This window comes from Cupriavidus sp. HE11, assembly GCF_056097175.1.
The window spans coordinates 738311-965535 of sequence record NZ_CP184464.1 but is presented as its reverse complement, the minus strand read 5'-3'; the positions used below and the strand labels follow the sequence as shown (position 1 = coordinate 965535).

General features: G+C 65.2%; 203 protein-coding genes and 3 tRNA genes (2 of these 206 running past the window's edge). 121 read left to right on the top strand and 85 right to left on the bottom strand.

The window, feature by feature from the left end; translation table 11 throughout:
* Nucleotides 1–2478, top strand: the 3' portion of a protein-coding gene (gene alaS / locus ACOABP_RS04495; RefSeq protein WP_474227138.1) for an alanine--tRNA ligase. 147 nt of this gene lie to the left of the window's left edge; 2478 of the gene's 2625 nt are visible here — the last part of the coding sequence; its start codon lies beyond the left edge, outside the window; its stop codon occupies nucleotides 2476–2478.
* A 157-nt stretch (nucleotides 2479–2635) separates the two neighbouring features.
* On the opposite strand, the gene ACOABP_RS04490 is transcribed toward alaS, so the two are convergent.
* The 3 genes from ACOABP_RS04490 to ACOABP_RS04480 all read right to left on the bottom strand — a co-directional run bounded on the left by ACOABP_RS04490 (nucleotide 2636) and on the right by ACOABP_RS04480 (nucleotide 5883).
* Nucleotides 2636–3391 carry a slipin family protein gene (locus ACOABP_RS04490; RefSeq protein ID WP_474227137.1) on the bottom strand — a complete coding sequence of 252 codons (756 nt, stop codon included), beginning with the start codon at nucleotides 3389–3391 and terminating at the stop codon, nucleotides 2636–2638.
* Nucleotides 3392–3409: 18 nt separating this feature from the next.
* Nucleotides 3410–4900: an NfeD family protein gene (locus ACOABP_RS04485; protein WP_474227136.1), complete on the bottom strand. Its 1491-nt coding sequence runs from the start codon at nucleotides 4898–4900 to the stop codon at nucleotides 3410–3412.
* A gap of 95 nt (nucleotides 4901–4995) precedes the next feature.
* Nucleotides 4996–5883 carry a LysR family transcriptional regulator gene (locus tag ACOABP_RS04480; RefSeq protein WP_474227135.1) on the bottom strand — a complete coding sequence of 296 codons (888 nt, stop codon included), beginning with the start codon at nucleotides 5881–5883 and terminating at the stop codon, nucleotides 4996–4998.
* A gap of 124 nt (nucleotides 5884–6007) precedes the next feature.
* On the opposite strand from ACOABP_RS04480, the gene ACOABP_RS04475 reads away from it, so the two are divergent.
* From ACOABP_RS04475 to ACOABP_RS04450, 6 genes are all read left to right on the top strand, one after another.
* A complete protein-coding gene (locus ACOABP_RS04475; protein WP_474227134.1) occupies nucleotides 6008–7252 on the top strand; it encodes a YbfB/YjiJ family MFS transporter in 1245 nt (414 codons plus the stop codon).
* Between the two features lie 87 nt (nucleotides 7253–7339).
* On the top strand, nucleotides 7340–8113 hold the full coding sequence (locus ACOABP_RS04470; RefSeq protein ID WP_474227133.1) for a class II aldolase/adducin family protein: 774 nt from the start codon (nucleotides 7340–7342) through the stop codon (nucleotides 8111–8113).
* 22 nt (nucleotides 8114–8135) lie between these two features.
* Nucleotides 8136–8324, top strand: coding sequence for a 4-oxalocrotonate tautomerase (locus ACOABP_RS04465; RefSeq protein WP_066731596.1), 189 nt, complete (start codon nucleotides 8136–8138; stop codon nucleotides 8322–8324).
* Nucleotides 8325–8366: 42 nt separating this feature from the next.
* Nucleotides 8367–9395 (top strand): threonine aldolase family protein, encoded by a 1029-nt coding sequence (locus ACOABP_RS04460; RefSeq protein ID WP_066731594.1) that lies wholly within the window; start codon nucleotides 8367–8369, stop codon nucleotides 9393–9395.
* 56 nt (nucleotides 9396–9451) lie between these two features.
* Nucleotides 9452–10048, top strand: a complete 597-nt coding sequence (locus ACOABP_RS04455) for an NUDIX domain-containing protein (RefSeq protein WP_474227132.1) — start codon at nucleotides 9452–9454, stop codon at nucleotides 10046–10048.
* Between the two features lie 12 nt (nucleotides 10049–10060).
* On the top strand, nucleotides 10061–10288 hold the full coding sequence (locus ACOABP_RS04450; RefSeq protein WP_008645216.1) for a sulfurtransferase TusA family protein: 228 nt from the start codon (nucleotides 10061–10063) through the stop codon (nucleotides 10286–10288).
* Between the two features lie 99 nt (nucleotides 10289–10387).
* On the opposite strand, the gene galU is transcribed toward ACOABP_RS04450, so the two are convergent.
* On the bottom strand, nucleotides 10388–11263 hold the full coding sequence (galU, locus tag ACOABP_RS04445) for a UTP--glucose-1-phosphate uridylyltransferase GalU (RefSeq protein WP_474227131.1): 876 nt from the start codon (nucleotides 11261–11263) through the stop codon (nucleotides 10388–10390).
* 103 nt (nucleotides 11264–11366) lie between these two features.
* On the bottom strand, nucleotides 11367–14234 hold the full coding sequence (locus ACOABP_RS04440; RefSeq protein ID WP_474227130.1) for a valine--tRNA ligase: 2868 nt from the start codon (nucleotides 14232–14234) through the stop codon (nucleotides 11367–11369).
* 230 nt (nucleotides 14235–14464) lie between these two features.
* Here ACOABP_RS04440 and ACOABP_RS04435 point away from each other — a divergent pair, with 230 nt between their 5' ends.
* The gene (locus ACOABP_RS04435) at nucleotides 14465–16819 is read left to right on the top strand and encodes a UvrD-helicase domain-containing protein (RefSeq protein ID WP_474227772.1); all 2355 of its coding nucleotides are present in this window, start codon (nucleotides 14465–14467) and stop codon (nucleotides 16817–16819) included.
* Between the two features lie 49 nt (nucleotides 16820–16868).
* Here ACOABP_RS04435 and ACOABP_RS04430 read toward each other — a convergent pair whose 3' ends face one another.
* The 4 genes from ACOABP_RS04430 to ACOABP_RS04415 all read right to left on the bottom strand — a co-directional run bounded on the left by ACOABP_RS04430 (nucleotide 16869) and on the right by ACOABP_RS04415 (nucleotide 20409).
* A complete protein-coding gene (locus tag ACOABP_RS04430; RefSeq protein WP_474227129.1) occupies nucleotides 16869–17669 on the bottom strand; it encodes a BPSS1780 family membrane protein in 801 nt (266 codons plus the stop codon).
* 6 nt (nucleotides 17670–17675) lie between these two features.
* Nucleotides 17676–18659, bottom strand: a complete 984-nt coding sequence (locus ACOABP_RS04425; protein WP_474227128.1) for a homoserine kinase — start codon at nucleotides 18657–18659, stop codon at nucleotides 17676–17678.
* A gap of 196 nt (nucleotides 18660–18855) precedes the next feature.
* Complete coding sequence (locus tag ACOABP_RS04420; protein ID WP_066731583.1) at nucleotides 18856–19269, bottom strand: DUF2782 domain-containing protein; 414 nt, start codon at nucleotides 19267–19269, stop codon at nucleotides 18856–18858.
* A gap of 192 nt (nucleotides 19270–19461) precedes the next feature.
* Nucleotides 19462–20409 (bottom strand): LOG family protein, encoded by a 948-nt coding sequence (locus ACOABP_RS04415; protein ID WP_175459820.1) that lies wholly within the window; start codon nucleotides 20407–20409, stop codon nucleotides 19462–19464.
* Nucleotides 20410–20413: 4 nt separating this feature from the next.
* Here ACOABP_RS04415 and polA point away from each other — a divergent pair, with 4 nt between their 5' ends.
* From polA to ACOABP_RS04395, 4 genes are all read left to right on the top strand, one after another.
* Entirely contained in the window at nucleotides 20414–23221 is a 2808-nt protein-coding gene (gene polA, locus ACOABP_RS04410) for a DNA polymerase I (RefSeq protein WP_474227127.1), read from the top strand.
* 314 nt (nucleotides 23222–23535) lie between these two features.
* The gene (locus tag ACOABP_RS04405; RefSeq protein ID WP_474227126.1) at nucleotides 23536–24945 is read left to right on the top strand and encodes an NAD(P)/FAD-dependent oxidoreductase; all 1410 of its coding nucleotides are present in this window, start codon (nucleotides 23536–23538) and stop codon (nucleotides 24943–24945) included.
* Between the two features lie 168 nt (nucleotides 24946–25113).
* Nucleotides 25114–25989, top strand: coding sequence for a dienelactone hydrolase family protein (locus tag ACOABP_RS04400; RefSeq protein WP_474227125.1), 876 nt, complete (start codon nucleotides 25114–25116; stop codon nucleotides 25987–25989).
* 218 nt (nucleotides 25990–26207) lie between these two features.
* Nucleotides 26208–27020, top strand: a complete 813-nt coding sequence (locus ACOABP_RS04395; RefSeq protein WP_474227771.1) for a ZIP family metal transporter — start codon at nucleotides 26208–26210, stop codon at nucleotides 27018–27020.
* 21 nt (nucleotides 27021–27041) lie between these two features.
* Here ACOABP_RS04395 and ACOABP_RS04390 read toward each other — a convergent pair whose 3' ends face one another.
* The 3 genes from ACOABP_RS04390 to ACOABP_RS04380 all read right to left on the bottom strand — a co-directional run bounded on the left by ACOABP_RS04390 (nucleotide 27042) and on the right by ACOABP_RS04380 (nucleotide 30193).
* Nucleotides 27042–27905, bottom strand: coding sequence for a sulfurtransferase (locus ACOABP_RS04390; RefSeq protein WP_474227124.1), 864 nt, complete (start codon nucleotides 27903–27905; stop codon nucleotides 27042–27044).
* Between the two features lie 64 nt (nucleotides 27906–27969).
* A complete protein-coding gene (locus tag ACOABP_RS04385; RefSeq protein WP_474227123.1) occupies nucleotides 27970–28890 on the bottom strand; it encodes a DMT family transporter in 921 nt (306 codons plus the stop codon).
* A 196-nt stretch (nucleotides 28891–29086) separates the two neighbouring features.
* Nucleotides 29087–30193, bottom strand: a complete 1107-nt coding sequence (locus ACOABP_RS04380; protein WP_474227122.1) for an aromatic ring-hydroxylating oxygenase subunit alpha — start codon at nucleotides 30191–30193, stop codon at nucleotides 29087–29089.
* A gap of 434 nt (nucleotides 30194–30627) precedes the next feature.
* Here ACOABP_RS04380 and ACOABP_RS04375 point away from each other — a divergent pair, with 434 nt between their 5' ends.
* From ACOABP_RS04375 to folE2, 4 genes are all read left to right on the top strand, one after another.
* Nucleotides 30628–30924 (top strand): exodeoxyribonuclease VII small subunit, encoded by a 297-nt coding sequence (locus ACOABP_RS04375; protein WP_474227121.1) that lies wholly within the window; start codon nucleotides 30628–30630, stop codon nucleotides 30922–30924.
* Nucleotides 30921–31805, top strand: a complete 885-nt coding sequence (locus ACOABP_RS04370; RefSeq protein WP_474227120.1) for a polyprenyl synthetase family protein — start codon at nucleotides 30921–30923, stop codon at nucleotides 31803–31805. Before ACOABP_RS04375 ends, ACOABP_RS04370 begins: the two co-directional genes overlap by 4 nt.
* A 44-nt stretch (nucleotides 31806–31849) precedes the next feature.
* Complete coding sequence (gene dxs / locus ACOABP_RS04365; RefSeq protein ID WP_474227119.1) at nucleotides 31850–33766, top strand: 1-deoxy-D-xylulose-5-phosphate synthase; 1917 nt, start codon at nucleotides 31850–31852, stop codon at nucleotides 33764–33766.
* A 330-nt stretch (nucleotides 33767–34096) separates the two neighbouring features.
* Nucleotides 34097–34900: a GTP cyclohydrolase FolE2 gene (gene folE2 / locus ACOABP_RS04360; RefSeq protein ID WP_474227118.1), complete on the top strand. Its 804-nt coding sequence runs from the start codon at nucleotides 34097–34099 to the stop codon at nucleotides 34898–34900.
* A 58-nt stretch (nucleotides 34901–34958) separates the two neighbouring features.
* Here the strand turns inward: folE2 and ACOABP_RS04355 are convergent, their stop codons facing one another.
* Both ACOABP_RS04355 and tsaD read right to left on the bottom strand, forming a co-directional pair.
* Complete coding sequence (locus ACOABP_RS04355) at nucleotides 34959–36977, bottom strand: alkaline phosphatase D family protein (RefSeq protein WP_474227117.1); 2019 nt, start codon at nucleotides 36975–36977, stop codon at nucleotides 34959–34961.
* Between the two features lie 100 nt (nucleotides 36978–37077).
* Complete coding sequence (gene tsaD, locus ACOABP_RS04350; protein ID WP_474227116.1) at nucleotides 37078–38127, bottom strand: tRNA (adenosine(37)-N6)-threonylcarbamoyltransferase complex transferase subunit TsaD; 1050 nt, start codon at nucleotides 38125–38127, stop codon at nucleotides 37078–37080.
* Nucleotides 38128–38275: 148 nt separating this feature from the next.
* On the opposite strand from tsaD, the gene ACOABP_RS04345 reads away from it, so the two are divergent.
* The 3 genes from ACOABP_RS04345 to dnaG all read left to right on the top strand — a co-directional run bounded on the left by ACOABP_RS04345 (nucleotide 38276) and on the right by dnaG (nucleotide 42203).
* Nucleotides 38276–39511 (top strand): BaiN/RdsA family NAD(P)/FAD-dependent oxidoreductase, encoded by a 1236-nt coding sequence (locus tag ACOABP_RS04345; RefSeq protein WP_474227115.1) that lies wholly within the window; start codon nucleotides 38276–38278, stop codon nucleotides 39509–39511.
* Between the two features lie 182 nt (nucleotides 39512–39693).
* The gene (locus ACOABP_RS04340) at nucleotides 39694–40143 is read left to right on the top strand and encodes a GatB/YqeY domain-containing protein (RefSeq protein WP_474227114.1); all 450 of its coding nucleotides are present in this window, start codon (nucleotides 39694–39696) and stop codon (nucleotides 40141–40143) included.
* A gap of 218 nt (nucleotides 40144–40361) precedes the next feature.
* Nucleotides 40362–42203 carry a DNA primase gene (gene dnaG / locus ACOABP_RS04335; RefSeq protein WP_474227113.1) on the top strand — a complete coding sequence of 614 codons (1842 nt, stop codon included), beginning with the start codon at nucleotides 40362–40364 and terminating at the stop codon, nucleotides 42201–42203.
* A 159-nt stretch (nucleotides 42204–42362) separates the two neighbouring features.
* On the opposite strand, the gene ACOABP_RS04330 is transcribed toward dnaG, so the two are convergent.
* Nucleotides 42363–42722, bottom strand: a complete 360-nt coding sequence (locus ACOABP_RS04330; protein ID WP_231906788.1) for a hypothetical protein — start codon at nucleotides 42720–42722, stop codon at nucleotides 42363–42365.
* On the opposite strand from ACOABP_RS04330, the gene rpoD reads away from it, so the two are divergent.
* Both rpoD and ACOABP_RS04320 read left to right on the top strand, forming a co-directional pair.
* Nucleotides 42712–45003, top strand: a complete 2292-nt coding sequence (gene rpoD, locus ACOABP_RS04325) for an RNA polymerase sigma factor RpoD (RefSeq protein WP_474227112.1) — start codon at nucleotides 42712–42714, stop codon at nucleotides 45001–45003. The genes ACOABP_RS04330 and rpoD overlap by 11 nt on opposite strands.
* Nucleotides 45004–45019: 16 nt before the next feature.
* Nucleotides 45020–45098, top strand: a tRNA-Ile gene (locus tag ACOABP_RS04320).
* 77 nt (nucleotides 45099–45175) lie between these two features.
* Here ACOABP_RS04320 and ACOABP_RS04315 read toward each other — a convergent pair.
* The 7 genes from ACOABP_RS04315 to nosZ form a co-directional block, all read right to left on the bottom strand.
* Nucleotides 45176–46054: an NAD(P)-dependent oxidoreductase gene (locus tag ACOABP_RS04315; protein WP_474227111.1), complete on the bottom strand. Its 879-nt coding sequence runs from the start codon at nucleotides 46052–46054 to the stop codon at nucleotides 45176–45178.
* Between the two features lie 138 nt (nucleotides 46055–46192).
* Nucleotides 46193–46729 (bottom strand): nitrous oxide reductase accessory protein NosL, encoded by a 537-nt coding sequence (locus ACOABP_RS04310; RefSeq protein ID WP_474227110.1) that lies wholly within the window; start codon nucleotides 46727–46729, stop codon nucleotides 46193–46195.
* Nucleotides 46726–47550: an ABC transporter permease gene (locus tag ACOABP_RS04305; protein ID WP_474227109.1), complete on the bottom strand. Its 825-nt coding sequence runs from the start codon at nucleotides 47548–47550 to the stop codon at nucleotides 46726–46728. Before ACOABP_RS04305 ends, ACOABP_RS04310 begins: the two co-directional genes overlap by 4 nt.
* Nucleotides 47537–48484 (bottom strand): ABC transporter ATP-binding protein, encoded by a 948-nt coding sequence (locus tag ACOABP_RS04300; RefSeq protein ID WP_474227108.1) that lies wholly within the window; start codon nucleotides 48482–48484, stop codon nucleotides 47537–47539. The genes ACOABP_RS04305 and ACOABP_RS04300 overlap by 14 nt, the downstream gene beginning before the upstream one ends.
* On the bottom strand, nucleotides 48471–49739 hold the full coding sequence (locus ACOABP_RS04295; protein WP_474227107.1) for a nitrous oxide reductase family maturation protein NosD: 1269 nt from the start codon (nucleotides 49737–49739) through the stop codon (nucleotides 48471–48473). The genes ACOABP_RS04300 and ACOABP_RS04295 overlap by 14 nt, the downstream gene beginning before the upstream one ends.
* Nucleotides 49736–51961 carry a 4Fe-4S binding protein gene (locus tag ACOABP_RS04290; RefSeq protein ID WP_474227106.1) on the bottom strand — a complete coding sequence of 742 codons (2226 nt, stop codon included), beginning with the start codon at nucleotides 51959–51961 and terminating at the stop codon, nucleotides 49736–49738. Before ACOABP_RS04290 ends, ACOABP_RS04295 begins: the two co-directional genes overlap by 4 nt.
* A 58-nt stretch (nucleotides 51962–52019) precedes the next feature.
* The gene (nosZ, locus tag ACOABP_RS04285; RefSeq protein ID WP_474227105.1) at nucleotides 52020–53942 is read right to left on the bottom strand and encodes a TAT-dependent nitrous-oxide reductase; all 1923 of its coding nucleotides are present in this window, start codon (nucleotides 53940–53942) and stop codon (nucleotides 52020–52022) included.
* 213 nt (nucleotides 53943–54155) lie between these two features.
* Here nosZ and ACOABP_RS04280 point away from each other — a divergent pair, with 213 nt between their 5' ends.
* Nucleotides 54156–55262 (top strand): FAD:protein FMN transferase, encoded by a 1107-nt coding sequence (locus ACOABP_RS04280; RefSeq protein ID WP_474227104.1) that lies wholly within the window; start codon nucleotides 54156–54158, stop codon nucleotides 55260–55262.
* A 151-nt stretch (nucleotides 55263–55413) separates the two neighbouring features.
* Nucleotides 55414–56010: an OmpH/Skp family outer membrane protein gene (locus ACOABP_RS04275; protein WP_474227103.1), complete on the top strand. Its 597-nt coding sequence runs from the start codon at nucleotides 55414–55416 to the stop codon at nucleotides 56008–56010.
* 48 nt (nucleotides 56011–56058) lie between these two features.
* Here the strand turns inward: ACOABP_RS04275 and ACOABP_RS04270 are convergent, their stop codons facing one another.
* From ACOABP_RS04270 to ACOABP_RS04255, 4 genes are all read right to left on the bottom strand, one after another.
* Complete coding sequence (locus ACOABP_RS04270; protein ID WP_474227102.1) at nucleotides 56059–56835, bottom strand: DeoR/GlpR family DNA-binding transcription regulator; 777 nt, start codon at nucleotides 56833–56835, stop codon at nucleotides 56059–56061.
* A gap of 82 nt (nucleotides 56836–56917) precedes the next feature.
* Nucleotides 56918–57919, bottom strand: coding sequence for a 4-hydroxythreonine-4-phosphate dehydrogenase PdxA (pdxA, locus tag ACOABP_RS04265; RefSeq protein ID WP_066731532.1), 1002 nt, complete (start codon nucleotides 57917–57919; stop codon nucleotides 56918–56920).
* A gap of 27 nt (nucleotides 57920–57946) precedes the next feature.
* Complete coding sequence (locus ACOABP_RS04260; RefSeq protein WP_474227101.1) at nucleotides 57947–59170, bottom strand: four-carbon acid sugar kinase family protein; 1224 nt, start codon at nucleotides 59168–59170, stop codon at nucleotides 57947–57949.
* A complete protein-coding gene (locus ACOABP_RS04255; RefSeq protein ID WP_474227100.1) occupies nucleotides 59167–60150 on the bottom strand; it encodes a 2-keto-3-deoxygluconate permease in 984 nt (327 codons plus the stop codon). The genes ACOABP_RS04260 and ACOABP_RS04255 overlap by 4 nt, the downstream gene beginning before the upstream one ends.
* 229 nt (nucleotides 60151–60379) lie before the next feature.
* On the opposite strand from ACOABP_RS04255, the gene ACOABP_RS04250 reads away from it, so the two are divergent.
* Nucleotides 60380–60988, top strand: coding sequence for a glutathione S-transferase (locus tag ACOABP_RS04250; protein ID WP_474227099.1), 609 nt, complete (start codon nucleotides 60380–60382; stop codon nucleotides 60986–60988).
* Nucleotides 60989–61216: 228 nt separating this feature from the next.
* Here ACOABP_RS04250 and ACOABP_RS04245 read toward each other — a convergent pair whose 3' ends face one another.
* Nucleotides 61217–62059: an IclR family transcriptional regulator domain-containing protein gene (locus ACOABP_RS04245; protein ID WP_474227098.1), complete on the bottom strand. Its 843-nt coding sequence runs from the start codon at nucleotides 62057–62059 to the stop codon at nucleotides 61217–61219.
* Between the two features lie 159 nt (nucleotides 62060–62218).
* On the opposite strand from ACOABP_RS04245, the gene ACOABP_RS04240 reads away from it, so the two are divergent.
* The gene (locus ACOABP_RS04240; RefSeq protein WP_474227097.1) at nucleotides 62219–63862 is read left to right on the top strand and encodes an acyl CoA:acetate/3-ketoacid CoA transferase; all 1644 of its coding nucleotides are present in this window, start codon (nucleotides 62219–62221) and stop codon (nucleotides 63860–63862) included.
* Nucleotides 63863–63950: 88 nt separating this feature from the next.
* A complete protein-coding gene (locus tag ACOABP_RS04235; protein ID WP_474227096.1) occupies nucleotides 63951–64949 on the top strand; it encodes a Bug family tripartite tricarboxylate transporter substrate binding protein in 999 nt (332 codons plus the stop codon).
* Nucleotides 64950–65036: 87 nt separating this feature from the next.
* Here ACOABP_RS04235 and ACOABP_RS04230 read toward each other — a convergent pair whose 3' ends face one another.
* Nucleotides 65037–66692, bottom strand: coding sequence for an alkaline phosphatase D family protein (locus ACOABP_RS04230; protein ID WP_474227095.1), 1656 nt, complete (start codon nucleotides 66690–66692; stop codon nucleotides 65037–65039).
* Between the two features lie 273 nt (nucleotides 66693–66965).
* Between ACOABP_RS04230 and ACOABP_RS04225 the strand changes: the two genes are divergently transcribed.
* Entirely contained in the window at nucleotides 66966–68504 is a 1539-nt protein-coding gene (locus ACOABP_RS04225; protein WP_474227094.1) for a DEAD/DEAH box helicase, read from the top strand.
* 106 nt (nucleotides 68505–68610) lie between these two features.
* Here the strand turns inward: ACOABP_RS04225 and gluQRS are convergent, their stop codons facing one another.
* Together gluQRS and ACOABP_RS04215 are read right to left on the bottom strand one after the other, a co-directional pair.
* Nucleotides 68611–69489 (bottom strand): tRNA glutamyl-Q(34) synthetase GluQRS, encoded by an 879-nt coding sequence (gluQRS, locus tag ACOABP_RS04220; RefSeq protein WP_474227093.1) that lies wholly within the window; start codon nucleotides 69487–69489, stop codon nucleotides 68611–68613.
* A 12-nt stretch (nucleotides 69490–69501) separates the two neighbouring features.
* Nucleotides 69502–70434, bottom strand: a complete 933-nt coding sequence (locus ACOABP_RS04215; protein WP_474227092.1) for a LysR family transcriptional regulator — start codon at nucleotides 70432–70434, stop codon at nucleotides 69502–69504.
* 144 nt (nucleotides 70435–70578) lie between these two features.
* Here ACOABP_RS04215 and ACOABP_RS04210 point away from each other — a divergent pair, with 144 nt between their 5' ends.
* Both ACOABP_RS04210 and ACOABP_RS04205 read left to right on the top strand, forming a co-directional pair.
* Nucleotides 70579–71280: a pirin family protein gene (locus ACOABP_RS04210; protein ID WP_474227091.1), complete on the top strand. Its 702-nt coding sequence runs from the start codon at nucleotides 70579–70581 to the stop codon at nucleotides 71278–71280.
* Nucleotides 71281–71467: 187 nt separating this feature from the next.
* Nucleotides 71468–72445, top strand: coding sequence for a CobD/CbiB family protein (locus ACOABP_RS04205; protein WP_474227090.1), 978 nt, complete (start codon nucleotides 71468–71470; stop codon nucleotides 72443–72445).
* Between the two features lie 77 nt (nucleotides 72446–72522).
* Here ACOABP_RS04205 and ACOABP_RS04200 read toward each other — a convergent pair whose 3' ends face one another.
* From ACOABP_RS04200 to ACOABP_RS04190, 3 genes are all read right to left on the bottom strand, one after another.
* A complete protein-coding gene (locus ACOABP_RS04200; RefSeq protein WP_066731509.1) occupies nucleotides 72523–72828 on the bottom strand; it encodes a putative signal transducing protein in 306 nt (101 codons plus the stop codon).
* A 65-nt stretch (nucleotides 72829–72893) separates the two neighbouring features.
* Entirely contained in the window at nucleotides 72894–73871 is a 978-nt protein-coding gene (rsgA, locus tag ACOABP_RS04195) for a ribosome small subunit-dependent GTPase A (RefSeq protein WP_474227089.1), read from the bottom strand.
* Nucleotides 73868–75118 (bottom strand): M48 family metallopeptidase, encoded by a 1251-nt coding sequence (locus ACOABP_RS04190; RefSeq protein WP_474227088.1) that lies wholly within the window; start codon nucleotides 75116–75118, stop codon nucleotides 73868–73870. The genes rsgA and ACOABP_RS04190 overlap by 4 nt, the downstream gene beginning before the upstream one ends.
* Nucleotides 75119–75279: 161 nt before the next feature.
* Here ACOABP_RS04190 and orn point away from each other — a divergent pair, with 161 nt between their 5' ends.
* Nucleotides 75280–75912, top strand: a complete 633-nt coding sequence (gene orn / locus ACOABP_RS04185; protein WP_066731506.1) for an oligoribonuclease — start codon at nucleotides 75280–75282, stop codon at nucleotides 75910–75912.
* 85 nt (nucleotides 75913–75997) lie between these two features.
* Entirely contained in the window at nucleotides 75998–76879 is an 882-nt protein-coding gene (locus ACOABP_RS04180) for an AEC family transporter (RefSeq protein ID WP_474227087.1), read from the top strand.
* A gap of 58 nt (nucleotides 76880–76937) precedes the next feature.
* Here ACOABP_RS04180 and mog read toward each other — a convergent pair whose 3' ends face one another.
* Nucleotides 76938–77585, bottom strand: a complete 648-nt coding sequence (gene mog / locus ACOABP_RS04175; RefSeq protein ID WP_066731502.1) for a molybdopterin adenylyltransferase — start codon at nucleotides 77583–77585, stop codon at nucleotides 76938–76940.
* Entirely contained in the window at nucleotides 77582–78190 is a 609-nt protein-coding gene (gene yjgA / locus ACOABP_RS04170) for a ribosome biogenesis factor YjgA (protein ID WP_474227086.1), read from the bottom strand. The genes mog and yjgA overlap by 4 nt, the downstream gene beginning before the upstream one ends.
* A gap of 57 nt (nucleotides 78191–78247) precedes the next feature.
* Between yjgA and pmbA the strand changes: the two genes are divergently transcribed.
* Nucleotides 78248–79615: a metalloprotease PmbA gene (gene pmbA, locus ACOABP_RS04165; protein ID WP_474227085.1), complete on the top strand. Its 1368-nt coding sequence runs from the start codon at nucleotides 78248–78250 to the stop codon at nucleotides 79613–79615.
* 94 nt (nucleotides 79616–79709) lie between these two features.
* Here the strand turns inward: pmbA and ACOABP_RS04160 are convergent, their stop codons facing one another.
* The 3 genes from ACOABP_RS04160 to ACOABP_RS04150 form a co-directional block, all read right to left on the bottom strand.
* Nucleotides 79710–80210: a dihydrofolate reductase gene (locus ACOABP_RS04160; protein WP_066731496.1), complete on the bottom strand. Its 501-nt coding sequence runs from the start codon at nucleotides 80208–80210 to the stop codon at nucleotides 79710–79712.
* Nucleotides 80207–81001: a thymidylate synthase gene (locus tag ACOABP_RS04155; protein WP_474227084.1), complete on the bottom strand. Its 795-nt coding sequence runs from the start codon at nucleotides 80999–81001 to the stop codon at nucleotides 80207–80209. Before ACOABP_RS04155 ends, ACOABP_RS04160 begins: the two co-directional genes overlap by 4 nt.
* Nucleotides 81002–81119: 118 nt before the next feature.
* Nucleotides 81120–81827 (bottom strand): TerC family protein, encoded by a 708-nt coding sequence (locus tag ACOABP_RS04150; protein WP_474227083.1) that lies wholly within the window; start codon nucleotides 81825–81827, stop codon nucleotides 81120–81122.
* Between the two features lie 583 nt (nucleotides 81828–82410).
* On the opposite strand from ACOABP_RS04150, the gene egtD reads away from it, so the two are divergent.
* On the top strand, nucleotides 82411–83517 hold the full coding sequence (egtD, locus tag ACOABP_RS04145; RefSeq protein WP_474227082.1) for an L-histidine N(alpha)-methyltransferase: 1107 nt from the start codon (nucleotides 82411–82413) through the stop codon (nucleotides 83515–83517).
* A 154-nt stretch (nucleotides 83518–83671) separates the two neighbouring features.
* On the top strand, nucleotides 83672–84928 hold the full coding sequence (locus tag ACOABP_RS04140; RefSeq protein WP_474227081.1) for an SUMF1/EgtB/PvdO family nonheme iron enzyme: 1257 nt from the start codon (nucleotides 83672–83674) through the stop codon (nucleotides 84926–84928).
* Nucleotides 84929–85158: 230 nt separating this feature from the next.
* On the opposite strand, the gene ACOABP_RS04135 is transcribed toward ACOABP_RS04140, so the two are convergent.
* The 5 genes from ACOABP_RS04135 to ACOABP_RS04115 form a co-directional block, all read right to left on the bottom strand.
* Nucleotides 85159–87078, bottom strand: coding sequence for a DEAD/DEAH box helicase (locus tag ACOABP_RS04135; RefSeq protein ID WP_474227080.1), 1920 nt, complete (start codon nucleotides 87076–87078; stop codon nucleotides 85159–85161).
* An 815-nt stretch (nucleotides 87079–87893) separates the two neighbouring features.
* Nucleotides 87894–88109, bottom strand: a complete 216-nt coding sequence (locus tag ACOABP_RS04130; RefSeq protein ID WP_474227079.1) for a hypothetical protein — start codon at nucleotides 88107–88109, stop codon at nucleotides 87894–87896.
* A 151-nt stretch (nucleotides 88110–88260) separates the two neighbouring features.
* Nucleotides 88261–88530 carry a hypothetical protein gene (locus ACOABP_RS04125; protein ID WP_474227078.1) on the bottom strand — a complete coding sequence of 90 codons (270 nt, stop codon included), beginning with the start codon at nucleotides 88528–88530 and terminating at the stop codon, nucleotides 88261–88263.
* An 83-nt stretch (nucleotides 88531–88613) separates the two neighbouring features.
* Nucleotides 88614–88880 carry a hypothetical protein gene (locus ACOABP_RS04120; protein WP_474227077.1) on the bottom strand — a complete coding sequence of 89 codons (267 nt, stop codon included), beginning with the start codon at nucleotides 88878–88880 and terminating at the stop codon, nucleotides 88614–88616.
* A gap of 57 nt (nucleotides 88881–88937) precedes the next feature.
* A complete protein-coding gene (locus ACOABP_RS04115) occupies nucleotides 88938–89213 on the bottom strand; it encodes a hypothetical protein (protein WP_066734306.1) in 276 nt (91 codons plus the stop codon).
* 421 nt (nucleotides 89214–89634) lie between these two features.
* On the opposite strand from ACOABP_RS04115, the gene ACOABP_RS04110 reads away from it, so the two are divergent.
* Complete coding sequence (locus ACOABP_RS04110; RefSeq protein ID WP_474227076.1) at nucleotides 89635–91839, top strand: serine/threonine protein kinase; 2205 nt, start codon at nucleotides 89635–89637, stop codon at nucleotides 91837–91839.
* A gap of 57 nt (nucleotides 91840–91896) precedes the next feature.
* Here the strand turns inward: ACOABP_RS04110 and ACOABP_RS04105 are convergent, their stop codons facing one another.
* The gene (locus tag ACOABP_RS04105; protein WP_474227075.1) at nucleotides 91897–93192 is read right to left on the bottom strand and encodes a formylglycine-generating enzyme family protein; all 1296 of its coding nucleotides are present in this window, start codon (nucleotides 93190–93192) and stop codon (nucleotides 91897–91899) included.
* Nucleotides 93193–93415: 223 nt separating this feature from the next.
* Here ACOABP_RS04105 and ACOABP_RS04100 point away from each other — a divergent pair, with 223 nt between their 5' ends.
* The 9 genes from ACOABP_RS04100 (at nucleotide 93416) to ACOABP_RS04060 (ending at nucleotide 106155) form a co-directional block, all read left to right on the top strand.
* Nucleotides 93416–93856: a DUF4399 domain-containing protein gene (locus tag ACOABP_RS04100; RefSeq protein ID WP_474227074.1), complete on the top strand. Its 441-nt coding sequence runs from the start codon at nucleotides 93416–93418 to the stop codon at nucleotides 93854–93856.
* Between the two features lie 161 nt (nucleotides 93857–94017).
* Nucleotides 94018–94419: a DUF4399 domain-containing protein gene (locus tag ACOABP_RS04095; RefSeq protein WP_474227770.1), complete on the top strand. Its 402-nt coding sequence runs from the start codon at nucleotides 94018–94020 to the stop codon at nucleotides 94417–94419.
* A gap of 349 nt (nucleotides 94420–94768) precedes the next feature.
* Complete coding sequence (locus tag ACOABP_RS04090; protein WP_474227073.1) at nucleotides 94769–95035, top strand: hypothetical protein; 267 nt, start codon at nucleotides 94769–94771, stop codon at nucleotides 95033–95035.
* A gap of 262 nt (nucleotides 95036–95297) precedes the next feature.
* On the top strand, nucleotides 95298–96749 hold the full coding sequence (locus tag ACOABP_RS04085) for an efflux transporter outer membrane subunit (protein WP_474227769.1): 1452 nt from the start codon (nucleotides 95298–95300) through the stop codon (nucleotides 96747–96749).
* A gap of 210 nt (nucleotides 96750–96959) precedes the next feature.
* Nucleotides 96960–99596, top strand: coding sequence for an FHA domain-containing protein (locus ACOABP_RS04080; protein WP_474227072.1), 2637 nt, complete (start codon nucleotides 96960–96962; stop codon nucleotides 99594–99596).
* On the top strand, nucleotides 99593–100975 hold the full coding sequence (locus tag ACOABP_RS04075) for an HlyD family secretion protein (protein WP_474227071.1): 1383 nt from the start codon (nucleotides 99593–99595) through the stop codon (nucleotides 100973–100975). The genes ACOABP_RS04080 and ACOABP_RS04075 overlap by 4 nt, the downstream gene beginning before the upstream one ends.
* Nucleotides 100976–100992: 17 nt before the next feature.
* Nucleotides 100993–101745, top strand: coding sequence for a peptidylprolyl isomerase (locus ACOABP_RS04070; RefSeq protein ID WP_474227070.1), 753 nt, complete (start codon nucleotides 100993–100995; stop codon nucleotides 101743–101745).
* Complete coding sequence (locus tag ACOABP_RS04065; RefSeq protein WP_474227069.1) at nucleotides 101726–104836, top strand: ABC transporter transmembrane domain-containing protein; 3111 nt, start codon at nucleotides 101726–101728, stop codon at nucleotides 104834–104836. The genes ACOABP_RS04070 and ACOABP_RS04065 overlap by 20 nt, the downstream gene beginning before the upstream one ends.
* Nucleotides 104833–106155, top strand: a complete 1323-nt coding sequence (locus ACOABP_RS04060; protein WP_066734296.1) for a sigma-54 interaction domain-containing protein — start codon at nucleotides 104833–104835, stop codon at nucleotides 106153–106155. The genes ACOABP_RS04065 and ACOABP_RS04060 overlap by 4 nt, the downstream gene beginning before the upstream one ends.
* 27 nt (nucleotides 106156–106182) lie before the next feature.
* Here the strand turns inward: ACOABP_RS04060 and ACOABP_RS04055 are convergent, their stop codons facing one another.
* Both ACOABP_RS04055 and ACOABP_RS04050 read right to left on the bottom strand, forming a co-directional pair.
* Nucleotides 106183–106962 (bottom strand): PP2C family protein-serine/threonine phosphatase, encoded by a 780-nt coding sequence (locus ACOABP_RS04055; RefSeq protein WP_474227068.1) that lies wholly within the window; start codon nucleotides 106960–106962, stop codon nucleotides 106183–106185.
* A gap of 102 nt (nucleotides 106963–107064) precedes the next feature.
* Nucleotides 107065–107355: a hypothetical protein gene (locus tag ACOABP_RS04050; protein ID WP_474227067.1), complete on the bottom strand. Its 291-nt coding sequence runs from the start codon at nucleotides 107353–107355 to the stop codon at nucleotides 107065–107067.
* A 430-nt stretch (nucleotides 107356–107785) separates the two neighbouring features.
* Here ACOABP_RS04050 and ACOABP_RS04045 point away from each other — a divergent pair, with 430 nt between their 5' ends.
* From ACOABP_RS04045 to ACOABP_RS04035, 3 genes are all read left to right on the top strand, one after another.
* On the top strand, nucleotides 107786–108253 hold the full coding sequence (locus tag ACOABP_RS04045) for a lecithin retinol acyltransferase family protein (RefSeq protein ID WP_474227066.1): 468 nt from the start codon (nucleotides 107786–107788) through the stop codon (nucleotides 108251–108253).
* A 281-nt stretch (nucleotides 108254–108534) separates the two neighbouring features.
* A tRNA-Arg gene (locus ACOABP_RS04040) sits at nucleotides 108535–108609 on the top strand.
* Between the two features lie 153 nt (nucleotides 108610–108762).
* Complete coding sequence (locus ACOABP_RS04035; protein ID WP_474227065.1) at nucleotides 108763–109659, top strand: hypothetical protein; 897 nt, start codon at nucleotides 108763–108765, stop codon at nucleotides 109657–109659.
* Between the two features lie 56 nt (nucleotides 109660–109715).
* Here the strand turns inward: ACOABP_RS04035 and ACOABP_RS04030 are convergent, their stop codons facing one another.
* The gene (locus ACOABP_RS04030) at nucleotides 109716–109931 is read right to left on the bottom strand and encodes a hypothetical protein (protein ID WP_474227064.1); all 216 of its coding nucleotides are present in this window, start codon (nucleotides 109929–109931) and stop codon (nucleotides 109716–109718) included.
* A gap of 175 nt (nucleotides 109932–110106) precedes the next feature.
* Here ACOABP_RS04030 and ACOABP_RS04025 point away from each other — a divergent pair, with 175 nt between their 5' ends.
* On the top strand, nucleotides 110107–110307 hold the full coding sequence (locus ACOABP_RS04025) for a hypothetical protein (RefSeq protein ID WP_474227063.1): 201 nt from the start codon (nucleotides 110107–110109) through the stop codon (nucleotides 110305–110307).
* A gap of 277 nt (nucleotides 110308–110584) precedes the next feature.
* Entirely contained in the window at nucleotides 110585–110866 is a 282-nt protein-coding gene (locus ACOABP_RS04020; protein WP_474227062.1) for a hypothetical protein, read from the top strand.
* 38 nt (nucleotides 110867–110904) lie between these two features.
* Here ACOABP_RS04020 and ACOABP_RS04015 read toward each other — a convergent pair whose 3' ends face one another.
* Entirely contained in the window at nucleotides 110905–111375 is a 471-nt protein-coding gene (locus ACOABP_RS04015; protein ID WP_474227061.1) for a DMT family transporter, read from the bottom strand.
* Nucleotides 111376–111598: 223 nt separating this feature from the next.
* Between ACOABP_RS04015 and ACOABP_RS04010 the strand changes: the two genes are divergently transcribed.
* Nucleotides 111599–112126: a hypothetical protein gene (locus ACOABP_RS04010; protein ID WP_474227060.1), complete on the top strand. Its 528-nt coding sequence runs from the start codon at nucleotides 111599–111601 to the stop codon at nucleotides 112124–112126.
* A gap of 46 nt (nucleotides 112127–112172) precedes the next feature.
* On the opposite strand, the gene ACOABP_RS04005 is transcribed toward ACOABP_RS04010, so the two are convergent.
* The gene (locus tag ACOABP_RS04005; protein ID WP_474227059.1) at nucleotides 112173–113363 is read right to left on the bottom strand and encodes a benzoate/H(+) symporter BenE family transporter; all 1191 of its coding nucleotides are present in this window, start codon (nucleotides 113361–113363) and stop codon (nucleotides 112173–112175) included.
* A 232-nt stretch (nucleotides 113364–113595) separates the two neighbouring features.
* Nucleotides 113596–114531, bottom strand: coding sequence for an amino acid ABC transporter substrate-binding protein (locus ACOABP_RS04000; protein WP_474227058.1), 936 nt, complete (start codon nucleotides 114529–114531; stop codon nucleotides 113596–113598).
* A gap of 591 nt (nucleotides 114532–115122) precedes the next feature.
* Here ACOABP_RS04000 and ACOABP_RS03995 point away from each other — a divergent pair.
* The gene (locus ACOABP_RS03995) at nucleotides 115123–117045 is read left to right on the top strand and encodes an ATP-binding cassette domain-containing protein (RefSeq protein WP_474227057.1); all 1923 of its coding nucleotides are present in this window, start codon (nucleotides 115123–115125) and stop codon (nucleotides 117043–117045) included.
* 77 nt (nucleotides 117046–117122) lie between these two features.
* Here the strand turns inward: ACOABP_RS03995 and ACOABP_RS03990 are convergent, their stop codons facing one another.
* Complete coding sequence (locus ACOABP_RS03990; protein ID WP_255366006.1) at nucleotides 117123–117248, bottom strand: hypothetical protein; 126 nt, start codon at nucleotides 117246–117248, stop codon at nucleotides 117123–117125.
* A gap of 1 nt (nucleotide 117249) precedes the next feature.
* Complete coding sequence (locus ACOABP_RS03985) at nucleotides 117250–118461, bottom strand: MFS transporter (RefSeq protein WP_474227056.1); 1212 nt, start codon at nucleotides 118459–118461, stop codon at nucleotides 117250–117252.
* Between the two features lie 260 nt (nucleotides 118462–118721).
* On the opposite strand from ACOABP_RS03985, the gene ACOABP_RS03980 reads away from it, so the two are divergent.
* The 5 genes from ACOABP_RS03980 (at nucleotide 118722) to ACOABP_RS03960 (ending at nucleotide 125428) form a co-directional block, all read left to right on the top strand.
* Nucleotides 118722–120716, top strand: coding sequence for a DNA topoisomerase IV subunit B (locus ACOABP_RS03980; RefSeq protein ID WP_474227055.1), 1995 nt, complete (start codon nucleotides 118722–118724; stop codon nucleotides 120714–120716).
* Between the two features lie 25 nt (nucleotides 120717–120741).
* Nucleotides 120742–121551 carry a lytic transglycosylase domain-containing protein gene (locus ACOABP_RS03975; RefSeq protein WP_474227054.1) on the top strand — a complete coding sequence of 270 codons (810 nt, stop codon included), beginning with the start codon at nucleotides 120742–120744 and terminating at the stop codon, nucleotides 121549–121551.
* A gap of 132 nt (nucleotides 121552–121683) precedes the next feature.
* On the top strand, nucleotides 121684–124014 hold the full coding sequence (gene parC, locus ACOABP_RS03970) for a DNA topoisomerase IV subunit A (protein ID WP_474227053.1): 2331 nt from the start codon (nucleotides 121684–121686) through the stop codon (nucleotides 124012–124014).
* 305 nt (nucleotides 124015–124319) lie between these two features.
* Complete coding sequence (locus ACOABP_RS03965; RefSeq protein ID WP_066733282.1) at nucleotides 124320–124898, top strand: chromate transporter; 579 nt, start codon at nucleotides 124320–124322, stop codon at nucleotides 124896–124898.
* Nucleotides 124898–125428: a chromate transporter gene (locus tag ACOABP_RS03960; protein ID WP_474227768.1), complete on the top strand. Its 531-nt coding sequence runs from the start codon at nucleotides 124898–124900 to the stop codon at nucleotides 125426–125428. The genes ACOABP_RS03965 and ACOABP_RS03960 overlap by 1 nt, the downstream gene beginning before the upstream one ends.
* A 30-nt stretch (nucleotides 125429–125458) precedes the next feature.
* Here ACOABP_RS03960 and ACOABP_RS03955 read toward each other — a convergent pair whose 3' ends face one another.
* The 7 genes from ACOABP_RS03955 to ACOABP_RS03925 form a co-directional block, all read right to left on the bottom strand.
* The gene (locus ACOABP_RS03955; RefSeq protein WP_474227052.1) at nucleotides 125459–126103 is read right to left on the bottom strand and encodes a glutathione S-transferase family protein; all 645 of its coding nucleotides are present in this window, start codon (nucleotides 126101–126103) and stop codon (nucleotides 125459–125461) included.
* Nucleotides 126104–126141: 38 nt separating this feature from the next.
* A complete protein-coding gene (locus ACOABP_RS03950) occupies nucleotides 126142–127329 on the bottom strand; it encodes an aminotransferase-like domain-containing protein (RefSeq protein WP_474227051.1) in 1188 nt (395 codons plus the stop codon).
* 93 nt (nucleotides 127330–127422) lie between these two features.
* On the bottom strand, nucleotides 127423–127875 hold the full coding sequence (locus tag ACOABP_RS03945) for a RidA family protein (RefSeq protein ID WP_474227050.1): 453 nt from the start codon (nucleotides 127873–127875) through the stop codon (nucleotides 127423–127425).
* Nucleotides 127876–127888: 13 nt separating this feature from the next.
* Nucleotides 127889–128860 carry a DMT family transporter gene (locus ACOABP_RS03940; protein ID WP_474227049.1) on the bottom strand — a complete coding sequence of 324 codons (972 nt, stop codon included), beginning with the start codon at nucleotides 128858–128860 and terminating at the stop codon, nucleotides 127889–127891.
* A 16-nt stretch (nucleotides 128861–128876) separates the two neighbouring features.
* Complete coding sequence (locus tag ACOABP_RS03935) at nucleotides 128877–129509, bottom strand: LysE family translocator (protein ID WP_474227048.1); 633 nt, start codon at nucleotides 129507–129509, stop codon at nucleotides 128877–128879.
* A gap of 5 nt (nucleotides 129510–129514) precedes the next feature.
* Nucleotides 129515–130231: an alanyl-tRNA editing protein gene (locus tag ACOABP_RS03930; protein WP_474227047.1), complete on the bottom strand. Its 717-nt coding sequence runs from the start codon at nucleotides 130229–130231 to the stop codon at nucleotides 129515–129517.
* Nucleotides 130232–130277: 46 nt separating this feature from the next.
* Complete coding sequence (locus tag ACOABP_RS03925; RefSeq protein ID WP_474227046.1) at nucleotides 130278–130955, bottom strand: VOC family protein; 678 nt, start codon at nucleotides 130953–130955, stop codon at nucleotides 130278–130280.
* A gap of 84 nt (nucleotides 130956–131039) precedes the next feature.
* Between ACOABP_RS03925 and ACOABP_RS03920 the strand changes: the two genes are divergently transcribed.
* The 3 genes from ACOABP_RS03920 to ACOABP_RS03910 all read left to right on the top strand — a co-directional run bounded on the left by ACOABP_RS03920 (nucleotide 131040) and on the right by ACOABP_RS03910 (nucleotide 135539).
* On the top strand, nucleotides 131040–132596 hold the full coding sequence (locus ACOABP_RS03920) for an aminotransferase-like domain-containing protein (RefSeq protein WP_474227045.1): 1557 nt from the start codon (nucleotides 131040–131042) through the stop codon (nucleotides 132594–132596).
* A gap of 116 nt (nucleotides 132597–132712) precedes the next feature.
* Entirely contained in the window at nucleotides 132713–134614 is a 1902-nt protein-coding gene (gene htpG, locus ACOABP_RS03915) for a molecular chaperone HtpG (protein WP_474227044.1), read from the top strand.
* Between the two features lie 430 nt (nucleotides 134615–135044).
* Nucleotides 135045–135539 carry a DNA-deoxyinosine glycosylase gene (locus ACOABP_RS03910; RefSeq protein ID WP_474227767.1) on the top strand — a complete coding sequence of 165 codons (495 nt, stop codon included), beginning with the start codon at nucleotides 135045–135047 and terminating at the stop codon, nucleotides 135537–135539.
* A gap of 13 nt (nucleotides 135540–135552) precedes the next feature.
* Here ACOABP_RS03910 and ACOABP_RS03905 read toward each other — a convergent pair whose 3' ends face one another.
* From ACOABP_RS03905 to ACOABP_RS03890, 4 genes are all read right to left on the bottom strand, one after another.
* Complete coding sequence (locus ACOABP_RS03905) at nucleotides 135553–136101, bottom strand: hypothetical protein (RefSeq protein ID WP_474227043.1); 549 nt, start codon at nucleotides 136099–136101, stop codon at nucleotides 135553–135555.
* A gap of 173 nt (nucleotides 136102–136274) precedes the next feature.
* Nucleotides 136275–137360: an SRPBCC domain-containing protein gene (locus tag ACOABP_RS03900; protein WP_474227042.1), complete on the bottom strand. Its 1086-nt coding sequence runs from the start codon at nucleotides 137358–137360 to the stop codon at nucleotides 136275–136277.
* Nucleotides 137357–137722 carry an ArsR/SmtB family transcription factor gene (locus tag ACOABP_RS03895; RefSeq protein ID WP_066733296.1) on the bottom strand — a complete coding sequence of 122 codons (366 nt, stop codon included), beginning with the start codon at nucleotides 137720–137722 and terminating at the stop codon, nucleotides 137357–137359. Before ACOABP_RS03895 ends, ACOABP_RS03900 begins: the two co-directional genes overlap by 4 nt.
* A gap of 148 nt (nucleotides 137723–137870) precedes the next feature.
* Nucleotides 137871–138386, bottom strand: a complete 516-nt coding sequence (locus tag ACOABP_RS03890; protein WP_474227041.1) for a hypothetical protein — start codon at nucleotides 138384–138386, stop codon at nucleotides 137871–137873.
* A gap of 146 nt (nucleotides 138387–138532) precedes the next feature.
* Between ACOABP_RS03890 and ACOABP_RS03885 the strand changes: the two genes are divergently transcribed.
* Together ACOABP_RS03885 and ACOABP_RS03880 are read left to right on the top strand one after the other, a co-directional pair.
* Nucleotides 138533–139306, top strand: a complete 774-nt coding sequence (locus tag ACOABP_RS03885; RefSeq protein WP_066733300.1) for a tetratricopeptide repeat protein — start codon at nucleotides 138533–138535, stop codon at nucleotides 139304–139306.
* A gap of 29 nt (nucleotides 139307–139335) precedes the next feature.
* On the top strand, nucleotides 139336–140217 hold the full coding sequence (locus tag ACOABP_RS03880) for a class I SAM-dependent methyltransferase (protein WP_474227040.1): 882 nt from the start codon (nucleotides 139336–139338) through the stop codon (nucleotides 140215–140217).
* Between the two features lie 63 nt (nucleotides 140218–140280).
* On the opposite strand, the gene ACOABP_RS03875 is transcribed toward ACOABP_RS03880, so the two are convergent.
* Complete coding sequence (locus tag ACOABP_RS03875) at nucleotides 140281–141867, bottom strand: ABC transporter substrate-binding protein (protein ID WP_474227039.1); 1587 nt, start codon at nucleotides 141865–141867, stop codon at nucleotides 140281–140283.
* 136 nt (nucleotides 141868–142003) lie between these two features.
* On the opposite strand from ACOABP_RS03875, the gene trmB reads away from it, so the two are divergent.
* Nucleotides 142004–142675, top strand: coding sequence for a tRNA (guanine(46)-N(7))-methyltransferase TrmB (trmB, locus tag ACOABP_RS03870; RefSeq protein WP_474227038.1), 672 nt, complete (start codon nucleotides 142004–142006; stop codon nucleotides 142673–142675).
* Nucleotides 142676–142739: 64 nt separating this feature from the next.
* On the opposite strand, the gene ACOABP_RS03865 is transcribed toward trmB, so the two are convergent.
* The 6 genes from ACOABP_RS03865 to ACOABP_RS03840 form a co-directional block, all read right to left on the bottom strand.
* On the bottom strand, nucleotides 142740–143942 hold the full coding sequence (locus tag ACOABP_RS03865; RefSeq protein ID WP_474227037.1) for a DUF2863 family protein: 1203 nt from the start codon (nucleotides 143940–143942) through the stop codon (nucleotides 142740–142742).
* A gap of 86 nt (nucleotides 143943–144028) precedes the next feature.
* Nucleotides 144029–144163 (bottom strand): hypothetical protein, encoded by a 135-nt coding sequence (locus ACOABP_RS03860; RefSeq protein ID WP_255366007.1) that lies wholly within the window; start codon nucleotides 144161–144163, stop codon nucleotides 144029–144031.
* A gap of 221 nt (nucleotides 144164–144384) precedes the next feature.
* Nucleotides 144385–147090, bottom strand: coding sequence for an aconitate hydratase AcnA (acnA, locus tag ACOABP_RS03855; protein WP_474227036.1), 2706 nt, complete (start codon nucleotides 147088–147090; stop codon nucleotides 144385–144387).
* Between the two features lie 200 nt (nucleotides 147091–147290).
* A complete protein-coding gene (locus tag ACOABP_RS03850) occupies nucleotides 147291–147842 on the bottom strand; it encodes a hypothetical protein (protein WP_474227035.1) in 552 nt (183 codons plus the stop codon).
* Between the two features lie 236 nt (nucleotides 147843–148078).
* Nucleotides 148079–149059, bottom strand: a complete 981-nt coding sequence (locus tag ACOABP_RS03845) for an HpcH/HpaI aldolase/citrate lyase family protein (protein WP_474227034.1) — start codon at nucleotides 149057–149059, stop codon at nucleotides 148079–148081.
* Between the two features lie 129 nt (nucleotides 149060–149188).
* Nucleotides 149189–150172: a malate dehydrogenase gene (locus ACOABP_RS03840; protein ID WP_066733314.1), complete on the bottom strand. Its 984-nt coding sequence runs from the start codon at nucleotides 150170–150172 to the stop codon at nucleotides 149189–149191.
* A gap of 413 nt (nucleotides 150173–150585) precedes the next feature.
* On the opposite strand from ACOABP_RS03840, the gene ACOABP_RS03835 reads away from it, so the two are divergent.
* The 29 genes from ACOABP_RS03835 (at nucleotide 150586) to ACOABP_RS03695 (ending at nucleotide 182327) form a co-directional block, all read left to right on the top strand.
* On the top strand, nucleotides 150586–151422 hold the full coding sequence (locus ACOABP_RS03835) for a GntR family transcriptional regulator (protein ID WP_474227033.1): 837 nt from the start codon (nucleotides 150586–150588) through the stop codon (nucleotides 151420–151422).
* Nucleotides 151423–151794: 372 nt separating this feature from the next.
* Nucleotides 151795–152205, top strand: coding sequence for a succinate dehydrogenase, cytochrome b556 subunit (gene sdhC / locus ACOABP_RS03830; RefSeq protein ID WP_101683172.1), 411 nt, complete (start codon nucleotides 151795–151797; stop codon nucleotides 152203–152205).
* A 10-nt stretch (nucleotides 152206–152215) separates the two neighbouring features.
* A complete protein-coding gene (sdhD, locus tag ACOABP_RS03825; protein WP_066733321.1) occupies nucleotides 152216–152581 on the top strand; it encodes a succinate dehydrogenase, hydrophobic membrane anchor protein in 366 nt (121 codons plus the stop codon).
* A gap of 3 nt (nucleotides 152582–152584) precedes the next feature.
* Nucleotides 152585–154363: a succinate dehydrogenase flavoprotein subunit gene (gene sdhA, locus ACOABP_RS03820; RefSeq protein ID WP_066733323.1), complete on the top strand. Its 1779-nt coding sequence runs from the start codon at nucleotides 152585–152587 to the stop codon at nucleotides 154361–154363.
* Between the two features lie 30 nt (nucleotides 154364–154393).
* On the top strand, nucleotides 154394–155095 hold the full coding sequence (locus tag ACOABP_RS03815; RefSeq protein ID WP_008649360.1) for a succinate dehydrogenase iron-sulfur subunit: 702 nt from the start codon (nucleotides 154394–154396) through the stop codon (nucleotides 155093–155095).
* Between the two features lie 147 nt (nucleotides 155096–155242).
* The gene (locus ACOABP_RS03810) at nucleotides 155243–155524 is read left to right on the top strand and encodes an FAD assembly factor SdhE (protein ID WP_082926287.1); all 282 of its coding nucleotides are present in this window, start codon (nucleotides 155243–155245) and stop codon (nucleotides 155522–155524) included.
* 42 nt (nucleotides 155525–155566) lie between these two features.
* Complete coding sequence (gene gltA, locus ACOABP_RS03805; protein ID WP_066733328.1) at nucleotides 155567–156868, top strand: citrate synthase; 1302 nt, start codon at nucleotides 155567–155569, stop codon at nucleotides 156866–156868.
* A 607-nt stretch (nucleotides 156869–157475) separates the two neighbouring features.
* A complete protein-coding gene (locus ACOABP_RS03800) occupies nucleotides 157476–158603 on the top strand; it encodes a branched-chain amino acid ABC transporter substrate-binding protein (protein ID WP_474227032.1) in 1128 nt (375 codons plus the stop codon).
* Nucleotides 158604–158742: 139 nt separating this feature from the next.
* Complete coding sequence (livH, locus tag ACOABP_RS03795; RefSeq protein ID WP_066733332.1) at nucleotides 158743–159669, top strand: high-affinity branched-chain amino acid ABC transporter permease LivH; 927 nt, start codon at nucleotides 158743–158745, stop codon at nucleotides 159667–159669.
* 12 nt (nucleotides 159670–159681) lie between these two features.
* Complete coding sequence (locus ACOABP_RS03790) at nucleotides 159682–160956, top strand: high-affinity branched-chain amino acid ABC transporter permease LivM (protein ID WP_474227031.1); 1275 nt, start codon at nucleotides 159682–159684, stop codon at nucleotides 160954–160956.
* A complete protein-coding gene (livG, locus tag ACOABP_RS03785) occupies nucleotides 160953–161720 on the top strand; it encodes a high-affinity branched-chain amino acid ABC transporter ATP-binding protein LivG (RefSeq protein WP_474227030.1) in 768 nt (255 codons plus the stop codon). The genes ACOABP_RS03790 and livG overlap by 4 nt, the downstream gene beginning before the upstream one ends.
* On the top strand, nucleotides 161720–162421 hold the full coding sequence (locus ACOABP_RS03780) for an ABC transporter ATP-binding protein (RefSeq protein ID WP_066733338.1): 702 nt from the start codon (nucleotides 161720–161722) through the stop codon (nucleotides 162419–162421). The genes livG and ACOABP_RS03780 overlap by 1 nt, the downstream gene beginning before the upstream one ends.
* Nucleotides 162422–162736: 315 nt before the next feature.
* Nucleotides 162737–164146 (top strand): 3-isopropylmalate dehydratase large subunit, encoded by a 1410-nt coding sequence (gene leuC / locus ACOABP_RS03775; protein WP_474227029.1) that lies wholly within the window; start codon nucleotides 162737–162739, stop codon nucleotides 164144–164146.
* A 49-nt stretch (nucleotides 164147–164195) separates the two neighbouring features.
* Entirely contained in the window at nucleotides 164196–164327 is a 132-nt protein-coding gene (locus ACOABP_RS03770; RefSeq protein ID WP_066733342.1) for an entericidin A/B family lipoprotein, read from the top strand.
* 9 nt (nucleotides 164328–164336) lie between these two features.
* Nucleotides 164337–164987: a 3-isopropylmalate dehydratase small subunit gene (gene leuD, locus ACOABP_RS03765; protein WP_066733344.1), complete on the top strand. Its 651-nt coding sequence runs from the start codon at nucleotides 164337–164339 to the stop codon at nucleotides 164985–164987.
* Between the two features lie 34 nt (nucleotides 164988–165021).
* A complete protein-coding gene (leuB, locus tag ACOABP_RS03760) occupies nucleotides 165022–166089 on the top strand; it encodes a 3-isopropylmalate dehydrogenase (protein ID WP_474227028.1) in 1068 nt (355 codons plus the stop codon).
* Between the two features lie 441 nt (nucleotides 166090–166530).
* A complete protein-coding gene (asd, locus tag ACOABP_RS03755) occupies nucleotides 166531–167667 on the top strand; it encodes an aspartate-semialdehyde dehydrogenase (RefSeq protein WP_474227027.1) in 1137 nt (378 codons plus the stop codon).
* 303 nt (nucleotides 167668–167970) lie between these two features.
* Nucleotides 167971–170769 carry a motility hub landmark protein FimV gene (locus ACOABP_RS03750; RefSeq protein WP_474227026.1) on the top strand — a complete coding sequence of 933 codons (2799 nt, stop codon included), beginning with the start codon at nucleotides 167971–167973 and terminating at the stop codon, nucleotides 170767–170769.
* Nucleotides 170770–170913: 144 nt separating this feature from the next.
* Complete coding sequence (gene truA / locus ACOABP_RS03745; protein WP_474227025.1) at nucleotides 170914–171744, top strand: tRNA pseudouridine(38-40) synthase TruA; 831 nt, start codon at nucleotides 170914–170916, stop codon at nucleotides 171742–171744.
* The gene (locus tag ACOABP_RS03740) at nucleotides 171734–172444 is read left to right on the top strand and encodes a phosphoribosylanthranilate isomerase (protein WP_474227024.1); all 711 of its coding nucleotides are present in this window, start codon (nucleotides 171734–171736) and stop codon (nucleotides 172442–172444) included. Before truA ends, ACOABP_RS03740 begins: the two co-directional genes overlap by 11 nt.
* A 120-nt stretch (nucleotides 172445–172564) precedes the next feature.
* Entirely contained in the window at nucleotides 172565–173758 is a 1194-nt protein-coding gene (gene trpB, locus ACOABP_RS03735; RefSeq protein ID WP_066731067.1) for a tryptophan synthase subunit beta, read from the top strand.
* Nucleotides 173758–174705, top strand: a complete 948-nt coding sequence (locus ACOABP_RS03730) for a DNA-methyltransferase (protein WP_474227023.1) — start codon at nucleotides 173758–173760, stop codon at nucleotides 174703–174705. The genes trpB and ACOABP_RS03730 overlap by 1 nt, the downstream gene beginning before the upstream one ends.
* Before the next feature lie 17 nt (nucleotides 174706–174722).
* A complete protein-coding gene (gene trpA / locus ACOABP_RS03725; protein ID WP_474227022.1) occupies nucleotides 174723–175520 on the top strand; it encodes a tryptophan synthase subunit alpha in 798 nt (265 codons plus the stop codon).
* A gap of 217 nt (nucleotides 175521–175737) precedes the next feature.
* Nucleotides 175738–176610: an acetyl-CoA carboxylase, carboxyltransferase subunit beta gene (gene accD, locus ACOABP_RS03720; RefSeq protein ID WP_066731042.1), complete on the top strand. Its 873-nt coding sequence runs from the start codon at nucleotides 175738–175740 to the stop codon at nucleotides 176608–176610.
* 78 nt (nucleotides 176611–176688) lie between these two features.
* Nucleotides 176689–177999: a bifunctional tetrahydrofolate synthase/dihydrofolate synthase gene (gene folC, locus ACOABP_RS03715; protein ID WP_474227021.1), complete on the top strand. Its 1311-nt coding sequence runs from the start codon at nucleotides 176689–176691 to the stop codon at nucleotides 177997–177999.
* Between the two features lie 73 nt (nucleotides 178000–178072).
* Nucleotides 178073–178831, top strand: coding sequence for an SPOR domain-containing protein (locus ACOABP_RS03710; RefSeq protein WP_474227020.1), 759 nt, complete (start codon nucleotides 178073–178075; stop codon nucleotides 178829–178831).
* A gap of 108 nt (nucleotides 178832–178939) precedes the next feature.
* Nucleotides 178940–179437 carry a CvpA family protein gene (locus ACOABP_RS03705; protein WP_474227019.1) on the top strand — a complete coding sequence of 166 codons (498 nt, stop codon included), beginning with the start codon at nucleotides 178940–178942 and terminating at the stop codon, nucleotides 179435–179437.
* A gap of 116 nt (nucleotides 179438–179553) precedes the next feature.
* On the top strand, nucleotides 179554–181086 hold the full coding sequence (gene purF / locus ACOABP_RS03700) for an amidophosphoribosyltransferase (protein ID WP_474227018.1): 1533 nt from the start codon (nucleotides 179554–179556) through the stop codon (nucleotides 181084–181086).
* Nucleotides 181087–181118: 32 nt separating this feature from the next.
* Nucleotides 181119–182327, top strand: a complete 1209-nt coding sequence (locus tag ACOABP_RS03695) for an O-succinylhomoserine sulfhydrylase (RefSeq protein ID WP_474227017.1) — start codon at nucleotides 181119–181121, stop codon at nucleotides 182325–182327.
* 70 nt (nucleotides 182328–182397) lie between these two features.
* Here ACOABP_RS03695 and ACOABP_RS03690 read toward each other — a convergent pair whose 3' ends face one another.
* A complete protein-coding gene (locus ACOABP_RS03690) occupies nucleotides 182398–183252 on the bottom strand; it encodes an ABC transporter permease (protein WP_474227016.1) in 855 nt (284 codons plus the stop codon).
* 9 nt (nucleotides 183253–183261) lie between these two features.
* The gene (gene nodI / locus ACOABP_RS03685; protein WP_474227766.1) at nucleotides 183262–184203 is read right to left on the bottom strand and encodes a nodulation factor ABC transporter ATP-binding protein NodI; all 942 of its coding nucleotides are present in this window, start codon (nucleotides 184201–184203) and stop codon (nucleotides 183262–183264) included.
* A gap of 148 nt (nucleotides 184204–184351) precedes the next feature.
* Here nodI and ACOABP_RS03680 point away from each other — a divergent pair, with 148 nt between their 5' ends.
* Nucleotides 184352–184969: a LysE family translocator gene (locus tag ACOABP_RS03680; protein WP_474227015.1), complete on the top strand. Its 618-nt coding sequence runs from the start codon at nucleotides 184352–184354 to the stop codon at nucleotides 184967–184969.
* Nucleotides 184970–185038: 69 nt separating this feature from the next.
* Here ACOABP_RS03680 and rpsU read toward each other — a convergent pair whose 3' ends face one another.
* The 6 genes from rpsU to fdxA form a co-directional block, all read right to left on the bottom strand.
* A complete protein-coding gene (gene rpsU, locus ACOABP_RS03675) occupies nucleotides 185039–185251 on the bottom strand; it encodes a 30S ribosomal protein S21 (protein ID WP_066731027.1) in 213 nt (70 codons plus the stop codon).
* 351 nt (nucleotides 185252–185602) lie between these two features.
* Complete coding sequence (locus ACOABP_RS03670) at nucleotides 185603–186265, bottom strand: LysE family translocator (protein WP_474227014.1); 663 nt, start codon at nucleotides 186263–186265, stop codon at nucleotides 185603–185605.
* A gap of 24 nt (nucleotides 186266–186289) precedes the next feature.
* On the bottom strand, nucleotides 186290–187129 hold the full coding sequence (locus ACOABP_RS03665) for a helix-turn-helix domain-containing protein (RefSeq protein ID WP_474227013.1): 840 nt from the start codon (nucleotides 187127–187129) through the stop codon (nucleotides 186290–186292).
* 179 nt (nucleotides 187130–187308) lie between these two features.
* Nucleotides 187309–187384, bottom strand: a tRNA-Asn gene (locus ACOABP_RS03660).
* A gap of 242 nt (nucleotides 187385–187626) precedes the next feature.
* Complete coding sequence (locus tag ACOABP_RS03655; protein ID WP_066731021.1) at nucleotides 187627–188730, bottom strand: NAD(P)/FAD-dependent oxidoreductase; 1104 nt, start codon at nucleotides 188728–188730, stop codon at nucleotides 187627–187629.
* A 139-nt stretch (nucleotides 188731–188869) separates the two neighbouring features.
* On the bottom strand, nucleotides 188870–189193 hold the full coding sequence (gene fdxA / locus ACOABP_RS03650; RefSeq protein WP_474227012.1) for a ferredoxin FdxA: 324 nt from the start codon (nucleotides 189191–189193) through the stop codon (nucleotides 188870–188872).
* A gap of 478 nt (nucleotides 189194–189671) precedes the next feature.
* Between fdxA and ACOABP_RS03645 the strand changes: the two genes are divergently transcribed.
* From ACOABP_RS03645 to rmuC, 6 genes are all read left to right on the top strand, one after another.
* On the top strand, nucleotides 189672–190181 hold the full coding sequence (locus tag ACOABP_RS03645; protein ID WP_474227011.1) for a hypothetical protein: 510 nt from the start codon (nucleotides 189672–189674) through the stop codon (nucleotides 190179–190181).
* A 92-nt stretch (nucleotides 190182–190273) separates the two neighbouring features.
* On the top strand, nucleotides 190274–191452 hold the full coding sequence (pncB, locus tag ACOABP_RS03640; RefSeq protein ID WP_474227010.1) for a nicotinate phosphoribosyltransferase: 1179 nt from the start codon (nucleotides 190274–190276) through the stop codon (nucleotides 191450–191452).
* Between the two features lie 69 nt (nucleotides 191453–191521).
* A complete protein-coding gene (locus ACOABP_RS03635) occupies nucleotides 191522–192208 on the top strand; it encodes a LutC/YkgG family protein (protein ID WP_474227009.1) in 687 nt (228 codons plus the stop codon).
* 204 nt (nucleotides 192209–192412) lie between these two features.
* Nucleotides 192413–193843 (top strand): sodium:proton antiporter, encoded by a 1431-nt coding sequence (locus ACOABP_RS03630; RefSeq protein WP_474227008.1) that lies wholly within the window; start codon nucleotides 192413–192415, stop codon nucleotides 193841–193843.
* A 5-nt stretch (nucleotides 193844–193848) separates the two neighbouring features.
* The gene (locus ACOABP_RS03625; RefSeq protein WP_474227007.1) at nucleotides 193849–194844 is read left to right on the top strand and encodes a 2-hydroxyacid dehydrogenase; all 996 of its coding nucleotides are present in this window, start codon (nucleotides 193849–193851) and stop codon (nucleotides 194842–194844) included.
* A gap of 28 nt (nucleotides 194845–194872) precedes the next feature.
* Entirely contained in the window at nucleotides 194873–196240 is a 1368-nt protein-coding gene (rmuC, locus tag ACOABP_RS03620) for a DNA recombination protein RmuC (RefSeq protein WP_474227006.1), read from the top strand.
* Nucleotides 196241–196269: 29 nt separating this feature from the next.
* Here the strand turns inward: rmuC and ACOABP_RS03615 are convergent, their stop codons facing one another.
* The 5 genes from ACOABP_RS03615 to ACOABP_RS03595 all read right to left on the bottom strand — a co-directional run bounded on the left by ACOABP_RS03615 (nucleotide 196270) and on the right by ACOABP_RS03595 (nucleotide 203276).
* Nucleotides 196270–196551: a hypothetical protein gene (locus ACOABP_RS03615; RefSeq protein WP_092594280.1), complete on the bottom strand. Its 282-nt coding sequence runs from the start codon at nucleotides 196549–196551 to the stop codon at nucleotides 196270–196272.
* Nucleotides 196552–196846: 295 nt separating this feature from the next.
* On the bottom strand, nucleotides 196847–198133 hold the full coding sequence (gene moeA / locus ACOABP_RS03610) for a molybdopterin molybdotransferase MoeA (protein WP_474227005.1): 1287 nt from the start codon (nucleotides 198131–198133) through the stop codon (nucleotides 196847–196849).
* Nucleotides 198134–198187: 54 nt separating this feature from the next.
* Nucleotides 198188–198799, bottom strand: coding sequence for a molybdenum cofactor guanylyltransferase MobA (mobA, locus tag ACOABP_RS03605; protein WP_474227004.1), 612 nt, complete (start codon nucleotides 198797–198799; stop codon nucleotides 198188–198190).
* Nucleotides 198799–199923 carry a GTP 3',8-cyclase MoaA gene (gene moaA / locus ACOABP_RS03600; RefSeq protein ID WP_474227003.1) on the bottom strand — a complete coding sequence of 375 codons (1125 nt, stop codon included), beginning with the start codon at nucleotides 199921–199923 and terminating at the stop codon, nucleotides 198799–198801. Before moaA ends, mobA begins: the two co-directional genes overlap by 1 nt.
* Before the next feature lie 251 nt (nucleotides 199924–200174).
* Complete coding sequence (locus tag ACOABP_RS03595) at nucleotides 200175–203276, bottom strand: Rne/Rng family ribonuclease (protein ID WP_474227002.1); 3102 nt, start codon at nucleotides 203274–203276, stop codon at nucleotides 200175–200177.
* A gap of 991 nt (nucleotides 203277–204267) precedes the next feature.
* Here ACOABP_RS03595 and ACOABP_RS03590 point away from each other — a divergent pair.
* From ACOABP_RS03590 to ACOABP_RS03575, 4 genes are all read left to right on the top strand, one after another.
* Nucleotides 204268–205266, top strand: coding sequence for an RluA family pseudouridine synthase (locus ACOABP_RS03590; RefSeq protein ID WP_474227001.1), 999 nt, complete (start codon nucleotides 204268–204270; stop codon nucleotides 205264–205266).
* 61 nt (nucleotides 205267–205327) lie between these two features.
* Nucleotides 205328–205987, top strand: a complete 660-nt coding sequence (locus ACOABP_RS03585) for an HAD-IA family hydrolase (RefSeq protein ID WP_066731002.1) — start codon at nucleotides 205328–205330, stop codon at nucleotides 205985–205987.
* Nucleotides 205980–206363: a Rieske (2Fe-2S) protein gene (locus ACOABP_RS03580; RefSeq protein ID WP_474227000.1), complete on the top strand. Its 384-nt coding sequence runs from the start codon at nucleotides 205980–205982 to the stop codon at nucleotides 206361–206363. The genes ACOABP_RS03585 and ACOABP_RS03580 overlap by 8 nt, the downstream gene beginning before the upstream one ends.
* A gap of 39 nt (nucleotides 206364–206402) precedes the next feature.
* Nucleotides 206403–207569: a S49 family peptidase gene (locus tag ACOABP_RS03575; protein ID WP_474226999.1), complete on the top strand. Its 1167-nt coding sequence runs from the start codon at nucleotides 206403–206405 to the stop codon at nucleotides 207567–207569.
* Between the two features lie 102 nt (nucleotides 207570–207671).
* On the opposite strand, the gene ACOABP_RS03570 is transcribed toward ACOABP_RS03575, so the two are convergent.
* Nucleotides 207672–208403 (bottom strand): SAM-dependent methyltransferase, encoded by a 732-nt coding sequence (locus ACOABP_RS03570; protein ID WP_474226998.1) that lies wholly within the window; start codon nucleotides 208401–208403, stop codon nucleotides 207672–207674.
* Nucleotides 208404–208406: 3 nt separating this feature from the next.
* Nucleotides 208407–209006 carry a Maf-like protein gene (locus ACOABP_RS03565; protein WP_474226997.1) on the bottom strand — a complete coding sequence of 200 codons (600 nt, stop codon included), beginning with the start codon at nucleotides 209004–209006 and terminating at the stop codon, nucleotides 208407–208409.
* 156 nt (nucleotides 209007–209162) lie between these two features.
* On the opposite strand from ACOABP_RS03565, the gene ACOABP_RS03560 reads away from it, so the two are divergent.
* The 19 genes from ACOABP_RS03560 to pdxJ form a co-directional block, all read left to right on the top strand.
* On the top strand, nucleotides 209163–209780 hold the full coding sequence (locus tag ACOABP_RS03560) for a YceD family protein (protein WP_474226996.1): 618 nt from the start codon (nucleotides 209163–209165) through the stop codon (nucleotides 209778–209780).
* A 121-nt stretch (nucleotides 209781–209901) separates the two neighbouring features.
* Nucleotides 209902–210081 carry a 50S ribosomal protein L32 gene (gene rpmF / locus ACOABP_RS03555; protein ID WP_008644820.1) on the top strand — a complete coding sequence of 60 codons (180 nt, stop codon included), beginning with the start codon at nucleotides 209902–209904 and terminating at the stop codon, nucleotides 210079–210081.
* 192 nt (nucleotides 210082–210273) lie between these two features.
* Nucleotides 210274–211353: a phosphate acyltransferase PlsX gene (plsX, locus tag ACOABP_RS03550; RefSeq protein WP_474226995.1), complete on the top strand. Its 1080-nt coding sequence runs from the start codon at nucleotides 210274–210276 to the stop codon at nucleotides 211351–211353.
* Between the two features lie 91 nt (nucleotides 211354–211444).
* The gene (locus ACOABP_RS03545) at nucleotides 211445–212425 is read left to right on the top strand and encodes a beta-ketoacyl-ACP synthase III (RefSeq protein ID WP_474226994.1); all 981 of its coding nucleotides are present in this window, start codon (nucleotides 211445–211447) and stop codon (nucleotides 212423–212425) included.
* 75 nt (nucleotides 212426–212500) lie between these two features.
* Nucleotides 212501–213436, top strand: a complete 936-nt coding sequence (gene fabD / locus ACOABP_RS03540; protein ID WP_474226993.1) for an ACP S-malonyltransferase — start codon at nucleotides 212501–212503, stop codon at nucleotides 213434–213436.
* Between the two features lie 20 nt (nucleotides 213437–213456).
* Nucleotides 213457–214206, top strand: coding sequence for a 3-oxoacyl-ACP reductase FabG (gene fabG, locus ACOABP_RS03535; protein ID WP_066730987.1), 750 nt, complete (start codon nucleotides 213457–213459; stop codon nucleotides 214204–214206).
* A gap of 170 nt (nucleotides 214207–214376) precedes the next feature.
* The gene (gene acpP, locus ACOABP_RS03530) at nucleotides 214377–214616 is read left to right on the top strand and encodes an acyl carrier protein (protein ID WP_008644813.1); all 240 of its coding nucleotides are present in this window, start codon (nucleotides 214377–214379) and stop codon (nucleotides 214614–214616) included.
* Between the two features lie 205 nt (nucleotides 214617–214821).
* Nucleotides 214822–216054: a beta-ketoacyl-ACP synthase II gene (gene fabF / locus ACOABP_RS03525; protein ID WP_474226992.1), complete on the top strand. Its 1233-nt coding sequence runs from the start codon at nucleotides 214822–214824 to the stop codon at nucleotides 216052–216054.
* A gap of 276 nt (nucleotides 216055–216330) precedes the next feature.
* The gene (rpoE, locus tag ACOABP_RS03520) at nucleotides 216331–216930 is read left to right on the top strand and encodes an RNA polymerase sigma factor RpoE (protein ID WP_066730983.1); all 600 of its coding nucleotides are present in this window, start codon (nucleotides 216331–216333) and stop codon (nucleotides 216928–216930) included.
* A 106-nt stretch (nucleotides 216931–217036) separates the two neighbouring features.
* Nucleotides 217037–217693, top strand: a complete 657-nt coding sequence (locus ACOABP_RS03515; protein ID WP_474226991.1) for a sigma-E factor negative regulatory protein — start codon at nucleotides 217037–217039, stop codon at nucleotides 217691–217693.
* A gap of 8 nt (nucleotides 217694–217701) precedes the next feature.
* Complete coding sequence (locus ACOABP_RS03510) at nucleotides 217702–218784, top strand: MucB/RseB C-terminal domain-containing protein (RefSeq protein WP_474226990.1); 1083 nt, start codon at nucleotides 217702–217704, stop codon at nucleotides 218782–218784.
* Nucleotides 218785–218916: 132 nt separating this feature from the next.
* A complete protein-coding gene (locus ACOABP_RS03505) occupies nucleotides 218917–220410 on the top strand; it encodes a DegQ family serine endoprotease (RefSeq protein WP_474226989.1) in 1494 nt (497 codons plus the stop codon).
* 260 nt (nucleotides 220411–220670) lie between these two features.
* Nucleotides 220671–222464 (top strand): translation elongation factor 4, encoded by a 1794-nt coding sequence (gene lepA, locus ACOABP_RS03500; protein ID WP_474226988.1) that lies wholly within the window; start codon nucleotides 220671–220673, stop codon nucleotides 222462–222464.
* Nucleotides 222465–222527: 63 nt separating this feature from the next.
* Nucleotides 222528–223427 (top strand): signal peptidase I, encoded by a 900-nt coding sequence (gene lepB / locus ACOABP_RS03495; RefSeq protein WP_474226987.1) that lies wholly within the window; start codon nucleotides 222528–222530, stop codon nucleotides 223425–223427.
* 51 nt (nucleotides 223428–223478) lie between these two features.
* Nucleotides 223479–223871 (top strand): DUF4845 domain-containing protein, encoded by a 393-nt coding sequence (locus tag ACOABP_RS03490; RefSeq protein ID WP_474226986.1) that lies wholly within the window; start codon nucleotides 223479–223481, stop codon nucleotides 223869–223871.
* A 4-nt stretch (nucleotides 223872–223875) separates the two neighbouring features.
* Nucleotides 223876–224646 (top strand): ribonuclease III, encoded by a 771-nt coding sequence (gene rnc / locus ACOABP_RS03485; protein WP_066730972.1) that lies wholly within the window; start codon nucleotides 223876–223878, stop codon nucleotides 224644–224646.
* Nucleotides 224643–225581: a GTPase Era gene (gene era, locus ACOABP_RS03480; protein ID WP_474226985.1), complete on the top strand. Its 939-nt coding sequence runs from the start codon at nucleotides 224643–224645 to the stop codon at nucleotides 225579–225581. Before rnc ends, era begins: the two co-directional genes overlap by 4 nt.
* A 5-nt stretch (nucleotides 225582–225586) precedes the next feature.
* Complete coding sequence (recO, locus tag ACOABP_RS03475) at nucleotides 225587–226468, top strand: DNA repair protein RecO (RefSeq protein ID WP_474226984.1); 882 nt, start codon at nucleotides 225587–225589, stop codon at nucleotides 226466–226468.
* 27 nt (nucleotides 226469–226495) lie between these two features.
* A protein-coding gene (gene pdxJ / locus ACOABP_RS03470; RefSeq protein WP_474226983.1) for a pyridoxine 5'-phosphate synthase crosses the window boundary here: on the top strand, nucleotides 226496–227225 show its 5' portion. Its footprint extends 53 nt past the window's final position; only the first 730 of its 783 coding nucleotides appear in the window; its start codon is at nucleotides 226496–226498; its stop codon lies beyond the right edge, outside the window.

The window sequence follows — 227225 nt, the reverse complement described above, 5'->3', positions numbered from 1 at the left end:
CTCGGCACCGACAAGCGCCCGTACTCGCGCGCCACGTCGTCGCAACGCTCGGTCCGCGCCGGCGGCAAGCACAATGACCTCGAGAATGTGGGTTACACGGCACGTCACCACACGTTCTTCGAAATGCTGGGCAATTTCTCGTTCGGCGACTATTTCAAGCGCGACGCCATCCAGTACGCCTGGGAGCTGCTGACCAAGGTCTACCAGCTGCCGGCCGACAAGCTCTGGGTGACCGTGTACGCCGAGGACGACGAGGCCTACGACATCTGGGCCAAGGAAGTGGGCGTGCCGACCGACCGCATCGTGCGCATCGGCGACAACAAGGGCGCGCGCTACGCATCGGACAACTTCTGGCAGATGGCCGACACCGGCCCGTGCGGCCCGTGCTCGGAAATCTTCTACGACCACGGCCCGGAAGTCTGGGGTGGCCCGCCGGGATCGCCCGAGGAAGACGGCGACCGCTACATCGAGATCTGGAACCTGGTGTTCATGCAGTTCAACCGCGACGAGCAGGGCAACATGACGCGCCTGCCCAAGCCGTGCGTGGACACCGGCATGGGCCTGGAGCGGATTGCCGCGGTGCTGCAGCACGTACACAGCAACTATGAGATCGACCTGTTCCAGGCGCTGATCAAGGCCGCCGGCCGCGAGACGCATATCACCGACCTGAACCAGAACTCGCTGAAGGTCATTGCCGACCATATCCGCGCGTGCTCGTTCCTGATCGTCGACGGCGTGATTCCGGGCAACGAAGGCCGCGGCTACGTGCTGCGCCGCATCGTGCGCCGTGCCATCCGCCACGGCTACAAGCTTGGTCAGAAGACGCCGTTCTTCCACAAGCTGGTGCCGGACCTGGTGGCGCAGATGGGCGAAGCCTATCCGGAGCTGGCCGACGCGCAGAACCGCGTGGTGGAAGTGCTCAAGGCCGAGGAAGAGCGCTTCTTCGAGACGATTGAAAACGGCATGTCGATCCTGGACGGCGCCGTGGCCGAACTGAAGGCCGGTGGCGGCAAGGTGCTGGACGGCGAACTGGCGTTCAAGCTGCACGACACGTTCGGCTTCCCGCTCGACCTGACCCAGGACGTGGCGCGCGAGCAGGAAATTACCGTCGACGAAGCGGCCTTCGACGCCGCGATGACGCGCCAGCGCGAGCAGGCCCGTGCCGCCGGCAAGTTCAAGATGGCCGCTGGCCTGGAGTACACGGGCGACAAGACCGTGTTCCATGGCTACGACGCCCTGAGCATGGAAGGCGTGCGCGTGACCGCGCTGTACGTCGATGGTGCATCGGTCGACACGATGCAGCCGGGTCAGACCGGCGTGGTCGTGCTGGACAACACGCCGTTCTACGCGGAGTCCGGTGGGCAGGTTGGCGACCAGGGCACGCTGGTGGCGAGCCCGGCCGTCTTCAACGTGGCCGATACCACGAAGATCCAGGCTGATGTGTTCGGCCACCAGGGCACGCTCGCCAATGGCGCGCTCAAGGTGGGCGACAAGGTTGCGGCCCAGGTCGACGCCGTCCGCCGTGCGCGCACCGTGCGCAACCACTCGGCCACCCACCTGATGCACAAGGCGCTGCGCGAAGTGCTGGGTACCCATGTGCAGCAGAAGGGCTCGCTGGTCGATCCGGACAAGACGCGCTTCGACTTCTCGCACAACGCGCCGGTGACCGATGACCAGATCCGCCAGATCGAGGAAATCGTCAACGCCGAGATCCTGTCCAACGCGCCGACCGTGGCCGCCGTCATGCCGTTCGACGACGCGGTGAAGAGCGGCGCCATGGCGCTGTTCGGCGAGAAGTACGCCGACGATGTGCGCGTGCTGTCGATCGGTACGTCGAAGGAACTGTGCGGCGGCACCCACGTGACGCGCACGGGCGATATCGGCCTGTTCAAGATCGTCGTGGAAGCCGGCGTGGCCGCGGGCATTCGCCGCGTGGAAGCCATCACCGGCGACAACGCGCTGCACTACCTGCAATCGCTCGACGCGCGCCTGAACGAAGCGGCTGCCGCCCTACGTGCCCAGCCGTCGGAACTGGTGCCGCGTATCGGCCAGGTGCAGGACCAGGTCCGCGCGCTGGAAAAGGAGCTCGAAAAGCTCAAGAGCAAGCTGGCATCGTCGCAAGGCGATGAACTGGCATCGCAGGCGGTGGACATCAAGGGCCTGAAGGTGCTGGCTGCCCAGCTCGAAGGCGCCGATGTGAAGACGCTGCGCGAAACGATGGACAAGCTCAAGGACAAGCTCCAGAGCGCCGCCATCGTGCTGGCTGCCGTTGCCGACGGCAAGGTCAGCCTGATCGCGGGCGTGACTGCCGACGCCACGTCGAAGGTCAAGGCCGGTGAACTCGTCAACTTCGTCGCCCAGCAGGTGGGCGGCAAGGGCGGCGGCCGTCCGGACATGGCCCAGGCCGGCGGCACCGACCCGACGGGTCTGCCGAAGGCGCTGGCCGGCGTGATGGAATGGGTGTCCGCCAAGGTCTGAGCCCTGACAGCCTGAAGCTGCTCCGAGAGAAGCGCCTGCGAAAGCAGGCGTTTTTTTTTGCGTTATCGGTTCGCGAACAGGGCTATCAGCAGGAAGGGCAGGATCGATGGACAGGAACCGCCATCGATCCTGCCGGACACGTGTCCGTTTCCGGTGGCTACTTCCCCCCACCTCCCGTCAGCGCCGACACGATATCGATCGGCAACGGAAACACGATTGTCGAACTCTTGTCGCCCGCGATCTGCGTCAGCGTCTGCAGGTAGCGCAGCTGCATGGCCTGGGGCTGGCGCGCCAGCATCTGGGCGGCTTCAAGCAGCTTTTCCGATGCCTGCAATTCACCTTCGGCGTGGATCACCTTGGCGCGCCGCTCGCGCTCGGCTTCGGCCTGGCGGGCGATGGCGCGCACCATCGTCTCGTTCAGGTCGACGTGCTTGATCTCGACGTTCGATACCTTGATGCCCCACGCATCGGTCTGGGCGTCGAGCACTTTCTGGATGTCGAGGTTGAGCTTCTCGCGCTCGGCCAGCATCTCGTCAAGCTCGTGCTTCCCCAGCACCGAGCGCAGCGTGGTCTGCGCCAGCTGGCTGGTGGCCTCAAGGAAGTTGGCTACCTGGATGATGGCGCGCTCGGGGTCCACCACGCGGAAGTAGATCACCGCATTGACCTTGACCGACACATTGTCGTGCGAGATCACGTCCTGCGGTGGCACGTCCAGGACCACCGTGCGCAGGTCCACGCGCACCATCTGCTGCACGACTGGGATGATCAGGACCAGGCCCGGGCCCTTGACGCGCCAGAAGCGGCCGAGCATGAACACCACCCCACGCTCGTACTCGCGCAGCACGCGGAACGCGGAAATCACCAGCAGTACGAGCAGGAAGACCAGTCCACCGAAGCTGAATCCGAATGCCATGTCGGGCTCCTTGTTGGGTCAGGCGTCGTGAATCGAAGTGACATCCAGCACCAGGCCGTGACGGCCCGTCACGCGCACGGATTGGCCGCGCGCCAGCGGTCGGTTGCTGTGGATGCGCCATTGTTCGCCGCGGACCATGGCCCAGCCGTCAGTCGGGGCCGCCGGGTCGGTCGTGTCGGCTACCACCACGCCGACGCTGCCCACCAGCGTGTCCGCCCCGCTGACTACCGGCCGGCGCCGCGCGCGCAGCAGCAACGCCGACATGCCGAACAGGAACACCGCCGAAATGCCGGACAGTGCGGCGATCAGCGAAAGCGGCACGCCAAAGCCGGGCACGTCGGTATCGATCAGCATTACCGCCCCGAACGCGAAGGCGATGATGCCGCCCACGCCCACGGCGCCGAACGTCGGCAGGAATACCTCGGCAACCATGCATCCCACGCCAAACGCGATCAGCGCCAGCCCGGCAAAATTGATGGGCAGCATCTGCAGCGCGAACAGGCCCAGCAGCAGGCAGATCGCACCGGCGATGCCCGGTACCACCATGCCCGGCGTGGAAAACTCGAAGATCAGCCCGTAGATGCCGATCATCATCAGGATCAGGGCCACGCTCGGGTCGGTGATGACCGCCAGCAGCCGGCTGCGCCAGTCGGGTTCCAGCGTGACGATGGGCGCGCCGGCCGTGTGCAGCGTGCGCGTGGCACCGGCCGCCTCGATCTTCCGGCCGTCCAGTTGGCGGAGCAGGGCGGGCAGGTCGGGTGCCACGAGATCGGCCACCTTCTGGGCCACGGCTTCGTCGGCGGACAGGCTCACGGCTTCGCGCACCGCCCTTTCTCCCCATTCGGCGTTGCGGTGCCGCAGTTGCGCCAGCCCGCGGATATAGGCCGATGCATCGTGCATCTGCTTGCGGGTCATGGTGTCCTCGCCGGCCGGCGCGCTGGCGGGTGACGATGCCGGTGCCGGAGCGGCCTCGGGCCTGGGGCCGCCGATGCCGATGGCTACCGGGCTGGCCGCGCCCAGATTCGTGCCAGGCGCCATGGCGGCCACGTGGCTGGCATAGAGGATGTAGGTGCCGGCGCTGGCCGCGCGTGCGCCGCCGGGATAGACGTAGGTCGCCACGGGTACCGGCGATGCCAGGATGGCCTGGATGATGTCTCGCATCGATTTGTCGAGGCCGCCGGGCGTGTCCATTTCCAGCACGATCAACTGGGCGCCCTGCTTGCGTGCGCGTTCGATGGCGCGCACCGCGAAGCTGGCGCTGGCAGGACCGATGGCACCCTGCACCGGGACGACATAAACCGGCGCCGCCGAAGTCGGCGCCACGGAACCTGCCGGATCGGGCGGGGCGGAAGGGGCGGGATGCGCGGGCGGGGCGGTCTGGACCGTCTGGGCGAGCGCGCCGGAGACCGTCAGCAAGACCAGGCTCAGACAGGCCAGCGCGAGCCAATGCAGCCCGTGCCAGTGGCCGGCAGGCGGCGGTGGCCGGTGCAGCGCAAATGCATGTGTCATGGCGGAGCGCGGCCCGCCGTGAATGCCGTGGTCGCGCCACTTTCAGTGTAGGCGACCGGCCACATCCTGCAGGATGAAGCGAACGATCAGGCCAGTCAGGCCACTGCCCGGGTATCGTCGAGCGTACCTGCCTGATCGGGCAGCATGTCGGCCAGCGCCATCAAGGCGGTGCCAGCCATCGACGGATGCCATGTCAGCACGGTGGTCACGCGTCCGGTGTCGCCCAGCGGATGGATGCCGATCTGCGGCAGGTTGCGATAAAGCGCCAGCACCGATCGCGGCACGATGCCAACGCCGATACCGGCCGCGGCACAGGTCACGATGGCGTGATACGAGCCAAGCTGGATCACGCGGTTCATGCCCCGGCCGCATTGGCCAAACCACTGCTCGAAGCGGGTGCGATAGTTGCAGCCGGTCTCGAATGCCAGCAGCGTGGCGCGTTCGATATCTTCGGGCGACTGGATGGGGCGATGGCTGGTGCTGGACACGATCACCAGTTCTTCGTCGAACGCCGGCAGGCTCACCAGATCCGGTTCGCCCAGCGGCTCGGCCACGAAGGCGCAATCCACCTCGAAGCGGCGCACCGCGTCGAGCGCCTTGCTGGTGATCAGCGTGACCAGCTCCAGTTCCACGTCCGGCCATTGCTGGTGATAGGCGGCCAGCATGTTGGGCAGGCGGCTGGCCGCCGTGCTTTCCATCGACGCGATGCGCAGTCGTCCGTGCGGATGTGCCGGCTGCACCGCATGCTTGGCTTCCTCGGACAACTGCAGGATGCGGCACGCGTAGTCGAACAGTGTCTGGCCTGCCGGCGTGAGCACCATGCGCCGCCCGTCGCGGACAAACAGTTCCACCCCCAGCGATTGTTCCAGCTGCCGGATGCGCGTGGTGACGTTCGACTGCACCCGGTGCAGCCGCTCGGCGGCCCGCGTAATGCCGCCGGCTTCCACTACCGTACGAAAAATCTCCAGTGCGGCCAGGTCCATATGCGTATCCCATTCAAATTGAGATGGGTTGCATCTCAATTATTCATTTTCCGTGATGGATCGTTCGCGCATAGCATAGTCAACAATACGCAAATGCTCCAGATTTCTGGGTGCCCTCAATTCGATGCCACGCTTGCCTCTCGCCGACGTTGAAGTTTCCGCCAGTCACGTAGCAGCCCGGTCAACCGCCGGGCCGCTGGCCGTGGCGCTGGCGGGCCTGGTGTCGCTGGCGCTCGCCATGGGTATTGGCCGGTTCGCGTTCACGCCGCTGCTGCCGATGATGTTGCACGATGGCACCGTGACGCTGGCCGAGGGCAGCGCGCTGGCGACGCTGAACTACATCGGCTACCTGCTGGGCGCGGTGTTGTGCCTGTTTATCCGGCCCGATCCGGTGCGCATGGTGCGCGGGGCGCTGGCGCTGACCGTGGTCCTGACGCTGGCGATGGCACTGCCCGGGGGCATGCCCGCGTGGCTGGCCTGGCGTACGCTGGCCGGCATCGCCAGTGCGCTGGTGATGGTGTACGGCACTGCCTGGTGCATGCAGCGGCTGGCGGAACTGGGTCATCCCACGCTGGGCGGGCTGATGTTCTGCGGGCCTGGCATCGGCATCGTGGTGACCGGGCTTTCCGCCTTTGGCATGGTCGGCGCGGGGTGGCAGGCCAACTGGGGGTGGATCACCTTCACGATACTGGGCGCCGTCATGCTGCTGCCGGTATGGCGCGTCTATGGATCGCCCGCGCCGGCGTCCTTGCACGGTGCCACGGCGGGGGCGGTGCCCACGGCGGCGCCCACGCCACGGCTCGATATCGAGACCTGGGCACTGACGCTGGCCTATGGCCTGGCCGGCTTCGGATACATCATCACGGCCACGTTCCTGCCCGTGATTGCCCGGCACGCCATGCCCGGCAGCGTCTGGGCCGACCTGTTCTGGCCGATCCTTGGCGCCGGCGTGGCGGTGGGCGCGTGGCTGGCAACCCGTGTCGGCATGCATCACGACAACCGTCGCATGATGATGGTGCTGTACACGTTGCAGGCGGCGGGCGTGGGCGTGGCCGCCGTGTGGCCCACCGTGGCCGGGTTTGCGCTGAGCAGCCTGCTGGTGGGCTTGCCGTTCACCGCGCTGGTGTCGTTTGCGATGCGCGAGGCACGGCGCCTGTGGGGCGGCCGGGCCGCAAAGCTGATCGGCCTGATGACGGCCGCCTATGCCATCGGCCAGATCGCCGGGCCGCCGCTGGCAACCGCGCTGGTGGCGCGCACGGGCGGATTCGCCGCCTCGCTGGGCGTGGCCGCGCTGGCGTTGCTGGCCGGCGCGCTGATCTACCTGTGGATGTGGCGCACGATGCCGGTGGGCGGACACACGCCACGCTAGCGACTGCGCTACAGTATCGGCTTCGCCGCTCACTCGACCCGGACGCCCCCGCGCCGGCGCTGCAGGGCGGCGCGAAAGCCAAGCCCCATGTCTTTTGCCTTGCAGCCCGGACGTGCTACCGGCCCGGTCCTGCCCATCAGCCCGGAAGAAGCGCGCGTTCGCGTGGACCTGGCCGCCGCCTACCGGCTGGCCGCGCTGGAACGCTGGGACGATCTCATCTACACCCATATCTCGGCCACCGTGCCTGGCGAGCCCGATCATTTCCTGATCAACCCGTTCGGTTTTGCCTTCGACGAAATCCGCGCGTCGGACCTGGTCAAGATCAATGGCCGGGGCGAGGTGGTAGGTGAAGCCGTGCATCCGGTGAACGTCACCGGCTTTGCGCTGCACGCGGCCGTGCATGCGGCACGTGCCGACGCGCATTGCGTGATGCACCTGCATAACACCGCCGGCATCGCCGTGTCCGCCCAGGCGGAAGGGCTGTTGCCGCTATCGCAGCATGCCATGCGCTTTCACGGCCGCATGGCCTATCACGACTACGAAGGCCTGGCCTTCACGCCGGCCGAAGGCGCGCGCCTGACCGCGTCGCTGGGCGGCCATCCAGCCATGCTGTTGCGCAACCACGGCACGCTGACCGTCGGGCGCACCGTGGCCGAGGCCTATGTGCTGATGGCGACGCTGATCAAGGCGTGCGAGATCCAGCTCGGCGCGCAACTGGGTAACGCCACGGTGCAGCCGCCACCGGCCATCGCGGACAAGACGTCGCTGCAGCTGTTCGACAACGGCGCCGTCGAGGGCGTGATGGAATGGCCCGCGCTGCTGCGCAGACTCGATAAAATCGATCCCACCTATAAAGACTGAAGATTCATCAAGGAGCCATGCAATGCCCACGTTTCATGTAGAGATGTTCGAAGGCCGTACCGTTGAGCAGAAGCGCAAGTTCGTTGAGGAAATCACGCGCGTCACGTGCGACACGCTGGGCTGCTCGGCCGGTGCCGTCGACATCATCATTACCGACATCAAGCGCGAGAACTGGGCCACTGGCGGTGAGCTCTGGCTCGACAAGAAGTGATTTCAGGCAGGGTTTGAACCGATGACCTCCGCAGTTTCCGCCATGCAGCAGTTTGCCTCTGACAACTACGCCGGCTTTTGCCCGGAATCGCTGAAGTATTTTCTGGAGGCCAACGCCACGGGCCATGAAAAGGCCTATGGCGACGACAGCTGGACGCAGAAGGTGTGCGATCGCATCCGCGATCTGTTCCAGACCGATTGCGAGGTCTTTTTCGTGTTCAATGGCACCGCCGCCAATTCGCTGGCGCTGTCGTCGCTGTGTCAGTCGTACCACTCGGTGATCTGCCACGAGCTGGCCCATATCGAGACCGACGAGTGCGGCGCGCCGCAATTCTTCTCGAACGGTTCGAAGCTGCTGACGGCGCCCGGCGAGAACGGCAAGCTGACGCCCGATGCCGTGGAGGCGCTGGTGACGCGGCGCTCGGATATCCACTATCCGAAGCCACGGGTCGTATCGCTGACGCAGGCGACCGAAGTGGGCACGGTCTATTCGGTTGACGAGGTGCGCGCCATTGCGGCCATCGCCAAGCGGCGGCAGTTGCGCGTGCATATGGATGGCGCACGCTTTGCCAACGCGGTGGCGTCGCTGGGCGTGCATCCGTCGGAGATCACGTGGCGTGCCGGCGTGGACGTGCTGTGCTTCGGCGGCACCAAGAACGGCCTGCCGGTAGGCGAGGCCGTGGTGTTCTTCGACCGCCGGCTGGCCGAGGACTTTGCGTATCGGGTCAAGCAGGCCGGTCATCTGGCGTCGAAGATGCGCTTTATCTCGGCGCCATGGCTGGGCATGCTCGAAAACGACGTGTGGCTCAAGAACGGACGCCATGCCAACGCCATGGCGACGTTGCTGGCCCAGCGCATCGCCGATATTCCTGGCGTCCGCATCATGTTCCCGACCCAGGCCAATGCGGTGTTCGCCGAACTGCCGCTGCCTGCGATCGAGGCGCTGCGCGCCAAGGGCTGGCTGTTCTATACGTTCATCGGGGCGGGCGGATGCCGGCTGATGTGCGCCTGGGACCTGCAGCCGGAAACGGTGGAGGCGTTCGCCGCCGATATCCGCGCCGCGTGCGTCTGATTCTCAAGATTCAACGATACCCACAACGATAACCAGAAAGTCCCAGGAGCCCCACGATGCAACACTATCGATTCTGCCCGCGCTGCGGCGCGGAACTGGAACACCTGCCGATGTCCGGGCGGTTCCGCCATGCCTGCGTGCAGGACGGCTGCGGCTTTGTGCACTGGGACAACCCGCTGCCGGTGCTGGCTGCGGTGGTCGAGTACGAGGGCAAGCTGCTGCTGGCACGCAATGCGGCCTGGCCGGAGAAGATGTTCGCGCTGGTCACCGGCTTCATGGAGCGGGACGAGACGCCTGAACTGGGCGTGGCGCGTGAACTCAAGGAAGAGACCAACCTCGATGCCGTGTCAGCGTCGCTGATTGGCGTCTACGAATTCATGCGCAAGAACGAGCTGATCATTGCCTACCACGTCCGGGCGGAGGGCGATATCCGACTGTCGGAAGAGTTGGTCGAATACAAGCTGGTGGCGCCGGACAAGATGCGGATCTGGAACGCCGGTACCGGCTTTGCCGTGGCGGATTTCCTGGAGCGGCGCGGCCTGCCGGTGCGTTTCTTCGACCGCGCCACTGGCGAGGTCATTGCCGACCCGCGCCGGCCGCCCGACTTCAGCCTCCTCGGCGCTTCGCTACAATACGGCATCAACCAGAATTAGAAGGTGAGAGGAATGGACTTCCAGAAAGAAGTGGACGCGCGCGGCCTGAACTGCCCGCTGCCGATCCTGCGGACCAAGAAGGCGCTGGCCGACATGGCCAGCGGCGAAGTGCTCAAGGTGCTGGCCACCGATCCCGGCGCCACGCGCGACTTCCAGGCATTCGCCAAGCAGACCGGCAACGAACTGTTGTCGCATGCCGAAGTGGACAAGGTGTTCGTGTTCTACATGAAGCGCCGCTGAACCCCGGCCGTCCGCGCCCATGCGACGGGCATGGACAAAAAAAACCGCCTCAGGAGAGGCGGTTTTTGTTTGGGCTGGCGCCGTGGCCGGTATGCCCGGTCAGCCGCGCTGCGCCAGGTAGGCGCTGAATTCCTCGCGCACTTCAGGGTGCTTGAGCGCGAATTCCACGGTGGCCTTCAGGTAGCCGAGCTTGCTGCCGCAGTCGTAGCGCACGCCCTTGTAGCGATACGCCAGCACCTGCTCCTGGTCCAGCATCGCCTGGATGGCGTCCGTAAGCTGGAACTCGCCGCCAGCACCGGGCTTGAGATTGCGGATGTGTTCGAAAATGCGCGGGGTCAGGATGTAGCGGCCTACCACGCCCAGGTTCGACGGTGCGTTTTCCGGGGCCGGCTTCTCGATGATGCCGGACATCTTGATCACGCGATCATCCCACTCGCGGCCATCGACCACGCCGTACGAACGGCTCTGTTCCGGCGAGATTTCCTCCACGCCAAGCACCGAGCAGTTGTAGTGGTTGTAGATGTCCACCATCTGCTTCATCACCGGCTCGTTGTCCTCGCCATCCAGCAGGTCATCGGCCAGCATGACGGCAAACGGCGCATCGCCCACCAGGCGGGCCGCGCACAGCACCGCGTGGCCCAGGCCCAGTGCCTCGGGCTGGCGCACGTAGAAGCACTCCACGTTCTTGGGCTTGATGGAGCGCACGACGTCAAGCAGCGCCTGCTTGTTCTTGGCTTCAAGCTCCATTTCCAGTTCGTAGGCCTTGTCGAAATGGTCTTCGATGGCCCGCTTGGAGCGGCCCGTGACGAAGATCATCTCGTTGATGCCTGCGGCCATGGCCTCTTCTACGGCGTACTGGATCAGCGGCTTGTCCACCACCGGCAGCATTTCCTTGGGACTCGCCTTGGTGGCGGGCAGGAATCGGGTGCCTAGCCCCGCAACGGGAAAGACTGCTTTGGTGACGCGGTTTTCCATTTCAGCTTCCTTTTTAATCCGGTGTCATACCGTGCCGTACGTGGGAGGAGCCGTCTGTCAGGTTTCGTCCGACTTACAGTCCGGACGGACCTGACCATCACATTCAGGACGGCAGACGCTGTAGTTGATCCTGCAGCTTCGCCAGCGTCTGTTCGAAATCCGACAAACGTTGTGTCTCCTGTGCCACGACGGCCGGAGGAGCCTTGGCGACAAAGCTCTCGTTGGAGAGTTTGCCACGGCACTTTCCGATCTCGCCCGCGATCCGCTCAATCTCCTTCGACAGGCGCGCACGCTCGGCCACGACGTCGATCTCGATCTTCAGCAGCAGGTGGTTGCCGCCGACGATGGCCACCGGGGCACCGGCACCTTCGCGCTGCAGCTCGGACTCGTCTTCGAACACCTTCACTTCGGAAAGTTTCGCCAGTGCCTGCACCTGGGCAGCGGCTTCCTTCAGGAATGCGCTGTCGCCATGCGCATACAGCGGGATACGCTGGGCCGGCGAGATGTTCATCTCGCCACGCAGGTTGCGGCAGGCGTCCACCACGGCCTTGAGCTGGGCCACCCAGGCTTCGGCGGCCTCGTCGATCTTGGCCGCTGCTGGCAGCGGGTAGGCCTGCGTGGCGATGGTCTCGCTGCCGTCGCCCTTGGCGCGGCCGGCCAGCGGGGCTACCTTCTGCCACAGTTCCTCGGTGATGAACGGAATCACCGGATGGGCCAGGCGCAGCACCGTTTCCAGCACGCGCAGCAGGGTGCGGCGCGTGGCGCGCTGTTGCGCCTCGGTGCCGGTCTGGATCTGCACCTTTGCCAGTTCCAGGTACCAGTCGCAGTACTCGTCCCAGACAAACTTGTAGATCGCGCTGGCGATATTGTCGAAGCGGTACTCGTTGAAGCCCTTCTCGACGTCGGCCTCCACGCGTTGCAGCAGCGACACGATCCAGCGATCGGCCTGCGAGAAGTGCAGGTAGCCGTCCGGGCCGCAGTCGTTGCTGCACGGGCCCATGCCGCAGTCATGGCCCTCGGTGTTCATCAGCACGAAGCGCGTGGCGTTCCAGAGCTTGTTGCAGAAGTTGCGATAACCCTCGCAGCGCCCGGTATCGAAATTGATGTTCCGGCCCAGCGTTGCCAGCGACGCGAACGTGAAGCGCAGCGCGTCGGCGCCGAAGGCGGGAATGCCGTTCGGGAATTCCTTCTTCGTCTTGGACTCGATCTTGGGGGCGTCCTTCGGACGGCGCAGCCCCGTGGTGCGCTTCTTGAGCAGCGGATCGAGTTCGATACCGTCGATCAGGTCCACCGGGTCCAGCGTGTTGCCCTCGGACTTGCTCATCTTCTTGCCTTCGGAGTCGCGCACCAGGCCGTGGACGTACACGGTGTGGAACGGCACCTTGCCGGTGAAGTGCTTGGTCATCATGACCATGCGCGCCACCCAGAAGAAGATGATGTCGTAACCGGTGACCAGCACCGACGACGGCAGGAAGTGCTTCAGTTCAGGCGTCTCGGCGGGCCAGCCCAGCGACGAGAACGGCACCAGCGCGGACGAGAACCACGTGTCGAGCACGTCTTCCTCGCGGCGCAGCGGGCCGGTGCTGCCAGCGGCCTGGGCCTTGGCCAAGGCGTCTTCCTCGGTGCGGGCGACGAAGCAGTTGCCGGCATCGTCGTACCACGCCGGAATCTGATGGCCCCACCAGAGCTGGCGGCTGATACACCAGTCCTGGATATTCGCCAGCCACTGGTTGTACGTGTTGATCCAGTTTTCGGGCACGAGCTTGATCTCGCCGCTCTGCACGGCGTCCAGCGCCACTTCGGCGATCGAGCGGCCCGGGTTGAACGTGCCTTCCGGCGCCGGCTTGCTCATCGCGACGAACCACTGGTCGGTCAGCATCGGCTCGATCACGCTGCCGGTGCGCTCGCTGCGCGGCACCATCAGCTTGTGCTTCTTGACCTCGCCCAGCAGGCCCTGGGCCTCCAGGTCGGCCACCATCTGCTTGCGGGCGTCGAAACGGTCCATGCCGGCGTAGGCGGCCGGCGCATCGGCCACCACCTTGGCGTCCAGCGTCAGGATCGACATCTGCGGCAGGTTGTGGCGCTGGCCCACGGCATAGTCGTTGAAGTCGTGCCCCGGGGTCACCTTGACCACGCCGGTACCGAATTCACGGTCGACGTACTCGTCGGCAATCACCGGGATCTTGCGGTCGGTCAGCGGCAGGTGCACGAACTTGCCGATCAGGTGCGCGTAGCGCTCGTCCTCGGGGTGCACCATCACGGCCGTGTCGCCCAGCATCGTCTCGGGACGCGTGGTGGCCACGGTCAGGTGGGTCAGGCCGCGCACGGCGTCCGGCTCGGCCAGCGGGTAATGGATATGCCAGAGCGAGCCTTCTTCCTCGACGCTGTCCACTTCCAGATCGGACACGGCGGTGCCCAGGACCGGGTCCCAGTTGACCAGGCGCTTGCCGCGATAGATCAGGCCCTGTTCGTACAGGCGCACGAAGACCTCGGTCACGGCCTGCGACATCTCGGGCGACATCGTGAAGTATTCGCGCGTCCAGTCGATCGATGCGCCCATGCGGCGCACCTGGCGCGTGATGGTGGAGCCCGATTCTTCCTTCCAGGCCCAGACCTTCTCGGTGAACCTCTCGCGGCCCAGGTCATGGCGCGACACGCCTTGCGCTTCCAGTTGGCGCTCCACCACGATCTGCGTGGCGATGCCGGCGTGGTCGGTGCCCGGAACCCACAGCGTGTTGGCGCCGCGCATGCGTGCGTGGCGGGCCAGGCCGTCCATGATCGTCTGGTTGAACGCGTGGCCCATGTGCAGCGTGCCGGTCACATTCGGCGGCGGCAGCTGGATGGCGAAATCGGGGCGGTTCGCATCGAAAGTGGGCTGGGCGATGCCGCGGCGCTCCCATTCGGGGCCCCATTTGGCCTCGATGGCGGCGGGTTCGAAGCTCTTGGCGAGGGACTGGTCTTCTGCGGTCATGCTCGGATGTCTTGGGATGCTTGGAATGCGGATCGGGGCTCGGACCGGCTCGCGGCGGGGCGGGCGGCGGCATTCGGCCGGGGAAAACGTCAAATTATAGGGGAGCCGGCGTACCGTTGCGCATTTCCGGGCGTGGAGCGGGCACTCGGGCGCTGCCGCGTGGCGGATGCCGACAGGTACGGACGATGGCCGCCGGTATAATTGCCGCCTACTTTACCGGCCCCGATCCGATGTCCAGCCTGCTTGCCAATCTCAACGCCGAACAACACGCCGCCGTCACTTTGCCGGACGAACCGGCCCTGATCCTGGCCGGCGCTGGCAGCGGCAAGACCCGCGTGCTGACCACGCGCATCGCCTGGCTGATCCAGAACGGGCGGGTTTCCCCGGCCGGCATCCTGGCCGTGACGTTCACGAACAAGGCCGCCAAGGAAATGCAGACGCGGCTGTCGTCGATGCTGCCGATCAACACGCGCGGTATGTGGATCGGGACGTTCCACGGCCTGTGCAATCGCATGCTCCGCGCGCACTTCCGCGACGCCGGGCTGCCCCAGACGTTTGCGATCCTGGATACCCAGGACCAGCTTTCGGCGCTCAAGCGGCTGCTCAAGCAGCTCAATGTCGACGACGAGAAGTACCCGGCCAAGAACCTCCAGTACTTCATCAACAACGCCAAGGAGCAGGGCCTGCGGCCGGCCGACGTCGAAGCCAATGACGACTTCAACCGCCGGTTTGTCGACCTGTACGCCGCGTACGACGAGCAGTGCCAGCGCGAGGGCGTGGTGGATTTCGCCGAACTGCTGCTGCGCTGCTATGAACTGCTGCGCTACAACGACGCCATCCGCCAGCACTACCAGCACCGCTTCCGCCATGTGCTGGTGGACGAGTTCCAGGATACGAACGTGCTGCAGTACCGCTGGCTGAAGCTGCTGGCCGGATACGGCACGGGCAGCGCCGCGGCGGTGTTCGCGGTGGGCGACGACGACCAGAGCATCTACGCGTTCCGGGGCGCCAACGTCGGCAACATGCGCGATTTCGAGCAGGAATTCCGCGTGCGGCACATGATCAAGCTGGAACAGAACTACCGGTCGCACGGGCATATCCTCGATAGCGCCAACCACCTGATCTCGCACAACGCGCGCCGGCTTGGCAAGAACCTGCGCACCGATGCGGGGCATGGCGAGCCGGTGCGCGTGTTCCAGGCCGGGTCGGACGGCCAGGAGGCATCGTGGATCGTTGAGGAAATCCGCGACCAGATCGCCCAGGGCATGACGCGGTCTGAAATCGCCATCCTGTACCGCAGCAACGCGCAGTCTCGTGTGATTGAACATTCACTTTTTTCGTCGGGCATTCCGTACCGCGTGTACGGCGGCCTGCGCTTCTTCGAGCGTGCCGAAGTCAAGCATGCGCTGGCGTACCTGCAACTGATCGAAAATCCGCGCAACGATGCGGCATTCGGCCGGGTGGTCAACTTCCCGACGCGTGGCATTGGCGCCAAGACGCTGGAAAACCTGCAGGACGCCGCGCGCCAGTACAACTGCTCGCTGGCCGAGGCGGTGGCCTACGTGCCCGGCAAGGGCGGCACGTCGCTGGCGGCCTTTCTGCGTCTGATCGAGCAGATGCGCGCCGAGACCAGCCGTATGACGCTGGCGCAGACCGTGGAGTACGTGACCAATACGAGTGGGCTGATCACGCATTACCAGGCCGAAAAGGAAGGCCAGGATCGCATCGAGAACTTGCAGGAACTGGTGACGGCTGCCCAGGCCTTCGTAGTGGAAGATGGATACGGGCTCGACGCGCTGGCCCGCATGCTGCCCGCCAGCCGTGACGCCGCGCCGGCGCTGGCGCAGGGCGACCAGGAACTGCAGGTGCTGGACCCCGAACAACTGCCGGTGGTGATGACCCCGCTGGTCGCCTTCCTGACGCACGCGTCGCTGGAAGCGGGCGACAACCAGGCGCAGGCCGGCCAGGATGCGGTGCAGATGATGACCGTCCACGCGGCCAAGGGCCTTGAATTCAACGCCGTGTTCATCACCGGCCTGGAAGAAGGGTTGTTCCCGCACGAGAACAGCGCCATGGAAGCCGATGGGCTGGAGGAGGAGCGCCGCCTGATGTATGTGGCGATCACCCGGGCGCGCCAGCGGCTGTACCTGTCGTTTGCCCAGAGCCGGGTCCTGCATGGCCAGATGCGCTACCACGTGCGCTCGCGCTTTTTCGAGGAACTGCCGGAACCCGCGCTGAAGTGGATCACGCCCCAGGGCCAGGCGTCATACGGCAACCATGGCGTCGGCCGGCAGGAGCGCGACAGCGCCTGGGGCCGCGACTGGTTCAAGCGAGCCGAAGACGTGCCGTACACGGGCAGCAAGGCCACCGGCGGCATGGATACGGGCAAGAACTACGCAGAGGAAAAACGCGCCGCGGCCACCGGTTTCCGCGTGGGACAGAACGTGTTCCACACGAAGTTCGGCGAGGGAAAGATCAAGGCGCTGGAGGGGGAGGGTGCCGATGCGCGCGCCAATATCGACTTCAAGCGGCACGGCGCCAAGTGGCTGGCGCTGGCGGTGGCAAAGCTGGATCCGATCGACTGAGGATCGGCATGCACCCCGGTGCCTTGTCGGCAGCGGGGCGCAGTCGTGATCAGGCCTGCGGGGCGCTTTCCGCCGCCTCCTCGGGCGGCACGATATTGAAGCAGCCGCGATAGGTGGCGTAGAACGAGCAGTACAGGATCGCCAGCATCAGTAGCGAGTACGGCGTTACCAGGAACGACAGTACCTGCTGCGCACCCAGCGCGGCGAAGACCGTCTCCAGGACCAGCGGCACGGCCACCAGCAGCACCGCGAACATCACGGCATACGTGAAGAACGCGCCGCGATTGCGCCAGCAGGCCGTCCAGCTGAAGAACAGCGCCTTGACGGGCGGCACCTGGTGCCAGGCGGCCAGCAGCGGCGCGAACCAGAACATCATCGCCACCGGCGTGTACAGCACCGCGCCGATCATCAGCGCGAAATAGAGCTGGCGGATGGCATCGGCCGATGGCTCCTCGCCGCGCAGCACGATGGGCGCCACCGCGCCGATATCGACCACGGCCGTGGCGATCAGGCTCAGCGAGAACACCAGCACCGCATAGATGGCACCGAGCACCAGCAGATGGCGCGTGGCCTGCTTGCCGTTGGTCCGGAATCCGGCCAGCAGGATGGTGGGCAGTACGCGCTTGTTCTGGATGACCTCGCGGCAGGCCGTCATCACGCCCACATACAGGCCGGGCGTGACGACCAGCAGGGCGATGATGCCGAACAGCGGCACGAAGATCGCCAGCTGGGCGGCAATCAGGTAGATGAACAGCAGCATCAGGAACGCCAGCGGGTTCTTGCGGAACAGCCAGATTCCCTGGCGCAGCCAGACGTAGCCTTCCTTGGCGGAAACTTCCAGTAGTTGCATGGCGAATCAGATCCAGGGGAGCGTCACACCGTCGTCGATGCGGCGGCGCAGGATGCGTTCGAAGTGGGTCGGATCGTGCGGCTGGAGCATGTCGGCCTCGCGCGGCAGGTAGAAATCCCACAGGCGCGACACCCAGAAGCGCAGCGCGCCGGCACGCAGCATGTCCTGCCAGTGCGCGGCTTCCACCGTCGTCAGCGGGCGGACTGCGTCATAGGCACGCAGCATGGCCTGGGCGCGGGCGGGGTCGAGCACGCCAGTCGCCAGGTCGATGCACCAGTCGTTGACGGTCACGGCCAGGTCGAACAGCCACTTGTCGTTGCCGGCAAAGTAGAAATCGAAGAAGCCGCCCAGCCGATGCCGGCCATCGGCCGTATCGAACAGCACGTTGTCGCGGAACAGGTCGCAATGGCAGGGGCCGCCCTGCAGCGCGGCGTAGTCGGCACTGCCGAAAAAGGCGGTCTGGTGCGCGATCTCGTCGGTCAGCAACTGGCGCTGGGCGGCGTCCAGGAACGGGGTGATCTCCGGCGCGGTCTGCTGCCACCAGCCCAGGCTGCGCAGGTTCGGCTGCTGGCGCGGGTAGTCCTGGCCGGCCAGGTGCATGCGTGCCAGCATGGTGCCGACTTCGGCACAGTGATCGGCCGCGGGGGCCAGTTGCGACGCGCCGGGCAGGCGCGTGACGATGGTGGCAGGCTTGCCCTTCAGCTCGCGCAGGATTTCGCCATCGCGCGCCGGCATCGGGGCCGGCACGCTGATGCCGTGGCGGGCCAGATGATCCATCAGGTGCAGGTAGTAGGGCAGCTGTTCGAAGCGCAGCCGCTCGAAGATGGTCAGCACGTACTCGCGCGTGATGCCATCCTGCTCCATGGTCAGAAAGAAGTTGCTGTTCTCGATGCCCGAGGCAATGCCGCGCAGCGCGCGCACTTCGCCAAGGTCGTAATCAAGCAGCCAGCGGGCGATCTCGTCCTGCGAGACCGTGGTAAATACGGCCATACTGTCAAATTGGTACGAAACGGGGGGACGGCGGACCGCAACCGCAAGGTTGCCACGTTCCGCCGCCGCGGCATTGCTGCCGGAGGGCCGGCGCGATCCTCGCCAGGCAAGCGGCGCCGGCGCGGATCGTGGGTGAGAAAGGCGTAAGACTATCAGGTCTGCCGGATCGATCCTCAGAACTGGTCGGAACCCAGACTCAGAACTTCAGGTTTACCGACGGCACGCGATTCACATCGTGGTCGCGAATCCGGGGCGAGCTGTCTTCAGGCTTGCTCATCTCGTACTTCGTGCCAAAACCGGATTGCACCTGGATTTCGGTGGCGCGCCCCTTGTCGCGGTACTCGGTGACCTGGGTGCCGTCGCGTTCGCGCAACTGGAAGCTTGGCTCGCGCGGCTGGTTCAGCTGGCTCTTCGCGGCGGGAGCAATCGGCTGGTTATTGATCTTGTTGAGTTCCTGCTGCGTCAGCGCATTGCTGGTTTCCTCTGCCAGCGCCGCCTGGGTGGCAGTCAGTGCCAGGACGGTGGCAGCGAGCGCGAGCAGATAGCCGTGGCGGCCGATGGCGGCATGCAGATCGGCCAGCCTGGCACCCGGTTGCGAAGGGGAAGTCATCTGAGGCTCCTGTGCGCGCGGGCAGATGGGCCCCGCGACGCGGAATTGGCCTGCACGCAGCCGGCGGCGCCGGATGTGGCAGGTGGACAGGCTTCCATTCTAGCAATTCCTGTCGTTTCCGGGCCGCTCTCGTGGCCTTGCGTCCACCTGCCGGACCTCGTCGGCCAGCAGGTGGAAGTGGCGCGTAATGCCTTACAGATAGAACATTTCTTCCTTGGGCGGGATCGGGTTGTCGCCGCCACGCTTCTCGTAGTACTCGTACACGGCTTCGAGCACTTCCTGCGGTTCGTCGACGATCTTCATCAGGTCCAGGTCGTGTTCCGCGATCAGGCCCATCGGCAGCAGCGTGAAGCGGAACCAGTCCAGCAGGCCCTTCCAGAACCGGCTGCCATACATCACCACCGGCACCGAGCGCGACTTGCCGGTCTGCACCAGCGTCAGCACCTCGGCCAGTTCGTCGAGCGTGCCGAAGCCGCCCGGCATGACGATGAACGCGTCGGAATTCTTCACGAACGTGACCTTGCGCGTGAAGAAATGGCGGAAACGCATGGCAATGTCCTGGTACGGATTGCCCTGCTGTTCGTGCGGCAGTTCGATGTTCAGGCCCACGCTGGCGGACTTGCCCGCGTGCGCGCCCTTGTTGGCCGCTTCCATGATGCCGGGGCCGCCGCCGGAGATCACCGCGAAGCCCGCGTCCGAGAAAAGCCGGGCGATTTCGATGGTCTTCTGGTAGTACGGCGAATCTTCGCGCAGGCGCGCGCTGCCATAGATCGAGACGGCCGGGCGGATCTCCGAGAGGTACTCGGTGGCCTCGATGAACTCTGCCATAATCGTGAACATTTGCCACGAGGCGCGCGCCTTCTTGGCCGTCGCACGGTCTTCGTCGGCCAGCGCACGCAGGCTTGGAATCATCTTGCGCGGATTTGCGCGCGCTGCCGCCGCACGCGCGGCAGCTTCCTGTTCTTCGGGGTTCTTGCCGGCAGCCGCGGCATCGGCCTTGGCGGCGATGGCTGCGGCATGTGCCGAGGCCTTGCCGGGCGGCGGATTTACCGTGTTACCGGAAATGTCGGAAACATCCGTGTCGGCGAGGGGCGCTGAGTCTGCGCCGCCAATGGGGGCACCAGTCAATTTAGAGTCCATGGGAATGTCGGATAGTCCAAAAACACTCTTGCTCGTCGATGGATCGAGCTATCTGTATCGCGCGTATCACGCGCTGCCGGACCTGAGGAATGGCGAAGGTCTGCCCACAGGGGCAATCTACGGCATGATCAACATGTTGCGCAAGCTGCGCAACGATTACCCGGCACAGTATATCGCCTGCGTATTCGACGCCAAGGGCAAGACGTTCCGGGATGATATGTACCCCGCATACAAGGAGCATCGTCCGTCGATGCCCGAAGACCTGGCCCGGCAGATCGAGCCGATCCACGAGGCGGTGCGCGCGCTGGGATGGCCGATCGTGGTCGTCGAAGGCGTGGAAGCCGACGACGTGATCGGCACGCTGGCATGCCAGGCCACGCAGCAGGGCGTGCGTACAGTGGTATCCACGGGCGACAAGGACCTGGCGCAGCTGGTCAACGACAGCGTCACGCTGGTCAACACGATGAGCGGCGAAGTTCTGGACCCGCCGGGGGTGGTGAACAAGTTTGGTGTGCCGCCCGAGCGTATCGTCGACTACCTGTCGCTGATCGGCGATGCCGTGGACAACGTGCCCGGCGTGCCGAAGGTGGGCCCCAAGACCGCGGTGAAATGGCTGACCGAATACGGCACGCTCGACCAGATCATGGCCGGCGCCGACGGCATCAAGGGCGTGGTGGGCGAGAACCTGCGCAATACGCTGGACTGGCTGCCCCGTGCGCGGGAACTGGTCACCGTCAAGACCGACTGCGACCTCAGCAACGCCGTGGCCGACTTCCACGCGCTGCATGGCCTGGGCGAGGACAAGGACAAGCTGGTGGCGTTCTTCCAGCGCTACGGCTTCAAGACCTGGCTGCGCGAGGCCACCGGCGAGTCGCTGCCGAACGCGCGCGCAGCCGCGGCCCGTGCCACGCCACAACCGGCGCAGGGCGGTCTGTTCGATGCCGCACCGGGCGCCGCCGAGGACCAGTCGGCCGAAGACCTGCCGCCTGCCGAGATCCGCTACGAGACGGTGACGACCGAAGTCGCGCTCGATGCGTGGCTGCAGAAGCTTGTCGACGCGCCGCTGGTGGCGATCGATACGGAAACCACGTCGCTCGATCCGATGCTGGCCGAACTGGTGGGCATCTCGGTATCGGTGGAGCCGGGCGAGGCTGCCTATATCCCCGTGGCGCATCGCGGCCCGGACGTGGCCGGCGCGGAGAACCACGGCCAGCTGTCGCGCGACTACGTGCTGGACAAGCTGCGCGCGTGGCTGGAAGACCCGTCGCGCCTGAAGCTGGGCCAGCACCTGAAGTACGACGCGCACGTGTTCATGAACCACGGCGTCACGTTGCGCGGCATCGCGCACGACACGATGCTGGAAAGCTACGTGCTGGCGTCGTACCGCAACCATGGCATGGACAGCCTGGCCGAACGCCTGCTGAGCCTGAAGACGATTACCTATGAAGAGGTGTGCGGCAAGGGCGCCAGTCAGATCGGCTTCGACCAGATCGACCTGCAGCGCGCCACGGAATACGCGGCCGAGGATGCCGATGTCACGCTGCGCCTGCATCGGAAGATGCTGCCGGAACTGGAGCGCGCCGAGGGCCTGAAGTACGTCTACGAAGGCATCGAGATCCCGGTGTCGGTTGTGCTGCAGAAGATCGAGCGCAACGGCGTGCTGATCGATGCCGGCAAGCTGGCCGCGCAGAGCGCCTCGCTGGGCCAGCGCATGCTTGAAGCCGAGCAGGCCGCGCACGAGGCCGCCGGCCAGCCGTTCAACCTGGGGTCGCCAAAGCAGATCGGCGAGATCCTGTTCACGCAGATGCAGTTGCCGGTGGTGAAGAAGACCGCCAGCGGCGCGCCGTCGACCGACGAAGAGGTGCTGCAGAAGCTGGCCGAGGACTACCCGCTGCCGAAGCTGCTGCTGGACTACCGGGGCTTGTCGAAGCTCAAGTCGACCTATACCGACAAGCTGCCGAAGATGGTCAACCCGAAGACCGGCCGTGTGCACACCAGCTATGGCCAGGCGACGGCGGTGACGGGCCGGCTGGCGTCGACCGATCCGAACCTGCAGAACATCCCGGTGCGCACCGAGGAAGGCCGCCGTATCCGCGAAGCCTTTATCGCCGGGCCGGGCAATGTGATCGTGTCGGCCGACTACTCGCAGATCGAGTTGCGCATCATGGCGCATATCTCGGGCGACGATAACCTGCTGCGCGCATTTGCCAATGGCGAGGACATCCACCGCGCCACGGCCAGCGAGATCTTCGCCGTGGAGCGCGATGCCGTCACCAGCGAGCAGCGCCGCTACGCCAAGGTCATCAACTTCGGCCTGATCTACGGCATGAGCGCGTTTGGCCTGGCCAGCAACCTGGGCATCGAGCGCGAGGCGGCCAAGCACTATATCGACCGCTACTTCATGCGCTATCCGGGCGTGGCCAACTATATGGAGGAAACGCGCCAGAAGGCGCGCGAGCAGGGCTACGTGGAAACCGTGTTCGGCCGCCGTCTCTGGCTGCCCGATATCCGTGGCGGCAACGGCCCGCGCCGCCAGGCCGCCGAGCGTGCCGCCATCAACGCGCCGATGCAGGGCACGGCCGCCGACCTGATCAAGCTGTCGATGATTGCCGTGCAGGACTGGCTGGAGACGGACAAGCTCGGGTCGCGCCAGATCATGCAGGTGCACGATGAACTGGTGCTCGAAGTGCCGCAGGCCGAGTTCGACCTGGTGAAGACGAAGCTGCCCGAGCTGATGTGCTCGGTGGCGACGCTGAACGTGCCGCTGGTGGCCGAAGTGGGCAGCGGCGCGAACTGGGAAGAAGCGCACTAGCGGTCGCACTGGCGGGCGCACCCCGGGATCACTTCCCGGGGGTGCCGCCATCACAGTGCGGCGTGCCCCGGCGGGGCACAGATTGCAGCGTTGCCGCTGTCTCCCGCGCGATGCCGATGTATGCAAAGAAGTACTGTCTGAATCGACCCTGGAAGGCTTGCCAGCCGTGCTGCTCTGCAGCACACTGACATCAAACCAGCCGTTTCCTGCAGTACCCGCAGTACACAGAACATCGGCCTCGCGGTGCGAGACCACAACAGAAAGACGCCGCAGGGGCCTGCACCTGTTTTCAAATTGAAAACATCGGGTAGACCATGAGCAACGCACAAGGCAGAGAGGAAAGCGCCCCCACTCCTATCGACACTACCGCAGGTGGCACGCAAGTCAGCGTGGCACCGCGTCCTTCGAACCTCCCCCACCGGATCATCGTGGTTGGCGGCGGGGCCGGCGGGCTTGAACTCGTCACGCGGCTCGGCGACAAGCTGGGCAAGTCGCGACGCGCACAGGTGACGCTGGTCGACCGTATGCCCACGCACATCTGGAAGCCGCTGCTGCACGAAGTGGCTGCCGGCAGCATGGATCCGAACACCCACCAGCTTGAGTACGCCGCACAGGCGCGCTGGCACCACTTCGACTTCCAGCAGGGCGAACTGACTGGCATCGATCGCGCACGCAAGGTGGTCAACGTGGCGGCCTGCATGGATCAGGACGGTACAGAACTGCTGCCCGCGCGCGAACTGCCATACGACACGCTGGTGCTTGCGATCGGCTGCATCACGCATTTCTTCAACGTGCCGGGTGCCGCCGAGCACGCCATCGCGCTCGATACCGTGGATCAGGCCGAACGCTTCCGCCGCAGGCTGATCGCGGCCTGCGTGCGCGCCCAGAACGGCAAGGGGCGCATCGGCGCGGATGGCCGGCCGCAGGTGGACGTGGCGATCATCGGTGCCGGCGCCACGGGCGTGGAACTGTCCGCCGAGCTGCGCAATACCGCGCACGTGCTCAATGCGTATGGACTGCACCAGCTGGACCCACGCCGCGATGTGCGGATCCATGTGATCGAGGCCGGCCCGCGTATCCTGCCGACGCTGTCCGAACGCGTGTCCGCCGAGACCACCAAGTTGCTGCGCAAGCTCGACGTCGACGTCTTTACGTCGGAGCGGGTGACCGAAGTGACGGGCGACGCGGTGCTGACAGCCAGCGGCAAGCGCATCGATGCGGACCTGACCGTGTGGGCGGCCGGTATCACGGCGCCGGGCGTGTTGCGCACGCTGGGCCTGCCGGTCAGCAAGATGGGGCAGCTCGTGGTGGGCCCCACGCTGCAGACCGAGACCGATCCCGACGTCTTCGCATTCGGCGACTGCGCCGCTGCGCCGTGGGCCGAGAAGCAGACCACCGTGCCACCGCGCGCGCAGGCCGCGCACCAGCAGGCCACGTTCCTGTACGACGCGCTGCGTGCCCGGCTCGATGGCAAGCCGTTGCCGAAGTTCGGTTTCAAGGACTTTGGCTCGCTGGTGTCGCTGGGGCACTTCAGCGCCGTGGGCAGCCTGATGGGCGGCCTGATCGGCGGATCGATGTTCATCGAAGGGCTGATGGCGCGCTTCATGTACACGTCGCTGTACCGCATGCACGTGCTGGCGCTGCATGGCGCGATCGGCATGGGGCTCGACACGGTGACGCACTGGCTGCGCAGCAAGACCAGCCCGCGCGTGAAGCTGCACTGACCGGGACGGACGAGACCGGGCCGGGACGATAGGGGGGGCGGATCAGGGCCGATGGCCGGCGGCGCATGCCTGGGCGTGCGCTGGCGGCCATGTTTGCTTAGAATCGACGGCGCCGCGCTTGCGTCACATCTCGCCACGCGCGGCGCCATCGATGCCACGGAGACCCCCATGCTGAAGCCCGAAGTCGAAAGCCTTGTTCCCGGTCAGTCGTTCGACCGCCGCAGTTTCGTCAAGACCGCGCTGGGCTCGGCCTTCGCGGCAGCCGTGCTGCCAGTGACGGCCCAGACCATCAAGACCGATTTCAACGGCCTGACCGCCGGCGAAGTCACCGTGCCGTCGAACGGCTTCAACATGCCGGTCTATCGCGCCCAGCCCGAAGGCAAGAAGAACCTGCCTGTGGTGCTGGTGATCAGCGAGATTTTTGGCGTCCACGAGCACATCGCCGATATCTGTCGCCGTTTCGCCAAGCTGGGCTATCTGGCGATCGCCCCCGAACTGTTTGCACGCCAGGGCGACCCCAGCAGCTATGGCACGATCCAGGAACTGCAGGCCAACATCATCCAGAAGGTGCCCGACGCGCAGGTCATGGGCGACCTCGACGCCTGCGTGACGTGGGCCGCCGCGAATGGCGGCGACGTGAACCGCCTGGCGATCACCGGCTTCTGCTGGGGCGGGCGCATCACGTGGCTGTACACGGCGCACAGCAAGCGCGTCAAGGCGGGAGTGGCCTGGTACGGCCAGCTTGTGGGCCAGCCGAACGCACTGAAGCCGAAGAATCCGGTCGATATCGCAGGCGAACTGCACGCCCCGGTGCTGGGCCTCTACGGCGGCAAGGACACCGGCATCACGCAGGAACATGTGTCCCAGATGAAGGCCGCGCTGGCCGAATCGTCGAACCCGAACGCCAAGGCATCGACCTTCGTGGTCTATCCAGAGGCCGGGCACGCGTTTCACGCAGATTACCGGTCCAGCTATGTAGAAGCGGCGGCCAAGGACGGCTGGCAGCGCTGCCTGGCCTGGTTCAAGCAGCATCACGTTGCCTGACCGGCACCAGCCCTGGCCCCTGACCAGCCCTGGATTGCTTCTGGATTAGCCCCTACGTTCGCGCGGGTGATTGCAAAGTACGCGCCGACATACGTACAATGCGGACTTTCGCGTTTTTGCAACCATGTTGCGTTAGTGCGCGAGCGTAGTCAGTCGGCGACGACTGCCCGGTTGTCGGGCAGGGGCCGGTCCGGGAGTTCATCATCCATTCCACGCTTCTGTACATTCTGCTGGCGGCGACCATTTCGGGCGTCGGCAGCATCTTCGGCGCGGCGCTGCTGTCGCTGACGGTGGCCTCGCGCGTGGTGGAGCGCATGGTGAGCTTCTCGGTGGGGGTGCTGCTGGCTACCGCCTTGCTTCATTCGCTGCCCGAGGCTTTCGAATCGGGTGCCGATCCGCGTGCCTTGTTCGGCACCTTGCTGGCCGGGTTGCTGGGCTTCTTCCTGCTCGAAAAAATCTCGCTGTTGCGCCATTCCCATCATCACGAGGGCGACGGGCATCATCACCATCACGGTCATGACCGCGAGGAAGCCGGCCGCAGTGGCCTGACCATCCTGGTGGGCGACACGTTCCACAATTTCGCCGATGGCATTGTGATTGCCGCCGCGTTCCTGGCCGACCCGCATATCGGCCTGGTTACCGCACTGGCGATTGCCGCGCACGAAATTCCGCAGGAAGTGGGCGATTTCATCGTGCTGCTGAACGCGGGCTTCTCGAAGTCGCGCGCGTTCGCGTTCAACCTGCTGTCGAGCCTGGCCGCCATCCTGGGCGGTATCGTGGGCTACTTCCTGCTGGACCAGCTTACGGGCTGGATTCCATACGTGCTGGTGATTGCGTCGAGCAGCTTCGTCTATATCGCCGTGAGCGACCTGATGCCGCAGATGCAGCGCAAGCCGCGACTTAAGGAATCGGTGGTGCAGGTGGTGCTGGTGGCGGCCGGTATCGCGGCAATCGTCTTTATCACCAACGGCGTGCACGAGCAGCACGCGCACCGCCACTCGAAGGCGAACACGGAAGCGGCGTCTAACTGACGCCGTTTTTTCGTATTTTTCTTACGTTCCGCTGCCGGTAGCCACCGGGCGCTTCGGATCGGCGCACCATTCGCTCCATGATCCCGGGTACAGCGCCGCATCGGTCAGCCCGGCCGCTTCCATCGCCAGCAGGTTGTGGCAGGCGGTCACGCCCGAGCCGCACTGCATGACCGTTTCGGTGGCCGCCTTGCCGCCGAAGACCTGGCCGAATTCCGCACGCAGCTGATCGGCCGGCTTGAAGCGGCCATCCGCGGCCAGGTTGTCCTTGAAGAAGCGATTGGCGGCGCCGGGAATGTGGCCGCCCACCGGGTCGAGCGTTTCGTTTTCGCCGCGGAAGCGGTCGGCCGCCCGTGCATCGACTACCAGCAGCGCCGGCTGGTCCAGGTTCTCCACCAGCGTCGAGGCATCGACGGTACGCACCAGCGAAGCGCTGCGCGTCAGGTTGCCGGCGGCTTCCGGGTCGGGCGTGGCGCCCGGTTCCAGTGGCAGGCCGGCTGCGAGCCAGGCTGCCTTGCCGCCGTCGAGCACGGCCACGGCCCCGTGGCCCACCCAGCGCGCCAGCCACCAGAGCCGCGCGGCATACATGCTGCCCTGCGCGTCGTAGGCGACGATCAGCGTGTCGTCGTCGACACCGAGCGCGCGCAGCCGCGCCACGAACAGTTCGGCATCGGGCAGCGGATGACGGCCATTGAAGCCGGTCTTCGGGCCGGACAGCTCATTGTCCAGATGCAGGTAGAACGCGCCCGGCACATGGTCCTGCTGGTACATCTCGCGGCCGGCAACGGGGTTGGTCAGGTCGAACGAGCAATCGATGACGACAACGTGCCGCTTGCCCGCGGCGCGCAGCTGGTCCAGTTCGATGGCGGAAATCAGCGGTGATGGCATGAAGAACCTGTCTCGCGTTGAGTGGGAAGTCGATGCCAATGCTACACCGCTGCATGCGCGGGCGTTACACCTCGGGATGCACCTCGGCCTCGGGCGACTTGACGGGCGTGGCCGGCGTGGGGTGCTTGTCGGTGTCGCGGGCGCGCGTGAGCGTGGTGGCGATGCCGCTGGCGATGATCAGTGCCATGCCCAGCCAAGAGATCCAGTTCAGCTTGTCGTCCCAGACCAGAGTGCCCCACAGGCTCGAGAACACGATGCCCGCGTACTGCAGGTTGGCCGTCAGCAGCGTATTGCCGCGCTTGTAGGCGCGCGTCATCGATGTCTGGCCCAGCGTGGCCAGGATGCCGATGGCCAGCAGCAGCCCGGCGCCGTGCCAGGTGTGGTGGCTGACGCCGGTGAACAGCATCCAGACCAGGCCGCAAACCAGGCCCACGGCCGAGAAATAGAACACGATGCGCCCTTCGGGCTCGCCAAGCTGGCCCAACTGGCGCACTTCCACATAGGCCAGTGCCGTGAACACGCCGGACACCAGGCCGATCATGCCGCCGGCGAGCTGGTCCTTGCCCACGGAGGGCTGCAGCAGGCAGATCACCCCCGCGAAAGACAGCAGGATGGCGCCAATCAGCTTCTTGTCGGTGCCCCCGCGCGTGCCGGCCAGTACCGCGCCCGCGCCCAAGATCAGCGCGATCCAGACCGGCGACATGTAGTTCAGCGTCATGGCCGTGGCCAGCGGCAGCAGCGTGATCGATGTGAACCAGAGCAGCAGGGCGGTCACGCCGAAGATGCTGCGCTTGATGTGCGTGACCATGTGCGGCGTGCGCACCGACGTGCCCTGCGACGAGAGCACGATCCACATGATCGTCACGCCGATCAGGCTGCGGTAGAAGACGATCTCGCCCGTGGTGTAGAGCTCGGATGCCAGCTTGACTCCCACCCCCATCAACGAAAATGCGAAGGCGGCAAACAACATCCAGAGCGATTGCATGGCGAAACCGGGCGAAAGAAGGTGAACGAAGGGCGAGAGCGGGGCGCAACAGGGAAAATCGTTGATAAGGCAACGATTAGGTCAGCGATTCTATCAGTGCGCAGACCGCCGCTCCAATGCAAAACGGACCGTTTTCACGGTCCGTTTCGTGTTGTCCACAGTTTTGCGGGCGATCACCGCCCCTGCTTGCGAACGATCAGCGCTTGCTGTAATCCATCGCGCGCCGGTACCACTCGTGGAAGTGCTGCATGCCGTCTTCCATTGGCGACTGGTACGGGCCGGTCTCGCTGATGCCGCGCTTCATCAGGGCCAGGCGGCCGGCGTCCATGCGTTCGGCGATCTCGTCGTCCTCGATGCACGTTTCCATATAGGCGGCGCGCTCGGCCTCGACGAACTCGCGCTCGAACAGCACGATTTCCTCGGGGTAGTAGAACTCCACGACATTGCGGGTCTTGCGCGGCCCCATCGGGTGCAGCGTCGAGATGCACAGCACGTTCGGGTACCACTCCACCATGATATTGGGGTAGTAGGTCAGCCAGATCGCGCCATGCTTGGGCAGCTTGCCGTTGTTGAAGCGCAACACCTCGTCATGCCACTTCTGGTATGTCTGGCTGCCCGGGCGCTCCAGGCCCTTGTGCAGGCCCACGGTCTGCACGCTGTACTGCTCGCCGAACTCCCACTTCAGGTCGTCGCACGACACGAAGCTGCCCAGGCCCGGGTGGAACGGCACGACGTGGTAATCCTCCAGATAGACCTCGATGAAGGTCTTCCAGTTGTAGTCGCACTCGTGCACTTCCACGTGGTCGAGCATGTAGCCGTCGAAATTCAGGTCGTCGGCCACACCCATGCGGGCCAGGTCGGCGCGCACGTCGCGCTCGCCTTCGAACAGCATGCCGTTCCAGTTCTGCAGCGGCGAGCGGTTCAGGCGCACGCATGGCTGTTCCGCGAAATGCGGCGCACCCATCAGTTCGCCCTGCAGGTCGTAGGTCCAGCGGTGCAGCGGGCAGACAATGTTCCTGGCGTTGCCGCGGCCGTTCATCATGATGGCCTGACGGTGGCGGCAGACGTTGGACAGCAGTTCGATGCCTTCCGGGTTGCGCACCAGCACGCGGCCTTCGTCTTCGGCGGCCAGCGTCTGGAAATCGCCGGATTCCGGCACCATCAGCGCATGGCCGACGTAGCCCGGGCCCTTCTTGAACAGCAGTTCGAGTTCTTGTTGATGCAGCGCCTCGTCAAAGTAGACGTCGACGGGCAACTGCGAATCAGCCGGCGCAAGCTTGAGCGCGGTGCTGAGATTGGACATTATCCCCACTCCCTATGAACAGGCGAAAGCAGTGAACAACCCAACCATCGAAAAATGAATCGATTTGGGAAACCGTGTCAGACGATCGGGATCCGCGCCGGTTCCCTTCCGGGCCGACCAGTTTGTCGGGCGGAAAAGTGCGTCCTGGACGCAACGGTCGGAACTCGCTGACGAGCCGGGGATTGTACCCGAGCCCAAAAATTAAGGGACTGATTTTTTTGGCTTTTTAGCGAAAAAGTCGACCCGGGTCGTCACGGAGGTGCCCCTTCGGGCGCATTCCGAATGACGACCCGGGCGCACACGTCACTTCCCTGTCAAAAGGTGGTGCTAAGTGCCCGATCCGGACACCCGGTATCCATCAAGTGGATAAGACTGTTCTGCGGGCCGGCCCCGGATTGGCGTAAAATCGCGAATTCCCCTGAACAAGGCCTGACATGCCAAGAACGACGACCGCCCCGGTCCAGCCTGAAGACCAGCCGGCCGCCAGCGCGCCGCCGGCTTCCTATGAGGCCGCAATGGCCGAGCTGGAAACCCTGGTGGCGAGCATGGAAAGCGGCGAACTGCCGCTGGAAGCGTCCCTGGCCGCGTACCGTCGCGGCGCGGAGCTCGTCCGTTTTTGCCAGCAGAGCCTGGAGCGGGTGGCCCAGCAGGTCATGGTTCTGGAAGGCGATACCCTGAAGCCCCTGGCCGGCGAGCCACGTTCCGATAACAACAGCGCAGATTTCGAATGAGCGATTTCGCTACCTGGATGCGGGCGCAAGGCGCCCGGACCGAGGCCGCCCTGGACGCCGCACTGCCGTCCACGGACACAATTCCACACACCTTGCACGAGGCCATGCGCTATGCTGTCCTCGGCGGTGGCAAGCGGGTACGCCCGCTGCTGGTTCATGCCGCTGGCGAGGTGGCGGGTGCATCACCCGAGGCCTGTGATGCCGCAGCATGCGCCGTCGAGATGATCCACGCCTATTCGCTGGTTCACGACGACATGCCCTGCATGGACGACGACGACCTGCGCCGCGGCCGGCCTACGGTCCACAAGGCCTACGACGAGGCCACGGCGCTGCTGGTGGGCGATGCCCTGCAGACGCAGGCGTTCATCGCACTGGCACAGGTGCCGGTGCTGGGCGCCGAGGCGCGCCTGAAGCTGGTGGCCGAACTGGCCATGGCGTCGGGTTCGGTGGGTATGTGCGGTGGCCAGGCCATCGACCTGCAGAACGTGGGCCTGGCGATGACCCGCGACGCGCTGGAAGGCATGCACCGCATGAAGACCGGTGCCCTGCTGCGTGCCAGCGTGCGCATGGGAGCGTTGTGCGGAAACATCGATCCGGCCGGTCTGGTGGCGCTTGACCAATATGCGGCGGCCGTGGGATTGGCATTCCAGGTGGTCGACGATATTCTCGACGTCACAGCAGATACGGCAACGCTCGGCAAGACCGCCGGGAAGGATGCCGCCAACGACAAGCCGACCTATGTGTCGCTGCTTGGTCTGGATGCCGCACGCGAGCTGGCTGCCCAGCTTCGCACCGACGCCCACGAGGCGCTGGCGGGATTCGGCGCACGCGCCGGCAGGCTGGCCGAACTGGCCGACCTGATCGTGCTGCGCTCAAACTGAACTGAAAAGCCGGACACACAGAATCCGGCGGCCGAACGGACATCATGACCTACACGCTGCTCAACAACATCGACGACCCTGCGGACCTGCGCAAGCTGGACCGTCGCCAGCTCGGCACGCTTGCCGACGAACTTCGCGCCTACGTGCTGGAATCGGTCTCGCAAACCGGCGGTCACCTGTCGTCCAACCTTGGCACGGTGGAACTGACCATTGCGCTGCACTACGTGTTCGACACGCCCAGCGACCGCATCGTCTGGGACGTGGGTCACCAGAGCTACCCCCACAAGATCCTGACCGGCCGCCGCGACCGCATGTCGACGCTGCGCCAGTACGGTGGTATCTCCGGCTTCCCGCGTCGCTCGGAAAGCGAATACGACACCTTCGGCACGGCCCACTCGTCGACCTCGATCTCGGCCGCGCTGGGCATGGCCCTGGGCGCACGTACGATGGGCCACAAGCGCGTGGGCATCGCCGTGATCGGCGATGGCGCGATGACCGCCGGCATGGCCTTCGAGGCCATGAACAATGCCGGCGTGTACAAGGACCTGCCGATGCTGGTGGTGCTGAACGACAACGACATGTCGATCTCGCCACCGGTGGGCATGCTCAACAAGCATCTGGCCCGCCTGCTGTCGGGCCAGTTCTATGCGGCGACCAAGAAGGGCATCGAGAAGGTGCTGTCGGTGGCCCCGCCGGTGCTCGAATTCGCCAAGCGCCTGGAAGAACATGCCAAGGGCATGGTCGTGCCGGCCACGCTGTTCGAGGAATTCGGCTTCGACTACATCGGCCCGATCGACGGCCATGACCTGGAATCGCTGGTACCGACGCTGCAGAACATCCGCCAGCGCGCCCTGGAAGGCCACGGCCCGCAGTTCCTGCACGTGGTGACCAAGAAGGGCCAGGGCTACAAGCTGGCCGAGGCCGACCCGATCCTGTACCACGGCCCGGGCAAGTTCAATCCGGCCGAAGGCATTCGTCCGTCGGCCAAGCCGTCGCGCAAGACGTACACGCAGGTGTTCGGCGAATGGCTGTGCGACATGGCCGCTGCCGACAAGCGCCTGATCGGCGTGACGCCGGCCATGCGCGAAGGCTCGGGCATGGTGGAGTTCGAGAAGCGCTACCCGGATCGCTACTACGACGTGGGCATTGCCGAGCAGCACGCCGTGACGTTTGCCGGCGGCCTGGCCTGCGAAGGCCTGAAGCCGGTCGTGGCGATCTACTCGACGTTCCTGCAGCGCGGCTATGACCAGCTGATTCACGACGTGGCGCTGCAGAACCTGCCGGTGGTGTTCGCGCTGGACCGCGCCGGCCTGGTGGGCGCGGACGGCGCCACGCACGCCGGTGCGTACGACATTCCGTTCCTGCGCTGCATCCCGAACATGATGGTGATGACGCCGGCCGACGAGCAGGAATGCCGCCAGCTGCTGACCACCGCGTTCCAGCAGGATTGCCCGACCGCCGTGCGTTACCCGCGTGGCGCCGGCGTTGGCGTGGCCACCGAGGCTGCGCTGACGGCCCTGCCGGTTGGCAAGGGCGAGATCCGCCGCGAAGGCCAGGCCCGTGCCGGCCAGCGCGTGGCGATCCTGGCATTCGGTTCGATGCTGCATCCGTCGCTGGCGGCTGCCGAATCGCTCGATGCCACGGTGGCCAACATGCGTTTCGTGAAGCCGCTGGACGCCGACCTGGTCAAGCAACTGGCCGCGAACCACGACTACCTGGTGACGGTGGAAGAGGGCGCGACGATGGGCGGTGCCGGCAGTGCGGTGCTCGAAGCGCTGGCCGAGGCTGGCGTCGAGATCCCGACGCTGGTGCTGGGCCTGCCCGACAAGTTCGTCGACCATGGCGATCCGGCCTTCCTGCTGTCGCAGTGCGGCCTGGACGCCGCCGGCATCGAGCGCTCGGTGCGCGAGCGTTTCAAGCTGGCCGAGCAACCGGTGAAGGTGGCGACGCGCGTCGCCTGACCGCCTGCCACCTGCACGCTGTACGCCGAACCGGCGCGGATTATCCGCGCCGGTTTTGTTTTGGCTGTCAGCCAATGGCAGGAAGCTGCATTGGCCGGTCATTATCCGCATGAAATACGCGGATTAAGTCATGGGCACGGCAGCACCTTCCAATATTGCGTAGAATCGCCATTCCCATTTTGTGTTCGCAGCTGCGGGCCGGCGCCCCCCTGGTTTTCTGTCCGGACCCGTCGTTTCACACTCGTTGCGCGGCGTGGAGAAATCCTGCGAAAACGCCGCGACCGTAAGGGTGGCCGTCATCCCCTGGCGCCGTCCTGGAGGAAACCGTAGATGAATGACATCAATCCCGCCTTTGTCATGCCCGACGTGCAATCGAGCGTCGATACCCGCCAGATCGTGATCCAGCGCGTGGGCGTGAAGGGCGTGCGATATCCGCTGACACTGAAGACGCCGGCTGGCGACATCGGCACCGTTGGCACGTTCAACCTGGACGTGCGTCTGCCGGCCGACCAGAAGGGCACGCATATGTCGCGCTTCGTGGCGCTGCTGGAAGACAACCGTGCGCCGCTGGACCTGGCCGGGTTCCGTGCGCTGCTCGACGACATGCTCGTGCGCCTGGAGGCCGATGCCGGTCGCATCGAGGTCAAGTTCCCGTACTTCATCAGCAAGACCGCGCCGGTGTCGGGCGTGCAGTCGCTGCTGGACTACGAAGTGACGCTGGCCGGCGAGAAGCGTGACGGCCAGACGCGGCTGTTCCTGACCGCGCTGGTGCCGGTAACGAGCCTGTGCCCGTGCTCGAAGAAGATCTCGCAGTACGGCGCGCATAACCAGCGCTCGCATATCACCATGCAGGTGGAACTGGCTGGCGACCTGGACGTGGAAACACTGGTGCGCATGGCCGAGGAAGAGGCGTCGTGCGAACTGTGGGGCCTGCTCAAGCGTCCCGACGAGAAGTTCGTGACCGAGCGCGCCTACGAAAATCCGAAGTTCGTCGAAGACCTGGTGCGTGACATCGCCATGCGCCTGAATGCCGATGCGCGGATCGTGGCCTACACGCTCGAAGCCGAGAACTTCGAGTCGATCCACAATCACAGCGCCTACGCGGTGATCGAGCGCGACAAGCGCGTCGCGTAAGGCGCCGCTTTGCGCGGACTCGCCTCTCCCGTGCCCGGGAGAGGCGAGTACCCCGCCATCAAACCAACGTCACCGCCGGCACGCCTGCTGCCACCTCCACCACCTGGACACTCGCCGTCGCCGGCTGCGCCGGTGCCGTGCCATCCACCAGCGGCTTGAGCTTGTGGAAGCTGCAGCTCAGCTTCGCCGCCGTCAGCGTTACCACCGCATAGCCCTGCGCGTCGGTATTCACATACTTGAGCCACGGATTGAACGCCGTCAACGTGCTGTTGAACGTGTTCACCATCGCGCCATTGCTGTCCGTGGTGTAGACCAGTGCCTTGGCGGCGGCAAAGGCCGAGTCACTGTCCACCACGCTCTTGAAATAGCTCTGGAACGAATTGCTCGACAGCCCGGCGGTGACCAGGTCGACCATCACCGGTGCGGGCGTGGCGGCGTCGTAGTCGTCCATCACCGGGCCGGCGAAGAAGGCGTGGATGTCGCCGGTCAGCGCCACCACGTTGCCGATATTCTGCGATTTCAGATACGCCATCATGGCCTTGCGTTCGGCGTTGTAACCGTCCCACTGGTCGGCGTTCAGGACGAACTGGTCGATCAGCATCTGCGGCGGCAGCGCGGCGGTCAGCCCGCTGATGACCGCGCTGATCTGCGGGGCGACGGCGCCGGCTGCCGTCAGCACGGCGCTCAGGTTGGCAAAGGCCGGGGCGGCATAGGTGCCGTTGGCCTTCGCGCTCGTGAGATCCATCGCAATTACGCCAATTACCGTGTTCTGGTCCAGCGCCAGCGACGGCAGTGCACCGATCACGATGGGGGCCATCAGCGATCCAACTGCCACGGCCCCATCGATCTGCATGCGCAGCAGCGACACCTCGTTGCCCCACAGCTTCCACGTGGTGTTGGCATTGCGCATTTGCTGCTGCCACCACCCGCGCTGCGCGTCGCCCAGGATCGATACCGGCGTCAGCGCGCCGCCGGCGCCGGTCATCTTGAGGGCCTCGGTGCTGGCGAGGGTGCTCTTCGGCACGAAGTACCGGCTGCCGATCTCGCTGCCGGCGGCCTGTTCCGGAATCACGTGGTCGGCCCGGTACAGGCGCTCGTCGGTCATGATCAGCGTAGCCAGATCGCCAAAAGTGAACGAGCGGTAGATCTGGATGTTGTGGAAAGACGTGTCGGCCTGGTCGAAGCTGACATCGGCCGGCATGAATTCGAACCAGGCCTGATTGGCCGCGCGGCGTCGCGCGGTACGCGGCTCGGCATCGTCGGTGGCCGTATAGGTCTGGTGGTCCTGCCAGCAGTCGTCAGAGAATTCGTGGTCGTCCCAGATGCCGATGACCGGAAAGCGCGCGTGCAGTGCCTGCAGGCGCGGATCGCTGCGGTACGACTTGTACAGGTAGCGGTAGTCGTCGATGGTGGTCGCGTAGGTGCCGTCGGCGGTGGCCGTGCCATTCGGCAGGGTCAGCTTTGCGTGACGGCTCTCCACCTTGTCGGTCTGGAACGCGGCGCCCACGGTCTCGTAGATGTAGTCGCCCATATGGACCACGAAATCGAGGTCCTGGCTGACCAGTTCCTCCATGCCGGCCCAGTGGTTCACGCTCCAGTCCTGGCACGTGATGAACGCGAACTTCAGTTGCGACAGCGGCGTGCCGGCGGCGGGCGCGGTCCTGGTGCGGCCCACCGGGCTGGTCTGGCTGCCGACGATGAACCGGTAGTAGTAGGTGGTGCCGGCTGACAGCCCTGTCACCTTGTTGCGCAGCGTGTAGTCCCAGTCCGGCAGCGCGGATAGCGTGCTGTTCACGACCAGCGTACCGAAGTCCGGCTGCGCCGAGACCTGCAGTTGCACGCTCACGGCCTTGCCGCCATTGCTGCCGTTGACGCGTGTCCACAGCATGACGCTGTCGGGCTTGGGGTCGCCCGATGCCACGCCCTGCTGGAACGTGAAAGTGTTGCCGGGATCGGTGGCGGGCGGGGTGGTAGGGGTGGTCGAGGGGTTGTCGTCGCCACCGCAGCCGGCCAGGCCCGTGGTGGCCACCGTGACGGTGACAAAACTTCCCCATTTCAGAAACTGGCGGCGATCCATTGCGTTCCCTCGTTCTTTTCAGATGTGATGTGGAGAACGCAAATTGTTCGACGGCCTTGTGACCGCCTTGTGTCGGGATGTCGCCCCGATTAGAGCTTTCCTACGAAGCCTGGGCGCCGGTTGGGTCCGGCAGGCGGATATCGGACAAATCCCAGCGCGGCGTGACGCCGTAATCGTAGCCACGGCGCGCCAGCTGGGGTGCGGCCTGCAGGCGCATGGCGCCGGCAAAGGCGATCATCGCCCCGTTGTCGGTGCAGAAGGCCAGGTCGGGGTAGTACACGTCCACCTTGCGCCGGCGGCCCATTTCGTTGAGTCGTTCGCGCAATTGCCGGTTCGCGCCGACGCCGCCAGCCACCACCAGCCGCTTGTGGCCCGTCTGCTTGAGCGCGTTGAACGACTTCGCGGCCAGCACGTCGACGATGGCATCGACGAAGGACCGCGCCAGGTTGGCCCGGTCCTGCTCGCACGCGTTGCCGAGCTTGCGCGTCTGCGTCAGCACGGCGGTCTTGAGCCCCGCGAACGAGAAATCGAGATTGCCCGAATGAAGCATCGGCCGTGGCAGCTCGAACGCGCCGGGATTGCCGAATTCGGCCAGCCGCGATACCTCGGGGCCGCCCGGGTAGCCCAGGCCCAGCAGCTTGGCGGTCTTGTCGAAGGCTTCGCCTGCGGCATCGTCCAGCGTTTCGCCCAGCAGCGTGTAGTCGCCAATGCCTTTGACTTCCATCAGCTGGGTATGGCCGCCGGACACCAGCAGCGCCACGAACGGGAACGGCGGTGGGGCGTCGGTCAGCAGCGGCGAGAGCAGATGGCCTTCCAGATGGTGGACGCCCACCATCGGCACATCCAGCGCAAAGCCCAGCGCATTGGCCACCGATGCGCCCACCAGCAGCGCGCCGGCCAGGCCGGGGCCCTGGGTATAGGCGATGGCGTCGATGTCGCCGCGCTTGCGGCCGGCGTCGTCCAGCACCTGCTGCAACAGCGGCAGCACGCGGCGGATATGGTCGCGCGATGCCAGTTCGGGCACTACGCCGCCATATTCGCGATGCATGGCAATCTGCGAGTGCAGTGCGTGCGCAAGCAGACCGGCCCCGGTGTCATAGAGGGCCAGCCCGGTTTCGTCGCAGGAGGATTCGATACCGAGGACAAGCATGGGAATTCTGGTGCGGCCGGACGGGTTCGGGCTGCAACTGCAGCGATCTTGCCGGCAAAAAACGGAAGGCCAGCAGAGTAGCACACCCTGCCCCGGTGCGCTCGGGCGCCTGTCATTCGCTACAATCGCGGCTTCTTGAAAGGGTGACATGACACAAGGCAGGAAAGACCGGTTCGACGTGGCGGTGCTGGGCGCGGGTGCGGCCGGCATGATGTGTGCCGCCGTGGCCGGCCAGCGCGGCGCGCGAGTGGTGCTGATCGACCATGCCACGCGGCTGGCCGAGAAGATCCGCATCTCGGGCGGCGGCCGCTGCAATTTCACGAACCTGCAGGCCGGCCCGGCCAACTACCTGTCGACGAACCCGCATTTCTGCCGGTCGGCGCTGGCCCGTTATACACCGCAGGACTTCCTGGGCCTGCTGCGCCGCTACGACATCGGCTGGCACGAAAAGCATCGTGGCCAGCTGTTCTGCAACAACAGCGCCGAAGACATCATCAACCTGCTGCGTGCCGAATGTGATGCGGGAGGCGTGCATTGGCAGGCCGGCTGCACGATCGACGAGATCCGCAAGGAAGGCAATGACTACCTGCTGCTGACCAAGCAGGGTACTGTGCGTGCCGGCGCAGTGGTGGTCGCCACTGGCGGGCTGTCGATCCCGAAGATTGGCGCCACGGATTTTGGCTACCGCATTGCGCGCCAGTTTGGGCTCAAGGTCGTGGAAACCCGCCCGGCACTGGTGCCGCTGACTTTCGACGGTCAGGCCTGGCAGCCATTCGTGCCGTTGGCCGGGGTGTCGATGGAAGTCGATATCGCCACGGGCAGCGGCAAGACGGCCGGTGCGTTCAAGGAAGACCTGCTCTGGACGCACCGTGGCCTGTCGGGGCCGGCCGTGCTGCAGATTTCCAGCTTCTGGCGTCCCGGCACCCCGATCGAGATCGACCTGTTCGACGGCGAGGACGCTACCGACTGGCTGATCGGCCACAAGAAGGGCGGTCGCAAGCATCTGGACAACCTCCTGGCCGAGCGTCTGCCGTCCCGGCTGGCCGATGCCTGGTGCGCCGCCGTGGGTCTGCAGGGTGCGCAGGCGGTGGCCGACATGCCGGACAAGGCGCTGCGCCAGCTGGGAGAGACGCTCAACCGCTGGCGCCTGGTGCCGTCGGGGACCGAGGGCTACAAGAAGGCCGAGGTCACGCTCGGTGGCGTGGACACCCGGGGGCTGTCGTCGACGACGATGATGGCACGTGATGTCGACGGCCTGTACTTCATCGGCGAAGTGGTGGACGTGACTGGCTGGCTGGGCGGCTACAACTTCCAGTGGGCCTGGGCGTCGGCAGTGGCGGCAGGCGAGGCCGCCGCCGAGGCAGCGCGCGGCGTTTCCGGATAGGGGGCGCAAATGCAGCGGCGCAGGCCATGCGATACAATCGGCGCTCTCGCACATGACCGGTGAGGCGCTTCGTTCCCTTTTGACCGACGCCTCGCATCTGCAAGAAACCCGCTACGGGCCATGGCTCCGGCGGGTTTTTGCGTTATGGTCCCAGTTGCCACTCATTTTTTCGGAAGATTGCCATGTCCTTGAAAGCCCGCATTACTGACGACATGAAGGCCGCCATGCGCGCCCGCGAAACCGAGCGCCTCGGCACGATCCGTCTGCTGCAGGCTGCCATCAAGCAGCGCGAGGTGGACGAGCGCGTGGAACTCGATGACGCCGCCGTCACCGTTGTCATCGACAAGATGATCAAGCAGCGCAAGGACTCGATCAGCCAGTTCGAGCAGGCCGGCCGTGACGATCTGGTAGCCAAGGAAAAGGCCGAGGTCGACGTGCTGGTGGCCTACATGCCCGCGCAGCTGTCGGAAGCCGAAGTGGCCGCCGAAGTGCAGAAGGCTGTGACCGAAGCCGGCGCCACGGGCCCGCAAGACATGGGCAAGGTCATGGGCCTGGTGAAAGCCCGCCTGGCTGGCCGTGCCGACATGACGGCCGTGTCGGGCCTGGTCAAGGCTGCCCTGGCACCGAAATAATTGACAGTTACGTCAGATATAAGCACGATTAGTAGTTGCGAAGCACGGAGTTGGCGCCGGGTTGACGGGACTTGGCGCCCAATGTCGGCAAAGGCCGGCGTTCCGTTGCGGCTGCACTACAATGATTCGAAAGCTGCCGGGCGACGTTCCGGTCACGCATTCCAGAAAAATGGCCGCCGGCGCGTCTGGCAGGCCTTGGCATCAGGACGGTCAGTCGGGTGATTCCGCAATCCTTCATTCAGGACCTGCTCAACCGCGTGGACATTGTCGACGTGGTGGGCAAGTACGTGCAGTTGAAGAAGGGCGGGGCCAACTTCATGGGCCTATGCCCGTTCCACAACGAAAAATCCCCGTCGTTCACGGTATCCCCGACCAAGCAGTTCTATCACTGCTTCGGCTGCGGCGCCCATGGGTCAGCCATCGGCTTCCTGATGGAGTACTCGGGGCAGTCCTACCCCGATGCGGTGCGCGAACTGGCGCAATCGGTGGGTTTGTCCGTCCCCGAAGAGCGCAACAGCCTGCCGCCCGCCCAGCGTGCGGAACAGCAGGCCCGTTCGGTGGCCCTGAGCGACGCCATGTCGCGGGCCACGGATTTCTACAAGAAACAGCTACGCGGGGCGCCCCAGGCCATCCAATACCTGAAGGGCCGCGGGCTGACCGGCGAGATTGCGGTGCGGTTCGGCCTCGGCTACGCGCCCGACGACTGGCAGGGCCTTGAAGCCGTATTCGGCACGTATCGGGACGATGCGACGGTTGCGCCACTTGTGGAAAACGGCCTGTTGATCGAATCGCAGGACAAGCGCGATGCCGACGGCAAGCCGCGCCGCTACGACCGGTTTCGCGACCGGATCATGTTCCCGATCCGCAATACCAAGGGCAACGTGATCGGCTTCGGTGGCCGGGTGATGGGCCAGGGCGAGCCAAAATACCTGAATTCGCCCGAAACACCGCTCTTCAGCAAGGGAACGGAGCTCTACGGCCTGTTCGAGGCGCGCCATGCCATTCGCGAGAATGGCTACGTGCTGGTGGTGGAGGGCTATATGGACGTGGTGGCGCTGGCGCAGCTTGGCTTTGCCAACGCCGTCGCCACGCTGGGCACGGCCTGTACGGCGGTGCACGTGCAGAAGCTGCTGCGCCAGACCGACGCCGTGGTGTTCTCGTTTGACGGCGATGCCGCCGGCCGCCGCGCCGCGCGTCGTGCGCTGGAGGCCTGTCTGCCGCACGTGGCCGACAACAAGACCATCCGCTTCCTGTTCCTGCCCGCCGAGCACGATCCGGACAGCTACGTGCGGGAAGAGGGTACGGACGCGTTCGCGCGCCAGGTGCAGAATGCGATGCCGCTGTCGCGTTTCCTGCTCCAGATCGTCACGGAAGAGCAGGACTTGCGCCAGCCCGAGGGACGCGCCCGCGCCCAGTTCGAGGCCAAGCCGCTGCTTCAGGCCATGCCGGCCGGTGGCTTGCGGCTACAGATTGTGCGCGAACTCGCCGATGCTACCGGTACGACGCCTGCCGAAATCGAGGCAGTGTGCGGGCTGGGTAGCGATTCGTCGCGCGTGGGCCGTTTCTCGCAGCCGCGCCCGCGCGCCAAGCGCCAGGCGCCGACGGGGCTGGAGCAGCAGGTGATCCAGCTGCTCATGAGCTATCCGTCGCTGGCGAGCCGGCTGGACGACGATGCGCGCGCCTTGCTGCTGGACCCCCAGAGGCCGGAAACCGAAGTGCTCGCTCACTTGGTGGCGGCCTGCGACGGCATTCAGGGCACCATGAATTTTGCGGCCTTCAACGAGCAACTGGCGCAGACGCCCTATGCGGACGTCTATGCCGCCGCCCGTGCGGCCGTGCTGAAGGAGGAAATGGAAGAGGCGCTTGCGACACTTGAATTCGACGGCGCCGTACACAAGCTGCTGGCAGACCCGCTGCAGCGCGAACTGGAGACACTGCTGGCCGCCATCCAGGCCGGCACCGCCAATGAGGACGACAAGGCGCGCTATCGCTGGCTGGTGCCCGAAGTACAGCGCCGTCGCCAGATGGGATGGCGGCCCGTCAACGCGGAAGACGAGTAGCCGCCACGCGGCAAACGATAAAAACGCAGCACACAGGTTTTTCGGCTTGAGCCATCGCATGTGATCCCAACCGACGGAAGAATCCGGGGTCTAATCGCTTAAGCCTTGATTTTTCAGGTGAAAACCTCACCTGACAGGAAGCCGGGGATTGGCGACGTGCTACAATGCCCGGTTTGGATTGCGAAATCTCTCTCCATTACTGGCGAAAGTGAGCGTGCCAATGGCAAAGGCCAAAGCAACCGAAAGGGCAGCCGAGAAGGCTCCCTCCAAAACTCCCCAATCAGGGAGCGGCAAGGCGTCCGTGAAAACAACGGCGGCGAAGACATCGACCGCGTCAGTCAGGACGACATCAGCCCGGTCTGCGCCAGCAAAGTCCGCGCGTAGCGCTTCAGCGCCCGCCGGAACCACTTCCGCCAGGAATCGCACATCCGAAAATTCAAAGCCCTCGACTTCGGCACGCGAGAGCGGCAGCAGCGCCAATACAAGCGGCAGTAATGCCGCTGCACCAGTGAAAGGCAAGAGTATCACCGTGGCGAAACAGCAGAATACCGAAGTCGAGAGCAAGCGTGCGGCAACGACGGCCGGCACCCGGACCAGCAGCGCCAAGGCAGGCGCCGCTGCGGCCACGCCGAAGGCCCGTGCCGCAAGTCCCGCACCCGTTGCACCCGTTGCATCCGAGCGTCCCGCCGCTCCGGCCGTCAAGCCGGAGCCGAAGAAGCGTGGCCGCAAGCCCAAGGCCGGGATGCAGCAAGACGACAGCACCACCGAAGACGTGACTGAAGAGTTTTTCGACAACGACGCGCCCGCCGCGCCCGCGGCGGCACCCAAGACCGAGAAGCAGAAGGCCAAGGACCGCAAGGCCAAGGAAAAGGCGCTGCTCAAGGAATTTGCTTCGTCCAACCAGGCTGGTAGCGAGGAAGAGCTGGAAGTCCGCCGCCAGAAGCTGAAGGCGCTGATCAAGCTGGGCAAGTCGCGTGGCTACCTGACCTATGCGGAAATCAACGATCACCTGCCGGACGACATGGTCGATTCGGAAACGATCGACACGCTGGTCGCCACGCTGAACGACATCGGCATCGCCGTCTACGAACAGGCGCCGGACGCCGAGACGCTGCTGCTGAACGACAACGCCCCGTCGGCCACCAGCGAGGAAGAGGCCGAAGAAGAGGCCGAAGCCGCGCTGTCCACCGTCGACTCCGAATTCGGCCGCACCACCGACCCGGTCCGCATGTACATGCGCGAGATGGGTACCGTGGAACTGCTGACGCGCGAAGGCGAAATCGAGATCGCCAAGCGTATCGAAGCCGGTCTGAAGGACATGGTCATGGCCATTTCGGCCTGCCCTGTCACGATTTCGGAAATCCTGGCCAGCGCCGAGCGCATCGCCAACGAAGAGATCAAGATCGACGAATTCGTCGATGGCCTGATCGACCCGAACGCCGAGGAAGTCCAGGACAACTCGCCGGCCGTCGCGGCCGCCTCGGATGACGAGGACGAGGAGTCGGAAGAAAACGGCGACGAGGAAGGCGACGAGGAAGACGACGACGAAAACGGCGCCGGAGCCGGTGCATCGGCCCGCCAGCTGGAAGAGCTGAAGGTTGCCGCGCTGGAGAAATTCCGCATCATCGCCGAGCAGTTCGACAAGATGCGCCGTGCCTTTGAAAAGGAAGGCTACAAGTCGAAGCCGTACGTGAAGGCCCAGGAAGCGATCCAGGCCGAACTGATGGGCATCCGCTTCACCGCGCGTAACGTCGAGCGCCTGTGCGACACGCTGCGCGGCCAGGTGGACGAGGTCCGCAAGCTCGAACGTGCCATCCTGAACATCGTGGTCGACAAGTGCGGCATGCCGCGCGCCGACTTCGTGGCCCGCTTCCCCGGCAACGAGACGAACCTGGACTGGATCGAGACCATCGTCGCCGACAACAAGCCGTACAGCACGATCGTCGAACGTAACGTGCCGGCCGTGCACGAGCTGCAACAGAAGCTGATCGACCTGCAGGCCCGCGTGGTGCTGCCGCTGAAGGAACTGAAGGACGTCAATCGCAAGATGTCCGAAGGCGAGAAGCGCGCCCGCGAAGCCAAGCGTGAAATGACCGAGGCCAACCTGCGTCTGGTGATCTCGATCGCGAAGAAGTACACGAACCGTGGCCTGCAGTTCCTGGACCTGATCCAGGAAGGCAACATCGGCTTGATGAAGGCGGTGGACAAGTTCGAATACCGTCGCGGCTACAAGTTCTCCACGTACGCCACGTGGTGGATCCGCCAGGCCATCACGCGCTCGATCGCCGACCAGGCCCGCACGATCCGTATCCCGGTTCACATGATCGAAACGATCAACAAGATGAACCGGATCTCGCGCCAGATCCTGCAGGAAACCGGCAACGAGCCGGATCCGGCAACGCTGGCCGAGAAGATGGAAATGCCCGAGGACAAGATCCGCAAGATCATGAAGATCGCGAAGGAACCGATCTCCATGGAAACGCCGATCGGTGACGACGACGATTCCCATCTGGGCGACTTCATCGAGGACACGAACACGCTGGCCCCGGCCGAAGCGGCGCTGCATGGCTCCATGCGCGACGTGGTGAAGGACGTGCTCGACAGCCTGACGCCGCGCGAAGCCAAGGTGCTGCGCATGCGTTTCGGCATCGAAATGAGCACGGACCACACGCTGGAAGAAGTGGGCAAGCAGTTCGACGTCACGCGCGAACGTATCCGTCAGATCGAGGCCAAGGCACTGCGCAAGCTGCGCCACCCGAGCCGCTCCGACAAGCTGAAGAGCTTCCTGGAAGGCAGCTAAGCATCGCGCCTTCTAAGGGCCTCTAGCTCATGCCTGGTTAGAGCAGCGGACTCATAATCCGTTGGTGCCGTGTTCGACTCACGGGAGGCCCACCATTGAACGAAGGGGTTACGGTATTTGCCGTAACCCCTTTTTTTTGGCGTTTTTTCCGACGTTCCTGGCTGGACCTCCCTCAGCCCCTTCCCGCCCGCCGTCGTGCCGTCAGCGCCAAGGCTGCCCAGTCCTTGTGCCCATCCCCATGCGCGATGGCCTCGATATGGGAGTCGCGCAGCGTGCTTGCCAGGGTCATCGGCACGTTGGCCTGTTCGCCGGCCTCCAGGGCCAGGCGGACGTCCTTGCCACCCAATGCCAGCTTGAAGCCGGCGGGTTCGAAGCGTTGTTCGGCGATGGCGCCGCCGTAGATCTTGTAGACCGGTGCGGCGAAGACCGTGGATGTGACCAGGTCAAGGAACGCGGCCGGGTCGACGTCGTAGCCCTGCGCCAGTGCCGCGCCTTCGCTCATGGCACCGATCGCGGCGCCGATCATGAAGTTCACGCCCAGCTTGACCGCATTGGCCTGTTCCGGCTTGTCGCCAAAGATCCAGGTTTTCTGGCCCAGTACGTCGAACAGCGGCTGCACGGTGGTCAGCGCCTGGGCATTGCCGGCGGCGAGGATGTTCAGCTGGCCGGCTTCGGCCACGTTGACGCGCCCCAGCACCGGCGCGGCGATATAGGCCACGCCGCGCGCCGCGTGCAGGGCGGCAAGCTCGCGGGCCAGCGCCACCGAGACGGTGCCCATGTTGATATGGATGGCCCCACGGGCCAGCGCGTCGAGCGCACCGCCGCCGAGGATGGTGTCGCGCGTGGCGGCGTCGTCGGCCAGCATCGTGATCAGTACATCGGCACCCTGGGCGGCCTCGGCCGCGGTGGTGGCGCCGTGCGCACCCTGCGCGACGATCTTGTCGACAGGGCCGGGCGAGCGATTCCAGGCGCGTACCGCATGGCCGGCCTTGAGCAGGTTTGCGGCCATCGGCAGCCCCATCGTGCCGAGTCCAAGGAAAGCGATTTGCATGACGGCCTCCATTGCGTGCGTGCTTGCGTATGACGAACTTCGCGTGCGGGCGTGCGTCGGGATGCACGTCCGGAAACGCCGCAAGTTAGCACGTCCCCGCGCCGGACGTATTAGCCCTGATGTGGGTGCGGGATGCGGCTACATGCGGTGGTCGTGCATGGCGCCGCCGCTCAGGTCGACCATGTCGGGCTGCACGTCGGCAAAGCGCACCACCTTGCCGCCGTATGTATCGACAAACTTCTTCGCGGCGTCTTCATGCTGGAATCCGGCAATTGTCGGCCCCATCGATCCCCGGCGCCGGCTGCCCACCACGTAGAACCCGGAGCGCGCATCGAACCAGTGCCCGCGCGGCTTGTCCCAGTCGGCCAGCGCCATATCCTGGGTGTACACGGCGGTCACCTTGCGCACTTGCTCGGGCCGCAGCAGCGTGCTGAACATCTCCACGGTATCGCAGTACCAGACCGGTCGGGTCTGGTCGCCGAAGAAGATCTGCGCCTTCGGGCCCGGATAGTCGGCCAGCAGCATACCGTCCAGGTCGCAGGTGGTGGCCGGGTCGAAGTCGGCCGGCGCGATGGCGACCGCTGCCGTGCGCGAGCACGCGGCCAGCAGGCCCTGGATCGACAGCAGGCCAAGGCCCACCAGTACGGTGCGACGGGTCAGGTGCGTGCGGATCATGTCCGGAATCTCCAGATGGCAAGCACCAGCGGCGCGCCAATCCACGCAAGCATGGCGCCGCCGAGTGCCCAAGGGTTGGCGAGAATGGGGGGAACGACGCTCGCCAGGCCGTACATGTCGCGCACGGCGTCCAGCGAGAACACATTGAGAATGCGGAACAGGTCGGCCGGGTTCAGCAGCAGTACCGCCGCCATGGCTGTATCGCCAAACTGGCCGCCGGTGGCGACCAGCGTGCCCAGCAGCAACAAGTCGAACACCAGCACGAAGAATAGCCACAGGGCGATAGCCAGGCCCGAGGCCCGCGCGCGGTCGCGGGCGATCACCGAAAGCAGCACCGCAATGCTCAGGAAGGCCAGCCCCAGCAGCACCGCGCTGCCGACAAAGCGCAGGAACTGGCCGAGCATGCCGGTGCCGAACTGCGCGAACAGCAGCACGCCCACCGTGGCAAAGCCTGCCAGTGTCGATAGCGTCAGCGCGGCCGCCAGGCCCAGGTACTTGCCAAGCAGCAGTTCCAGGCGCGTCAGCGGGTAGGCCAGCAGCAGGTCCAGCGATCCGCGCTCGCGTTCGCCGACAATCGCATCGAAGCCCAGCAGCAGCGCAATCATCGGGATCAGATAGATCGCCAGGCTGACCAGGCTTGCCACGACAAAGGCCGCCGAGCGCATGCCGATCTCGCCCTGCTGCGCGCCGCCGAAATAACCGATGACCAGCGAAAACGCCGCGAAGACCAGCGCGATAGCCAGCACCCAGCGGTTGCGCAGGCGGTCGCGGAACTCCTTGTTCGCCACGGTGGCGATCTGACGCCATTCAATGCACTGCATGCCGGGGCTCCGCGCCAAAGAACACATCCTCGAGCGTCGGCTCGTCGATGCGCAGGTCGTCGATACAGTCTGCCAGCAGCCCGACCAGCGTCATCTTGGTCTCACGCGGGCAGTCGAGCCGGAATTCCAGGCCGGTGCCGTGCAGGCCCACTTCGGGCAACGATTCCAGCCGCCGGCGGATCACGGGCAGCGTGCCCGGCACGATGCGCACGCGTAGCTGCAGCGGCAACTTGTGGCGGCCGCGCAGCGCGTCCACAGTGCCCATCGCCTGCACGCGGCCATTGGCCAGCAGCGCCAGCCGGTCCACGCGCTCCTGCAGCTCGCTGAGGATGTGCGAAGTGATGACGATGGTGACGCCCGCTTCTTTCTGCTCGCGCAGGATCGCGTGCACATCGCGCAGGGCCAGCGGGTCCAGGCCATTGCTTGGTTCATCTAGAAACAGCACGCGCGGCGCGCCCAGCAACGCCTGCGCAAAGCCCAGCCGCTGCCGCATGCCCTTGGAATACTCGCGCACCGGACGTTGTGCGGCGTGAGCCAGCCCGAATCGTTCCAGCAGGGCGGGGCAATCTTGCGCATTCGCGCCTTTCAGGCGGGCGAAGAAGCGCAGCGTTTCGAGCCCATTGAGGTTGTCATAGAGCACCAGGTTCTCGGGCAGGTAACCGATGCGCCGGCGCGCGGCGCGGAAGGCGGCGGTGCCCACGGCCGCACCATCGATCTCGATGGTGCCGCGCGACGCCGGTACCAGGCCCAGCATCATCCTGAACAGCGTGCTCTTGCCCGCGCCGTTGTGGCCGATCAGGCCGAACATCTCGCCCGCATGCATCTGCAGGCTGACGCCATCGACGGCGTGCACGGCGCCATAGTGCCGGGCCACGTCGCGCAGGACCACGGTTGCGCGGGATGTGCCGGAATCGGATTCTCTAGGGTTGGTCACGCCAGTGACTCCATTGCGGATGATCGGGGGCCATGCGCGGCGCGGCATCGACCACGCCGGGTACGCGCATGACGGGAAACTGTCGGGACACCACGCGCAGCGCCTGCACGGCGGGGCTGGCGAACAGCAGCTTGACGGCCGGATGCCGCCAGGTGAGGCGATCGACCACGTCGTTGGCTTCGTAGGGCATGTCGCCAATGCCGTCGCCATTGCGGTCCCAGCCCAGGTAGTTGCTCCAGTGATTGCCGCCCGGCTTGCCGGCCGCGTCGCCCCAGGGTTCGTCGCGTGCGCCCACATAGCGCACCTGTTCCTGGTTGCCGATAAAGTCGTTGCGCTGTACGACATTGCGCGTGGACCCGGCTGACAGGTGCACACCCACCCGGTTGTCGATCACGAGATTGCCGCGCAGCGTGACGTATTCGGCGTCGTAGATAAAGAAGCCGCGCGCGTTGTCGGCGACGACATTGCGCTCCACCACGGCGTCCTGCACGGTGCGCAGCATGATGCCGTGGTCGACATTGCCCCAGGTGCGGTTGTTGCGCACGGTCTGGTCGCGCACTTCCATCAGCGCCAGGCCGCCGCGATTGCGGTAGCTTTCGTTATCTTCCCAGAGGTTGTAGTAGGAATTCATGTAGTGGCTGCCATAGCGGCTATGGTGCAGCCGGTTGCCACGGAAGACGGCATGGTGCGAGACATCCACGTAAAGGGCGTCGCGCACAAAGCTGATCTGGTTGTCGAGAATCCGCGCCCCGCGCGTGTTGTAGAGCTGGATGCCATTGCCGCGTTGCGACGACTGGTAATCCCGCTTGCCGGTGATCACATTGTTCGCCACGCGTACGTCGTTGGCCTTCTCGATCCAGAGGCCGAACAGGTTGTAGGTAAGTTCGCAGCCGGTGACGACCGCGCGGTGCGCGCCGGGCATGATGTAGATGCCGGCCTCCTGATGCTTCAGGCTGTCGCCGGAATCGCGCACGATCAGGCTGTCGAGCATCACGTCCGGGGCCGTGACGGTGATCGTGTTGCCGCGCAGCCCGCCACTGATGGTGGGCCGGCCCAGGCCGCGCAGTGTCAGTGGCTTGTCGATGCGCAGGTTTTCTTCGTAGTAGCCGTGTGCGATGCGGATTTGGTCGCCATCTCGCGCGGCCGCGATGGCCTGCTGGATCGACGCACCCGGATGGACATCGATCACGGCGGCACCGGCCGCGTTCGTGATGAACGCGAGCCCCAGCAGCCAGCGTCTGATGGAATCGATCATGGTGCGGCCTGTCCGTCCGTCTGCGGGGTCTGGCGCGTCTGCGGCGTCTGCTCTTCGGCAACCGGCACGATGGGGATGAAGTACCCGTTACGGCCGATAGGGGTGAGCGGCAGGCCGTCGCGCTCGCGCCGCTTGCGTTCCCTGGCCAGCGGCGGGCAGGCATGGGCATCGGTATAGAGCACCATGCAGTCCAGGCACAGCAGGCACTCGCGCGGGTCGATGCGGCCCTTGTCGTCGATGGCCTGGGCCCCGCATCCCACCGCGCAGGCCTTGCAGCGCGTGCAATCGGGTTTGCGACGGATGCCGAAGACCCGGAACATGCTCGGAATCGCCAGCGATGCACCCAACGGGCACAGGTATTTGCAGTAAGGCCGCTCCGTGAACAGCGACAGGCCCAGGATGGCGCAGACGAACAGCCCGAAAGGCCAGGCGCGATTCTGGATGCCAACCAGGAACGTGGTCTTGAACGGTTCGACCTCGGCAAGCTTCTCGGCCAGGCCCATCGACAGCAGCGAGACCCCCAGCAGGCCAGCGAAGACGCCGTATTTCAGCCATTTCAGCTTGTCATGGACCTTGCGCGGCAACTGGAACTGGAAACGTCGGAGTCCGACCAGCCGGCCGATGCGGAACATGGCTTCGGACAGCGATCCGAACGGGCAGAGCCATCCGCAGAACAGCCCGCGTCCCCAGATCAGCACCGTGGCGGCGATAAAGATCCAGAACAGGAACACGAACGGATCGGACAGGAACAGCGACCAGCGCCACTGGAACAGCAGCGAATGCACCCACGTCAGTACCTGCGTGACGGACGGCTGTGCCATCGCGCCAAAGCCCACAAACGCGATGCTGATGGCCCAGGCGCTGTACTTGAAGATGTTGACCGGCCACTTGTTGCGCTGGGTAGCACGGCGCGTGAGCTGGTTGCGGAACGCGTGCACCACGGCCACAGCCACCAGGAACGCCGCGAACAGGCCGATGCTGACCGCGCGCGATTTCCACGCTTTCAGCCATGCGGGCGTGGGCGTTTCCACCTTGGGGCGTCCGCCTGCCAGTAGTTTGGCAGGCAGCCAGTATTCGGCATCGAAGCTCGCGAAGGTGCGCGCGCCGGTGGCACGGTCCACGCGATTGCCCAGGAAAACCAGCTTCCAGGGCCAGGCCGCGGAGAACGCCCCGGAGCGCACGATGAAGATGGCCGATTCGTTAAATGGCGGTGCGTCGTCGGGCGCCAGGCCGTAGAGGTTCAGGTAATCGAGATCGCGGAACGTAAAGGTGTCGTCGCCCTGGCGGATCTGCACGCGGTCGTAGAGCCCGCCGCGCACGAAGCCCGATCCCTTGAACGATTCCTTGCCCGCCGTGCGGATCACGAAGATCGCATTTTCTCCAGCACGCAGGCTTTGCCGCAGGTTGTCCCATCCGCGCTCGCCCAGCACGCTGCGTCCGACGTCGGGATGGTTCAGGTCGCCGAACCAGAGTTCGATGAACGGCTCCTTCGATGACGCAAGCCCGACCTGGCCATTCTCGATGCGCAGCGTCTTCACCAGCCCCTGGTCCACCAGCGACTTCCAGGCCAGTTTCGGATTGCCTGGCGCGAACTGCGCCGCGGCACGCTGCACGGGCGCCAGGATGCCGACCTGGCGCGCCACGGCCGCGCCGGAGGTCATCAGCACCTGGTTCTGGGCGATGACGGTCACGGTGGCGCCCGAAATGGCATCGACGCCAAGCACCCCTTCGTCCGGGCGTGCACTGCCGATCTCGATCTTGTCGGTCACCGACTTGCCGACATACTGGGCGTTGAAGCGTGGCAGCGCGGTCTCGGGAATCCCGAGCAACAGGATCGGCTCGGAGTGCTTGAGCACCTTGATGCCGACAAAGCGGCCGCCATTGTCCATGCCGATCAGCGTCACCACCGGCTTGCCGGAATAGGCCGGCGTGTCGGTGATATCGGTCGACAACATCACGTAGCCCAGTCGCGGGCGCTTGCCGTCGGCGCCTGCGGGGCCGTAGGCCTCGACGTATGGTGGCTGGCCCATGCGCACCGAGAACGTATCGGCGCCAGGAAAGACGTCCTTGCAGGACACCCGGGCACACAGGTCGGGCGCCGTGGCAAGGTCGGCGGGCAGGTGCGCCTCGTAGGCCGTGTCGGCCAGGGCGGGGTGCCACGCGTGGGCGGCAAGAAGCAGCGCGGCCAGCATGACCGCGCGCAATACGGATAGGAGTGACATGGCTCGGGGGCGTCGCCCGTCCGCGCGTGTGGGGACTGCGCGGACGGCGGGGCTGGCGTCAGGCTTCGACGATCATGCGCGTACGCATCTCCAGATGCAGCGCGTGGCAGAAGTGGGTGCAGTAGCACCAGAAGACGCCCGGCTTGTCCGCGATAAACGTCACGGAGGCCGTTTCCTGCGGGTTCACGATGAAGTTGACGTTGTACTTCGGGATCGCGAAGCCGTGCGTCAGATCCTCTACCTTGTCCAGGTTGGTCAGGATCAGCGTGACCTCGTCACCCTTCTTCAGCTTGAATTCGCGCAGGCTGAACACGGGCGCCTGCGACGTCATGCGCACCGTCACCTTCTTGCCTTCGCGCGTGACGCCCGACTTGTCCGGGCTGACCGCCAGCGGGAAGTCGTCCATCGCATAGACCTGTTTCGGCTTCACCAGGTCGCGCTTGAAGATGATGAAGTCATGTGGTTCGCCGCGCACCGGGTGGTCGGCCAGCAGCACCATCTTGTCGCCGGAGATATCCACCAATTGTTCGTTCTCCGCGTGCAGCGGGCCCACGGGCAGGAATCGGTCCTTCGAGAACTTGCAGCCTACGGCCAGGTACTTGCCGTCGGCGGCAATCGTTTCCGACTGCGATGCATTGACGTGGCCCGGCTGGTATTGCACGTCGAGCCGGTCCACCACGTACTTGGCGCTCTTGTCGCCGCCGTGGAAGCGGATGGCCGCGTCGACGTTCCATTTCACCAGCTGGCTGTCCAGGAACAGGGTGGTGTAGGCGTTGCCGCGTCCGTCGAATGCCGTGTGCAGCGGCCCGAGGCCCAGTTCCACCTCGGCCACGATGGCGTCGTCGATCTTTTCCATCTTGCCGTCGAACCAGTCGAGCACCTTCGACAGCTCGATCACGGTACAGGTGGGCGACAGCTTGCCGGCACAGATAAAGTACTTCTGGTCCGGGCTGGCGTTCACGCCGTGCGGATTCTTCGGCACCGACACATAGGCGGTCAGCGCGGTCTTCGGGTCCTGGTTGGCGGCATGCGTGCCGTCCACCACGGGCACTTTCGAGTCGCCGTAGGTCTTGAACTTGCCGGCCTTGACGGCCGCCTCGATGCGGGCGACGTTGAAAAACAGGCAGGCGTCGCGCTCGGCGGACATCATTTCCTCGAAGTGCGCGCCGTTCTCGGTGTTGTACTGGTTGGTGGCGGCCAGCTTGCCGTCATACGACGTCGCCACGAGGTCGCAGTTGCCGTCGATCAGCACCTGCCAGCGCACGGCCATGGTCTCGGCGTCGACGCACGAGAACAGGCTGCGGTACTTCGTGCCGTCATCGGTCGGCGTATTGGGCAGCGGAATCGCGAACTCTGCGCCGCAGAACACGCGCGTGGTGTAGTTGATGGCCGGGTCCACCGGATCGCGCTTGTCCGGGAAGATGCCGTGGAAGCCCTGCACGTTGGGCAGTTCGGTGATCTTGTCGCAGATGAAGTAGTCGAGCCGGATCCGTGCGATGCGCGAGTTGATCTTGTCGTTGATCCACGCATAGCGGCCGTCGTAGTTGCCGTCCTTGTACGACGCGTGCGTATGGTGCGAGTCGCCCACGGTGTAGCGCAGCGAGCCGTCCGCCCGGGTGCCCATGACCTTCTTCGACTCGTTGGTGATGCCCCAGCCCACCAGCGCGTCGGGCACGAAGCACGGAATGCGCAGCAGCTCGCGGCCCGACGGCAGGCCCAGCACGCGCATGTCGCCGGTGTGGCCGCCGCTCCAGAGGCCGTAGTACGTATCGAGTTCGCCCGGCTTCAGGTGGACGTTGGCGGCGCTGCCGCCGTGCGACGGCGCGGGCGCCGCCTTGCCTTCGCTGCTGGCGCCCGCCACGGCGGCGCCCTTGTCGGAACATGCTGCGATACCTGCCAGGCTGGCCATGGCGGCCGTGCCCAGGAACTGGCGGCGACCAATTCCGCCTGCAGCGTTCCTGTTCTCGTTCTGCTTGCTCATCGAGACCCTCGGGATAGTAATGACCGGCTTTCCGGCCAGAAATGAAATCGCACTGGAGTTGGCGAGATATTCCCGGCACTTTCCAAAGAGGGGATTGATGGTGGTCAACGAATCAAAGAAATTATGATTCTCAACAACAGTTTGATTTGTTCCAACTCGCGCGGCTTGCGGCATTCCTAGAATGGCTGTTTCGCTAAACAACGGGAACGGATCATGGAACAGGCCAACGCTTGCCACGCGGTGGAGGCGCAGATGTCCGCGCACGGTGCGGCGCGGCGCCGATGGGTGCAGGCCGTGCCGTTGCTGGCCGCGGCGCTATGGCTGAGGCCGGCGCTAGCGGGCGTGGGCACGGCGCAGTCTTCGCGCACGCTGATGGGAACGCGCGTCGACATCACGGTGGACGGCGTGGCCCGGCCCATCGCAGAAGCGGCCATGCAGGCGTCCTGGACGGAGATGACCCGCCTGGCGGACATGATGAGCCGCTACCGGCTGGGCAACCCCGTTCACGCGTTGCAGTTGTCGGCGGGCCTGCAGCCGGTGCCGGTGCCACCCGAGATGATGCGCGTGCTGACGATGGGGCAGGCCGTCTCGGCACGCAGCCAAGGCGCGTTCGACATGACGGTGGGGGCTCTGACCGGCTGGCGCTTCGATCGTGCCGAACCCGTGGTGCCGGCCGCCACCGAGATTGCACGTGAACTGCCGCTGGTGGATTACCGCGATCTGCGGCTCGACCCGCAGCAGCAGACGGCATACCTGCGCCGGCGCGGCATGCGGGTGGACCTTGGCGGCATTGCCAAGCTGCCCATCCTGCAGGCCGGCATGGCCGCCCTCAAGGCGCATGGCGTGGCGGCGGCAATGATCAACGGCGGCGGCGACGTGCTGGTCAGCGGGCATCCGCAAGGCCATTCGGGCGCCGGTTCCCGCGAGCGGGACTGGCGTATCGGCGTACGCGATCCGATGGCGCCAGACAGGTTGATTGGCGTGCTGCGCGTGCGTGGCGATGTCGCGGTGGCGGCGTCAGGCGACTACGAGCGTAGTTTCACGGTGGCCGGCAAGCGCTACCACCATATCCTCGATCCCGACACCGGCATGCCGGAGCAGCGCATGCGCGGGGTGGTGCTGGTGGCGCGCCAGGTCGACGCCGTCAACGGCATGGGTCCGGCGATGATGGTGGCGGGACAGGCAGCAGGACAGCGCTGGCTGGGTGCGATGCCGGGCGTGGATGCGCTGATGGTGGATGCGGCGGGCCTGCGCTGGATGTCCGCCGGCATGCGCGAGCGGCTTGGCCCGTGCAGCGGCGAACCTGTCTGCACGACCTGACATGCAGGCATTATCCCGAGGCATCGAAATGCCTCGTTACACGGCTTACAGAACGAGCGTCCTCCGGCGAACGGCCTGCGGCATTAGTGGAGGCAGGGCAACGGCCCTGACAACACGAAACCGCAAACGTCATCCATCGGAGGAAATCATCATGAAGCGCCATTCCGTCTTGCTCGCCGGCCTGTTCGTCGCGGCGTTTTCCGGCATCGCCAGCGCACAGACCGGTGCCGTCGTCCATGACACGCAGCGGGACATCAATCAGCAGCAGCGGATCGAGAGCGGCCTGCAATCGGGCGCCCTGACCACGCGCGAGGCGGCGGGCCTGGAAAAGCAGGAGGCGCACGTGGATCGCATGCAGGCCAACGCGGAGCGCAACGGTCGCGTGTCGCCGCAGGAGCAGGCGCGCATCCAGAACGCGCAGAACCGTGTGAGCCAGGACATTGCGCATGACACCCACAACGGGGCGATCGGCAATCCGAACAGTGTGTCGTCGCAACGGATGCAGGCCGATGTCCAGCGCAATATCCAGCAGGAAACGCGCATCCGCAATGGCGTGCAGAACGGCTCGCTGACCAACCGGGAGACCGCGCAGCTGGAGCGCGGCGAGGCGCATGTGGATCGCTCGGAAGCCCGCGCTGGCCGCAACGGCCATGTGAACGCCGGTGAGCAGGGTGCGGTGACACGTGCCGAGAATCATGCCAGCGGCCGGATCTATCGGGACAAGCACAACGGCCGCGTGCGCGGGTAAGGCCGGTGCCGGCCCCCTCTGCCGCGTGCCGGGAGAGGGGGTTGCCGGCTAGTCCGCCACCGCCACGTTCACCTGCTTCAGTGCGTGAAACGGTTCCAGCTGGGCGGGCGAGGCGTCGGCGTCGGTGACCAGCGTCCAGGCGCGCTCCAGCGGGGTCCAGTGCTGCTGCCGGGCGCGGCCGAGCTTGGTGGAGTCGACCAGCACGAAGATGTCGGCGGCCTGGCGGATGATGCATTCCTTCAGGTAGGCCTGCTCCGCGCTGGCTTCGCACAGGCCCACGCCGGCCACCACGCCGTCTGCGCCCAGGAATGCCTTGTCGACGCTGATGCGTGACAGTGCCACCTGGGCCAGCGGGCCGAATGTGCCCATGCTCGACGGGCGTACATCGCCGCCAATCAGCGTGACGCGGATCCTGGGCAGGCCGGCCAGCGCGGTCACGGCCAGCAGGTTGGTGGTGTAGACGTGCAGGTCCTCGCGCGCGGCCAGCAGGCGGGCCAGCGCGGCGGCCGTGGTGCCGCTGTCCAGCAGCACCGCATCGCCGTCCTGTACGAAGCTTGCCGCCAGGCGCGCGATGGCTTCCTTCTGGTCGCGCTGCAGGGCCTTGCGTTCCTCCAGCGATGCCTCGGGTTCGTGGCCGCCCACCTGCATCAGTGCGGCGGCGCCGCCGTAGGTGCGGACGATGCGGCCTTCGCGTGCCAGCGCGGTCAGGTCGCGGCGCACGGTGGCCTCGGACACGCCAAGGCTTGCAGTCAGGCGTTCGACGTTGGCGTCTTCGCCGGCAAGCACGAGTTCGAGGATGGCGCGGCGGCGGTCGGCGGCTTTCATGAAGGAGACAAGAAAAAGGGGATCGAAAAACGATCCCCGATCTTACAGCAGTGCAGGCGCCGTCAGATGCGCACCTGTGCCATCAGGCGCGGCGGGTGGCCAGTTCCGCGCCCTGGCGCAGCGCTTCGAGCAGGCTGCGCTCGTCGGCGATGCCCTTGCCGGCGATGTCGAACGCGGTGCCGTGGTCAACCGACGTGCGGATGACCGGCAGGCCGACGGTGATGTTTACGCCGGCTTCCAGGCCCAGCACCTTGACGGGGCCGTGGCCCTGGTCGTGGTACATCGCCACCACCAGGTCGAAGTCGCCCCGGCCGGCGCGGTAGAACAGCGTATCGGCCGGCAGCGGGCCTTCCACATCCACGCCCTGGGCGCGCAGCGCTTCCACGGCCGGGATGATCTTCTGCTCTTCCTCGCCCTGGCCGAACAGGCCGTTCTCGCCGGCGTGCGGGTTGATGCCGCACACGCCGATGCGCGGGGCGGCAATGCCGGCGCGCTTGAGCGTGGTGTTGCCGCGGTCGATCGTGCGCTGTACCAGGCCCGGCTCGATCTTGCGGATGGCATCCATCAGGCCGATGTGGGTGGTCACGTGGATCACGCGCAGCTTCGGCGCCACCAGCATCATCGACACTTCGGGCGTGCCGGTCAGGTGCGCCAGCATCTCGGTATGGCCCGGAAACTTGTGGCCACCCGCGTGCAGCGCTTCCTTGTTCAACGGCGCGGTGCAGATGGCATCGATCTTTTCCTGCTGCGTGAGCTGCACGGCACGCTCGATGTAGCGGAACGCGGCGTCGCCGGCCACGGCCGACAGCTTGCCGAACGGCAGGTCTTCCGGGATCAGGCCCAGGTCGATGCAGTCGATCGTGCCCAGTTCGAAACGGGCCTCCTCGGGCGACGCAATCGGACGCACCTTGAGCGTCGAGTTGACCAGGCGGGCCGCCTGCTCCAGCCGGCGCGCGTCGCCGATCACCAGCGGGCGGCACTGGGCGTAGACGCTCTCGTGCGCCAGGCTCTTGACGATGACTTCGGGGCCAATGCCCGTGGCATCACCCATCGTGATGCCGATTACCGGAATGTAGTCGCTCATTTGTCCATGTCCCGTTCAGTGGGGAAATCAGTCTTGGCGCATGGCTTGCCAGGCAAGCCATAGCGCGGCCTCGGTGCCGAACGCGCCCGCCTTGGTGGCAATGCGGCGCGTGGGGCCCGTGGTGGTTTCGGATAACGGCACGCCGGCTTCCACTTCGCGCTTCAGCGTGAGGGCGCCGATGCCGGCAGCCGCCAGCATCGCACGTGCCGTTTCGCCGCCGGTGGCGATCAGGCCGCCGACGTGTGCGAAGCAGGGCAATACCAGACGGGCCAGTGCAGTCGACAGTTGCGGCCCTTCGGCCGGGTCGAACGCGTCGTCGCGGCCGATGCTGACCAGCAGGTCGCGGCCCGCCATCAGGCATTCGGCAATCGATTGCTGCGAGGCGATCCACGCCGCGTGATGGGCCCCGTCGCGCAGCGCCTGGGGCGGCACCACCAGCGCGTCGATGCCGGCCTGCTCGCAAAGATAGCTTGCCTGTTTGCCCGACACGCCGGACATGCTGCCCACCAGCGTCAGCACCGGACCTTCGTGGCGGGGCGCCGAGGGGGCGGCGTATTCCACGCCACGCACCGGTGCGGCCGTCGACAGGGCACGCGCCAGGCCGCCCGAGCCCACCCAGAACACCGGCGACGCCAGGTCGACTGACGCCTGGGCCAGCGTGAGCAGGTCGGCTTCGGTTTCGGCATCGCTGACCACGGCCTGATAGCCCTCGGCCTGCCAGGTTGCCAGTTGCGACTGCACGGCGGCCATGCCGGCGCGCAGCGTGTACAGGGAAATGCGCGCGGTGCGCAGGCCCTGGGCCTGGAGCAGCGCCACCATGTCGGCGGGGCCGTTCAGCCCTTCCAGGCGCCAGATGTCGGTGTCTTCGAGCGGCTGGCCGTTGACGAACATGCGGCCATCGCGCGTGACGCGGCCCGTGGCCGGGAAGGCCGGGGCCACGACGGCCAGGCCTGCCACCGGCTGCAGCGCGGCCGTTTCGACGGCCCAGTTGCCGCGCAGCGTGGAATCGATCTTCTTGTAGAGCCGGCGGTGCGCAGCGGTGCCGCAACGCCAGGCTTCGAGATTGCGCGCCGCGGCGTCGGCCGGCGCCAGGCGGCGGCTGTCGACGTCGGCGGCCACTACATCGGCACCGCCAACTTCCGTGGCTGCCACTGCATCCAGCGTCACCACCGTGCGCGCGCCATGCGCGGCGAAGCCGATCGCACAGTCTGCCGCGCCGGACAGGTCGTCGGCGATGATCAGCCAGCTCATGCGGCAGTCCTGGCCATGGCGGCGTTCGTCCGCCGTGCCACGCGGCGCGCCACGAAGGCGGTCAGCAGCGGGGTCAGCACGGAGGTCACCACCACGCAGGCTGCCACCAGGATCGTGGCGTGTTTGGCGGCCTCGGTGTAGGCCGGATTGGCGGCCGCCACCAGTGTCGGTACGGCTGCCGCGTTGCCTGCGGTACTGGCGGCTGCAACGCCCGCCACGCCGGTGCCACCGCTCAGGCGGTCGGCGATATAGAGTGCGAAGCCGGTCACCACGACCACGGCAACGCCCAGGCCCAGGCCCAGCATGCCGGCCTGCCAGACCTTGTGCAGGTCCAGGCCGGCGCCCAGCGCCAGGGCGAAGAACGGAATCATCACCGGCACGGCCTTGCTCAGGAATTCGCGCATCTCGCGGTCCAGGTTGCCCAGGATCATGCCCAGCATCAGCGGCAGGATGCTGCCGACCAGCGTCGGCCACGGGAAGGCCGACAGGCCTGCCACGCCCAGCGTGACCATGGTCAGGAACGGGCCCGATTCGAGCGACATGATCGTATAGGCGCCCACGTCCTCGGGCTTGCCGTACTGGCCCATCAGCGCCATGTACAGGCCGCCGTTGGTGTCGTTCATCGCTGCCACCACGGCCAGCGTGGACAGCCCGGCGAACATGCCGGCGCTGATCGGCGCCTCGCCCAGGAAGTGGCCCAGGATCACGCCCAGCAGGATGGCCGTGCCAACCTTGGTGGCAAACAGCACGCCGCCCTTCTTGACGATGTAGGGGGTGGCCTTGACGCTGATGCTGGCGCCCATGCAGACGTAGAACACGGCCAGGACCGGCAGCGCGCCGGTGAACAGGGCATTGGTGAACGACCCGAAGAACTTCGGACCATCGGGGGCAAACGTTGCAACCAGCGAACCGATCAGCAACGGCACGATCATCATGCCGCCCGGCACGCGCTCGATGGCGCGCTTGATGTGAATCTGCATCCTCGTCTCCTGCCGCGCGGGTGCGGCAACTGTGTGTTTTGCGCAGGTGTTTGATCGAATCGATCAAACGTGGGCCGAAGTGTAGGCCAAACGATCAGTTTTGACCAGTTCGGTCATTAAAATGATTGAAATGATCATATGGTCACTCGGCCGCCTGCGCGACACGCGTTGCGCTATCGTATGACTCCCGCTGTTTGCCACCTACCTGTCAATTGGAACTGGAGCCCAAATGAGACTGATCGGCATGCTCGATTCTCCCTACGTCCGCCGCGCGGCCATCACGCTGCGGCTGCTGGGTTTGCCCTATGCGCTGGAGCAGGTGTCGGTGTTTCGCACCTTCGAGCAGTTTCGCGCGATCAACCCGGTGGTCAAGGCCCCGAGCCTGGTTTGCGACAACGACGTGGTGCTGATGGATTCGACGCTGATCGTCGACTACGCCGAGGCGTTGGCCGGGCGCAGCCTGATGCCAACGGAACTGGCGGCCCGCCAGCGTGCGCTGCGCATCGTGGGGCTGGCGCTGGCGGCGTGCGAAAAGGCGGTGCAGCACGTCTACGAACACAACCTGCGCCCGACCGAGAAAGTGCATCAGCCGTGGGTGGAGCGTGTCGATGGTCAGTGCGCCAGCGCCTTCGCGTTGCTCGAAGCCGAGATGAAGGCCGTGCCGGTGCCGGCGACCGAGCAGGCGCTGGATCAGGCCGGGCTGACGGCCGCCGTGGTGTGGACGTTCACGCAGGCATTGCTACCGGGCCGGGTAGCGCCTGTAGCGCATCCGGCGCTGGCTGCATTCACCGCTGCGGTGGAGGCGTTTCCGGCCTTCCGGGCATTGCCGCACGCGTAAATGTGATGTGTTGACTGAGCAACATTGCACGAACCCTGCGCCTGCGATGCGATACCCCACCAAGACCCCCACAAACGGGTGATGTGGCGCTAGTCGCGTTGCATCACGATACGCGGCGGGGTGACAGGATCCTTGCCCCGCTACCACTTCTGCCCCGCGACCTCCCCGGCCAGCGGGGCTTTTTCCTTATAGGGCCGACCTGGCGCTCTCAGGGCGCTCTTCGGGTCTTCATCGCGCCTTCAGGATGGACTCGATCTGCGCGGCCGCATGGCGCAGCGGCGGCAGGTAGTGCTTTTCCAGATATGACTGGTCGCGGCTGCCCAGCACCATGCTCAGGCCCAGCCCGGCCACCACCTTGCCGCTCTGGTCGGTCAGCGGCACCGAGATGCCCGCGAAACCATCGACCAGTTCGCTGACCAGCGTGCAATAGCCATCGGCCCGCACTTGCGCGAGCTTGGTCGCAAGCGCGGGGCGGGAACTGATCGTAAAGGGCGTCAGCTTGCGCAGTTCGGCACTGTCCAGATAGGCGGACAGCGCGTCGTCGTCGAGCCCGGCCAGCAGCACGCGCCCCAGCGAATGGGCATAGGCGGGCATGCGGCGGCCAATCGCCATGTCCACGCGCAGCAACTGGCTGGGCTCCTCGCGCGCCACCAGCACCACCGACTCGTGGTCCAGCATGCCGATGGAGCAGCTTTCGCCGGCCTCGGCACAGAGTGCCTGCAGGTAGGGGCGCGCAAGTTGCGGCAGGTTCATCGACGCAAAGTAGGCATAGCCCAGGTCCATGACCCTGGGTGTCAGCACGAACTGGCGGCCTTGCTGTGCCACATAGCCGTTGTGCGCCAGCGTCAGCAGCAGGCGGCGCGCCGCGGCACGCGTCACATCGAGCTGCTCGGCCACGTCCTGCATCGTCAGACGCCCCGTGCCGCCCGCGAACAGGCGCAGCAGGGCCAGGCCCTTGGTCAGGGAGTCGAGCAGTTCTTCCTTGCGGGGAATCTCGGTGGCGCTGTCGGCGAGCGCATCGGTGGCGGCTTCGGCGAGGGATTCGGTGGCTTTGGCGTCGCTGCGCGGCATGTTGGATCGAACGGATCGAAAATCGAAATAAGGGGTTTCTGCGGGTCACACCTGACTTGCGCCTGGCCGCCCGATCCGTATGATAGATGTTTCGCGAACATTTGTTCGCAAAACGTGGATCGGTAGAAACCACGACAGATCAAGACTCAGGAGGCGGCAATGAAGGTGATCACCACCGCGCAGGCGGCGGAACTCGTCCAGACCGGCTGGACCGTAGCCAGCGCGGGGTTTGTCGGCGCCGGCCATGCCGAGGGCGTGACCGAGGCGCTGGAGCAGCGCTTTCTGCGTGATGGCCTGCCGCGCGACCTGACGCTGATCTATTCCGCAGGGCAGGGCGACCGCGGCGCACGCGGGGTGAACCACTTCGGCAATGCCGGCATGACGCGCGCCGTTGTCGGCGGGCACTGGCGTTCGGCCACGCGCCTGGCCACGCTGGCGATGAACGAGGATTGCGAAGGCTTCAACTTGCCGCAGGGTGTGCTCACCCATCTGTATCGCGCCATCGCGGGCGGCAAGCCGGGCGTGCTGACGAAGATCGGCCTGCACACCTTTGTCGATCCGCGCACCGCGCAGGACCCGCGCTACCACGGCGGTGCGGTCAACCAGCGCGCCCGCGACGCGATTGCGGCGGGTACTGCGAACTGGGTCGAGGCGGTGGATTTCCGTGGCGATGAATACCTGTTCTATCCAGCCTTCCGCATCGATTGCGCGCTGATCCGCTGCACCGCGTCGGACCCGCGCGGCAACCTGAGCACGCATCGCGAGGCGTTCCACCACGAACTGCTTGCCATGGCGCAGGCGGCCCACAACTCGGGCGGCATCGTGATCGCGCAGGTCGAGTCGATCGTCGACTACCACGAGACGCTGCAGTCGATTCACGTGCCCGGCATTCTGGTGGACTACGTGGTGGTCAGCGAGCAGCCTGCGCATCACCAGATGACATTTGCCGAGACGTACAACGACGCCTACGTGCGCCCGTGGCGAGGCGAAAAAGCCGATGCCGCGGAGAAGGCGAAGGAAGCCCAGGCGTTGCCGCCCGCGTCGGCCCCGCTGGACGCCCGCACCATCGTGCAGCGCCGCGCCGTGATGGAACTGGCCGCACGCCGGCCGCGCGTGGTGAACCTGGGTGTCGGGATGCCGGCCGCCGTGGGCGCGCTGGCGCACCAGGCCGGGCTCGACGGCTTCACGCTGACCGTGGAGGCGGGCCCCATCGGCGGCACGCCGGCCGATGGCCTGAGCTTTGGCGCGTCGGCCTATCCCGAGGCCGTGGTGGACCAGCCCGCGCAATTCGATTTCTATGAGGGTGGCGGCATCGACCTGGCAATCCTGGGCCTGGCCGAACTCGACGGCCACGGCAACGTCAACGTGAGCAAGTTTGGCGAAGGCGAGGGCGCGCTGATCGCTGGCGTGGGCGGCTTTATCAACATCACGCAAAGTGCGCGCGCGGTGGTGTTCATGGGCACGCTGACGGCCGGTGGCCTGGAGATCGGCGCCGAGGGCGGCATGCTGCAGATCGTCAGGGAGGGGCGCGTCAGGAAGATCGTGCCCGAGGTCTCGCACCTGAGTTTCAACGGCCCGTACGTGGCGTCGCTGGGCATTCCGGTGCTGTATGTGACCGAGCGCGCCGTGTTCGAGATGCGTGCCGATGCCAATGGCGAGGCCCGCCTGACGCTGGTGGAAATCGCACCGGGCGTGGACCTGCAACGCGATGTGCTCGACCAATGCGCCACACCGGTGGCCGTGGCCGACGACCTGCGCACGATGGACGCGCGCCTGTTCCAGCCGGGCCCGATGCGGCTCTGAGTACAGCGCAGCGCCAGAGATTCAAGAAATTACGAGAACGATTACGAGAACAGGTCCGCTGTACCGGGCCGATATTGGAGGAAGCACTGTGCAACACCGTCGTCAATCCCGTCGTCTGGCGCTTTCCGCGCTGGCCCTGGCAGCCGTGCTGCCGTTTGCATCGGCATCGGCGCTGGCGCAGCAGAACTACCCGGACAAGCCGATCCGCCTGGTGGTGCCGTTCCCGGCCGGTGGCCCGACCGATACCGCCGCGCGCATCATCGGCCAGAAGATGGGCGAGACGCTGAAGCAGACCATTGTCGTCGACAACCGCCCAGGCGCCTCGGGCACCATCGGCACCGAAACCGTGGCGAAGGCCGCGCCCGACGGCTATACGCTGGTGATGCTGGCAACGCCCACCCTGCTGGCGCCGTACCTGCTGCCGCGCAAGGGCTACGACATCTTCAAGGATTTCACGCCGGTTGGTAACGCCTACGAACTGCCGATCGTGATGGTCGTGAATCCGCATGCGCTGCCCGATGTGACCGACCTGCAGTCATACATCGCCAAGGCCAAGGCCGCCCCCGGCAAGATGAACTACACCAGCGCCGGCAACGGCAGCTTTGGTCATCTGTCGACCGAGCTGCTGAAGAACCTGGGCCACTTCGACGTGCAGCACGTACCGTACAAAGGCAGCGCACCGGCCATTTCCGACCTGCTGGCCGGGCAGGTGCCGATGATGTTCTCGGACATGATCGCGGCGCTGCCGCATATCAAGGCCGGCAAGCTGCGCCCGATCGCGGTGGGTTCGAGCAAGCGCGTCACGTTTGCGCCGGAGGTGAAAACGGTGGCCGAGCAGGGCTTCCCTGGGTTCGACGCGTCTTCGTGGGGTGGCCTGCTGGTGCCGGCCGGCACGCCGAAGGACGTGGTGGCGAAACTGTCCGACGCGCTCAAGGGCGCGCTGGCCGATCCGACCGTTCAGCAGAAGATGCTGGGCGCCGGCACCGTGGCGTCGTACCTGCCGTCCGACCAGCTCGCCACCCGCATGCAGAACGACTACGCGAAGTGGGGCAAGGTCATCAAGGACAACAACATCAAGAGCGATTGATGTCTGTGTGAATCCGGCGCGCCTGGTCCCGCTGCGGGGTGTACGGGGCCGGCGCGCATCGTAAAAGCTCCAAACTCGGCGCCAGATTCAGGCCTGCACGGCCAGCGTCTGCTGGAACTGCGATACACCGTTCAAATCACGAAGGTCCACGGTCAGCGCGCGCGACGCGGGATCGATGTTGACCTCGCCAAAGAACTGGAAGCCGGCAAACGGCGACATGTTCTGGGCAGTGGGCGCTTTCTGGAAGACGACGCGCGGGCCGAACGTGTTGTCGAGCGGATTCGGCCCGAAGCTGCCCGCGTTGAGCGGTCCGGCCACGAATTCCCAGAACGGATCGAAGTCCTTGTACACGGCACGCTCGGGCGCATAGTGGTGCGCGGCGCAGTAATGCACATCCGCCGTGAGCCACACCACGTTCTTCAGTCCGGCCTGTTTGATCCGCGTCAGCAGACGTGCGGTCTCCAGTTCGCGGCCCAGCGCCGGGCCGTCGCCATTGGCGATGGCTTCCCATCTGGCGCGTCCCTGCGCGTCCTTGCCGTCCGGCACGCCCAGGCCAATCGGCATATCGGCGGCAATCACCTTCCATGTGGCCTGCGACGCCGTCATCTCGGCCATCAGCCAGTCCAGCTGCGCGTTGCCCAGGAATGCGGTGGCGGCGCTTTCCGTGGTTTCGCGGTTATAGCCGTTCGGGCCGCGATAGCTGCGCATGTCCAGCACGAACACATCGAGTAGCGGGCCATACGAGATCTTGCGATGCACGCGCTCGGCCAGGCCCTGGCGGTGCCAGCGCATCGGCGCGTTCTCCAGGAAGGCGCGGCTGCCACGGGCCACCAGCAGGCGCACATCCTTTTCCTTGTAGCGGTTGTCGGCCGACAGGTCTTTCGAATCCGACCAGTTGTTGGTCACCTCGTGGTCGTCCCATTGCCAGATCTGCGGCACCTGGCTGGCGAAGCGGCGCACATTGACGTCCATCATGTTGTAGCGATGGCGGCCGCGGAATTCCTTCAGCGTTTCGGCCACCTTGCTGACTTCCTCGGTCACTACATTGCGCCAGATGCGGCCGTCCTCGGCCTTCTGCTCGGCGGTGATCGGGCTGTCGGCGTAGATCGTGTCGCCGCTGTGGATGAAGAAGTCCGGGTTGCGCTGGCGCATGGCCTCGTAGATGCGCATGCCGCCCAGGTCGGGATTGATGCCCCAGCCCTGGCCGACGGTGTCGCCGGACCACACAAAGCGGATCGGCTTGTCGGCCGTCATGGCCCGGGTGCGGAAGCTGCCTTCCATCCACGCACCCTGGCCACGGCGTTGGCCGGGTGCCTCGAACGCCACGCGCACGTGATACTGCTGGCCCGGCAGCAGGCCGGTCAACTGGGTGCGGGCCGTGAAATCGGTCTCGCTGCCGGCCAGCGGGCCGGAGATCCGCATGGCGTTGCGGAAGCCGGGCTCGGTGGCGTATTCGACGATCATGCGCGATGGCTGTCCGGCGCGGGCCCAGACCACCAGGCCATCGTCCGATGGGTCGCCAAGCTGGATACCATCCGGGGCTTCCGGCCGGCCGGAAGCCGCCAAGGCCGGCGCGGCCAGCGCCGCGGGGCCAAGCGTGCCCAGGCCGGCTGCCAGCCCGGCTCCCAGGCCCAGAAAGCGGCTGGAAGTGCGCAGGAAGCTGCGGCGGGTGGCGTCGGAGGGCGTGGTTGCGGACGAACTGGCGGGCGAACTGGTGAACGGCGAGGGCAGGTGGGTCGTCATGGCGGAATGCTTCGGATGTCAATGTCTATACATGGCCGGGCCGATATCCTCGCCAGCAATTGTGACGCGTTGTTGACACGTCATTGACATGTCAAACGCCGATACTGCCCTTCAGTCCCGGTGTGCGCCCCGTGACTCTGGTGGTAGAATCCAAGTCTTTGATTTTCCGGGCAATTCATCTTTTCGCGTGTTTTTCGCCGCGCGCCGCCCGTTGAACCGTACCAGACGCGTGTCCGTTGCCTCGGCTCCGCGCCCTGCACCGACACCCCATTGATGACGATGACCAACACCCCAGACCAGACCCCAGCCGCAGAGCAGACGTTCGAGAGCTTCGGGCTGGACGCACGCGTCCTGCGTGCCTTGTCCGACCAGGGCTACACCAAGCCCACGCCGATCCAGGCGCAGGCCATTCCGGTGGTGCTGCTGGGCAAGGACGTCATGGGCGCCGCACAGACCGGCACCGGCAAGACCGCCGGCTTTGCCCTGCCGATCATCCAGCGCCTGCTGCCGCTGGCGAACGCCAGCGCATCGCCGGCACGCCACCCGGTGCGCGCGCTGATGCTGACACCCACGCGCGAACTGGCCGACCAGGTCTACGACAACGTGGCGCGCTACGCGCAACACACGGACCTGCGCAGCACGGTGGTGTTCGGCGGCGTGGACATGAATCCGCAGACCGACGCGCTGCGCCGTGGCGTGGAAATCCTGGTGGCGACGCCGGGCCGCCTGCTTGACCACGTGCAGCAGAAATCGGTGAACCTGTCGCAGGTGCAGATGCTGGTGCTGGACGAAGCCGACCGCATGCTCGACATGGGCTTCCTGCCGGACCTGCAGCGCATCATCAACCTGCTGCCGGCGCAACGCCAGACGCTGCTGTTCTCGGCAACGTTCTCGCCCGAGATCAAGAGACTGGCGTCGAGCTACCTGAAGCAGCCGGTGACGATCGAAGTGGCGCGCAGCAACTCGACCAACGAGAACGTGCGCCAGGTGGTGTATTCCGTGCCGGACGGCCACAAGCAGGCCGCCGTGGTGCACCTGCTCAAGCAACGTGCCGCCGAGCAGCAGTCGAAGCAGTGCATCGTGTTCGTGAACAGCAAGATCGGCTGCTCGCGGCTGGCGCGCCATCTGGAGCGCGAAGGCATCAACGCCGCCGCCATCCATGGCGACAAGACGCAGACCGAGCGCATGCAGACGCTCGACGGCTTCAAGAGCGGCACGATCGACGCGCTGGTGGCAACCGACGTGGCTGCGCGTGGCCTCGATATCCCGGCCATGCCGTGCGTGATCAACTTCGACCTGCCGTTCAGCGCCGAGGATTACGTTCACCGCATCGGCCGTACGGGCCGCGCCGGAGCCAGTGGCGACGCGCTGTCGATCCACGTGCCGGGCAACGATGACCGCCTGCTGGCCGATATCGAGAAGCTGATCAAGCGCAGCGTGCCGCGCGGCACGCTGGAGGGCTTTGATCCGACCGGCGAGCGTGCACGCCAGGAAGAATCCGACCGCCGCCGCCAGCGCTCCGACGTGCGGCGTGCGCGCGACAACGGTAGCGCCGCTGGCGCCAGTGGCACCACCAATGGCAGCAGCGAGGGCGAAGAAGCGGCGCCGCGCCGCCGCCGTACCGAGCCCAATGGCCGGCCGGCGTTCCGTCCGTCCGATGATCCGTTCTTCTCGCGTCCGTACGAGCCGTCGGGCAACTACACGCCGGCGCCGAAGACCGAGGATCAACTGGCTGCGGCACTGACGCGCGGCCGTCAGGCGCCCAAGCGCCCGGTGGCGGCACTGCTGGGCGGTGCGCCCCGCAAGTCGTAAGGATCGCAGCGCTCGCACACACGCAAGCGCCTGAAAACGAAGCGGCCCGCGTTGAGCGGGCCGTTTTCATTCCGGGGGCTGTCCACCGCCTTGCTGCTTTACCGTTCTACCGCCTCAGCCACTGTCCCGCCCACTGCTCGGTGGCGGCTGCAAGCCAGGCCGCGACCGAGGCTTCTCCGTTCACGATCCCCAGGTGCGCGCCGGCTTGCCGCAGTGCGTCCAGCGGCGCTGCCGTGTCCAGCGCCTGCGCGCCGCTCTGCTTGCTCAGTTTTTCTCCAATCGCGTTGACCACCACTGGCACGTGCAGGTACGACGGCGTGGGCAGGCCCAGCACATGTTGCAGATGGATCTGGCGTGGCGTGGAATCGAGCAGGTCGGCGCCTCGCACGATATGGGTGATGCCCTGTTCGGCGTCATCGACCACCACGGCCAGCTGATAGGCCCAGAGCCCGTCGGCACGGCGCAGTACGAAATCCCCGAGTTCCGTTTCCAGGTTCTGGCACTGGCGTCCCTGCCAGCGATCGTCAAAGCAGATCGTGGCCGCAGGGCCGTCCGGCACGCGCACGCGCCAGGCGCGCGGCAGCTTGCCATGCAGGCCATTGCGGCAGGTGCCCGGATAGCCAAGCGTCTGGTGCCGCTCGCGCACGTGAACAAGCGAATCGGCGATTTCCTTGCGCGAGCAGCCGCACGGATACAGGTAGCCGGCAGCGTCCAGGCGCCGCAACGCATCGGCATAGCGCGCTTCGCGGCGGCTCTGCCAGACCGGCGGCTCGTCGGGATGCATGCCGAGCGCTTCAAGCGTGCGCAGGATGCCCGTGTCGGCGTCCTTCACGCAGCGCGGATAGTCGATGTCCTCGATCCGCACGAGCCAGTCGCCGCCGTGGGCGCGTGCGTCGAGCCAGCTGGCTAGCGCGGTCACCAGCGAACCAAGGTGCAGCGGGCCCGTGGGGGAGGGGGCGAAGCGCCCCCGGTAGCGTTGCGGCATGGTGCGGCGGACTTACTCGAACGACTCCGGTTGCTGCGGTGCCTGCAGCATCAACGCCTGCGCCAGGCGCGGGTCGTCGAGCTTGCTGGACCACCATTGCAGCGCCTTGCCGCGCGTGTTGGTGCGCCACGCCACCTTGAAATTGCCCGGCGCGCGCACTTCCACGGTTTCGCGCACCTGCAGCACGCCGCTTTCGATATGGGGCTGCGCCATCGGGGCCGGCAGCCAGCCGCAGCCCAGGCCGCGGATCTGGGCTTCGAGCTTGTCGCGCATGGTGGGCACCACCAGCACGTCCTGGCCGGCCAGCACGCCATGGGTACGCGCAGGCAGGTTGCGCGACGTATCGCCCACGGCCACGATGCGGTGCTTGGCAATCTGGATCGTCGTCAGCGGGCCTTCCTCGGTAGCCAGCGGATGGTGCGCGGCCACGGCGAAGACAAACGGAATCGTGCCCAGCGGCCGCACCTGGAAGCCCTGGGTGCTCGGAATCTCGTACGCGCCGCCAATGATCAGGTCGGCACGGTTGCTGACCAGCGCATCCCAGGTGCCGCCCAGCACTTCCTTGGCAAAGCGCAGCCGGGTGGCCGTATTCTCGGCGTAGAAGTCCTGGATGACCGGCAGCAGGGCCCGGAAATTGACCAGATCGTCCACGGCGATGTTCAGGCTGGCTTCCCAGCCCGTGGCCAGGCGCTTGACGCGCCGCGCCAGGTCGTCGGCCGCGTGCAGCAGGTGGCGGCCTTCGTCCAGCAGGGCCCGCCCCGCCGGGGTCAACTCGGCCCGGTGGCGCCGGCGGTCGAACAGCAGCACGTCGAGGTCTTCCTCGAGCTTGCGGACGACGTAGGTCAGGGCGGAGGGCACCTTGCCCATTTCATGGGCGGCGGCGGCAAAACTGCCCTTGCGCTCGATGGCGTCAAGGACTTCGAGGGATTCAAGTGACAGGGGCATATTCAGAATTTCTGAACAAGTGCTTCTAACGCGGTGCCCACCAATATACTCCCGCTCCCCTAAACTGCCTAGCATCGAAACGCCGCAGAGCCCGCAGCCAAGAGCTGGAGGGTTCGATTCCAGGCCACAAGGAGGGCCATCAAAATGATTGAAATCCGTAAGTCTGAAGATCGCGGTTATGCGGACCATGGTTGGCTCAAGTCGTATCACACGTTCTCGTTTGCCGACTATTACGATCCGCGTCATATCCAGTTCGGACCGCTGCGTGTGATCAATGAGGATCGTGTGGCCCCGGGCATGGGCTTTGGCACCCACGGCCACCGCGACATGGAAATCATCAGCTATGTGCTGGAAGGTGAACTTGCGCACAAGGACAGCATGGGCAACGGCAGCGTGATCCGCCCCGGCGACGTGCAGCGCATGAGCGCGGGCACCGGCGTGCGTCACTCCGAGTACAACCATGCGGCTGATGCGACGACGCATTTCCTGCAGATCTGGATCATGCCGAACCAGCAGGGCATCGAACCCGGTTACGAGGAAAAGCGCTTCGACGCCACTGACAAGCGCGGCCGCCTGCGTCTGGTAGGCAGCCCGGACGGCGCCGAGGGCTCGGTCGTGATCCATCAGGACGTGCGCCTGTTTGCCGGCCTGTTCGACGGTGACGAGGCCGCCACGCTGGCGCTGCAGCCGGGACGCCAGGCTTATGTGCATGTGGCGCGTGGCCGGGTGACGGTCAACGGCCAGCCGCTGGAAACCGGCGACGCCGCCAAGCTCGCCGGCGAGGATGCCGTGAGCCTGGAAAAAGGTGCCGACGCCGAAGTACTGGTGTTCGACCTGCCGGCCTGAGCCCGCAAGGCCCCAGCAAACGCCCGCCGCCCCTGGCGGGCGTTTGCGTTGGCGTGCCGTGATCCGCATTCGTTTACCCGTAACCAGTGCTTACAGGTACTAGGAACGCTTGCCGCTATGCTATCGTCTGGCCTATCCGCCATGCGACCGCCGCGGCACACGCCGCGCGCCGATTAATCGTCACGCGATGACCTTCGTATCCATTCTCCTGGCGCTGATTGCCGAACAATTCCGGGCGCTCGGCCGGAACAACCCCATCTACGACATCGTGCGTGTGCTGGGTGACCGTGCCGAGCATGCCTTCGACACCGGACGCCCGCGCGACGCCGCGCTGGCCTGGCTCACCGTGGTGCTGCCACTGACGCTGGCCGTGGTGTTCGTCCACTATCTGCTGGCGTCGATCAGCGTGGCCCTGACGCTGGTCTGGAACGTCCTGCTGCTCTACCTGACGCTGGGCTTCCGGCAGTTCAGCCACTATTTCACCGACATCCACGAGGCGCTGAACCGGGACGATCTCCATACGGCCCGCACGCTGCTGCATGAATGGACCGGGCTCGACACCGTGGAGATGCCCGTCAGCGAGATCGTCCGGCACACGCTGGAAGCGGCCATCGTGGCCGTGCATCGCCATGTGTTCGGGGTGTTTTTCTGGTTCCTGGTGCCGATCGGCCCCGGCGGCGTGGTGCTGTATCGCACGGCCGAATTCCTGAATCGCCAGTGGAACACGCCGTCGAACGAGCGCAGCCCGGCGCTGGGCCGTTTTGCGGCCCGTGCGTTCTACGTGCTGGACTGGGTGCCGTCGCGCCTGACGGCGATCGGGTTTGCCATCGTTGGCAATTTCGAGGATGCGGTCTACGCCTGGCGCAACCATGCGCGCAAATGGAACGACGCGGTCAACGGCATCCTGCTGGCCAGCGGCGGCGGGGCGCTCGGTGTGCGGCTGGGCCAACCACTGGCCGAAGAGGATTCCAGCGTCATGCTGCGTGCCAGCCTGGCCGGCGTGGACTATGCGCCGGGCATGAGCGAAGCCGAGCCGGTGCCGCCCGAATATGGCGCGGACCCGGGCATTCGCACGCTGCAATCGGCGGTGGGCCTGGTCTGGCGCGCCGTGATCCTGTGGATGCTGCTGCTGGCGATGATCTCGCTGGCACTCTGGGTGGGCTGACACCCGGCCGGGAACATCAGGGAAACGCCAAGGCGCCACGGTTGTGGCGCCTTTTTCATGCCGGTCGCGTTCCGGACTCAGTCATGGTGCGCGCCGCAGTGCCAGCACGCGGCGAACTGGGCTTCGTGCCATTCGCCGCAGCGGTGGCATTGCCAGCGCGGCCCCGGCGCCGGATTGGCTGCCGCGTTGAGCACGGCCCAGGCATCGGCTTCGGCTGTATCGTCGAGAATCCAGACCTGCGGGGCGCTTTCGTTGAGCGGGATATCGCCTGCCGCGCCGGCAAGCCAGGTATTGCGGACTTCGGCGCGGATGCCGGCCGCATGCAGTACGTTCTGGCAATGCGCGGCATGGACCAGCGAAGGCGTCCTCAGCAGCAGTTTCATGATGAAGCCGTGGCAGGCAGGGTGCTTTTACCTTACCACGGCCATTGCCAAACGCCAGCCGGGGCTTACCACGGCTTCTGCTGACGCGATTCGTGCAGCAACTGTGTATAGAGCTGGTGCCGGCGCGGCGAGATCGTACCGTTGTCGATGGCGCCCAGCACGCCACAACCGGGCTCGTTGATGTGGTGGCAGTTGTAGAAACGGCATGCCGTTAGCTGCGGCCGGAATTCCGGGAAGGCGCGCTCCAGCATGCCTTCGCTCAGGTGGTGCAGGCCGAATTCCTGGAAGCCTGGCGAATCGATCAGGTAGCCGGGCTGTCCATCGACCACGGCCCACTCCGCCGGCAGGTGATACAGCCGGGTGAACGTGGTGGTGTGCTTGCCGGAGTCGAGCTTCGACGAAATCTCGCGTGTCTGGGCTTCCACGCCCGGAATCAGCAGGTTCAGCAGCGACGACTTGCCCATGCCCGACTGCCCGATCAGGATGCTCGACACCCCGGCCGTGCGGGGCTGCAACGCCGCCAGCGCCTCTGCGGGGCGGCCGTGGACGGACAGTTCCAGTGTGTCGTAGCCCAGGTCCTGATACAGCTTCAGGCGGCGGCGAGCGTCGTCGAGCCGCCCGGTCAGGTCGGTCTTGTTCAGGATCACCAGCGGGCGGATTTCCAGCGCCTCGGCCGACACCAGCGCGCGGCCCAGCAGGTCCTCCGAGAAGCTCGGCTCGGTGGCGAGCACGATAATGACCTGGTCGATATTGGCCGCCAGCAGCTTCGACTTGAACTGGTCGGACCGGTACAGAAGGTTCTTGCGGGGATCGATGCCGGTGATCACGCCCTGGTCGACCGCGGCCAGTTCGATGCGCACGTGGTCGCCCACCGCCGCGTCGCTTTTCTTGCCGCGCGGGAACGCATGCAGATGGGACCCATCGGTGCGCTCCACCACGTAGTGGCGCCCGTGCGCGGCGACGATCAGCGCGGATTCCGTATCGGCTCCGTTACCCTTGCCGGTGCCCTTGCCGGCGTTGTGATGGCGTGCGCTGCGGGTCATGCGTGCGACAGAAGACGGTCGATCCGCTGGGCTGCGGGCGGATGCGAGTAGTAGAAGGCGCTATAGATCGGATCCGGCGTCAGCGTCGACGCGTTGTCCTTGTACAGCTTCACCAGCGCGGAAACCAGATGGCCCGCATTGGTCTGGTGCGCGGCGAACTCGTCGGCTTCGAACTCGTGCTTGCGCGACGACTGGCTGGCGAGCGGCCCCAGGATGAACGTGAACACCGGCAGCGCCAGGAAGAACAGCACCAGCGCCAGCGCATTGTTGCTGGCGCCGAAGTTCGGCAGCACGCCCAGCCCCGTGAAGAACCATTCGCGCGTTGCCAGCCAGCCCAGCACGGCCAGGAACACCAGCGACAGCGCAAACGTGACCGCGATCATCTTGGCAACATGGCGGCGCTTGAAGTGGCCCAGTTCGTGGGCCAGCACCGCTTCGACCTCCTCGCCGTCCAGGCGCTCCAGCAGCGTGTCGAAGAACACGATGCGCTTGGCCGCGCCGAAACCGGTGAAATAGGCATTGCCATGCGCGCTGCGCCGGCTGCCGTCCATCACGAACAGGCCCTTGCTGGCGAATCCGCACTTGCGCAGCAGCGCCTCGATGCGCTCGCGCAGGCCCTCGTCGGCCAGCGGCTCGAACTTGTTGAACAGCGGGGCGATGTACGTCGGCACGATCACCTGCAGCAGCAGGCTGAAGCCCACCCATAGCAACCAGGTGTAGAGCCACCAGTAGGTGCCGGCGCGATCCATCAGCCACAGCACGGCCAGCAGCAGCGGCAGGCCCAGCACGCAGGCCACCGCAGCCATCTTGGCGAGGTCGGCCAGCCACAGGCCGAACGTCATCTTGTTGAAGCCGAAGCGCTGCTCGATCACGAACTGGCCGTACAGCGAGAAGGGCAGGTCGAACAACCCGCCGATCACGGCCACGCTGGCGATCAGCGCCACGCCGTAGAAGTAGGGGCTGTCGGGGAAGACATGAAGCCAGAGCTGGTTCAGCGCGTGCAGGCCGCCCAGCATCGTGAAGCCGATCAGCACGGCGGCGCCGGTCAGCACTTCGAGCATCGACAGCCGCGTGCGGGCAATCGTGTAGTCCGCCGCCTTCTGGTGGGCGGACAGGGCGATGGTGTCGGCAAACCGCTCGGGCACGGCGCCGCGATGGCGCGCCACATGGCGGATCTGGCGCGAGGCGAGCCAGAGTTTGGTCAGCACCATGACGACCAGGGCGGCAAGAAAGATCAGGGTGAACATCGGCGAGCCTTGTAGAGGATGGCGCGGCGCAGCAACGGGAAAGCCGGAGTGCGCGGCATGCCATCCGGGGCAGATATGCGAGAATTATAAATTGTTCGCCCCCGGCCACCCGCCGATCCGGGGTAATTCCCTCCGAATTCCATATCGAGCCGTACCGCCAGATGACAAGTCCCGCCGCATCCTCCGTCAAAAGTGAAAACAACCTTGTCTGGCTGGACATGGAAATGACCGGCCTGCAGCCGGATACCGACCGCATTATCGAGGTGGCGGTGGTGGTTACCGATTCCGAGCTGAACATCCTGGCCGAAGGCCCGGTGCTGGTGATCCACCAGTCCGATGCGGTACTCGACGGCATGGACAACTGGAACAAGGGCACGCACGGGCGTTCGGGCCTGATCGACAAGGTCAAGGCGTCGACGCTGACCGAAGCCCAGGCCGAGGCCGAACTGCTGGCGTTCCTGAAGCGCTGGGTGCCGGCCAGCAAGTCGCCGATGTGCGGCAATTCGATCTGCCAGGACCGCCGCTTCATGGCGCGCTACATGCCCAAGCTCGAAGCGTTCTTCCACTACCGCAACCTTGACGTCTCGACGCTCAAGGAACTGTGCAAGCGCTGGGAACCGGCCATCCACAAGGGTTTCCAGAAGCGCCAGCTGCACACGGCGCTGGCCGACATCCTGGAGTCGGTGGAAGAACTGCGCTACTACCGCCAGCACTTCATCAAGACGCCGGCCGAGGCGGCCGCCACGATGCCGGCGCCGGCAGCACCCGCCGCCCCGGCCGCTCCCTCGGCATAAAGCCCCCCTCCAGAACAAGAACCCGGCGGGCGGGCTCCACGACGGACCGGCCACGCCGCCCAAGTCTGTCCAGCCGCCTCCCGCCATGTTTACGCGCATTGTCTCCATCATCACGCCGGTCATCCTGATCATCCTGATCGGGTGGATCTACGGGCGGCGTGCCCATCCGGACATGGCGGGCATCAACAAGGCGATGCTGGAAGTGATCGCCCCGCTACTTGTGGTGTCGGCCTTCATCAGCAAGGATTTCGTGCTGGCCGACCATCTGGTGCTGCTGGCCTGCGCCGTGGCCGTGGTGATCGGCTCGGGCATCCTGGCCTGGGTGGTGGCGCGCACGAGCGGCGCCAATCCCCGCACGTTCGTGCCCCCGATGATGTTCAACAACTGCGGCAACATGGGGCTGCCGCTGTCGGTCTTTGCCTTCGGGCAGGTGGGCCTGGCGCCGGCGGTGGCGCTGTTCGCAGCATCGAACCTGATGCATTTCACGATCGGCATGAAGATCGTGAACCGGCAGGCGTCGGTCATGCAGATCGCGCGCAATCCGATGGTGCTGGCCACCGTGGCCGGCGTGGCGCTATCGCTCGCCAAGCCGGTGTTTGCGCTGCCCGAGCCGGTCTACGAGTCGATCAAGCTGCTGGGCGACTCCACGGTGCCGCTGATGCTGTTCGCGCTGGGCGTGCGCATGGAGGACGTGAGCCTGCGCAACTGGGGCATGGGCGTGCTGGGCGCCATCGTCTGCCCGCTGGCAGGTATCGCCGTGGCGCTGCTGCTGGCATGGTGGGTGCCGATGACCGACCTGCAGCGGGGACTGCTGTTCGTCTTTGCGTCGCTGCCCCCGGCCGTGCTGAATTTCCTGGTGGCCGACCATTTCAGGCAGGAACCCGACCAGGTGGCGTCGATCGTGCTGCTCGGCAATATCGCCGCCGTGGTGTTCGTGCCGATCGGGCTGTACCTGGGGCTGAAATAACACACCGGGGTTGCTCCCCTCGCCCATTCAATGGAAAAGGGAAGCCGGCTGGAGCAGCTTATACCGTCGGCGCGGGCTTCTGGCGCAGCGCGCTCTTCGGCCGGAATGCCTTCACGATGGCTTCGTTGGTTTCCACATACGGGCCGCCGATCAGGTCGATGCAGTAGGGCATCGCCGCGAACACGCCTTGCACGATCACGCGGCCTTCCACGTCGCGCAGGCCTTCCAGCGTCTCGCGGATGGCCTTGGGCTGGCCGGGCAGGTTGACGATCAGCGCGGCGCGGCTCGGCGTCTCGCGGATCACCGCCACCTGGCGCGACAGGATAGCCGTCGGCACGAAGTGCAGGCTCACTTGCCGCATCTGTTCACCAAATCCCGGCATTTCCTTGGTTCCCACGGCCAGGGTGGCTTCGGGCGTGACGTCGCGCCGGGCCGGGCCCGTGCCGCCCGTGGTCAGCACCAGGTCGCAGCCGGCCACGTCGACGAGTTCGATCAGCGTGCGCGAAATCAGCGGCGCCTCGTCGGGAATCAGCCGCTCGACGGCCTGCCACGGCGAGGTCAGCGTCTTGCCGAACCAGTCGCGCAGGGCCGGGATGCCTTCGTCCTGATAGGTGCCGGACGATGCACGGTCGGAAATGGACACAAAGCCGACCACCAGCTCGTCGGCATGGGTGCGGGGGACGGGGGCGGTCAGCGGCGGGTTCATGCTTCGGGTTCCTGTGGTGTGTCGGATGCGTCACTGGAGTCGCCGTCATCGCCACCGTCGAGCGCGGCCTTGATGGCCTGGAACAGCTCGCGGTAGTACTTGGGCGGCTTGCCCAGTTCCTTTTCCTTGCGGGCGTTGCGGATGATGTTGCGCACCGATTGCACGTCCACGCTCGGGTGCTCGCCCATGAACTTGGTCAGCATGGCATCGTCGGCCAGCAGCAGGTCGCGCCAGCGCTCGATCAGGTGCAGCTTGGCCGTTTCCGCCTTGCTGGTGCCCTTGAAGCCTTCCAGCGCGGCACGGATGGCGGCCACTTCGTCGTCGTCGAGGCTGCGCATGACCTTGCCGACAAACTGCATCTGGCGGCGCTTGCCTTCGTGGCTGGTGATCTTGCGGGCAGCATGGACGGCGTCCGCCAGCGACTCGGGCATTGGTACGCGCGCCAGGCGGTCTTTGGCCAGCGCCTCGAGTTCGGCGCCTAGATCCTGCAGCTCGGTCATGTCGCGCTTGCGCTGCGACTTGCTCTTGGGCAGGTCGTCGTCCGCTTCCGGGGCAAAGGCGCCCGGGAATCGGCCGTTGGAGTTGTTACGGGTATTTCGCGTCATGGGCGGCATTTTATCTTGCTATGATTCCCGTTTGGACTTTTGATCACGCCCGCCCATATGAGCCAGACTGCCGAAAAGACCGCGCATTTCACCTATACCCAGGATCAGCTCAAGGCCATGGCTGCCGATGTGCTGCGCGTGGCACGCGAACTTGGCGCGACGGACGCTGCCACCGAGATCTCCGAGGGCGGCGGCCTGTCGGTGACGGTGCGCAAGGGGCAGGTGGAAACCATCGAGCAGAACCGCGACAAGGTGGTGGGCGTGACGGTCATGATCGGCCAGCGCCGCGGCAATGCCAGCACGTCGGATTTCTCGCCGGCCGCGCTGCGCGCCACGGCCGAGGCGGCGTACAACATCGCCCGTTTCACGGCCGAGGATGAGTGCGCCGGGCTGGCAGAGGAAGGCCTGCTAGAGCGCAACCCGCGGGACCTGGACCTGTTCCACCCGTGGAACATCGACGCCGAGGGCGCCATCGACATCGCGCGCCGTGCCGAGGCAGCGTCGTTCGCGGTGTCGCCGAAGATCAAGAACAGCGACGGCGCCAGCGTATCGGCCCAGCATTCGCAGTTCGTGCTGGCCACGTCGCGCGGTTTCGTGGGCGGCTACCCGTACTCGCGCCACTTCATTTCGGCGGCGCCGATCGCCGGTTCCGGCGGCGGCATGCAGCGCGACGACTGGTATTCGTCGAAGCGCTCGCCGCTGGCGCTGGCCGAGCCCGAGGCCATCGGCCGCTATGCCGCCGAGCGCGCGCTGGCCCGCCTGAATGCCCGCAAGCTGTCCACGCGCAAGTGCCCGGTGCTGTTCGAGGCACCGCTGGCGGCGGGTCTGCTGGGGGCCTTCGTGCAGGCGGTGTCGGGTGGCGCGCTGTACCGCAAGTCGACGTTCCTGTACGACTCGCTGGGCAAGGCCGTGTTTTCGCCGGATATCCAGATCAATGAGCAGCCGCATGTGCCGGGCGCCATGGGCAGCGCTCCGTTCGACGAGGAAGGCGTGCGCACGCATGCCCGCGAGGTGGTGCGCGACGGCGTGGTGCAAGGCTACTTCCTGTCGACCTATTCGGCGCGCAAGCTCGGCATGAAGACCACCGGCAACGCCGGCGGCTCGCACAACCTGACGCTGACCAGCTCGCGGACGCAGCCGGGCGACGATTTCGCCGGCATGCTGAAGAAGATGGGCACCGGCCTGCTGGTGACCGAACTGATGGGGCAGGGCGTGAACTACGTAACGGGCGACTATTCGCGCGGCGCGTCGGGCTACTGGGTCGAGAACGGCGTGATCCAGTATCCGGTGGAGGAAATCACGATTGCCGGCAACATGGTGGAAATGTTCAAGCAGATCGTCGGTATCGGTTCGGATGCGCTGGTGCGCGGCACCAAGGAAACCGGCTCGATCCTGGTCGAGCAGATGACGATTGCCGGGAACTGAGATCGCGGCAGCCGGTGAATCGGCCGGCAAAAAAGAAGACGGCGCCCGAGGGCGCCGTTTTTCATGGCCGATTGCCGGTTTCTGCGCGACCGGCTTATTCCTCGCCCGAAGGCGGACGCTCGTAGGTCACGAACGCGTAGTCGAAACCATTTGGCTCCGAATGATGGGTTTCGCGCGAGACTTCCAGCCATTTCGAACGGTCGACGGCGGGGAAGTGGGCATCGCCCTCCACGTCGGCATCGATCTCGGTGACGATCAGGCGATCCGCGCTGGGTAGCGCTTCGGCGTAGAGCTGGGCACCGCCGATCAGGAACACCTGCTCCACGCCCACGCACAGCCGCTGGGCGTCTTCCAGCGACGCCACCACCTCGGCGCCTTCCAGCTGCAGGTCACGGTTGCGGCTCACCACGATATTGCGGCGGCCCGGCAGCGGCCGGCCGATCGAATCCCAGGTCTTGCGGCCCATGATGATCGGCGCGCCCAGCGTGGTGCGCTTGAAGTGCTGCAGGTCTTCGGGCAGGCGCCACGGCAGCGTGTTGTCGCGGCCGATCACGCCATTGCGCGCGCGCGCGACGATCAGGGTCAGCAGCGTCATACGGCCACCGGTGCCTTGATGGCCGGATGCGATTCGTAGCCCACCAGCTCGAAGTCGTCGTACTGGTAGTCGAAGATGCTGTCGGGCTTGCGCTTGATTTTCAGCGTCGGCAGCTTCATCGGCTCGCGCGACAGCTGCGTCTGCACCTGTTCGAAGTGGTTGCTGTAGATGTGGCAGTCGCCGCCGGTCCAGACGAAGTCGCCCACGCCCAGGCCGCATTGCTGCGCGATCATGTGCGTCAGCAGCGCGTAGCTGGCGATATTGAACGGCACGCCCAGGAAGATGTCGGCACTGCGCTGGTACAACTGGCAGCTCAGCTTGCCGTCGGCCACGTAGAACTGGAAGAACGCGTGGCAGGGCGGCAGCTTCATCTGCGGAATCTCGCCCACGTTCCAGGCCGACACGATCAGGCGGCGCGAATCGGGGTTGCTGCGGATCTGCTGCACCACCTCGCTGATCTGGTCGATATGGCGGCCGTCCGGCGTCGGCCACGCGCGCCACTGGTAGCCGTAGACCGGGCCCAGCTCGCCGTTGGCGTCAGCCCATTCGTCCCAGATCGTGACGCCGTTGTCCTTCAGGTACTTGATATTGGTCGAACCCTGCAGGAACCACAGCAGTTCGTGGATGATCGACTTCAAGTGCAGCTTCTTGGTGGTGACGACCGGAAAGCCTTCGTTCAGGTCGAAGCGCATCTGGTAGCCGAACACCGAGCGCGTGCCGGTGCCCGTGCGGTCGGACTTTTCGGTGCCTTGTTCGAAAACATGGCGCATGAAGTCGAGGTACTGTTTCATCGGCGCGGGGTAGAAAAGTGATGTCGGCTCGCAGGCCGTAAAGCGGGGATTTTAGCCTGAAAGCAAAAAGCCGCCCGAAGGCGGCCTTTCGCATTTCCGGTATTTCCGGTCAGTCGGGTCAGTGGCTTTCCACCGGCTTCTGGTTGCCGTCGCGACGCTTCTGCGTCAGGAAGCCGGCCCCCAGCACGCCGCCGATGATCACCAGGTACAGGCCCCACTTGATCACGGGCTGTGCCTCGAAGAATGCCTTGGTGATCGGCTCGCCCAGGATCATCTTCACGGCGGTGAAGGCCAGCACGCCGGCGCCGATGTAGATGATGGACGGGTAGCGCGACATCAGCTTGAGCACCAGGCTCGAGCCCCAGACCACGATCGGGATACTGATCAGCAGGCCCAGCACCACCAGCAGGAAGCTGCCGTGGGCGGCACCGGCCACGGCCAGCACGTTGTCCACGCCCATCACCGCGTCGGCGATGATGATGGTCTTCATGGCGCCCACCAGCGTGGCCGCGCCAGCGCCGTGCTCGTCGCCGTTATCGTCGGCGGCCAGCAGCTTGTAGGCAATCCAGACCAGCGCCAGGCCGCCAACCAGCAGCAGGCCGGGGATCTTGAGCAGCCAGACCACGCCAATCGTCATGGCCGAACGGACCACCACGGCACCGATGGTGCCCCAGACAATGGCTTTCTTCTGCAGGTGCGGCGGCAGGTTGCGCGCCGCGAGGGCGATCACGATGGCGTTGTCGCCAGCCAGGACCAGGTCAATGACGACGATCGACAGCAGCGCTGTCAGAAACTGCATCGTGAACAGATCGGTAAACCACTCCATGTACGCTCCTCAGGTACGAAAAAGCTGCGGGCCATCGAGCCAGCAAGGGTTTTTTGTTGCACCTGGGATTTACAGCGAGCGCCGGAAGTGATCGGGGTCGCCTTTGCAAACCATAAAAACCAGGTGTGCAAAGGTCTTGCTCGACGGACTGGCGCGGAATGCGCGCCAGGGTCAGCACAACCGGAGACGAGCGATGCGTCTCGGAATGACGATTGTGCTAAGGGCATCGGGTGCCCCCAAGCTACTCCCCTTTTACTTCCCTCTTTGGAAGGGATCGTGCCCGCCAGAAGCTCCGGCGATCACGTTGGAGGCGATTATAAGGGAACTACGAAAAAAATGTTGCACTGCCGGGTTGGGGTTTGTATGTATCAAGTTTCAGACATGAATGCCGTGCGGATCAGTTTGTAAAGTGATGCAACGTGTCACGCACGCATAAGCATATGCACCTATCCTATTTGGATCGGTTCGGCAGGTGTGCACCAGACCTGACAGGTGCGCACCCCTGACCAGCCGCAGGCCCAGACGCCATCGCGGACGCTTGAGAGGGATTCACCGTAGTGCCCATCGACAACAAGGAAACGTCATGCCGGCCCCCACTACGCTTCAGACGCCCGACACCCATTCGACCCGCAACAACTCCCGCAACAACTCCCATCACCAGAACGGCCACGCCACGCCCGGGATTGCTCCCGAGCCGCGCATCGTCGTCGGCAACGGCCATGCCTGGTCCGGGGTGGCACCGCAGCCCGAATTCGTACAGCAGTACCGCGAAGACAACGGCGCGCTGCGCGCCGAGATCGAGCAAGGGCTGCGCCTCAGGCAGCCGCGCATCAGTCCGAAGTTCTTCTACGACGTACTGGGCTCGCGGCTGTTCGAAGCCATCACCGACCTGCCCGAGTACTATCCCACGCGCACCGAGGCGTCGATCTTTGCGTCGGCAGCGCCCGCCATCGCCGCACGGGCGGGCAGCGGCTGCGTGCTGATCGACCTGGGCGCCGGCAACTGCCAGAAGGCCGCGCGCCTGTTCCCCAGCCTGCAGCCTGCGCAGTACGTGGCGCTCGATATCTCGGTGGAATTCCTGCGTGGCACGCTGGCCGCGCTGCAGCAGCAGAATCCCCAGATCCCGATGCTCGGGCTTGGCGCCGATCTGTGCGGGCCGCTGGACCTGCCCACGAGCGTCAGGCGCGGCCGCCGGCTGTTCTTCTATCCTGGCTCCAGCATTGGCAACTTTGCGCCGATCGACGCCCTGGCGCTGCTGCAGCGACTGCGTGCCGCGGCTGGCCCCGGCGATGGCGTACTGATCGGCGTGGACCTGTACAAGGACCCCGACACGCTGGTGGCGGCCTATGACGATGCCCTGGGCGTGACGGCCGCGTTCAACCGCAATGTGCTGCGCAACGTGAACCGCATCGTCGGCAGCGATTTCGCGCTGGCGGACTGGCGCCACGCGGCCACGTTCGATACGCAGGCATCGCGCATCCAGATGCACCTGCAGGCCGAGCGCGACGTGACCGTGCGCTGGCCCGGTGGCGAGCGGCAATTCGCGGCCGGGGATCGCATCCATACCGAGGACTCGCACAAGTATCGGCCGGACGACTTCGCGATCCTGCTCGAAGCGGCCGGCTTTACCGATCCGGTCAGCTGGACCGATCCACGCGGCTGGTTCGCGGTGTTCCACGCACGCGGCTGACGGCCCGGGACGATCTGGGGAGGCAGGCCGGCGGTAAGCCGCGCCGCCAGCAGGGTGAAATGGCGCTGGCCGGAACGTGCGGGCGCGCGGTGTCATAATGCGCGCAGCCGGCCCTGGCCGGCACCGACTTCCACCCACTGTCACGGATACCTCGATGAGCGGCTTCTCCATGCTTCCCGATCTCCACTTCACCGGCGGCACGGCGGCCTGGCCCGACGCGCGCCGGTTGCCGCGCGAGGGGTTGGCACAGGCGCTGGTGGAGTCGCGCAACCGCACGCTGGCGTGGCTGGGTGCCTTTGGCGTGACCCGCAAGGGCTGGACCGTGGTGCGCCAGTACGATGCGAATCCGCCGCTGTGGACGCTTGGCAGTATCGCGTGGCACGCCGAATGGTGGTGCCTGCGTGGCGTGCGGCATCTGGAGCAGGGCGGCATCCGGCTGCCGGTGGCCAGCGAGCCGTCGCTGCTCGATGGCGCCGACGAGTGGTTCGATCCCGAGCGGATTGGTCCCGATGAACGCTGGGAGATCGCGCTGCCCGACGTGGCGGTGGTGAAGCAATACGCCGCGAAGGTGCTGGACGGCCTGCTGCGGCGTATCGCGCTGCTGGCCGACGATGGCGACGCCACGCTCTATCCGTTCCGCCGCGCGCTGTACTACGAGGACGTGCAGGGCGAAACGGTGGCCACGCTGCTGCAGGCGCTGGAAGTGGCGCCCGTCGAGCCGGCATCGATCGCGCCCGCAATGGCCGTGCAGTCGTCAGGCACGCTGCATTTTCCCGGTGGCAATTTCACGCAGGGCTGGCAGGACGCCGACGGCTTTGCCTGGCCCGATGAATTGCCCGCGCAGAAGATCTACGTACCAGCGTTCGAGATGGATGCCGCGTTGGTCACCAATGCCCAGTTCCTGGAATTCGTGGAAGACCACGGCTACGAGCATCCGTCGTACTGGTCGGCCGCCGGCCGGCAATGGCTGATGACGCAGGAGCGTTCGGCCCCGCGCTACTGGGCGCGCCATGCGGTCAGTCGTAGTTGGGTGGTATCGCGCTTCGGCACGGAGCGCACGCTAAATCCCGACGAACCGGTGCGTCACGTCACGTTGTTCGAGGCGCAGGCGTGGTGTGTCTGGGCCGGGCGCCGCCTGCCGCAGGAAGTGGAATGGGAACTGGCGGCTGCGCAGAATCGCGGACTGCAGTGGGGCACCTTGCGCGAGTGGACCGCCACGCCGTACGAGCCATACCTGGGGTTCGCCGCCGAGCCCACCGACGGCGAGATCATCGGCCGCTTCGGCACGCACCAGGCGGTGCGCGGCGTATCGTTCGCCAGCCCGGCCCGACTGCGCCACGTGCGCGCTCGCACCGCGCTGCTGCCGGAGGACGATGTGTCGTTCGTGGGGTTCAGGACGTGTGTGGTCTAGGTCGGGATCAGCTGGAAAGCAACGCGGAAGGGTGTTCGCGTACACCGAATTTCTGAAAATTCTAAGCAGCGGTACCGAAGTGCAATCCCCGTCGCGCCGATGATCGCCAGGCGGCGTGTTCGGCGCTATCCGTGAGGCGCTTCCCGCTACGACAAACAAAAAGGCACCCGAAGGTGCCTTTTTTGCATCCTGCCGCCGGGTCGCCGGCGGCAGGGGTCAGCAATCAGCGATCAACGCTCGTAGCGCGAGCGGCTGTTGCCGTTGCGTTGGCCGCCGAAGCCGCCGCGATCGCCGCGGTCGCCGAACTTGCGGTCGCCAAAGCTGCGGTCGCCGAAGCTGCGCTCGCCGCCGAAGCCACGGTTGCCGTCGCGTTGCTGGCCGTCACGGTTGCCGTACGAACGCTGCTCGCCGCCGAAATTGCGGTCGCCGAAGCTGCGCTGCTGGCCTTGACCCTGACCCTGGCCTTGACCCTGGCCGCGGTAGCCGCCATTGCCACGGTCGCCGAAGCCGCCATTGCCGCGATCGCCGAAACCACCACGGTTTTCGTCGCCGAAGCTGCGGGCGCCACGGTCGCCAAAACCACGGTTGCCGTCGTTGCTGTTGCTGTTGCCGTTGCTGAAGCGGCGCTCGCCGAAGTTGCGGTCGCCAAAGCTGCGCTCGCCGCCTTCACGGTTGCCGCCGTTGTTGCCACGGTAGCCGCCGCCGTTGCCGGCGCCATTGCCACCACGGTAGCCGCCGCCATTGCCACGGAAGCCATCACGGCCCCCCGGCTTGCCGCCGAAGTTCGAACGCGGCTTCGGCGAGCGGCGCGGCTCCAGGCCTTCGATCACCGATGCGTCGATGCGGTTGTTCGTGAAGCGCTCGATACGGCGCCACTGGAACATGTCGCCATGGTTCACCAGGTTGATGGCGATACCCGAGCGGCCGGCACGGCCGGTACGGCCGATACGGTGCACGTAGTCTTCCGCCTGCTTGGGCAGGTCGAAGTTCACCACGTGGGTGATATCGGGCACGTCGATGCCGCGTGCGGCCACGTCGGTAGCCACCAGCACGCGCAGGTTGCCGCGGCGCAGGGCCGTCAGCGTGCGGTTGCGCGCGCCCTGGGTCATGTCGCCGTGCAGGGCGCCAGCGGCAAAGCCGGTATCCGACAGGCGCTCGGCCAGCGAATCGGCGTCACGCTTGGTGGCCGTGAACACGATGGCTTGCTTCAGCGACGAATCGCGCAGCAGGTGATCGAGCAGGCGCTCCTTGTGCGACATGTCGTCGGTGAAGTGCAGGCGCTGTTCGATGTTGCTGTGGTCAGCGCGCGCTGCGGCGATCTCGATGCGCTGCGGGTCGCGCAGCTGGCGCGAAGCCAGCTGGCCGATGCGGGCGTCCAGCGTGGCCGAGAACATCAGCGTCTGGCGCGAAGCCGGCGTGGCGGCCACGATGGCGTCGATGTCGTCGGCAAAGCCCATGTCGAGCATGCGGTCGGCTTCGTCGAATACCAGCATGTCCAGGGCGGACAGGTCGATACGGCCGGCCTCGATGTGGTCCAGCAGACGGCCCGGCGTTGCCACCAGGATGTCCGGCATGCGCGACAGCATGGCCAGCTGCTTCGGATAGGGCATGCCGCCCAGGATGCTGGCGCACACGATGCGGCGCAGATGGCGGCCGTACTTGGCGGCAGCCTCGGTCACCTGCAGGGCCAGTTCACGCGTCGGCGTCAGCACCAGCAGCGAAGGCTGGGCGGCGGCCGGGCGGGGGCGCTTGCCCTTCATGCGCTTGGCCGGTTCGGTCGGACGATTCGGCGCCGGCTTTTCGCTGATGCGCTGGATCGCCGGCAGCATGAACGCGGCGGTCTTGCCCGAACCGGTCTGGCTCGAGACCAGCAGGTCGCGGCCAGCCAGGAAGGCGGGAATGGCCTGGGCCTGAACCGGGGTGGGGTTGTTGTAGTTGGCTTCGGCCAGGGCGCGCAGGATGGCGGGGTCCAGGCCAAGTTTTGCGAAACCGCTTTCCGGGGCTTCCGTCGCTTGCTCGGCCGGGGCTGCATCGGCGTTGAGCAGGGCGTCGAGCTTGTCGAGCGGGCTCACGGCAGCGGCGGGCGTGGCAGTAGCGTCGGCGGCGGAAGCAATAGCTTGCTCCGCACGGAAATCTTCGTGCTGGGTCATGTCGTACGTATTAAAAATGCATGGCACCCCAGGGCAGTGTGCGCAAAGGGGTGGGCGCAAGTGCAAAGTCTTAAAAAAGGCTTCGGCGCCAATCGGTAGGCCGTTCGACAGACTCAGCTGGCAAGACGGCGGCAGGCAGGGGCGGCTGGCGGTTCAAACAAACCGGCCGATTATCCCTGGCAGGCAAACAGCAATTCGGGCTGTTATCAGGATCGGAGACGAGGCAGCGTCAGGTGAGCGGTGCGTTCTGGCCAGGCACCTGTCTGATACTTCGTGTGATGACAGAGGCAGGGAGCAGATCTTGGGAGGTAGCGGATACGCCACGGCAGGTTGCCTCGGGGCGCGGTGCGGTACTCACAGTGCGAAACTCACGGCGCGGAGTATAGCAGAACGCTGAAGGTTTTGTTGCACCGCGCAAGTGGGAATTATCCGATAGATGGTAAGCAAACGTAAGTGAAAGCGGCCGGGGCATCGCTTGCAAGTAGGGGCGCGGTGCCTATACTCCAGAACGCGGGCATCGATGCCCGTACGGGGCGGACGACAACAAGTCCCGCTGATTTTGCCTTTGGCAAGGTTCGCTTGCCGCTCGCCTCCGGCCTTGCGGTCATTGATGCCACTGCCAGGTTTCCTCCGACTGTCCGGGTGGTCCGGATGGGCGTCCGCTTCATGGGCGGAATCCATGGGAAACATGCTTGGCACAGGAATGACCGGAAGCAGCCGGTGACGCAGACCCAGGAAGTCCGGGCCCGTCCGCAACCAAAGCCCGCCAATTGCTTGGCGGGCTTTTTCTTGTTATGCGACCAGTGGCGCCGCGCCTACTTGCGCACGGGCTTGGTCTCCCGTTCCTGCCCTGCAACCTGTGATGTGCCGGGGAATCCCTCCGGATACTGGACCAGTCGCGTAAGCGTGGGGCGTCGGTGCGCCTGCCAGCGGTAGCTGCCTGCCAGCCGCGCGCCGCCGATGATGGCGGTCATGGCCTCGCGGTCGAGGCCCACGTTTTCCGACAAATCCTTGATGACGATGACTGCCATGGCGATCTCCAGCATGCGGGCCTTGCCGCGGCCGGCCGGAATGGCGCCGGTCGGGCGGCGCCAGGGCAGGCGCGGGCCCGATTCAGTATAGGCGAGCAGTCCTGCCGCATGCGCCGTGCACGCGACAGGACCGCTCCCGGCCGCGCGGCGTTCAAGCCACGTTCGCCCAGTTGCCGCCCTTTTGCACCGGATTGACGTTGAGCGCGAGGTGGCCCAGGTCGACGCCGACGATCTTGTTGTCGTTGAAGGCGGCAACGTTCACCTGCTGGAACTGCTGCACGCTCTGGTTGATGTTGATGTTGACCAGCGGGCCGGCGGCGGCAATCTTGCCGAACCAGTCCGTGCCGCCGCGGATGGCGCACAGCGATTGGTGGTCGAGTTCCTTGCTGACGGCAAGGTCGCGGACGATGATCGATGACATGGTGGACTCCTTGATGCAATTCAGCGGGTTCGGTGCGCGGCGGGCGGCTGGCTCGATGCCGGCGCCCGCCGTTGGCGACGGACTCAGGCGTTGTTCTGCGCGTACTGGTTCGTCGTCACGTTGTTCGACATGTGGTCCTGGAAGGCCGAACCGTTGCCGAAGTAGTTGGCGACCTGTTGCATCTGCTGGTTCTGCTGGTCGATCTTGACGTGCGAGTCGAACGACAGCTTCACCGGGGCGTAGACGCTGGTCCACGGTGCAATCAGGCCCAGGCCGCCGCGTACCGACTTCATGCGCGTGGCTTCGAGGGTGGTGGTGCTGGACAGGTCGAGGATGGTCAGGGTGCTCATGGCAGTCTCCTAATGGGCGAGTGTGCGGGTGCGATGCGTGGATGCGAAGGGGGATGCTCAGACCGGGTGGTACACGTTGTTCTGCGCGGACTGGGTCGTCGTGACGTTGTTCGTCATGTGGTCCTGGAAGGCCGAGCCGTTGCCGAAGTAGTTCTCCACCTGCTGCATCTGCTGGTTCGACTGGTTGACGTTGAACACCTTGTCGACCGACAGCTTGAACGGGCTGTAGACGGTGGTGATCGGCATGATGGCGATGCCGCCGCGCACGGCCTGCAGCGTCTTGGCGTCGAGGGTTTCGGTCGAGGACAGGTCCTTGATGGTCAGCGTGGTCATGATGGTCTCCTGGATGAGGAAGGTGCTGCTTTGGGTCTGGGTGATGAGCATCGGGTTGGTGTCGCGCTCGGACCAGATATCGCAGCAAGCGTGCCAGCGCAGGCCATGACCACGAAAAAAAACCGCCAGGCGTTGTGGGGCAAGGGATTCCGGTTGGGCGTGCGATGCGCGTCGGCATGGCGTGGCGTGCCTGGAGCCCTGGTAGTGATGGGCTGGCGCCAACAGAAAGGTGTCGGGTGTCGGGCGGACGGCAACGTCCGGGGCGCGCCGGGCCACAGGGCGGGATTGCGGATGGCCGGAGTGCGCACTAGTATCCATCGAAGGCAATGTGCCGTGATGCAACGGTTTCGCCGCCAGTGCCGCCTCCAAAGCGCCACTTGCGAGCGCCACCAGTCGGCAACCACTCGTCGGGATGCACCGGATGTCCAGCCTGACCGAACTCATACGGAATTTTCAGCGCGGGAGCCTGAGCCGCGACGAATTCCTTGCATCGGTGGATACGGCCCTGAAGGACGATCAGACCGACTCCACCCAGTTTGCCCGCGTGCTTACCGAGGAGCACACGCGCTTTCCATTGCCGCCGGCCGTGTACGCCGAAGTCATGCACCGCATCGACTCGCACATGGCTACGCAGTTCGACCCCGTTGGCGAGGTACACCAGGACGTGCGCAGCGATGTGCGCACCGAGATGCCTGGCGAGGAAACGCGCATCGAGCCCGAGCCCGCGGATCGCCCTCTGCCTGCGCCGGGCGTCACGGGCACCACAGGTACCAGCGGTGGCATGACGGGCGCGTATGCCGGCAGCGGCTACATGGGTGGCAACACGGGCACCAATACGGGAAGCAACACCGGCAGCACCACGGGCAGCACCACGGGCGGACAGAGCGGGCATTTCACCGGCGGCTTCATCCCGTCCGGCCCCACCAAGGGCGTGGGCGATACGCTGAACGGCCGCTTCGTGCTCGAAGAGTGCCTGGGCGTGGGCGGCATGGGCACGGTGTACAAGGCGCTCGACCTGCGCAAGCTCGAGGCATCGGACCGCAAGCCCTATATCGCCATCAAGGTGCTGAACATGCAGTTCAGCGGGCATCCGAAATCGCTGATCGCGCTCCAGCGCGAGGCGCGCAAGGCCCAGCAGCTGGCCCACCGCAATATCGTCACGGTCTACGACTTCGACCGCGACGGCCCCACGGTCTTCCTGACCATGGAGTACCTGCAGGGCAAGTCGCTCAACCGCGTGCTGCGCTCGCCAGACTTCCAGGGGCTGCCCTATGTAAAGGCGATGCCGATCATCGTCGGCATGGGCAGTGCGCTGGCCTATGCGCACGAACGCGGTTTCGTGCATTGCGACTTCAAGCCGGCCAATGTGTTCCTGACCGATCGCGGCGAGATCAAGGTCATCGACTTCGGTATCGCACGCGGCTTCCAGCAGCCTGCCGATGACGCGGACCAGACCGTGTTCGATCCCGGCTCGCTGGGCGGCATGACGCCGGCCTACGCCAGCCCGGAGATGTTCGAGCATCGCGAACCCGATCCACGTGACGATATCTACGCGCTGGCCTGCGTCAGCTACGAACTGCTGACCGGCCGGCACCCGTACAACCGCGTGTCGGCCACCGAGGCGCGTGCGAAGAACCTGAAGCCCGAGCAGCCGAAGACGCTCTCGCGCGGGCAGTGGAAGGCGCTGCGCCAGGCGTTGTCGCTGGATCGTGCCACCCGTACACCCTCCGTCAAGCAATTCCTGGCCGGACTGGGCGGCGAGGCGCAGAGCACCAGCATCCGCCTGCCCGTGCTCGCGGGCAGCGTGATTGCCGGCGTGGCCCTTGCTACCGGGGTGCTGGTGTACATGTGGCGCAGCCACATGCCTTCGACCGAGAGCGCGCCACCCACGCAGGCCGCGGCACCAGCCGCGACGGCACCTTCCGCTACGCCCTCGCCGCCGGAAGAGGCGGTGCCGGTCAAGCCCGAGTCCGTTGCGCAAGTGATCGCTGCCACGCCCTGTTCGCTGCTGACCGCCAGGATCGACGGCAATACGCTGCAGGTGGGTGGCTATGTCGGCGAGCCGGCGCTGGGCGCCCTGCGCGACAAGCTGGGCAAGATCCCGGGCGTGCGCACGCTCAAGCTCGACGCCCAGCCGCTGACCAGCGACAAATGCGATGTGGTGAAGCTGGTGGCGCCGTACTGGTCGGGCAACCGCAAGGCAGGCGGGCCGGCCGGCGCGGTACTGCACACGCGCGGTGGCACGCAGCTGGCCGAAGGCACGCCACTGGTGCTGGACATCAACACGCCGCCGCACGAATCGTATGTCTACGTCGATTATTTCTCGGCCGATGGCAAGGTGGCGCATCTGGTGCCCAGCGGCCGCATCCAGGGCAACCAGGCACCGGCCAGCTATAGCGCCACAGTGGGCGATAGCGGCGACTGGATCATCTCGAAGCCGTTCGGCACCGAACTCGTGGTACTGCTGACCACGCCAACGCCGCTGTTCACCGCGCGGCGTCCGGAGTTCGAAACCCGCCAGGAATACCTGAAGGCACTGGAAAAGCCGCTGGCGCAGATGGCCAGCAAGCACGGGCGCGAGCAGATCAGCGCGGACATCGTGCAGATCGCCACGCGCGCCAAATAGCGGCCGGCTGGCCGCCAGCGCGGCCATCGGGCCAGCGCAATCCGCAGTCCTTCGACGTTACTTCGCCTCGCGCACCACGCGGAAGCCATTCTGCGATTGCCGTACGCTGGTGCTGTACTTGAAGCGCGTGGATGACACCATGTAGCTGGCGCCCTCGCGCCACGAGCCGCCGCGGATGACGCGTGCCGTGCAGGCGGGTTCATCCCACGCGCGGCCGTCGGTCGGCGCGTTCTTGTACGAGCTGTGCCAGCAGTCGGCCACCCATTCCCAGACGCTGCCGTTCATGTCGTGCAGCCCGAACGGATTGGGTGCGAACGATCCCACGTTGGCTGGTGCGGCGTCGCTCCACGGATCGCCACAGTCCTTGCAATTGGCGTTGCCCTTGGTCATCCTGTCGCCCCACCAGAATGCGGTGCTGGTGCCGCCGCGCGCCGCGTATTCCCATTCGGCTTCGGTCGGCAGGCGGTATGTCTTGCCGGTGGTCTTCGTGAGCCAGGCCACGTACTGCTGCGCGTCGTCCCAACTGATATCGCGCGCCGGTGCCGTCTTCGCTTCGGGCGGATTGGTGGCGATGCGCGGGCAGGCGTTGGCATCGGCGCAGACGTTCCACTGTTCGACCGTCACCTCGTACTTGCCGATGGCGAATGCATGGCCGACGTTCACGTGATGCGGCGGTTTCTCGGCGGGGTCGCTGGTGTTGCTGCCCATCGTGAAGGCGCCGGGACTCAGGCCGATCATCACCGGGCACTGCGGGCAGTCGCGTGATTCGCCGCCCCTGGCTTCGGCCGGTCGGGCCGCGCCGGATGCCGGGGCTTCCTTGCCTTCCTTTCCTTCGGCCGGAAAGGTGACGGTGCCCTGGGCAATGGCCCCGCCGGCACGTGTGCGAGGCTGCCCCGAGCCGCCAGGGGCCGGCGCAGCAGGGGCGGGTGCGGGCTTGGCGGCGGTGGGCGGTGGCGGCTCGGTCTTTGCCTGGCTCTTCGGCTCGGGCCTGGCCGGTGTCGTGGCAACTGCCGCAGGTGCCGACGCTGCCGGCGCGGGCGCGCTGGCCTTGATGCGATCGAGGCGTGTCTTGGCGAGTGCGGCGAAGCGTCCGTTCGGATACTGCTTCAGGTAGGCCTCGTAGTCGGCGGCGTAGTTGCTGTTCTTGATCGAATCCCAGAACGACAGCTCATATTGTTCATCGCTGTTCTTGGGCAGGATGCCCGCCGTCGCAGGTGGCAGTAGCGCGTTGCCGGCCTGGATAAGCCAGAGACTGCTGCCGGGGCCGCCCGAGGTTGGGCCGTGCGATGCGCCATCGATCTCCGCGCCAAGTCCCAGCAGCGCCAGCGACACGACGATTGCTTTCCGCCACATATTCCCCCCCTTCAGAGTCGCCGCGCTGCGCGGTGTGGAGTTGCCGTGACGCGGTACCGGCCGTTTCAAGATAGCACAGCGTTTGTGGCGTGAAAGTTCGCTTTTTGGAGCCTTCCGACCTACGCTGTAGGACACATCGCCGAGCGCATCAAGAATATCGACCAAGAATCCGCTCCCGCGCGGGGTACCGTGTGCAGCGGACAGTTCTCCGGGAGGAGCCGCCATGTCCAGACGATCCCTGCTGCACGTGTTCGCGGCCGCGTGCCTGGCTACATTCCTGTCCAGCTGGACGACATTCGCGATGCCGCTGACGCCGGCCCCCAAGGGTGCCGAGGTCTACATCATCTGGCCCGGTGACGGCGCTGTCATCGACGGCGGCAAGCTCTGGGTGCGCATGGGCCTCAAGGGCATGGGCGTCTGCCCCAAGGGCATCGAGCGGCCGAACTGCGGGCACCACCATCTGCTGATCGACGCCGACCTGCCGCCGCTGGACAAGGAAATCCCGAACGATCGCAATCACCTGCACTTTGGCGCCGGCGAGACCGACGCGCGCATCGAACTGCCCCCGGGCAAACACACGCTGCAACTGCTGCTGGGCGACAGCAAGCATGTACCGTTCGATCCGCCGATTTACTCGAAGAAGATCACGATCACCGTGCGCTAGGCACACAGGCGCGAACGGGGGGAGCCATGACCCATTTCAGACCGATGCTTCTTGCGGGCATGACGTTGCTGTCCGCCGCTGCCTGGCTGCAGGCGGGCATGGCGCGTGCGGCCGATGCGTCGGCGCCGGCCGCACATGCCGACCACGCCTCGGCACCTGCCATGGGCGCACAGGCGAACGCCTCGTCCGGCCCGGCATCAGGCCCCACGCCTGCGCCGAAGAACGCCTATCTCTATATCGGGTATCCCAACAACAACCAGACGCTGCCGGCCGGCAAGCCTATCAAGGTCTGGTTCGGGCTGCGCAACATGGGCGTGGCGCCCAAGGACGTCAAGTATCCGAACACGGGCCACCATCACCTGCTGATCGATGTCGACCTGCCGCCGCTGGACAAGGAAATCCCGAACGACCGCAACCATCTGCACTTTGGCGCGGGCGAGACGGAGACCACGATCGACCTGCCGCCGGGCAAGCACACGCTGCAGTTGCTGATGGGCGACGAGAAGCACATGCCGACCAATCCGCCGATCTATTCGAAGAAGATCACGATCTATGTGAAATAACCGGCTCGGAGCGAGAAGGCGGGGCGGTCCGCCTGTCTCCGGCGCGGCGCACAGCGATGTGCGCCGTTTTTTTTTGAACGGTCCGGCCGGGGATGGGCCCGTTGTTGCCGAACCGCCAACACACCGCCCCCTGACTGTGGGTCGCCGCCCAACACCTGACTGGTCGCCGGCGTGCGGCCTGGCATGGTCGCATCGCCCGCCAGCCCTTGCGGCACAACGGACCGCAGACTTTTTTCATGCTTGTGGCCCGCGCTGGCACGCTTGCTGCGATATCTGGTCCGAGCGCGACACCAACCCGATGCTCATCACTCTGACCCAACGCAGTACCTTCCTCATCCAGGAGACCATCATGACCACGCTGACCATCAAGGACCTGTCCTCGACCGAAACCCTCGACGCCAAGAAGCTGCATGCCGTACGCGGCGGCATCGCGGTGATTGCCCCGTACACCTCGATCTTTACGCCGGTGAGCCTGAAGTTCGATTCGCACACCAAGATCACGCAATCGAACCAGCAACTGCAGGACGTAGCCAACTACTTCGGCAACGGCTCGGCCTTCCAGGACCACATGAAGAACAACGTGACGACGAACCAGTACGCCCAGAACAACGCCTGATATTCGTACGGTTCAGGCGGCAGCGGCGCGCAGGCCGGCCAACAGGCCGCCGCCGCTTCAGCCGCACGGGGAGCTTGCGCCGGGGACACCTCCGCCCCGGCGTTTTTTTTGCCCGCCGATTTTCCAGGGCGCGCACGCCGAGGTTGGCGTCCGCCAGACGCCGACCCACAATACAGATCGAACGCCAGGACGCCCTGCCACGGTCCGCTGGCGTTGCAAGCAGGAAGCCATCGTGAACGCATTCGCCTTTGCTCCGCGCCGCATGTCCCAGTTGTCGGGCGTGGCCCTGTCCGTGGCGCTGCTGGCCGGCTGTGCCGATTTCCGCCCGCCCGAATACCACCGGCCCGAAACGCCGGCCAAGGCGGCCTGGACCAGCAACGAATCGGTCAGCGTGTCGCCGGCCGAGACCATCCTGCCGAACTGGTGGCAGGGCTTTGGCGATCCGTACCTGGACCAGCTTGTAGCCAAGGCGCTGTCGGGCAACTACGACATCAAGGTGCTGGCTGCCCGCATTCGCGTAGCCAATGCCCAGATTGCCGAGGCCCGCGCGGGCGCGCTGCCGGTGTTCGACGTCGGCGCCGGCGTGGACATCAGCAAGACCACCGGCCAGCCGGTGTCGCGCACCTACAACCTGGGCGGCACGGTGAACTGGGATATCGACGTCTGGGGCAAGGTCGAAAAGGGCGTGCAGGCCCAGACCGCCGAATTCCGGGCAACCGAGGCCGACTGGCGCGCAGGCTACCTGTCGCTGGTATCCGATGTCTCGATCACGTACTTCACGATCCTGCTGCTCGACGAGCAGGTGGCGCAACAGCGCCATACGCTGGCGCGCAACAACGACATCCTGGGCACCTACAAGGCCATGCTCGCCAACGGCCTGCTTCCGCAGATCCGCGTGATGCAGCAGCAAGCCGAAATCAACCGCCTGACCAAGGACCTGCTCGAACTGCGCCGCTCGCGCGACGTGGCCGAGAACGCGCTGGCTACCCTGGTGGGTGTGCCCGCCGGCGAGCTGAAGGTGCCGCCGGGCAAGCTGCAGGAGCGCATCAAGCTGCCCGTGGTGCCAGCGGGGCTGCCTTCGCAGCTGCTGGCGCGGCGTCCCGATATCGTCGCCGCCGAATACCGCGTGCTGGCTGCCTACGACCTGGTCGGCCAGGCGCGCCTGGCGCAACTGCCCAGCATCAGCCTGACGGCGCGCGGCGGTACGGCCAGCTTTGCGCTGTCCGACCTGATGAAGTCCTTTACGTTCGGCTTCATGCCCAGCATCAACCTGCCGATGCTCGACCCTAACGTGCGGGCCCACGTGAAGACCACCGAGGCCAACGTGGGCGTGGTCGAGAACGAGTACGGCCGCACCGTGATGACCGCGTTCGAGGAAGTGGAGAGTGCGCTGGTCAACGTCGACGCACACAAGAAGCAGCGCGTGGAACTGCAGCAGCAGGTGAGCCAGCTGCGCGTGGTGGGCGCGCAGATCGACGCCCAGGCGCGCGAGGGCATCGCGTCGCAGCTGGATGTATTCGAGTCCGAACGTTCGCTGCTGACGGCCGAGCAATCCTTGTTGGCGGCGTACCAACAAATCCTGGCCGATACCGTCACCTTGTACAAGGCACTGGGCGGCGGCTGGCCCGATGTGGCCGTGCGCAACGGGCACGCGGAAACCACTGCCGAAGCGGTATCGCCAGCCGGTGTGTCGGCGCCCAAGGCGGCGCGTTAGCCGCAGCGGCGCACAAACCGTTTCAAGCCTGAAACCCGTATGGCGCTGGCGTTTGCGCAACGCTGCGCCGCAGCGCATTGACTCCCCTCAAGCGTGGCCTACTATGTTCTTACCCGTGACCTGCCGCCCCCTTGCCGACGCATGCCGACCCCGTCGCCGCGTTGACGCGCGGTTGCGCGCCACAGGCTGCACTGTTGGCTCAGGTGAAACATGACGCGCGACGAAGCTCCCTTCATGGATGTGCCGGTCATGGCGCCCCCGGGTGGCCAGGCATTCGATGTGCTGCTGATGCCCGTGTCGCGCCCGGAGCTTGGCGAGATCCGCATCGACGAGGACCTGTTCGCGATCGGGCGCGGCGAGGCGCCGTTTGCCGCGTATCCGACCGAGGCGGTGTCGGTGCTGTCGCGGCGGCATGCGCGGATTTTCTCGGAAGACGGTGCGGTCTACGTGGCCGACCTGGGTAGCAAGAACGGCACCCGCGTGAACGGCGACAGCGTGGCGCAGCAGCCGGCGCGGCTGAGCGATGGCGACGAGGTGAGCTTCGGCGCCGACCTGGCCTATCGCGTGCGGCTCTATCCGCGCCCGCCCGAGCCCGAACCACCCCGCGTGGCGATCACGCTGGCACCGATGCGCGACGACCTGGACCTGCAGCCGGTGGTGATCGCCGGGTTCCCGTTCATGGTCAGCAAGGCGGACGACACGTTCGCCCGCTATCGCGACCAGTATCCGCATCAGGTGAATTACCTGTCGCGCCGCCATGCGCACGTGTACCTGAAGCATGGCGTGCCGTGGATAGAAGACCTGGGCAGCACCAACGGCACCTTCGTCAACGGCGTGCGGCTGCGCGACCAGTCGGTGCGGCTGGAACCCGACGACGTGGTGGCGTTCGGCGGCAGCCATTTCGTGTACCGCGTGGGGATCGAACGCGAAACCGATGCCGATGCCACCGCGACAAGGACGTCCCTGGCCGCGCCGCCCCAGGCTGGCGTGCCGCTCCAGGCACCGGTCGACAGTACGGAAGCCGGAGCCGGCGAGGTGGATCCCGACAAGACCACCTTCGTTGGCGCGGCCGATTCCTTCCTGGACATCTTCTGCATGGACTATGGCGCCGCGCAGGAAGACGAGGTCAACCCCGAGGCAATGCCTGACGCCGCAGACCCCGCCCATGCGGCAGCACCGCGCGGCCGGGTGACGATGATGGTGGTGGAGGCCATGCGCAGCTTCGGCATCCACGACCGTCACCAGCTCGAACGCGCAGCGCGCGTGGCGATCCTGGTGATTGCCGTGCTGGTGATCGGCGGCGGCTACCTCTGGTGGCGCGGGGCGCCCGACCGGTCGCTGCAGGCGCTGGTCGACGAAGGCAAGTATGTGCGCGCCGCCGAAGTGGCCGACAAGGTGCTGTCGCGCCATCCGGACGAGGCACGCTACCAGGCGCTTGGCGCCGAGGCGCTGATGCGCGGCTACGTGCCGCAGTGGTCGGCGCGATTGCAGGCCAGCGACGCGGCTGGCGCCACGGCCGTGCTGGATGAAATGCGTGCACGCAGCCAGCACAATGCCGATGGGCAGGCGCTGACCAGCCAGCTTGCCTGGGTGGCCGACCTGGAACGCTACGTGGCCCAGCGCGGCGGCATCGACGGGCCCATCCGCATGTATTCCGACGAAGCAAAAATCCGCGACCTGCTGCGGCGCTGGGAGGACGACACCGCGTCGCACCAGCGGCTGCTGGGGCGCATTGCCAATGACGTGCCGACGTTCCGCGACACCTATGCGCGTGCGCTGAGCGATCTGCGCCGGCTGCAGAACGACGAATCGGTGCTGCTGGCCGCCATCGACCGGCTCAACGCGGCCATTGCCACGGAACTGGGCCGCGATCAGCCCGAGGCATTGCAGCCGATGCTGGCCGAGTACAAGGACAAGTACGCACGGCTATCGGGGCTGGACAGCGTGGAGAGCGACCTGCGCCAGTACACGGCAATGATCGAGTCGCTGCGCGTGCGGGCGCCGGGGCCGCTGGTGGCGCTGATGCAGAAGGCCAGCTTTGCCACGCCGCCCTTCCAGGCCGCCTATCAGAAGCTCAAGGCCACGCGCCTGCCCGGCGATGAGGTGCAGAGGCAGTACCTGGCGGCCAGCAAGGCATGGGAGCAGGGCGACGGCGCGGCGGCGCTGGCTGCGCTGAAGACCGTCACGGCCGGGCCGTGGGCCGCCGATGTGGCGAAGGATGTGGCCCACAAGGAGCAGGTGCTGGCGCAGTACGCCGCCATCAAGACCGGTCGCGGATCGCCTGGCTATGAGGAACAGCTGCTGGCGTTCTACGAGTCGCTGGACCCGAAGACCGATGGGTATTTTTCCCAGAACATCGACGCCGATGTCAACAGCATCCGCGACGCGGCATTGCGCCGCGCCAACCAGCTGCTGAACCGCGCGGCCACGGGCTGGCGCCAGTATCGCAACAATGGCCTGATTGCCGGCGAGCAGCGGCTCGAATCTGGCATCTCGGCCAAGTTCCGGTCGCAGGCCAGGTTGCTGGCCGACGCGCAAGACGATGCGCGGAAGGGGCTGCGCATCTACGCCCAGCTGAAGATCGAGGATTCGGCGCAGTGGAACAAGGTCCGCGACGACATCCAGGCCGAGGTGGACACCCAGCGCCGCTCGCTCAACGACCTGCGCATGGTGCTGGACCCGGCGGTGCTCAAGGCCAAGCTGGTGCTGGTGGGCGAGGGCAGCGCCGAGGGTGGCAAGGACGGTGGCAAGGATAGTGGCAAGGATGGCGGAGACAAGGACGGCGCCGCCGCCCCGGCCGCGACTGCTGCAACTGCCGCGAAACCCGGAGCGGGGAGCACGCCATGAAGGACGAGAACCGCGACAACAAGCTGCGGCCGCTGACCGAGGCGCTGGAAGACCATAGCGCCGAAGGCATCGCGCTGCTCAGTGCCGAGCCGCGCCGGCTGACGCTGCTGGCCGTGGTGACCACGGGCGTGCTCGTACTGTGCGCGGTGCTCTGGTCCTTCTTCGGCCATGCCGATGTCATCGTGACCGCGCAGGGCACGCTGGCGCCGGAATCCGAAGTGCGCCGCTTCTATGCGCCTGTCGATGGAGAACTGGTCGATCTTTACGTGGCCGAGGGCCAGCCGGTGTCGAAGGATGACGTCGTGGCACGGCTCAATGCGCGTGGCGCGATCGAGGCGGCCGCCAATGCGCTGCAGGCCCAGTTGAAGCTCGAAGACGCCGAACGCGAGTGGAAGCAGTTTCCGGAGCGCAAGGCATTGCTGGAACGCCGTGCGCTGGCGCTGAAGCAGCAGATCGAACTCAATTCCCGCCAGCACGAGAATCGCCTGGCCGAAGGTACCACGCGGCTGGCCGAGCAGCAGCGGGCGCAGCTGGCCGAGGCGCGCAGCAATCTGGAAAACGCGCGCCGCGCGCGGGAATTCGCGCGCCAGGAACAGGACCGCTACGCACGGCTGTTTGCGCTGCCGGCCGGCGGCGGGGTGTCGCAATCGCAGGTGGAGGCCAAGCGCGCGGCGACGCAGGAAGCCGAGAACAACCTGCGCGTGGCCCAGTCGAGGCTGGCCGAGCTCGATGCGCGGCTGGCGCAGGAATTCACGCAGGCCAGCGCGCAGCTGGAAGGCAGCGGGCAGGAACTGGCGAGCCTGCGCGTGCAGTACGACGCCGCCGTGCGCGAGATCACCAGCACCGAGGACAAGCTGCGCCTGCAGGTGCAGACTGCCCGGCTGGTGGCCGACGCCGCCGCGCGCATCAAGTTCGAGAACATCGACAAGGACAACTTCCTGCTGATCCTGGCGCCGGTGTCGGGCGTGATCACCGACGTTACGTCCACGCAGCGCGGCGACAAGGTGCAGGCCAACACGCCGCTGGGCGGCATCGCACCCAAGGATGCCCGGCCGATGCTGCGGATCGAGATTGCCGAGCGCGACCGCGCATTCCTGCGTGAAGGCCTGCCGGTCAAGCTCAAGTTCAGCGCGTTCCCGTACCAGCGCTATGGGCTGATCGCGGGCACGCTCGAGTACATCTCGCCGGCCACCAAGCCTTCGGGCCCCGACAAGCAGCCCGTGTACGAGGGCCGCGTGCGGCTGGCGCAGGACTATTACAGCGTGGCGAGCAACAGGTACCCGCTGCGCTATGGCATGACCGCCACGGCCGAGATCGTGGTGCGGGAAAGACGCCTGATCGACCTGGGGCTCGATCCATTCAGGCAGGTCGCAGGTTGAACGTTGAGGAGAGGGCGATGACAGCCATCGTACGCATCGACGACGAAATGATTGGCGTCGACGAATTCGTGAGGGTCCTGAAGCTGACCGGCCAGTTCGAAGGCCTGGTGGAGCAGCTGGTGCGCGACAAGCTGACCGCCCACGCGGCGCGCCGCCAGGGCCTGAAGCTGACGCCCGACGAAGTGCAGGAGCGCGCCGACCAGTTCCGGCGCGTACACGGGCTGCACCGGGCGGCCGACATGAACCACTACCTCGACGCGCTGAACATCACGCTTGACGAGTTCGAGAACTTCATCACCGACAGCCTCTACCAGGAAAAGATGATGGAGCAGGTGTGCACGGACCAGGCGGTGGAGTCGTACTTCCAGCTGAATTCGCCGAAGTTCGACAGCATCGAGGTCAGCCATATCGTGGTGGACACAGAAGGCAAGGCCAGGGAGCTGGTGTCGTACCTGCAGGATGATCCCGACGCATTTTCCGAGATGGCGCGCGAGCATTCGATTGCCGATACGCGCGAGCAGGCTGGCGACATCGGCAAGGTGCTGCGCGGATCGCTCAAGGGCGATATCGAGGCCAAGGTCTTCAATGCCGAGGCCGGCGACCTGCTGGGCCCGTTTCCGGCGCCGGACAAGTCGTTCTTCGAGGTCTTCCTGGTGCGCGCCAAGCATCCGGCGCGGCTCGACCCGGACGTAGCCGTGGAGATCCGCAGGCTGCTCCGCGAGGAATGGCTGATGGCAAGGGCGCAGGAACATGTCATCGAAGCCCGCTAGCGAGGTGGCGGCGCCTGCCGCTTCCGCAGCCGCGCCCGCGCCGCCCCCCGGGCAGTCGCTGGCTGATTTTCTGGCGGCGGTGGAGATCCTGTCGCCGCTGTCGCGCGACGAGATCGAGCGGCTGGCAGCCAGCGCCCGCACGCTGCATTTCGGCTTTGGCGATACGGTCTGCAATGCGGGCGAGCCGGCGGACGGCATCTTTATCGTACGCAGCGGCTCCGTGCGCGTGTTCAACGAAGAGCACGGCAAGGAAATCAGCATGGGCGTGCGCAAGACCGGCGAGGTGTTCGCCGATATTGCGCTGCTGCGCGAATACCGGCATGAGTCGTCGGTGCGGGCATCGGGAAAGACCGAACTGATCATGATCCCGCGCGCCGTCTCCGAGCCGACGGTCGGCGGAAACCCGGCCGCGCTGGCCTTTATCACCAGCTATGTGGCGATCAGTTCGGCGGGCGGCTTTGTGGCGCGACTGTTCGACCTGCGCGGCAAGCTCGACAAGCTGGAGCTGGAAGACGCCGTGCGCAGCGTGGGCGTCAAGCGGGTGGCGGCTGGCAAGGAAATCCTGCAGCAGGACGGGCGCGAGGATCGCCGCCTGTATGTGGTGCGCCAGGGCACGGTGCGCCTTGTCCGCGAAGAGGATGGCGATACGTTCCAGCTGGCTACGCTGGGGCCGGGGGAGATCTTTGGCGAGCGCGCCTGCGTGATGCGCCAGGAGCAGATTGCCTCTGCCATTGCCGAGACCGACACCCGGCTGCTGGTCATCCCCGAGAAGACGGTCCAGTTGATCCTGGAGCGCAATGCGCGGCTGCGTGAGGTGCTGGAAGAACGCATCCGCACCGTGGACCGGGAACTGCACCGGCAGAAGAGGCTGGCGGAGCGCCGCAAGCGCCCGGTGCTGCTGGACCTGCACTCGAAGCCGGAGTTCGGCGAACGGCTGATCCGCCGCTTTGCGCTGGTGGAGCAGGCCGAGGAGATGGACTGCGGCGCGGCCTGCCTGGCGATGATCTGCCGGCACTACGGTATCCCGATGACGCTGGGCAAGCTGCGCGAACTGGCGAACGTGACCACGGCCGGCGCCACGCTCGACAGCCTGGCGCGGGCGGGTGAATCGCTGGGCTTTACCACGCGCGGCGTGCAATGCACGCGCGATGCGCTGACGGGCTTCGAGCTGCCTTTCATCATCCACTGGGAGGGCTACCACTACGTGGTGGTCTACGGCGTTTCGGCGCAGTACGTATGGGTGGCAGACCCGGCCATCGGCTTCCGCAAGATGAGCACAGAGGAGTTCGAGCGCGGCTGGAGCGGCACCTGCCTGCTGTTCTCTCCCGGCACGCAGATGAACGAACTGGCGGTGTCGCGCTCGCCCTGGCTGCGTTTTATCAGCTATCTGTCGCCGTACAAGCGCATCCTGGCGCATCTGTTCCTGGCTACGTTCGTGATCCAGGTGCTGGGCGTGGTGCCGCCGCTGATCATCCAGAACATCCTTGATGGCGTGGTGGTCCACCAGAACATCGGGCTGCTGCACCTGCTGATCCTGGGGCTGGTGATCTCGAACGTCTTTACCCAGCTGATGGTGACCATCCGCGCGTACCTGGCGAACTTCATGGTCCGCAACATGGATTTCGCGATGATGTCGCATTTCTTCAAGCACACGCTGTCGCTGCCGCTGTCGTTCTTCGCCAAGCGCAAGACCGGCGACATCTTCGCGCGTTTCCAGGAGAACCAGACCATCCGCGCGTTCCTGACCGAGTCCACGGTCACCACGGCGCTGAACCTGCTGATGGTGTTCATCTACTTCAGCATCATGTTTCTCTACAACGTGAAGCTGACACTGCTGCTGATTGCCTTCGTGATCCCGATTGCCGCGCTGACCGTGGTGGTCACGCCAAAGGTGAAGGGCTACGCCCGCGAGGTGTTCGCGGCATCCACCGATGCCAAGGCCTACCTGATGGAAACGCTGGGTGGTGCGGAGACCGTGAAGGGCATGGGTATCGAACGTCCCGTACGGCTGCGCTGGGAGCGCAAGTATGCCAAGGCGCTGGAAAAGCAGTACCAGGCGCAGTCGTTCCACATCCTGGTGGGGCTGGTCAGCCAGGTGCTGAACGCGGCCACCACGATCACGATCCTGTGGGTGGGTGCCACGCTGGTGCTGGAGCGCGAGCTGACAATCGGCCAGTTGATCGCATTCAACGCCTTCATGGGCAGCGTGCTGGCGCCGCTGATGGGGCTGGTGGCGCTGTGGGGCCAGCTCAATGACGCCGGCGTGGCGATGGAGCGGCTGGGCGACGTGCTGGACCTGGATCCGGAGCAGAAGCCGCAGGACGTGATGTCGCGCGTGTCGCTGCCGGACCTGCAGGGCGAGATCCAGTTCGATGGCGTCTACTTCCGCTATGGCGGCGAGGACACGGCCTACGTGCTGGAGAACATCAGCTTCCATATGCGGCCCGGGGAGATGGTGGCGATCGTCGGCCGCAGCGGCTCGGGCAAGACCACGCTGGCGAAGCTGCTGGTGGGTTTCTACAAGCCGACCGACGGCACGATGAAGGTGGACGGCTACGACATGAACGTGATCGACACCGAGTTCTTCCGCGCCCAGGTGGGCTATGTGATGCAGACCAACCTGCTGTTCTCGGGCACGGTGGCCGAGAACATCGCCTGCGGTGACGACAGCCCGGATCGCCGCCGCATCGAGGAAGTGGCCAAGATGGCCGATGCCCACGCATTTATCTCGAAGCTGCCGCTGGGCTACGAGCAGGTGGTGGGCGAGCGTGGCATCGGGCTGTCGGGTGGGCAGATCCAGCGGCTGTGCATTGCCCGCGCGCTATATCACGACCCCCGGCTGCTGGTGTTCGACGAGGCCACGTCGGCGCTGGACACGCAGTCGGAGAGCAACATCCTGGCGAACATGCAGGACATCCTGAAGGGCCGCACGGCCGTGATCATCGCGCACCGGCTCAGCACCATCATGCAGGCCGACAAGATCCTGGTGCTGTACGAAGGCGGCATCGTGGAGCAGGGACGGCACGAGGACCTGCTGGAGCGCCGCGGCATGTACTACCAGTTGGTCCAGAAGCAGTTGAGTGCGGCATGAAGCTATACAACCCCACCCCCGTCACCTCCGCCGTATCGTTCGCGGGCCTGATCGAACGGATCGAGATCCTGCGCTCCACACTGCGCTGGTCGTCGCGGCTGGAGCGGCCCGACATCGAGAAACTGCTCAAGCAGGCCACCACGTTGCGCGACGAGGTCATGGGCCTGTCGCACAAGGAGCGCTTCGTGGCGGCGGCGTCGGCCGCGGGCGAGGCGGAGGTCGAGGAAGCTGTGGTCGAGCCGGTGGAGATGTCGGCCCGCGAGCGCCGCCAGGCGCTGATGGAGCGAAGCTTTATCTTCGAGGGCACGTTTGGCGACAACCCCAAGCTGCTCGAAGCGCTGGAGATTGCCGAGAAGGCCGCGCCGACCGATCTGCCCGTGCTGATCGACGGCGAAAGCGGCACCGGCAAGGAACTGATGGCGAAGGTGATCCACGCCAATGGCCTGCGCAACGACAAGCCGTTCATCTCGGTCAACTGCGGTGCGATTCCCGACAGCCTGCTCGAATCGGAACTGTTCGGCCACAAGAAGGGGGCGTTCACCGGCGCGGCCAACGACCGGCGCGGCAAGTTCGAGAGCGCGCATACGGGCACGATCTTCCTGGACGAGATCGGCGAATTGCCGCTGACCGGGCAGGTCAAGCTGCTGCGCGTGCTGGAGGCGCACGAGATCCAGCGCGTGGGCTCCGACGAGGTGATTGCCGTCGATACGCGCATCGTCGCGGCAACCAACAAGGACCTGCGCCGGATGAGCCAGGAGGGCACGTTTCGCGAGGACCTGTTCTACCGGCTTAGCGTGATCCACGTGACCCTGCCCGCGCTGCGCGAACGGCGCGACGAAATTCCGCTGCTGGTGGCCTATTTCGGCGACGAGGCGGCCGGGCAGCTCAAACGGCGGCCGCTGAAACTGACGCCCCGGCTGCGCGACTTCCTGCTGCACTACGAATACCCGGGCAATATCCGCGAACTGCGCAACCTGATGTACCGGCTGTCATGCCTGGCCGGCGACACGGCCGATTTCGTCCACCTGCCGCAGGACATCCGGCCCAGGCCTGCGGGCCTGCAGGCCGTGGCGGCAGCGGGCGGCAAGGCGACCGTGACCGACCTGAGCACGGCCACATCGCTCAGCGAGGCCAAGCGCGCGGCCAGCGACGAAGCCGAACGGGCCTTCCTGGAGCGGGGGCTGCAGGAGGTAGGCGGCACCGTGGCCGAACTGGCGCGCCGCTTCGACATGAACCGGTCCCACATCCAGATGCTGCTCAAGAAGCACGGAATTCACTCGAAGGACTTCAGGAATAACCGGCAGGCGGATGGGAAGTAGGGCGGGGCACCTGCCTTCGCGCAGGCCTCAAACCTCCGGATTCAACAGCGTCATGTCCGATCCGCCGCCGACGTCCTCGGCCCGGATCACTACCACCGACACGTTGTCGCGGCCGCCGTTGTCCAGCGCCTGCCTGAGCAGCGCATCGGCGGCTGCCGCCGGATCGGTGATGGCCGGCGCCAGCAGGGCTGCGATCTGGTCGTCCTCGACCTCGTTGCTGAGTCCGTCGCTGCAGAGCAGGAACACGTCGCCATCGCCGATTTCCAGCGTCAGCCGTTCCAGGTCCAGCGTGGGTGCCGCACCCACGGCGCGCGTGATGGTGTTGTGGGCGGGATGGTGCTTGGCTTCGTCGGCCGTGATCAGCCCCCGCGCCTTCAGGCGCTCTACCTGGCTGTGATCGCGCGACAGCTGTTTCAGATGGCCGTCGCGGAACAGGTATAGCCGGCTGTCACCGGCCCACAGGCAACTGCAGCGGCGCTCGCAGGCCAGCAGCATCACCACGGTGCTGCCTATTACGCGTACCTTCATGCGCAGCGCTTCTTGGATCAGCAACTGGTTGACGGTCTGCATCGCCAGGCGGGCGTGCTCGGTGGCGCCGTCGAGGCTGTCCGGTTCGGGCAGGGACGATAGCGCCTGGATGATGGCCCGGCTGGCGAAGTCGCCCACGGCGTGGCCGCCCATGCCATCGGCTACCGCCCAGATGCCTTGGTCGGGCATGGCCAGGCAGGCGTCTTCATTGCGTGTACGCACCCGTCCGACGTCTGTGCAGGCGGCGGAGGTCCAGCGGAATTGCGATACGCAGGCCACGGCATGCTCCAGCGCGGGCCGTCACCGGCCCATGCGTATGGCGCCCCCGGGGCGCCGGGTATTTGGAAGTCACCGCGAAAACCCTGCCGGTTGCTGCAGGGCTCAGACCAGCCGTCCCTTGTTGCGAGCGTCCATGCTGGCGTCGACCGTCACGTTCGAATTCGGCGCCGTGTTCTGGACGTTCACGTTCTGGAACTGGTTGTTCATCTGATCAGCATAGAAGCTGTAGTTGATCTCGTAAAAGTTCACGACCGGTAACGTGCTGGGGCGCGACGCCACGTACGGCTGGATCCAGCCGAAAACCCACGGCGCGCCGCCGCCCCGGACGGCCGACATGGCGCGGAAATCGAGTTCGCGGCGGGTATTCAGGTCGCGGATGGTGAGCGTAGCCATGATGGTCTCCTGAGGCTGGCATCAATAGGTGTGTGCCGGTAAGGAGCAAGCGGTGTGCCACCGGATGGAAGTGGCGAATGCGTACCTCGAGACGCTCGTGCCGCGAATAATGTGATCCATGAGGCTTTTGGAGCGTTGGCCTGGTGCCAACAACCACCTGTGAAGTGGTGGGGCGCTGCCGTCAGACACCCGTTGGCCCGGGACTGACGGTCTGGGCGCCGGCAGGTGTCCGCCAAATGCCAGTCAATCGCCAACACAAGTTCGCCAATTCTGTTGGGTGTTTCCCGACGACCCGACCCGGTCAGAATCCTTGAAATTCCCGCAAACCATTGTCGCGCCGTCAATGTGGTCATCTGGCACGCTTGATGCAGTTGGGTAGGCACCAACGCAGCCCTGGCTGCCAGCCACCGACACCGAACCGAGATCTGCCATGAACGCCCAAGACCAACAACAAGTCAGCCGCCTGGAAGAAGCCTACCTGCCCGGCGCCCATCTCGTGACGGAACGCAATGGCTACGCCCACCACGGCATCTACGTCGGCCAGGGCCGCGTCATCCACTACGCCGGCTTCTGCCACGCGCTCCACGCCGGCCCGGTGGAAGAAACCACCCTTGAACAGTTTGCCGGCGGCCACGGCGTGATGACCAGGTCCGAGCCGTGCGCCCGCTATCTGGGCGCGGAAGCCGTGTCGCGCGCCCGCAGCCGCCTTGGCGAAAACCGCTACCACCTGCTGACCAACAACTGCGAGCACTTCTGCACGTGGTGTCTGCTGGGCCAGGCCCGCAGCAAACAGGTGGAAACCTGCCTGCGCCACCCCGGCACCGCGATGGTCACCGTGCTGCATATGGCGCTGGCGCTGCTGTCGGGCATCCACATTGCCAGCCTGCACGCAGCTTGAGCCATCGATACATCGATACAAATCACGACCCAAGGAGCCTGCCATGTCCGGACTGATCGATTGGGAAAGCTGCAACGCACGCAGCGGCCGCGCTTGCCACCGCGCCTGCGGCAAGGGCCGGGGCACCACCCGGCCACGCGGGGAAAACCACCGTGAAAGGGGGCGCGTAAATGACCGCATGAAGGACCGCGGCAATCCGGCGCTGGCGGAGTTTGCTATACTCCGCCCCGTCTTCCGATCCGCCCGCGCCAGCGCGGCGCAGACACGGTGCAGACGGTCCGCTCGCCGTAGTTCAATGGATAGAACGAGCGCCTCCTAAGCGCTAGATACAGGTTCGATTCCTGTCGGCGGGACCATAATCAAGTCTGCGGTGTTTTCCGGGGTTTTCCGTTTCGCGGTGGCTCCAGGGTTTCGGGGCCATCGACGCTCGTCGAGGTTCATGATGAATCCTTGGCATCCGGCACTTCTTTCGAGGCATCATTCGTGTCATCCGTCATGACGCGATTGCCATGCCAGCTTCAGTTTCCTACAGCACTACGAAGGGTGGTACGTCGCCAGAAGGGCAGGTTTCCTTCGCGCAGCGCGATTTCCTGCGCCGTTTTGGAAATTGGTCGCCAGATTGGGGCAAGCCCGTTGAGCTTGCTCGCAAGCGTATTGCCCATGACACCCTCCCCCTTGGAATGGCCGTCTATAAAAGTGGCACGCCGGAGGGGCGATATGCAAACGGTGAGTCGGTCCTGCTTTTCGAGGGACACGACGGATTCGTGCTGGTCAGGTCGGACTTCTTTACGCGCTTGCTGTTCACCGAGGCGGAATACATGGGCCGCCGGGTGTCCCTTGGAGATGTGGGTCCGATTACGGTCGAAGAAGCGATCCGCGACAGGCGCTCGCCGAAAGACCCATTCTGGGCCGCCGCCGGCTTGCCGGGGATTCCATTGGCTATTGGCGTCAGTGCTTCACTGCGATCGGCAGATGGCAATATCGAACTGCTGGCGCACAAAGACAAGAACGCACAAGGTGGGATGGCCGATACGGTTGGGCCGCCGGTTTCGGCCGGCTCACTGCCGGACTTCGAGACGCTGAATCCAGACGGCCTTACGCTTGGGAAGCTTGTTGACGAATGCATGCGTGCAGCCGCGGAGCGGGAGCTGAAGGGCCTTTCTGTCCCGCATTTCGCGCGTAACGCCGCCTGGCTTGATAGTGGTCGGGGGTTCAAGCCCGAGGTGAATTTCGCGGCCACCTTCGCAGCGGATGCACTGCGCGAATTTCAGGCGGCTGTGTGCGAGAGTCATGCCGGCTGCGTGACGGCTCAGGGACATCTTGACGCAGACGCCCGACTGACCGCCAACGGCAAGCAGGCACTTGAAAGCTGGAAACTGAATTTCCAGGCCTGGTGCCTCTGGTAGCCCGAGTTCACTTTCGTTCGTGGCCCGGTCTCCCGGCATCAGACGTTTGTCACCCGCTACACACCATCCCTCCCCCGAATCTTCTGCCTGACGATCTGACCCACGCCGACTGCGAGCATGACAAACGACAGGATCGGCAGGATGAGCACATAAGCCAGTTGGTATAGCGGGGCGTGCAGCCGCTTTCCTGTGGACTCGTTTCTGTGCAGCAAGGCCAGCAGGCCGAATGCCAGCATCACATACACCAATGCGCCCACTCGCCAGTCAGTCATCGTTTCCAGGCCGCCCGTAGTTAATCGACAGGTGTCCAGTTCATCATACGGCTAATCACACGGCAACCGCTATCACTGTAGGAACACAGCCTGCCCCGGACACGCTCCCTCCTACAGCCTTCCCCCGCACCAGTACATATGCTGGAAACAACCGAAGGACGAGAAGGAGCGCCTCATGAAAAGCATTCTTGTACTGGCGGCTGCCGCTACCGCCATGTTGCTCGGCGGGTGCGTGGTGGCGCCGGATCACGGCGGGTATCGGGACGGGTACTACCATGGCGACGAGCGCGCGCAGGATCGCGATCATGGGGACCGCGACCACGATCACCATGGCGACGGGGACCGGGACCATTGGCAAGGCGGCCCCCGCTACTGAGCGAAAACCTGACGACGCCGAATACCAGACGACGCCGAGTACCTGGCGACCCAATAACCAGCGGGTATCCACGCGAACAGGCCGCCACCGGGTGGCCTGTTTGTCATTTGCGCACCTGGCTAACGTCTACCGACCAGGGCCGCCGATTTCTGCAGGGCGATTTCAGCAAACGGCTATCATGTAGCCCGCACGCCGCAACCGCGGTGGTGCTGTCTTCCCAAACTGCCGATCCATGCCCTTTTTCCGGACGCCTCTGCGCTGGTTTTCAGCGCTAGCCATGATTGCCGCTGCCCCGGTGGGGGCCGTGCAACCTGCGTCCGATCCAGCGTTGAACGACACGTCCGGGTGTACGGCGCTGATCGATATCGTCCAGGAAAGCCTGCGCGGCGAGATCGATGTGGTGTGTCCGAAGGACGGCAAGGAGACCTGCGAGGCCAAGAACGGCCAGATCCGGGCGCTGCTGGATATTGTCGACGAACGCCGCAAGCGCAAGGCTGACGAGTGCGAGACGCTGGCGCAGGTCAACCGGCTGCTGCGCACACTGCCGCCCAAGACCTGAGCCCCGCGGCCAGCCTGGCGCCCGCCCGCAGGGCTCGATTAGTGGCCCATCTTCGAGAACAACTGGATGACCGCCACCCCGGCGATGATCAGGGCAATGCCGACCACGGCCGCCAGGTCGGGCACCTGGCGGTACAAAACCACGGCGATCATCGTCACCAGTACGATCCCCGCGCCCGACCAGATGGCGTAGGCCACCCCCACCGGCACGGTTTTCATCACCTGCATCAGTAGCCAGAACGCGGCCACATAGCCGGTCACGACCAGCACGCTGGGCCAGAGGCGCGTGAAATTCTCGGCGGCCTTGAGGCTGCTGGTGGCGATGACCTCGGCGACGATGGCCAGGGCGAGAAGCAGATATCCATTCATGGCGGGGGCGGAATGAAAACAAAAAAGCGTTTGAACCGGTAAAAAGCGACCATTAAGGCGCCTGGACGCACCATTATGCAAGATGCACTCAATTGGGGGGCTGCAAAACGGTGCCAAAAAAGCCGAGAATCCAGTCTGCATGCGGGTTTCCGGCGGTTGGATTTACCCTCCCTCGCGGTGGTTGTGCCAAATCCAATACCGGTCTTGAATGCAATGTGTACGCCATAGCTGCCCGAGGAAGAAAATCGAGGCGGCCAACAATAAAAGTCGCGGCGACAGAGAAACCAGTGGCCTGACCATGCCGGCACCCAAAAACGATGCGCCGGTGGCTGGACGCGGGTAGACGGGATCAAAGGGGAGCTGTATGAAGTCCGATCTGGATGCGGCCACGGGATGGCCAGTCATCACGCGGCTGGCTGACGTCGAGGGAACGTCCGACCACCGAACCGAAACCGGCGACGGTGTGTGGCAAAACACGATTGCCGCCGCCGACCAGGCGCTGGAGGAAGCCACCCGTATCCAGCGGGGCGTCCAGCATAACCTCAAGCTGCAGCAGGAAGTGCGGGCCTTGCGCGAGGAACTGCGCCGCGTGCATACCGAGATCGACCGCTACCGTGGCATGCACGCGCGCGTGGTTGTCAGCATGCGCCAGCTTGAGGAGGACCACACCACGGAAATGACGCGGCTGCAGGCCGACAACGAGATGCTCCTGGTCCGGCATCGCGTGTACAAGCTGCTGGCCGAGCACTATGGCACGGCCGCGCTGCGCTTCGAGCCTGCGGTGTTTGCCGAGCACCGCGACCGCGTGCTCGAACACGTGCTGTTCCAGCGGCGCAAGGGCGTACCGGTGACCGAGATCGGCGCGGCCGAGGTGGCGTTCCTGTTGCTCTGAAGGCAGGAGGCGGCTGGCACCCGGCGCAGACGCCAGGCGGCCGCGGTCAGCCGGCCTTGGGCTCGCGCGGCTTGAGCACCGCCAGCGCGAGCATGCCCCCCACCACGCCCCAGAAGGCCGATCCCACGCCCGCCAGCGTCATGCCGGACGCCGTGATCATGAACGTCAGCAGCGCCGACTCGCGCTCGGCCGGCGTGTGCATGGCCACGGTCAGCCCGTTGGCGATCGATCCCAGCAACGCAAAGGCAGCCACGGCCACCACCAGGGCCTTCGGGAATGCCGCGAACAGCGCCGCAATACTGGCGGCCATCACGCCCATCACCAGATAGCCGACCCCGCAAACCACGGCCGCCATATAGCGGCGGCGTGGGTCTGCGTCGGCCTGCGGACCGGTGCAGATGGCCGCGGTGATGGCCGCCAGGTTGATGCCGTGGGAGCCGAATGGTGCCAGGATGGCCGATGCGATGCCCGTCACCGCGATCAGCGGGCTGGCCGGCACGTGGTAGCCATCGGCACGCAATACGGCCAGTCCCGGAATGTTCTGGGAAGCCAGCGCCACGATGAACAGCGGCACGGCGATGCTGACAAATGCCGCCAGCGAGAACGTCGGCGTGGTCCACACCGGCAGCGCCACCGCGAAATGAAACTGCTCGAAGTGCAACAGGCCCATCGCCCCGGCCAGCACCACGCCCAGGGCCAGCACGCCCGGCACCGCGTAGCGGGGCCACCAGCGCCGCCCCACCAGGTAGGCGGCAAACATCGCCAGCAGCAACACCGTCTGGTATTGGGCCTGCACGAACACATCCACGCTGATGCGGAACAGGATGCCGGCCAGCAAGGCCGATGCGATGCTGGCGGGCAGCGCCTTCATGAGCTTGTCGAACCAGCCGGTCAGGCCCGCCGCGGTCATCAGCAACGCCGCCATCAGGAAGGCGCCGATCGCTTCGGAATAAGGCACGCCAGGCAGGCTCGCGATCAGCAGTGCCGCCCCGGGCGTGGACCAGGCCACCACGACCGGCACGCGCATCACCAGCGACAGCCCCAGCGTGGTCACACCCATGCCGATCGACAATGCCCAGATCCACGAGGCAATCTGCGGATCGGTCAGGTGCGCCGCCTGGCCGGCCTGGATCATCAGCACCAGCGAACTGGTATAGCCGGTCAGCATGGCGATCAGCCCGGCCACCAGCGTGGAAACGGAAAGGTCGGACAGCCGGATGGTGGGGGCGGGGGTCATGGGGTGTCGTGCTGAAGCGGCGCGGAAGGCGGTGGGCCGGTATCTTCGCACGGGATGCCGGGGTGACCGAGGTTTTTCTCCCCTCTCCCGCCTGGCGGGAGAGGGGCGGGGGAGAGGGCCCGGCCGTTCAAATATCCGCCGTGTCGGCAAGCAGGGCCTTTACGCCCTCACCTCCGGCCCCTCTCCCACGGGGTGGGAGAGGGGAGCAACCCGGGTGGCAGGGCTGACCCCGTCAGTCGGCCACCTTGTCGCTCGGGAACTTGAACGAGTCGCGCAGCAGGTAGCTCATCGGAATGTCCAGCGTGATGCCGTTCGGCGGGATCGGCTGCAGGAACCACTTGCGGTACAGCTTCTGGGTTTCCTGGTCGTAGATCGACGCGACCATGGCCTTGTCCACGATCTTCTTGAACTCGGCGTCGTGCTTCGAGAGCATGACCGCGTACGGCTCGATCGTCAGCAGGTCGCCGGTCACGGTCAGCGATGCCGGGTTCTTCGCGTTGGCGCGCAGGCCGAACAGCAGGACATCGTCCATCACGAAGGCGTCCGCCTTGCCCGATTCGACCATGGCAAAGGCCTCGGCGTGGTCCTTGGCCTCCACCACCTTCCAGCCCATGGCGCCCGAATCGTCCATCTTGCGGATCATTTCCAGCGGCGTGGTCTTGGTGGTGGACACCACGGTCTTGCCGCGCAGGTCAGACCATTTGCGGATGCCCGAGTCCGACTTCACCAGCATGCGGCTGCCGGCGATGTAGTGCGGAATGGTGAAAGCCACCTGGTCGCGGCGCTCCCGGTTGTTGGTGGTCGACCCGCATTCCAGGTCGGCCTTGCCCTCGACGATGGCCGGGATACGCGAGGCCGGCGTCACCGGCACCCATTCCACGCGCAACTGCGGCAGCTTGAGCTGCGTGCGCACGGCGTCGGCCACCTTCAGGCACAGGTCCACGGCGTAGCCCATCGGCTTGCCGTCCGCCACGAACGAGAAGGGTACCGAGCTTTCGCGATGGGCAATGCGGATGGCCCCGGTCTGCTGGATGCGCAGCACCACGGAATTTGGCATGGCCGCCTGCGCCGCCGGTGCGGCAGGCAGGCAGAGCAAAGCGGCTAGGGAAAGTACGACAGGCGCCATGCCTCGAAGCGAGGCACGGCGCGGCAGGCCCGAATTGGTCATGAATGACACCCGTCGAAAAATTTTCTGGGAACAACTCTGGCGGCGTCTTGCGCCACCGCTGGCCGGATGGGTCCGGCTCTATGACTGCTGCTACTGGGTACTGCTGTCGTTGTGCTTTTCAGGAATTTCGGAGAATTCCGATGCTCCCGATTGTTCCACGGGCGACCATCTCGGCACAACAGCCGCCGCTAGTGCACACGTTCAACGTTCCTGGCACGCAACGCTCCGGGCGGGGGCAGGTTGACGAGGAGTTTCCCTTACGGATTTGTCCGACTTCTGGTGTATCGCGCCGCTGGCTATGCTTCAGTCGTGCCTTGCGAGCAGGGCACCGAGGAGAGACTCTTGGGGCCCGTTCAGGCGAACGGGCCTTTTCTTTTTACGGGCCGGTTTCCAGGCGGGCAAACGTTGCGGTGCTGCCCTGCGGCGGCTTGGCCGGCTGCTTCTCCAGGCTGCTTCCTTGTTGGCCGTTCCGGCCCTGCAGACCCGCCGGGGGACGGGTGGCAGCGGCGGGGCGCCCGCGTCGTCTACAATTCGGGCCTGCCTTTGCGCCAGACCCTGGGGGTCGGGCGCCGCTTACCCTTCCTCGCAATCATGGCCCTGTTTTCCATTACCGATGCCCAGTTGGCCTTTGGCCACGTGGCGCTGCTCGACCATACCGATTTCTCGCTCGAAGCCGGCGAACGCGTTGGCCTGATCGGCCGCAACGGCACGGGCAAGTCGTCACTGCTGCGGATCGTGGCGGGTTCCTCCGCGCCCGACGACGGCCTGATCGCGCGCCAGAGCGGCGTGACGTCGGCCTATGTTGCGCAAGAGCCACAGTTCGAGCCCGGTCTGACCGTGTTCGATGCCGTCAGCCAGGGCATGGGCGCCGCCCACGACCTGCTGCTGCGCTACGACGCCGCGCTGCTGAAGCTGGAATCCCATCACGACGAGGCCACGCTGGCCGAACTGCACCGCGTGCAGGCCGAACTCGACGCCGCCGATGCCTGGCAGCTGCGCACTCGCGTGGAAACCACGCTGGCCCGGCTGGGGCTGGACCCGCATGTGCGCGTGGATGCGCTGTCCGGCGGTCTGCAGAAGCGCGTGGCGCTGGCGCAGGGCCTGGTCGCGGAGCCCGACATCCTGCTGCTGGACGAGCCGACCAACCACCTCGACGTGGAAGCCATCCGCTGGCTCGAAGACCTGTTGCTGGGCTTCCGCGGCAGCGTGCTGCTGATTACCCATGACCGCGCCTTCCTGGATCGCGTAGCCACGCGCATCGTCGAACTCGACCGGGGCAAGCTGCTGTCGTTCCCGGGAAACTTTGCCGCCTACCAGGTGCGCAAGGCCGAACTGCTGGCAAACGAGGCCGTGGAGCAGGCCAAGTTCGACAAGCTGCTGGCGCAGGAAGAAGTCTGGATCCGCAAGGGCGTGGAAGCACGCCGCACGCGCAGCGTGGCGCGGGTGCAGCGGCTGGTGGACATGCGCACCGAACGTGCCCAGCGCCGCGAGGTGCAGGGCAACGTCAAGCTGGAAGTGTCGCAGGGCGACCGCTCGGGCAAGATCGTGGCGGAACTGACCGACGTATCCAAGTCGTACGGCAACAAGCCGGTGGTGCGCGGCTTCACGGCCACCATCATGCGTGGCGACAAGGTGGGCCTGATCGGCCCGAACGGCGCCGGCAAGACCACGCTGCTGAGGCTGATCCTGGGCGACCTCGCGCCCGACGCCGGCACGGTGCGCAACGGCAGCAACCTGCAGGTGGCGTATTTCGACCAGATGCGGTCGGCGCTGGACCTGGAAAAGTCGCTGGCCGACACCATCAGCCCCGGCAGCGACTGGGTGGAAGTCAACGGCCAGCGCAAGCACGTGATGAGCTACCTGGGCGACTTCCTGTTCGCGCCGGAGCGCGCGCGGTCGCCGGTCAAGTCGCTGTCCGGCGGCGAGCGCAACCGCCTGCTGCTGGCGCGCCTGTTCGCTCGCCCGGCCAACGTGCTGGTGCTGGACGAACCCACCAACGACCTCGACATCGACACCTTGGAACTGCTGGAAGAACTGCTGCAGGACTACAGCGGCACGGTGTTCCTGGTATCGCACGACCGTGCGTTCCTGGACAACGTGGTGACGTCGACGATTGCCGCCGAAGGTGACGGCCAGTGGCGCGAGTCGGTGGGCGGTTACTCCGACTGGGAGCAACAGTCGGCGCGTGCCCAGGCGCTGCAGGCCGCCAAGGCCGAGCCCAAGGCTGCCGAGGCGCCCAAGACCAGCACGCGCGAGGCGCGTGGCGCCAACCGCACGGTCAAGCTGTCGTACAAGGAACAGCGCGAGCTGGATGGATTGCCGGAACGGATGTCGAGCCTGGAAGCCGAGCAGAAGACCATCGGCGCCCAGCTTGAGGATGGCTCGCTCTACGCCACCGATCCGGCGCGCGCGGCCGAACTTGCCACGCGCCACGACGACATCGAGATGGAACTGCTGGAGGCGCTGGAGCGCTGGGAAGTGCTGGAAAAGAAGACCAGGGGCGAGGGCGCCTGAAGCGAGCCTTGTGGTCTCCCCTCTTCCATGAAATGGGAGAGGGGCCGGGGGAGACGGAAGTCAGCCGCAGTGCCGCCTCACCCGCACCACGCCAGCACCATATTGGTCAGGTCGACCATGAATGCCGGGCGCAGGTAGGCCAGGAACCCCAGCGTCAGCACCACCGCCAGGGCCAGATAGCCGGCACCACGCGCCCAGCTCATCTCAGGCGCCCACCGGTTGCGGGCGCACCAGCGCCTGCTCCCGGATCGGCAGGTTCACCAGCGCGGCCAGCACGCCCAGCGCCATCGCCAGCAGCCATACCGTGCTGTAGCTGCCAGTGCGGTCAAACAGGTAGCCGCCCAGCCACGCGCCAAGGAAGCTGCCGATCTGGTGCGAGAAGAACACCACGCCGGACAGCATCGACAGGTACTTCACGCCGAACACCTGCGCGATGATGCCGTTGGTCAGCGGCACCGTGGACAGCCACAGAAAGCCCATCAGCGCGGCAAAGACCCAGGTGCTCCAGGCCGTCAGCGGCAGCATCAGGTAGCCGGCGATCACCACCGACCGGGCGATATAGATCGACGACAGCAGGTAGCGCTTCGGCATGCGCTGTCCCATCGCGCCGGCCGTGTAGGTGCCGAATACGTTGAACAGGCCGATCAGCGCCAGCGCCACCGTGGCGATCTTCACGTCGACCAGGCCGCGGTCCTTCAGGTACGGTGCCAGGTGCACGCCAATGAACACCACTTGGAAGCCGCACACGAAGTAACCCAGCGTCAGCAACTGGAAATTGCGGTTGCCAAAGGCTTCGCGCGTGGCTTCGCCGATGGTCTGCTGATGACCACCCGTGCTGGCGGCCATCTTCGGCTCGCGCAGCGTCAGGGCCAGGGGCAGCATGAAGCACGCCAGGAAGGCCAGGACAAACAGCGCGTTCTGCCAGCCGGTGGTGGAAATCAGCGTTTGTTCCACCGGGATCATCAGGAACTGGCCGAACGACCCGGCCGCGGCGGCAATGCCCATGGCCCAGACGCGCTTTTCGGCGCTGGCCACGCGGCCAATCACCCCGTAGACCACACTGTAGGTGGTGCCGGACTGGGCAATGCCGATCAGCACGCCGGCGCCGGTGGCGAACGCCGTGCCGCTGGTAGCCATCGCCATCACGATCAGGCCGGCCACATACAGCGCCACGCCGACGATCATGATGCGCATTGCGCCGAACTTGTCGGCCAGCGCGCCCGTAATTGGCTGGCTGGCGCCCCACATCAGGTTCTGCAGCGCCAGCGCAAAGGCGAAGGTCTCGCGGTTCCAGCCGTGCGTTTGCGTGATGGGCAGGTTGAACAGGCCAAAGCCATGCCGGATGCCCATGGAAAGGGTGACGAGCAGGCCGCCGCACACGAGCACGGTGGTCAGGGATAGTTTGCGATCGGTCATGTCGGGCTCGGTATTGTCTCTATTGTTTTGTTCGTTTTTTTCGTGGCGTGAACCCGGCGGGCCGCTGGCATCTGGCTGGCGATGGGGTGGTGCCGGGGGGCGCCCTCGTAGTCGGCGCCTAGTTTAAGCCGGGCACCGGATTTGTGCCGGACTGCGAATTTCCGGGGCTTTTCAAAAAGGATGACCGCCACGGCCATCCATTACAATGCAGCGCATCCCGGCCGCCGACGGCCGGCAAGACCAATATCCGTATCGACTCCATGGCGAGCAAAACCAGTCAGTACAGCGAATCTTCCATCCGGGTCCTGAAGGGCCTGGAACCGGTCAAGCAACGCCCCGGCATGTACACCCGTACCGACAACCCCCTGCATATCGTGCAGGAGGTGATCGACAACGCCTCGGACGAAGCGTTGGGCGGCCACGGCACCGAGATCCTGGTCACGCTCCACAAGGACGGCAGCATCAGCGTGGAGGACGACGGCCGCGGCATTCCGGTGGGCATTCACCCGGAAGAAGGCGTGCCAGTGGTGGAAATCGTCTTCACGCGCCTGCACGCGGGCGGCAAGTTCGACAAGGGCAAGGGCGGCGCCTACGCGTTCTCGGGCGGCCTGCACGGCGTGGGCGTGTCCGTGACCAACGCGCTGGCTACGCGCCTGGACGTGACGGTCTGGCGCGATGGCTCGCAGTCCACGCTGACCTTCGAGCATGGTGGCGAAGTCACCCGGGCGCTGGCATCGCGCAAGATCGAGCGCGGCGAAAAGAAGAACGGCACGCGCGTCCAGGTGTGGCCGGACGCCAAATATTTCGATTCGGCCGCCATTCCGATGGCCGAACTGCAGCGCCTGCTGCGCTCCAAGGCCGTGCTGCTGCCCGGCGTGAAGGTCACGCTGGTGCTGGAAAAGACCGGCGAGCAGACCGCCTGGCAATACGAGCAGGGCCTGAAGGGCTATCTGGTGGAAGCGCTTGCCCAGGGCAGCGGCGCGGAGCTGGTGATCCCGATGTTCGAGGGCGAGCATTTTGCCGATCCGGACAAGGTCGCCGGCGAGGAAGGGTTTGCCGAAGGCGAGGGCGCCTCGTGGGTGGTGGCCTGGACCGAGGACGGCGCACCGGTGCGCGAGTCATACGTGAACCTGATTCCCACGCCGGCCGGCGGTACGCATGAGTCCGGCCTGCGCGAAGGCCTGTTCCTGGCCGTGAAGAGCTTCATCGAGATGCACTCGCTGCAGCCCAAGGGCGTCAAGCTGATGAGCGAGGACGTGTTTGCACGGGCCTCTTTCGTGCTGTCGGCCAAGGTGCTCGACCCGCAATTCCAGGGCCAGATCAAGGAACGCCTGAACAGCCGCGATGCCGTACGCCTGGTGTCCACGTTCAGCCGTCCGGCGCTGGAGCTCTGGCTGAATCACCATGTCGACTATGGCAAGAAGCTGGCCGAACTGGTGATCCGCCAGGCCCAGGCCCGCACGCGCGCCGCGCAGAAGGTGGAAAAGAAGAAGGGCTCCGGCGTGGCCGTGCTGCCCGGCAAGCTGACCGACTGCGAATCGACCGATGTCACGCGCAACGAGATCTTCCTGGTGGAAGGCGACTCGGCTGGCGGTTCGGCCAAGATGGGACGCGACAAGGAATTCCAGGCCATTCTGCCGCTGCGCGGCAAGGTGCTCAACACCTGGGAAACCGAGCGTGACCGCCTGTTCGCGAACAACGAGGTGCACGACATCGCCGTGGCCATCGGCGTGGACCCGCATGGTCCGGAGGACGAGCCCGATCTGTCGAACCTGCGCTACGGCAAGATCTGCATCCTGTCGGACGCGGACGTGGACGGTGCGCACATCCAGGTGCTGCTGCTGACGCTGTTCTTCCGCCATTTCCCGAAGCTGATCGACCTGGGCCATGTCTGCGTGGCGCGCCCTCCGCTGTTCCGCGTCGATGCGCCGGCACGCGGCAAGCGGCCCGCGCAGAAGCTCTATGCGCTGGACGAAGGCGAACTCGAAGCCATCCAGGACAAGCTGCTCAAGGATGGCGTCAAGGACGGCGCCTGGCAGATTTCGCGCTTCAAGGGCCTGGGCGAAATGAACGCCGAACAGCTCTGGGAAACGACGATGAACCCGGACACCCGTCGCCTGCTGCCGGTGGCACTGGGCGAATTCGACCTGCTGCAGACGGTCACCATGATGAACATGCTGATGGGCAAGGGCGAGGCGTCGCAGCGCCGAACCTGGCTCGAAGAAAAGGGCAACGAGGTGGTGGCCGATATCTGACGGCGCCAAATCTGGAGGAACGACGATGCAGGAACGAGCAGGGCAACAGCGGAACAGGCGGATCAAGGCACAGGCAAGGCGCCTGGCCTGCACGCTGGCCGTGCTCGGCGCGTTCGGCATCGCCGCGCCGGCCCATGCGGAACTCTGGGGCTATATCGACGGCGAGGGCGTGGCCCACTTCGCCGATACGAAGCTCGACAGCCGCTACAAGCTGTTCATGAAGGACGGCGGCCAGTTCGATTCGGGCAACCTCGGGCACCGCGGCGTCATCACGCTGCCGGACAAGACCAGCCCGTCGCGCGACAAGCTGTTTCAGTATCTGCTCAACCACCCGAACCTGCGCACGGTCGACCCGATCATCGCGCAGGTGGCCGAGGCCCAGAACGTGGACCCGGCGCTGGTCAAGGCGGTGATGGCCGTGGAAAGCGGCTTCAACGCGTCGGCCGTGTCGCCCAAGGGTGCCATCGGGCTGATGCAGGTCATTCCGGATACCGGCGCGCGCTTTGGCATTGCGGCCGACAAGCGCCGCACGGTGGAGCAGAAGCTGGCCGACCCGAAACTGAACATCTCGGCTGGCGTGCGTTACCTGCGCTTCCTGATGGAACTGTTCCCGAACAACCTGGAGCTGGTGCTGGCCGCGTACAACGCCGGCGAAGGCGCGGTGCAGCGCTACAACAACCAGATCCCGCCTTACCCCGAGACCCGCCAGTACGTGAGCACCGTGCTGGAGTTCTACCGCCTGTACCAGCCGGCGGCGGGCGGCGTGATCCGTACCGGCGTGGCGGCAGACCGCGTGCGCATGGTGATCGGCGGCGGGCGCCGGCCAATGCCCTGATGGGGCCCGACTGGATTTCGGGCGCTATTTCCGGCGGCATCGTCATCCACTTCCTTTAGAATCCCACGCTGACCGCAAAACAAGCGGGATGTCCGGCGCGCCCGCGCCCGGCATGCCGAACCCTTGCCAACCATGGATCAAGCAGATACTACGTTTCAGCCCGAAGAGCCGGCCGATTCGCTGACGCTCGCGCGGTACGCCGAGCGCGCCTACCTGGATTACGCCGTGAGCGTGGTCAAGGGGCGTGCCCTGCCCGAAGTGGCGGACGGCCAGAAGCCCGTGCAACGCCGCATTCTCTATGCGATGCAGGCGATGGGGCTGCGCGCCGACGCCAAGCCCGTGAAGTCGGCCCGCGTGGTCGGCGAGGTGCTCGGTAAATTCCACCCGCACGGCGACCAGTCGGCCTATGACGCCCTGGTGCGCCTGGCCCAGGATTTCTCGCTGCGCTATCCGCTGATCGACGGCCAGGGCAACTTTGGCTCGCGCGACGGCGATGGCGCGGCGGCCATGCGCTACACCGAAGCCCGCCTGACCCCGATCTCGCGCCTGCTGCTCGACGAGATCGACATGGGCACGGTGGACTTCCTGCCCAACTACGACGGTTCGGAAGAAGAGCCCAAGCTGCTGCCGGCGCGCCTGCCGTTCGTGCTGCTGAACGGCGCATCGGGCATCGCCGTGGGCATGGCCACCGAAATCCCGCCGCACAACCTGCGCGAAGTGGCAGGCGCGGCGGTGGCGATGATCCGCAACCCGAACATCTCGCTGGCCGAACTGCTGGCGATCATGCCGGGCCCCGACTATCCGGGCGGCGGCCAGATCATCTCGCCGGCGTCGGAAATTGCACAGATCTACGAGAACGGCCGCGGCAGCCTGAAGGTGCGTGCGCGCTGGACCATCGAGGAAATGGCGCGCGGCCAGTGGCAGATGGTGGTGACCGAACTGCCGCCGAGCACATCGGCGCAGAAGGTGCTCGAGGAAATCGAGGAAATCACCAATCCGAAGATCCGCACCGGCAAGAAGGCGCTGACGCCCGAGCAGACCCAGCTCAAGACCACGATGCTGGCCGTGCTGGACGCCGTGCGCGACGAATCGGGCAAGGACGCCCCGGTGCGGCTGGTGTTCGAGCCCAAGAGCAAGAACACCGACCAGCAGGAATTCATCCAGACGCTGCTGGCCCATACCAGCCTGGAATCGGGCGCGCCGATCAACCTGGTGATGATCGGCACCGACGGGCGTCCGCGCCAGAAGGGCCTGCAGGATATCCTGCGCGAGTGGATCGAGTTCCGCTTCGCCACGGTCACGCGCCGCACGCGCTTCCAACTGAGCAAGGTGGAAGACCGCATCCATATCCTGGAAGGGCGGATGCTGGTGCTACTGAACATCGACGAGGTGATCCGCATCATCCGCGAAAGCGACGATCCCAAGCCCGCGCTGATCGAGGCGTTCCGCCTCAGCGACCGGCAGGCCGAAGACATCCTGGAAATCCGCCTGCGCCAGCTGGCACGCCTGGAAGCGATCAAGATCGAACAGGAACTGGCGAAACTGCGAGACGAGCAGGCCGAGCTGGACGTGCTGCTGAAGTCCGAGACCATGATGCGTCGCAAGATCATCAAGGAGATCGAGCAGGACGCCAAGCAATACAGCCCGGAAGACAAGGACCCGCGCCGCACGCTGATCCAGGAAGCCAGCCGCGCTGCCGCCGAGGTGAAGGTGATCGACGAGCCGGTGACGGTGATCATGTCGGGCAAGGGCTGGGTGCGTACGCGCCAGGGCCATGGCCACGATCCGTCGCAGTTCACGTTCAAGGCCGGCGACAGCCTCTACGCCACGTTCGAATGCCGTACCGTCGACACCATGCTGGCGTTCGGCAGCAATGGCCGGGTCTACTCGGTAGCCGTCTCGGGGCTGCCGGGTGGCCGTGGCGATGGCGTGCCGGTGACCACGCTGATCGACCTGGCCGCGGGCTCGCAGATCGCCCATACGTTTGCGGGTGGCGCCGAGCAGCGGATGCTGATTGCCACGGCCGGTGGCAATGGCTTTGTCACGAAGGTGGGCGACATGATCAGCCGCCAGAAGGGCGGCAAGGCGTTCGTCACGCTCGATGACGGCGACACCATCCTGCAGCCGCAGCCGGTGGGCGAGGAAGCCACGCACGTGGCGTGCTTCTCGGCCAATGGGCGTCTGCTGCTGGTCGGGCTCGACGAGGTCAAGGTGCTGTCGGCCGGCGGCCGCGGCGTGATCCTGATGGAGCTGGAAACGAAGGAGGCGCTGGAACAGGCCGTGCCGGTTGGCGCGCCTGGCCTGATGATCTCGGGCACCGGCGTGCGTGGCGGCAAGGTGCCGCCGCAGAAGCTGGCCGGCAAGACGCTGCTGCCGTATGTGGGCAAACGTGCCCGCAAGGGCAAGGCCATCGAGCCGCGCCTGAAGGAAGTGAAGCTGGAACCGGTGAAGATTTCGGAGTAATTTCGAAGATCCCGACGGTTTGCACCCCTCTCCCGCCAGCGGAAGAGGGGCGGGGGCGGGGCGGGGGAGAAGGCATCGAGGTTCTGCTTGTCGACGGATCGCAATTCGAGTCGCCTGACACTCTCCCCCAACCCCTCTCCCATCAATGGGAGCGGGGCGCCAGTCTGCGGAAGGCAGCAAGCCATCGCCAGTCGCGACCCCCTCTTGCCATTTCGTGATGCCTCGCGCCAGCCCGGCGGCGAGTATCTGCCGTACCATGTCGGCACCCTGCCCATTCCGCATGGCAGGCGATCATCGTCACGGTCATGTCCTCCACGCCCCTGCTAGTCGAGCCGACGCTCGCCCCGCCTCCCAACGCCCGTACCCTGTTTTTCGAGTTTGCCCGCATGGGCCTGTCCGGCTTTGGTGGCGTGCTGCCGTTCGTGCGGCGGTCGGTGGTGGAGCGCAACCGCTGGCTTGATGATCGTGATTTCGTTGAAATACTAAGCCTGGGCCAGGTGCTGCCGGGGCCGAACGTCATCAACCTGGCGTTGATGCTGGGCCTGCGCTTTGCCGGCCTGCGCGGCGCCGTGGCCGCGTTCAGCGGACTGGTGTTCGTGCCGATGGTGGTGGTGTTGTGCGCGATGGGTTTGTACCTGCGCTACCAGGACGTGCCGCAGGTGCGGCAGATGCTGTCCGGCATGACGGCCGTGGCGGCCGGGCTGGTGCTGTCGACGGGCGTGAAGCTGGCGCAAAGCCAGCCGCGTTCGGTGCGCGCGCTGGTGGTGGGCCTGGCGGCGTTCCTGGCCATCGGCTGGCTGCGCTGGCCGCTGCTGCCGGTCATGGCCGTGCTGGTGCCCGTGGCGCTGGTGCTGGAATACCGCGCCATGCGCAAGGGGGCATGATGGCGTCGCCCGAAATCCTGCGCGACCTGCTGGGCCACTTCGGCATGTTGTCGCTGCTGGCCGTGGGCGGTGGCGGCACGGTCATTCCCGACATGCACCGGTATCTGGTGGAAGCCAACCACTGGATGACCGACGAGCAGTTTGCCGCGCTCTATGCCATCTCGCAGGCGTCGCCGGGGCCGAATATCCTGTTCGTGGCGCTGTTTGGCTGGCAGGTGGCCGGCGCCGCCGGTGCGTTTGCGTCGATGCTTGGCATCTGTGGCCCGTCCAGCGTGATTGCGCTGGGCTTCGAATACTTTGCCGGACGCTCGCCGCACGCAGTCTGGCCGGTGCTGATCAAGCGCGGCCTGTCGGCGCTGACCATCGGCCTGCTGCTGTCGACGGGATGGGTGCTTGCCACCAGCGTCGACCATACCTGGACGGCCGTGGCGGTGACGCTGCTGACGGTGGGGTTGATGCTGAAGACGAAGATCCACCCGCTGCTGCTGGTGGCCCTCGGTGCGGGGGCAGGGTTGCTGGGGCTGGTGTAGCCAGCCCCAGGGTCCACGGTACGGCGAAGATTACTTCAGCGGCAGCACGAGGATGCTCATGGCCGCCGGCCGGGCGCGCATGGCGGCCAGCCAGCGCTCCAGGTTGGGCCGTGGCGCGTGCGGGACGGGCGTGCCCATCCAGCGATGCGCGGCGCAGGCCAGCGAGATATCGGCCATCGTGAAGCGGTCGCCGCCGATGAACTCGCGGTCGGCCAGCGCGGCGTCCAGCATCTTCGCGAGCGGTTCGGTGCGTTCGCGCGACTTGTCGATCACGGCCTGGTCGCGCTGGCCTTCGGGCGTGCGGACCATCTGCAGGAAGGCCTGCACCATGGCCGGGCTGAAGGTGGTGGTCTGCCAGTCCATCCAGCGGTCGGCCGATGCGCGTGCCTTGACGTCCGACGGCCACAGCGTGTCTTCGCCATAGCGCGCGCACAGGTAGCGCACGATCGCATTCGACTCCCACAGCACGAACGGCTCGCCGGCCACGTCGGTGTCGCGGAAATCCTCGATCACCGGGATCAGCCGGTTCGGATTCAGGCGCACATAGGCCTCGGCGTCGAGTTCGCCCTTGTGGTTGCCGATGTCGATGCGCTCGTGGTCCAGGTGCAGCTCGCGCGCGCACCAGACCACCTTCTGCACGTTGATCGACGACAGGCGGCCCCAGATGCGCAGCATGGTTTGCGGCTCCTCCAGATCCATGTCGGCGGTCTTCCTCAGGCTGCGCGCGGTTGCGGGGCGGCCTTGGCGATGGCTTCGCGGAACAGCTCGCCCAGGATCGACACACCTTGCTCGATGCGGTCCTGCGGCACCGTCACAAAGGCCAGGCGCAGCGTGTTCATGCGCGGGTTGCCGGCATAGAACGGCGCGCCGGGCACGTAGGCCACGTTGCGGCGCACCGCTTCTTCGAGGATCGTCATGCTGTTCAGGCCTTCCGGCAGTTCCACCCAGATGAACATGCCGCCTTCGGGCGCGTTCCAGGTCACGCCGGCCGGCATGTGGCGCTTGAGGGCGTCCAGCATGTAGGCGCACTGCTTGCCGTAGAGTTCGCGGATGGTCGGGATGTGGGTCTCCAGCAGGCCGTCCTTGACCGTCTCGTAGGCAATGCGCTGCGTGAAGGTGGGCGTGTGCAGGTCCGATGCCTGCTTGGCCTGGCACAGCTTGAAATGCAGTTCGGGCGGGGCGATCACAAAGCCCAGGCGCATGCCGGGGGCCAGGATCTTCGAGAACGAGCCCATGTAGATCACGCCGTCCGGGTTCATCGACAGCAGCGTCGGCAGCGTGCTGCCGGTATAGCTGAGCTCGCCGTACGGATCGTCTTCCACCAGCAGGATGCCCAGTTCCTGCGCGCGCTTGACCAGCGCCTGGCGGCGCTCCAGCGGCAGGCGGCGGCCCGTGGGGTTCTGGAAATTCGGCAGCGCGTACAGGAAGCGCGCGTTGGCGGTCAGTTCGGCCGTCAGCGCCTCGGGGATCAGGCCCTTTTCATCGGACGGGATCGAAACGAATTCCGGCTCGAACAGCGAGAAGGCCTGCAGCGCGCCCAGGTAGCTCGGCGTTTCCACCAGCACCGGGCTGCCCGGGTCGATCATGATCTTGGCGATCAGGTCCAGCGCCTGCTGCGAACCGGTGGTGATCAGCACACGCTCCACGCCGACGTTGTAGCGCTTTGCCACGAATTCGCGCAGCGGCAGATAACCTTCCGTGGCCGCGTACTGCAGGGCGCCCTGGGGGTTATCCGCGAATACACGGGCCACAGCCGCTTCCATGGCCGCTACCGGGAACGACGCCGGGGAGGGCAGGCCGCCGGCGAACGAAATGACTTCCGGACGCTCGGTGACTTTCAGGATTTCGCGGATGGCCGAGCTGGTCAGTTGCTGCGCCCGGCGGGAGATGGCCCATTTCATGATTGGTCTCGTGGTGGGGTAATTCAGGGGCAGGGCCCGCGGGCCCTGCCTATGTCTCTAATACGTATGGTCTGCAGGGTACGGCTTCAGGTTTCAGATCTCGACGATCATCTCGATCTCGACGCAGGCGCCCAGCGGAATCTGCGCCACGCCAAAGGCGCTGCGGGCGTGCTTGCCCTTTTCGCCGAATACTTCGACCAGGAATTCGGAGCAGCCGTTGGTCACCAGATGCTGTTCGGTGAATTCCTGCGTGGAGTTCACCAGGCTCATCACCTTGACGATGCGCTTGACGCGGTTCAGGTCGCCGATATGGCCGTGCAGCGTTGCCAGCAGGTCGATGGCGATGCTGCGCGCGGCCTGCTGGCCGCTGGCGGTGTCGATATCCTTGCCAAGCTTGCCAGCCCAGGGCTTGCCGTCGCGGCGGGCGATATGGCCCGACAGGAAGACGGTGTTGCCGGTGGTCGCGGCCATCACATAGGCAGCGGCGGGGGCGCCGGCGGTGGGCAGTTCCACGCCGAGTTTGGCAAGGGTGTCGTAGACGGACATGCGGTGACTCCTGTCAGTGAATGCGTCCTGGAAGAACTGGGGGCGTTTCTCCGGCCACGGGGGCCGGCGGCGTGGCGGGTGCGGTGTTGCGCACGGCGGCGCGTCGGCCAAGGGCCACCACGGCGATCACCGCAACTGCAAAAGCGACGGTGGCGGCATCGAGGGGCTCGGCCAGGATCACGGCGCCGCCCGCCAGCGTGAGGAACGGCTGCAGCAATTGTATCTGGCCTACGCGGGCCACGCCGCCTTTTGCAAGGCCCGCGTACCAGAACAGAAAGCCGATGAACATCGAAAAGATCGACACATAGGCCATGCCGGCCCATGCACGCGGCGAGGCGGCGGCGATTTCGCCGGCATGCCCCAGTGTCAGCCACGCCACCACCGGCACCAGCACCGGCAGCGACACCACCAGCGCCCACGAGATCGTCTCCAGCCCGCCCAGTTCGCGCGACAGCTTGCCGCCTTCGGCATAGCCAAGTGCGCCCAGCACCACGGCCAGGAACAGGAACCAGTCGGCATGCTGCAGGCCGCCGGCCCCTTGCCACAGCGCAAAGCCGACCACCAGGGCGCTGCCTGCCAGCGCCGACAGCCAGAATCCGATCGACGGGCGCTCGCTGCCGAACCAGGCCGCGAACACGGCCGTGGCCAGCGGCAGCAGCCCGATCACGATGGCACCGTGCGCGGCCGGCACTTCACGCATCGCCAGCGAGGAAAACACCGGAAAGCCCACCACCACGCCCAGCGCCGTCACGGCAAGCCGCGGCCATTGGCGCCCGCGCGGGCGCTTTGCCGGTGCCAGCGCGCCGCGCGCCGACAGCAGCGCCAGCGCCAGTACGGCAGCGATCACGGCCCGCGCCAGCGCCACGAACGTGGCATCCAGTTCGGCCACGGCCATGCGCGTGAACGGCAGCGTCTGGCTGAAGATCGCCACGCCGACAAAGCCCAGCAGCATGCCGCCGGAATGAGGAGAGGGGTTCTGGCTCATGATATTCAGGGGCGCATCAGTGGGGGTGTGCGGCGGCCACGGCCATCCACAGGGCGGTCAGCGCCAGCGCCAGCCCCATCGCACCGTTGAACCAGCGCACGCGGCTACCCTGCATCAGCCACTGCCGCAGCGATGCGCCCAGCACGCCATAGGCGCCGTTGCTGAAAAAGCCGAAGGTGGCAAACAGCGTGCTGACCAGCAGCACCCGCTGCCCCAGCGACGGCGCGTTGTCCATGTACGACGCGGCCACGGCCAGCGCCATCATCCACGCCTTGATATTGGCGAACTGCATGGCAATCGATTGCCAGACGGTCATCGGCTTGAGCACGTTCTTTTCCGCCAGCGACGTGCTGCGCGCAATGCGCAGCGCCAGCCACAGCAGGTACAGCACGCCCACCACGCGGATGGCTGCTGCCAGCATCGGGCTGGCCAGGATCAGCGCGCCCACGCCCGTGGCGCACAGCGCGATGATGCTGGCAAAGCCGACCGACACGCCGACGCAATGCGGCAGCGTGGCGCGCAGGCCGAAGTTGGCGCCGGTCACGGCCGCCACGGTGGTGTTCGGGCCGGGGGTAAAGGCGCCCACTGCCAGCAGCGTCACCAATGCCAGGAACTGGGCCATCGACAGGCCCGTGAGCCAGGTTTCCATGCCGGTCATGCGAAGTTGACGACCACGCGCCGGTTGGTGCGGCTCTTTTTCTCGATCTTGGTCACGACCATCGCGCCAATCTCGCCGGTATTGGCTACGTGCGTGCCGCCGCAGGGCTGGCGGTCCACGCCGGGAATCTCGACGATACGGATCGTCGATGTACCCGCCGGCGGCGCCGCGCCCACGGTGCGCACCAGGTCGGGCTGGGCGGCCAGTTGCCCGGGCGTGATGCGGTCGATGTTGACCGGCGTTTTGGCGTCGATCAGCGCGTTCAGCTGTTCGGTCAGCACGGCCTTGTCGAGCGTCGATTCGGGCAGGTCGAAGTCAATGCGCGCCGAATCGGGCGAGATGCTGCAGCCCGTGACCGGCACCGGGATCAGCGACCCCAGCAGATGCAGGCAGGTGTGCAGGCGCATCAGCCGGTGGCGGCGCGCCCAGTCGATCCTGACCTCGACGCGGTCGCCCACGGCCAGCGCGGGCGCATCGGCGGCGGGCACGTGCAGGATGCGGGTGCGGTCATCGGCGTAGACCGTGTCGGTCAGCGCCACTACACGGCCATCGGCGGTGCCCAGCGTGCCGGTGTCGCCGGCCTGGCCGCCGCTGCGCGCGTAGCAGACGGTCTGGTCGAGTTCGATGCCGGCGTCGCTCACCGCCACCACGGTGGCCTGGCAGTGGTCGAGATACGCGTCGTCGTCGAAGCGCTTGGCGGTAGTGGCGGACATCGGGGGGCTCCTTCGGTGTGTCTTGTCGGGTCTTGTTGTGTTTGGGTCAGCGCAGGGTCTTGATGCCCGCTGGAGTGTCGATATCGGCCGTCAGCAGCGGCGGCCCATCGGTCTGGTCGATCTCGATCAGGTCGGTGGCGCCAATCCAGGCCAGGCCCTGCCGCAGCAGTTCCGCTTGCGGATGCTGGCCGCGCAGCCGGCGCAGGGCCAGGTCCTGGCGCGGCAGGCTGATGCCGGGGTGGTTGGCGACGTCCCACTGGATCAGCGTCGGGAACAGGCCATCGCCAGCGCTGGCCGCCTCGCCATGCCACGCAGGCAGGCGGCCGTCCTCGGGCACGGTCAGGCGCCAGTGCAGCGCGCCCCGATCCATCGGAATGGCCGGGGCGATGCGATCGGGGTACTGCGACTGCCAGCGCGACAGGTCGGCGGGGCGCTCGACCCGGGCCGCCCAGTGCGCCAGGAACGGGCCATCGCGCAGGCGCTGCTGCATCAGGTCGCTGTCCAGGCCGAACCAGCGCGGACGGTCTGGTGCCGAGGCCGCCGGGTCGATGGCGATCACTTCCAGGTACATCCCGCCGAACAGGCCCAGCACGCGGTTGTGCGTGCCCATGCGCGGGTGGGCGCCGCCGCCTTGCGGGGCGATGCCAAGCAGGTTGGCGACATGCCCGGTGCCCGACTCCAGGTCGGGGGCGGCAATCACGAGGTGGTCAATGGCGAGTTTCATCGTTGGTTGATGGTAGTCAAGCTTGTCGGTACAGTACCGATACAGTTCAGCAAATCGTCTTCAGTACAGTTGCGGGAGCGCCACATGGAAGGCAACCAGAAGAATCGCCACGGCGAAAGTGATAGTGCCTCAAATGTCACATCGGGTGGCGCCACGGGCGGGGGCACGCGCCCGCTGCGGCTGGTGATGCCGGCGGCGGGCCATCCGCAACTGCCCGATCCGATCCCGTCGGCCCAGATGACGCTGGTGGAGCAGCTGACCGAATGGGCGCGGCTGCGCATCGACGAACGGGTGTTCCGGGCGGGCATGCGCATGCCGTCGATCCGCCAGCTGGCGTCGGAAAAGGGCATCTCGCGTTTTACCGTGGTGGAAGCCTACGAGCGTCTTGTGGCGCTGGGCTACCTGGAATCGCGGCGCGGTTCGGGGTTCTACGTGCGCGACCGCCTGCCGCATCCGTCGGTGGCAGCCCCGCTGGCCTCGCCGGCTATCCGCAATGTCGATGTCACGTGGCTGCTGCGCAGCATGTTCCACTCGGCGGAAAGCCACAAGGCGCCGGGCTGGGGATTCCTGCCTACCGAATGGCTCGATGGCGAACTGCTGTCGGGGGCCATGCGCAGTCTGGGCCGGCAGCCCGGCGGGCATTTCCTGTCCAGCGGCACGCCGATGGGCTTCCTGCCGCTGCGGCAGCAACTGCGCACGCGGCTGGAGGAACTGGAAATCGGCGTCACCCCCGACCAGATCGTGATGACATCGGGCATCACCCAGGCCTTCGACCTGATTGCGCGCCAGTTCCTGCAACCTGGCGATACCGTGGTGGTCGGCGACCCGGCCTGGTTCGTGATGTTTGCCCGCTTTGCCACGCAGGGTGCCAATGTGATCGGCGTGCCCTATACGGCCGATGGCCCCGACCTGGAGGCGCTGGAGCACATCGCCCAGGCGCACCGGCCCAGGCTGGTAGTGGTCAATTCGGTGCTGCACAACCCAACCGGCACGTCGCTGTCGGCCGCGCGGGCGTTCCGGCTGCTGCAACTGGCCGAGCAATACGACTTTACGATCGTCGAGGACGACATCTATTGCGACCTGTGCCCGCCGGGCCATGCCGCCACGCGGCTGGCCAGCCTGGATCAGCTAAAGCGGGTGATCTACCTGGGCAGCTTTTCGAAGACGCTGGCCGCCAACCTGCGCGTGGGCTTTATCGCTGCCAGCCCGGAACTGGCCGTGACATTGACCGACAGCAAACTGGTGACGGGCATGGCGACGCCGGAAATCAACGAGCGCGTGGTCTACAAGGTGCTGACCGAGGGGCATTACCGCAAGCACACCGAGCGCGTGCGGGTGCGGCTGGACCGTGCCCGCGACGAGACGCGCGAGCAGCTGGAGCGGCTGGGGCTGCGCATCTTCCCGGGGCAGGTGGCCGGCATGTACCTGTGGGCCGATACCGGCGTGGATACCAATGTCATTGCTACGGCCGGTCACGAGGAAGGCTACCTGTTTGCCCCGGGCAGCCTGTTTTCGCCATCGCAGATGCCATCGACCTGGACCCGCTTCAACATTGCCAGCAGCACCGATCCGGGCATGCTGCGCTTTCTGGCCGGCCAGATGGAGCGCCTGTCCGGCCTGCCGGCGGGCTCCGGCACCTGAGCACCGGGGCGGGGGGTTGAAAATGCCCCGTCCCGTCCCTATTTCCTGCGCCATCGACCCGCTCCGGACGCACGGGGCAGGGCACCTTGCGCATAGATCCGTTTAAGAGGAGAACCATGACCGCACCGCACGAGACGATGAGCTTCCAGGCGGAAGTGAAGCAGTTGCTGCACCTGATGATCCACTCGCTGTACAGCAACAAGGAAATCTTCCTGCGCGAGCTGGTATCGAACGCCTCGGACGCCACCGACAAGCTGCGCTTCGAGGCGATTGCGAATCCGGCCCTGCTCGAGAACGACGCCGACCTGGCGATCCGCATCGAAGCCGACCCAGCCGCCCGCACGCTGAAGATCACCGACAACGGCATCGGCATGAGCCGTGACGAGGCGATCCGCAACCTGGGCACCATCGCCCGGTCGGGTACCAAGGAATTCTTCCAGCAACTGTCGGGCGACCAGCAGAAGGACGCCGCGCTGATCGGCCAGTTCGGCGTGGGCTTTTACTCGGCCTTTATCGTCGCCGACAAGGTCACCGTGGAAACACGCCGCGCGGGCCTTGCCGCCAGCGACGCCGTGCGCTGGGAAAGTGCCGGCGATGGCGAATTTACGATTGATGCGATCGATCGCGCCGAGCGCGGTACCACGATCACGCTGCACCTGCGCGAAGGCGAGGACGATTTCCTGTCGTCGTACCGCCTGCAACACATCATCCGCAAGTACTCGGACCATATCTCGCTGCCGATCCGCATGCCCAAGGAAGAGTGGGATGCCGAGGCGCAGCAGCAGAAGCTGACTGGCGAGTGGGAAAGCGTGAACCAGGCCAGCGCGCTGTGGACCCGTAACAAGTCCGATATCGCCGACGAGCAATACCAGGCGTTCTACCAGCACATTGCGCACGATCACGATGCGCCGCTGGCCTGGACGCACAACCGCGTGGAAGGCCGCAGCGAATACACCCAGTTGCTGTACATCCCGGCGCGGGCGCCGTTCGACCTGTGGGACCGCAACCGCAAGGCCGGCCTGAAGCTGTACGTGAAGCGCGTGTTCATCATGGACGACGCCGACCAGCTGCTGCCGTCGTACCTGCGCTGGGTCAAGGGCGTAGTGGATTCAGCCGATCTGCCGCTGAACGTGTCGCGCGAACTGCTGCAGGAAAGCCGCGACGTGAAGGCCATCCGCGAAGGCTGCACCAAGCGCGTGCTGTCGATGCTGGAGACGCTGGCCGACAGCGAGGACGAAGCCGAGCGCGCCAAGTACAAGACGTTCTGGGAGCAGTTCGGCCAGGTGCTCAAGGAGGGCATGGGCGAGGATCAGGCCAACGCCGAGCGCATCGCCAAACTGCTGCGCTTTGCCTCGACGCAGAACGATACGGCCGAGCAGTCGGTGTCGCTGGGCGACTACGTGGGCCGCATGAAGGAAGGGCAGGACAAGATCTACTACGTCACGGCCGATACGTGGGCCGCGGCCAAGTCGAGCCCGCATCTGGAAGTGTTCCGCAAGAAGGGCATCGAGGTGGTGCTGCTGACCGAGCGCGTGGACGAATGGATGCTGTCGTACCTGCACGAGTTCGATGGCAAGGAACTGGTGTCCGTGGCCCGTGGCGACCTGGACCTGGGCGCCCTGGCCGACGAAGCCGAGAAGGCCGAGCAGGAGAAGGCGTCCGCCGAATGGAAGGAAGTGGTGGAGCGCGCCAAGGCCGTGCTTGAGGGCCAGGCCAAGGACGTGCGCGTGACGCTGCGCCTGACCGATTCGGCATCGTGCCTGGTGTCCGATGACGGCGACATGAGCGGCTACCTGCAGCGCCTGCTGAAGCAGGCCGGCCAGAAGGCGCCCGACGCGCAGCCGATACTGGAGCTGAACCCCGAGCACGCGCTGGTGAAGAAGCTGCGCGACCTGCCCGACGGTGACGGCTTCAATGACCGCGTGCGCGTGCTGTTCGATCAAGCCCTGCTGGCCGAAGGCGGCATGCTCGACGATGCGGCGGCGTATGTGCAGCGGGTGAACCGCCTGCTGGCCTGATTCTTCGCTGCTGCAGTTTGAAGCGCTTGCCCTCTCCCCCGACCCCTCTCCCGCGGGCGGGAGAGGGGAGCAAACCGTGAGCATTTGAGAATGCCCCTGGTGTTCACATCTACCGGGGAGCAAGCCACCGTGAGCATTTGAGGATGCCCCTGGTGTTCACGTCGCCCGCGGAGCAAGCCGTGAGCATTGGGGATGCCCCTGGTGTTTACGTCTCCGGGGAGCAAATCACCGTAGCATTGGGGATGCCCCTGGTGTTCACATCTACCGGGGAGCAAACCGCCGTGAGCATTTGAGGATGCCCCTGGTGTTCACGTCGCCCGCGGAGCAAACCGTGAGCATTGGGGGATGCCCCTGGTGTTCTCCCCTCTCCCGCGAGCGGGAGAGGGGCGGGGGAGAGGGCGGGCCGTCCCATGTCTCACCACGTTGAATGATGACCACCAAACGCTGCTTCCCCCCGGTTGTCGATCCGCACACCCGCGTGCTGGTGCTCGGCAGCCTGCCGGGCGAAGTGTCCCTGGCCCAGGCGCAGTACTACGCGCACAAGCAGAACCGCTTCTGGCACCTGATGAGCGATGTGCTGGACGTGGACCTGGTCGGGCTGGACTACGACAGCCGTCTGGCGACGCTGCGCGGGCACCGCGTGGGCCTGTGGGATGTCGTGGCCGAAGCGCGCCGCGAAGGCAGCCTGGACAGCAGCATCCGCGATCACCAGGGTAACGACCTGATTGGCCTGATCGCCACCTTGCCGCAGTTGCGGGCCATTGCCTTCAACGGCGGCACGGCGGCAAAGATCGGCGAAAAGGCGCTGGCCGGGCATGGCGATCCGCATGCCATCGTAAGACTGCCATCCAGCAGCCCGGCCTACACACTGGCCTATGCCGAAAAGCTGATCGCGTGGCAGGCGCTGCGCGAGTGGCTGGCTTGATCTGCGACGTCGATTATTTCTCGCAGCGTTTTAGCGCATTGGCGGCAACTGGGGTCTTGATGATAGCGCCGTCCCGGTCTTGCGAGACTGTCGTGAGCGTCATGCGGCACCCGCCCGCGCCATATTCGAAAACGGCTTCGTAGTCTTCGCCGGCGACCGGCTTCCACGTCGCAATCGTGCTGCAGCCGTAGTATCGGTACACGTTGCCACCACCTGCGGCGACATCGAGGATGAACATGCGGTTGGCGGGAATATAGGCTTCGGCAAATCTCTCGCTCTTGTACCCATCGCTGCCGGGGATCCCGATACTCACGCCTCGTCTTTCAGTATGAAAGGGATTGTCCCAGTCCAGCAAGGCGATCGATTCGCCTTGCGGCAGCCCCTTGGGCAAGCAGGTACGGCCTGCGTCGGGCACGGACCACACATTGGTGTTGACGCGAGCGCCTGTCCTCGCAACGCGCAGTCGAGCACGGTCGCCAGAGGTGGGCTCTGCGTACTTGGTCGCGCAGCCTGCCAAGCCGAGCGCGCAAACGCTCAAAAAAAGCAACGGTAGCCGTTTCATGATGCCTTGCATCCTTGACGCTTAGGTCGGAATTGCCGGAATCATGGTTAAACGGCATCGGATGGCCTGAAAAACACCCCCCGCGCGAAGGGGGTGTTTTCAGCCCGGGTCTGGACGAGCTGCCAGGGTTGATTGCCTGGAAGGCGCCGCGCGAGCCTGGTACGCCAGTCCGCTCAATCAAACTTCGGCTGCGTCGCCGCATAGCTGGGCCGCGCCCGCATGACCGCATGGCCGCGCCGGATATTCGGCCGTGTTTCCAGCAGTGCCTGGCTTTCCGGGAACATTCCCAGGTACTCGACGATAGGCGCGAAGAACAGGTCTGCCATCGACAACGCATTGCCCACCAGGAAGTCCCGGCCACCGTACGCCTGCTCCAGGGCACCTAGTTGCCTGGCCATTTCCGGCACTGCGGCGTCGATGGTCTGCCGGTCGGGCTGGCCGTTCTCGCCCTTCGGGAATACGTACTGCAGCACGTAGCGACGCACCATGGTGTCGTAGGCATGGCAGTTGATCAGGCTGATCCACTGCTCGCAGCGTGCGCGGGCCGTGGGGCCAGTCTGCGGAATCAGGTTGGTGCCACCGAAGACTTCGTTGATGTAGCTCAGGATGGCGCGCGTTTCATAGAACTCGATCGGGCCGTCGGCAAAGGCCGGAATACGGCCAAACGGATTGTGGGCGAGCAATGCCTCGTCGCGCGGCGTGACCGGATCCAGCTGGTAGCGCAGCCCTTTCTCCTCCAGCGCCAGGCGCACGGTACGTACATAGGTGCTGCGGGGGTTGCCGTAGACGGTCAGCGTGCCGGCGCTGCCCTCGGGGTCCAGGTAATCGACAAGGTTGTTGAACACCGACTGCCAGCCAGTGACATGCGAGTCGCGCATCGCCGCATCGGGGAAGCCGCTGTGCCGCATATGCATGTGGGTGCCGCCGTCCTTGTCGGTCAGGGTCACCTCGATCAGCGTGCGCATGCCGGCCGGCAGTTCGGCGCCACCTTCCCATTCCCACGTGTAGGCCAGGAAATTGGCCCGGTCGAGCGTCTGGTACTCGCCGTTGACGATGTGCTTCTCGCCATCTCGGGCGCCGATCACCAGCCGGTACGCGCCGCCCACCCGGGCATCGGCGCGCGCTTCCAGCACGCTCATGCCACGTGGGCAATGCCAGGTGGCCAGCGCGGCCTGGTCGGTAAAGGCGTCGAATACGCGCTCGCGCGGGGCGCGGATCTGACGGGTCATTTCCAGATGAAAGGTCGCGGCTTCGCTCATGACTTGTTCCCCTGCTTCGATGTGACATCGGTGTCGGATTGCGCCTGCTCGACAAAGGCCACCAGCCTGTCGAGGTTGTCTTCCCAGTGCCGCCGGTAGGTCTCCAGCCAGCCATGCGCATCGCGCAGCGCGCCGGGCCGCAGATGGCAGATGCGCCAGCGCGCATTGACCTCGCGCTCGATCAGCCCGGCATCGGCCAGCACGCGCAGATGCCGCGAAATGGCCGGCGCCGACATGTCGAACGGCCGCGCCAGCTCGCTGACTGGCGCCTCGCCTTCCGAAAGCCGCGCCAGGATCGCTCGCCGCGTGGGATCGGCCAGCGCGGCAAAGACGGATGAGAGTGGGTCGGTGACATTGGGCATGTGGTCATTTAACGCATTGGTTAAATGAAGATCAAGGGGTGTTACAACTGGGCAGACAGGAGAGGGAGGAAAGGGGCGGAACGCGTCCGGCCGGAAGTGGGGTCCGGCCGGGACGTGGGACTCTCGGAAAGAGAAAGTGAGCGGCCGCTCAGGCCGTCGTATTGACGATGTTGCCGGTGCTGGTGCCCGTGGATTCCTGGTAGGCCTCCGACAGCTTGGCCATGGCTTCGGACAGCGAGGCCTGGGTGGCGGTCACGCCGGCTTGCAGCGTGGCGACCGTGCTGGCCTTGGTCTGGTCGTCGGTCGGGGCGGCCTGGGCGGCTTGCATCTGGGCCATCTGGGCGGCCAGTTGCTTCTGCAGCGCTTCGATCTGCTGCTTCAGGGCCTTGATGACGGCTGATTCGCTGTTGTCGCTGCTGCCGCTGTCGGCGCCAGCGGCCCCGCCAGCCTTGCCAGCGCCGCCGGGGCCGGCGATGCGGTTGCCGGCGTTGGCCGACGAGGTGGAACCCGACGCCGAAGCGCCTTCGGCGGAACCGCTGCTGGCCTGGCCGTTGGCGGTCTGCGCGGTGGTGTCTTCAGTGGTTTGCGTGAAGCGGCGGGTGTTGGTGACCGTCGCGTCACTGGCCACCAGGACCTGGGGTGTAACGCTGCTGATGGATGTCATGGTTGAAGTCCGATCGAAAAGAGAGCCCACATCCTTCTTCGGCCATTGGTCGTGAAAACTTTAGCGATGCGGGCGCGGTCTGATCGGCATCTGTCACAATCGCGGCTGTCCGGCTTTCGGACGCCCCCGCACCTTACTGGATCCTCATGTTGTCTTCCCTTGGTCTCGGCGGTATTGGCGGCATCGGCCTGCATGTCATCGTGGCGATCTTCTTTGCCGTGCATGCCGTTCGCACCCACCAGAACATGTACTGGCTGCTGTTGCTGTTCCTCTTCCCGGGGCTCGGCAGCGTCGTCTATTTCTTTGCGATCTACCTGCCGGGCCTGCGCCAGACGCGCGGCGCCCAGGTGGCGAAGCGCGCCATCAACCAGATCGTGGACCCGGGCCGGGCCGTGCGCGAGGCACGCCAGGCGTTCGACCGCGCGCCGACCGTCGACCATCGCATGCGCCTGGGGGCTGCGCTGCTGGACGCCGGCAATCCGGCCGAGGCGCTGGAGCACTACGAAGCCGCGGCCAATGGCCCGTTTGCCTCGGACCCGGCGCTGCTGGAAGGGCTGGCCCGTGCGCAACTGGCGACGGGCCGTCATGCCGAAGCGCAGGCCACGCTGGAAAAGCTGTTCGCGGGCAATCCCCGTGCGCGTGACCAGTCCGATCCGTCGCTGCTCTATGCCAGGGCACTGTCCGCGCAGGATGCGCCCGGCACGCGCGACGCCTTCGAGCGGGCGCTGACCAATGCCAGCGACGTGGCGGCGCGCTGCCTGTTTGCCGACTGGCTGGCGAAGCAGCCCGATGCGGCCGACCGCGAACGCGCAAAGTCGCTGTATTCCGAAATCGTTCATGACGCGCGCCACTGGCCGCGTCATGCCCGCGAACATAATCGCGAATGGCTGCAGCGCGCGCAAACCGCGCTGGGCCAATGATCCGCGCCCTGGGCGCAATTCTTTCTTCCATGACGCTTCTGAAACGCAAATCGATCGAGGCGGTGGCCTCGCGCCGCCCCGCACGCGGCAACCGCGAGTCCTCGCGCAAGAACCTTTCCAAAGACGCCGACGAAAAACGCATGAAGCCGCGCTTTGCGCCCGTGACGTTCTCCGAGATGGATGGCGTGCGCTACCTGCATTTCGGCACCGAGTGGGTGCAGGGCGCCATGCGCCTGCGCAAGCCCGAAGCCATCGAGCTGGAGTACGCGCAGCAGATGATGGCCTGGCTGCTGTTCCTGTCGCCGGCGTCGGCCGATTTCCACGTGACGCAACTGGGCCTGGGCGCAGCGGCGCTGACCAAGTTCTGTCATCGTCATTTCGCCAAGGCAAAGGTGACGGCTGTGGAACTGAACCCCGCAGTGATCGTGGCGGGCCGCAGCATGTTTGGCCTGCGTGAGGATGACGCCCGGCTGACGGTGCGCGAGCAGGACGCCTGGGATTACGTGATGGATGGCGCCAGCACGGCGGCCGTGGATGCGCTGCAGGTGGACCTGTACGACGCCACGGCGCGCGGCCCGGTGCTGGACACCACAGCGTTCTATCGGGCCTGCCGCCGCGTGCTGAAGGCGCCCGGCGTGATGACCATCAACCTGTTCGGCGACCACGACAGCTTCCCGAAGAACATCGAGCGGATCTGCGATGCCTTCGACAATCGCGTGCTGGTGTTCCCGGAAGTGCATGACGGCAACATCATTGCCCTGGCGTTCAACGGCCCGGCGATCGATGTGTCGTGGCAAACGCTGGAGGCAAGGGCGGCGGTGATCGAGGATTCGACCAAACTGCCCGCGAAGGACTGGGTCAGGAAACTGCGCGCGGCCAATGCGCGGCAGGAAGAACGGCTGGTGATCTGAAGGATGGCTCCCCTTTCCCGCGTTGTGGGAGAGGGGAGGCAACCGGCGGCAATGTTGGCCGCTTTACTCCTTGTGGAAGAACTGCGCCAGCGACCATTCGTCGGTGCGTGCCTCGTACTTCAGGCCCTTGCGCATCGCCCACATCGCCAGCTGGCTGTGCGACGGGATGATGGCGTGATCGTCCAGCGCGAACTTCGCAGCCGTGCGGGCGTTCTGCTCGCGGTCCTTGTCGCTCGACACTGTTGTCAGCGATTTCTCGATCAGCTGATCCAGCTTCGGATTGCTGTACTTGCCCCAGTTCCACGTGCCGTAGCCGGTCTTCGGGTTTGGCGTGCCGGTGATCGAGCGTAGCGCCACGTCGGCGGCGGCCGAGCCCCAGCCCAGCATTTCGAAGGCGAAGTCGCCCTGGCGGGCGCGCGTGAAGTAGGCGGCCACGGGCAACGTTTCGACCTTGGTCTGGATGCCGATGCGCGTCAGCATGCCGGCCGTGGCCTGCGCCACCTGGGCGTCGTTCAGGTAGCGGTTGTTCGTGGCATGCAGCGTCAGCGCGAAGCCATCGGGATAGCCGGCCTGGGCCAGCAGCTTCCTGGCGCCTTCCGGATCGTAGGCGTCGGGCCTGGTGCCCGGATGGCCGAAGATTTGCGGCGACACGATCGACGATGCCGGCACGGCCAGGCCTTCCATGATGCGGCTGACGATGGCGTCGCGGTTCAGCGCCTTGCTGATCGCGGCACGCACGCGGACATCCTTGAACGGATTCTTGCCCAGTGGCTTGCCGGCCTTGTCGGTCACGAAAGGCGGATTGTCGCGCGATTGGTCCATCTGCCAGAAGATGGTGCGCCACGACGTGGTCTGCTCGATCTTGAACTTCGGATTCTGCTTGAGTCTTGCCACATCGGCGGCCGGGATACTCTCGATCACGTCGACGTCGCCAGCCAGCAGGGCGGCGGTGCGCGCGCCGTTATCGGTCAGGATACGGAAGATGGCGCGGTCGAATTCGGGCTTCGGGCCCCAGTAATCGGGGTTGCGCTGCATCACGATTTCCTGGCCTCGCGCGAAGCGCACGAACTTGTAGGGGCCGGTGCCGATCATGGCCTTGCCCGAGTCGAAATCGGCCTGGTTCAGGTCCGCGGCGATCTTCTTCGGCATGATCGGCACGCTGTTCAGGTCGTTGGCCAGGTTGGCGTAGTTCGGCACGCTCATGGTCAGGCGCACGGTCAGGGCGTCTGGCGTGTCGATGCGGGCGATGGGCTTGGTGTAGCTGGTGAACGAGCCCGGTGCATTGGTCAGCTTCTCGGGCCGTTCCAGCGATGCCTTGACGTCCTCGCTAGTGAACGGCGTGCCGTCTTGCCATTTCACGTTGGGGCGCAGCTTGATTTCCCATGTGATGGCATTGACCGGCTTCCAGGACAGCGCCAGGCCGGGAATGTAGCGGGCGTTCTTGTCCATGAACACCAGCGACTCGAAGATATGGAGCGCGATGGCGTTGTTGGGGCCGGCGTTGTTCCAGTGCGGGTCCATCGAGGTCACGTCGGCGGCCAGGCCGATGCGCAGGTCTTCCGCATGAGCGGCATGGACGGGAATCAGCGTCAGCGCGGCGGCGCTCAGCGCAATCGAAACGGATGCTTGCAGCAGCGTGCGGCGGATCATGAGTGGGCTCCTCGTACGGTGTTGGCCGCTATTGTGCCGCCAAATGTACTTCCATGTCCGATACATCTGCGATGGCTGCGGAATGGCCGCGGCATGGACGCCTGACGGGCCAGGATGGCCCGGTACAATCGCGCCCATGTTTGCCAATTCCCGCACCATTTCATCGGCGCAGACCGATATCCACGAGCATCTGGCGGCGCGCGTGCAGCGCCATCTGGACGAGCCGTTCCGCAAGCCTGTCGGCGCGCCCAGCCAGCAGGCGTTCGATACTGCCATCGACGCCTGGCAGCGGGCTGGCGGGCAGCCCCTGATCATCGACGCGGGTTGCGGCATCGGCGAGAGCACGCTGCGGCTGGCTACCGCGTTTCCTGGCCACTACGTGATCGGCATCGATCAGTCCGAAAAGCGATTAACCGCCGGCAAGGATTGGTGGGACGCCGAGATGCCGGTGAATTTTCATTGGGCGCGGGCGGATCTGGTCGATTTCTGGCGCCTGCTGCAGCAAGGGGGGGTGCCCGTTGTGCGCCACTATGTGCTGTATCCGAATCCGTGGCCGAAGATCGGGCATCTGGGCCGGCGTTGGCAAGGGCATGCGGTGTTTCCCGCGCTGGCCGCGTGCGGCGACTATCTGGAATGCCGCAGCAACTGGAAGATCTATATCGACGAATTTGTGGCGGCGCTGACGATGGTGGGGCGGCCGGCGCAGACCGAACCCTGGCAGCCGGAAACACCGATGACGCCGTTCGAACGCAAGTATGGCGCGTCGGGCCATGGCCTCTGGCGCTGCGTCAGCGTACGGCAGCCATAAAAAAACCCGCCGGACTGGCGGGTTTTTCGTTGAAGGGCGGTGCCTTGGCGCGCTGCCCCGGTGCTTAGTGGAACAGCGGCTGCTGGGTCGGCGCATCCTCGGGCAATTCGGCGTGGACGATCTCGCCGGAGCGATCCGCATAGAGCGGCGTACCGCAGTCTTCGCAGTATTCCGGATCGAACAGCGCGGCGTGGCGGAAGATGTCCTCGACGCCGGCGTTGCGCAGTTCCTCGCAGATCTGCTCCACCGGGTTGCCTTTCTCCTCGGCATCGATCTCGCCGGACTCGCGGCCGTAGACCGGCCAGACGATGCCGTAGATCACATCCTTCTCGCCGCGCATCGTGAAGCCGACACGGTATTCCTCGACCACTTCCTCGCCAAAACCGGCCACCACTGCGGCCAGCTGGCCGGCCGGGATGTCCAGCGTGCCGCACAGGTAGTTCACGGCGGCGCGCACGGTCAGCGGGCGGATGCTCTTGTCCGACTCGCGGCAGGACAGGAAGAATGCGTCGGGCAGCAGCAGTTCGAACTCGCAGCCCGGCAGCAGCACGGCCACGGTCGGCTGCACCTGGTTGCGCCATTGCTCCAGGCACACCGAGCGCTCGGCGTGGTGTTCCTTGGCGTCTTCCTGCCAGCGGAACAGCGCGCCTTCGTGCGGCGCCACCACCACGGCCAGCAGGTAGCGCGGATCGGCCAGGATCGGGGCCGTCTCGGGCAGGTCGCGCAGGTCCACCTTGGGCATCGATCCGGCCAGCGCGGCCGACACCAGTTTGTGCGTCAGCGCGAACGTGTCGCTATGGCTGCGCGGAAGCTGGTCGATGCTGTAGAGGTAGGGCGACAGGGCCACCTTGGTACTGGTGGCCAGCACGTGGGCCTGCAGGTGTACCGCCAGGGTCTGGGCCAGTTCGGGCTTCAGCGCGCCGGACGGGATGGCATAGCGGGTGTGGGCCAGGATCGGGGCGGCGATCAGTAGGGCGTCATGCTTGACACCGTCAATCTCGATCGTTGCCGATTCTGCCAGTGTCTCGGCCTGTTCGGCCAGCACGTCGGACGCATCGGCATTGTGCTTGAACAGGTGTTCGAGCGCCGCGTCGAGGGCGGTCTGGCTGCCGTTCTTCAGCAGCCGATAGAGCCGCTGGGACAGCCGCCGCTCCCAGTATCCGTCCTCCATGCGGCTGCCCGAGGCGTCCAGGGCCAGTGCATCGGCCACCAGGCGCTCGGCGTCGGGCGAGAGTCGGGTAGAAGACTTGGGGCGAAAACCTGCCATAGATAGAAAGCGTCCGTTTTTTCGTAAAACGGTATTCTACCCGCTGCGTTGACAGCCGCAGTTGTCGCGAACCCTTGTTTGGCTGCTTACTTCTGCGTGGCCGGGGCGTGCGATTCGGTGGTGTGCGATTCGCCGCCCATCGACACGTCGCCGCCGCCCTTGGTCAGCAGGTACAGGGCCGCGCCGGCAATGACGACGAATGCGATCAGGATCTTGACCATCTGTTGTCTCCGAGTCTGTAGGTATAGGTGACGCCGCTGGGCGTTCCGGGCAGTCTGGCAGCGCAGGCTTGCGCAAAACTTACGCGCCGGGGTGGGGATTACCCGCAACGCGCCCGGCACGGCGCCCGGGAAGATGCCCGGCAAGCGGGCAAGAAAAAACCGCCGCCCCGCGTGAGCGGGTGCGGCGGTTCGTACCACCGGCGGCGCGCCGGCAGCGCCGGTTACGCCACCAGCAGTTGACGCAGCACAAACGGCAGGATGCCGCCGTGGTTGTAGTAGTCGACTTCGATCGGCGTATCGATGCGCAGCAGCACCGGCACGCGCTGCGTGTCGCCGTTGGCGCGGTGGATCACCAGCACCACATCCTGCTGCGGCTTCAGTTCGCCCTCGATGCCTTCCACGTCGAAGGTCTCGTTGCCGATGATGCCCAGCGACTGCGCGCTGTCGCTGCCCTTGAACTGCAGCGGCAGCACGCCCATGCCGACCAGGTTCGACCGGTGGATCCGCTCGAAGCTGCGCGCGATCACGGCCTTCACGCCCAGCAGCTGGGTGCCCTTGGCCGCCCAGTCGCGCGACGATCCGGTGCCGTATTCCTCGCCGCCGAACACCACGGTGGCGGTGCCTTCGGAGACGTACTTCATCGCGGCGTCGTAGATCGACATTTCGTCGCCGGTCGGCTGGTGCAGCGTAATGCCGCCTTCCACGCGCGATCCGTCGGCCTTTGGCGGGATCATCAGGTTCTTGATGCGCACGTTGGCGAACGTGCCGCGCATCATCACCTCATGGTTGCCGCGGCGCGAGCCATAGCTGTTGAAGTCGGCCTTGAGCACGCCGTGCGACAGCAGGTACTTGCCTGCCGGCGAGGTGTCCTTGATCGAGCCAGCCGGCGAGATATGGTCGGTCGTCACTGAATCGCCAAAAACACCCAGCGCGCGGGCGCCACGGATCGTCACGGCTTCGTTGCTCGGCTCGATCGTGAAGTCCTGGAAGAACGGCGGCTCGGCGATGTAGGTCGACGTGGGCCAGTCGTACACCTGGCCCTTGGTGCCCTTGATGTTCGCCCAGAGCTTGCTCGGCTTCTTCACCTGCTCGTAATTGCCCTTGAACGTCTTGGCGTTCATCGCGTACTTCAGCAGCGCGTGGATTTCTTCCGACGTCGGCCAGATGTCGCCCAGCCAGATGTCGCGCCCGTCGCGGCCCTTGCCAACCGGCTCGGTCATCAGGTCGCGCGTGACCGTACCGGCGATGGCGTAGGCCACCACCAGCGGCGGCGAGGCCAGGAAGTTGGCGCGGATGTTCGGGTGGATGCGCGCTTCGAAGTTGCGGTTGCCCGACAGCACTGCGGCGGCCACGATGTCGTTCTGGACGATGGTCTCGTTCAGTGCCGGGGTCAGATCGCCCGCGTTGCCGATACAGGTCGTGCAGCCATAGGCGGTCACGCCGAAGCCCAGCTTTTCGAGGTAGGGCAGCAGACCGGTGGCGGTCAGGTATTCGGTCACCACGCGGCTGCCAGGGGCCAGCGACGTCTTGATGTGCGGCGCCACGTTCAGGCCGGCTTCCACGGCCTTCTTGGCCAGCAGGCCGGCTGCCAGCAGCACGCTCGGGTTCGACGTGTTCGTGCACGACGTGATGGCCGCGATCAGCACATCGCCGCTCTTGACCTTGATGCCGTCGGCGTTGACGTATTCGCGGCCCAGGTCGGCCGCGTTCTTGTTGAAGCCGTTCTCGGCCACCGGCTTCGAGAACAGCGACGCGAAGGTGCTCTTCACATGGCCGATCTCGATGCGGTCCTGCGGACGCTTCGGGCCGGCCAGAGACGGGGCCACGGTGCCCAGGTCCAGCGTCAGGGTCTTGGTGTAGTCGATCTCGCCGGCGCGCGGCACGCCGAACATTTCCTGGGCGCGGAAGTAGCCTTCGAACGCCGCGATTTCCTCGTCGGTGCGGGCTGTGCCACGGAAGTACTCGATCGTTTTTTCGTCGACCGGGAAGAAGCCCATGGTGGCGCCGTATTCCGGGGCCATGTTGCCGATGGTGGCGCGGTCCGGCGTCGACAGGCTGGCCGTGCCTTCGCCGAAGAATTCGACGAACTTGCCCACGACTTTCTCGCGGCGCAGCATTTCGGTGATCGTCAGTACCAGGTCGGTGGCGGTCACGCCTTCGCGCAGGCGGCCCTTCAGTTCCACACCCACCACGTCGGGGGTCAGGAAGTACACGGGCTGGCCCAGCATGCCGGCTTCGGCCTCGATGCCGCCAACGCCCCAGCCCACCACGCCGATGCCGTTGATCATCGTGGTGTGGGAGTCGGTGCCGACGAGCGTGTCCGGATAGTAGACGCCGTCCTTGTTGTGGACGCCGCGCGCCAGGTATTCCAGGTTCACCTGGTGGACGATGCCGAAGCCCGGCTGCACCACGCCAAACGTGTCGAACGCCTGCATGCCCCACTTCATGAACTGGTAGCGCTCGTTGTTGCGCTGGAATTCCAGTTGCATGTTCAGGTCCAGCGCATTCTTCTCGCGGAAGTGATCGATCTGTACCGAGTGGTCGACCACGAGGTCCACCGGCACCAGCGGTTCGATCTTCTTCGGATTCTTGCCCATTTTCTCGGCCACGTTGCGCATGGCGGCCAAGTCTGCGAGCAGCGGTACGCCCGTGAAGTCCTGCAGCACCACGCGCGCCACCACGAACGGGATCTCGTCCACGCGGTCGGCGGTGGCCTTCCAGTTGGCGAGCTGCCGGACGTGTTCCTCGGTGACCTTCTTGCCGTCGCAGTTGCGCAGCACCGATTCCAGCACCAGGCGGATGGAGACCGGCAGACGCTCGATCTTCACGCCCAGCGCGCGGCCCAGCTGGGGCAGCGAGTAATACTGACCCGAGCCGCCCGTGGCGAGTTTGAATTCCTTGAGGGTGTTATTGAGATTGTGGGGCATTGCCTGACTCCAATCGAGGGATGACGCGGGACTCTGCTTGTGGATGCTTTTCTTCAGACCCCGGTGCGCGAAAGGGTTCCGCCGCCATGCATGCGGCGCGGCCGGCAAGGAACCGGACGCGCACCGTTACAACGATTCGGTGCAGCTGATGCCCGCACGGCGCCAAGGCGGCGCCGTGCGGGGTAAGGCAAGGTGAGACTTTACTGCTTCGGCGCGGCTTGTGCAGCAGGCTGGGCGGCGTCGGCCGGCTGGGCAGCCGGTTGGGCCGGGGCCATCAGCAGCGGGGTGGACACCGGGGCGCGCAGTGCGCCGGCCTGCGTCGGGGCCGAGCCGCCTGCCTGCATGTCGGCGTTCTGGCATTCGTCAGCCAGGCGCTGGCCCAGGTTCTTGTTGAACAGCATTGCCTTGCTCGGGATCACGACCAGATCCAGACCCGAGGCCTGGTCGAAGTAGCGGTCGGCGCCGGTGACGGTGCTCTGGCGCGGCAGGCGGTAGTTGCGGCCGTCCCAGTGCACGGTGATCACTTCATCGCGCTGCATGTTGCCGCTGATCCAGATGGCGTGGCCCAGTTCGCACTGCCACTTTTCGCCGGTGGGCTGCACGGCGGCAGGTGCGGCGGCGGCCGTCTTCGACGACTTCTTGGCGGGCGCCTTCTTGGTGGCGGCCGGCTTCTTGGCCGGTTCCTGCGCCATCGCGGCACCGGTGGTCAGGGTCAGGGCGCCAATGCAGGCTGCCAGCACGAGTTGTTTCATGTGGGTTCCTTCCGGATTGCTTGGGTAGTCAAAGGGCTCGTTGTGGTGAACAGTTCGAGGGGCGTTCCGCAGGTTCACGGGGCGTCCCGGCAACTTTCCGCCGCTATTCTCTACGATTTGTCTGACGGGGCGAAGCCCGTCGGATATTGGTTACACAATCGCACGCGGATGGTTTGTCATCGGCCACTTGCGGGCAAAAATGAGCAGCTTTCGCGTGTGATCGCGTGGTGTTGCACTCAATCAAAGAACAGATCGCTCACCGGAGGCGGCAGCCGCGTGCCCGTGGCGTGGGCCCGTTGCAACAGAGACCAGTAATAGCGATAGCTGGCGCGATCATGCAATTGCCCGTCGTGCCGGATCGGGGCCCAGTTGTTTTCATGGGCGGCCAGCAGGATCTGGCTGGCCGCCCCGATTTCGCCGTCGCTGGGCCTGAAGGCGGCGACGATCGGCTCGATCTGGCCCGGATGGATGCTCCACTTGCGCAGGTAGCCGAATTCGGAGCGTGCCCGAAGCGCGTCGTCGCCGGCACGCTCCGGCTGCTGCACGTCGGTGCTGACGTTGTGCGACGGCACCTTGCCGTGGCGGTGGCAGGCGGCCGAAATCTCGAGCATCGCGCGACGGATCAGCGGATGCTCGAACTGTTCCGGCGACCGCATCGCATCGCCGGGAATGGCGCAGTGGTGTGCCGACACAAAGTCCATCAGCCCGAAGCTCAGGCATTCCACCTGGACCAGCGACGCAATGTCGAACGCCTGTTCCAGTGCCGAATGCGTCTCAATAAGCACATGAATGGGGATGTGGCGGGCGATGCCGGCCGCGCGGGCCACCTGGTTCACATGGTCGGTCACGCGCGCCACCTCGACCACGTCGGTGACCTTGGGCACCACCACGTAGGCCAGGCGGGCCCCGGCGGCGGACACCAGGATATCCACGTCTTCGCGCCAGCCCGGGTGGGCGGGGTCGTGGATGCGCACGCCCACGCGGTTGTGCTGGTTGTCGGCGCTGTTGATCAGCTGCGCGCAGAGCTGGGCATGCTCGCGCTCCAGCCCGACGGCGGCGCCGTCCTCGCAGTCGAACGTGATGTCGAACACGGGACCCAGCGCTTGCTGCAGGGCAAGCGATTTGCGCATGAGCTTTTCGCTGCCCGCATAGTGGTCACAGACCGGTAGTTGGACCGGAATGGCTTCGCCCTGGAACAAGACCTCGGATGGATGCACGTTGATATACGTATGGAGCGGGGGGTTGTTGTGAAGACAAAACGGCTGCCCAAATGAAAAACCGGGGTCCGCGCCGATTTTCAGATCGATGCGGACCCCGGTTTCATGAGCGGGAAGCTCTGGCGAAGATCAGCCCAGCAGGTGTTGCACGCCGGCACGCTCTTCTTCCAGTTCCTTGAGCGTGATGTTGATCTTTTCCTGGCTGTAGGCGTCGATTTCCAGGCCTTGCACGATTTCGTACTTGCCGTTGGCCGTGGTCACCGGGTAGCCGAACATGACGTCCTTCGGAATACCGTATTCGCCGTTCGACGGGATGCCCATCGTGACGACCTTGCCGTTCGAGCCCAGCACCCAGTCGTGCACGTGGTCGATGGCGGCGTTGGCGGCCGAGGCAGCCGACGACAGGCCACGCGCCTCGATGATGGCGGCGCCGCGCTTGCCGACGGTCGGCAGGAACACGTCGTTGTTCCACACCGGGTCGTTGATCATGTCCTTGACGCTCTTGCCGTCGACGGTGGCGTAGCGGTAGTCGGCGTACATCGTCGGGCTGTGGTTGCCCCAGACGAACATCTTCTCGATCGACGACACCGGCTTGCCGGTCTTGGCGGCGATTTGCGACAGGGCACGGTTGTGGTCCAGGCGCAGCATGGCCGTGAAGTTTTCGCGCTTCAGGTTCGGTGCCGACTTCATGGCGATGTAGGCGTTGGTGTTGGCCGGGTTGCCGACCACCAGCACCTTGACGTCGCGGCTGGCGACTTCGTCCAGGGCCTTGCCCTGTACCGTGAAGATTTGAGCGTTGGCTTCGAGCAGGTCCTTGCGTTCCATGCCCTTGCTACGCGGACGGGCACCCACCAGCAGGGCGACGTCGGCGTCCTTGAAGGCAACCTTGGGGTCGTCGGTGATGACCACGCCGGCCAGCAGCGGGAACGCGCAGTCTTCCAGTTCCATCACCACGCCCTTGACGGCGGCCTGGGCTTGCGGGAGGTCGAGCAGTTGGAGGATGACCGGCTGGTCTTTGCCGAGCATGTCGCCGTTGGCGATGCGGAACAGCAGGGAATAGCCGATCTGGCCAGCGGCGCCGGTGACTGCGACGCGCATTGGGGCTTTAGCCATGAGTAAGTCTCCAAACGAAAAGAGGGGGTAACCGGTCGGTGGCAACTGGCCATCCAGTGTATGGAGCGGGCCGGCGCATCACCGGGAGCTGGTTCGCGTGTCGCCACGGGGCAGGCGGGCATCCGCCGGGAGCCCGCGGCCTGCCGTGGGGCCGCGACGAGGAGCGCGCGGGCCGTGGGCAGGCGTCGAGGGCGACAAGGCGTAAGTCTACTACTGCTGTGTGGTGCGCCGCATCCGCAAGACTACAAAAGGTGGGCGGGTAGCCCGGAAGAGACCTGGCGGGGGCGGCAGCGCGGACCTGCGCGAGTGTAGGGTGAGCCCTCATTGATGTCAATTCATATGTCTTATATAAGACATAAGACATTTCATAGCGTGCTGGACGCGATTCTCGCTTTTGTGGTTGAATCCGGGCTATGTCTTCCCTGCCTACGTCCCCGCTCGCCGCCGCCGCCGCCAATGGCACGCCGGAATCTGGCGCCCCACAGAGCGGCGCCGGGACGCAGCCGTCCGCGCCCGCGTCGGCCAATGCGCCGTCACCCACGTTCAGCCCACTCTACCAGCAGATCAAGGCCCTGATCATGCAGAGCCTGCAGACCGGCGAGTGGAAGCCCGGCGAAATGATCCCGAGCGAGATGGACCTGGCCGCGCGCTACAAGGTCAGCCAGGGCACGGTGCGCAAGGCCATCGACGAACTCGCCGCCGACAACCTGGTGGCGCGCCGCCAGGGCAAGGGCACGTTCGTGACCACCCATCACGAGGATGTGGTCAAGTTCCGCTTCCTGCGCCTGGTACCCGACGAGGGTGAACCCCATTACGGCGCCAGCCGCGTGCTCGAATGCAAGCGGCTGCGGGCCCCGGCCGAGATCGCCCGGCTGCTCGATATCCGCACTGGCGACAGCGTCGTGCAGATCCGCCGGGTGCTGACGTTTTCCAATGAAGCCACGGTGCTGGATGAAATCTGGCTGCTGGGCGCCAACTTCAAGGGTCTGACGGCCGAGAAGCTCAACGAGTGGAAGGGCCCGATGTATGCGCTCTTCGAGGCCGAATTCGGCACCCGCATGATTCGCGCCACGGAAAAGATTCGGGCCGTACCTGCCGATAACACAGCTGCCGAGCTGTTGTCCGTGGCACCTGGTTCGCCGCTGCTGTCGGTGGAACGCGTGTCGTTCACCTACGGTGACCGCCCGGTGGAAGTTCGCCGTGGGCTGTATGTCACGACGCGCCACTATTATCAGAACGACCTGAGCTGAAGTGTCATGACCATGGAAAGTCTGTCCAGTACGCTGACTATTGTCATGCGTATATGGGACGCGCGCCGACCATTGTCGTTCGTGAATGCAATGGTCCGATATTTGGTGTCCGGCGTGGTGCGCGCATTGTCGCGTGCGATTGTCGGGCACGCCGCGCTGGTGCGTGATAGGCGAAAATTATTGGTGCGCCGCGCAACAAAGGCGCTAAAATCACGTCGATTTGCTCCCCTGCATCCATTTGCATTCAGCGGACCCACACGCTTGATGCAATCTGGTGCATTCACGGTAACCGCTGTGCGGCGCCAATGCAATCGGGGGTAATGGCAGTGTCGTTCTTTTGCAGTTTTCTTTTCACCGCAAATGGGGTCTCGCATGGCTGAAGCCGCCAAACAAGCCAGGCCGGAGTTCCGGAATATCGGTATCGCGCAAATCTCGCGCTACCGGTTGCCCTGGGCCGGCAAGGTATCCATCCTGCATCGCGTAAGCGGTGCCATGATGTTCCTCCTCCTCCCTTTCGTTCTGTACCTGTTCGAACAGAGCGTCACCTCCGAACTGAGCTTCGCCAAGTTCTCGGCCCTGCTGTCCAACGGCTTCGTCAAGCTGGTGATCCTGGCGCTGATCTGGGGTTACCTGCATCACTTCTGCGCCGGTATCCGCTTCCTGCTGCTGGACGTTCACGTCGGCGTCTCGAAGCCCGCCTCGGCCACGTCGGCCAAGGCCGTGCTGGTCGTCAGCCTGCTGCTCACCCTGGTTTTCGGGCTGAAGCTTTTCGGCCTGTTCTGAGGAGAGTCACGTGGCAAATAACAATATCGGTCCCAAGCGTCTTGTCGTCGGTGCGCACTACGGTCTGAAAGACTGGCTCGCGCAACGCGTTACCGCAGTCATCATGGTGGTGTTCACCGTGGTGCTCGCCGTGGTGTACCTCGCATTCGGCAACCCTTCTTACGAAGGCTGGTCGGGTCTCTTCGCCAACCAATGGATGAAGCTCCTGACGTTCCTGACCATCCTGTCGCTGCTGTTCCACGCATGGATCGGCATTCGTGACATCTGGATGGACTATGTGAAGCCGATGGCCGTGCGCCTCGTGCTGCAAGTTCTTACGATTCTGTGGCTCGTCGGTTGCGCGGGCTACGCTGCTCAGATTCTCTGGAGGGTGTAATAAATGGTCGCAGTCAAGACTGGATTGCCGCGTCGCAAATTTGACGTGGTCATCGTCGGGGCGGGCGGCGCCGGGATGCGCGCATCCCTCCAGCTCGCAGAAGCCGGCCTGAGCGTGGCCGTGCTGTCGAAGGTTTTCCCGACCCGCTCGCACACCGTTGCGGCGCAGGGCGGTATCGGCGCCTCGCTGGGCAACATGAGCGAGGACAACTGGCACTACCACTTCTACGACACCATCAAGGGCTCGGACTGGCTGGGTGACCAGGACGCCATCGAGTTCATGTGCCGTGAAGCCCCGAAGGTCGTGTACGAGCTCGAACACTTCGGCATGCCGTTCGACCGTAACGCCGATGGCACGATTTACCAGCGCCCGTTCGGCGGCCACACGGCCAACTACGGCGAGAAGCCGGTGCAACGCGCTTGCGCCGCCGCTGACCGTACCGGCCACGCGCTGCTGCACACGCTGTACCAGCGCAATGTGCGCGCCAAGACGCATTTCTTCGTCGAGTGGATGGCACTGGACCTGATTCGCGACGAAGAAGGCGACGTGCTGGGCGTGACCGCGCTGGAAATGGAAACCGGCGAAGTCTATATCCTCGAAGCCAAGACCACGCTGTTCGCGACCGGCGGTGCCGGCCGGATCTACGCGGCTTCCACCAACGCCTTCATCAACACCGGTGATGGCCTGGGCATGGCGGCACGTGCCGGCATCCCGCTGGAAGACATGGAGTTCTGGCAGTTCCACCCGACCGGCGTGGCCGGCGCGGGCGTGCTGATCACGGAAGGCGTGCGTGGCGAGGGCGGCATCCTGCGTAACAAGGATGGCGAGCGCTTCATGGAGCGCTATGCCCCGACGCTGAAGGATCTGGCGCCGCGCGACTTCGTGTCGCGCTCGATGGACCAGGAAATCAAGGAAGGCCGTGGCTGCGGCCCGAACGGCGACTACGTGCTGCTCGACCTGACCCACGTCGGTGCCGAGACCATCATGAAGCGCCTGCCGTCGATCCGCGAAATCGGCATGAAGTTCGCCAACGTCGACGCGATCAAGGAACCGATCCCCGTCGTGCCGACCATCCACTACCAGATGGGTGGCATTCCGACGAACTTCCACGGCCAGGTCGTGGTGCCGAAGAACGGCAACCCGAACGAAGTGGTCAACGGTTTCTACGCAATCGGCGAATGCTCGTGCGTGTCGGTCCACGGCGCCAACCGCCTGGGTACCAACTCGCTGCTGGACCTGGTGGTGTTCGGCCGTGCCGCCGGCAACCACATCGTCGCCAACGCCAGCAAGCAGAAGGAACACAAGCCGCTGCCGGCCGACGCCGCCGACCGCGCCATGGCCCGTCTGGCCAAGCTGCAGGCAACGACCTCGGGCGAATACACCCAGGACGTCGCCAACGACATCCGCCGCAACATGCAGTCGCATGCCGGCGTGTTCCGTACGCAGAAGCTGATGGACGAAGGCGTCGAGCGCATCCTCGAAGTGGCGGAGCGTGCCGACAACATCCACCTGAAGGACAAGTCCAAGGTCTTCAACACCGCACTGGTGGAAGCCCTGGAAGTGGCCAACCTGGTGGAAGTGGCCAAGGCCACGATGATTTCGGCCGCGGCCCGCAAGGAATCGCGTGGCGCCCACGCCCACAGCGACTTCCCGAACCGCGACGACGACAACTGGCTCAAGCACACGCTGTTCTACAGCGAAGGCAACCGCCTGGACTACAAGCCGGTGAAGATGCAACCGCTGTCGGTGGAATCGGTTCCCCCGAAGGCCCGTACGTTCTAAGCGGCGACAGAGAAAACAGGACCCACAGAAATGAAGCGTATTTTTGAAGTCTACCGCTACGATCCGGACAAGGACGCAGCCCCCCGCATGCAGACCTACGAGGTCGAGCTCGACGGTCACGAGCGCATGCTGCTGGACGCACTGGTCAAGCTGAAGAAGCTGGACGAAACCATCTCGTTCCGTCGTTCGTGCCGTGAAGGCGTGTGCGGCTCGGACGCGATGAACATCAACGGCAAGAACGGCCTGGCCTGCCTGACGAACATGCGCGAGCTGCCGGACCGCATCGTGCTGCGTCCGCTGCCCGGCCTGCCGGTGGTGCGCGACCTGATCGTCGACATGACGAACTTCTTCAAGCAGTACAACTCGATCAAGCCGTTCCTGATCAACGACGAGCCGCCGCCCGAGAAGGAGCGTCTGCAGTCGCCGCAGGAACGCGACGAGCTGGACGGCCTGTACGAGTGCATTCTTTGCGCCAGCTGCTCCACGTCGTGCCCGTCGTTCTGGTGGAACCCGGACAAGTTCGTCGGCCCGGCCGGCCTGCTGCAAGCCTACCGCTTCATCGCGGACAGCCGCGACCAGGCCACCAGCGAGCGTCTGGACAACCTGAACGACCCGTACCGCCTGTTCCGTTGCCACAGCATCATGAACTGCGTCGACGTGTGCCCGAAGGGCCTCAATCCGACGAAGGCGATTGGCAAGATCAAGGAACTGATGGTTCGCCGCGCTGTTTAATTGCCCGGTATAAACTGCCTTCTGCACCCCCCCCCGCAGTTCGCGGTGCAGACAGGCAGTCTGCAGTAGAAGCAAATTGATGTAAGCGGCGCGTCAGCCCGATGCGGTATCAAGTCGGGCTGGAGCGCCGGTCAATGAAGGCTGACCATGAGTCATTCCACCACTTTCTCCCATCAGGCCGACCCGCACAAACGTGCCCGTCTTCGCTGGCGCGCCCGCCGCGGCCTCCTGGAGAACGACATCATCGTCGAACGTTTCTTCAACCGTTACGAGGAGAGCCTGTCCGATGAGGACGTGGCATCGCTGGGCGAGCTGTTCGAGCTCAGCGACAACGAGTTGATGGACCTGCTGCTTGTCCGCAAGGAGCTTGACGGTGAGCTCGACACGCCCCCGATGCAACGGGTACTCAGCCTGCTGCGTTCGGTCTGAGTTTGGTCAACATTAATATTCACAGTATTTGAAGGAATCGACATGACGCCGTCCGATGTGAAAGCCACGCTATCGTTTTCCGATGGTTCCCCCAGCGTTGAGCTGCCGATCTACAAGGGCACTGTTGGCCCGGATGTGATCGACATTCGCAAGCTGTACGGTCAAACCGGCAAGTTCACCTATGACCCGGGGTTCATGTCGACCGCTTCGTGCAACTCGAAGATCACCTACATTGACGGTGACAAGGGTGAGCTGCTGTACCGCGGCTACCCGATCGAGCAACTCGCCGAGAAGTGCGATCACCTCGAGACCTGCTACCTGCTGCTGAAGGGCGAACTGCCCAACGCCAAGCAGAAGGAAGAGTTCGTGAACTCGGTGATGAACCACACGATGGTTCACGAGCAACTGCAATTCTTCCTGCGCGGCTTCCGCCGCGATGCCCACCCGATGGCCGTGCTGACGGGCCTGGTGGGTGCGATGAGCGCGTTCTACCACGACGCGATGGACATCGATGATCCGCACCAGCGCGAGATCTCGGCCATCCGCCTGATCGCCAAGATGCCGACCCTGGTCGCCATGGCATACAAGTACAACATCGGCCAGCCGTACGTCTACCCGCAGAACGACCTGTCCTACTCGGGCAACTTCATGCGCATGATGTTCGGTACGCCGTGCGCACCGTACACCGTGAACCCGGTGCTGGAGCGCGCGCTGGACCGCATCTTCATCCTGCACGCCGACCACGAGCAGAACGCGTCGACCTCGACCGTGCGCCTGGCCGGTTCGTCGGGCACGAACCCGTTCGCAGCCATCGCCGCCGGTGTGGCCTGCCTGTGGGGTCCGGCCCACGGCGGCGCGAACGAAGCCGCGCTGAAGATGCTGGAAGAAATCGGCAGCGTCGACCACATCGGCGAGTTCATCAAGCAGGTCAAGGACAAGAACTCGGGCGTGCGCCTGATGGGCTTTGGCCACCGCGTGTACAAGAACTACGATCCGCGCGCCAAGCTGATGCGCGAAACCTGCCATGAAGTGCTGAACGAACTGGGCCTGCACAACGACCCGCTGTTCAAGCTGGCCATGGAACTGGAAAAGATCGCGCTGGAAGACGAATACTTCGTGAGCCGCAAGCTGTACCCGAACGTGGACTTCTACTCGGGTATCGTGCAGCGCGCGCTGGGCATCCCGACCTCGCTGTTCACCTGCATCTTCGCCCTGGCACGTACGCCGGGCTGGATCTCGCAGTGGGAAGAGATGATCACCGATCCGGAATACAAGATCGGCCGTCCGCGTCAGCTGTTCAACGGCAACGCCGCCCGCAACGTGCCGGACATGGCCAAGCGCTAATCCGCGTCGCGTATCGCACGAAGAACGCCCCGGCTTGCCGGGGCGTTTTTTTTGTCCGGCGCCGCCTTCCGTCATCGGGGAAAGCGGTCGCCGGGCCGGTTGCGCAAGGTGGCGCAAAGCAGCGAATACGTTACAAATGCGGCTACGCACAATTGTTGTGAAACACGAATTTGACGACGATTCCTGCCTTGGCGTGGTTGCAACGGGCTGCATTAGTTGTCGGATTTTCCCCAAAACCGAACAAGTTCACTTCATCAGGGTGCAACTTTCCCCCTATAATGCGGGCTGCTTTGCCGACCGGCAGCCGGGCCACCCTTCCGGCCAGCCGCGTTGGAGAAGCGGGGCAGGCGAAGCGCTTGCGCAATAGAGAACGCATCAACGTTGTCTTTCCGAACTTACGGCGACCGCGGCATCCCAGGGATGTGCGTGCGCCGACACATGCCGGGCCCCGCATTCGCTTCAGTGTCTTCATCGCAGGCCCGGTTTCCGCTCATGGGCCGTACGTTCGCCACGTCAGGCGGCGCTTCTTCCTCGCGGGTGTTGTTCGATTGCGCCGGTCATGCCGACTCTGCCCGGAATGACCCATACATAAATCGAGGAGCTCCTGATGACGCTGTCCCGTCTCACGTCCACTGCCATGGCCGCCGTGCTTGCCACTGCCGGCCTCGCTGCCTTCACTTCGGCCAACGCCGAAACCGTCAAGATCGCCATTGCCGGCCCGATGAGCGGCTCGGTCGCCCAGTACGGCGACATGGTCAAGGCCGGTGCCCTGACCGCGATCGAACAGATCAATGCGGCAGGCGGTGCCAACGGCAACAAGTTCGAAGCGGTGCTGATGGATGATGCCTGCGAACCGAAGCAGGCCGTGGCCGTGGCCAACAGGATCGTCAGTCAGGGTATCCACTACGTGATCGGTCACGTGTGCTCGGGTTCGACGATTCCGGCCTCGGATATCTACGAAAACGAAGGCATCGTGATGGTGACGCCGTCGGCCACCGCGCCGCAGCTGACCGAAACGAAGAAGCGCAACTTCATCTTCCGCACGATCGGCCGCGACGACCAGCAAGGCCCGGCCGCTGCACAGTACATCATCAACAAGGTCAAGCCGAAGAAGGTTGCCATCCTGCACGACAAGCAGTCGTACGGCCAGGGCATCGCCAGCTCGGTGAAGAAGGACCTTGAGGCGGCCAAGATCCCCGTGGCGGTCTTCGAAGGCATCAACGCCGGCGATTCGGACTACTCGGCCGTGATCACCAAGCTGAAGTCGCAGGGCGTGGACTTCGTGTACTTCGGCGGCTACCACCCGGAAATGGGCCTGCTGCTGCGCCAGGCACGCGAGCAGGGCGTGAAGGCCACGTTCATGGGCCCCGAAGGCGTGGGCAACAAGGACGTGACGGCCATTGCCGGCCCGGCTTCGGAAGGCATGCTCGTGACGCTGCCGGCGGACTTCTCGGCCGACCCGGCCAACGCCGCGCTGGTGAAGGCCTTTGCCGACAAGAAGCGTGACGCCAACGGTCCGTTCCAGATGCCGGCCTACGCCGCCGTCAAGATCATTGGCGACGCCATTGCCGGTGCCAAGAGCACCGACCCGACCAAGGTGGCTGCGTACATGCACAAGAACGCCTTCACCACGCCGATCGGCAAGGTCGAATACGACGCCAAGGGCGACCTGAAGTCGTTCAAGTTCGTCGTCTACACGTGGCACAAGGACGCCACGAAGACCGCCGCAAACTAAACCCGGCGCCATCCTGGCGAAACGCCCCGCGGCCAACCGGCCTGCGGGGCGTTTTGGTATCGGTTCGGTGTCGGTTAGCCGCCACATAAGGGCGGTCGGCATCGCGCATCGGACTCATCCGATCCACAAGGTCCCCCGCATGAACGAATTCCTTCCACAGTTCACCCAGCAACTGGTCAACGGCCTGACGCTGGGTGCGATCTATGCGTTGATCGCCATCGGCTACACGATGGTCTACGGCATCATCGGCATGATCAACTTTGCCCACGGCGAGATCTACATGATCGGCGCCTACGTGGGCCTGGTAACGCTGACCGCCATTGGTGCGCAGGCTGGTTATCCGCTGCCGCTGGTGCTGGGTGCGGCGTTGCTCGTGTCCGTTGTCGTGACCGGCTGCTACGGCTTTGCCGTGGAGCGCGTGGCATACCGCCCCCTGCGCGGCGGGCCGCGCCTGGTGCCGCTGATCTCGGCCATCGGCATGTCCATCTTCCTGCAGAACTATGTCCAGATCGGGCAGGGCGCACGTGACGTGTCCGTGCCGATCCTGATCTCGGGTGCCATCGAATTCCAGATGGGCGGCGACTTCACGGTGACCGTGCCGTATTCGCGCCTGCTGATCGTGGGCGTGACGCTGGTGCTGATGATCGCGCTGACGCTGTTCATCGGCCATTCGCGCATGGGCCGTGCCTGCCGCGCCTGCGCCGAAGACATGCGCATGGCCAACCTGCTGGGCATCGATACAAACCGCGTGATCTCGTTCACGTTCGTGCTGGGCGCCATGCTGGCCGCCGTGGGCGGCGTGCTGATCGGGCTCACGATCGGCAAGCTCAATCCCTTTATCGGCTTCATCGCCGGCATCAAGGCCTTCACGGCCGCGGTGCTGGGCGGCATTGGCAGCATTCCGGGCGCGATGCTCGGCGGCGTGCTGCTGGGCCTGGCCGAAACGTTTGCGTCGGGCTACATGCCGGCCGAATACAAGGATGTTGTGGCATTCGGCCTGCTGGTGCTGGTGCTGCTGTTCCGTCCCACGGGCCTGCTTGGCAAGCCCGATGTGGAAAAGGTCTAAGGGGAGGGCGACATGACTCAAGCGACTTCGATTTCGCGGGCGTCGGTCCCGCAAGCGTCGGTCTCGGACACGCTGAAGAATGCCGTGACCGCCGCCGTGCTGACGGCCATCCTGACCATCCCGGTACTGGGCCTGCAGCTCAAGCTCGATGGCTACAAGGTGGTGCTGGAGCCGCACTGGCGTCCGGTGTGGATTGCCGTGGGCCTGGTGTTCCTGTTCCAGCTGTGCAAGCCGTTCCTGCTGCGCGCGCGCAGCGCCGTGACGCTGCCGTCGCTGCCTGCCATGGGCGCGAAGCAGCAGCGCCTGGCTGTCTGGGTGCTGCTGGCGGTGGGCGTGGTGTTCCCGTTCTTCGGCTCGCGCGGCGCGGTGGACGTGGCTACGCTGGCGCTGATCTACGTGATCCTGGGCCTGGGCCTGAACATCGTGGTGGGCTATGCCGGCCTGCTCGACCTGGGCTACGTGGGCTTCTACGCGGTCGGCGGCTATACCTATGCGCTGCTGAACCAGTACTTCGGCCTCACGTTCTGGGAATGCCTGCCGCTGTCGGCCGGGCTGGCCGCCACGTTCGGCTTTGTCCTGGGGTTCCCGGTGCTGCGCCTGCGCGGCGACTACCTGGCCATCGTGACGCTGGGCTTCGGTGAAATCATCCGCCTGCTGCTGAACAACCTGACCAGCCTGACCGGTGGCCCGGACGGCGTGTCCGGCATTCCGAAGCCGACCGTGTTCGGCATCGAGATGGCGCGCAGTGCCAGCGTGGAAGGCGCGCAGACGTTCCATGACCTGATCGGCATCCCCTATGCCGGCCAGCATATGGTGATCTGGCTGTACCTGCTGGCGCTGCTGCTGGTGGGTTTCACGCTGTTCGTCACGAGCCGCCTGATCCGCATGCCGATGGGCCGTGCGTGGGAAGCGCTGCGCGAGGACGAGATCGCCTGCCGCTCGCTGGGCCTGAACCCGACGCGCATCAAGCTGTCGGCCTTCACGCTGGGGGCATCGTTCGCCGGTCTTGCGGGCGCGTTCTTTGCCGCGCGCCAGGGCCTGGTCAATCCGGAATCGTTCACGTTCATCGAGTCGGCGCTGATCCTGGCCGTGGTGGTGCTGGGCGGCATGGGCTCGCAGCTGGGCGTGATCCTGGCGGCCATCCTGCTGACCATCCTGCCCGAGGTGGCACGCGACTTCGCCGAATACCGCATGCTGATCTTTGGCCTGGTGATGGTGTTGATGATGATGTGGCGCCCGCAGGGCCTGCTGCCCGCTAGCCGTCCCCATGTGGAGCTGCCGCGATGAGCAATGAAATGCTGAAAGTATCGGGCCTGCAGATGCGCTTCGGCGGTCTGCTGGCCGTGGACGGCATCGAGTTCGATGTGCGCCGCGACGAGGTCTTCGCCATCATCGGCCCGAACGGCGCCGGCAAGACCACCGTGTTCAACTGTGTGGGCGGCTTCTACAAGCCCACCGCGGGCGAGGTCACGCTGGACGGCCATTCGATCGCACGCAAGCCCAGCCATGTGGTGGCACGCCACGGGCTGGTGCGCACGTTCCAGAATATCCGCCTGTTCAAGCAGCTGACCGTCGTCGAGAACCTGATGGTTGCGCAACACCAGCAGGTCAAGGCGGGGCTGCTGCGCGGCCTGCTGGCTACGCCGGCCTATCGCCGCGCCGAGCGCGAGGCGCTGGGACGTGCCGCCGAATGGCTGGAGCGCATGGGCCTGACCGGCGTGGCCAACCGCGAGGCGGGCACACTGTCGTACGGCCATCAGCGCCGGCTGGAGATCGCGCGCTGCATGATCACCAAGCCGCGCCTGCTGATGCTGGACGAACCGGCGGCCGGCCTGAACCCGCAGGAAAAGATCGAGCTGCAGCAGCTGATCGACCGCCTGCGCCGCGAGTTCAATATCTCGGTGCTGCTGATCGAGCACGACATGAGCCTGGTGATGGGCGTGTCGGACCGCATCCTGGTGATGGAGCACGGCAAGCCGATCATGATTGGCAAGCCCGACGAAGTGCGCAACGACCCGCGCGTTATCAAGGCCTATCTGGGAGAGGACTGATGCTGAAGCTGGAAAACGTCCATACCCACTACGGTGCCGTCGAGGCCCTGTCGGGGGTGTCGATCGAAGTCAACAAGGGCGAGATCGTCACCCTGATCGGCAGCAACGGCGCCGGCAAGACCACGCTGATGATGACCGTGTGCGGCACGCCGCGCGCCTCCAGCGGCCGCGTGCTGTTCGAGGGCCAGGACATCACCCGCCGCAACACGCACGAGATCATGCGCATGGGCATGGCAATTTCGCCAGAAGGCCGGCGCGTGTTCCCGAGCCTGACCGTGCTCGAAAACCTCAAGATGGGTGGCTTCTTTGCCAGCCGTCATGAGATCGAGGCCGGCATCGAGCACGTGTTCAAGCTGTTCCCGCGCCTGAACCAGCGCGCGAGCCAGCGGGCGGGCACGATGTCGGGCGGCGAGCAGCAGATGCTGGCTATCGGCCGCGCGCTGATGAGCAAGCCGCGCCTGCTGCTGCTGGACGAGCCCACGCTGGGCCTGGCCCCGCTGATCATCGCGCAGATCTTCGACATCATCCGCACGATCCGCGAAGAGGGCGTTACGGTGTTCCTGGTGGAGCAGAACGCCAACAAGGCGCTGCAGGTGGCCGACCGCGGCTACGTGCTGGAAACCGGCAAGGTGGTGCTGGCCGATACCGGCGCCAACCTGCTGGCCAACGACCGCATCCGCGCCGCCTACCTGGGCGGTTGAAGTCGCGGCGCCCCTCTCCCGCAACGTGGGGAGAGGGGCGCAACCCGAAGGCGGCGCAAAGCCCCTTCGCCATCCACGAAATCCCCCTTTCGCCAATGACCGCCGCCCGGGCGGCCTGGCCTGCCCTTCGGCGGCGGGCGCACATGGCATAATCGCTTGCGATGTCAAGCAATCACCGGCTGCGCCGGAAAAGCAGCAAAATAGCCTGCTTGCCCGCGAAGGCATCCGGAAAACACATTCCCCTGCAAACAACGCGCGGATTCGCGCCGTTCGCATCCCCAGGATACGGACGGACGGTCTGCCCCCCCCCGCATCATGGCCAAGACGCTCTACGACAAACTCTGGGATGACCACACCGTCCACGTCGAGGAAGACGGCACGACGCTGCTCTACATCGACCGTCATCTGCTGCATGAAGTGACCAGCCCGCAGGCCTTCGAAGGCCTGAAGCTGGCGGAGCGTCCGGTATGGCGCATCAGCGCGAACCTGGCCGTGTCGGACCACAACGTGCCGACCACCGACCGCACGCAAGGCATTGCCGACCCGATCTCGAAGCTCCAGGTCGATACGCTGGATGCCAACTGCGACGCCTTCGGCATCACGCAGTTCAAGATGAACGACCACCGCCAGGGCATCGTCCACGTGATCGGGCCCGAGCAGGGCGCCACGCTGCCCGGCATGACCGTGGTCTGCGGCGACTCGCACACCAGCACGCACGGTGCGTTCGGCGCCCTGGCGCACGGCATCGGCACGTCGGAAGTGGAGCACGTGCTGGCGACCCAGACGCTGCTGGGCAAGAAGGCCCGGAACATGCTGATCAAGGTGGAAGGCAAGCTGCCGCGCGGCTGCACCGCCAAGGACATCGTGCTGGCCATCATCGGCAAGATCGGCACGGCCGGCGGCACGGGCTACACGATGGAATTCGCCGGCTCGGCCATCCGCGACCTGACCATGGAAGGCCGCATGACGGTCTGCAACATGGCGATCGAAGCCGGCGCGCGCGCTGGCCTGGTGGCCGTGGACGACGTCACGCTCGAATACGTGAAGAACCGCCCGTTTGCGCCGCAGGGCGTGGAATGGGACCAGGCCGTGGCCTACTGGCGCACGCTGCACTCGGACGCAGGCGCCCACTTCGACAAGGTGGTGGAGCTGCGCGCCGAGGACATCCGTCCGCAGGTCACCTGGGGCACGTCGCCCGAGATGGTCGTCAGCATCGAAGACCGCGTGCCGGACCCCGAGAAAGAAAAGGATTCGAACAAGCGCAACGCCATGGAGCGCGCGCTTGAGTACATGAACCTGCAGCCGAACACGCCGATGGAGTCGATCAACATCGACAAGGTGTTCATCGGTTCGTGCACCAACAGCCGCATCGAAGACATGCGCGCCGCCGCGTGGGTGGTGCAGAAGCTGGGTCGCAAGGTGGCGTCGAACGTGAAGCTGGCGATGGTGGTGCCGGGTTCGGGCCTGGTCAAGGAGCAGGCCGAGCGCGAAGGGCTGGACAAGGTCTTCAAGGCCGCCGGCTTCGAATGGCGCGAGCCGGGCTGCTCGATGTGCCTGGCGATGAACGCCGACCGCCTGGAACCGGGCGAGCGCTGCGCGTCCACGTCGAACCGCAACTTCGAAGGCCGTCAGGGTGCCGGTGGCCGTACGCACCTGGTCAGCCCGGCCATGGCTGCCGCGGCTGCCATCGAAGGGCATTTCGTCGACATCCGCAAGCTCGGCTGAACGCCGCGACGGGTCAACTGGTCAACCACGACTTTCGAATAGAGAGAACATGAAAAAGATCGTGATCACACTGCTGGCATGCCTGGGCATGCTGCAACTGGCTGGCTGCAACACGATTGCCGGCTTTGGCAAGGACACGCAGGCTGCCGGGCAGGCGCTCGAGAACGCCGCCCGGAAGTAAGGACACATCATGGATAAGTTCACCGTACACAGCGGCCTCGTGGCGCCGCTCGACCGCGAGAACGTCGATACCGACGCGATCATCCCGAAGCAGTTCCTGAAGTCGATCAAGCGCACGGGCTTCGGCCCGAACCTGTTCGACGAATGGCGCTACAAGGACGTGGGCCAGCCGGGACAGGACAACAGCAAGCGTCCGCTGAACCCGGACTTCGTGCTGAACCAGCCGCGCTACCAGGGCGCATCGATCCTGCTGGCGCGCAACAACTTCGGCTGCGGCAGCTCGCGCGAGCACGCACCGTGGGCGCTCACGCAATTCGGCTTCCGCGCGGTGATCGCGCCGAGCTTTGCCGATATCTTCTTCAACAACTGCTACAAGAACGGCCTGCTGCCGGTGGTGCTGACCGACCTGCAGGTCGACCACCTGTTCAACGAGACCAATGCGTTCCCGGGCTACAAGCTGACGATCGACCTGGACAAGCAGGTCGTGATCACGGCCGGCGGCAACAGCTATCCGTTCGATATCGCCCCGTTCCGCAAGTACTGCATGCTGAACGGTTTCGACGATATCGGCCTGACGCTGCGCCAGAAGGACAAGATCAAGTCCTACGAGGCCGAGCGCCTGACGAAGATGCCGTGGCTGGGCAACCGCGTGGTTGGCTGAGGCGGATCGGGTTCATACATAGATAGGAAGACAAATGAAGATTGCAGTCCTGCCGGGCGACGGCATCGGTCCCGAGATCATTGCCGAAGCCGTCAAGGTGCTGAACGCCCTTGACGAGAAGTTTGAAATGGAAACCGCCCCGGTGGGCGGTGCCGGCTACGAGGCCGAAGGCCACCCGCTGCCGGAAAACACGCTGAAGCTGGCACAGGCGGCCGACGCCATCCTGTTCGGCGCCGTGGGCGACTGGAAGTACGACAGCCTGGAGCGCCCGCTGCGTCCCGAGCAGGCCATCCTGGGCCTGCGCAAGCACCTGCAGCTGTTCGCCAACTTCCGCCCGGCAATCTGCTATCCGGAACTGACCGGCGCGTCGAGCCTGAAGCCCGAGCTGGTGGCTGGTCTGGACATCCTGATCGTGCGCGAACTGAATGGCGACATCTACTTCGGCCAGCCGCGCGGCGTGCGCGAGGCGCCGGACGGCCTGTTCAAGGGCGCCCGCGAAGGCTTCGACACCATGCGCTACAGCGAGCCGGAAATCCGTCGCATCGCCCATGTGGCCTTCCAGGCCGCCGCCAAGCGCGGCAAGAAGCTGTGCAGCGTGGACAAGGCCAACGTGCTGGAAACGTTCCAGTTCTGGAAGGACATCGTGATCGATGTCAGCAAGGAATATCCGGACGTCGAGCTGTCGCACATGTACGTGGACAACGCCGCGATGCAACTGGTGAAGGCGCCGAAGAGCTTCGACGTGATCGTCACCGGCAACATGTTCGGCGACATCCTGTCGGACGAGGCCGCCATGCTGACGGGCTCGATCGGCATGCTGCCGTCGGCTTCGCTCGATGCCAACAACAAGGGCCTGTACGAGCCGTCGCACGGCTCGGCACCCGATATCGCCGGCAAGGGCGTGGCCAATCCGCTGGCTACGATCCTGTCCGCCGCGATGATGCTGCGCTACTCGCTGAACCGTGCCGAGCAGGCCGACCGCATCGAGAACGCCGTCAAGAAGGTGCTGGCCCAGGGCTACCGCACCGGCGACATCCTGACGCCGGGCTGCAAGCAGGTGGGTACGAAGGAAATGGGCGACGCGGTGCTGGCGGCACTGTAAGTCATTCCAGACCTGCTGGTTTGCTCCCTCTCCCGTCTTGCGGGGGAGGGGCCGGGGGAGAGGGCGCGGCACCGGAAAGCGTGAAATGCGCAATTTGATGCTCAATTCCCTCTCCCTCAACCCCGCTCCCGCGTGCGGGAGGGGCGAGAAGCCTCGCTCCGAGCACTAAATCACCCGAATTTCCCCTGCGGCACCGCCGCAAATTCGTGTAGACTCTCCCGTCATGGCCCGATTCCACCAGTCCCTCCTGACTGCTTTTGCTGCTCGCACCGCTATCCGCGGCACGATCGGCGTGGATTCGCTCGGCCTGACCGCAACGACGATTAAAACCATTACCAAAACGATCCCCTAGATCGTTCGTCGTGCCTGCCCGTCTTCCCCGCGCAGCCACGCCGGGCGAGGAAAATGGCGGGGAAGTTCACATCACATCCGAGGTAAGTCATGATTGTAGGTCTCGTCGGTTGGCGAGGAATGGTCGGCAGCGTCCTGATGCAGCGCATGCAGGAAGAGGGCGATTTCGACCATATCGAGCCCGTTTTCTTCAGCACGTCCAACGCTGGCGGCAAGGCCCCGGCCATGGCCAGGAACGAAACCACGCTGAAAGACGCAAACGACATCGAAGCGCTGAAGAAGTGCGACGTGGTGCTCACCGCTCAGGGCGGTGACTACACGAACGATGTGTTCCCGCGCCTGCGTGCGGCCGGCTGGAACGGCTACTGGATCGACGCCGCGTCCTCGCTGCGCATGAAGGACGACGCCATCATCGTCCTGGACCCGGTCAACCTCGGTGTAATCAAGGACGCGCTCTCGAAGGGCGTGAAGAATTTCATCGGCGGCAACTGCACGGTCAGCTGCATGATGATGGGCCTGGGCGGCCTGTTCCAGCACGACCTGATCGAGTGGATGACCTCGATGACCTACCAGGCCGCGTCGGGCGGCGGTGCCCAGCACATGCGCGAGCTGCTGACGCAGTTCGGTACGCTGAACGCCGCAGTCAAGCCGCTGCTGGACAATCCGGCCTCGGCCATCCTGGAAATCGACCGCCAGATCCTGGCGACCCAGCACGGCCTGTCGGCTGACGAAACCAAGCAGTTTGGCGTGCCGCTGGCCGGCAACCTGATTCCCTGGATCGACAAGGACCTGGGCAACGGCGTTTCCAAGGAAGAATGGAAGGGCGGCGCCGAGACCAACAAGATCCTGGGTCGGGGCGAAGGCTTCGTCGGTGCCACCGGCGCCAGCCCGATCGCCGTGGACGGCCTGTGCGTGCGGATTGGCGCCATGCGCTGCCATTCGCAGGCGCTGACCATCAAGCTGCGCAAGGATGTGCCGCTGGACGAGATCGAAGGCATGCTGGCCGCCAACAACCAGTGGGCCAAGGTCGTGCCGAACACGCGCGAAGCCAGCATGAAGGACCTGACGCCGGCCGCCGTGACGGGCACGCTGACGATTCCGGTCGGCCGTCTGCGCAAGATGCAGATGGGCGGCGAGTACCTGTCCGCCTTCACGGTGGGCGACCAGCTGCTGTGGGGCGCCGCCGAGCCCCTGCGGCGTATGCTGCGCATTCTGATCGAGGGTTGACCCCCGGATAGCCTCGCTGCTTTCGTTGCAGGGAGGCAACAGAATCTGCCGCTTTCCGAGCAACGCCGCGCCTCAGCGCGGCGTTGTCGCATCCGGAGCGCTTTTTTTCGCGGGCTTGCGTCACAATACAGCCGGCATGCGCTTGGCCACGGGGTCATCGCCACCATGCATCTGGAATGCACGGCAGCGACATTGGGCGCGCAGCAGGGCAGGCACAAAGCCTGTCCGTTTCGTCGCCCGCCAGCCAGCCATTTGTTGGGATCGGGTTAATTTCTGCTACTAAAACCATAAATGGAGCACGAGGTGAGTGTGAGCCTACATCGCCGGAAAGATGCGCCTACTGTCCGTCAGCGCTGGTCAACGCTGGCCATCACGGCTGCTGGTCTGCTGCTTGCGCAGCCTGCCGCGTATGCCGCGGGGTTTGGACAATTAAGGGTTCAATCCAATCTGGGGCAGCCGCTCCAGGCTGAAATCGATATCACCGGCGTGACGCCCGAGGAAGCTGACAGCCTGGCCGTCAAGCTGGCCGCGCCGTCCGCCTATTCGCGTGCCGGGCTGACCTATCTGTCGGCCATTTCGAGCGTGAGGCTCGACGTGCAGAAGCGTCCGAACGGTACCTATGTGGCTACCGTGCGGTCCAACCAGCCGCTCAGCGAACCGTTCGTCGACATCCTGGTCGACATGAGCTGGTCCAGCGGCAAGATCACGCGCGCCTATACCTTCCTGCTGGATCCCGCTGGCGCCAAGCCGTCGAACCAGGCGTTCTCGCCCACCACCGTGGTGCAGGCCGCAACGCCTGACGCGTCGCCGGCCGCGGCACCTGCTCCGGCGCCCGTCGCCGCAGCGCCTGCGGCTGCTCCTGCCGCCGCGGCCCCCGCGCCGGCCCCGGCCCGCCAGCCGCGCCGCGCCGCCGCACCTGCCGCCGTAGCCGACGGCACGGCGGCCAATGGCAGCTACACGGTCCAGCAAGGCGACACCCTGTACTCGATCGCCGGCGATGCCTCGCAGGGCGTCGATTCGGTGTCGCTGGAGCAGATGCTGCTCGCGCTCTACCGCAACAACCCCAATGCGTTCATTGGCGGGGACATCAACCGGATCAAGTCGGGCGCCGTGCTGAAGGTGCCGAGCGCCCAGCAGGCGCAGTCGGTGACCCCGCGCGAGGCGCGCCGCGAAGTGGTGGCGCGCACGCAGGGCTTCGACAGCTACCGCAGCCGCCTGGCCGCCGCAGCAGCCGCCAAGTCGGTGGAAGCCGGCTCGGGCCGCGAGCAGTCGGGCAACGTGACGGCACGCGTGCAGGACACCACGGTGCCGAACGCCGGGCCGCGTGACGAACTGAAGCTCTCGAAGGCCGAGAAGGGCGCGCAGGCCAAGGCGGAAGCCGACGTTGCCAGCCAGCGCAAGCTGAAGGACGCCGAATCGCGCGTTGCCGATCTCGAGAAGAACATCTCCGACATGCAGCGCCTGATGGAGCTGAAGAACGCGGAGATCTCCAAGCTCAACCAGAACAGCCAGGGCGCCAAGGCAGCGACGGCCGCTGCGGCCACGACCGCGGCCGCGCCTGCCGCAGCCAAGGCAGCCGAAGCCGCCGCCGCGCCGGCTCCGACCGTGGTGCCGGCCGAGCCGGCCAAGGCCGCCGATGCCCCGAGCACCGCCACGCCGGAACCGGCACCGGCCGCTGCCGCCTCGGCACCGGAAGCCACGGCTGCCGCTGCGGCCGCATCGGCTCCGCAGGCCAGCGCTTCGGCCCCGGCCGCCGCCGCTTCGGCGCCGGTTGCCGCCAAGAAGAAGCCGCCTGTCATCCAGCCGCTGCCTCAGCCGTCGTTCGTCGACGAGCTGCTTGGCAACCCGATGCTGCTGCCGGGCGCGGGTGTGCTGGTTGCGTTGCTTGGCGGATATGCGTACTATCGCCGCCGCCAGAAGCAGAAGGCCAGCGAGAACACCGGTTTCGGTGACAGCATCCTGTCCCAGGAAAGCACGGTCATGGCGGGCGGACACTCGTTGTTCGGTACCGCCGGTGGCCAGAGCGTCGACACGTCGCAGCACAGCGTGTTCGGCGCCGACTTCCGCATCGGCAACAACTCGCCCGAAGCGACGGAAGTGGACCCGATTGCCGAGGCCGAGGTGTACATCGCGTACGGACGCGACGTGCAGGCCGAGGAAATCCTGCGCGAAGCGTTGCAACAGAATCCGGAGCGCCAGGCCATTCGCCTGAAGCTGCTGGAGATTTACAACACTCGTCAGGATGTGGAAGGTTTCCGAGTGATCGCAGAAGAAATGTTCGCCCAGGTAGGCGGACAAGGCGCGGACTGGCAACAGGTCGCGGATATGGGTCGGAAGCTCGATCCGAGCAACGCGCTGTACCTGTCGGTGGCGCCCGACCTCACGGCGGAAGCCGATACGACCACGCCGGTGGCCGATCAGTGGCGCACGCAGGATCCGGCCCAGTCGCTGCAGCAGCCCGTCCAGGCTTCGGCCATGCCGGACCTGGCACTGCCGCTCGACGCCTTCCCGGCGCCCGCGCCGGGGGAGCCCATCGTGGCACCGGAGTCGGCCTCGCTGGTATTTGGTAACGAGCACCAGGCGGAACCGGTGGCACGTCTCGACGACGTCCTCGACGAGAGTCACGATGCCGGCATGGATCTGCCGGCCGGGGTGCCGGCGCTCGATACCCCGACGCGTTCGCGTCCGCTGGAGTTCGACATGTCCAGCCTGTCGCTGGACCTGAACGCCGCGAATCCGGGTGCGGCCGTTGCGGCCGAGCCGGCTTCGGTCGCAACGTTCGAGGCTCCGTCGCTGACGGAATCGACCGTGCCGCTGCCGGCGCCGACGATGCTGCAGAACGGCCGGCTGGTCGAGCCGATCGACCTGACCCGCGTCACGTCCGAAGGCAATGGCGATTCCACGCATGGCGTTTCCGCCAGCACGCTGTCGGCCACGGGCATGGATGGCAGCCGCGACATGCAGATCAAGCTCGACCTGGCGCGCGCCTACATCGAAATCGGTGACAAGGAAGGTGCTCGCGAACTGCTGCAGGAAGTGGTGGAGCAGTCGGAAGATCCGCTGCAGTCCGAGGCTCGCACGCTCCTGCGCGACGTGGCCTGATGCGGATTGGCCCACGGGTTTCGACCCAAAGGCCGGTATGATGCAGGGTTTGCGGCACGCCGTTGACACGGAGTGCCGCAGCCCGAAGCGATGCGCCGGAAGCGTCCCTTCCGGCGCATTTTGTTTTTGCGCATCGCCACACTCATGAATCGCATCGCCATCGGACTCCACTACGACGGTTCGGCCTTCTCCGGCTGGCAGTCGCAGCCCCACCGCAATACCGTGCAGGACCACCTGGAAGACGCCATCGAGCGCTTTGCCGGGACGCGCCTGCTGACCACGGTGGCGGGGCGGACCGATACCGGCGTGCATGCGCTGGGCCAGGTGATTCACCTCGATACCGAACTGGAGCGCGACAAGTTCTCGTGGGTGCGCGGCGTCAACGCGTTCCTGCCGCAGTCCATCGCGCTGCAATGGGCGGAGCCGGTCGACGACGATTTCCACGCGCGCTTCCTGGCCTACGAGCGGATGTACTACTACGCGCTCTATACCGGCCCGCATCGCGTGCCGATGATCCACAGCCGCGCCGGCTACCAGATGCTGCCCGCGGGCCAGCGACTCGATGTCGACGCCATGCGCACAGCAGCGGCCTGCCTGCTGGGCGAACACGATTTCTCGGCCTTCCGCGCCGCCGAATGCCAGGCCAAGTCGCCCGTCAAGACGATGTATGACGTGACGATCCGGGAAGATGGCAACTGGGTATTCCTGCGCTTTCGTGCCAGTGCGTTCCTGCATCACATGGTGCGCAACCTGATGGGCTGCCTGGTGGCGGTGGGGCGGGGGCGCTACCCGGCCGAATGGATGGCCGAGGTGCTGGCCGGGCGCAACCGGCAGAAGGCCGCCCCGACGTTCATGCCCGACGGCCTGTACCTGGTCGACGTGAAGTATCCTGAGCCGTACCGGCTCCCTACGGCGGACGCATCCGCCAGCTTCTTCCACGGAGTATTTGCCGATGGTCCCGACAATGGCGCCTGAATCCGGCCGCGTGCCGCCCCGCACCCGCATCAAGATCTGCGGACTGACGCGCCCGGAAGACGTGCGCGCTGCCGTCGATGCGGGCGCAGATGCCATCGGCCTGGTTTTCTATGACAAGAGCCCTCGTTACGTGGACGTGGCGCGGGCCGCCGCGCTGGCCGAACAGGTGCCGCCGTTCGTGACCGTGACCGGTCTGTTCGTCAACGCCGACGCCGAGGAAGTGGCGCATGTCACGGAACGTGTGCCGTTGACGTTACTCCAGTTCCATGGCGACGAGACGCCCCAGCAGTGCACGGAGATCGCCCGCCGCTGCCGGCTGCCGTTTGTGCGCGCCGCCCGTGTCCAGCCGGGGCTTGATTTGGTAGAATTCGCCGATCAATACCGTGACGCCGCCGGCCTGTTGCTCGACGCCTTCGTGGAAGGCTACGGCGGTGGCGGCCACGTCTTCGACTGGACCCTGATTCCTGCTCAATGGCTTCCGCCCAATCCGACCAGCCAGCCCGCAAGCGACGCTCCTCGCATCGTTTTGAGTGGTGGGTTGAACGCGCAAAACGCCGCTGGTGCGATTGAGCGCGTGCGCCCCTATGCCGTGGATGTCAGCAGCGGCGTGGAGGCGTCGAAGGGTGTGAAGGACCACGCCCGCATTGCCGCGTTCGTGCGCGCCGTGCGCATGGCGGATGCAGGACAGGCCGGCCAGTAACGCCACGCCGGCACCGTTGCGCTGCCATCCCCGCTTGCCCCCGGTCGCTCCGATCGCCCGATACCGAATTTGATGCGTTTCGCTGTCACTGTGCGCGAAACGCCACCTAAGAGCCTGGACATGTACGACTTGCCCGATTCCCGAGGCCATTTCGGCCCCTATGGCGGTAGCTTCGTTTCCGAAACCCTGGTCCACGCACTGGACGAGTTGCGCGATGCCTATGCGCACTACCAGCAAGACGCGGACTTCAACGCCGAATTCCAGCGCGAGCTGAAGCATTTTGTCGGCCGTCCGTCGCCGATCTACCACGCGCAGCGCTGGAGCGAGACGCTGGGCGGCGCCCAACTGTTCTTCAAGCGCGAAGACCTGAACCACACCGGCGCCCACAAGATCAACAACGTGATCGGCCAGGCGCTGCTGGCAAAGCGCATGGGCAAGAAGCGCGTGATCGCCGAAACCGGTGCAGGCCAGCACGGCGTGGCCACGGCGACGATTGCCGCGCGCTTCGGCATGGAATGCGTGGTCTACATGGGCTCGGAGGACGTGCGCCGCCAGGCGGCCAACGTCTACCGCATGAAGCTGCTGGGCGCCACGGTGGTGCCGGTTGAAAGCGGCTCGAAGACGCTCAAGGACGCGCTCAACGAAGCCATGCGCGACTGGGTGACCAACGTCGAGACCACGTTCTACATCATCGGCACGGTAGCCGGCCCGCACCCGTATCCGATGATGGTGCGCGATTTCCAGTGCGTGATCGGCGAAGAGTCGAAGGTGCAGATGCCGGAACTGACCGGTCGCCAGCCGGACGCCGTGATCGCGTGCGTGGGCGGCGGCTCGAATGCGATGGGCATCTTCTACCCGTACATCGAGCACAAGGACGTGCAGCTGATCGGCGTGGAAGCGGCCGGCGACGGCCTGGACACGGGGCGCCACGCGGCATCGCTGACCGGCGGTTCGCCGGGTGTGCTGCACGGCAACCGTACCTACCTGCTGCAGGACGAAAACGGCCAGATCATCGAGACGCACTCGGTGTCGGCCGGCCTGGACTACCCGGGCGTGGGGCCGGAGCACGCGTGGCTCAAGGACATCGGCCGCGCGCAGTATGTGCCGATCACCGATGAAGAAGCGCTGAAGGCGTTCCACGACTGCTGCCGCATTGAAGGCATCATCCCGGCGCTGGAATCGAGCCACGCCATTGCCTATGCATGCAAGCTGGCGCCGACGCTGCCGAAGGACAAGCTGCTGCTGGTGAACCTGTCCGGCCGTGGCGACAAGGACATGCACACGGTGGCCGAACGTGCGGGGTTGAAGCTGTAATGCGTGCGCTGCCCCCTGACACCACGATTCAAGCGGAAGAGGGCGGCGCCGCGGCGCCGTTCGACATCCTCGATACCGAAGCCGTCCGCCTGTATCAGGAAGACGCGCTCGAAGGCATCAATCGCATCGAAGTCGGATCGGTCGACCTGATCATCGCCGACCCGCCTTACGGCCTTGGCAAGGACTACGGCAACGATTCCGACCTGCTGTCGGGCGACGCCTACCTGGAATGGTCCGAGCGCTGGATGGACGCCATCATCCCGAAGCTGGCCCCCAAGGGCACGCTGTACCTGTTCTGCACGTGGCAGTACTCGCCCGAGCTGTTCGTGATGCTCAAGAAGCGACTGACGATGATCAACGAGATCATCTGGGACCGCCGCGTGCCGAGCATGGGCGGCACCACGCGCAAGTTCTCGTCGGTGCACGACAACATCGGCTTCTTTGCCCGTCAGCGCGACTACTACTTCGACCTGGACCCGGTGCGCATTCCGTACGATGCCGAGACCAAGAAGGCGCGCAGCCGGCCGCGCTTCGAGGGCAAGAAGTGGCTCGAGGTGGGCTACAACCCGAAGGACCTGTGGAGCGTGCCGCGTATTCACCGGCAAGACCCCGAGCGCGCCGACCATCCCACGCAGAAGCCGCTGGAGATTGTCGAGCGCATGGTGCTGTCGAGCTGCCCGCCGGGCGGCGTGGTGCTGGACCCGTTCACGGGCAGCGGCACCACGGCGGTGGCCTGCGTGCGCCACGGCCGTCGCTTTGTCGGATTCGAGATGAATCCGCAGTACGCCTCGCTGGTGCGCGATCGCGTGACGGCGGCCCAGCCCGTGTATGCCCCGATCCAGCCCGACGGCGTGGCTGACAGCCTGCCCGCAGGCACCGAAGCGACCCCGGCTGCTGCCAACGACGATGCCAATGACGCGGCGTCGGCGGTGCAGCGCCTTATCTGATTCCGATGGTCAACGACATGTCCCGTATCCAGAAGACTTTCGCGGCACTGGCCGCGCAGCAGAAGAAGGGCCTGATTCCGTTCATCACTGCCGGCGACCCGGCGCCCGCGCTGACCGTGCCGCTGATGCACGCGCTGGTGGAGGGCGGCGCCGACGTGATCGAGCTTGGCGTGCCGTTCTCCGACCCGATGGCCGACGGCCCCGTCATCCAGCGCGCCTCGGAGCGCGCCCTGGCGCAAGGCGTCTCGCTGACGCAGGTGCTGGCCTGGGTGAAGGAATTCCGCCAGACCAACGACACCACGCCCGTGGTGCTGATGGGCTACGCGAACCCGATCGAACGCATGGGCGAGGAAACGTTCGCCAAGGCCGCCTCGGCCGCCGGCGTGGACGGCGTGCTCGTGGTCGACTACCCGCCCGAGGAATGCGAGTCGTTCGCCGGCCTGATGCGCGCCAACCAGATGGATCCGATCTTCCTGCTGGCGCCGACGTCGACCGACGACCGCATTGCCGCTGTGGCGAAGGTCGCCAGCGGCTATCTTTATTACGTGTCGCTCAAGGGCGTGACCGGTTCGGCCACGCTGGACCTCGACAGCGTGGCCGCCCGCCTGCCGCTGATCAAGCAGCACGCCAACCTGCCCGTGGGTGTCGGTTTCGGCATTCGCGATGCGCAGACGGCGCGCGCCATCGGCAGCGTGGCTGACGCCGTGGTGATTGGCAGCCGCCTGGTGCAACTGCTGGAAGATGCACCGCGCGACAAGGCCGTGGAAGCGTTGCGTACGTTTATCGCCGAAATCCGCCAGGCGCTGGACGCCTGAAAAACGTGTCCCAGGCGTGACGGCCGGCTGAAAAACGCAGCAAAAATCGTCGCCAATTGCAGCCGTTTGAGACTTAAGCGGCACAATTGGCGCGTTTTGCTTAGGCGAGATGTGCCGGGCGTGGTAAATTCGCGGCCTGATTCCCTGCCGTCCCTGTGTCCGCCTCTCAAGAAAGAGGCGTCGATGCGCGGGCGGCAGCTATCCGAAAGGAGCTTTCATGAGCTGGTTGGATAAACTCCTGCCTCCCAAGATTCAACAGACCGACCCCTCCACCCGCAAGGGCATTCCGGAAGGGCTGTGGGTCAAGTGCCCGTCGTGCGAGTCGACGCTGTACCGCACCGACGTGGAAGCCAATCTGCACGTCTGCCCGAAGTGCGACCACCACATGCGCATCCGCTCGCGCGAGCGCCTGGACAAGCTGCTGGACGCCGAAGGCCGTTTCGAGATCGGCCAGGAAATCGTGCCGGTGGACGCGCTGAAGTTCAAGGACACGAAGAAGTACCCGGACCGCATCAAGGCCGCCATGGATGACACCGGCGAGACCGACGCGATGGTGGTCGTGGGTGGCGCGATCCACACGATTCCGGTGGTGGTGGCCTGCTTCGAGTTCGAGTTCATGGGTGGTTCGATGGGCTCGGTGGTGGGCGAGCGCTTCGCGCGTGGCGCGCAGGCCGCGCTGGAGCAGAAGGTGCCGTTCATCTGCGTGACCGCCACGGGCGGCGCGCGCATGCAGGAAAGCCTGCTGTCGCTGATGCAGATGGCCAAGACCACGGCCATGCTGAACCAGCTGTCGAACGCCAAGCTGCCGTTTATCAGCGTGCTGACCGACCCGACGATGGGTGGGGTGTCGGCATCGTTCGCGTTCCTGGGCGACGTGGTGATTGCCGAGCCCAAGGCGCTGATCGGTTTTGCCGGCCCGCGCGTGATCGAGCAGACCGTGCGCGAGAAGCTGCCGGAAGGCTTCCAGCGCGCCGAGTTCCTGCTGCAGAAGGGCGCCATCGACATGATCGTCGATCGTCGCCGTCTGCGCGCGGAAATTGCCCAGCTGCTGGCGCTGCTGCAGAAGCAGCCGGCCGATGCGGTGGCCTGACGCGGTAGCGTGATTTGCAGGACAATGGCGCGGGTACCTACCCGCGCCATTTTGTTTTTAGTCGTGTCGTAATTCAGCATGCCCATCTTCCACACACTCCCCGACTGGCTTCAGCACCTCGAAACCGCCCATCCCGTGGGCATCGACATGGGTTTGACGCGTATCACGCGCGTCAAGGAAGCGCTGGGACTGCGCATCGACGCCGTGGTCTTCACGGTTGGCGGTACCAACGGCAAGGGCTCGACCTGCGCGATGCTCGAACGCATCCTGCTGGAGGCCGGCTACAAGGTGGGCCTGCATACGTCGCCCCACCTGATCACGTTCAACGAGCGCGCCCGCCTGAACGGCGAGCAGGCCACCGATGCGCAGCTGCTGCCGCACTTCGAGGCCGTGGAGCGCGCCCGCACCAGCTTTGCCGATCCGGTCAGCCTGACGTATTTCGAATTCACGACGCTGGCCATCATCCATATGTTCGCGTCGGCCGGGCTGGACGCGATCGTCCTCGAAGTGGGCCTGGGCGGCCGGCTCGACGCCGTCAATGTGATTGATACGGACTGTGCGGTCATCACCAGCGTCGACATCGACCACACCCAGTACCTGGGGGACACGCGCGAGAAGATCGGCTACGAGAAGGCCGGCATCTTCCGTCCGAATGTACCGGCCGTCTGCGGCGACCCCATGCCGCCGCAATCGCTGATCGATCATGCCGAGGCCATCGGCGCCGACCTGTGGCTGGTGGGCCGCGATTTCCGCCACCAGGCCGCAGCGGGCCAGGAGCGCCAGCAATGGGACTGGACGGGCCGCGACCGCAAGCTCAACGGCCTGGGCTATCCGGCGCTGCGTGGCGCCAACCAGCTGCTGAACGCGTCGGCTGCACTGGCCGCGCTGCAGGCCATGCGCCCGCGCCTGCCGGTCAGCGCGCAGGAAGTGCGCAATGGGCTGGCTTTTGTAGAACTGCCGGGCCGCTTCCAGGTGATGCCGGGACGTCCGGCCGTGATCCTCGATGTGGCGCACAATCCTCATGCGGCGGCCACGCTGGGCCAGAACATGGAGAACATGGGGTTCTTCCGCTACACCTATGCAGTGTTCGGCGCGATGGCAGACAAGGATATCGCCGGTGTGTTGCGCCACGTGGCCGACAAGGTCGACCACTGGTGCCTGTGCGACCTGCCCACGGACCGCGCCGCCACGGCCAGTGACCTGCGCGAGGCACTGGAAGCCACGGGCTTCCGGGAAGGGCCGGATAACACCGCGGCGTGCTTCTCAAGTCCGGAACTGGCGTATCGCGATGCCATCGAGAGAGCAACCGAGAATGATAGAATCCTGGTCTTCGGATCGTTCTATACCGTGGCTGGCGTGATGGCATATCGCGCCACGCAGGCCAACTGAATCGCTGTCCCGATTCCTGGCTGAACTCCCGGGCCGGAACGACATCACACCGAACACCACTCTTTGGGCATCTATGGGCCTGCTTTCGCTGTTTTCGTCCCGCAAGGGCACTGACCCGGCACCCGAACGCGGTCGCCGTACGCGCGCAGAAGCTGGCGCCGGCATCGGCGCGTCGCGCCGCACGGCCGACGAATACACGGACGATACCCTCGATCCCGACTTCCCCCAGAAACAACGCGCACGCCGCCGCCTGATCGGCGCCGTGGTGCTGCTGGCCGCCGCGGTCATCGTGCTGCCGATCGTGTTCGAGCACAAGCCGCGGCCGGTGTCCGATGACGTGGCCGTCAGCGTTGCCAACGGCCAGGGCGCACAGAAGCCCAAGGTCGAGGCTCGCAAGGCCCAGGCGCTGCCGCCGTCGGCCAATGCCAGCCGCAACGACGCTGCGCTGGATGCAGGCGAGGAAATCGTCACCTCCCCGTCGACCGACAAGCCGAAGGCGGACGCCCGGCCGGAGGCCAAGGCCGCTGACGCCAAGGCCGAAACGAAGGTGGCCGAAACCAAGCCAGCCGATGCGAAGCCGGCTGACAAGCCTGCTGCGGCCAATACCAAATACCTGATCCTGATCGGTGCGTTCTCTTCGGAAGAGCGCGCGAAGAACTGGCTCGCCAAGCTCAAGGAGAGCAAGGTGCCGGCGTTCGTGGAAAAGAAGACGCTGGCCGACGGCGACCGCATCCTGCTGCGCGCGGGCCCGTTCGCCAGCCGCGATGCAGCCGATGCGGCCGACAAGAAGGTGCGGTCCATCGGGCTGACCTCGAAGGTGGTGGAGCAGTAACGTCCCGGACAACCTCGTTTCCGATCCCGTCCCCGCGCATATCGCCGGTGACGTCCCGGTTGCAGGGCGGCTGATCGCCCCCATCTGACAGGAACCTGCATCGCACGCATGGCTTTTACTTTTTTTGACTATGGCGTGGCCTTCATTCTGGTGGCGTCGGCGCTGATTGGCGTGCTGCGCGGCCTGGTGCGCGAGGTGCTTGCGCTGGTGGGCTGGGTCGTGGCGTTCGTGCTGGCGTATCACTTTGGCGGCATGGCCGCGAAGTGGATGCCGGAGTCGCTGCCGGGCGGCGAGCTCACGCGCAGTGCCCTGGGTTTCCTGACCGTGTTTTTCGGCACGTGGATCGTGTCGGCGCTGGCAGGGGCCGTTCTGGGCCAGTTGCTGGAAACCACCGGCCTGAAGCCGGCGGATCGCGGCCTGGGCCTGGTGTTCGGGCTGGCGCGGGGTGTGCTGATCGTGATGCTGATCGTCGTGCTGGCGGGGCTCACGAAGCTGCCGGAAGAACCTTTCTGGCGCGACGCGGTGTCGCGCCCGTATGTGATCCAGGCGATGGGCGAATTGCGCCAATGGCTGCCGCCCGACCTGGCAAAGTACGTGAAGACCTGAATCAAAGACGCGAGTGCTTGAACGTTGGGCGTTCGCGGCGCAGTATCAACGCAGTTCCGTCGCGTACATGACGGAACGGCGCCCCTGAATCATTTTGCCTTTCCTGGGAGTTCGGCATGTGCGGTATCGTCGGCGTGGTTTCCACCAGCCCTGTCAACCAATTGATCTATGACAGCCTGCTGCTGTTGCAACACCGCGGACAGGATGCAGCCGGCATCGCCACGGCCAATGGCAGCACCTTCCACATGCACAAGGCCAACGGCCTGGTGCGCGATGTGTTCCGCACCCGCAACATGCGCGGCCTGCCGGGCACGTCCGGTATCGGCCAGGTGCGTTACCCGACCGCCGGTTCCGCTTCCAGCGAGGAAGAAGCCCAGCCGTTCTACGTGAACGCGCCTTACGGCATCATGCTGGCCCACAACGGCAACCTGACCAATTCGGAACAGCTGCGCGAGGAGATGTTCCGCCGCGACCGTCGCCACATCAACACGCATTCGGATTCCGAAGTGCTGCTGAACGTGCTGGCCGACGAACTGCAACGCGCCAGCAATGGCAAGTCGCTGGTGCCGGAAACCATCTTCACGGCCGTCAGCGGCATGCATCGCCGCGTGAAGGGCGCATACGCCATTACGGCGCAGATTTCGGGCTACGGCCTGCTGGCCGTGCGCGATCCGTTCGGCATCCGCCCGCTGTGCATTGGCAGCGTCGATACGCCGACCGGCAAGGAATACCTGATTGCCTCGGAATCGGTGGCGCTCGAAGGCATGGGCTACACGATGGAGCGCGACGTGGCGCCGGGCGAGGCGATCTTCATCGACCTGGACGGCAAGTTCCACAGCAAGCAGTGCGCCGAGAATCCGCAACTGACGCCCTGCATCTTCGAATTCGTGTACCTGGCACGTCCGGACTCGTGCATCGATGGCGTGCCGGTCTACGACGCCCGCCTGCGCATGGGTGACTACCTGGCCGAGAAGATCCGCCGCGAAGTGCCGGCTGGCGAGATCGACGTGGTCATGCCGATTCCCGATTCGAGCCGTCCGGCCGCCATGCAGGTAGCCAACGCGCTGGGCGTGCCGTACCGCGAGGGCTTCTTCAAGAACCGCTATGTGGGCCGCACGTTCATCATGCCGGGCCAGGCGGTGCGCAAGAAGTCGGTGCGCCAGAAGCTGAACGCCATGGGCGTGGAGTTCAAGGACAAGAACGTGCTGATCGTGGATGACTCGATCGTGCGCGGCACCACGTCGTTCGAGATCGTGCAGATGGCTCGCGACGCCGGCGCCAAGAAGGTGATCTTCGCCTCGGCCGCGCCGCCCGTGAAGTTCCCGAACGTGTACGGCATCGACATGCCCACGCGCGCCGAACTGGTGGCCCACGGCCGCACCGACGAGGAAGTGGCGCGCATGATCGGCGCCGACCAGCTCGTGTACCAGGATGTGGAAGCGATGAAGCAGGCTGTGCGCGACATCAACCCGAACCTGCGTGACTTCGACGCGTCGTGCTTCGACGGCAAGTACATCACCGGCGATATCGACGAGGCCTACCTGGACCGCCTGGAAACGGCGCGCAGCCAGGCCGACCGCGAAGGCAGCAACGGTGGCGAAACCGAACGGTCGCAGCTTCACCTGCAGCGCTCGGGCGGCAACGAGTAACGGCAATCCACAAGATTGGGCAGCGCAGCAGCATGAGCGAACCGTTCCAACCCGAGTCCTACGGCATTGACACGCTCGGCGTACGCGCCGGTACGCTGCGTACCGGCGAGTTCATGGAGCACTCCGAGGCGATGTACCTGACCTCGAGCTTCTGCTTCAACAGCGCCGCCGAGGCGGCCGAGCGCTTTGCCAACTCGGAAGAGGGCTACACGTACTCGCGCTTCACCAATCCGACCGTGTCGATGTTCCAGTCCCGCCTGGCGGCGCTGGAAGGTGCCGAGGCCTGCATGGCTACGGCATCGGGCATGAGCGCGATCCTGTCGGTGGCGCTGGCTACGCTGCAGGCGGGGGATCACCTTGTCAGCTCGCGGTCGATCTTCGGGTCGACCATGACGCTGTTCAACACGATCCTGGCGAAGTTCGGGGTCGAGACGACCTATGTCGACGGCACCGACCTGGCCGCCTGGCGTGCAGCTGTAAAGCCCAATACGAAGTTGTTTTTCCTGGAAACGCCGTCGAACCCGCTGACCGAGATTTCGGACATCGCGGCCGTGGGCGAGATCGCGCACAATGCGGGCGCGCTGTTCGTGGTGGACAACTGCTTCTGCTCGCCGGCGCTGCAGCAACCGATCAGGTTCGGTGCCGACGTGGTGGTGCATTCGGCCACCAAGCACATCGACGGCCAGGGCCGCGTGCTGGGCGGTGCCGTGCTGGGCAAGCACGACTTCATCATGGGCAAGGTCTTCCCGTTCGTGCGCACGGCCGGCCCGACGCTGTCGGCGTTCAACGCCTGGGTGATGCTCAAGGGCATGGAAACACTGGCGATCCGCATGGAGCGCCATTCGCAGAGCGCGCTGGCGCTGGCCCAGTTCCTGGAGTCGCACCCGGCCGTGAGCCGTGTCTTCCATCCGGCGCTGAAGTCGCACCCGCAGTACGCCGTGGCCCAGCGCCAGCAAAGTGGTGGCGGGGCGATCGTGTCGTTCGAACTGAAGGGCGATACGCCGGAACTGATGCGTGTCAACGCCTGGCGCGTGATCGACAACACGAAGCTGTGCTCGATCACGGGCAACCTTGGTGACACCCGCACGACGATCACGCATCCGTACACGACCACGCATGGCCGCGTGGCGCCGGAAGCGAAGGCCGCCGCCGGAATCTCCGAGGGCCTGATCCGTCTGGCCGTCGGCCTGGAATCGGTGGAAGACCTGAAGGCCGACCTGCTGCGCGGCCTGGGCCAGTAAGCCACTCGGGCAAGCTGTACGCCCTCTCCGCACTTACGGGAGAGCGCCTCTCTCTCAATACCCTTACCCTTCAGCGCAGCAGCCGTCTGCGCAGCAGCACCAGCGCCACCACCAGCGCCACTGCCGCATAGGCTGCCAGCACGGCCAGATGGACCGCGGCATTCTCGACGGGCCTGCCCAGCATCAACGGACGAATCAGCGCCACCGCGTGCGCCAGCGGCAGGATCATCGTTGCCTTCTGCGCGCCTTCGGGCAATTGCTCCAGCGGGAAGAACACACCCGACAGCAGCAGCATCGGCGTCATCACCAGCGTCTGGTAGAACATGAAGAAGTCGTAGCTCGGCGCCAGTGCGGTGACGATCATCGCCAGGCTTGCGAACGCGATGCCGGCCAGCACGATCACCGGCAGCGCGGCCAGGGCACCCGGGAACTGCGCATAGCCAAGCAGGCCCGCCACGATCATGATGGCCGCGCCCGACAGCACCGCCTTGCTGGCGGCCCAGAGCACTTCGCCCAGTACCACGTCGCCCAGCGTCAGCGGCGCATGCATGATGGCTTCCCACGTGCGTTGCACGTGCATGCGCGAGAACGCCGAATACATCGACTCGAAGCTGGCCGACATCATCACGCTGGATGCCGTGGTGCCCGCCGCCAGGAAGGCGATATACGACACCCCATGCACCTGGCCCACCAGCAGGCCCAGGCCAAGGCCCAGGCCGAACAGGTAGATCATCGGATCGGCCAGGTTGCCGATCATCGACGGGATGGCCAGCTTCTTCCAGACCATGTAGTTGCGGTACCAGACCATCATCCAGTTGCGCGCATTGCGCGGCAGCAGGGGCTGGGGATAGTGCTGGGGGGCTGTCGACGCCGCAGGTCCTGGCGAAATTGCGACGTCGGGATTGCGTGGATCCTGTTCGCTCATCTCAGTCTCTCAATCTCTCATCTCGCGGCCGGTCAGCTTGAGGAACACGTCCTCGAGATTGGCGGGCCGGTGCAGGTAGCGCACGCCGCCCTTGCCGTGCAGCGCGGCCAGCAGTGGATCGGGCTGGCGCACGTAGCAGAACAGCGTCTCGCCGCGCATTTCGCAGCGGTCGGCCAGTGGGGTCAGCGTGTCGCGCAGGGGTTCGAGTTCGTCGCCGTAGACTTCCACCACATCGCAGCCAATCTCCCGGTCGATCAGCTCGTGCGGCTTGCCTTCGGCGATCTTGCGCCCGGCATCGATCACGCACAGGTGGTTGCAAAGCCGTTCGGCCTCTTCCATGAAATGCGTGGTCAGCAGGATCGTCTTGCCCGCGGCAAGCAGCGACTTGAGGCGTTCCCAGATCAGGTGGCGCGCCTGCGGATCGAGGCCGGTGGTAGGCTCGTCCATCACGAGCAGGTCCGGATCGTTGATCAGCGCACGCGCCACGGTCAGGCGACGGCGCATGCCGCCGGACAGGTCGCGCACCTGCGCGTTGGCCTTGTTCTCGAGCCGCGCGAATTCCAGCAGCCGGGGCACCTGCTCGGCGATCCGGGCCGACGACAGCCCGAAGTACCGGCCGAAGATGCGCAGGTTCTCGATCACCGAGAAGTCGGGGTCCAGGTTGTCGAACTGCGGCACCACCCCCACGCGCATGCGAGCCTGCGGGGCGCGCTGGGGGATGGGTTCGCCACATAGCATCAGCGTGCCCGATTCTGGCGTGGCCAGCCCCAGCAGCATGCGCAGCGTGGTGGTCTTGCCGGCGCCATTGGGGCCCAGCAGCCCGAAACACTGGCCGGGCTGGACTTCCAGGTCGAGGTTGTCGACGACGAGCTGGTCGCCATAGCGTTTGCGCACATTGCGCATCTGAAGGATGGCAGTCAAGGCGGAGTCCTTGCGAGCGATATCCACCATTATGCCGGCCATCGCGTGACGCATTGTTGGCGCATCGCAGCAAGACAATTCCATTCGCAGGGGCATATCGGCGGGCTGGCAGAGCCAAGCGGAGAGGCGTACTCTCGGCGTTTCCAGAACAACAACGACGCTGCAACGAGGAGAGCCCATGTCCTTCGAACACTGGATCACATTCGTATTGACCAGCGTAGTGCTGCTGATCATTCCGGGTCCGACCATCCTGCTGGTGATCGGCGATGCCCTGGCGCACCGTGGGCGCAGCGCCTACGCCACGGTGGCCGGTGTGGCGGCCGGAGACCTCACTGCCTTCACGCTGTCGATGGCGGGGCTGGGCGCGGTCCTGGCAACCTCTGCCACGCTGTTCACGGGCCTGAAATGGGCTGGGGCGGCCTATCTGGTCTATCTGGGGGTGCAGGCGCTGCGCACGGCCAACCGTGCGCGCTCGCTCGACGTGGCGTCGCAGTCGGGTAGCGGCTGCCAGCGCTTTGCCAAGGCCTGGCTGGTGACGGCACTGAATCCGAAGAGCATTGTGTTCTTCGTCGCCTTCGTGCCGCAGTTCATCGACGCCAAACTGGCGTTCTGGCCGCAGGCCGTGGTGCTGATCCCGACGTTCGTCGTGCTGGCAACGGCCAACGCCATGGTCTACGCGCTGCTGGCACGTTCGCTGGCTACGCGGCTGACCTCGCAACGCGCACAGGCCAACGTGCAGCGTGCCGGCGGTATCACGCTGATCGGCGCCGGTGCGCTGATCGCGACGCGTACCTGAAGACGCGCGGAGCCGGGACGAAAAAAAACCGCCAGCGAACTGGCGGTTTTTCTTTTGGCAATGCCCGAATCAGTAGAGCTTCTTCGGCAGCATTTGCATGCGCAGACGCTTGCGCAGACGAGCTTCGGCAGCCTTCTTCTTGCGCTTGCGCTCGGTCGTCGGCTTTTCGTAGGCGGTGCGGCTCTTCAGTTCCACGATCAGTCCAGTCTGCAGAATGGAGCGACGGAAACGACGCATTGCAACTTCAACGGGCTCGCCCGGTTTCAGAACGATCTTAGTCAATTCAGTCCTTCAGGAATAACCGCCAGGTGGCGGTGGGTTCATAGGAGGGAAACGTGTCACGTCGGGCTCCGGAGCCTTCGGCGACGGTGGTATCGCACGCTGCGGCGAATGCCGTGGTGCGCCCCCTAGAACCTGCTGCGGACCGAAATCCGTACTGCCTGTGTCAGGGGTGACGGGCCAAATTTTCCTAGCTAGGTAAAAACTTGGCGACTACCTGTTTCCGTGGATATTGCGCAAGAAATACGCCGATAAGCTTTTACAGGTATACCGAACGGGAGTCAAGCTATTCAGGGCAATCCAAGACTATACCCCAGAAAATGTGCGTGAGCGCGCCTTTTACGCGGTTTTGCGTCAAGGCAACAGACTGCCCCAGGCCGAGGCCAGCAGCACCAGCGCCATGAGGCGTTCGAAGCGCTTCATCTGCGCGGCCGAGCGGATGAAGCGCGCGGCCCCGGCTCCCAGAACCGCCCACGCTCCCATGCAGGGCAGCGACACGACAAAGAAGATCAGTGACAGCAGGATCACCTGGTGCGACTGGTCCGCGCCGTGACCGGCAAAGACGCTGACCACGGCCAGCGCCATCATCCACGTCTTGGGATTCACGAGTTGCAGGCCTGCGGCACCGGCGAGCCCAAGCGGTCTGTGGCGTGATTTGGCGTGGCCCGCGTTGTCGACCGCATTATCGACATTGCCGGCGCGCGCAGCCCCATCGGTCGCAATGGCGGTTGCCGGGCTGCGCCAGATCTGCCAGGCCAGCCAGGACAGCCACAGCACGCCGGCCCAGGCCATCGCACGCTGCAGGAGTGGGTGTGCCGCCAGTGCGTCGCCCACGCCGATGCCGACTGTCAGCACCAGCAGCGCGGCGCCGCCGCAGCCTCCAATAATGATCGGCAGCGTGGCCGCCACGCCGCGGCGCGCGCTATGGCTCAGCACGATGACGTTGGTGGGGCCGGGGGTGATCGACGCCACGAGGGCGAACATCAGGAAGGGGAGGAAGGGCAGGGTATCGCTCATGCGGCCATTGTTGCGGCCGCAAGCTTATGCGTCTGGAAGGTTTGAGCAGCGCTTGCGGTAGTGCGCGGGCGTCAGGCCATAGGCGCGCCGGAACCAGCGGCCCAGATGGCTCTGGTCGGCGAAGCCGAGGGCCATGGCAACATCGGCGGGCGTGGCGCCGCGTGCCAGCATATGGCGGGCGCGAGCCAGTCGCAGCTGCACCAGATAGGCATGGGGCGCGATGCCGAACGCGGTCTTGAACGCGCGGGTCAGCCGATAGCGGTCCACGCCGCTGGCGGCGGCTAGGTCGTCCAGGCCGATGTCCTGGTCCATATGGTCGTGCAGGTAGTCGCGAGCACGCTGGGCTGCCAGCGGCAGGCGCGGATCGATGGCGCGCTGCGTGCGCCAGTGCAAATTGGACGTCAGTTGCGCCAGCAGGGTGTCGAGCGCGGACTGCCGGACGATGCGCAGTTCGGGCTGCTGTAGCACCGTGAACGCGCGGCCGATCGCTTCGACCAGCTGCGGGTCCTCGCTCAGCGTATGCGCGAAGGCAGGCTGGCAGTGCGCGGGTGCATCTTCGAACAGGGCGTGCAGCTCACGCGCCATCCACTGTGCGTCCAGATAGAGCATCGAATAGGTAAAGCCCTCCGGCGCCACTGCATAACCATCGTGGATTTCACCCGGTTCGAGCGTGAATACCTTGCCCGGCACGCTGCGCTGGACTTCGCGCCGGCAATGAAACTGCTGGATGCCTTGCTCGGTATAGCCGACCAGGTAGCTGTCGTGCCAGTGCGGATCGTAGGCGTGGCCTTCAAAATGGGCGCGAATCGTCTCGATGCCGGTGTCGGCATCCTGCTTGAGGTCGATCCAGCTCTGGGGGCTCACTGCGGGGTCCTGGTTCGGAATGTGCGACCGTTCATCATAGCCAGATCGGCCAGGACTTTCTGGAACGTTTGTGCGGGAGAGGGGATGGTGTGCCACGGATCGGTGGCGAGAACAACAACGACGGCGGCGGAAAAAGAAAAAGGCCGATGCTTTCGCATCGGCCTTCATCTGCTATTGGTTGGCTCCCCGACCTGGGCTCGAACCAGGGACCTACGGATTAACAGTCCGGCGCTCTACCAACTGAGCTATCGGGGAACAGCTGAGAAAGAAATTATAACCAGCTTCTCTTCGTTTCGTCAACAACTTTTTAACGTTTTGTTTTCGTCAGAAGTTGTCGTTGTCACTCTGGTTCGCCTTGAAACCGGCCAGCGCTGGGCGTTTCCGCCTTTTGCTGCGTTGCCGTGTTCAACAGCGAGGCCGCATTATAGCCAGCTTTTTGAATTGTGCAAACAAAAAAATCGCCCGCAGGCGATTTTTTTGCGCTGGCCTTCGACAGGTCAGTCGAACACCGGCGATTCGACGCCCAGCACCTTGTGCAGCTTCGGCGAAGTCGTCGTGTATTGCATGTGGATCTTCTTGTCCGGGAAGATGTACGGCGCGGCGCCGAACGCTGCCAGCGCCGCTTCGTGGAAGCCCGACAGGATCAGCTTCTTCTTGCCCGGGTAGGTGTTGATGTCGCCCACGGCGAAGATGCCCGGGATGTTCGTCTCGAACTTCTCGGTATCCACCTTGATCTGCTTGCGCTCCAGGTCCAGGCCCCACTCGGCGATCGGGCCGAGCTTCGGCGACAAGCCGAAGAACACCAGCAGGTCGTCCAGCGGCATGCGGCGGGTCACGCCGTCGCCACCGGTCACCTTGATCTCGGTGAGGACGCCATCCTTCTCTTCATAGCCGCCGATCTGGCCGACCATGAATTGCATTTCCATCTGTTCGCACAGGTCGCGCATCTTGGCGACCGACGCCGGGGCGGCGCGGAAGCCATCGCGGCGGTGGATCAGCACGATCGACTCGGCCTTGCCATGGAGGTCCAGCGCCCAGTCCAGCGCCGAATCGCCACCGCCCACGATCACGAGGTTGCGGCCGTGGAAGCGGCTCGGATCCTTCACGCGGTAGAACAGCTGCTTGCCATCGAATTTGTCGATGCCTTCCACCTTGACCGTGCGCGGCTGGAACGAGCCCACACCGGCGGCAATGAAGATGGTCTTGGTGATGAAGCGGGTTCCGAGCGACGTCTCGACGAAGAAGCGGCCGTCTTCACGGCGCTCGACGACGCTGACTTCCTGGCCCAGGTGGAACGTGGGCGAGAACGGCTCGATCTGCTTGAGCAGGTTGTCGGTCAGTTCCTGGCCCGTGCAGATGGGCACGGCCGGGATGTCGTAGATCGGCTTGTCCGGATACAGCTCCACGCACTGGCCGCCCACTACCTTGAGCGAGTCGATCACGTGCGCCTTGATTTCGAGCAGGCCGAGTTCGAACACCTGGAACAGGCCAACGGGGCCCGCGCCAACGATCAGCGCGTCGATTTCCAGCGGCTGGCCGCCGTTGTTGCCGCCAGCCTGCTGGGTCGCGTCGGCCACGGGATTTGGAATGCTCAAGTCCATATTCGTCCTGATACGTTGTGGGCACGGCAGGTGCCCGGTATTACGGGAAAGCGCGTGGGGACGGCTTTCTGCGACGCTGGGCAGGCAAATCCGGCGTGCCGCCGGCAGGGATTCGCGTGCCCGTTGCGTCAGTCTTGTCTTAGCGCTGCAGGTATTGCAGCTTGTCGGAGGCGTCCTTCCATTCCTCGGCCTCGGCCAGCGGGGCCTTGGTCTTGGTGATGGACGGCCAGTTGCGGGCCAGTTCGGCGTTCAGGTCAATGAACTGCTGCTGGTCGCCGGGAACATCTTCCTCGGCGTAAATCGCGTTCACCGGGCACTCGGCCACGCACACGGCGCAGTCGATGCATTCGTCGGGATCGATGGCCAGGAAGTTCGGGCCTTCGCGGAAACAATCGACCGGACACACATCAACGCAGTCGGTGTAACGGCAACGGATGCAGGCTTCGGTGACAACGTGAGTCATTTCGGTTCCAGAAAAACGGATCGGTCTTCGATGGGGGTATTGTCCAAGGCCGGATTCTTGCCGGTCGCTCTTGCGAGTTGCCCGGTACGCGCCAAACACCGCGCGTGTCAATCGGGATAACTTGGGGCGAGCGACGGCCGAGGCCTTTCAAAGACCGATATTGTAGCTGAGCCTTCTCGCAAGGATAGTGAGTCTATATAGCCGGGTCAGATAGTTTTCTTATTTCTTTATGTACTTTTGGTGCGAAATTGGCCCCGAAGTGGCTTCTGGCGCCAGATTCCGGGCCGATCGGCGTCCGCGCGGCAAGCTCCCGGACTACTATTCCCCTGTGTCATGCGTGGCTTTTCAGGCCCGCGGGTGCCCCCGCCGGCCCTTTACGTTCCGTTTCCGTGCATTGCGCACGCGTTGATCGACAGCAATCTTGCGAAGGGATTTGCTCATGCCAGCCAGCCTGATGGGGTGCCGAAGGGGGAGTCGGATGGTCGGTTTGACCAGTGCCGCGGTGCTGTGTTGCGCCATCCTGGGCGCCGGGGCGGCTGCCCAGCCCGCCCAGCCGCGCCAGGGCGAAATGGCCGATAGCGTGGTGTCCCGCCTGGTGGCGTGGCGCGCGCGTACCGACCAGCCCGTGGCCCTGTCCGCGCTGACCGCCTTCGACTGGGACAGCTTCAGCGTGATCCGGACCCCGGCGGGGATGGCGATGGCGAACTGCAACCGCGACGGCTTCCTGCCGTGCAGCAACGACCTGCAGCCTTCGCCGGATACCCTGATACAGGTCCTGCGCTTCGACCGGGCGGGGCAGCCGGTCTACCAGGAACGCATCATGGTGGCATCCGCCAATTTTGCCGATCCGTTGCCGGCGGCCGTGCCGCGCACCCAGGCCACGCTGGTCACCTGCCAGGGCGACCAGGGGCAGCAGCTGTGGTGCCTGCAGTCGAAGCGGCCTGCCCGCCAGACGTCGCCGGCGCTGCGCGGGCTTGACGGCGGCTGACCCCGCGCAAGGGCCGGCCATCCATATGCCGCGCGTGACTTTCGGTTAGCATGATGGCCTGACTTCGCCGCGCCCCAAGCCTTGGCTTCGCTATGATCATCCGTTCCCTGCTCGACACCGACCTGTACAAGTTCACGATGATGCAGGTGGTGCTGCACCACTTTCCGCAGGCCGAAGTCGAATACCGCTTCAAATGCCGCAATGCCGGCGTCGACCTGACGCCATATGTCGAAGAGATCCGCGACGAGATCCGCCAGCTCTGCGAACTGCGCTTTTCCGACGACGAACTGTCCTACCTGCGCGGCATGCGCTTCATCAAGAGCGATTTCGTCGACTTCCTCGAGCTGTTCCACCTGAATCAGAAATACGTGGTCGTGCAGCCGTCGGCGCAGGACAATGGCGAGATCGACATCACGATCCGCGGACCGTGGCTCCATACCATCCTGTTCGAGATCCCCCTGCTGGCCATCGTCAACGAGGTGTACTTCCGCCGGACGCAGCCGCAGGCCGATCTGGACGAAGGGCGACGCCGGCTGGAGGCCAAGCTGGCCCTGCTGAAGTCGTCGAAATACCACGACTGCGTGATCGCGGACTACGGCACCCGCCGGCGTTTTTCGCGCGACTGGCAGGAAGAGGTGCTGCTGTCGATGCGCGACATCCTGGGGCCGCAACTGGCCGGCACCAGCAACGTCCACTTCGCGCGGATGCACAACATGACGCCGCTGGGCACCATGGCGCATGAATACCTGCAGGCTTGCCAGGCGCTGGGGCCGCGCCTGCGCGATTCGCAGGTCTATGCACTGGAGAACTGGGCGCGCGAATATCGTGGCGACCTGGGCATCGCGCTGTCGGATACCTATGGATTCGACGCGTTCCTGCGCGACTTCGACCTGTTCTTCTGCAAGCTGTTCGATGGTGTGCGGCACGACTCGGGCGACCCGTTCGAGTGGGGCGAACGCATGATCGCGCACTACGCCGCCAACCGCGTCGACCCGCGCGGCAAGACGCTGATTTTCAGCGATGCGCTGAACATCCCGAAGGTCATCGAGCTCTACGAGCGCTTCCACGGCCGCTGCAAGCTGGCCTTTGGCGTGGGCACGAACCTGACCAACGACCTTGGCTACACGCCGCTGCAGATCGTCATCAAGATGGTCCGCTGCAACGGCCAGCCGGTTGCCAAGCTGTCGGACACGCCTGAAAAGACCATGTGCGACGATCCGGGCTACCTGGCTTACCTGCGGCAGGTGTTCGAAGTTCAGGCATCCGCTTAACCGGATTCATCCACGGCCATCGCCGTTTTCTTATAATCGGCGAGCCCCGCAACCCTTCAGGCCCCTACCATGGAAACGAACGCTGCCCGTGACCGCATCTTCGCCCGCATTCGCGCCGCCCAGGGCAGGGGGGCTGCGGTGACGCAGGGCGAGCGCGACGCCGTGGCCGACTACCTGACGCGCCATCCGCAGGGGCCTCGACCCGACGTGGCCGAAGACCGTGCCGCAGCATTCAGCGTGCAGGCGCAGAAGATGGCCTCCACGGTAGACCGCGTTGCGACGCTGGCCGACGTGCCTGGCGCCGTGCTGCATTATCTGGATGGTCTGAAGCTGACGCGCCGCGCCGTGGCCTGGACCAGCCTGGGCGAACTGCCGTGGGCCGCGCAGGGCCTGGAGGTGGAATGCCGGCCGCCGGTGCGCGAACCGCAGGCGGATCGCGAGCACGGCGACCTGGTCGGCATCACCGGCTGTTTCGTGGCGATTGCCGAGACCGGCTCGCTGATGCTGCTGTCGGGCCCCGATACCTTCGCATCGGCCGCGCTGCTGCCGGAAACCCATATCGCCGTGGTGCCGGTGTCGCGCATCGTCGCCAATCTGGAAGAGGCGTTCGCGCGCATGCGTGTCGAACATGGTCAGCTGCCGCGCGCCACCAACATCATCAGTGGGCCGTCGCGCACGGGTGATATCGAGCAGACCATCGTGTTGGGCGCCCATGGTCCGTATCGGGTACACGTGATCCTGGTCGATCAGCAATGACCGGCGCGCGCTGCGGCGCGCGTATTGAGGCACTTTCAGACCATTCTCAAAAGGGTTTGCTTTACACTGAGCCCTTCGCTGCGTGCTGCCGTCCCACCGCCTTGGTAACCACTCCGGACGCGTGCGCCTTGTCGTCTGTCTCACCGCCGGTCCGTGCCTTGTGCGCGCCTGGGCGTGTGTTGCGATGAAGGAGATTGCTGTCTGATGCGTCGTGTTGCCACGCTGATTCCCCAATACTTGCTCGCCACGCTGTTGCTGTCGCCAGCCGTGGCATTCGCGGCCGATGTCGACGGGGCCGCGCTGTCGCCCGTGTGGGGCCTGCCGTTTGCCGGCATCCTGCTGTCGATTGCGCTGTTCCCGCTGATCGCGCCGAAATTCTGGCATCACCATTACGGCAAGATCGCCGCGGCCTGGGCGGCGCTGTTCCTGGTGCCGTTCGCCGCGCAGTTCGGCTTGCATGCTGCCATCGCCAATACCGTGCACGCGCTGCTGGCCGAATACATTCCGTTCATCGTCCTGCTGACGGCCCTCTACGTGGTGGCGGGCGGTATCTGCGTGCGCGGCAACCTGCACGCCACGCCGCGGCTGAACACCGGCATCCTGGCACTGGGCACGGTGCTCGCCAGCCTGATGGGCACCACGGGTGCCGCGATGCTGCTGATCCGGCCGCTGCTGCGCGCCAATGACAACCGGCGCCATGTGGCCCATGTGGTGGTATTTTTCATCTTCCTGGTCGCCAATGCCGGCGGCGCGCTGACGCCGCTTGGCGATCCGCCGCTGTTCCTGGGCTTCCTCAAGGGCGTGGAGTTCACCTGGACCCTGCGCAACATCCTGCCCGAGACGATCTTCATCTGGGTGGTGCTGCTGGCGCTGTTTTATGCCATCGATCGCTACTATTTCCTCAAGCGCGAGGAAGAACTGCCGCAGGCGCAGGACCCCACGCCGGACTCGCCGGGGATCCGCCTCGAAGGCAAGGTCAATTTCGTGCTGCTGGCAGCCGTGGTTGGCCTGGTGCTGATGAGCGGGCTGTGGAAACCGGGCATCGCATTCGACGTGATGGGGACGGAGGTGCCGCTGCCAGCCCTGGTGCGCGATGTGCTGCTCATCGGGGTGACCCTGGTGTCGCTGCTGGCGACCCCGCATGCCGCGCGCAATGGCAACGAGTTCAACTGGGAGCCGATGCTCGAAGTTGGCAAGCTGTTCGCCGGCATCTTCCTGACGATCATTCCCGTCATTGCCATGCTCAAGGCTGGCACCGATGGCGCGTTCGCCGGCGTGATCCGGACGGTCAGCGACAGCAACGGTCAGCCGATCGACAGCATGTACTTCTGGGCCACCGGCATCCTGTCGTCATTTCTTGATAACGCGCCGACCTATCTGGTGTTCTTCAACACCGCTGGCGGTGACGCCGCCACGCTCATGACCCGCGATGCCTCGACGCTGGCCGCCATTTCGGCCGGCGCCGTATTCATGGGCGCCAATACCTATATCGGTAATGCGCCCAACCTGATGGTCAAGGCGATAGCCGAAAGTCGTGGCGTGCGCATGCCGAGCTTTTTCGGCTACATGGCGTGGTCCTGCGCCGTGCTGGTGCCGCTGTTCCTGGTGATGACGTTCCTTTTCTTCCACGTATGACTGCCATGAAGCCCCCTGTCCTTGTCACGCGCGCCATCTTCCCCGATGTGATCGAGCGTCTTTCGCAATATTTCGATGTCGATGCCAACCAGGAGGATCTGGTCCTCGACGCGGCGACGTTGCGCGCGCGACTGGCCGGCAAGGCTGGCGTACTGGCCAATGCGGCCGACAGGATCGATGGCGACCTGGTCGCCGCATTGCCGCAGCTTCGGGCGGTCTGCAACATGGCGGTGGGCTACAACAACCTGGACGTGCCGGCGCTGACCGCCGCAGGCATCGTGGCGACCAACACGCCGGACGTGCTGACAGAGACCACCGCCGATTTCGGCTGGGCACTGCTGATGGCGACTGCCCGCCGCGTGACCGAGAGCGAGCACTACCTGCGCGCCGGCAAGTGGGAGCGTTGGAGCTACGACATGCTGGTAGGCATGGATATCTACGGCAGCACGCTGGGCATCCTCGGAATGGGCCGGATCGGGCAGGGGCTGGCACGCCGTGCGGCCGGCTTCGGCATGCAGGTGCTGTATCACAACCGCAGCCAGTTGCCGGCCGATGTCGAACAGTCGCTCAACGCGCGCTATGTCAGCAAGGCCGAATTGCTGAAGCAGTCTGACCACCTGATCCTGGTGCTGCCATACAGCCCCGAGAGCCATCATGCGATTGGCGCGGCGGAACTGGCGCTGATGAAGCCCACGGCCACGCTGATCAACCTGGCGCGTGGCGGCATCGTCGACGACGGCGCGCTGGCAGCGGCGCTGCGCGATCGCAGGATATTTGCCGCAGGGCTCGACGTGTTCGAGGGCGAGCCGAGCGTGCATCCCGACCTGCTGACCGTGCCGAACGTCGTGCTGACGCCGCACATCGCCAGTGCCTCCGAAAAGACGCGCCGGGCCATGGCAAATCTGGCGGCCGACAACCTGATCGCCGCGCTCGACGCCGGTCCGCAGGCCGGCAAGCCGCAGACCGTCGTCAATCCCGAGGTCATGCCGCGTCGCCGTTGAAGCGCACGGATCGCCAGCTTTTATTTCCATGTCGCTTATCTCCTTGCTGACCCTGGCCGCCACGGTGGTGGCGGTGATCCTGCTGATCGTGCTCTTGATGCGCCAGTCGCGCACCGGCACCGGCGAACTGATGCCGATGCTGGGCGACCTGCGCGACGACGTGCGCGAGGACACTGCCCGTGGGCTGGAGCGGCTCGAGCGCGAGTTGCGTACCGAGCTGGCCGAAACGGCGCGTGGCAATCGCAGCGAGTCGGGGCAGCAGATGCTGCGGTTCCAGCAGCAACTGTCGACGCAGTTGACCAGCATCGCCACGGTGCAGCAGCAACAGCTCGCGCAGATGTCGGAAGCCAACGAACGGCGGCTGGCTGATGTGCGCGCGACGCTGGAGCAGAAGCTGCGCGATATCGAGGCCAATAACGCGGCAAAACTGGAGGAAATGCGACGTACGGTGGACGAGAAGCTGCATGCCACGCTGGAACAACGGCTGGGTGAGTCGTTCAAGCTTGTGTCGGAGCGTCTGGAGCAGGTGCATCGCGGGCTGGGTGAAATGCAGATGCTGGCGCAGGGGGTTGGCGATCTCAAGCGTGTGCTGACCAACGTCAAGACGCGAGGCACCTGGGGCGAAGTGCAACTGGCGATGCTGCTCGAACAGATCCTGACGCCGGACCAGTACGGCAAGAACGTGGAGACCGTACGCAATTCGGGTGCGCGGGTGGAATTTGCCATCCGTCTGCCTGGCCGGGAAGTGGGCGGCAGTCCGGTCTGGCTGCCCATCGACGCCAAGTTTCCGAAGGAGCAGTACGAACGGTTGGTCGACGCGCAGGAGCGCGGCGACGTGGACGGTGTGAGCGCAGCCAGTCGCGAGCTGGAAGTGGCGGTACGCCGCGAGGCCCAGACCATTGCCGAGAAATACCTGGCACCGCCGGCCACCACCGATTTCGCCATCCTGTTCCTGCCGACCGAAGGGCTCTATGCCGAAGTCCTGCGGCGGCCGGGGCTGACCGACTTGCTACAGCGTGATTTCCGGGTGACCGTGGCCGGCCCTACGACGCTAACGGCGCTGCTCAACAGCCTGCAGATGGGATTCCGGACGCTGGCGCTGGAAAAGCGGTCGAGCGAAGTGTGGGAAGTGCTGGGGGCCGTAAAGACGGAATTCGGCAAATTTGGCGAAGTTCTGGCCAAGACGCGCGATACGCTGGTGCGCGCGGCGCGCAATATCGAGCAGGCGGAAGTCCGTACGCGGCAGATGGAGCGCAAGCTGCGTACCGTAGAGGCGTTGCCGGGGGAGGTTGCGGAGCAGTTGCTGGGAACGTCGGGAATGATGGGCGCTGGAACGGCTACCGATCCGGCCCCGGCTGACGAGAGCCCGGGGCAGCATGAGGACCGGCTGGCCTAGTGGCCGAATAAATGTCGGCCTGGTAGCAATTACTGGCGGTCTTCGGGGCTCAGTTCACGGATGTGAACCTCGATGCCGCCAAAGCGCGCGGCCACCCAGTTGTACGCGCGGCAGCCAAGCCAGAGCAGGCCAAAGCCGATCAGTGCGTTGAGGATCAGGGCCGTGAAGACGGCAATGCCGGGCAGGTCGCCGTAGCGCACGAAGGCGACGAACAGGCCCATGGCCACGATCGGCACCGAAAAGCACAGATAGACCAGCACAAGCGCGCGGGCAGTCTTGACGGGGTGGAGGTACGCGATCTCCTGGTGCATGACGACAGACAAGATATTGGGGAATTGGGATTTTCGTGCTGCAAGTGTAGCGATTGGTGCCTGCGACGCCTAGACCGCCCCACTGCCGGATGAGGCATTTCAGAGCCCAACGGTGCTTTCCGACAATGTATGCGGCACAAAAACGACACCGTTGACGGTGGCCGGCGCCGGGCACCGCAAGTGGCGCATGAATCGGATTCATTCATGCCTTCCGGGCGATGTTCCGCGTGGCGGGACGCGCCGGAAACAAGCGCCCAAGCCGGGCGCCCGGTGTCAGATCAGGGTGAGGCCAGGGTCAGATCAGGCCGTCGAACAGCATCACCTGCACGGAATCGCCAGCGGCCACCGAGCCCTGATCGTGATCGAGCACCACAAAGCAATTGGCCTCGCTCATCGACCGCAACACGCCCGATCCCTGCTGGCCCGTCAGCCGCACCTCCAGATTGCCGTCGGCGCCAGGCGCCAGAATGCCGCGCTGGAATTCGGTACGGCCGGGCTTCTTGCGAATCGGCGTGGTGGTGCGCACGCGGAAGCGGGGCAGCGGCGCCACGTTGGCACCCATCAGGCGATGCAGGGCGCCGCGCACGAAATGGTAGAAGGTGACCATCACGGCCACGGGATTGCCGGGCAGGCCGAATAGCATGGCATCGTGGCCGTTCGACGAAATCCGCCCGAACGCCATCGGCCGCCCCGGGCGCATCGCGATCTTCCAGAACGTGACATCGCCAAGTTTTTCCATGATCTGCTTCGTATAGTCGGCATCGCCGACCGACACGCCGCCTGACGTGATGATGGCGTCGGCGTTCTCGCAGGCGCTGCGGAACGCTGCCTCCATGGTTTCGGGGTCGTCGCGTACCACGCCCATGTCGATCAGCTCCACATTGAGCCGGCGCAGCATGCCGTGCAGCGTGTAGCGATTCGAGTCGTAGACGCAGCCCGGATCGAGCGGCTCGCCGATCGAACGCAGTTCGTCGCCGGTGGAGAAGAACGCCACCCGCAGGCGCCGGCGTACCTTTACCTCGGCCACGCCCAGCGACGCCAGCATGCCCAGGTCGGCCGGCGTCAGGATGCGGCCCGCGTGCAACGCCGCCTGGCCGCGTGCCAGGTCTTCGCCGCGCAGCCGGCGGTTGTCGCCTGCGCGCACTGCGTCGGGTGCAAAGCGCACCAGATTGCCGCCCGCCTGGATTTCAACAAATTCCTGTGGAATCACGGTGTCGCAGCCCACCGGCATGATCGCGCCGGTCATGATGCGAACCGCCTGGCCCGCCTGTGGCTCGCCAGCGAAGGCGTTGCCCGCATAGGCGGTGCCGATGACCTCCAGCGCAATACTGGCGTCCCCCTGGGCCAGCGCCTGGCTGGAGAACGCGTAGCCGTCCATGGCCGAGTTGTCGTGCGCAGGAACGTCGATCGGCGAGATCACGTCGACGGCCAGCACGCGGTCCAGCGCGGTGCGAATCGCGAGTTGCTCGATGCCGCGAACCGGGTCCACCACATCGGCAATGATGGCGTTGGCCTGATCCACCGGCAGGGCAGTGGGGTCGTAGTCGGACTGGCAGGAGATGACGGATTGCAGCGAAGGCATGGTCTGGGTCGCGACACGCGCGCGCGTCGGCGGTGAAGGGATTTGGGTGACAGTCTAGCCGGATCGGCCGGCGGCTTCGTGTTCGCGGAGTTCGTCCAGGGTGTTGATGTTTGCAAACGCCCGGGCGTCCTCGAACTCGACCTGCGCCAGCCGCTGGGATGTGACCCAGCTTTCGATCTTGCGATGGCCGGCATCCACGTAAGCCCGCAGCCCGGCAGCGGCCGTGACCGGCATCAGGCAGAACACAGGTTGCAAGCGGCGGCGGCCGTCGGCATCCACGGTTACTGGCACCGCGATGTCGGCATCTTCGTCCTCGATGCCCTGGGCCAGGCGGGCCACCAGGTCGGCCGGCAGGAAAGGGGTGTCGCACGGGGCGGTGACCAGCCACGGCGTGTGGCACTGTGCCAGCCCGGCCAGCATGCCCGCCAGCGGTCCGGCGAAATCCGCGATGGTGTCGGCGATCACCGGTGCACCAAAGGCGGCGTAGCGTTCGGGATTGCGGTTGGCATTGATCAGCAGGGGGCCGGTCTGCGGGGCCAGGCGCTGCAACGTGTGCTGCACCATCGGCGAGCCCCGGAACGGCTGCAGCCCCTTGTCGGTGCCCCCCATCCGGCTGCCGCGGCCGCCGGCCAGGATCAGGCCCGTGATGTCGTCGCGCGCAATCATCAGCCGCCGATATACGACATTTCGATCTTGCTTTCGGCGCGTGCGGCGCGTACTGCGGGATCGCTGCGCTGCTCGGAATAGTTGTCGGTGCGGGCCTGCCATACCTGCGCGATGGCGTTGCCGACCTCCAGGTCGCTGTGCCCGCCCCGTAGCAGCGCGCGCAGGTCATAGCCTTCGGTGGCAAACAGGCACAGGTAGAGCCGTCCTTCGGTGGACAGCCGGATCCGGCTGCAATCGCCACAGAAGGCGTGCGTCACGCTGGAAATCACACCGATTTCGCCGCCGCCATCGCGATAGCGCCAGCGCTCGGCGGTCTCGCCCGAGTAATTGGCCTGGACGGCTTCCAGCGGGAATGCCTCGTCGATACGGCGCACGACATCGGCCGACGACAGCACCTCGTCCATCTGCCAGTGGTTGCTGGCGCCGACATCCATGAATTCGATAAAGCGGACGATGATGCCGCTGTTGCGGAAGTGACGTGCCATTGGCACGATTTCCTGGTCGTTGGTGCCGCGCTTGACCACCATATTGACCTTGATCGGGGCCAGGCCCACTGCCTGGGCAACCTCGATGCCGTGCAGCACGTCGCGCACGGCGAAATCCACGTCGTTCATCTTGCGGAACGTGACGTCGTCGATGGCGTCCAGGCTGACCGTCACGCGGCTCAGGCCAGCATCGCGCAGCGACTGTGCCTTGCGCGCCAGCAGCGATGCGTTGGTGGTCAGCGTCAGGTCCAGCGGCTTGCCGGATGCCGTCTCGATGCGCGCCAGCATTTCCACCAGGCGCTCGATGTTCTTGCGCAGCAGCGGTTCGCCGCCGGTCAGCCGGATCTTCTCGACGCCCTGGGCCACGAACAGCCGCGCCACCCGTTCGATTTCCTCGAAACTCAGCAGTTCGGAGTGGGGCAGGAACGTGTAGTCCTTGTCGAACACTTCCTTTGGCATGCAATAGACGCAGCGGAAGTTGCAGCGGTCGGTGACGGAGATGCGCAGGTCGTGCAGCGGCCTGCCCCGGGTGTCGGCCACGAGCCCGGTCGGAGCCATCAGGCGCGACGGAATGCTCGGCACCATCGAACGGTATCGATGGTCGCGCAGGTCAAGAATCGGAATGACAGTATCGGTCATGGCAGAGTGGGGCCGCGGCTGACCGGTGCGTAGGGCGCCCGGGTGGCCGTTCTGCCTGCCATTCTAGCCGAGGGCGGCTTCACGTCGCGCACAACACTGTCGTGACCGCAGCACAGTTTATGGCGGGGCGCAGCAGTACAGCTGGCGGGTTTGTGCCAAGTCACGTTGGCGACACAGCTTCGCCAATGAAAAAAGGGACGGCGGATGCCGTCCCTTCCTTGTTGCACAGCGTGCAGCGGCGAGGTGTCGCCTTATTGCTGCTGCTGCTGTTGCTGGGCGCCCGTTTCAACCAGGACCATCGGGCCTTCCGGCAGCGGCGGCAGCGGCTTGCGCTCGCGCGGGACGCGCGGCGCCGGCGCGATGCGCGCGGCGGCTTCCTGTGCAGCGGCGAGCTTGGCGCTATCGGTGCGTACCCACTCCAGGCCGGCGGTCGACAGCATCGACTCCAGTGCCGGGGTGCTCGTGCTTGCCGGAGCCGGGGCGGCCACGACAGGTGCAACAGCCACCGGTGCCGGGGCTTCCACGGCGGGAACCGGTGCCGGGGTCACTTCCGGGGTCACGACGACGGGCTCGGGCACCACCGGGGCGGTGGCGACCGGTGCCGGTGTTTCCACGGCCGGAGCCTGGACAGCTGCGGTTTCGATCGTCGGATAAGCCGGGGCGGGCGTCACGACCGGCGCTGGTTGCGGCTCGGCCACGGCGGCAAAGACCGGTTCAGCGGCCGGGGCCGGCGTGACGGGCTCGACGTGCTCCACCGATGCCACCGGGGCGGCTGCCACGGCTTCCACCGGAGTGGCGGTCACGGGAGCCTGCGCCACCAGTGCCGGGGCGGCCTGTTCGGCGGCCTGCTGGGCCACCGGAGCCACCTCGGCCGCTGCCGAAGCCGATTCTTCTTCCGATTCGGTCACGCCGGCGCTGACTTCGGCCAGGTTGCCTTCGTTGACTTCGAGGCCGGTGCCGTCCTCGCGCTCGCGGCGGTAGCGGTTGCGACCACGACGATTGCGGCGGCGGCGCTCTTCGCCTTCACCGGCTTCCGTCGTTGCGCCTTCTTCGCCCAGTGCGCCTTCCGGCACATCCACGGCGGCGACGACGGCCGGTGCAGCCTGGGCTGCCTCGAATGCCGACTGCGGTGCCGTGCCTTCGGCGTTCAGCGGTTCGTCGGTCTCACGGGCCTCGGCGCGCTCGCGTTGGCGTTCGCGTTGACGCTCGCGGCGTTCCTGATTGCGTTCACGGCGGGCTTCGGTGCGCTCGCCCTGGGCAATCGCCGGGGTGGCTTGCTGTGCTTCGCGCGGCTGACGGTCGCCACGCGGCTGACGGTCGCCACGCGGTTCGCGCTGTTCACGCGGTTCGCGTTGCTCGCGTGCTTCGCCACGTTGCGCCTCCGCGCGTTCGCCGCGCTCGGCACGTTCCGTGCGCTCGCCGCGCTGGCCACGACCCTGACGTTCGCCACGTTCGCCGCGCTCGCCACGGCCCTGGCGGCCTTCGCCACGCTCGCCACGTTCACCACGCTGGCCGCGCTCGCCACGACCCTGGCGGTCGCCGCGAGCCTGCGTTTCAGCGGCCGGCTTGGCCGGCTCGGCCACGGGTGCCGGTGCCGGCTTGGCGCCGAACAGGCCCTTCAGCCAGGCGATGAAACCGCCGCTTGCCACCGGCTGGGTGGCCGGCGTGGGGCGGGCGGCCGGGGCGGCGTCCGGCTTCGGCGCGCGCTCGGCACGCGGCACCGATACCGGGGCGGGCGCGTCGGGCGTAATACCCTTGACGGCCGCTTCCTGGCGCGGACGCGCGTCTTCCTTCTTGCGGCTGCTGTAGCTGGTGTCGGCTTCCAGTTCCTTCGCGGCGGCCTCGGCCATGCGGTAGCTGGCGGTCGAGTCTTCCAGGCGCGGGTCGTCGTGACGCAGACGTTCCAGCTTGTAGTGCGGCGTTTCCAGATGCTTGTTCGGGATCAGCAGCACATTGACCTTGAAGCGCAGTTCGATCAGGTTGATGTCCTGACGCTTCTCGTTCAGCAGGAAAGCGGCCACTTCCACCGGCACCTGGCAGTGGATGGCGGCCGTGTTTTCCTTCATCGCCTCTTCCTGGATGATGCGCAGCACCTGCAGGGCGGACGATTCGGTATCGCGGATATGACCTGTTCCATTGCAGCGCGGGCAGGTGATGTGCGAGCCTTCCGACAGCGACGGACGCAGGCGCTGGCGCGACAGCTCCATCAGGCCGAAGCGGCTGATCTTGCCCATCTGCACGCGGGCGCGGTCGTGGCGCAGCGCGTCCTTCAGGCGCGTTTCCACGTCCTTCTGGGCCTTGCCGGACTCCATGTCGATGAAGTCGATCACGATCAGGCCACCCAGGTCGCGCAGGCGCAGCTGGCGGGCGATCTCGTCGGCGGCTTCCAGGTTCGTGCGCAGCGCGGTTTCCTCGATGTCCGCACCCTTGGTGGCGCGGGCCGAGTTCACGTCAACCGACACGAGGGCTTCGGTATGGTCGATCACGATGGCACCGCCGGAAGGCAGCATCACCATGCGCGAGTACGCCGATTCGATCTGGTGCTCGATCTGGAAACGCGAGAACAGCGGCACATCGTCGCGGTACTTCTTCACGCGACTCATGTTGTCGGGCATCACCACGCTCATGAAAGCGCGGCCCTGCTCGTAGATCTCGTCGGTATCGATCAGGATCTCGCCGATATCGGGCTGGAAGTAATCGCGGATGGCGCGGATTACCAGGCTCGATTCCAGATAGATCAGCAGCGGGGCCTTGTTGTCGCCGGCGGCGCCGTCGATGGCCTTCCACAGCTGCAGCAGGTAGTTCAGGTCCCACTGCAGTTCCTCGGCCGCACGGCCGATACCGGCGGTGCGGGCGATGATGCTCATGCCTTCCGGCACCTGCAGCTGCGCCATCGTCTCGCGCAGTTCCTGGCGGTCTTCGCCCTCGATGCGGCGCGACACGCCACCGCCACGCGGGTTGTTCGGCATCAGAACCAGGTAACGGCCGGCCAGCGAGATGAACGTGGTCAGGGCGGCGCCCTTGTTGCCACGCTCTTCCTTTTCCACCTGGACGATCAGTTCCTGGCCTTCATGCAGGGCGTCCTGGATGCGCGCGTTGCGCACGTCCACGCCGTCCTTGAAGAAGGCCCGGGCCACTTCCTTGAACGGCAGGAAGCCGTGGCGCTCTTCGCCGTAATTGACGAAGCAGGCTTCCAGCGACGGTTCGATACGGGTAATGACACCCTTGTAGATGTTGCCCTTGCGCTGTTCGCGCCCGGCAGTTTCGATGTCGATGTCGATCAGTTTCTGTCCATCGACGATCGCGACGCGCAACTCCTCCTGTTGCGTCGCGTTAAACAGCATGCGTTTCATCGCAATACCTCACTCCAGTGTCGCGGGAGCCCAATGGGTCATGAGTGGGTCATGCCCGCGACGGTCCAGGGAGCACGCGAGGAAAGAGAGCGAGGGCGGGAGAATTGCCGGAGTTGCCGGCGCGTTCTGCTATGCGGCCGGCTGGGCGCGGGTGAAAGGAGAGGGTGTCGGCGTCCCGTCATCCGCAAAAAGCCTGCGGGCGATCCGCTGCTGGGTCGGGAGAGGGCAAATGGGCCTTGCTCCTGATGCAGCGATATCTGGCGGATGCCGGCGGGCCGGGGGCGAGGGCGGCATGTCGGCCGTGCCATCGGCACGGGCAACGCTGCCCATCGCAGCCGGGCCGGGATGGCCAGGACGCGTCAAAGAGCAAGTCATCCGGACACAGCAGTTGCATGCCATTGCCAAACCGACCTGTCCGCTGGCGGGCGCGCCGCTGGTTCTTCGCGTTCTGCGCTCGGGCGCCGCTGCCGGATCGTCGAACTACGACGACCACCGGCAAGTCGCGGCGGGTACTGCAGGTCGGTTGGCAGGGTGTCACCTGCCGGGCCGGCACCGGTTCCCGGTGCGGGCGGTCTTCTCTCACCGATGCGGATGCCCTTTCGCTGGCACCCGCATTGAATTCTTTTCTACCTGAACACTCTGTTTCCACGTGTCGGCCGGCTGGTTGCCGAAGCCGCCTCTGGGCGACTTCCTGCGCGCCGGCGCGGCGCGTGCGTGCTGCTGATTGCCACCATTTGCCTGTCTGGCGCTTGCGGGGTACGCAACATGCGGGAGACGGGCCGGGCTGGCGGCAACCCGAAGTGTAAAATGCGATATCTCGCGCGGATACTGGTGGGACTACCCAAGACAACTGCCTGGATGCCCCGCATATTCCGTTCCGGTTTGCCGCAAAAATGGCAGGCATTCCGGTTGGGGTTCGCGCCAAACATCGCTTACACAGGTCGCACATTTCCGGTATTTGACCGGGAACGGCCGGGAAATTATATTGAAAATGAATGAGTTACGCCATCAAATTGAAACGGAGCCGCGCTCCCGCGCGAGCGGCCTCCAGGTGGCGTATGTCACGATTGACGAGAGTGCCGAAGGGCAGCGCATCGACAACTTCCTGCTGAAGGTTGCCAAGGGGGTGCCCAAGAGCCACATCTACCGGGTGCTGCGCTCGGGCGAAGTTCGTGTGAACAAGGGCCGGATCGACGCAACTTACCGGCTGAAGCTGGGCGATGTCGTACGGATACCACCGATGCGCGTGGCCGAAAAGGCAGCGGAAGGCACTTTCGTGCCGGCCGGCGAGTTCCCCATCCTGTTTGAAGACACCCATCTGCTGGTCATCGACAAGCCGGCCGGCGTGGCCGTGCATGGCGGGTCGGGCGTGGCGTTCGGCGTGATCGAGCAACTGCGCCGGGCGCGGCCGGAGGCCAAGTTCCTGGAGCTGGTGCACCGGCTGGATCGCGAAACCTCGGGCATCCTGGTGCTGGCGAAGAAGCGCTCGGCGCTGGTGCACCTGCACGAGCAGATTCGCGGCAGCGACATGGACAAGCGCTACTTCGCCTGCGTGGCCGGCGAATTCCCCAACGCGCGCCAGCACGTGAAGCTGCCTCTATATAAATACAGCACGCCGGACGGCGAGCGGCGTGTGCGCGTGCAGGCTGACGGGCTGGCGTCGCACACGATCTTCAATCGCGTAAAGGCGTTCGAGGGTTTCACGCTGCTGGAAGCGGAGCTCAAGACCGGCCGCACGCACCAGATCCGCGTGCATCTGCAGTCGACCGGCTTCCCGATCGTCGGCGACGAGAAGTACGGTGATTTTGCGCTCAACAAGGCGCTTTCCCGCAGTGGCGCAAAGCCAGGCATGAAACGGATGTTCCTGCACGCCCACAAGCTGACGTTCATCCATCCGAATACCGGCGACCCGATCACGGTATCGGCGCCGCTGCCTCCCGAATGTGTCGATTTTTTGCAACAATTGACTCCTATCGGCGCTGCTTCGTGAGGAATGGCGCACGCGCCGCAATCCATATCTGCAACACTTTCCGCATCGACCAAGGACCGCAATGGGCAGGCAGCGCTTCGACCTGATCGTCTTCGACTGGGATGGAACCCTGATGGATTCCACGCCCACCATCGCCAAATGCATTCAGCTGGCCAGCCGCGACCTGGGTTTGCCAGTGCCCGACGACAGCGCCGCCAGCCACGTGATCGGGCTGGGACTCAAGGACGCGCTGTCCTACGCCGTGCCGACGCTCGATCCGGCCGACTACCCGCGTCTGGCTGAGCGCTATCGCTATCACTTCCTGACCCGCGACGCCGACCTGGTGCTGTTTCCCGGCGTGCGCGAAATGCTCGAGGCCCTGCACACCGAGCACTATTTCCTGGGCGTGGCGACTGGCAAGACCCGCGTGGGTCTGGAGCGTGCGCTCGCAAGCACCGGCCTGGGCAAGCTGTTCGACGCCACACGTTGCGCGGACGAGACATTCTCGAAGCCGCATCCGGCCATGCTGCATGAACTGACACGTGAACTGGGTCAGGACATCGAGCGCACGGTCATGATCGGCGACACCACGCACGATCTGCAGATGGCGATCAACGCCGGGGCGCAGGGTCTGGGTGTGTGTTACGGAGCACATCCGGCGGATTCGCTGCGCGCCATGTCGCCGGTACATTGCGCCACGTCGATTGCCGATCTGCAGCAGTGGCTGCTCGACCATGCCTGATGACAGCCTGACGCCACGCCGTCTGTGCTCGGCGGTCGATCTGGTCGATGGCGGTGCTGGCGTGCGCTTCACCGTCCGCATGGCTTCGCGCGATATTGGCGCGTTTGCGATCCGCTACGACGGCGTTGCGTACGGCTACCTGAACCAGTGCGCTCATGTGCCCATGGAGCTCGACTGGCAGGAAGGACAGTTTTTCGATAGTGCAGGCCTATACTTGATGTGTGCGACACATGGCGCGACCTACGCGCCAGACACCGGCCTGTGCGTAGGCGGCCCTTGCCGGGGCGCCGCGCTGGCCAAGCTCCGTATCGAGGAACGCGAAGGAGCTGTCTTCTGGCAGCCCGAAGCCCCTTTTTTTGCGCCCGACGCCAGCTGAGCGGAGCCGGGTCTTCGTTTGACGCTTGAGTCCATCTGCATGACAGAACAGCAAAAACCGCCATCATCCGAACAAACGGGTCAACCTGAGCAGCGTCCCGACGAGCACACCCCCGGCAGCGAGACGCTGGAAACGGCGCAGCATGCGGACTATCCGCTCGAACGCGAACTGAAGGCCGGCGACGATGCCGCACGGCGCGAGGCCGACGAGCGCCGGGCGCGCATGGCCGGCCAGGCCGCCGCGCCGGTCGGTGGCGCCAGCGCCAGTGGCGGCTGGGAGCGCGATGTGCTGGAAAAGGTGCTGATGGCCAGCCTGCGCGAGCAACGCTCGGCCCGGCGCTGGAAGATCTTCTTCCGGCTGGTGGGGCTGGGCATCCTGGCGCTGATCCTGTTCGCGGTTATCGATTTCAAGGGTGACAGCCTGACCAGCACCAGCGGTCGCCATACGGCCATGGTTACGCTGGAAGGAGAGATCGCCGCCGGCACGCCGGCCAGCGCCGAATCGATCAATGCATCGCTGCAGGCCGCGTTTGCCGACGCCACGGCAGCGGGCGTGATCCTGAAGATCAACTCGCCTGGCGGGTCGCCGGTGCAGGCCGGCATCATCAACGACGAGATCCATCGCCTGCGCAAGCTCTATCCGGACAAGCCGTTCTACGTGGTGGTGGAGGAAATCTGCGCGTCGGGCGGCTATTACGTGGCCGCGGCAGCCGACAAGATCTATGTCGACAAGGCCAGTATCGTCGGCTCGATCGGCGTGCTGATGGATGGTTTCGGCTTCACCGGCCTGATGGACAAGCTGGGCGTCCAGCGCCGGCTTTACACGTCTGGCGCCAACAAGGGCATGCTCGATCCGTTCTCGCCCGAGGTGCCGCGCCAGAAGGCGTTCGCGGAGTCGATGCTCAAGCAGATCCACCAGCAATTCATCGACGTGGTCAAGGAAGGCCGGGGCGATCGCCTCAAGAGCGATCCGGATCTCTTCTCGGGCTTGTTCTGGTCAGGCGAGCGCGCGGTGGAGCTGGGTCTGGCCGATGGCCTGGGCAACGCCGACTACGTGGCGCGGGACCTGTTCAAGGCCGAAGATATCGTCGACTACACCGTCAAGGAGAACATTGCCGAGCGCGTCGCCAAGCGGTTTGGCGCGGCGATGGGTTCCGCGGCGATGAAGATGATGCTGATGAACGCGTCGGCGCCGGCAGTGCGCTGATGGATCTGGCGGTTTTCCGTCCTCTCCCGGCGGGAGGGGGCGGGGCGGTACCAGTTCTTGTCAGTGGCTTGCTAGTTAACTAGTAGCTGTAGCGATTGCCAGCTACTGCGCCAGCAGCGAAAAAATCGCCGGGCGCTTGTGCAGTTCCAGACGATCCGGCCGCCAGGCCGAAATCGGCAGTGTGACGATGGTCTCCGACGGCAGCGTCAGGTCCACCGCGATCGACAACAGCGTGGTGCCCGAACAATGCTGGCGCAACGCGTCGAGCAGCGCACCATTGCGATACGGCGTCTCGATCCACACCTGCGTTTGCTGCGCCTTGCGCGACCGCTGCTCCAGGTCGCGCAGCTTCTTCGCACGTTCGTCTGCGTCCACCGGCAGGTAGCCATTGAACGCGAAGCTCTGGCCGTTCAGGCCCGATCCCATGACCGCCAGCAGGATCGAACTGGGGCCGACCAGCGGCCGCACCTTGATGCCGCGCGAGTGGGCCAGCCGCACCAGGTCGGCACCCGGATCGGCCACGGCCGGCACGCCCGCTTCGGAAAGCAGGCCGCCGTCACGCCCGGCGGCGATGGGGTCGAGCAGGGCGCCCAGCGCATCAGCCTTCGTATTGACGTTCAGCTCGAGGATCTCGATCTGCTGGATGGCATGCGTCAGGGGCGCGGTCTCGCCAAGCTTCTTCAAAAAGGCGCGCGCCGTCTTGGCGTTCTCGGCCACCAGATAATCAAGCCGCGCCGCAATCTGCTGCACACCGGCGGGAATCACATCCATCACCGGATCGAACTCGTCGCGCTTGCCGAGCGTGTTGGGAATCAGGAAAAGCGTGCCAGCCATGGTTCAGGCTCCAAAGAACGGATAGCCGGCCTGGCGCAGCATTCCTGTCAGCGCCACCAGCGGCAGGCCGATCAGGGCCGTGGGATCATCCGATTCCACGCGCGAAAGCAGGGCGATGCCAAGGCCCTCTGCCTTGGCGCTGCCGGCGCAGTCGTACGGTGTTTCGATGCGCAGATAGGCATCCAGCTCTGCATCGGTCAGGTTGCGGAACGTGACCAGTGTCTGCACGTCAGCCAGTTGTGCCACGCCGGTACGGCTGTCGAGCAGGCACAGGGCCGAATGAAAGGTGACGGTTCGGCCACGCATAAGCTGCAGCTGCGCCAGCGCCTTGTCGTGGGTGCCGGGTTTGCCGATCTGCATGTCGTCGAGCGTGCAGACCTGGTCGGACCCGATCACCAGTGCGCCAGGGTGCCGCGCCGCGATGGCTTCGGCCTTCAGTCGCGCCAGGCGCAGTGCCGTGGCGTCGGGGCGCTCGCCGGGCAGTGGCGTTTCGTCGATATCGGGCGTTGCCACCTCGAACGGGATCTGCAGACGCGTCAGCAGATCGCGGCGGTAAGGAGAGCTCGACCCAAGGATCAGGGCAGGGCGGGAGTCGGATGACATATATAGATAGCGCCAGAAAGCGGTGAGGAACAGTTTTCGGCTTGTATACTTTGACCGTTCCGGGAAATTCCACGTATAATCGCGCGTTTAGCTGCACAGGCACATGCGTTGCCTGCTACGTGTGGCAAACAAGGCATTTATTGCGATTCAGTCTGTATGAGTCAGCCGACCCAGCCAGCGGCGTCCGCCGTGGCCTTCGATCTGCGTGAAACCGATCTCTTCGCCTTCTGCCGCAAAGGTGGCAATGTGGCGGGAGAGGTGCCAGTGCGCGATTTGCCGCGCATCTTAGCCGAGACGGCTGCCGATGCGCCAGCATCGGCCCAGGGCGAGGCGTTCTCGTACACCCTGAGCGGCTTTGTCCGCGAGGAGGCGGCCGAGCCCGGCGCGGCCGTATCGCAACGCCTGTTTGTCGACGTGACGGTCAACGGCCGTGTCTGGCTCGATTGCCAGCGCTGCCTTGGGGTGTATCCCGAGCCGATCGCGACGGAAATGCGTTTTGAAGTGGTGGCCAGCGAAGCGGCTGCCGACGATGCGTCGATGGATGACGACGAACTCGACGTGATCGTGGGTTCGAAGAAGTTTTCGACGCTGGATCTGATTGAAGATGAAGTGCTGCTGGCATTGCCTTCGGCACCGAAGCATGAAGTCTGCCCAACGGTACACGAGTCGCTCGTGACCGGGGCAGACGGCGAGGTGGAGCCCGAGGCGCCACCCGCGGAAGAAAAGCGGCCTTCGCCCTTCGCGGCGCTGGCCGGCCTGAAGACCAAGCACTGACGCCGCGCTGAGCGTGGCCGTGGCAGGTCTCACGGTAGCAGGTCAAGCATCCAGCCGGGCCCCGGCTACGCCTTGCGCAGGATGCGTGTGTTAATATCGCAAAATTCTCGAAGGAGTCATCATGGCTGTTCAACAGAACAAGAAGTCGCCGTCCAAGCGCGGCATGCACCGCTCGCACGACCATCTGTCGGTCGCACCCCTGGCCGTTGAGCCGACCACGGGCGAAACCCACCTGCGCCACCATGTCAGCCCGAACGGCTACTACCGTGGTCGCAAGGTCATCAAGACCAAGAACGACTGACCAGGTCGTCTGGCGTGACCCTGTGTCTCGCTCGCGCACGTTGTCAGGTGTAAAACAGGAAAGCGGCAAGCTCGTTGCCGCTTTTTTGTTGGGCGCTCGTCGCCCGCACGGCAGCGTATCCGCGCGTCCGGCTGGTTGCGTCCCCGCGAACCGATGCGGCGGGTGCCGGCGCGCTTTCCGTATCAGGAAACAATGACGATCAAGCTCGCTATCGACTGCATGGGCGGTGATCACGGAGTCTCCGTGACAGTGCCGGCAGCGATCAGTTTTCTTTCCCGTCACGACGACGCCGAGATGATCCTCGTCGGCCTGCCCGACGCCATCGGCGCACAGCTGAAGAAGCTGCATGCAAGCGATCATCCGCGCGTGACCATCGTGCCCGCGACCGAAGTCATCACCATGGATGACCCGGTGGAAGTGGCGCTGCGCAAGAAGAAAGACTCTTCGATGCGCGTGGCCGTGACGCAAGTCAAGGAAGGCAAGGCTGGCGCCTGTATTTCCGCTGGCAATACCGGCGCGCTGATGGCGGTTTCACGCTATGTGCTGAAGACGCTCGAAGGCATCGAGCGGCCGGCCATCGCCACCACGATTCCCAACGAACAGGGCTGGGGCACCACGGTGCTCGACCTTGGCGCCAACGCCGACTGCGAGCCGGAGCACCTGCTGCAGTTCGCGCGCATGGCCGAAGCCATGGTTGCGGTGGTGGATCACAAGGACCACCCGACGGTGGGCCTGCTCAATATCGGCGAGGAAGTGATTAAGGGCAACGAGGTGGTCAAGGCCGCCGGCGAGCTGCTGCGCGCTTCCGAGCTCAACTTCTACGGCAACGTGGAAGGCAACGACATCTTCAAGGGCACGACCGACATCGTTGTCTGCGACGGCTTCGTCGGCAATGTGGCGCTCAAGAGCACCGAAGGCCTGGCGAAGATGATCGGCAGCATGATCAAGGAAGAGTTCACGCGCTCCTGGTTTACCAAGCTGCTGGCCGCCGTGGCGATGCCGGTACTGTCGCGCCTGGCGCGGCGGCTGGATCCCGCCCGCTACAATGGTGCATCGCTGCTGGGGCTGCGCGGGCTGGTGATCAAGAGCCACGGTTCCGCCGATGCCCATTCTTTTGAGTGGGCGATAAAACGCGGGTATGATGCGGCCAGAAATGGCGTCATCGAGCGCATTGCCAAGGCCTTTGCCAACAAGTCCGGTGCCCCTGGCGCCGCGACGGGCGGCCCGGAGACAGACACACCGGACCCACATTCCGATACCCGTGCCGCCTGAGGCCGCGCGCCCGTCACGGGCGGGTGGCCGGACGTTCCGCCCGATGGCCCTGGCCCGGGCGGACCGGTGAGCACCACGATCCGACACACTCATGACCAAGTACGCAAAAATCATCGGTACGGGGAGCTACCTGCCCCCGCGGCGCGTCACGAATCACGACCTCGCCGTGCAGCTTGCCGAAAAGGGTATCGAGACCAGCGACGAGTGGATCGTCTCGCGCAGCGGCATTTCGGCGCGCCACTGGGCCGAGGCCGACGTTACGTCGAGCGACCTGGCCGTCAAGGCCGCTGAGCAGGCGATTGCCGCCGCGGGCATCGACCGCCAGGACATCGACCTGATCATCGTCGCCACGTCGACCCCCGACTTCGTGTTTCCGAGCACCGCCTGCCTGGTGCAGCGGAAGCTCGGCATCACCAACAACTGCGCAGCGTTCGACTTGCAGGCGGTGTGCTCGGGCTTCGTCTATGCGATGGCGACGGCTGACAAGTTCATCCGCAGTGGCTCGCACAAGAACGTGCTCGTGATCGGGTCCGAAGTGTTCTCGCGCATCCTCGATTTCAACGACCGCACCACCTGCGTGCTGTTTGGCGATGGCGCGGGCGCCGTGGTGCTGAGCGCCTCTGACGAGCCGGGCATCCTGTCGTCGGCCATGCATTCGGACGGCAACCACGTGGACATCCTCTGCGTGCCGGGCAATGTGTCGGGCGGTGCCATCACCGGCAATGCCTTCCTGCACATGGACGGCCAGGCCGTGTTCAAGCTGGCCGTGACCGTGCTGGACAAGGTGGCGCGCGAGGCGATCGCGGCAGCCGAAATGCAGGCCGACGAGATCGACTGGCTGATTCCGCACCAGGCCAATATCCGCATCATGCAGGGCACGGCCAAGAAGCTGGGCCTGCCGGGCGAGCGCATGGTGGCCACGGTGCACGAACATGGCAACACGTCTGCCGCATCGATTCCGCTGGCGCTGGACGTCGCCGTGCGCGATGGCCGCATCAAGCCGGGCCAGACCGTGCTGATGGAAGGCGTTGGCGGTGGCTTCACCTGGGGTGCGGTGCTGCTGCGCATGTAATATGCGGCCGGTGCGCGCGCCCGAGCGTGCTGCACCGTTCGAAACGAAACGTTGTATAGCTAGACTGGATTTCCGATGAAATTCGCATTCGTTTTTCCCGGACAGGGTTCGCAGTCGGTTGGCATGCTGAACGCGTTTGCCGACAACCCCGTAGTGCGTGCGACGCTCGAGGAAGCCTCGACGGCGCTGGGCCAGGACATCGGCAAGCTGATCGCCGAAGGCCCTGCGGAAGACCTGAACCTGACGACCAACACGCAACCCGTGATGTTGACGGCTGCGGTTGCCGTGTACCGTGCCTGGCTCGATGCCGGCGGTCCGGCCCCGGCCCTGGTGGCCGGCCACAGCCTTGGCGAATATTCGGCGCTGGTGGCCGCGGGCGTGATCCCGTTCGCCGAAGCCGTGCCGCTGGTGCGTTTCCGCGCCCAGGCCATGCAGGAAGCCGTGCCGGTGGGCGAGGGCGGCATGGCCGCCATCCTCGGCCTGTCCGATGACGACGTGCGCGCCGCGTGCGCCGAAGCTGCGGCGGCTGGTGCCGGCGTGGTGGAGGCCGTAAACTTCAACGCCCCGGCGCAGGTCGTGATCGCCGGCCACAAGGGCGCCGTGGAAAAGGCCTGCGAAATCGCCAAGGCCAAGGGCGCCAAGCGCGCGCTGCCGCTGCCGGTTTCGGCACCGTTCCACTCGTCGCTGCTCAAGCCCGCATCGGATCGCCTGCGCGAGCGCATGGCTGGCCTGGCGTTCGCCGCCCCGGCCATTCCGCTGGTGAACAACGTCGACGTGGCTATCGTCAGCGATCCGGCACAGATCAAGGACGCGCTGGTGCGCCAGGCCGCCGCGCCGGTGCGCTGGGTCGAGTGCGTGCAGAAGATGGCTGCCGAAGGCGTCACGCATGTGATCGAATGCGGCCCGGGCAAAGTTCTGGCCGGCATGACCAAGCGCATCGACGGCAACCTCGTCGGTGGTGCAATCTTTGATCCGGCATCGCTGCAGGAAACGCTGGCGCTGCTGAAATAAGACCAAGGAACGAACGTAACATGAGCAAGACTCTGGAAAATCAGGTCGCGCTGGTAACGGGCGCCTCGCGCGGCATCGGCCGGGCGATCGCTCTGGAACTCGCACGCCAGGGCGCTACCGTGATCGGTACGGCCACGAGCGAATCGGGTGCAGCCGGCATCAGCGAATACCTGTCGGCCGAAGGGCTGAAGGGCAATGGCGTGGTGCTGAACGTGAACGATGCCGCGCGCTGCGACGCAGTGATCGACGAGATCGTGAAGACGCACGGTGGCCTGGCAGTGCTGGTGAACAATGCCGGCATCACGCAGGACCAGCTGGCCATGCGCATGAAGGACGACGACTGGACGGCCGTCATCGACACGAACCTGACGGCGGTGTTCCGCCTGGCGCGCGCCGTGCTGCGCCCGATGATGAAGGCCCGCGGTGGCCGCATCATCAACATCACTTCGGTGGTGGGTTCGACGGGTAATCCGGGTCAGATGAACTACGCGGCGGCCAAGGCCGGCGTGGAAGGCATGACCCGTGCACTGGCTGCCGAGATCGGCAGCCGCAATGTGACGGTGAATTGCGTGGCACCGGGTTTCATCGATACGGACATGACGAAGGTGCTGTCGGAAGAGCAGCATGCTGCTCTCAAGACGCGCATCCCTCTGGGCCGTCTGGGCCAACCGGAAGACATCGCCAACGCGGTGGCTTTCCTGGCCGGTCCGCAGGCCGCCTACATCACGGGCACTACGCTGCACGTGAACGGTGGCATGTACATGAACTGAGGATTTAAACCGGCTTCGGTTTCGAGGGAGAAGCCGAAAGAAGCCGGTTGAAGCAGTAGTTTTTGAAACCAATCGGGCGCGAATCTTGCAAAGGTTGGCAGGCGGATTTTTTGTGGTCCAAACCTGCTAAAATGCGCCCACTTTTTGTCGAACATTCCCTGGAGGGTTACATGGACAATATCGAACAACGCGTCAAGAAAATCGTGGCTGAACAGCTTGGCGTGGCCGAGGCAGACATCAAGAACGAATCGTCGTTCGTGAATGATCTCGGTGCGGACTCGCTGGACACGGTTGAACTCGTGATGGCGTTGGAAGATGAATTCGGCATGGAAATTCCGGATGAGGAAGCCGAAAAGATCACGACCGTGCAACAAGCCATCGACTACGCCACCGCGCACGTCAAGGCCTAAGCCGTCGTCATCATATTCCGAGCCACAGAAGGCGCATGGACGGGGCCGTCACGGTCCTGTCATGCCGTTTTCTGTGGCTTTCGTCTGTTCGAAGAAGCTGAACCGGATCGATCCCCAGCAGAGCGCCCATGCCATGGTTTGTCGGCAGGCGCGGCGGGATCCTGAAGTCATCCGTTTCCACTTCACGCACTCGTAGGAAAATATAGTGAGCCGTCGTCGCGTCGTCGTCACTGGGCTTGGCCTTGTGTCTCCGGTCGGAAACACGGTTGCCGAAGGCTGGGCCAACCTGGTTGCCGGCAAGTCCGGCATCGCCACCATTACCAAATTCGATCACTCCGCCCTGGCTGTGCATTTCGCCGGCGAAGTGAAGGGCTTCAACGCCGAGGACTACATCCCGGCCAAGGAAGCCCGCAACATGGATACCTTTATCCATTTCGGCATCGCCGTAGGTACCCAGGCGCTGAAGGACAGCGGCCTGGAGATCACCGAGGCCAATGCCGAACGCGTGGGCGTGCTGGTCGGTTCCGGCATCGGCGGTCTGCCGATGATCGAAGACACGCAGATGACGCTGGCCAACCGTGGTCCGCGCCGCATCTCGCCGTTCTTCGTGCCGGGCTCGATCATCAACATGATCTCGGGTCACCTGTCGATCATCCACGGCCTGAAGGGTCCGAACCTGGCCGCCGTGACGGCCTGCACGACCGGCCTGCACAGCATCGGCCTGGCCGCCCGCCTGATCCAGGCCGGCGACGCCGATGTGATGGTGGCCGGCGGAGCCGAATCGACCGTCTCGCCGCTGGGTATCGGCGGTTTCGCCGCCGCCCGTGCACTGTCGACCCGCAACGAAGACCCGGCCACCGCTTCGCGTCCGTGGGACAAGGATCGTGACGGTTTCGTGCTGGGCGAAGGCGCCGGTGTGATGGTGCTGGAAGAGTACGAGTCGGCCAAGGCGCGCGGTGCGCGTATCTACGCCGAACTGGTGGGCTTCGGCATGAGCGGCGACGCTTACCACATGACCGCACCGAGCACCGATGGTCCGCGCCGCTGTATGGTCGCGGCGCTCAAGGACGCCGGCGTGAACCCGGACGAGGTCAACTACCTCAACGCCCATGGCACGTCGACGCCGCTTGGCGACAAGAACGAGTCGGACGCCATCAAGCTGGCGCTGGGCGATGCCGCCTACAAGGTTGCCGTCAACTCGACCAAGTCGATGACCGGCCACCTGCTGGGTGGTGCGGGCGGGCTGGAATCGGTCTTCACCGTGCTGGCGATCCACAATCAGGTATCGCCGCCGACCATCAACATCTTCAACCAGGATCCCGAGTGCGATCTGGATTACGTGGCCAACACGGCGCGTGAAATGAAGATCGACGTGGCCGTGAAGAACAACTTCGGCTTCGGTGGCACCAACGGCACGCTGGTTTTCCGCCGTATCTGAGCGGTGTGACGCGCCCGTCCGTGGCGCGTCGACGGGATCCTGCCGGCAGTAGGGGCGGGTCCCGGTTTCTTCTTCGTGTTCCCCCTGATCGTCCCGCCGCAATGCCTCCGGGTTGCACGCAGGTGCAACCGGAGCCAGCCGGTGAAGGAACCAAATTGCGTAGCCACGGTCACAGAATGCGCTTTGCGACACCCGAAGGCGCACGGATCGTAGGTAAAATACAACGCTTGTCGTGACGACAAAACCAAGAGATACACTGCAGCAGGTGAACCATTCGTGAGCGAACGCGAAGCCGATCAGCTTCTAGTTGAACGCGTCCAGCAGGGCGACAAGAAGGCCTTTGAACTGCTGGTGGTCAAGTACCACCGCAAGATCATTCGCCTGATCTCGCGCCTTGTCCGTGACCCCGCAGAAGTGGAGGATGTGGCGCAGGATGCCTTTATCAAGGCATACCGTGCCTTGCCCCAGTTCCGGGGGGAGTCCGCCTTCTACACCTGGCTGTATCGGATCGCGGTGAACACCGCCAAGAACTACCTGGCAACCCAGGGGCGCCGTCCGGAAGCAAACAGCGATATCGATGCTGAAGAGGCTGAAACTTTTGCGGACGGTGAGCAACTAAGGGATATCAATACGCCGGAGTCCATGCTTCACACGCGCCAGGTTGCCGATACGGTGAACCGCGCCATGGAAGCACTGCCGGAAGAATTACGCACCGCCATCACGCTGCGCGAGATCGAAGGCCTCAGCTATGAGGAGATCGCGGAGGCGATGGGGTGTCCGATCGGTACGGTGCGCTCGCGGATTTTCCGGGCGCGCGAAGCGATCGCAGAGAAGTTGCGGCCCCTGCTGGGAACGGCAGAGGGCAAGCGATGGTAAGTGAGAATGTCGTGCAGCCAGCGTTGCAGCCTATTCCTGCATCGATAAACGACAAGCGGTAGTGACGGGATTTATCGGTGTTCAATGGAATTTCTTGGGGTTGGAAATGGGTCAGGCTCATAAGCAGTCGGTTCATGTAATGGAAGCAGCGGAGCAGATCTCGATCCTGATGGATGGGGAACTGCAGGCGCACGAAATCGACGCGGCACTCGATATCGCCAAGGGCGATACCGGCATGGCCGAATGGTCGATGTATCAACTGATCGGTGACACGCTGCGCTCGGAAGAACTGACGCACGCGGGGTCGACCACGGATTTTCTTTCCCGTTTCTCCGCGCAACTCGAGTCCGAGCCACACGTGCTGGTGCCGGCCGTGGCCGCCGCTGGCCGGCAGCGCCTGCTGGTGCGCCCGTCGTGGGTGCGACGCGTCGTGCCTGGAACCGCAATTGCGGCCGCAGTTGCCGCTGTCAGCTGGGTGGTTGTGCCGCAGATGCGCGGGCCGGGCGACACCGGTGCGCCGGATGCCATCGTGGCGCGCGTGGAGCAGCAGCCGGGTGGTGCGATGAAGGCGGGTGCCTCGGTCGCGCCGGCAGCCGGCGGGATCGTCACGGTATCTGCTGACAACGCGCAGATGATCCGCGATCCACGTCTCGACGAGTACCTGCGTGCGCACCGCACGTCTGTGGCAACGGACGCCTTTGTGCCGACCATGCGTACCGTGGCCAATGGTGCCAACTTCTCCCAGGATAATTCGCAGGAATAATGCCGGACATGCATAAAGGACGGTCGCCCGCCGATGTCGCGGGCGTACACGGAAAGAAGGGCCTGCGCAGGTCCTTTTTTCTGGCCTTGTGTCTGACCGCTGCCGCAGCCGCCGCGCAGCCGTCTGACAGCGCGCTGAGTCGACGCGATGCCACCGCGTGGCTCAACAAGATCCACCGCGCCGCGCAGCGCGAAAACTACGTCGGCACGCTGATCTACCAGCGCGGCAGCGTCATGCATGCCTCGCGTATCCAGCACTACAGCGACCTCGTCAACAACGAATACGAACGGCTGGAAACGCTTGACGGCAAGCCGCGCGAGGTACTGCGGCAGAACGACGTGGTGCACAGTCTGATCCCCGAGGCGAAGCTCGTCGTGATCGAGAAGCAGGAGGCGAAGGACCGCTTCCCCGCGCTGCTCGCGACCAACAAGAGCGACGTGCTGGATCTGTACGACATGCGCAAGCTGCCCGCCGAGCGCGTGGCGGGCGTCGAGTGCGAGGTCTTCGCGCTGGAGCCACACGATGGCGCGCGCTATGCGGTGCGCCTGTGGGCGGACAAGAATTCCGGCCTGCTGATGCGCGCGCAGACGATTGGCGAAGGCGGCAAGGTGCTCGAACAGGTGGCGTTCTCGCAGGTCGACATCGGCGTGCCGTCCGACAAGCAACGCATCCTGAACGCAATCAAGGGTGCAAGCTCGTGGAATCACTACGAGGTTAGCTACCAGCCGGCGAATATCGCCGACGAGGGGTGGACGATCAACGCCCCGATCAAGGGCTTCCAGAAGATTCGAGAGGTGCGCCGCCCACTTGGCGAGCTGCGCGCGCCGACGCAGGGTGGTGCCAAGCCCTCCGGCGTCTTCGAGGTACTGCAGATCGTCTACAGCGACGGGCTGACCGGACTCTCGGTGTTTATCGAGCCGGTGTCCGAACAACGCGCCCGCCGCGAAGGCGTGGCTTCACTGGGCGCCACCCAGGTGGTGGTGCGACGGGTGTCCGACTATTGGATTACCGTGGTCGGCGAGGTGCCTGCCGCAACCGTGAAGCAGTTCGCAGCCGGCGTGGAGTACCGCCCGCCCAAGGCGGTACACTGACCGAATCTTGGCGTGGCGGCGACGGGGCAGCGAATCCCTCGCCGGACCACCAGGCAGTGCGCTTCGCAGGCGCCCCGGCCTTGGCCTGCCGCGAAGCATCCGTTTCTCGCTGATTCTCCCGGGAGTTCGTCGATGATTTCCAGATCCCCCGCCCTGGCGCGGGCCATGGTCATGGTGGCCATGCTCGTGCTCGGTCCGGCCGTTTCCGAACTGGGCCATGCCCAGGCGGCGGCCTCGAATTACAACCTGCCCGATTTCACGGACCTAGTCGAGAAGGCCAGTCCGGCCGTGGTCAATATCCGTACCACCGAGCGGGTCCGGTCGCGTGGCGGCAATTCGCCCGACGACGATGAAATGGCGGAGTTCTTCCGTCGATTCTTTGGCGTACCGATGCCTGGGCAGCCTACGCCGCCGCGTCGTGGGCAACCGCAGACGCCGCCCCAGGGCGAGGAGCAGAGCCGTGGCGTGGGCTCGGGGTTCATCATCAGCCAGGATGGCTACGTGATGACCAACGCTCACGTTGTGGCTGATGCCGAGACCATCTATGTGACGCTGCCGGACAAGCGCGAGTTCAAGGCCAAGCTGATTGGCTCGGACAAGCGCACCGACGTGGCACTGCTCAAGATCGACGCGACGGGCCTGCCGCGCCTGGCGCTGGGCGACTCCGACAAGATTCGCCCCGGCGAATGGGTGCTGGCCATTGGCTCGCCGTTCGGCCTGGATAACAGCGTGACCGCCGGCATCGTGTCGGCCAAGGGGCGTGACACCGGCGACTATCTGCCGTTCATCCAGACCGATGTGGCGGTGAACCCCGGTAACTCCGGTGGACCGCTGATCAACCTGCGCGGCGAAGTCATCGGCATCAACTCGCAGATCTACAGCCGCAGCGGCGGCTACATGGGCATTTCATTCGCGATTCCGATCGACGAGGCGATGCGTGTGTCGGAGCAGCTCAAGGCAAATGGCAAGGTCACGCGTGGCCGTATTGCCGTGGCGATCAGCGACGTTTCCAAGGAAGCGGCCGATTCGCTGGGCCTGGGTCGTGCCCGCGGCGCACTGGTGGGCAGCGTCGAGCCGGGCGGCCCGGCGGAAAAGGCGGGCATCGAGCCTGGTGACATCATCCTGAAGTTCAACGGGCGCGATATCGAAAAGGCTTCCGATCTGCCGCGCATGGTGGGTGACACCAAGCCGGGTACGCGGGTGCCGCTGCAGGTGTGGCGCAAGGGCCAGACGCGCGAGGTGCAGATCACCGTGACGGAGCTGGAGCCCGACAATGCCAAGGTTGCGGCCCGCAAGGGCGATCGGAAGGGCAGCGGCGGCGGAGAAGAGCAACCGACAGCCAAGCCCAATGCACTGGGCCTGATCGTGAACGATATTCCGGAAGCGCGCCTGCGTGAACTCAAGGTCAAATCCGGCGTGGAAGTGGATACGGCGGACGGTCCTGCGGCGCGTGCCGGCATCCGTCCGGGCGACATCATCCTGCGCGTGGGCGATACGGATGTGACGGGTGCGCGTCAGTTCAACGATCTGGTCAAGTCGCTGGACAAGAACCGGATGGCTGCGGTATTCGTGCGGCGCGGCGATGCGACCCAGGTGCTGACCCTGCGACCGAGCCAGAGCCGCTAGGACATGGCGCGGCCGTTCCGGCCGCCAGAAGGTCGACTGATCGCGCCGGATGCCCTCCGGCGCGATCGTTTTTTGGCAAGGTGCGGCAAGCGCCATGCCAAAGGGCCCGGATTCCCGTTGCGCAAAGGCATTTCGCGCGACGGAAGTCCTTGAAAATCCGGTAAAATCGCGGATTGGCGCAAAACCGTGCGTCCCACTTTTTGCCGCGCCCGCGCCATCCCTGGCTTGCCGGGTCGCGCTGGCGTTTTCCAGATCACTAGATGGACCATATTCGTAATTTCTCGATCATTGCCCACATCGACCACGGCAAATCCACCCTGGCCGACCGGATCATTCAGCGCTGCGGCGGGCTGTCGGATCGGGAAATGGAAGCGCAGGTGCTCGATTCGATGGACATCGAGAAAGAGCGCGGCATCACCATCAAGGCCCAGACCGCGGCGCTGAGCTACAAGGCGCGTGACGGCAAGGTCTACAACCTGAACCTGATCGACACCCCGGGACACGTGGACTTCAGCTATGAAGTCAGCCGGTCGCTGTCGGCCTGCGAAGGCGCGCTGCTGGTGGTGGATGCGTCGCAGGGCGTGGAAGCCCAGACCGTGGCCAACTGCTACACCGCGATCGAACTGGGCGTGGAAGTGGTGCCGGTGCTCAACAAGATCGACCTGCCGCAGGCCGATCCGGACAACGCCAAGCAGGAAATCGAGGACGTCATCGGCATCGACGCCAGCGACGCCACGCCGTGCTCGGCCAAGACCGGCCAGGGCGTGGAAGACGTCATCGAGGCGCTGATCGCCAAGGTGCCGCCGCCCAAGGGCGAAACCGACGCGCCGCTGCAGGCCCTGATCATCGATTCGTGGTTCGACAACTACGTTGGCGTGGTGATGCTGGTGCGCGTGGTCAACGGTACGCTGCGCCCCAAGGACAAGGTGTTGCTGATGGCTACGGGCTCGCAGCACCTGGTGGAACAGGTGGGTGTGTTCTCGCCGAAGTCGATCCAGCGCGACGCGCTGACCGCCGGCGAGGTGGGCTTCGTGATCGCCGGCATCAAGGAACTGAAGGCGGCCAAGGTGGGTGACACGATCACCACGGTCGCAAAGCGTGCCCCCGAACCGCTGCCGGGCTTCAAGGAAGTCAAGCCGCAGGTGTTTGCCGGCCTGTATCCGGTGGAAGCGAACCAGTACGAAGCGCTGCGCGAATCGCTGGAAAAGCTGCGCCTGAACGACGCATCGCTGCAATTCGAGCCCGAAGTCTCGCAGGCGCTGGGTTTCGGCTTCCGCTGCGGCTTCCTGGGCCTGCTGCACATGGAAATCGTGCAGGAGCGTCTGGAGCGCGAATTCGACATGGACCTGATCACGACCGCGCCGACCGTGGTCTATCAGGTGCAGCAGCGCGACGGCACGATGGTTACCGTCGAGAACCCGGCCAAGATGCCCGATCCGAGCAAGATCGAGGCAATCCTGGAGCCGATCGTCACGGTGAACCTGTATATGCCCCAGGATTATGTGGGCTCGGTGATCACGCTTTGTACGCAGAAGCGCGGCTCGCAGATCAACATGAGCTATCACGGCAAGCAGGTGCAGCTCACCTATGAAATCCCGATGGCGGAAATCGTCATGGATTTCTTCGACCGCCTGAAGTCTGTGTCGCGCGGTTATGCGTCGATGGATTACGAGTTCAAGGAATATCGTCCGTCGGACGTGGTCAAGGTGGATATCCTGATCAACGGCGACAAGGTGGATGCGCTGTCGGTGATCGTTCACCGGTCGAACTCGCAATATCGCGGGCGCGAGGTGGCTGCCAAGATGCGCGAGATCATTCCGCGCCAGATGTATGACGTGGCCATTCAGGCCGCCATCGGCGCGAATATCATCGCGCGTGAAAACGTCAAGGCGCTGCGCAAGAACGTTCTGGCCAAGTGCTACGGCGGCGATATTTCTCGAAAGAAGAAACTGCTGGAAAAGCAGAAGGCCGGCAAGAAGCGCATGAAGCAGGTGGGCACCGTGGAAATCCCGCAGGAAGCGTTCCTGGCGATTCTGCAGGTGGACGAAAAGTAAGCGCGTGCGCACCGCCAATAACAAGCTGGCGATACCAACAAATCGACATCACTCCAAGCCGTCATGAATTTCGCACTGATCCTTTTTGTGCTGGTGGTCATTACGGGCATTGCCTGGGTCGCGGACAAGCTCGTATTCGAGCGCCATCGCCGCAGCGTGACGCAACTGGCGCTGGCTGAATTCGATGCCCAGCGCCAGCACATGCAGGCCGTGCAGGCCGGCACGGAGCTCGACCGTTCGCGGGCGAAGCTGGCGGAAGATAAAATGCGCCAACCGTGGTGGCTCGAGTATTCGGCGAGTTTCTTCCCGGTCATCCTGGCGGTTTTCGTGCTGCGGTCGTTTGTGGTGGAGCCGTTCAAGATCCCGTCCGGATCGATGATCCCCACGCTGCTGATCGGCGATTTCATCCTGGTGAACAAGTACGACTACGGTATTCGCCTGCCGGTGGTGAACAAGAAGATCATTGACGTAGGTGAGCCGCAACGCGGCGACGTCATGGTGTTCCGCTACCCGAAGGACGAATCGCTGGACTACATCAAGCGTGTGATCGGTGTGCCGGGCGACGTGGTGCGTTACGAAAACAAGAAGCTGACCATCAACGGCAAGCCGGCCGAATACAGCGCGCTGCCCGACTATCTGGACGAGGAACGTCTGGCATATTCGAAGCATTTCACTGAAAAGCTGCCGGGCGGCCTCGAACATGGCATTCTGAACGACACGGACCGGCCGGCATTTGTGGCGGGCGCCGATCCGGATTTTCCGTTCCGCGAGAACTGCACTTACAATCAGCAGGGACTGACGTGTAAAGTGCCGGAAGGTCACTATTTCGTCATGGGGGATAACCGTGACAACAGCCTGGATTCCCGATACTGGGGCTTCGTACCCGACAAGAATATCGTCGGCAAGGCCTTCATGATCTGGATGAATCTGGGCAATTTCGGGCGCGTAGGGTCGTTCAAATAAGCCGTTCACGGCACTACGCAGCGCAAAACACTCAATATAGAGGACAGCGCGATGGGTCAGAAGTCTTTGGGTAGCAGGGGGAAGGTTCGCGTATTTGTGATGAATAAATCACGCGGATTTTCAATGGGGTCGATGCTGGTCGTGATCATGCTGGTACTGGCAGTGGCCTTGCCGGCATTGAAGTCGATTCCCAGCATGCTGGAGTATTTCTCGGTCAAGCGGGCGGTAACTTACGCCCGCGATGCTTCGAACAACCGCAAGGAAGTTGCGGCCAATTTCGACAAGCAGGCCTTGATCGACAATATCAGTTCGATCAGGGGCGAGGATCTGGACGTGAACGAGGACGAGAGCGGGCGCATTCGCACGATCGGCTTCGAATACCGGACCGAAGTCAGGATCTATGGTCCGTTGAGTTTTTTGATTACCTATTCGGGAACGCAGTAAAGACATGACCCTCGACGCCTTGCAGCAACGTCTCGGCTACCGATTCAGCAAGCCCGAATTGCTGCAGCAGGCGCTCACGCATCGCAGTCATAGCGCGCAGCACAACGAACGCCTGGAATTCCTTGGCGATTCGGTGCTGAACTGCGCGGTGGCGGACATGCTGTATGGCATGTTCGGCAAGCTGGACGAGGGCGATCTGTCCCGCGTACGCGCCAACCTGGTCAAGCAGCAGGCCCTGTACGAGATTGCCCAGATGCTGCAGTTGTCCGACGCGCTGCGCCTGGGTGAAGGCGAACTGAAGAGCGGGGGCTTCCGCCGCCCGTCGATTCTCGCGGATGCGCTCGAGGCGATCGTCGGCGCCGTGTTTCTCGATAGTGGGTTCGACGCCGCACGGGCGTTGATCCGCAAGCTGTATATCCCGATTCTGGAGCAGGTGGATCCGCGCACGCTGGGCAAGGATGCCAAGACGCTGCTCCAGGAGTACCTGCAGGGTCACAAGATTGCCCTGCCGCAGTACAACGTCATTGCCACTCACGGCGCGGCGCACAGCCAGCAATTTGAAGTCGAATGCATCGTGCCTAAACTGGAGGTGCGCGTGTTCGGCACCGGCGCGTCGCGCCGTGCGGCCGAACAGGCAGCGGCCAAGCTTGCGTTGGACGAAGTCCAGAAGCTCGTGCCCCAATTGCTCAAGCGCAGCCGCGCCGAGCGAACGGGCAAGACGCGCAAGCAGCCGGTGCCCCAGGATCCCCAGTTGTCTCTCAGGTTGAAGGAATGACCGATTCTCTCCCTCCGCAGCAGGATGCGGCGGAAACATCCGGCGCCACCGCATTTCGCTGCGGCACCGTAGCCATCGTAGGCCGCCCGAACGTGGGCAAGTCCACGCTGATGAACGCGCTGGTTGGCCAGAAGATCAGCATCACGTCACGCAAGGCCCAGACCACGCGCCACCGTATCGTCGGTATTCAGACCACCGACGACGCGCAGTACGTTTTCGCCGATACGCCGGGTTTCCAGACGCGCCATGCCAGCGCATTGAACCGTTCGCTGAACCGCGCGGTGACATCGACGCTGTCGTCGGTGGACATCGTGCTGTTCGTCGTGGAGGCCGGTTATTTCGGCCCCGATGACGAAAAGGTGATGGCGCTGCTGCCGAAGAACGTGCCGGTGCTGCTGGTGTGCAACAAGCTCGACCGCATCGGCGAAGGCCGCTCGGAAGTGATGATGCCGTTCCTGGAGCAGATGGGGCAGCGCTTTCCGTTCACGGAAGTGGTGCCGATGTCGGCCAAGACGCGCGATCACATCGACCGCCTGCTTGCCATCATCCGGCCGTACCTGCCGGAAGGCGAACCGATGTACGACGTCGACGCGATGACCGATCGCAGCGAGCGCTTCCTGGCATCGGAAATCATCCGCGAGAAGGTGTTCCGCTGGACTGGCGACGAGTTGCCATACACAAGCACCGTCGTCATCGACAAGTTCGAGACGGAAGGGCGCCTGCGCCGCATTTTCGCCACGATCCTGGTCGAGCGCGACGCTCACAAAGCCATGATCATCGGCAACAAGGGCAGCAAGCTCAAGCAGATCTCCACCGAAGCACGCCTCGACATGGAGAAGCTGTTCGATGGCAAGGTCTACCTGGAGATGTGGATCAAGGTCAAGAGCGGCTGGGCCGACAACGAAGCCGGATTGCGCGCCTACGGCTACGAGTGAGCAAGATGCCTGACGTGCGCCGCGGCGCGCCGCGTGCGCGCAGTGCCGATCCGATTGCCGAGGAGGCCGCCGAGGTGCTGGAGTCAGGCGCCATCCCTGCGCTGAGTCCGGCCGTGGCGGCCGGGCGCGAAATGATGGACCGCGCGATGCGCATCGTGCCGGCGCGCTCGGAGTTGCGCGTCACCAACGAAGCGGGATTCGTGCTGCATGCCTATCCCTATCGCGAGACCAGCCTGATCCTTGACGTCTTCACGCGAGATCACGGACGCATGGCGATGGTCGCCAAGGGCGCCAAGCGCCCGCATTCGGCGCTGCGCGCCGTGCTGCAGCATTTTCATCCCATTTCGTTATCGTGGACTGGTCGCGGCGAGGTCAAGACGCTGACCAAGGCCGAGTACATGGGCGGCATGCTGCCGCTGGCCGGCGATGGGCTGCTGTCGGGCTTCTATCTGAATGAGTTGCTATTGCGATTCTGCCCGCGCGAAGACGCACACCCCGCGCTGTTCAAGCACTACATGATCACGCTGACGCGCCTGGCACATGGCGAGCCGGCGAGCCTGGTCCTGCGCGGTTTCGAACGCGTGCTGCTGCAGGAAACCGGCTTCGCGGTGGCATTCGATCAATGCATCAAGACGGGCGAGCGTGTGCAGCCCGGGCTCGACTATGTCTACCAGCCCGAGCGCGGCGTGCGGCGCGCCCATGCCAGCGATCCGTCGAGCTGGCCCGTGGTGTCGGGGCAGACGCTGCTGGACATGGCGCAGGACGACTACGGACGCGCACAAACGGTTACGCAAAGCCGCGCGCTGATGCGGTTCCTGCTGCATTATTATCTACAGGGCGAGCCGCTGAAAACGCGCCAGATCCTGATCGATCTGCAGTACCTTTGATTCCCAATTCCCTCTGAGCAAGCCGGCATGATCTTCCACGCGAATCCCGGGGTCATCGACCTCGGCGTCAACATCGATCACGTTGCCACGCTGCGCAATGCGCGCGGCACGGTGTATCCCGACCCGATCCAGGCCGCCCTGCAGGCCGAGGAAGCCGGCGCCGACCTGATTACGCTGCACCTGCGTGAAGATCGCCGCCACATCCGTGACGCCGACGTGCGCGCGCTGAGGCCGAAGCTGGCGACGCGGATGAACCTCGAATGTGCGATCACTGCGGAAATGCTCGACATCGCCTGCGAGATCAAGCCGCAGGATGTGTGCCTGGTACCCGAGAAGCGCGAGGAAGTGACCACCGAAGGCGGCCTGGACGTGGCGGGCCATTTCGAGCAGGTCAGCGCCGCGTGCCGCCAGTTGGCCGACGCAGGCATCCGCGTATCGCTGTTTATCGATGCGGACCCCGAACAGATTGCCGCCGCGGCCGCGTGCAAGGCGCCGGTGATCGAGATTCATACGGGCGCCTATGCCGATGCCCATACTCCCGATGCACAGGAGGCGGAGTTCCAGCGCGTGGTCGAAGGCGTGAACGCTGGCCAGAAGCACGGCCTGATCGTCAATGCCGGCCATGGCCTCCATTACACGAACGTGCAGCGCATTGCGGCACTGCCGGGCATCAAGGAACTGAACATCGGCCACGCCATCGTGGCGCACGCGGTGTTCGTCGGCTGGCAGAATGCCGTGCGCGAGATGAAGGCCATCA

What these genes read in the sequence shown, in the direction of transcription:
- ACOABP_RS04490 (WP_474227137.1), bottom strand. Translation starts at nt 3,391, where the DNA reads ATGGCATTCGGATTCAGCTTCGGTGGACTGGTCTTCCTGCTCGTACTG.
- ACOABP_RS04485 (WP_474227136.1), bottom strand. Translation starts at nt 4,900, where the DNA reads ATGACACATGCATTTGCGCTGCACCGGCCACCGCCGCCTGCCGGCCAC.
- ACOABP_RS04480 (WP_474227135.1), bottom strand. Translation starts at nt 5,883, where the DNA reads ATGGACCTGGCCGCACTGGAGATTTTTCGTACGGTAGTGGAAGCCGGC.
- ACOABP_RS04475 (WP_474227134.1), top strand. Translation starts at nt 6,008, where the DNA reads ATGCCACGCTTGCCTCTCGCCGACGTTGAAGTTTCCGCCAGTCACGTA.
- ACOABP_RS04470 (WP_474227133.1), top strand. Translation starts at nt 7,340, where the DNA reads ATGTCTTTTGCCTTGCAGCCCGGACGTGCTACCGGCCCGGTCCTGCCC.
- ACOABP_RS04465 (WP_066731596.1), top strand. Translation starts at nt 8,136, where the DNA reads ATGCCCACGTTTCATGTAGAGATGTTCGAAGGCCGTACCGTTGAGCAG.
- ACOABP_RS04460 (WP_066731594.1), top strand. Translation starts at nt 8,367, where the DNA reads ATGCAGCAGTTTGCCTCTGACAACTACGCCGGCTTTTGCCCGGAATCG.
- ACOABP_RS04455 (WP_474227132.1), top strand. Translation starts at nt 9,452, where the DNA reads ATGCAACACTATCGATTCTGCCCGCGCTGCGGCGCGGAACTGGAACAC.
- ACOABP_RS04450 (WP_008645216.1), top strand. Translation starts at nt 10,061, where the DNA reads ATGGACTTCCAGAAAGAAGTGGACGCGCGCGGCCTGAACTGCCCGCTG.
- galU (WP_474227131.1), bottom strand. Translation starts at nt 11,263, where the DNA reads ATGGAAAACCGCGTCACCAAAGCAGTCTTTCCCGTTGCGGGGCTAGGC.
- ACOABP_RS04440 (WP_474227130.1), bottom strand. Translation starts at nt 14,234, where the DNA reads ATGACCGCAGAAGACCAGTCCCTCGCCAAGAGCTTCGAACCCGCCGCC.
- ACOABP_RS04435 (WP_474227772.1), top strand. Translation starts at nt 14,465, where the DNA reads ATGTCCAGCCTGCTTGCCAATCTCAACGCCGAACAACACGCCGCCGTC.
- ACOABP_RS04430 (WP_474227129.1), bottom strand. Translation starts at nt 17,669, where the DNA reads ATGCAACTACTGGAAGTTTCCGCCAAGGAAGGCTACGTCTGGCTGCGC.
- ACOABP_RS04425 (WP_474227128.1), bottom strand. Translation starts at nt 18,659, where the DNA reads ATGGCCGTATTTACCACGGTCTCGCAGGACGAGATCGCCCGCTGGCTG.
- ACOABP_RS04420 (WP_066731583.1), bottom strand. Translation starts at nt 19,269, where the DNA reads ATGACTTCCCCTTCGCAACCGGGTGCCAGGCTGGCCGATCTGCATGCC.
- ACOABP_RS04415 (WP_175459820.1), bottom strand. Translation starts at nt 20,409, where the DNA reads ATGGACTCTAAATTGACTGGTGCCCCCATTGGCGGCGCAGACTCAGCG.
- polA (WP_474227127.1), top strand. Translation starts at nt 20,414, where the DNA reads ATGTCGGATAGTCCAAAAACACTCTTGCTCGTCGATGGATCGAGCTAT.
- ACOABP_RS04405 (WP_474227126.1), top strand. Translation starts at nt 23,536, where the DNA reads ATGAGCAACGCACAAGGCAGAGAGGAAAGCGCCCCCACTCCTATCGAC.
- ACOABP_RS04400 (WP_474227125.1), top strand. Translation starts at nt 25,114, where the DNA reads ATGCTGAAGCCCGAAGTCGAAAGCCTTGTTCCCGGTCAGTCGTTCGAC.
- ACOABP_RS04390 (WP_474227124.1), bottom strand. Translation starts at nt 27,905, where the DNA reads ATGCCATCACCGCTGATTTCCGCCATCGAACTGGACCAGCTGCGCGCC.
- ACOABP_RS04385 (WP_474227123.1), bottom strand. Translation starts at nt 28,890, where the DNA reads ATGCAATCGCTCTGGATGTTGTTTGCCGCCTTCGCATTTTCGTTGATG.
- ACOABP_RS04380 (WP_474227122.1), bottom strand. Translation starts at nt 30,193, where the DNA reads ATGTCCAATCTCAGCACCGCGCTCAAGCTTGCGCCGGCTGATTCGCAG.
- ACOABP_RS04375 (WP_474227121.1), top strand. Translation starts at nt 30,628, where the DNA reads ATGCCAAGAACGACGACCGCCCCGGTCCAGCCTGAAGACCAGCCGGCC.
- ACOABP_RS04370 (WP_474227120.1), top strand. Translation starts at nt 30,921, where the DNA reads ATGAGCGATTTCGCTACCTGGATGCGGGCGCAAGGCGCCCGGACCGAG.
- dxs (WP_474227119.1), top strand. Translation starts at nt 31,850, where the DNA reads ATGACCTACACGCTGCTCAACAACATCGACGACCCTGCGGACCTGCGC.
- folE2 (WP_474227118.1), top strand. Translation starts at nt 34,097, where the DNA reads ATGAATGACATCAATCCCGCCTTTGTCATGCCCGACGTGCAATCGAGC.
- ACOABP_RS04355 (WP_474227117.1), bottom strand. Translation starts at nt 36,977, where the DNA reads ATGGATCGCCGCCAGTTTCTGAAATGGGGAAGTTTTGTCACCGTCACG.
- tsaD (WP_474227116.1), bottom strand. Translation starts at nt 38,127, where the DNA reads ATGCTTGTCCTCGGTATCGAATCCTCCTGCGACGAAACCGGGCTGGCC.
- ACOABP_RS04345 (WP_474227115.1), top strand. Translation starts at nt 38,276, where the DNA reads ATGACACAAGGCAGGAAAGACCGGTTCGACGTGGCGGTGCTGGGCGCG.
- ACOABP_RS04340 (WP_474227114.1), top strand. Translation starts at nt 39,694, where the DNA reads ATGTCCTTGAAAGCCCGCATTACTGACGACATGAAGGCCGCCATGCGC.
- ACOABP_RS04315 (WP_474227111.1), bottom strand. Translation starts at nt 46,054, where the DNA reads ATGCAAATCGCTTTCCTTGGACTCGGCACGATGGGGCTGCCGATGGCC.
- ACOABP_RS04310 (WP_474227110.1), bottom strand. Translation starts at nt 46,729, where the DNA reads ATGATCCGCACGCACCTGACCCGTCGCACCGTACTGGTGGGCCTTGGC.
- ACOABP_RS04305 (WP_474227109.1), bottom strand. Translation starts at nt 47,550, where the DNA reads ATGCAGTGCATTGAATGGCGTCAGATCGCCACCGTGGCGAACAAGGAG.
- ACOABP_RS04295 (WP_474227107.1), bottom strand. Translation starts at nt 49,739, where the DNA reads ATGATCGATTCCATCAGACGCTGGCTGCTGGGGCTCGCGTTCATCACG.
- ACOABP_RS04290 (WP_474227106.1), bottom strand. Translation starts at nt 51,961, where the DNA reads ATGTCACTCCTATCCGTATTGCGCGCGGTCATGCTGGCCGCGCTGCTT.
- nosZ (WP_474227105.1), bottom strand. Translation starts at nt 53,942, where the DNA reads ATGAGCAAGCAGAACGAGAACAGGAACGCTGCAGGCGGAATTGGTCGC.
- ACOABP_RS04280 (WP_474227104.1), top strand. Translation starts at nt 54,156, where the DNA reads ATGGAACAGGCCAACGCTTGCCACGCGGTGGAGGCGCAGATGTCCGCG.
- ACOABP_RS04275 (WP_474227103.1), top strand. Translation starts at nt 55,414, where the DNA reads ATGAAGCGCCATTCCGTCTTGCTCGCCGGCCTGTTCGTCGCGGCGTTT.
- ACOABP_RS04270 (WP_474227102.1), bottom strand. Translation starts at nt 56,835, where the DNA reads ATGAAAGCCGCCGACCGCCGCCGCGCCATCCTCGAACTCGTGCTTGCC.
- pdxA (WP_066731532.1), bottom strand. Translation starts at nt 57,919, where the DNA reads ATGAGCGACTACATTCCGGTAATCGGCATCACGATGGGTGATGCCACG.
- ACOABP_RS04260 (WP_474227101.1), bottom strand. Translation starts at nt 59,170, where the DNA reads ATGAGCTGGCTGATCATCGCCGACGACCTGTCCGGCGCGGCAGACTGT.
- ACOABP_RS04255 (WP_474227100.1), bottom strand. Translation starts at nt 60,150, where the DNA reads ATGCAGATTCACATCAAGCGCGCCATCGAGCGCGTGCCGGGCGGCATG.
- ACOABP_RS04250 (WP_474227099.1), top strand. Translation starts at nt 60,380, where the DNA reads ATGAGACTGATCGGCATGCTCGATTCTCCCTACGTCCGCCGCGCGGCC.
- ACOABP_RS04245 (WP_474227098.1), bottom strand. Translation starts at nt 62,059, where the DNA reads ATGCCGCGCAGCGACGCCAAAGCCACCGAATCCCTCGCCGAAGCCGCC.
- ACOABP_RS04240 (WP_474227097.1), top strand. Translation starts at nt 62,219, where the DNA reads ATGAAGGTGATCACCACCGCGCAGGCGGCGGAACTCGTCCAGACCGGC.
- ACOABP_RS04230 (WP_474227095.1), bottom strand. Translation starts at nt 66,692, where the DNA reads ATGACGACCCACCTGCCCTCGCCGTTCACCAGTTCGCCCGCCAGTTCG.
- ACOABP_RS04225 (WP_474227094.1), top strand. Translation starts at nt 66,966, where the DNA reads ATGACGATGACCAACACCCCAGACCAGACCCCAGCCGCAGAGCAGACG.
- gluQRS (WP_474227093.1), bottom strand. Translation starts at nt 69,489, where the DNA reads ATGCCGCAACGCTACCGGGGGCGCTTCGCCCCCTCCCCCACGGGCCCG.
- ACOABP_RS04215 (WP_474227092.1), bottom strand. Translation starts at nt 70,434, where the DNA reads ATGCCCCTGTCACTTGAATCCCTCGAAGTCCTTGACGCCATCGAGCGC.
- ACOABP_RS04210 (WP_474227091.1), top strand. Translation starts at nt 70,579, where the DNA reads ATGATTGAAATCCGTAAGTCTGAAGATCGCGGTTATGCGGACCATGGT.
- ACOABP_RS04205 (WP_474227090.1), top strand. Translation starts at nt 71,468, where the DNA reads ATGACCTTCGTATCCATTCTCCTGGCGCTGATTGCCGAACAATTCCGG.
- ACOABP_RS04200 (WP_066731509.1), bottom strand. Translation starts at nt 72,828, where the DNA reads ATGAAACTGCTGCTGAGGACGCCTTCGCTGGTCCATGCCGCGCATTGC.
- rsgA (WP_474227089.1), bottom strand. Translation starts at nt 73,871, where the DNA reads ATGACCCGCAGCGCACGCCATCACAACGCCGGCAAGGGCACCGGCAAG.
- ACOABP_RS04190 (WP_474227088.1), bottom strand. Translation starts at nt 75,118, where the DNA reads ATGTTCACCCTGATCTTTCTTGCCGCCCTGGTCGTCATGGTGCTGACC.
- orn (WP_066731506.1), top strand. Translation starts at nt 75,280, where the DNA reads ATGACAAGTCCCGCCGCATCCTCCGTCAAAAGTGAAAACAACCTTGTC.
- ACOABP_RS04180 (WP_474227087.1), top strand. Translation starts at nt 75,998, where the DNA reads ATGTTTACGCGCATTGTCTCCATCATCACGCCGGTCATCCTGATCATC.
- mog (WP_066731502.1), bottom strand. Translation starts at nt 77,585, where the DNA reads ATGAACCCGCCGCTGACCGCCCCCGTCCCCCGCACCCATGCCGACGAG.
- yjgA (WP_474227086.1), bottom strand. Translation starts at nt 78,190, where the DNA reads ATGACGCGAAATACCCGTAACAACTCCAACGGCCGATTCCCGGGCGCC.
- pmbA (WP_474227085.1), top strand. Translation starts at nt 78,248, where the DNA reads ATGAGCCAGACTGCCGAAAAGACCGCGCATTTCACCTATACCCAGGAT.
- ACOABP_RS04160 (WP_066731496.1), bottom strand. Translation starts at nt 80,210, where the DNA reads ATGACGCTGCTGACCCTGATCGTCGCGCGCGCGCGCAATGGCGTGATC.
- ACOABP_RS04155 (WP_474227084.1), bottom strand. Translation starts at nt 81,001, where the DNA reads ATGAAACAGTACCTCGACTTCATGCGCCATGTTTTCGAACAAGGCACC.
- ACOABP_RS04150 (WP_474227083.1), bottom strand. Translation starts at nt 81,827, where the DNA reads ATGGAGTGGTTTACCGATCTGTTCACGATGCAGTTTCTGACAGCGCTG.
- egtD (WP_474227082.1), top strand. Translation starts at nt 82,411, where the DNA reads ATGCCGGCCCCCACTACGCTTCAGACGCCCGACACCCATTCGACCCGC.
- ACOABP_RS04140 (WP_474227081.1), top strand. Translation starts at nt 83,672, where the DNA reads ATGAGCGGCTTCTCCATGCTTCCCGATCTCCACTTCACCGGCGGCACG.
- ACOABP_RS04135 (WP_474227080.1), bottom strand. Translation starts at nt 87,078, where the DNA reads ATGACCCAGCACGAAGATTTCCGTGCGGAGCAAGCTATTGCTTCCGCC.
- ACOABP_RS04130 (WP_474227079.1), bottom strand. Translation starts at nt 88,109, where the DNA reads ATGGCAGTCATCGTCATCAAGGATTTGTCGGAAAACGTGGGCCTCGAC.
- ACOABP_RS04125 (WP_474227078.1), bottom strand. Translation starts at nt 88,530, where the DNA reads ATGTCATCGATCATCGTCCGCGACCTTGCCGTCAGCAAGGAACTCGAC.
- ACOABP_RS04120 (WP_474227077.1), bottom strand. Translation starts at nt 88,880, where the DNA reads ATGAGCACCCTGACCATCCTCGACCTGTCCAGCACCACCACCCTCGAA.
- ACOABP_RS04115 (WP_066734306.1), bottom strand. Translation starts at nt 89,213, where the DNA reads ATGACCACGCTGACCATCAAGGACCTGTCCTCGACCGAAACCCTCGAC.
- ACOABP_RS04110 (WP_474227076.1), top strand. Translation starts at nt 89,635, where the DNA reads ATGTCCAGCCTGACCGAACTCATACGGAATTTTCAGCGCGGGAGCCTG.
- ACOABP_RS04105 (WP_474227075.1), bottom strand. Translation starts at nt 93,192, where the DNA reads ATGTGGCGGAAAGCAATCGTCGTGTCGCTGGCGCTGCTGGGACTTGGC.
- ACOABP_RS04100 (WP_474227074.1), top strand. Translation starts at nt 93,416, where the DNA reads ATGTCCAGACGATCCCTGCTGCACGTGTTCGCGGCCGCGTGCCTGGCT.
- ACOABP_RS04095 (WP_474227770.1), top strand. Translation starts at nt 94,018, where the DNA reads ATGGGCGCACAGGCGAACGCCTCGTCCGGCCCGGCATCAGGCCCCACG.
- ACOABP_RS04090 (WP_474227073.1), top strand. Translation starts at nt 94,769, where the DNA reads ATGACCACGCTGACCATCAAGGACCTGTCCTCGACCGAAACCCTCGAC.
- ACOABP_RS04085 (WP_474227769.1), top strand. Translation starts at nt 95,298, where the DNA reads ATGTCCCAGTTGTCGGGCGTGGCCCTGTCCGTGGCGCTGCTGGCCGGC.
- ACOABP_RS04080 (WP_474227072.1), top strand. Translation starts at nt 96,960, where the DNA reads ATGACGCGCGACGAAGCTCCCTTCATGGATGTGCCGGTCATGGCGCCC.
- ACOABP_RS04075 (WP_474227071.1), top strand. Translation starts at nt 99,593, where the DNA reads ATGAAGGACGAGAACCGCGACAACAAGCTGCGGCCGCTGACCGAGGCG.
- ACOABP_RS04070 (WP_474227070.1), top strand. Translation starts at nt 100,993, where the DNA reads ATGACAGCCATCGTACGCATCGACGACGAAATGATTGGCGTCGACGAA.
- ACOABP_RS04065 (WP_474227069.1), top strand. Translation starts at nt 101,726, where the DNA reads ATGTCATCGAAGCCCGCTAGCGAGGTGGCGGCGCCTGCCGCTTCCGCA.
- ACOABP_RS04060 (WP_066734296.1), top strand. Translation starts at nt 104,833, where the DNA reads ATGAAGCTATACAACCCCACCCCCGTCACCTCCGCCGTATCGTTCGCG.
- ACOABP_RS04050 (WP_474227067.1), bottom strand. Translation starts at nt 107,355, where the DNA reads ATGGCTACGCTCACCATCCGCGACCTGAATACCCGCCGCGAACTCGAT.
- ACOABP_RS04045 (WP_474227066.1), top strand. Translation starts at nt 107,786, where the DNA reads ATGAACGCCCAAGACCAACAACAAGTCAGCCGCCTGGAAGAAGCCTAC.
- ACOABP_RS04035 (WP_474227065.1), top strand. Translation starts at nt 108,763, where the DNA reads ATGCCAGCTTCAGTTTCCTACAGCACTACGAAGGGTGGTACGTCGCCA.
- ACOABP_RS04030 (WP_474227064.1), bottom strand. Translation starts at nt 109,931, where the DNA reads ATGACTGACTGGCGAGTGGGCGCATTGGTGTATGTGATGCTGGCATTC.
- ACOABP_RS04025 (WP_474227063.1), top strand. Translation starts at nt 110,107, where the DNA reads ATGAAAAGCATTCTTGTACTGGCGGCTGCCGCTACCGCCATGTTGCTC.
- ACOABP_RS04020 (WP_474227062.1), top strand. Translation starts at nt 110,585, where the DNA reads ATGATTGCCGCTGCCCCGGTGGGGGCCGTGCAACCTGCGTCCGATCCA.
- ACOABP_RS04015 (WP_474227061.1), bottom strand. Translation starts at nt 111,375, where the DNA reads ATGCAGACTGGATTCTCGGCTTTTTTGGCACCGTTTTGCAGCCCCCCA.
- ACOABP_RS04010 (WP_474227060.1), top strand. Translation starts at nt 111,599, where the DNA reads ATGAAGTCCGATCTGGATGCGGCCACGGGATGGCCAGTCATCACGCGG.
- ACOABP_RS04005 (WP_474227059.1), bottom strand. Translation starts at nt 113,363, where the DNA reads ATGACCCCCGCCCCCACCATCCGGCTGTCCGACCTTTCCGTTTCCACG.
- ACOABP_RS04000 (WP_474227058.1), bottom strand. Translation starts at nt 114,531, where the DNA reads ATGACCAATTCGGGCCTGCCGCGCCGTGCCTCGCTTCGAGGCATGGCG.
- ACOABP_RS03995 (WP_474227057.1), top strand. Translation starts at nt 115,123, where the DNA reads ATGGCCCTGTTTTCCATTACCGATGCCCAGTTGGCCTTTGGCCACGTG.
- ACOABP_RS03990 (WP_255366006.1), bottom strand. Translation starts at nt 117,248, where the DNA reads ATGAGCTGGGCGCGTGGTGCCGGCTATCTGGCCCTGGCGGTGGTGCTG.
- ACOABP_RS03985 (WP_474227056.1), bottom strand. Translation starts at nt 118,461, where the DNA reads ATGACCGATCGCAAACTATCCCTGACCACCGTGCTCGTGTGCGGCGGC.
- ACOABP_RS03980 (WP_474227055.1), top strand. Translation starts at nt 118,722, where the DNA reads ATGGCGAGCAAAACCAGTCAGTACAGCGAATCTTCCATCCGGGTCCTG.
- ACOABP_RS03975 (WP_474227054.1), top strand. Translation starts at nt 120,742, where the DNA reads ATGCAGGAACGAGCAGGGCAACAGCGGAACAGGCGGATCAAGGCACAG.
- parC (WP_474227053.1), top strand. Translation starts at nt 121,684, where the DNA reads ATGGATCAAGCAGATACTACGTTTCAGCCCGAAGAGCCGGCCGATTCG.
- ACOABP_RS03965 (WP_066733282.1), top strand. Translation starts at nt 124,320, where the DNA reads ATGTCCTCCACGCCCCTGCTAGTCGAGCCGACGCTCGCCCCGCCTCCC.
- ACOABP_RS03960 (WP_474227768.1), top strand. Translation starts at nt 124,898, where the DNA reads ATGGCGTCGCCCGAAATCCTGCGCGACCTGCTGGGCCACTTCGGCATG.
- ACOABP_RS03955 (WP_474227052.1), bottom strand. Translation starts at nt 126,103, where the DNA reads ATGCTGCGCATCTGGGGCCGCCTGTCGTCGATCAACGTGCAGAAGGTG.
- ACOABP_RS03950 (WP_474227051.1), bottom strand. Translation starts at nt 127,329, where the DNA reads ATGAAATGGGCCATCTCCCGCCGGGCGCAGCAACTGACCAGCTCGGCC.
- ACOABP_RS03945 (WP_474227050.1), bottom strand. Translation starts at nt 127,875, where the DNA reads ATGTCCGTCTACGACACCCTTGCCAAACTCGGCGTGGAACTGCCCACC.
- ACOABP_RS03940 (WP_474227049.1), bottom strand. Translation starts at nt 128,860, where the DNA reads ATGAGCCAGAACCCCTCTCCTCATTCCGGCGGCATGCTGCTGGGCTTT.
- ACOABP_RS03935 (WP_474227048.1), bottom strand. Translation starts at nt 129,509, where the DNA reads ATGGAAACCTGGCTCACGGGCCTGTCGATGGCCCAGTTCCTGGCATTG.
- ACOABP_RS03930 (WP_474227047.1), bottom strand. Translation starts at nt 130,231, where the DNA reads ATGTCCGCCACTACCGCCAAGCGCTTCGACGACGACGCGTATCTCGAC.
- ACOABP_RS03925 (WP_474227046.1), bottom strand. Translation starts at nt 130,955, where the DNA reads ATGAAACTCGCCATTGACCACCTCGTGATTGCCGCCCCCGACCTGGAG.
- ACOABP_RS03920 (WP_474227045.1), top strand. Translation starts at nt 131,040, where the DNA reads ATGGAAGGCAACCAGAAGAATCGCCACGGCGAAAGTGATAGTGCCTCA.
- htpG (WP_474227044.1), top strand. Translation starts at nt 132,713, where the DNA reads ATGACCGCACCGCACGAGACGATGAGCTTCCAGGCGGAAGTGAAGCAG.
- ACOABP_RS03910 (WP_474227767.1), top strand. Translation starts at nt 135,045, where the DNA reads ATGACCACCAAACGCTGCTTCCCCCCGGTTGTCGATCCGCACACCCGC.
- ACOABP_RS03905 (WP_474227043.1), bottom strand. Translation starts at nt 136,101, where the DNA reads ATGAAACGGCTACCGTTGCTTTTTTTGAGCGTTTGCGCGCTCGGCTTG.
- ACOABP_RS03900 (WP_474227042.1), bottom strand. Translation starts at nt 137,360, where the DNA reads ATGAGCGAAGCCGCGACCTTTCATCTGGAAATGACCCGTCAGATCCGC.
- ACOABP_RS03895 (WP_066733296.1), bottom strand. Translation starts at nt 137,722, where the DNA reads ATGCCCAATGTCACCGACCCACTCTCATCCGTCTTTGCCGCGCTGGCC.
- ACOABP_RS03890 (WP_474227041.1), bottom strand. Translation starts at nt 138,386, where the DNA reads ATGACATCCATCAGCAGCGTTACACCCCAGGTCCTGGTGGCCAGTGAC.
- ACOABP_RS03885 (WP_066733300.1), top strand. Translation starts at nt 138,533, where the DNA reads ATGTTGTCTTCCCTTGGTCTCGGCGGTATTGGCGGCATCGGCCTGCAT.
- ACOABP_RS03880 (WP_474227040.1), top strand. Translation starts at nt 139,336, where the DNA reads ATGACGCTTCTGAAACGCAAATCGATCGAGGCGGTGGCCTCGCGCCGC.
- ACOABP_RS03875 (WP_474227039.1), bottom strand. Translation starts at nt 141,867, where the DNA reads ATGATCCGCCGCACGCTGCTGCAAGCATCCGTTTCGATTGCGCTGAGC.
- trmB (WP_474227038.1), top strand. Translation starts at nt 142,004, where the DNA reads ATGTTTGCCAATTCCCGCACCATTTCATCGGCGCAGACCGATATCCAC.
- ACOABP_RS03865 (WP_474227037.1), bottom strand. Translation starts at nt 143,942, where the DNA reads ATGGCAGGTTTTCGCCCCAAGTCTTCTACCCGACTCTCGCCCGACGCC.
- ACOABP_RS03860 (WP_255366007.1), bottom strand. Translation starts at nt 144,163, where the DNA reads ATGGTCAAGATCCTGATCGCATTCGTCGTCATTGCCGGCGCGGCCCTG.
- acnA (WP_474227036.1), bottom strand. Translation starts at nt 147,090, where the DNA reads ATGCCCCACAATCTCAATAACACCCTCAAGGAATTCAAACTCGCCACG.
- ACOABP_RS03850 (WP_474227035.1), bottom strand. Translation starts at nt 147,842, where the DNA reads ATGAAACAACTCGTGCTGGCAGCCTGCATTGGCGCCCTGACCCTGACC.
- ACOABP_RS03840 (WP_066733314.1), bottom strand. Translation starts at nt 150,172, where the DNA reads ATGGCTAAAGCCCCAATGCGCGTCGCAGTCACCGGCGCCGCTGGCCAG.
- ACOABP_RS03835 (WP_474227033.1), top strand. Translation starts at nt 150,586, where the DNA reads ATGTCTTCCCTGCCTACGTCCCCGCTCGCCGCCGCCGCCGCCAATGGC.
- sdhC (WP_101683172.1), top strand. Translation starts at nt 151,795, where the DNA reads ATGGCTGAAGCCGCCAAACAAGCCAGGCCGGAGTTCCGGAATATCGGT.
- sdhA (WP_066733323.1), top strand. Translation starts at nt 152,585, where the DNA reads ATGGTCGCAGTCAAGACTGGATTGCCGCGTCGCAAATTTGACGTGGTC.
- ACOABP_RS03815 (WP_008649360.1), top strand. Translation starts at nt 154,394, where the DNA reads ATGAAGCGTATTTTTGAAGTCTACCGCTACGATCCGGACAAGGACGCA.
- ACOABP_RS03810 (WP_082926287.1), top strand. Translation starts at nt 155,243, where the DNA reads ATGAGTCATTCCACCACTTTCTCCCATCAGGCCGACCCGCACAAACGT.
- gltA (WP_066733328.1), top strand. Translation starts at nt 155,567, where the DNA reads ATGACGCCGTCCGATGTGAAAGCCACGCTATCGTTTTCCGATGGTTCC.
- ACOABP_RS03800 (WP_474227032.1), top strand. Translation starts at nt 157,476, where the DNA reads ATGACGCTGTCCCGTCTCACGTCCACTGCCATGGCCGCCGTGCTTGCC.
- livH (WP_066733332.1), top strand. Translation starts at nt 158,743, where the DNA reads ATGAACGAATTCCTTCCACAGTTCACCCAGCAACTGGTCAACGGCCTG.
- ACOABP_RS03790 (WP_474227031.1), top strand. Translation starts at nt 159,682, where the DNA reads ATGACTCAAGCGACTTCGATTTCGCGGGCGTCGGTCCCGCAAGCGTCG.
- livG (WP_474227030.1), top strand. Translation starts at nt 160,953, where the DNA reads ATGAGCAATGAAATGCTGAAAGTATCGGGCCTGCAGATGCGCTTCGGC.
- ACOABP_RS03780 (WP_066733338.1), top strand. Translation starts at nt 161,720, where the DNA reads ATGCTGAAGCTGGAAAACGTCCATACCCACTACGGTGCCGTCGAGGCC.
- leuC (WP_474227029.1), top strand. Translation starts at nt 162,737, where the DNA reads ATGGCCAAGACGCTCTACGACAAACTCTGGGATGACCACACCGTCCAC.
- ACOABP_RS03770 (WP_066733342.1), top strand. Translation starts at nt 164,196, where the DNA reads ATGAAAAAGATCGTGATCACACTGCTGGCATGCCTGGGCATGCTGCAA.
- leuD (WP_066733344.1), top strand. Translation starts at nt 164,337, where the DNA reads ATGGATAAGTTCACCGTACACAGCGGCCTCGTGGCGCCGCTCGACCGC.
- leuB (WP_474227028.1), top strand. Translation starts at nt 165,022, where the DNA reads ATGAAGATTGCAGTCCTGCCGGGCGACGGCATCGGTCCCGAGATCATT.
- asd (WP_474227027.1), top strand. Translation starts at nt 166,531, where the DNA reads ATGATTGTAGGTCTCGTCGGTTGGCGAGGAATGGTCGGCAGCGTCCTG.
- truA (WP_474227025.1), top strand. Translation starts at nt 170,914, where the DNA reads ATGAATCGCATCGCCATCGGACTCCACTACGACGGTTCGGCCTTCTCC.
- ACOABP_RS03740 (WP_474227024.1), top strand. Translation starts at nt 171,734, where the DNA reads ATGGCGCCTGAATCCGGCCGCGTGCCGCCCCGCACCCGCATCAAGATC.
- trpB (WP_066731067.1), top strand. Translation starts at nt 172,565, where the DNA reads ATGTACGACTTGCCCGATTCCCGAGGCCATTTCGGCCCCTATGGCGGT.
- ACOABP_RS03730 (WP_474227023.1), top strand. Translation starts at nt 173,758, where the DNA reads ATGCGTGCGCTGCCCCCTGACACCACGATTCAAGCGGAAGAGGGCGGC.
- trpA (WP_474227022.1), top strand. Translation starts at nt 174,723, where the DNA reads ATGTCCCGTATCCAGAAGACTTTCGCGGCACTGGCCGCGCAGCAGAAG.
- accD (WP_066731042.1), top strand. Translation starts at nt 175,738, where the DNA reads ATGAGCTGGTTGGATAAACTCCTGCCTCCCAAGATTCAACAGACCGAC.
- folC (WP_474227021.1), top strand. Translation starts at nt 176,689, where the DNA reads ATGCCCATCTTCCACACACTCCCCGACTGGCTTCAGCACCTCGAAACC.
- ACOABP_RS03710 (WP_474227020.1), top strand. Translation starts at nt 178,073, where the DNA reads ATGGGCCTGCTTTCGCTGTTTTCGTCCCGCAAGGGCACTGACCCGGCA.
- ACOABP_RS03705 (WP_474227019.1), top strand. Translation starts at nt 178,940, where the DNA reads ATGGCTTTTACTTTTTTTGACTATGGCGTGGCCTTCATTCTGGTGGCG.
- purF (WP_474227018.1), top strand. Translation starts at nt 179,554, where the DNA reads ATGTGCGGTATCGTCGGCGTGGTTTCCACCAGCCCTGTCAACCAATTG.
- ACOABP_RS03695 (WP_474227017.1), top strand. Translation starts at nt 181,119, where the DNA reads ATGAGCGAACCGTTCCAACCCGAGTCCTACGGCATTGACACGCTCGGC.
- ACOABP_RS03690 (WP_474227016.1), bottom strand. Translation starts at nt 183,252, where the DNA reads ATGAGCGAACAGGATCCACGCAATCCCGACGTCGCAATTTCGCCAGGA.
- nodI (WP_474227766.1), bottom strand. Translation starts at nt 184,203, where the DNA reads ATGGTGGATATCGCTCGCAAGGACTCCGCCTTGACTGCCATCCTTCAG.
- ACOABP_RS03680 (WP_474227015.1), top strand. Translation starts at nt 184,352, where the DNA reads ATGTCCTTCGAACACTGGATCACATTCGTATTGACCAGCGTAGTGCTG.
- ACOABP_RS03670 (WP_474227014.1), bottom strand. Translation starts at nt 186,265, where the DNA reads ATGAGCGATACCCTGCCCTTCCTCCCCTTCCTGATGTTCGCCCTCGTG.
- ACOABP_RS03655 (WP_066731021.1), bottom strand. Translation starts at nt 188,730, where the DNA reads ATGGACTTGAGCATTCCAAATCCCGTGGCCGACGCGACCCAGCAGGCT.
- fdxA (WP_474227012.1), bottom strand. Translation starts at nt 189,193, where the DNA reads ATGACTCACGTTGTCACCGAAGCCTGCATCCGTTGCCGTTACACCGAC.
- ACOABP_RS03645 (WP_474227011.1), top strand. Translation starts at nt 189,672, where the DNA reads ATGGTCGGTTTGACCAGTGCCGCGGTGCTGTGTTGCGCCATCCTGGGC.
- pncB (WP_474227010.1), top strand. Translation starts at nt 190,274, where the DNA reads ATGATCATCCGTTCCCTGCTCGACACCGACCTGTACAAGTTCACGATG.
- ACOABP_RS03635 (WP_474227009.1), top strand. Translation starts at nt 191,522, where the DNA reads ATGGAAACGAACGCTGCCCGTGACCGCATCTTCGCCCGCATTCGCGCC.
- ACOABP_RS03630 (WP_474227008.1), top strand. Translation starts at nt 192,413, where the DNA reads ATGCGTCGTGTTGCCACGCTGATTCCCCAATACTTGCTCGCCACGCTG.
- ACOABP_RS03625 (WP_474227007.1), top strand. Translation starts at nt 193,849, where the DNA reads ATGAAGCCCCCTGTCCTTGTCACGCGCGCCATCTTCCCCGATGTGATC.
- rmuC (WP_474227006.1), top strand. Translation starts at nt 194,873, where the DNA reads ATGTCGCTTATCTCCTTGCTGACCCTGGCCGCCACGGTGGTGGCGGTG.
- ACOABP_RS03615 (WP_092594280.1), bottom strand. Translation starts at nt 196,551, where the DNA reads ATGCACCAGGAGATCGCGTACCTCCACCCCGTCAAGACTGCCCGCGCG.
- moeA (WP_474227005.1), bottom strand. Translation starts at nt 198,133, where the DNA reads ATGCCTTCGCTGCAATCCGTCATCTCCTGCCAGTCCGACTACGACCCC.
- mobA (WP_474227004.1), bottom strand. Translation starts at nt 198,799, where the DNA reads ATGATTGCGCGCGACGACATCACGGGCCTGATCCTGGCCGGCGGCCGC.
- moaA (WP_474227003.1), bottom strand. Translation starts at nt 199,923, where the DNA reads ATGACCGATACTGTCATTCCGATTCTTGACCTGCGCGACCATCGATAC.
- ACOABP_RS03595 (WP_474227002.1), bottom strand. Translation starts at nt 203,276, where the DNA reads ATGAAACGCATGCTGTTTAACGCGACGCAACAGGAGGAGTTGCGCGTC.
- ACOABP_RS03590 (WP_474227001.1), top strand. Translation starts at nt 204,268, where the DNA reads ATGAATGAGTTACGCCATCAAATTGAAACGGAGCCGCGCTCCCGCGCG.
- ACOABP_RS03585 (WP_066731002.1), top strand. Translation starts at nt 205,328, where the DNA reads ATGGGCAGGCAGCGCTTCGACCTGATCGTCTTCGACTGGGATGGAACC.
- ACOABP_RS03580 (WP_474227000.1), top strand. Translation starts at nt 205,980, where the DNA reads ATGCCTGATGACAGCCTGACGCCACGCCGTCTGTGCTCGGCGGTCGAT.
- ACOABP_RS03575 (WP_474226999.1), top strand. Translation starts at nt 206,403, where the DNA reads ATGACAGAACAGCAAAAACCGCCATCATCCGAACAAACGGGTCAACCT.
- ACOABP_RS03570 (WP_474226998.1), bottom strand. Translation starts at nt 208,403, where the DNA reads ATGGCTGGCACGCTTTTCCTGATTCCCAACACGCTCGGCAAGCGCGAC.
- ACOABP_RS03565 (WP_474226997.1), bottom strand. Translation starts at nt 209,006, where the DNA reads ATGTCATCCGACTCCCGCCCTGCCCTGATCCTTGGGTCGAGCTCTCCT.
- ACOABP_RS03560 (WP_474226996.1), top strand. Translation starts at nt 209,163, where the DNA reads ATGAGTCAGCCGACCCAGCCAGCGGCGTCCGCCGTGGCCTTCGATCTG.
- rpmF (WP_008644820.1), top strand. Translation starts at nt 209,902, where the DNA reads ATGGCTGTTCAACAGAACAAGAAGTCGCCGTCCAAGCGCGGCATGCAC.
- plsX (WP_474226995.1), top strand. Translation starts at nt 210,274, where the DNA reads ATGACGATCAAGCTCGCTATCGACTGCATGGGCGGTGATCACGGAGTC.
- ACOABP_RS03545 (WP_474226994.1), top strand. Translation starts at nt 211,445, where the DNA reads ATGACCAAGTACGCAAAAATCATCGGTACGGGGAGCTACCTGCCCCCG.
- fabD (WP_474226993.1), top strand. Translation starts at nt 212,501, where the DNA reads ATGAAATTCGCATTCGTTTTTCCCGGACAGGGTTCGCAGTCGGTTGGC.
- fabG (WP_066730987.1), top strand. Translation starts at nt 213,457, where the DNA reads ATGAGCAAGACTCTGGAAAATCAGGTCGCGCTGGTAACGGGCGCCTCG.
- acpP (WP_008644813.1), top strand. Translation starts at nt 214,377, where the DNA reads ATGGACAATATCGAACAACGCGTCAAGAAAATCGTGGCTGAACAGCTT.
- ACOABP_RS03515 (WP_474226991.1), top strand. Translation starts at nt 217,037, where the DNA reads ATGGGTCAGGCTCATAAGCAGTCGGTTCATGTAATGGAAGCAGCGGAG.
- ACOABP_RS03510 (WP_474226990.1), top strand. Translation starts at nt 217,702, where the DNA reads ATGCATAAAGGACGGTCGCCCGCCGATGTCGCGGGCGTACACGGAAAG.
- ACOABP_RS03505 (WP_474226989.1), top strand. Translation starts at nt 218,917, where the DNA reads ATGATTTCCAGATCCCCCGCCCTGGCGCGGGCCATGGTCATGGTGGCC.
- lepA (WP_474226988.1), top strand. Translation starts at nt 220,671, where the DNA reads ATGGACCATATTCGTAATTTCTCGATCATTGCCCACATCGACCACGGC.
- lepB (WP_474226987.1), top strand. Translation starts at nt 222,528, where the DNA reads ATGAATTTCGCACTGATCCTTTTTGTGCTGGTGGTCATTACGGGCATT.
- ACOABP_RS03490 (WP_474226986.1), top strand. Translation starts at nt 223,479, where the DNA reads ATGGGTCAGAAGTCTTTGGGTAGCAGGGGGAAGGTTCGCGTATTTGTG.
- rnc (WP_066730972.1), top strand. Translation starts at nt 223,876, where the DNA reads ATGACCCTCGACGCCTTGCAGCAACGTCTCGGCTACCGATTCAGCAAG.
- era (WP_474226985.1), top strand. Translation starts at nt 224,643, where the DNA reads ATGACCGATTCTCTCCCTCCGCAGCAGGATGCGGCGGAAACATCCGGC.
- recO (WP_474226984.1), top strand. Translation starts at nt 225,587, where the DNA reads ATGCCTGACGTGCGCCGCGGCGCGCCGCGTGCGCGCAGTGCCGATCCG.